This window comes from Shinella sp. HY16 (genome assembly GCF_028534175.1).
In the GTDB taxonomy this organism is placed as follows: domain Bacteria; phylum Pseudomonadota; class Alphaproteobacteria; order Rhizobiales; family Rhizobiaceae; genus Shinella.
In genome coordinates this window covers 2,331,472-2,557,577 of the sequence record NZ_JAHYXL010000001.1, presented here as the reverse complement: position 1 = coordinate 2,557,577, position 226,106 = coordinate 2,331,472, and the positions used below count along the sequence as shown (strand labels likewise).

Sequence of the window (226,106 nt, the reverse complement as noted above, 5' to 3'; positions counted from 1 at the left end):
ATGCCTGCCGTGTCTCCACGCTGCGCCTGATCCAGGCCAAGCTGAAGGACTGCGACATCGCCAACCGCGGTGTCGGCAAGGGGCCGGTCGAGAACGACGAACTGCTGCAGATCCTCGCCAAGATGATCAAGCAGCGCGAGGAATCGGCCAAGATCTTTTCCGAGAACGGCCGCCCGGAGCTTGCCGCGCAGGAACGCGAGGAAATCAAGGTCATCGAGAGCTTCCTGCCCGAGCAGATCTCCGAGGACAAGATGAAGGACATCATCGCCGCCGCCATCGCCGAAATCGGCGCGCAGGGCCTGCGCGACATGGGCAAGGTGATGGCCGTGCTCAAGGAGCGTTATCCCGGCCAGATGGATTTCGCCAAGGCCTCCGGCGTGGTGAAGGACCTTTTGAAATAGGCCGGTGACGAATTTTTCGGATGCGGGGCGGCTTCGGCCGCCCTTTTTGTTGGGGAACTATCCCGGACCGCACGTATTCCGTGCAATCTCCGGAAGCCAAAGGTGTCGAATCCTGTTATGATGGCCGCCAGGAGCCCGACGATGCGGCGATGAGCGTCCATCGGCTCGCCCCGGCGAAGTGCATGCGATGCCGCCGGATATGTTTTTGCGTTGATGCCCGGTGGCCGTCTCAAGGAGGCCAAGCCGATGCGCGTGATGTTCCTTCTTTCCCTTGCGCCGCTCCTTCTTGCGGGACCGGCTTCCGCCCATGACGCGGCGAGCGGCTGGCAGTACGAGGCCTTCTGCTGCAACGGCAACAGCGAGACCGGCGACTGCCAGATGATCCCCGCGCGGTCCGTGCGCGTCATCGCGGGCGGCTACCGTGTGATGCTGGCGCCGGGCGACCATCGCCTTGCCACCCGTGCTCACATCTTCCTTCTGCCGCAGGATACGACGCGCCGCTCGCAGGACGGCGAGTACCATCTCTGTCTCTACCCGACCGAGGACACGCCGCGCTGCTTCTACGCGCCGGACATGGGGTTCTGACGGTGCCTGTGAATTGCTGTGGGCAGGCGACTATCGCTGGCGGTGAGCGCCGCGCATGGTTATATGGACCCCGACCGGGGGACCCATGCGCTTTTCCAATGCCTTCCTAGACGAGATCCGCGACCGCGTCTCCATTTCGGAGGTGATCGGCAAACGCGTGACCTGGGATCGCCGCAAGACCAATGTGTCGCGCGGCGACTATTGGGCCTGCTGCCCGTTCCACGGCGAAAAGTCGCCAAGCTTTCACTGCGAGGACCGCAAGGGCCGATACCATTGTTTCGGCTGCGGCGTCTCCGGCGACCACTTCCGCTTTCTCACCGATCTCGATGGCCTGTCCTTCCCGGAAGCCGTGCAGCAGATCGCCGACATGGCGGGCGTCGCGATGCCGCAGCCGGACCGCGAGGCCGAGCAGCGCGAGAAGGAACGCATGGGCCTTGTCGAGGTCATGGACATGGCTGCGCGCTTCTTCGAGGACCAGCTTCAGACGCCGGCCGGTGCGAAGGCGCGCGCCTACATGCGCGACCGCGGGCTGACGGGCCGCACCATCGAGACCTTCCGGCTCGGCTACGCGCCGGAAAGCCGTAACGCATTGAAGGGCTTCCTTGCCGGCAAAGGCGTTCCGAAGGAGGCGATCGAGGCCTGCGGCCTCGTCGTGTACGGGCCCGATATCCCGGTTTCCTACGACCGTTTCCGGGACCGCATCATGTTCCCGATCCTTTCGGTGCGCGACAAGGTCATCGCTTTCGGTGGACGCGCCATGTCGCCGGATGCGCCGGCGAAATATCTGAACTCCAACGAAACCGAGCTCTTCCACAAGGGCAATGTGCTATACAACCACGCGCGGGCCCGCAAGGCCGCTCAGGGTGCGGATGGTGCGGGCACGATCATCGCCGTCGAAGGCTATATGGATGTGATCGCCCTCCACCAGGCCGGCATCGAGAATGCCGTCGCGCCGCTCGGCACCGCGCTCACCGAGAACCAGCTTGAACTCCTCTGGAAGATGACGCCGGAGCCGGTGCTCTGCTTCGACGGCGACGGCGCGGGCATTCGCGCGGCGAACCGGGCGGCCGATCTCGCGCTGCCCTATATCAAACCGGAACGCACGGTGCGCTTTGCGCTGCTGCCCGATGGCAAGGACCCTGACGACCTCGTACGCCACGAGGGTCGTGCGCCCTTCGACAAGGTGATGGCCGGCGCCCGGCCGCTTGCCGAGATGATCTGGAGCCGCGAGGTGCAGGGCGCGAATTTCGAGACGCCGGAAAGCCGGGCGGCGCTGGAGGCGCGCCTGCGCCAGATCACCGGCGCGATCGCCGACGAGGACGTGCGCCGCCACTACCAGCAGAACATGCGCGACCGGCTGAACGCTTTCTTCCGCCCGGCGCCGCGGCAGGGAGGCGGCGGCTTTTCCGGCAACCGGCAGACGAGGGGCGGCGGGCGCGGCGCTGTGCAGGGCACACCTGTTTCCTCCGGCATTTCCGACCGGCTGGCGCGCTCGGCGCTGGTGCGCGGTGCACAGGAGCTGCCGGCGCTGCGCGAAAGCGTGCTGGCGCTCACCGTCGCCAACCATCCCGGCTTGCTCTTCAGCGACTACGACGAAATCGCCATCATCGAATATGAGAACCGCGACCTGCAGCGGCTCTGGTCGGCGCTGCTCGGCATTGCCGGTTCCGTCGGCACCAGGCTGGAGCGCGACCGGCTGATCGAGGAGCTGGAAGCGGCCGGCTTCGACGCGTTGCTGCGCGGGCTCGACCAGCAGATCCGCAATTCCCGCCTGTGGACCGCGACGGCGGAGGCCGCGCCCGAAGATGCCCGCGAAGGCTACCTTCAGGCGCTCGCCCTGCACAAGCGCACCCGCGCCCTGCTCTGGCAGCGCCGCGAACTGGAGCGTGAGCTTGCCGTGGCGACCGAGGAGGGCGACGGAGAACGCGTCCCCCAGATCCTGCGCGCGCTGCAGGAGGTGCAGATGGAAACCATGCGCCTGGAGAACCAGGAAGCCATCATCGAGGGTTTCGGCGTGCTCTCCGGCCGTGTGAAGGGGCCGGCGGGCAAATAGACCGCCGATCCTTCCTATTCGTCGAAGACGATGGAGAGCTTGTTGCCGACGGGGTCGCGCACATAGGCGGAGTACCAGTGCGGGCCGTAGTGCGGGCGCGGGCCGGGGGCGCCTTCGTCTGTTCCGCCATGGGCGAGGGCGGCCGCATGGAACGCCTCGACCTCCTCGTGGGAGGCGGCGGGAAAGCCAACCATGGTGCCGTTGCCGACACTTGCCGCCGCGCCGTCGAAGGGCGTGCACAGCCAGAGCGTGAAGCCATCAGGGCCGCCACCTTTTGTGTAGCCGCGCAATCCCGGATAGTCCGCCCGGACGGCCCAGCCGATCGTCGCGAGGACGGCGTCGTAAAATGGCGTGGTTGCTGCGGCATTCGGCGTGCCGAGGGTTGTGTAGGCATCCATTCTGCGTCTCCCGTGTCGATTTGTTTGCAACCTTATCTTGAAATGAGAACAAATCAAGAACATTATTGAGCGGTGGACGTTGGCCGCGGGCGGTTGCCCAACCGTGCCGGCTTGGTCAGAATGGAGGGGAACGAAAGTGCACATGATGATTGACGCCCGCCCCTCCGCCTCCCTTGCCGCCCTGTTCGATGCGCCGCCGGACGATCCGCTGGACGTGCTCAAGCGCGTCTACGGCTACGATGCCTTTCGCGGCAAGCAGCAGGCCGTCGTCGAGCATGTGGTGGGCGGCGGCGATGCCGTCGTCCTGTTCCCGACCGGCGCTGGCAAGTCGCTCTGCTTCCAGATCCCGGCGCTCTGCCGCGAGGGCGTCGGCATCGTCATCTCGCCGCTGATCGCGCTGATGCGCGACCAGGTGGAGGCGCTGAAGCAGCTTGGCGTCCGGGCCGCCGCGCTCAATTCTTCGCTGACGCGCGACGAATTCTTCGCCGTGCGCGATGCCATGCGCGCGGGCGCGCTCGATCTTCTCTACGTGACGCCCGAGCGGATCGTCACGGAAGGCTTTGCCGAGCTCGTCGCCGATGCGCGCATCGCGCTCTTCGCCATCGACGAGGCGCATTGCGTCTCGCAATGGGGCCATGATTTCCGGCCGGAATACCGGGCGCTCGGCGTTCTCGGCGAGCGGTATCCCGGCGTGCCGCGCATTGCGCTGACGGCGACAGCGGACCCGCACACCCGTGGTGATATCATCGAGCGCCTCGGCCTTCAGGATGCGGCGGTCTTCACCACCAGCTTCGACCGGCCGAACATTTCCTACGAAATTGCCGAACGCGACCAGGCGCGCCAGCAATTGCTGCGCTTCCTGTCGCGCCATCAGGGCGAGAGCGGCATCGTCTACTGCCTGTCGCGCGCCAAGGTGGAGGACACGGCCGACTGGCTGAACGCGCAAGGCGTTCGCGCGCTGCCCTACCATGCCGGCTTCGAGCGCGCGGTGCGCGACGCCAACCAGGATGCCTTCCTGAAGGAAGAAAACCTCTGCCTGGTCGCGACGGTCGCCTTCGGCATGGGCATCGACAAGCCGGATGTGCGCTATGTCGCCCATCTCGACCTGCCGGGCTCGGTGGAGGCCTATTATCAGGAGACGGGTCGCGCGGGCCGCGACGGCCTGCCCTCCGAGGTCTGGATGGCCTACGGCATGGCCGACGTCGTGCAGCGCCGCAAGATGATCGACGAGGGCGGGGCGGCCGACGAGATCAAACGCATCGAGCGCGCCAAGCTGATGGCGCTGCTTGCCATCTGCGAGACGGCCAGTTGCCGGCGCAAGGCCATCCTGGCGCATTTCGGCGAGGCATATTCCGGCCATTGCGGCAATTGCGATACCTGCCGCAACCCGGTCGAGACCTGGGACGGCACGGAAGCGGCGATCAAGGCGCTCGCTGCGGTCTACCGCACCGGCGAACGCTTCGGCGCCGCCCATGTCATCGACGTCCTGCTGGGCTCTGTCAACGAGAAGACCGAGCGCTTCGGGCATACGGAGATGCCGGTCTTCGGTGCGGGCAAGGACATTGCCGGGCGTGTCTGGCAGTCGATCTTCCGGCAGCTTCTGGCCGCAGGCCTCATCAGTGTCGATCATGCCGCCTTCGGCGCGCTGAAGCTGGAGCCCGAGGCGCGTGCGGTCTTCCGCCACGAGCGGCAGGTGCTGTTACGCAAGGATCGTCCGCAGGCGGGAGGACGCAAGGGCAAGGCCGGCGGCTCGCCCGCCGCCCGCGAGCGCTCCAACCTTGCCGGCTCCGATCGCGAGCTCTTCGAGCTGCTGCGCGCCGAGCGGTTGTCCATCGCCAAGGACCTCGACGTGCCGCCCTATGTCGTCTTCCCGGACACGACGCTGATCGCGCTTGCCAAGGAACGACCGCGTGACCGGGAGGAGCTGCTCGACATCCCCGGCATCGGCGTTTCCAAGCGCGACCGCTTCGGCGACGCCTTCCTCGCCGTGATCGACGACTTCAGCGGCTGACTTTTTTTGAAGTCGATGTCGGAACGTTCCGGTCTCCTTCGTCCTTGAGCGTGTTCAAACAAGGAGGACTGTCCGATGAAGGTTACGCAGCATCTCTGGTTCGCGGCGGACATGGAGGCCGCCATCGGCTTCTACACGTCGCTTGTTCCCGGTTCCTCGGTCCATTGGGTGTCGTCGCTTCCGGCCGAAACGCCGAGCGGCCCGCCGGGCAGCGTGAAGATCGCGAGCTTCACGCTCGGCGACCAGCGCTACATGGCGATCGAGGCCGGCCCGCTCGATCCGTTCAACCACAGCTTTTCCATCATGGTCGAATGCGAGACGCAGGGCGATCTCGACCGGCTGTGGGATGCGCTGCGCGAGGGTGGTTCGGTCGAACAGTGCGGCTGGTTGCGGGATCGCTGGGGCCTCTCCTGGCAGATCGCGCCGACGCGGCTCGGCGAATTGATGAGCGACCCGGACCAGGCGAAGGTCAAGCGTGTCACCGAGGCGATGCTCCAGATGGTCAAGCTCGACATCGCGCCGCTGGAGGCCGCGGCGGCGGGGTAGGCTGGGTGCGGCGGAGGCTCGCCGTCACATCCGGACGGTCATGCCGCCGTCGACCACCAGCACATGGCCGTTGACGAAGGAGGCCGCGTCGCTGGCGAGGAACAGGGCGGCGCCGGCGATTTCGTCGGCGCGGGCCCAGCGCTGCGCGGGGATGCGCTGGCGAACGAAGGGCATCAAGCCCTCGTCGGCGGCGAGCGCCGCGTTGGTTTCCGTCGCGAACCAGCCGGGCGCGATGGCATTGCTGGTGATGCCGTGCGGGGCGTATTCGACGGCCATGCTGCGCATGAGGCCGGTGAGGCCGTGTTTGGCCGCAGGGTAGATGCCGTCGTTCGGCATGGCCACGTGGCCGCCGATCGAGGTGATGGCGATCAGCCGTCCGTGGCCGTTGCGCTTCATCAGCGCGGCGGCATCGCGCGAGAGGCTCGCGGCGGCGGACAGGTCGGTGCGGATCAGCTCGTCGATCGCCGCATCGTCCATCTCGGCGAGCGGCCGGCGATCACGCGCGCCGACATTGTTGACGAGCACGTCGAGGCGGCCATGGCTCTCTTCGATCCCGGCGAGCGTGGCGCGCTGGGCGGCCCGGTCGGCGATGTCGAAGGCGTCCGCTGTGGCGCTTCCGCCGGCAGCGGTGATCCTTTCGACGGCCGCGTCGAGCGTCGCGGCCGTGCGGCCCGTCACGATCACATGGGCGCCGGCCTCGGCCAGCGCCCTGGCGATCTCGAAGCCCAGCCCGCGGCCGCCGCCGGTGACCAGCGCCACGCGGCCCTGCTGGGAGAATCTTTCCAGTATCGTCATGGCGCAATTCCTTTCGCGCCGTCACCGGACAGGGCAGGCGCTGTCCTGTCAACCCCGCTGCCGTCCGGGTCGCGGGAATGCACGACTTTGTCCTTTTGCAAAAAAGGCGCTATCTCCGGTGCGAAAGGATTTCAGCCATGGCCCAGAACATCTACGACCAGCCCGCCTTCTTCGAGGGGTATTCCGGTCTCCCCCGCTCGGTGCACGGCCTTGCGGGCGCAGCGGAATGGGATTCGGTCCGCGTCCTGTTGCCGGGTCTTGCGGGCCGGCGCATCGTCGATCTCGGCTGTGGTTTCGGCTGGTTCGCGCGCCATGCGGCAGAAGCGGGTGCGGAAAGCGTGCTCGGCCTCGACCTCTCGCAGAACATGATCGCCCGCGCCCGGGCGCAAACCGTATCTCCGGCCGTCCGCTACGAGATCGCCGACCTCGACCGGCTGGAGCTGCCCGCCGGCGCTTTCGATTTCGCCTACAGTTCGCTTGCCTTCCACTATATCGCGGATTTCGACCGGATGCTGCGCACGCTCCACGCCGCGCTGCTGCCGGGTTCGTCTTTCGTCTTCACCATCGAACACCCGCTCTACATGGCGCCGTCCCGGCCGGATTGGACGCAGATCGACGGCCGGACGGTGTGGCCGGTCGATGGTTATCTCGTCGAAGGCCCGCGCACGACGGACTGGCTGGCCAAGGGTGTCGTCAAGCACCACCGCACGCTCGGTACGACCCTCAACGCGTTGATCGCGACCGGTTTTGCCATTCGCCATGTCGAGGAGTGGCGGCCAAGCGAAGCGCAGCTTGCGGCGCATCCGGAATGGCAGGTGGAACTCAACCGGCCGATGTTCCTGCTGATCGCCTGCGACCGGCGCTGAAACAGCGAAAAGAACGACCGGAGCCCTTTACGTCGCCTCCCGCTGCGCTAGAACTATCGCAGTGGAGCAATTCGCCGGCACTACGATCAAAACGACAAGCCGGCGTTTACCGGAACGGGAGCCGTGCCCATGAAAAGACTGAACCTGCCGCTCGACGGCGCCTGCCGCTGCGGGCGCGTGAAAATCCGCATCAGCGCGCCGCCGATGCTGACCATGGCCTGCCATTGCACCGGCTGCCAGCGCATGTCGGGCAGCGCCTATTCGCTGAGTGCGGCGATCCCGACGGAGGGGTTTGCCGTCATTGCGGGCGCGCCTGTCGTCGCGGGGGCGAATGCCGAGGCCGGCCATCATTTCTGCCCGGATTGCATGACCTGGATGTTCACCCGGCCCGCCGGCTTCGACTTCTTCGTCAATGTGCGTCCGACCCTGCTGGACGAGACCGGCTGGTACAGCCCGTTCATCGAGACCTATACGAGCGAAAAGCTTGCCTGGGCGCAGACGCCCGCCGAGCACAGCTATGAAAAATATCCGCCGATGGAGGATTACGAAAAACTGATCGGCGCCTATGCGGCAAGCGCGGCCTGAGCCGTCGCCGTTAAAGCGTTTCCGTCATTTCCGTGGGTGCCTATCCATGACCTCCGCCTTCATCGCCCATCTGCAGTTCGAGCTCGGCGCTCTCAAAACCGCGGGCCTTTACAAGGCCGAGCGGGTGATCACCTCCAAGCAGGCCGGCGAGATCGCCGTTGCCTCGGGCGAGCGCGTGCTGAACTTCTGCGCCAACAACTATCTCGGCCTTGCCGACAACGCGGAACTGGCCGAGGCCGGCAAGAAGGCGCTCGACCGCTACGGCTACGGCATGGCCTCGGTGCGCTTCATCTGCGGCACGCAGGAGGAGCACAAGGAACTCGAGGCCCGCATCTCGTCCTTCCTCGGGCTGGAGGACACCATCCTCTATTCCTCCTGCTTCGATGCCAATGGCGGTCTCTTCGAGACCTTGCTCGGCGAAGAGGACGCCATCATCTCCGATGCCTTGAACCATGCCTCGATCATCGACGGCGTGCGCCTCTCCAAGGCGAAGCGCTTCCGCTATGCCAACAACGACATGGCGGCGCTGGAGGAGGAACTGAAGAAGGCGGAAGGCAGCCGCTTCAAGATGATCGCCACCGACGGCGTCTTTTCCATGGACGGCATCATCGCCAATCTCGGCGGCGTCTGCGACCTTGCGGAAAGATACGGCGCCATGGTCATGGTGGACGACAGCCATGCGGTGGGTTTCGTCGGCAGGCACGGCCGCGGCTCGGCCGAACATTGCGGCGTGGAAGGGCGCATCGACATCATCACCGGCACGCTGGGCAAGGCGCTGGGCGGGGCGTCCGGCGGCTATACGTCGGGCCGGAGGGAAGTGGTGGAGTGGCTGCGCCAGCGCTCGCGGCCCTATCTCTTCTCCAACACGCTGGCCCCTGTCATCGCGGCGGCCTCGCTGAAGGTGTTCGACCTGATCGACAATGGCGATGCGCTGCGCCGGCGGCTCTATGCCAATGCGGATCTGTTCCGCACGGAGATGACGAGGCTCGGTTTCACGCTTGCGGGCGAGGGGCATCCGATCATCCCGGTCATGCTGGGGGATGCGGCACTGGCGCAGGAGATGGCCTCGCGCATGCTGGCGCGGGGCGTCTATGTGATCGGCTTTTCCTTCCCGGTCGTGCCGCGCGGCCAGGCGCGCATCCGCACCCAGATGTCGGCGGCGCACGGCGAGGCGGATGTCCGCAAGGCCATCGACGTCTTCGCAGAGGTCGGGCGTGAGCTCGGCGTCATTTAGAGAATCGTCTGAATCCCTTGCGGAGATTTCGTCATGTCGAACATGATGCGCGCGCTGGTTAAAGCAAAACCTGAAGTCGGCCTCTGGATGGAGAGCGTGCCGGTCCCCGAGGTCGGCCCCAACGACGTGCTGATCCGGGTGAAGAAGTCGGTGATCTGCGGCACGGACGTGCATATCTGGAACTGGGACCACTGGGCGCAGAAGACCATCCCCGTACCGATGGTCGTCGGCCACGAATTCGTCGGCGAGATCGCCGAGGTCGGCTCGGCCGTCACCAAGTACCATGTCGGCGAGCGGGTCTCGGGCGAGGGGCATATCGTCTGCGGCAAGTGCCGCAACTGCCGGGCCGGCCGCGGCCATCTCTGCCACTACACGAAAGGCGTCGGCGTCAACCGGCCGGGTTCCTTCGGCGAATTCGTCTCGATCCCCGAATACAATGTCGTGCCGATCCCCGACGATGTGCCCGATGAGGTCGCGGCGATTTTCGATCCGTTCGGCAATGCCGTGCATACGGCGCTGTCCTTCGACCTCGTCGGCGAGGACGTGCTCGTCACCGGCGCGGGGCCGATCGGCATCATGGGCGCGATGGTTGCGAAACGTTCCGGTGCCCGCAAGGTCGTCATCACCGACATCAACCCCGTCCGCCTCGATCTCGCACGCAAGGTCGGTATCGACTATGTCGTCGATGCCTCCAGCCAGGACCTTGCCGAGGTGATGGCCGAGATCGGCATGACCGAGGGGTTTGACGTCGGCCTTGAAATGTCCGGCGCCCCGCCGGCCTTCCGCTCGATGATCGATGCGATGAACAATGGCGGCAAGATCGCCATTCTCGGCATCGCGCCCGATGGTTTCGGCATCGACTGGAACAAGGTGATCTTCAAGATGCTGACGCTGAAGGGCATCTACGGCCGTGAGATGTTCGAGACCTGGTACAAGATGATCGCCTTCGTGCAGGGCGGGCTCGATCTTTCGCCGATCATTACCCATCGCATCGGGATCAACGATTTTCGGGATGGCTTCGAGGCGATGCGCTCGGGCAATTCCGGCAAGGTCGTCATGGACTGGCATTGACGCCTGCCGCGCAAACCTGTCCAGCGGTTTGTGACAACGACAGGCGCGAGAACGTGAGAGGAGGTCTAAAATGAAGTATGAGGGAAGCTGTCATTGCGGCGCGGTCGCCTTCGAGGTGGAGGGCGAGTTCGACACGGGGCTCGACTGCAACTGCTCCATGTGCCGGCGCCGCGGCGCACTGCTCGCCTTCGTGCCACGCGAGAAATTCGTGCTGACGAGTAAGGAGGAGAACGTTTCGACCTACATGTTCAACCGCCACGTCATCGAACACCATTTCTGCGCCAAATGCGGCATTGCGCCCTATGGTGAGGGAAGCGATCCGAAAGGGAACAGGATGGCGGCGGTCAACCTGCGCTGCATTCCGGCCATCGATCTGGAGGCCCTGACCATCACCAAGGTCGATGGTCGTTCGTTCTGATCGTGTCGGCTGCGAATCGGTTCGGCCGAGGCGCGGGTTGTCGGGGGAACGGGGGCCTTGTCTTTTTAGGAAAGGCTCCTACATGTTGGCTCTATCGCCCGGATCCGCCGACTTTCCTGTCCGCGAACCCGAATCGGAACCTTTTCCAGCTTTTTTGCCGGAAAAGCTTGACGTAACCGAAAATTCTGGGAATCACCATTGTTGGCTGTGAAGGAATGGGTACGGCGGATCGGGAAGTCATGTCAATCGTGTTGCTTCGGCAACATCGCCACAGGACCGGGGGCCGGGCTGTGGTTAATCGGGATTTAATTGTCAATCCGTTAGGTCAGGGATGCTGATTCGCGGTGACGATGCCGAAAGGCGATCGGTCGCGAAACCCCTAACCGCTTGGAAACTGATGCTCAGGAAAGCGACGAAATAAATGGCGACAAAGGTCAAAGAGAACGAGGAAGTCGAAAACGAACGCGAAGGCGCATCCGACGGCCCACTTCTCGATCTTTCCGATGATGCCGTCAAGAAGATGATCAAGGCCGCCAAGAAGCGCGGCTATGTCACCATGGACGAGCTGAATTCTGTCCTGCCGTCCGAGGAAGTCACCTCGGAGCAGATCGAGGACACGATGGCCATGCTGTCCGACATGGGCATCAACGTCATCGAGGACGAGGACGCCGAAGAGGCGACCCAGGGCGGCGAGGAAGAGGGCGGCGACGACGACGGCGACAGCGAGGGCGGCGAACTTGCCACCTCCAGCGGCACCGCGCTTGCCACCGCCAAGAAGAAAGAGCCGACCGACCGCACGGACGACCCGGTGCGCATGTACCTGCGCGAGATGGGCTCCGTCGAGCTTTTGTCGCGCGAGGGCGAAATCGCCATCGCCAAGCGCATCGAAGCCGGCCGCGAGACGATGATCGCCGGCCTCTGTGAGAGCCCGCTGACGTTCCAGGCCATCATCATCTGGCGGGATGAACTCAACGAAGGCCAGACGCTGCTGCGCGAGATCATCGACCTCGAAACGACCTATTCCGGTCCCGAGGCGAAGGCGGCTCCGCAGTTCCAGTCGCCGGAAAAGATCGAGGCCGATCGCAAGGCGGCCGAGGAAAAGGAACGGACCCGCAAGCCGCGCGCCGCCAACGACGACGACATCACCAATGTCGGCGGCGACGCCATGCCGCCGGAGGAAGAGGAAGAGGACGACGACGAGTCGAACCTTTCGCTCGCCGCCATGGAAGCGGAACTGCGCCCGCAGGTCATGGAAACGCTCGACACGATCGCCGAGACCTACAAGAAGCTGCGCAAGCTGCAGGACCAGCAGGTGGAAGCCCGCCTGCAGGCGACCGGCACGCTCTCGCCCGCCCAGGAGCGCCGCTACAAGGAACTCAAGGACGAGCTGATCACGGCCGTCAAGTCGCTGTCGCTGAACCAGAACCGCGTCGACAGCCTCGTCGAGCAGCTCTATGACATCAACAAGCGCCTCGTGCAGAACGAGGGCCGCCTGTTGCGTCTGGCCGAAAGCTACGGCGTCAAGCGCGATTCGTTCCTCGAACAGTATTCCGGTGCGGAACTCGATCCGAACTGGATGAAGTCGATCGCCAATCTGGCCGCCCGCGGCTGGAAGGAATTCGCCAAAAGCGAAAACACGACGATCCGCGACATCCGCCAGGAGATCCAGAATCTCGCCACCGAGACCGGCATCTCCATCTCGGAGTTCCGCCGCATCGTGCACATGGTGCAGAAGGGCGAGCGCGAGGCGCGCATCGCCAAGAAGGAGATGGTGGAAGCCAACCTCCGTCTCGTGATCTCGATCGCCAAGAAGTACACGAACCGCGGCCTGCAGTTCCTCGACCTCATCCAGGAAGGCAATATCGGCCTGATGAAGGCGGTCGACAAGTTCGAGTATCGCCGCGGCTACAAGTTCTCGACCTACGCGACGTGGTGGATCCGGCAGGCGATCACCCGTTCGATCGCCGACCAGGCCCGCACGATCCGTATTCCCGTGCACATGATCGAGACGATCAACAAGATCGTGCGCACCTCGCGCCAGATGCTGCACGAGATCGGCCGCGAGCCGACCCCGGAAGAACTGGCCGAAAAGCTCGCCATGCCGCTCGAAAAGGTCCGCAAGGTCCTGAAGATCGCCAAGGAGCCGATCTCGCTCGAAACGCCCGTCGGTGACGAAGAGGATTCGCATCTCGGCGACTTCATCGAGGACAAGAACGCGCTGCTGCCGATCGACGCCGCCATCCAGGCGAACCTGCGTGAGACGACGACCCGCGTTCTCGCCTCGCTTACGCCGCGCGAGGAACGCGTGCTGCGCATGCGCTTCGGCATCGGCATGAACACCGACCACACGCTGGAAGAAGTCGGCCAGCAGTTCTCGGTGACGCGCGAACGTATCCGCCAGATCGAGGCGAAGGCGCTGCGCAAGCTGAAGCACCCGAGCCGCTCCAGGAAGCTGAGAAGCTTCCTGGATAGCTAAAACGCGCAAGCTCCGCTCGTTCCTCGACGGCTGGGGAAGCCCTGCGCTGCCGGGTCTTTCCGGCAGCCTTGGAGACTGTTCAAAGCAAAGCCCCCGCGGCCGGTTGGTCACGGGGGCTTTTGTGTGTTCGGCAGTACTGTGTTGGGGCTCCCGGTATCAAAGGATGCCGAGCAGATCGTCCAGCACTCCGCCCGGGCCAAGCAGGTCGTCCAGCAACGACTGCGTGAGACCGAGATCGGCAAGATCGACGACACCATCGACGAGGTCGTCGAGGTGGAGGCCTCCGTCGCCGATGTTCTCGCCAAGAAGCGTGTCGAGGAGACCGTTCAGGCCGACCTCGTTGAGCACATCGCCCAGTCCGGCTCCCACAAGATTGCTGAGGTCCAGATCGAGATTGATCACGCCATTGGCCGTGACGATCTTTTCGACGCCGAAGACCGCCTGTTTGTCGCCATTGCCTGAAATTTCGAACAAGCCACTGCCATTCAGCGTCAGAAGATAGTCGCCGGCATTCCCGTCGAGATAGGCCGTATCCTCTCCGTTCCCGCCATAGACGGTGTCGTTGCCATCCATGTAGATGACGTCATCGCCGTCCCCGCCGCCGATCAAATCGTCGCCTTCGCCGCCACGCAGCGTGTCGTTCATGTCTCCGGCATAGATCGTGTCGTTACCGGCCCCGCCGTCGATATCGTCGCGTCCCGAGTTCGGTGAAATGCCGGGGCCGCCATAGACGATGTCGTTGCCGCTTCCGCCACGCACGATGTCGTCGCCAGCACCATGGAAGAGTGTATCGTTGCCAGCCCCGCCGTCGATCTCGTCATTGCCGGCGTTGCCCCATATGACGTCGTTTCCCCCTCCTGCCTGGGCGACGTCGTTTCCGGTTCCGAGGCCGATCCTGTTGGCGCCGTCGTTGCCGAGAACACTGTCGTTGCCACCCTGTGCAAAGACACTTCCTTGCCGGTTTTCGAAGACGAAGGTGTCGTCACCGGCCGTAAGAAAATAGGTGTCGCTCATATGATTTACTCCTCGCAATCATTGCGTTCACCGGGCCAAGGCGTTGGCCCGTGAATAAAAGGATGTGCTTTTGAATTTTAAATTCAACCATTGCGGGAAATTCATTTATTTTTTGCTTTCTTGATTCTCCATGCACACTTTATAAGTGTACAAAACTTGACAGGAAACAGGACAAAAATCCCGGAACCGGACAGGTTTGGAGCGTGCCTAACCAGGAATTTACCCAGCGGGTGAGCTGCCCCCAGCGGCGCGTTTCTGTCATGAGGCGTCTGCGGGAGGACGCGTAACCGTGTCCTGCGGCCCTCTGTTCGGGGAAGGGGATACGATGGCTTGCCTCCTTCCTCCTGCCGTGCAAGGCTCGCCGGGCAAGGGAATGGAACGGCGGAAGGGTTGTCATGCGGGATTGGTTCTGGCGCTTTGTCCTGTCCTTTTCCGCGACGGGGCTGATCCTGGGCACGCTGTGTTTTGCCGCCTCGCTGACGCCGAGCCTTCTGCCGCGCACCTATGTCACGCAGGGTGTGCTTTCGGGTGTCGCCATGGCCTGCGGCTATGGGCTTGGTGTGGCTCTTGCAGCGCTGTGGTTCTGGCTCGAACTGCCGGAACCGAAGGACCGGGCGCGTCTCTGGCTCGCTGCGGGGGCGGGTGGCATTTGCGGCATCGTGGTGCTGGTCTTTCTCTGGCGCACGGCGGAGTGGCAGAACTCCATCCGAACGTTGATGCGCCTGCCGCCGATCGACACCGCGCATCCCTTCTATGTCGGCCTTATCGGGCTTGCCGTCTTCCTCGTGCTTTTCGGCCTTGGGCGGCTCTTTGCCTTCCTTGCCCGGCTGTTCGCCCGGACCTCGCGCCGGGCGGCGCCGCGAAGGCTTTCCTATGTCATCGGCACGGCGCTGGCCGCGACGCTGTTCTGGACGCTGGCGGACGGTGTCCTGGCGCGGTTCGTGCTGCACACGGCCGATTCCTCCTTCCGCCGGCTCGACCAGGTGATCGAACCGGATACGGCCGAGCCCACGGATGCCAGAAAATCCGGCAGCGCCGCCTCGCTGGTGCGCTGGGACGCGCTTGGCCGCATGGGGCGCTCCTTCGTGGCGAGCGGACCGACGGCAGGGGATATCGCCGCCTTTACGGGCAAGCCGGCAATGGAGCCCCTGCGCGTCTATGCCGGCCTCAACGCTGCCGAGACGCCCGAGGCGCGGGCGAAGGTCGCGCTCGACGAACTGATCCGAGTCGGCGGCTTCGAACGCTCGACGCTCGTCATCACCATGCCGACGGGCACCGGCTGGATCGATCCGGAGGGCATCGATACCGTCGAGTACCTGCATCATGGCGACATCGCCAGCGTTGCCATCCAGTATTCCTACCTCGCCAGCTGGCTCTCTCTGCTTGCCGAGCCGGACTACGGTGCAGAGGCCGCCCGGGCGCTCTTCCGCGCGATCTACGGTCACTGGACGAGCCTGCCGAAGGACAAGCGGCCAAAACTCTATCTCTATGGTCTCAGCCTCGGCGCCTTGTCGTCGGAGCAGTCCGCTGAACTCTTCGAGGTGATCGGCGATCCCTATCAGGGTGCGCTCTGGGCCGGTCCGCCGTTTCCGAGCCGCATCTGGCGCAAGATGACGGCGGACCGCAATCCCGGAACGCCCGCCTGGCTGCCGCGCTTCCGCGACGGCTCCTATGTGCGCTTCACCAGCCAGAAGAATGCGCTGCCCGAGGCGGGCGACCATTGGGGGCCGATGCGCATCGTCTACCTGCAATATGCCAGCGACCCGATCACCTTCTACGATCCCTATGCCTTCTACCGCCAGCCGGCCTGGATGGTTGTGCCGCGCGGGCCGGATGTCTCGCCGGATTTCGAATGGTATCCCGTCGTCACTTTCCTGCAGCTGACGCTCGACATGGCCATGGCGACCACGACGCCGATGGGGCTTGGCCATGTCTATGCCGGCGAGCACTACATCGATCCATGGATTGCGGTGACCGATGTGACGGACTGGAGCGCGGCGGATATCGCAAGACTGAAGGAAAAGTTTCGCGCGGGGCGGTGATCAGCTTTTGACGGCAATGATGAAGAGCCGAGGGAAGCGCAGCAGCCGGCGACCGTCGGCCATCGGCGGATAAGCACTCGCGATGCGGCGCCCGTAATCCGCAAGGAAGCCGTCGCGTCCACCGGCCGGCAGGCGGTCGAGATAGGGACGCAGGCCCGTCGCCTTCACCCAGTCGACGATGGCGGCCGCATTCGCCATGGGATGGTTGTAGACGGTGTGCCAGACATCGACGCGGGCCGCCTTCGGGCCGAGTGCGTCGAAACAGGCCGCTGGAGCTGGCATCGGGCCGCGGCGCGGCGTACCCTCGGCGAAGGCGCCTTGCCAGAGGCCGGCAAGAGCGCTTTCTTCCATCAGGAGATGGGAGGGCTCGTTGCGGTTGTCCGGCATCTGCACCGCCAGCACGCCGCCGGGACGCAGGCCGTCCATCAGTCGGGCCATCAGCGCCACCGGATCGGGCAGCCACTGAAAGACGGCATTGGCGAAGAGCAGGGCAGCCGGCTCGTGCGGGCGCCATCTGGCAAGATCGCATTCGACGAAATCGACGCCCGGCAGGCGCTGGCGTGCGGCCTTCAGCATGTCGCCGGCATTGTCAACGCCGCGCACGCCCCGGCCGGGAAAACGCTCCACCAGCAGCTCCGTCGAGTTTCCCGGCCCGCAGCCGAGGTCGTAGACCGTGCCGGCGACAAGGTCGGCCGGCACCTGCGCGAGCAGGTCGCGGGCAGGGCGGGTGCGTTCGTCCTCGAATTTCAGGTATTGCGCGGCGGACCAGGCCATGCGGGCTCCGTTCAGAGGCTTTCGAGCGTGGGCAGGATGAGAGCGGGGCCGAGGTCGAAATACTCGTCCGGCATGTCGCTGCGGTTGATCCAGACGGTGCGGAAGCCGAATTTCGTTGCGCCGGCAATGTCCCAGCGGTTGGAGGACTGGAAGGAGACGGCGTTGGGATAGAGCCGGTAGTTCGTTGTCACGAGATCATAGACTGCGGGGGCGGTCTTGTAGGTCTGCAGTGCGTCGACCGAGAAGATGTCGTCGATGACGGTGTCGAGCGCGGCATTCTTCACCGCCGAGGCCAGCATGGCGGGCGAGCCGTTGGAGAGGATGGCGATATGCGCGCCGCGCTGCTTCAGCGCTTTCAAGACGGCTGGCACTTCCGGATAGCAGTCGAGTTTCCAGTAGGCGTCGAGCAGCTTCTGGCGCAGTGCCGGATCGACGCCGCCGATGCGCTTGAACGTATAGTCGAGCGCCTGCTCGGTGAGTTGCCAGAAATCCGCATAGGCGCCCATCAGCGCGCGCGTCCAGGAATATTCGAGCTGCTTGGCGCGCCAGATCTCGGAAAAGATCTGGTAGTTCGGCCCGACATCCCCCGCATGGCGGCGCACAGCCGCGTGCACGTCGAACAGCGTGCCGTAGGCGTCAAAGACATAGGCGGCATGGGACATGGGCGGCGATTCCTTCTGGCATTGTCGATGGCGATTGGTCGCCATCGACGTGGGAATGTCAATCGGTCAGACGCGCGGAGCCGCTGTCTCAGAACCGTGTGATGACACTGATGCCGAGGTCCGTCGCCTTGTCCATCGCCATCAGCGCCGGCACGGCCTCATCAAGGCTGATATGGCGGCCGATCAACCGTTGCGGGGCGAGCTTGCCGCTTTCGATCATCGCCAGCATGGCGTCGTAGCGCCAGGCCTGCATGCCGTGGCTGCCGTAGATTTCCAGCTCGTGGCCAATGACCTGCGCCATGGGAATCTTCGGCGTCGCATGGTCGGCGAGCATCAGGCCGACCTGCACATGCCGCCCGCGTCGACGCAGGTTCTGTATCGAGTTGAAGCAAGTCGTGGGAGAGCCGAGCGCATCGATCGAGGCATGCGCCCCGCCGCCGGTGATCTCGCGCACGGCCTCCGCGACATCGGCGACCTCGCGGGCGTTGATGGTGGCGACGGCACCCATCTTCCGGGCAAAGTCCAGTTTCTCCACGGATATGTCGATGGCGATGGGATTGGCGCCGAGCGCGGCGGCGATCATGATCGCGGAGAGGCCCACCCCGCCGCAGCCGTGCACGGCCACCCATTCGCCGCCCGTCACCCGCGCCTGGTCGACGACGGCACGGAAGGAGGTGGCGAAGCGGCAGCCGAGGCTGGCGGCCGTCGCGTAGTCGATGGCATCGGGCAGGTGCACGAGATTGTGGTCGGCAAAATCGATGGCGACGAGTTCGGCGAAGGAGCCCCAATGGGTGAAGCCGGGCTGGAACTGTTCTTCGCAAACCTGTTGGTTGCCCGAGCGGCATTCGCCGCAGTGGCCGCAGCCCGAGACGAAGGGCACGGTCACCCGCTCGCCCTCGCGGAACCGGCGCGCATTCCTGCCGACGGCCACCACCTTGCCGGCGAGCTCGTGGCCCGGCACATGCGGCAGGCTTATATCCGGGTCGTGGCCCATCCAGCCGTGCCAGTCGGAGCGGCAGAGCCCCGTCGCCTCCACCTTGATCACCACGCCGCCGGGCGTCGGCGTCGGGTCCGGCAGGGTGCGGATTTCAGGTGTCGCCTCGAAGGCTTCGTAATACATCGCGCGCATATTGGCTCCCTTCCGGTCAGACGACCCGGCGCATCATGAGGATTTCATCGATCTCGCGGCCTTCATGCAGGAAGCCCGCGGGCATGTACCCGATTTCCGCAAAGCCTTCGCGGCGATAGAAGGCGAGGGCAGGCGCATTCTCGGCGGTGACGGCAAGCTCGATCTGTCTGAGGCAACTGTCCCGGGCATGGGCCGTGACGGCAGCGAGGAGGGTGCCAGCAACGCCTCGGCCGCGTTCGGCGGTGCGCAGGTAGACCATGACGAGATTGGCGCGATGGGCCATCTTGCTCGTATTGAACCGCATCAGGCCCATCATCCCGACAGGCTCTTTGCCGCGAAAGGCGGCAAAGAGGGCAAGATCGGCGAGAAGCTTGCGGATCGCCTCATCGGACAGCTTCTCCAGATCCTCCGCGGTGCTGGCGAAGGCGGCGGGGGCCTGCAGCAAGGCCTCGCGCCGGAGCGCGCGAAAGGCCTCGGCATCCTCGGCGGTGAGGCGGCGGATCGGCGGCGGGACAATGTCTTCTGCGGTCATGCCTTTCTATCGCATGGCCCGCGGCGCCCCGCCAGAATGTCACCCATGATAAGGCCTGATGCACCCATTCAACATCTTGAATGGACAAGCGGGGCTGGCTGTCGGAAGGCATTTGTGACTTGACCGACCCGGCCCACCGGGCGTTGATGGGCGAAAAGGAGTTTTATAAAATGCCAGTCGATACCGCACCACGCTCGACGACCTGGACCTTCGTGGATGGCGAATGGGTTTCAGGCAATCCGCCGCTCATAGGCCCCACCTCGCACGCCATGTGGCTCGGCTCGACCGTCTTCGACGGCGCGCGCTGGTTCGACGGTATCGCGCCGGACCTCGACCTGCATTGCCAGCGCGTCAACCGTTCCGCCGAGGCCCTCGGCCTCAAGGCGGTGGTGACGGCCGAGGAGATCGAGGCGCTGTCCTGGGAAGGCGTCAAGAAGTTCGACGGCAAGACGGCGATCTACATCAAGCCCATGTACTGGGCCGAGCATGGCTCGTTCAGCGTGGTTGCGCCGGATGCGGAATCGACCCGTTTTGCGCTTTGCCTCTTTGAGGCGCCGATGGGCGACCCCAACGCGGCGTCCTCGCTGACCGTCTCGCCTTTCCGCCGTCCTACGGTGGAATGCATGCCGACGGATGCCAAGGCAGGCTGCCTCTATCCGAACAATGCCCGCATGCTGGTGGAGGCCCGCAAGCGCGGCTTCGACAACGCGCTGGTGCGCGACATGCTGGGCAACGTTGCCGAAACCGCCTCGTCCAACATCTTCATGGTGAAGGACGGCGTCGTCTTCACGCCCGCTGCCAACCGTACCTTCCTTGCCGGCATCACGCGCACCCGCGTCATCGGCCTCCTGAACGAAGCCGGTTTCGAGGTGGTCGAAACGACGCTGACGGTCGCCGATTTTGCGGCCGCCGACGAGATCTTCACCTCGGGCAACTACTCCAAGGTGGTTCCGGTGACGCGGCTCGACGACCGCGATCTCCAGCGCGGCCCGATCACCGCCAAGGCGCGCGACCTCTATTTCGACTGGGCGCATTCCAACGGCGACGCGTGACTGCGATAGATGGCCAAACAGAAACGCCGGGGCAGGACCCCGGCGTTTTCCGTTTCGGATATGCTTCGCCTTATTCGGCGGCGACGATCTTGCCGTCTTCCCACTTGAAGAGCGAGAAGCTCTGCGAGGTGAGGTCGCCGTTCTCGCCATAGGTCAGCTTGCCGATGGCGGTCGGGATGGCTTCGCCGGACTTCAGGGCGGTTGCAACGGCGGCGGTGTCTTCTGCGCTGCCGGCCTTCTCGATGCCGGCCTTCAGAACTTCGACGGCGGCGTAGGCGTTGAGCGTGAAGGCTTCCGGCGGGATGCCCTTTTCCTTCAGCACGGCGACGGCAGCCTGCGAGTCGGGGCTCTTCAGCGCGTCGGAGGCGTTGGTGAAGAGCGTGCCGGCGGCTGCTTCGTTGCCGATTGCCCAGTATTCGCTGTTCGAGAGGCCTTCACCGCCGATGATCGTGGCGTTGACCGACAGGTCCTTCAGCTGGCGGGCAAGCAGGCCGCCTTCCGGATGGTAGCCGCCGAAATAGATGACTTCGACGCCGTCGGCCTTGAGGCGGGTGATCAGTGCGCTGAAATCCTTGTCGCCCGGGGTGACAGAATCGTAAAGAGCCTCGGTGACGCCGCCCTTGTTCAGCGCGGCCTTGAAGGAATCGGCCAGGCCTTTGCCATAGGCGCCCTTGTCGTGAACCACGGCGACCTTCTTGTCCTTCAGGTTCGCCAGCACATAGGCGGCGGCAACTTCCGCCTGCTGGTCGTCGCGGCCGCAGGTGCGCAGCACGTTGGTGAGGCTGCGGGCCGTCAGGTCCGGCGCCGTCGCCGTCGGGGTGACCATCAGCACGCCGTTTTCGGCAAAGACGTCGGAGGCCGGGATGGCGACGCCCGAGGTCACCGGGCCGACGACGAAGCGGATGCCTTCACCGACGATCTGGTTGGCGGCCGAAACGCCCTGCTTGGGCTCGCCCGCATCGTCGGCCAGCTTCAGCACGACCTGTTCGCCCAGAATGCCGCCGTTCTTGTTGATCTGGTCGACAGCCGCCTGCGCGCCGTTCTTCACCTGGTCGCCATAGGCGGCGACCGGGCCGGTCAGCGGGGCGACGAGGCCGATGACGATGTCCGCATGGGCGAGCGGGGCAAAGGCGACGGATGCGGCGAGCAGGGCGCCGGCAAAAATCTGCTTCTTCATGGGATTCTCCTCAACTGGGGCCATGGAGCGGCCCGGTCGCAGATGCTCACGCGCCCGGACGGCGCAGGCCGGATTCCGATGCGGAGCGGGTTCTTTCACGGTCCGGAACAATCGTTCGCGAAGGGCCGGCGTGCTGCAGATTGATTAGGCCGGAAGGGGAAAAAGCGCAACAAAATAATGCATTTGCATATTTGATGGGCGGATCACTTGCGTGAATGGAAGGCGGTATTGGGCATTTGAATCAAAACGGATTGTTAAGATTTACGATTTATAAATATCCGGAAATTTTGAGGATCTGCGATGCGTTGCGTCTTGATCGTCGTCCTCTTGTTGCTCGCCGGATGTGCGTCTGTTCCAAGGCAGACGCAGAACGCCTGTGCCATCTTCGAGCAACGTGACGGCCTGTTCGACAACTGGCGGCGAGCCGCCTACCGCGCCGAGCGCGAATATGGCGTGCCCGTTCCCGTGCTCATGGCGACGATCTACACGGAGTCCGGCTTCCGGCACAATGCGCGCCCGCCGCGCACGAAGCTCCTGGGTTTCATTCCATGGAAACGCCAGTCGACCGCGCTCGGCTTTTCGCAGGCGCTGGATGGCACCTGGGCGCAGTACAAGCGCGTGACCGGCCGCTGGACCGCCAACCGTACGGACTTCTCCGACGCGATCCGTTTCATCGCCTGGTATCACGCCGAGAGCAACCGCAAGAACGGCATCGCCCTTACCGATACCTACCGCCTCTACATCGCCTACTATCACGGCCATGCCGGCTATTCGCGCGGCAACTGGAGCGGTACCTCCAAGGCCGGCGCGAAGCGCGCAGCCAACATGGCGGCCAGCTATTCGCGCCAGCTGAAGAATTGCGGTGCGTGGTAAGGGACGGCCGAGGGCGTAGCCGTCGACCGGACGATCCGTGCGATCGGTCTGGATGACGGCCCGCCCCTCGGCCGTGTACACTGGTGTCTCCGCGCGCAAATTCTCGCTGGAACAGGAGACCGTCTTTGCCCACGCCCGTGATCGTTGTCGGTTATGATGCGGCATGGCCGGATCGGTTCGTGGAGGTTTCACAATCTCTTCGGGTGCTGCTTGGCGATGCCGTTCATGCAGTGGATCATGTCGGAAGCACTGCGGTGCCGGGTCTTGCGGCAAAGCCGGTCATCGATGTCGATGTGACGCTCTGCAGCCGGGAACGCATCGAGGCCGCCTGCCGGTGCATGGCGGATGCGGGGTACGGTATCCGGGGAAACCGCTATGACGACGACATGTGGGCCTTCCTGTCAAAAGGGGAGCCTGCCTGCCGCGTCTATCTGTGCCCGCCGGAAAACGAAACGCATCGAAGGCGCCTGGTCTTTCGGGATCGGCTTCGTCAGGACGGTGCGCTTCGCGCCGCCTATAGTGCATTGAAGCAGCGGCTTTCCGTACAGTTTCCCCTGGATGGGGATGCCTACACCGCAGCAAAGCGGAGTTTCATCGAGGCGGCGATCGGCAGCTCGCCTCTGTCAGGCCGATAGGCTCCGGTTTCAGCCCCTGAGCCGGTAGCATAAAATTTTCTCCCCCTTGTCGGATCGGTTGCGCGACACACGTCCTTGTCATGTCCAAACCAAAGGAGGAGACGATCATGACCTATGTCGATGGATTCCTGCTGGCCGTGCCGAAGGCCAATCTGGAACGGTACAAGGACATGGCGCGCACGGCGGGCGATGTCTGGAAGGAACACGGCGCAATCGACTATGTCGAATGCATCGGCGATGATGTGCCCTATGGCGAGCTCACCTCGTTTCCCCGCGCCGTGCTGGCGAAGGACGACGAGGTGGTGATCTTCTCCTGGGTCACCTACACGTCGCGGGCGTCACGTGACGAGATCCTTGCCAAGGTGATGGCGGACGAGCGCCTGAAGGGCGGCGACTGGAAGGACGTCTTCGACGGCAAGCGCATGATCTATGGCGGCTTCGAGGCGGTCGTCGAGTTGTGAGGCGGAGGGGACTGCGCTAAACCGGTCGGAACCGGAAGAAAGGAAGCGCCATGACGAACCTCTACTATGCGATCGTCGGATCCACGACCGACACGAACATGGGGCTGGCGCGCTTCATGGGGGTCATCCTTGCCTTCATCGTGGTCGTCGGTACCCTGTTCTGGGCCATCGGCGGCTGACGCCATGCCGCAAAAGAGCGTGACGGTTCCGACCCGCGGACAGGGGCTCTACGAATTCACCGACGAGGCGACGGCCTTCGTGCGGGGCGCCGGCGTGGAGGAGGGGTTGCTGACGGTCTTCGTCCGCCACACCTCCTGTTCGCTGCTCATTCAGGAAAATGCCGATCCGGATGTCCGGCGCGATCTTGACCAGTTCTTTCGCCGCCTCGTGCCGCCCTCGGACGATCCGGCCATGCGCTGGATCGTGCATACGCTGGAGGGGCCCGACGACATGCCGGCCCATATCAAGGCAGCGCTGACATCCGTTTCGATCGGCATACCGGTTTCTGGCGGCCGGCTTGTGCTCGGCACCTGGCAGGGCCTCTATCTCTTCGAACATCGCGACCGGCCACACCGGCGGGAAATCGTGCTGCATCTCGGGCCTTGACGGAACCGGCCCGCAGGATGGAACGTTCCTGTGCCGGTCCCTCTGAAGCGTGGCATGGTCAGTCCCGTCCATGGACCGCGTTCTTGGGCCCTGGTCCCCACCCGACACCAACGGGGCCAATGGGCTTGCGCATCGCCGGCTCCGAAGGAGAAGTTCATGGTCAATACCGAAAGCATCAACCACGCCGTCATCGAGGCCCTGAACGCCCGCGACTTTGCCGCGCTTGCCGGCAAGGTTCACGAGGATGTCGCGATTTCCGGCATCGGCGAGGGCATGGACAACGGCCGCGACGCGCTGCGCGATCGTCTCGCCCGGCATTTCGTGGCCTTTGACGAAAGGTACGGCGACGCGCTGGTGATGAGCGACGCGCTCGGCAGCAATGTCGCGATCCGCCTGACGGCGCGCGGCAAGTCTGCGGCGGGCGATGCCTATTCGAAGGAGAAGATCCTGCTGCTCGAACTCGAGGAGGGGACCATCACCCGCATCGCCTTCTTCACCGGTTCATGAAGTTGAACGGAGGCTGAACGACGGCTTCGGCCTGCATTCAGCCTCGCCCCTCTAAGGTCTCCTCAATCGCCGGACGAAACGACCCGGCCGGTGTGAACAGGAGATCCCTCGATGATCAGCTTTCTGAAAAAATCCCTTCTTGCCGTCGTTCTCGGCCTCGGTGCGCTGACGGCCGCCATGCCGGCGGCGTCCGCTGCCAATATCGAGCTGTCGATCGAGCCGGCGGGATACCGCAACGGCTTCTACGAGGTGCACGACCAGGACTGGCGCCGCGACCGCTGGGATCGCCGTCATGACCGCCGTCAGGGCGAATGGGGCCGCCGCGGCCGCTGCGACCTCGGCTTTGCCGTCGCCAAGGCCCGTGACCATGGCCTGCGCCGCGCCCGCATCGCGGACGTGACGCCGCGCAAGGTCGTCGTCGACGGTTTCCGCCGCGATGGCTACAGCCGCATCGTCTTTGCCAACGACCGCCATTGCCCGATCCTCTGGCGCTGATGACGGGGGCCGGCACGCCGGCCCGTTCTCCGGAACGCCGTTCGTCACGTCACCCCCGGCCGGCGAACGGCCACCCTCCCGGTCCTGCCGGGAGGGTTTTCGTGTTTTGCGGCGATGCATGACGCATGCCGCACATAGTGCTGCGACACATCCTGCGCCGGGAAACGCATCGAACTGAAGGATTTTCCCCAAGTGCCGGGCGCGGCGCCGGTTTTCCATGCCCGGTGGCGCAGGGAGAGGCGGCCTTGCCATTCGCGCTGTTGCGCAACGCAAAAAGGGCCGGCACGACGCCAGCCCTTTCTTTCATTCCCGTCGTTCGGCTCAGTTGCCGAGTGCGAAGGTCACGTTGACGGTGACGGAGTAGCTGTTCTCGCCGGTGGCGAGCGGCACGGCGCCGCCTTCGGCATAGTCCTTGGCCATGGCGCGCATCATCGGCATGGGTTCTGCGCGATAGGTGGTTTCGGAGATTTCAAGCACGCGGCCGATGCCGACGCCGGCGGCATCCGTCAGTTCCTTGGCCTTGGCCATGGCGTTCTCGACGGCCTTCTTGCGTGCCGCGCTGACGGCGGTGTCCGGCTTGTCGTTGACGAAGCGGATGCCGTTGCCCTGGTTGGCGCCGAGCGTCACGGCCTTGTCGAGGATCTCGCCGAGCTTGGAAAGGTCGCGCACGCGCAGCGTTACCGTGTTGGTGACCTGGAAGCCGATCAGCACCGGCGGCGGGTTCTCGCCGGTCGAGCTCTGTGGGTACTGGTACTGCGGGTTGATCATGAAGCCGGAGGTCTGCAGATCGCGCTCGGCAATACCGGCTTCCTTCAGGGCGGCCAGGACGTCGGCCATGGCCTTGTTGTTGGCGTCGAGCGCCTCGCGGGCGGTCTTGGCGTCCTTGACGACGCCGAGGTCGATCAGGGCCATGTCGGGCGCCATTTCCGCGCTGCCTTCGCCGGTCACGACGATGGTCGCCTCGCGCGGCTTTGCACTGTCCTGCGCCTGCGCGGCCAGGGGAAGGGCAGCGGCGAGAGCCAGCGAAAGCGCGACGATGCTGGCGCCCGTGCGGCGGCCCAGAGTTCCGTAGAACATAAAGAAAATCTCCTGATGGTTGCGTCCCTTGCGCCGTTCTTCGCCCGTGATTGTGTAGAGAATACGGCGGCGCTTGTGAGGCCCGCCGAATTCGTCTAGACGATCTCTACACGTCGGCCGCCATTGACCGACGCCCCCGGCCCCGCGCCGGGCCGGGCCTGTAGCTCAATGGTTAGAGCCGGCGGCTCATAACCGCTTGGTTGGGGGTTCGAGTCCCTCCGGGCCCACCATTCCCCTTCGTCCAGCAAAGTCCAGCTTGGGCGAGGGGATACAAGATAATCGCGGCTTTTCAACGTGTTCGCGCCTCGCGTTTGTCCAATGCAGTTCGCGGTTGAGCGGTGACATCCGGCCTGATTGTTGGTAGCTTCGTTGGTGCTTATTCACTGCTGGGGGCAAAATACCAACAATGCCTTTGACCGATGTTTTCTGCCGAAACGTCAAGCCATCCGAAAAGCCACAGAAAATCAGTGACGGAGGAGGGCTTTTCCTGCTGGTCGAGCCACGCGGTAGCAAGCTTTGGCGGCTCGCCTATCGCTTCAATGCAAAGCAGAAGACGCTTTCCCTTGGCATTTATCCTGCCGTAAGCCTGAAGGACGCGCGCGATCACCGTGATCGAGCTAAGGAGCTGCTGGCGCGCGGCATCGATCCGGGCGAGCACAAGAAGCAGGAAAAGCGGAAGAAGCGGCTTGAGGCCGGCAATACGTTCGAAACCGTCGCGCGTGAGTGGTTCGACGCGCAGAAATCCGGTTGGACGCCGGGCTATGCCGACAGAATCCTGCGGAGGCTGGAAGCCGACATCTTCAAGCTCATCGGCCGCCGCCCGATCAACGAAATCGAGCCGCCCGAGCTGTTGGATGCGATTCGGCAAATCGAACGGCGCAACGCGATTGTCCTCGCGCGCCGCCTGCTGCAAGTGTGCGGGCAGGTCTTTCGGTACGCCGTCGCCAGCGGCCTTGCGAAACGCGACCCATCGCAGGATATCCGTGGCGCATTGAGGTCCGCCGGCCCCAAAAAGCATCGCACCGCGCTCAAAGAAGCCGAGCTTCCCGAATATTTGGCTGCGCTCGACGCATACGAAGGTGATCGTAGAACCGTGCTGGCGCTAAAACTCGTGCTCCACACCTTCCTGCGAACGTCGGAAATCCGCTTTGGGGCATGGTCTGAGTTTGAGGCGCTGGGTAGCGAGCGCGCCTTATGGCGTATTCCGGCAGAACGAATGAAGGCTCGGTCCGAGCATCTGGTGCCGTTAACATCGCAGGTCGAGTCGATCCTTGAGGAATTGAAGCGGTTGTCGGGAAACAGCCCTTACATTCTGCCTGCCAAGACCAAGGAAGGCGTCATCTCGCAAAATACCTTGATCTATGCACTCTACAGGATGGGCTACCATTCGCGGGCAACGGTTCATGGTTTCCGCGGCACGGCCAGTACCATCTTGAACGAGAACGGCTTTAATCGCGACTGGATCGAGCGCCAACTGGCCCATGCCGAGCGGGATGGTGTGCGTGCGGCCTACAATTCGGCTGAGTGGCTGCCGGACCGACGGAAGATGCTGCTGTGGTGGTCCGATCATTTGGAGATGCTGTACAGGAAACAGTCTTGATTTTCTAAGGACGGTTCAACGCGGGAAATGTGCCGTCCATAATGATTTTCCAGTGTTTGGAAAAAATTCGCGTCATGTCTTTTACAAGAGAGGCTGTACTGCAATGGATGAAGTAGCTGACTTCTTCAATTCTGAAGAAATGAAAGCGGTCGTAACGGCTATCGAAGCGTTGAGGAGTAAGTACGCCCAAGCCGTATTTCTTCCGCAGACGGAACGTATCACATTTTTTCAGCTGCTTACTGGTAAGTTCCCTGCTCGCGAGGTGTTGCAAAAACTCGCGAATAACGATGCGGGTTATCCGGGACAGAAGGATGTGATGGCGGCAGCATTTTCCGCGTGGCTGCTTTTTCCAAAGAAAAAGGAAATCCGGCACAATTGGATGCTGCATGCGATGCTTCTTTACATGGATCAGGCTGAGAAAAAGGCGGGTCTTTATGAAGAGGACTGGGTAATAGAGCGCGATATTGCTGCCCGTTATTTGTTTATCGGTGGTGATTTTCTAAAAGATATATTCGATAGCGCTGGCGGATATCAGGCGTTTATGGATTTAAATTCCAATGAAACGATTGATGCTATCCTCGATCATAACATGCGTACAATTCGAACGGCTGCACGTTCAATGTTGTATCTCCATCATGGTGCGCAACTGTTTCAGGATGAAGGAGTGTATCACCGGCCTAGTGTAAATCTTTCTAGCAAAATTTTTAAGGAGATTAGAAAAGTTGAGGCTGAAAATAGAGAAAATATTGTCTCGAGGAGCGAGAAAAATTCACCGTCGAAAATAGAAATGGCACCATACACCTATGTTGCGCGTTCGTCGCTTCACAAAATCTGGAAGGAGGACAATGGCACTATGGCACTTATTTATGCTGCGAGTTGTCTCCGTATCACCAGATCGAGGTATTTACTTGATGTTCTTCTGAACGCCGAATTCTCTCATAGCGACCATGGTCGCCTGATCCCTCAATGGCTTGGTATGGCGCGATATGCAGGAGAGCTCATTTTTCCGAAAATGGATGACGCTAGACTCCTAAGGCGTGCGAGCAGGTTCCTAGATATTGCGGATCCGGTTCCCTTCCATGCTCCCAAGTTGACATCGCAAGAGGATGCGTTGTTCAAGCGGATTTTTCGTAAGTATTTTCAATCTTCTAGATAATATTTCTGTCCATTTTCAGTGGGGGTGTTTTTGGATGGCCCACTTCTGGCGGACGGCGAAAATGCTCGCTACCTTGGCGTTGTGTTTGCAGCAGTAGCTCAACACATCAACGCTAACGCAGGAGTTTCCAGCATGTTGAAGACTGTAGATAGAGCTCGCTCGAGTGTGACTGCCAAGGCCGCCGCGCAATTTCCCAATACTGGTCTGGTTCGCCTGAAATCAATCATCGCCCCCGGTGGGCCATTGCCAATTAGTAAATCCAGCTGGTGGGCAGGTGTACGCGATGGCCGGTATCCTAAGTCTCGGAAAATCTCTCCAAGAGTGACGGTTTGGTTGGCTGAAGACATTCGGCTGCTCTTGGCGAAAATCGAGCAGGAGGACGTCTGAAATGACGCGGCTAACTCCCGATAGAGACCTCAAGTTGGAACAGGTGAAGGGTGGCGGAAACATGAAGAATTCATTGCGAAAATCCAAGTCGGCGCGCTCGGGCAAAGAAAAGCAAAGCACGAATGGTACATCGGTGCCCGGAAAGCAAACAGAGGGTAAGCGCTCGGCGGAAATACTTGATCTTCTAGCCTCAGGACGTGCTCTTTCGATCTTAAAAGATCTTCGGAATGCCGAGAAAGAGGATGATGGAAAGTATCACGCCGCCGTGCATAAACGAATTTTGAAAAGCTATCAGATTGCGTTGCTTGCAGCTGAAAGCCTCGATCTATGGCAGGAGATATGTGGCTCCGAGGAATGGGCGAGTTTCAAAAGACGGCCGAAGCATGACGATCAACAGGATGCTTTACGTTATGTCGTGCGTTTATACGTCGGTTTTGACGGTGTTTCGGACGACAAGAGAGCCAGTAAGTATTACCGAAGCTTGAAATCATGGTTCGATCGAAAAACCCCTGTCTCAGACGTTCGAAAAATCCTGAAGGGGGAGGGTGGCATCGAGGCACTGGCCAAATTTCAACATGACCCACCCGTCCGGAAAATCAAAGAGGGTTATGTGGCCATTACCCTGATCGTCCCGGAAGCAAAGGGCAGAAAATTTTTGAGCTTCAAATCAAATCAGCGCTTTAATTGGAGAGCAACCGTGGCGCACATTGAAGGTAGTGAGATTGAAGTTAAGGACATGGTGGAACTTATTCCACTCATGGATCAGATGCGCTCGCGCTAAGCGATGAGCCCCACGCCGTAGCGGGCGTATGTGTAATACCTAAAAGTACTGTGTGAATACAAACAGCAACACGGGCATGGCGCTCACCGTGAATGGCGAAGCCATGCCCGCAGTTATGAGGTTTATCATGCGTAATAGACGAATTACAAACGTGCCAAATTTTGAACAAGCACACCTCGACTTTGATATTGAGCTGAGACGCTATACGACGACGAAGCGAGGCCGATCAGCTCTCAGCCATGCGGCTAAGCGCTGTATGCGTGAGGACGCTGCAATGTCGCTTAAAGCGACAAATGCATGGTCTCGAATTGCGTATATGAAGAGCGCGATTGCGGCGTTTAACCGTTACGCTGAGGCTCGTGGATCCATCCAGCCGGCATTTTTCGTCACGATTGCACCGTCACATCTTGCGTTCGATTTCAGTCGCGCGTTGCCTGATGTTGTGAAAGATCGCTTTCGGATTGTCACTATGTTTGGCGAGGCACATTCTTTTGGAGCCTTCGATATCGCCTATCACGGCAACGTCAATGCAGCAGATAACGCCGGCGCTTGGATGCTGTCTCTCCACGCGCACCTTCTAGTATGGGGTATTGACGAAAGCGCAATGCAGGAACTCAAGCGAGCGTATAACTCGCGTGTAAGATCAGCTATGCCGCCAAATCCCGCGTTCGATTACATGTCCGACAACCCTGTTCGTTTCAAGGAACACCTCATATATCTTCTGAAAGCCCCTTTGAGAGAATACAGGCGGGATAAGCGATCGGCCGACGCTGTCGCACTTGCGGCGGATGGGGGACAGGGAGGGCGTGCAGGTCCGTGGAAGCGCGACCTGCGCCGCAAGGATGCAGCCAGTATGTGTAACCTGCTAGCGAACGTGACGATCCCCGGATGGATAATATCCTCAGGGGATGGCGTTGACTTGGCACGCACGGTTGAGAGGAAGGCTATAGCGGCGTTGGAACGAGATCAAAATGCTCGCCTTAATCGCTTTGGCTCACTGATCGGCAGGTAGGTCAAGGGATGGCCACCCTGTTAAGATATTGACAAATATATATTATTTCTGTATGATGCCAGTTGTTCAATGCTTTTGATTACGGTCATTGTGGCCGCAATCGTGTTGAAAGCGCCGAGTTTTTACGTGCTCGGCGGCATCAAACTTTCACAGAGGGCGTCCTTCGGGGCGCTCTTTTTCGTTAGGGGAACACCTTCATGCACGTTGCCGCTTACCCTTCGCCGACAAACCCGGCTGTTTCGCTGCCCCGGCTTTCTATCCTCGGTCACCCGCCTATGTCGCGGTCTACCTCAAAACCCCACGCCGAAAAGCTCAAAGAGGCGGCCCCCGAAGCGCTGGTGCTGTTCGGCCTCGATGATCGTGGCAAGGCGCATGCTGCTTGGTTCGCCCATGACGACGCCGAGGCAGGCACCGCAGCCGCCGAGGCCATGAGCATGTTCGCGCTGCCGGTCGAGAATGACGCGGTGCAGGCGCTGGCCGGTCAGGCGCCGCAGGGAAAGATCTTCGCCAGTGGCAAGGCTTTCGTGCCCTTCGTGAAGGCATCGCTGTACGACGCACTCGTATTGCACCTGCCGGAAGATCAGCGCGGGCAGGCTCGCCAGCCGGTCAGCGCGAGCAGCGGTAAGGCGTCGAGCAACAGCTATGCCGTCGCCTCCGGCGCTGCCGATGGGCGTGGGACGGGCGCGGCGATCGTTCAGCACGACTTTCCGACGGACTGGTCGAAGATCAAGGTCGGCAGCGTCGTGCTGGCATCTGAAGGCAGAGAGGACGGATGGTACGAAGCCGATGTCCTAGAAGCCTTGCCAAACGATCACTATACCCTGCGCTGGCACGATTGGCCCGACCTTCCGACAATCGAACGCGCCGTGACCGAGATCGCCCTGCTGCACCCGCAGTACAAGCTCGACTAGGCGGGGATAGATTGATGCGCTTTGCCGATATCATCGCCGATGCGCTGGAGGCCGGCCGGGACAGGCTGAACCGGGCCGATACCTTGCGCAGCCTCAACGACGCCTTCCGCCGCGCCTTCGTTGACGGCCATGTCGTCGCTACGCGCGGCCTCATGGTTCTCGACCCAGACGACTGGCGGGCGGTATTTCAGGCGGTGCGGGAATTCGACGGCTTCACGCCCGAAGACGATCCCCACGGCGAACACGACTTTGGCGTCGTGTCGTACAGGGGCGAGCGATACTTCTGGAAGATCGACTATCACGGCCTCGACCTTCGCCATGCCTCGCCCGATCCCGCCGATCCGGCTTTCACCGTTCGCGTCATGACCATCATGCGGGCGGACGAGTACTTACCATGACAACCGCCGCACCACTCGACCACCGAGCAAGCCCGCCCCACCGGCGGGCTTCTTCAATTCGGGGGCCTGACCTTGCGCCCGGCCTTCAGCGGCGCGGGGGCAGGTTCGTTAGGATCTATATCCCGGAACAGGGCGGAGACCGGAACATCCAGCGCTTTCGCAAACGCTTCCAAGGTGGACACGGTGACGTTCTCCGAGCCGCGCTCGACCCGGCCGACATAGGCGCGGTCGATACCAGACTCCAGCGCCAGCCTTTCCTGCGAAAGGCCTTTGGCGACCCGAAGGCGTCGAAGGTTCCAGCCGATGATGGTGCGTGCGTCCATGCGGACACATGAGCCACGTCATAGGCTTGACAATCGACGGACCAATAGTCCCTTATTATTCAACCAAACGACGAATAGGAACAACCAAAGAATGAACGCCTACCTTAATGCCATGCGGCGGTACTTCGACTTCAAGGCCAGAGCCACCCGCACCGAGTTCTGGATGTTCACGCTCGTCATGTTCCTCGGCGGCATCATCGCCTTCATATTCGATCTTGCGCTTGGAAATGCTCAGAACGGGCCACCCTTCATCACTGCCCTCTGGATGATGGCGCATTACATCCCAGCGGTGGCCGTCGCCGTTCGCCGTCTGCACGATATCGACAGGACGGGGTGGTGGGTTTTGATCGGCATCATCCCGATCGGCGCGCTGGTGCTGATCGTTTTCTATTGCCAAGCCTCAACGCCCGGCGCGAACCGTTTTGGTGGTGCAACGACCGATGCCGGGGCGGTAGGTGTCGGCCGGGTGGGGCAGGTCATACCTTCGGCGTCGGCTCAGCAGGCCCATAGCGCCACGACGTTGGCCGCTGGCGGGCATTCGGCCGGGCCGGGCGTTTCGGTCACCCCTGCACCCCTTGCCGAGCTTGAGCGCCTAGCGGCCCTCAGGGCCTCGGGCGTGATCGATGAGGCCGAATTCGCCCGCCTCAAGGCCGCTGTCATCAACCCGGCCAGCGCCTGACGCGCAAGCCGCCGCCGCGCGTCACTGCGGACCTGGTCCGCGACAACAACACCCAATCACCTTTGGAGGGATATCCATGAAGATCGCCGTTGGCATCATCGCCATCATGTTGAGCCTGCTGGTCATGCTGCAATCCTGCACGATCGGAACCGCATCGCATGTGCTCGGAGACCAGACGACAAGCGAGGCTGGGGCTATGGGGCTGTTCGCCGGATTGCTGCTGTTCTTCGGCGGCGCATTCGCCTTCGGCCTTCCGGTCGTTTCCGCCTGCCTGTTTACGCTGGCGGGCCTGATGGCACTCCTCGGTGCGGCAGAGTTTCCCGACCTGACGATCTGGGCCATCATCGCCTTCGTGCTCGCGGGTCTGTCGTTCTTCGCATGGCGCTCGGGAAAGAAGAGGGCGGCCTCCCTCGGGAGCAAGGCTTCAGCCTAATCGGATTGATCGCAGGCGAGCCTATGGAGCACGAAATGACCAATAGATTTTGCATCGGGCTCCTTGTGGCCCTCATGGCTGGGTCGGCACCGGCGCAGACGCAGGAAGAATTGAACGCCTACGAAGCCGAGTACGACATGCCGCCCCCGAGCGGCATCGTCCGCTGCATTCTCGACGCACGCATGCTCTACGGGTCGCGCGGCGTGATCACAGCCGGCTTCATGGCCGTCACGTTCCAGTTGCGCGCGGATGGCATGGGGCTGGTCAACGGCAGATTGGTGGAGCCGCTGAACATTCAAATGGACGGCGAAAGCAGTGCCGCGACTTTTTCCGTGGCCAGCTTTGACCTCGACCGAAAGTCAGTGGCGATGAGCACCTTTCTGCCCGAAGATCAGAAGCGCGAGTTGCAGCAGATGAGCGACTATCTGTCGATGCAGCGAAGCGGTGGCCTGCCGCGGCAGGTCACCGTGAGGTTCTTCGATCACACGGTCACCGCCGCATCGATCGAGGACGGTCGGGAAGTCGATGTGATATCGGACCAGTGCCGCTGAGGTTTTGACACCGTGAAGGTGCCGAGTGGCTTGTGCCGTTTAAGACGTGCGCACCGGGCTCCGCTGACCTCGGCGGGACGGTAGTCCGGTGGTGGCGAGCGGCGACAATTGCGTGTCGCTTGAATTGTGAGGGAGCTCAGCCTCGATTTTGGGGACCCAAGAGCTTGTCGCTGTGTCGCCTTCAGCCCTGCACGGACCTTTCCGAGGCCCGCTTCTTTTCCCGAACGCTGATGTTTCGTTCGTTTGCGATATACCCGACGATCAATAGTCGTTCCAAGCGGCCGTGGAGAAAAGAAGCCTTCCTTCAAAAAATCGCAGAATCTTCGTAAATCAGCCGAAGCTACACGAGCTTTAAAATACGAACTGCGCCTTCCATTTGCGAAGTGACAGTATTTGATAGCGGGAGTATGCTACCGAAAGCAGAAGGAAATTTGGGGTGTGGGATGAAACCGCTTGTTGGATCATTCGCGATGTTCGCCGCGTTAATTTTTGCGACAAGCGTTTCCTACGCAGATATAAGCTTCAAGCAATGTTTGGCTGTTAGTAACGTCGCAGAAGTCAATTTCGATGCTACGTTGACAGTAAGTATATATGAGCATCGCCCTACGAGATTTTGCTCAATTGACGTCAATCCCGGACCATCTCCTGCCAGCACTAGTATCATAAAGCCCGCCATTGCCGCCGTGCAGCAGTATCAAAAACTTGCAACGACAAAACCAAGCGAGACGGATGCAGCATGGGATGCCTTTATGCCGGTGCTGAGGCAGGCTTTAGTAACACGATGGCGCACGAACGAAAATTCCGACCAGTTAGGAACACTCGAAAACGTATTGATAGGACAGGAGGCCGAAACGGTACGTCAATGTGTAGCCGATGCGGCCTTAAAACTAACGCCCTTCGAGCGCCGCACTGACGTTATTTCCTGCGGGATAGTGGAAGGTAATTCTTTCGTCATTGAGGCTATCAGCGAAGCCATCAGACTGGTTCTGATCCTACCCGGCCCATCGGCGGGTTAAGTTATGGTGGAAGCAAAAGAACAACAGTCATTCGTGAAAGAGATGATTAAGTCAATCCCCGGAGACATAAGGGGGTTCGTCGTGGCCGGCTGTCTCGCAATGCTGGTGGCGTATCTTTGGCCGGAGGAGGTTCCTAGTAGTTATTCTATCCCTGTAAATTCCGACGGTTACGCGACGCCTCTGCCGGGCCTCCTCCGCAATGCCGCAAGGGAGAACCCGGCTATGACTTACCGAACGGATCCGGATGACTTGGCAAAAGCTTGGGTCTGCGAGGCAACGAGTATGACTGGCGACAATGCATACCATCTGCTTACGCAATATGTCGATCTCTACAAGGACTGCTTTTCTCTAGACGAAAAGAGCAAAACTGAAATAGCGATCAGGCCGAACACGCAGAGCGGCGTCATGCGCCATGATGCGCGGGGCTGGTTCTGCAAATGCAGCGCCAACAACCAGAGCCAGCCGGGGTAAGTAGCGCGGTTTCCAAGCTTTCCTCAGATTATCTATAAAATCGAGCATAACTTGCGAGGGTGGCGAAGGAGCCGGCATCACCCACAAACGAGCTTAGTTTGGCTGAGGATACGATAGATCTGCATACGCGAGCAGCCAACGCGACGAGCAATCTCCGCTGGCCCAGCACCGGTCGCGTGCGCTTCGAGAACGGCCGCTCTATCGATGCGAGCCACGCCGCCGCGATAAACGCCCTTTGCCTTGCCCCGCTCGATGCCTTCGCGCTGCCGCTCTTTGATGAAGCGACGCTCCATCTGCGCGACCATGCCCAGCACGGTCAGCACCATATGCCCCATATCGCCGCGCGTGGTGACATGCGGGTCGAGCACGGTCACGAAAGCGCCACGCTGCTCGCAGTCATGTACAATGTTCAGCACGTCGCGGGTATCGCGGCCCAGCCGGTCGAGCCGGGTCACCAGGAGCTCGTCGCCGGGGCGCAGGAATTCGATGACCGTTGCCAGTTCGTCGCGCCCCTCGCGACTGCCGCCGGATATCTTTTCCGAACGAATGATAGCGCAGCCCTCGGCCTTCAGTTTGGCAAGCTGCTGGTCGAGGTCTTGGTCGATGGTACTTACGCGCGCGTAACCGATGCGGGTCATGTGTCACCTCAGGTTCAAAACCTGAAGCTACCGCGTCACAAATAGGCCCGGTCAACCCAGATGTTACCTGCATCTGTAGCCTGCCTGTGGCGTCACACGAGGGTATACCTCAATGTGATGGGTCACGCGGCCTGACGATGAGGCGAACGCTATCAGCGCCCTTTTAGATAAATCAGACGGCTTCACCTCGACCGAAACGCGTGCCGTGTAGACCGTGATGCGCCGCCAACGAGCTTGGCAGGCTAGAAGGGGCGAGGTTTATGCCATTACTCACGGAGCTCAGGTCGACAACTGTATAATAGCCCTTTTTCTTTATGAACTCGCACAGATACCGACTTGCAATATAATCGATAGCAGCGCCACGTCCGCTCTGAGCATCCTTTGCAGCGCGCTCGGTCAGAAAATATGCTGGCGGATCGCCTTGCAATTCTCACAACATGCGCCGGGGAATAACCATGACCGATAGATCGCCCAGATCAATGGACGCCGTTTTTGAAGACTTGCGGTCACTTGCGCAGTCTGAGGGTGCACTGCACGGCGTCTCTGAAATCATTTACCGCGACTGGGTGCTGAATGTTGACCTGAAGGAGGGTAAGGTCATCGACGCGCCCTCTGAAAGGTGGTCGACGGACAAGCTTAACACTAACGAACTGCTACTCTTGTTGGGCTTGCTTGTTCAGGCTCCTGACGATCGTACCTACGCCACAATTAAAGTAAAATCGGAGTTTGCTTCAAACGCAGACAGCCTGCTGCGTGAGTTGCATGACCGGATCAACGCGGACGCCGCATCGGTGTTTGACCCGGAATCCCAGAGGTTTCTTGAGAAGCCGGAGGCTCTTGGTATGTTTGCGCGGGAGGCCATCTATTATGGTCCCGCGAGCTTCTACATCCACCAGTTCGCCAAATTTGCACGGCACCGCTACAGGGCCGACTGGACTTGGCTGCTACAGAACGCGGGTATCTCAATCCGGCCGATGATTGAGATCGCGACTTTCATCGTCGAGCAGGTAACTGCTCAGATGGATGCCACCGGCCGCGTGCGGGCGGCGGGCGAAGCGCTGAACAACGGCGACCTGACCAACAGCTTGCTTGTCTCGAAAGCTTTCTTGCGCAAGAAATTTGGCTCCAAAATCAATGATTTTATCGCCAAGTTTGCAACGCCTGTGAGCGGTGCGAACGCAGGTTTCAACACACCGTTTTCAATCAACGGCGCTTCTATCGCGCCGTTAATTGACTTCGGTGACCACCTTTATGTACCCAGCCAGTATCGGCTGATGGAGTGCATCTACGAGAGCCCGTTCTACTGGATGGTGATGGATAAGGCTTATGGTGATAAGGCGGCGGCAAATCGTGGGCATTTTCTGGAGGAGACGGCCGCGCATGTCATGCGCAAGGTGTTCGGTCATGAAAACGTCTTCTTAAACGCTCGTTTTCCTGAGGCAGTAGGGCACAAAGGCGAAGAAGTCGACGTTCTCGTTCGGTATGGCGAATTTGTTTTGGTGGTACAGGCAAAGTCCAAGCGGATTACGCTCAAGGCGCGCGCGGGCGATGCCGAAGCGCTAAGGACGGATTTCAAGGGCGCAATTCAGGATCCTTTTGAGCAAGCATTAGCAAGTGGCGAACTGATCAAGGCAGCCGCAAAATGTGTGGATGCTGACGGGACGACCATCAGCTTGCCCAAATTCCCCCGCGTGTTTCCGATCGTGTTGCTCAGTGACATGTTCCCTGCCGCCACCAACCTCTCGCGGTCCATGCTCGACCGAAATGAAGGCGATCCAGCCCCGGTCATCTGGGATATGGGATTTTTCGATTGTGCATCGCGTATGTTGCCATCGCCAATCGAGATGCTCTTTTATCTAAAGGCTAGAGGCGACGTTTTCGACCGTATTATCTCAGACAGTGAATACAATTTCCTTGGCTACCACATCCGGGCAAAGCTGGCTCTGCCTCCAGAGGCGGATTTCATGGTCATCGCCCGCGATTTCGCGACGACTGTGGACGACTACATGATCTCTGCTGACCTAAGCGTCGAGCCAGAACGACCCAAGGGTGTATTGGAAACGATAGAAATCCCGCTGATTAGGGAGCTTCTTTCAGAGTTGAGGACCGCTCCTCCCGAAATCGCAGCGGTTGTCATCGAGCTTTATGAGTTTTCGAGTGCTGCGCTTGAAGAGATTGGCAAGAACATTGCAATGCTTCGGGACGAGATTGCAGAGACGATCAAAGCGATCAAAGCGTTTTCCATTTCAACCGCAAGCGGCGGACTTACCTATGCGGTCACCGTGGACGCTTCGAAACGAAGTCACGCTGCCGCGGCTGCCATCGGTAGAAAACACAAGTACGAAACCAAAAGTGACCGCTGGTATGTCATTGTCGATAGCATCAGCACGCAAGGGCCAATCGATGGCCTTTTGCTTTTAGTTTGGCCGTGGATTGAAAACGAGGACGAGGCCGACAGGGCTGCGCGCGTGGCGTCAACGTTTCGATCATGGCAGGAGGAGGTTGTGATCGGCGCGAATAAACGACAGAGCGATAAAGCTTGACGTCATTTTTTACTTGAGCTTTTGCGTTCGCAAGTTTCTTTTGGCAGAAATTATGGTCAGGACGTAAGAAAAATACAGACGCAGTAAGTGATCAAGTGGACGTATACCCTGCGGGAATTGTGGCGGCGCAAGCGAACTGCCGAAATCAGACGCGAAGCGGGCATTAGGATTTGCCGATAACTTCATGGGAGACGCGGACCAGTGAAGTAAGAAATGGGCGGCTCGGTCGAAGGCAGTCCCGCGATGTGGGGTTGGTATTCTTGTTGGTATCTGCACATACAAAAGCCGCTAATTAACTAAATTAATTCGATTAAGTTTTTCTGGTTTGGTAGGCTCCGGGCACCATTCCCCTTCGTCCAGCGAAGTCCAGATTGGGCGAGGGGATGCAGGATGAACCGGGTGAACGGGTACCCGTTTCGCCGCAAAATCTATGACGGGCCAGCTCGGTGCAGCGCCGTCGCTTTGCCGCCGTCAGCTTGTGGCCTTCGCCGCATTGCGCAGCACGTCCTCGGGCCTCGATCCGACGATGTTTTCGTAGGAGGCCGGATCGGTTGCGCCCTCGGTGTTGATGAGCAGGACCCTGCTGTCTTCGTTCAAACCCAGCGCATGCCGGGCCTGCGGATCGTTTGCCACGGCGAGAAGGCCGGCCAATCCGGCGGCGCCGCTTTCGCCTGCGATGACGGGGTGCGTGCGAAACGCCAGCCGGTGCATCGCGTTTTTGGCTTCGTCCTCGGTCACGGTGACGAAGGCGCTCGCGGTCGCGGCCAGGATCCGCCAGGCCACAAGGGACGGCGTGTAGCATTCGAGCATCGCCATGATGGTCGGCTCGGTTGGCGTGAACGAGGTGAGGCGGCCCGCTTCTGCTGAGGCGTACAGGCAAGCCGCCCGGTCGGGCTCGACGATGATCGATCGAACCGCATCCTGCCCGAGCGCCTCGTTCAGGTGAACCGAGATGCTGCTGGCGAAGCCGCCGACGCCTGCCTGCAGGAAGACATGCGTGGGAGGATTGCGCTTCAGCGCGGCGATCTGAGCAAGAGCTTCGTTCGCAAGGACCGTATAGCCTTGCGCCACCAGGGACGGTATCTCCTCGTAGCCTTCCCAGGACGTATCGGATACCAGCTGCCAGCCGCGCTCCCTGGCGATCCGCCCCGCTTCGTCGACGGACATGTCGTAGTTGCCGTCGACGCGCACCATCTCGTCGGCTCCGATCGCCTCGGCCCGGGCGGCTATCACGCCTTCATGGACGAAAACGACGGACTTGCACCCGAGGATGCGTGCGCCGGCCGCCACCGACTTGCCGTGGTTTCCGTCGGTGGCGCAGCAGAACGTCACGCCGGCGGCAAGCGCGCGCGCTGCCGGGGAAACGAGCCGGGCTATGGAGACCTCGCCGTCGAGATGCGCTTCCAGCATCCGCTTGAACAGCGTCATGACGGCGTAGGCGCCGCCAAGCGCCTTGAAACTGCCGAGGCCGAGGCGTTGGCCTTCGTCCTTGAGGAAGACGTGCCCAATCCCGGTGGCGGTGGCTATCTCGGGCAGCGACACCAGAGGTGTCGCGCTTTCGTCCCGCCAAAGGGCGAGATACGGGCGCACGAGATCGGGAGCCCCGACGCCGAGAAGCGCCTTGTCGGCGGCACTCAGGGACGCGTATTGCGGAGCGTGAAGGTGGATCATGGCGACCTCGGTTCGGTGGTGCCGAGAGAATAGTGCGACACACGCTTTGTTTGCGCTCTATTTTTCCACTATCGTTGCATGAAAATTTCATCAATGGAGGCTTTTGTGGCTCGAACTCTCGCAACCGGCCTTGATGCGTTCGACCTCAAAATCCTGCAGCTGGTCCAGCAGAACAACCAGACGCCGCAGCGCGTGATTGCGGAAAAGATCGGTCTTTCACCTCCCGCCGTCGCCAGGCGGCTGCAGCATCTCCGGGATGCCAGGGTCATACGCAGCGACATATCGGTGCTGGACGAGGCCGCCATCGGGCGACCGCTCACGATCATCGTCCACGTGGCAGCCGACAACGAGAGGCTGGACCTCCTGGACGGGATGAAGGATCGGTTCAACAGGTGCCCGCAAGTCCAGCAATGCTACTATGTGACCGGAGAAATGGACTTCGTCCTGATCGTCAACGTTCGGGACATGGCCGAATACAGCGAGCTCACGCGGGCACTCTTTTTCGAAGGCGGAAATGTACGGAGCTTTCGCACCTGCGTGTCCATGGAGAACGTGAAGACATATGGGCCGATACCGGTGTGATGGAGCCGGTGCGTGCGGAAACTCTTCCCGCGCCTGCCAAGGCAGGTCGTTGCTTTCCCATTTCCGTCCGGCGGTTATTTTGCCTGGAAAATCTCCAGCGCGACGATCTGGGCCAGCGTGCGGGCGAGTTCGTCGACAAGCAGCTTTTCATGGGTTTGGAATCTTGAACTCGGCGTCGGCACGGACATCGCGTAAAGATCCCCCTGCAGGTCGTAGAAGGCTGCGCCGACTGCGGAAATGCCGACCGTGTGCTGATCCCGGTCAAATGCGACCCCGGTAGACCGGACCGTTTCGATCTCGGCGAGATAGGCCTGGAGCGATGCGGGATCTTCCGCGATGGAAGGTTTCTCGTCTGCCAGGCGGGCGAGAACCTGTTTGTCGCTGAGCTTGGCAAGGCATGCCTTGCCGTTGGCGGTGTTGCAGAGCGGGAAGCTCTCCCCGACGAACGAGACCGTGCGCAGCCGGTGCGTGCCGGAAATCTGGTCCACGAACACAAGCCGCTTCGATCTGAATATGGCCAGATCGACCGTTTCCTTTGTCCGGCGCGCCAGGTCGACCAGATACGGCCTCAACATTTCGAGGACATCGATGCGTGCCGACTCTGCCAATGCGCCTATTTCCGGACCGAGGCGAATGCCCCGGTCCGGACTTGCCGCGATAACGAAGCGTTCCGCCTGAAGCGCGCCGACGATGCGCTGGACGGTGGATCGCGGCAAATCCACGCGCTCGGCGATCTGACCGAGACTGAGGCCGTCATTCTCATTCTTCAGGCTCCTGAGGATCGCCGCCGCCCGTGCGATGACCTGGATCCCTGACCGGCTGTCGTCATTGCCCTTCACTGCATCCGTCATGTATCAAACCTCGTCTGTCTTGGCCTGCGCTCTGGTCAGAACCCTACCTGATCGCCGCCTTTGAGGCCCAGGATCTGGCGTGCCTCGGCCGGGGTCGCGACCTCGTGACCAAGTTCTTGCAGGATTGTCTTGATCTTGCCAACCTGCTCCGCATTGGATTTCGCGAGCTTGCCGCGCCCGATGTAGAGGGAGTCTTCCAGGCCCACGCGAACCGAGCCGCCAAGCATTGCCGACTGCGTTGCAAACGGCATCTGGAATCGCCCGGCCGCCAGAACCGACCAGCGATATTGATCGCCGAAAAGCTTGTCGGCGGTCCGCTTCATGAACATGAGGTTCTCCAGGTCGGGACCGATACCGCCCAGGATGCCGAAAATCATCTGAACGAAGAATGGCCCTTTCACGAGCCCCCGATCGACGAAATGGGCCAGATTGTAGAGATGGCCGACATCGTAGCATTCGTGTTCGAACTTCGTGCCGTGCTCCTCACCGAGAATTTTCAGGATGCGCTCGATATCCCGAAACGTGTTGCGGAAAATGAAATCGTCCGTACCGCGCAGGTACGGCTCCTCCCATACATGTTTCCAGCTCGAGTAGCGGTCCGCGAGCGGGTAGATCCCAAAATTCATCGACCCCATGTTCAATGAGCACATTTCGGGCTTGGCGATGAGGGGCGCTGCAAGCCGTTGCTCGACTGTCATGTTGAGGCCGCCACCTGTTGTGATGTTGATGACGGCGTCGGTTGCCTGCTTGATGCGCGGCAGGAATTGCATGAAGACGTCGGGGTCGGGCGTCGGCCGCCCGTCCTGCGGATCGCGCGCGTGCAGGTGCAGGATCGATGCGCCTGCCTCGGCCGCCTCGATCGATTGCCGGGCAATGTCGTCGGGGGTGAGGGGGAGTGCGTCCGACATGGTCGGCGTATGGATGCCGCCGGTTACCGCGCAGGTGATGATGACTTTCTTCGACAGGTCGCTCATGTGTGGTTCCTTTCAAAGTCTGGCCGTCACTTGCCGTGGAAGACGACGTGACGGCGGATCGGTGCAAGGCTCAAACCCGTTTTTTCGGCGAAGATTCCCCAGATCCCCTTCGGCGCCTTGAGCATGATGACGATGGCTACGGCGCCGAGGATCATGAGGTAGGCGGTGCCGAGATCGGCGAGCGTCTCCCGCAGCAGGAAGAACAGGATCGTGCCGATGATAGGCCCTTCGATCGTGCCGATTCCGCCAATGACGGCGATGAAGATGACATAGGCCGTCCAGTCGTTGACGCTGAAGGCTGCATCCGGAGAGATGCGCAGCTTCTGGAGGAAGATGAAGGCGCCGATCATGGCGGTGATGCCGGAGACGGCGACGTAGACCCCGAGCTTGGTGCGCTGGCCGCTGATGCCAAGGCTGTCGGAGGCGATCTCGCTGTCCCGCAGCGCCGTCAGCGCAAGGCCGATCTTCGAGCGGAGCAGCAGGACGACGAAAAGCAGCGTGCCGACGGCAAGCGCAAGCCCGGTCCAGTAGATCATCATTTCACGCAGGTCGCGGTTCTTCGTCATCTGGGTGATCACCGATGTCGGCAGGCTCGAGCCCGAGCCCCCGCCGAGCGTGGAGACCTGTGCGAAGGAGAGGCGGAAGACCTCTGCCAGAACCCAGGTGCCGATTGCGAAATAGGCGCCGTTGAGCCGGAACAGCAGCGGCGCGATCGGCAGCGCGAGGATTGCGGCGGCAAAGCCCGCGATCACGATGGCGAGAAGCGGATGCACGCCGAGGAACATCGCCAGCGCAAACAGCGCATAGCCACCAAAACCGACCCAGGCCTGCTGGCCCACGGAAACAAGCCCCGTATAGCCGGCCAGAAGGTTCCACAGGCAAGCCAGCGCCATGAAGGAATAGATTTCGCCAAGCAGGCGCATATTGGCGCGGCCGGCCCACCAGGGTGCCAGGGCGAGCACCGCGATGGTAATGACGAACAGCACCATGCCAAAGCGGCTTGCGGGCGTGGATCGCCGGATTTCAAACTGCTGTTCCATCAATCCATCCTCGGAAAGAGACCACGCGGGCGGATCGCAAGAACCGCGAAAAAGACCAGATGCCCGGCGAGGATCTGCCAGCCGGGCGAGATTTGCGCGCCGATCGCCTGCGCGACGCCGAGCACGATGCCGCCAGCCAGCGTGCCCCAGAGATTGCCGAGCCCGCCGATGATGACCGCTTCGAAGCCGAAGATCAGCCGTGCCGGACCGGAAGCCGGATCGAAATTCGTGCGGATCGCGAGAAAGATGCCGGCAATTGCCACAACGGCTGCAGACAGCGCCATGGCCATTCCAAAGACGTGGCCCCGATCGAGTACCATGACCTGGGCCATCTCGGCGTCGTCGGAGGTGGCGCGGAAGGCACGGCCGAGCGAGGTGCGAAAGAAGACCCATTCCAGCCCGAAGATGATCGCCACCGACACGCAGAACATCAGGAGCGGCAGCACGCCGATGCTGAGGCCCGGCAGGAGTTCGAGGCTCGCGGTCTCGATGGACCCGGCCGCAAGACGGCGGCTATCGGCGGTAAAACCCGAAAGCAGGCCGTTCTGAAGGATGACCGAAATGCCGAAGGTGACCAGGAGGGGCGACAGAAGATCCTTGCCGATGGTCGGGTTCAACAGGAAGCGTTGCAGGCCGTACCCAATCGCGGCCATGAGCGGCACGACGAGAATGGCGGAGAGCAGGGGATGAAACCCGGTGAGGTCGACCACGACCATCGCGAGATACGCTGCAAGCACGATCAGGTCGCCATGGGCGATGTTGACGAGGCGCATGACGCCGAAGATGAGCGACAGCCCGGCTGCAAACAGCGCATAAAGCCCGCCGAGCATGACACCTTGGAGAAGGGCGTTGATCCAGTCCATCGTCAGGTTCCGAAGTAGGCAGCAGTGATTTGCGCACGGGTGAATGATGTCGGCTCGCCCGTCAGCGAGACCTTGCCTTTTTGCATGCAGATGAAGCGGCTGGCGAAGGAGAGCGCCCGGCTCACGTCCTGCTCGACCAGCAGGACGGAAACGCCGGTGCCGGTTATGGCGGGAAAGGCGGCGTAGATGTCCTTGATGACGATGGGCGCCAGCCCGAGGGAAATCTCGTCGAACAGGATCAATTCCGGATTTGCCATCAGTGCGCGGCCGATCGCCACCATCTGTTGCTGGCCGCCCGACAGGGCCGTGCCCGCATTCCTGCGCTTTTCCTTGAGGGCGGGAAACAGGCTGTAGACGGCCTCAAGATTCCAGGGCCCCGCCTTGCCGCGTTCGCCGCCGATCACCAGGTTCTCCTCGACCGAAAGCGAGCGGAACAACCGGCGACCCTCGGGCACCAGCGCGATTCCTCGCGCGGCAATGCGGTCCGGCCGCATGCCGCCGATCGGTTCGCCCTTGAAGGTGATCATGTCGCGGGCGGTGGGCGTCAGACCCGTTATCGTGCGGATCAGCGTCGATTTTCCCGCTCCGTTCGCGCCGATCAGCGCCAGGACTTCTCCCTCGAAAACATCCACGTCGAGGCCGAACAACGCCTGGAAATCGCCATAGCCGGCCTTCAATCCGCGGATCTTGAGGAGCGGTTCAGCCATGTTCCTCCTCCACGCCCATATAGATTTCCTGCACCGCCTTGCTCGACATCACCGCCTGCGGCTCGCCCTCGGCGATCTTCTTGCCGAAATCGATGACCGCGATGCGGTCGACCACAGCCATGAGGGCATGCACAACATGCTCGATCCAGATGATCGAGACGCCCGCGCTCCGCACCTCTCTGATGGCAGCGACCAGTTCCCGGCATTCGGGTTCCGTCAGCCCGCCCGCGATCTCATCGAGCAGGAGAAGCTTGGGGTCGCTGGCGAGTGCGCGTGCCATCTCCAGCCGCTTGCGTTCAAGAAGCGTGAGCTGGCCTGCAAGCACGTTGGCTTTGTGCTTGAGTGCTGTCAGTTCGAGAATCTCGATCGCCTTTTGCTCGCTGTCGCGCTCGGAGCGCTGGCGGCCGAAGGCTGCGCCGATCAGCACATTCTCATAGGTCGTCATGCCGATGAAGGGATGGGGGATCTGGAAAGAGCGGCCGATGCCCATATGGCAGCGCATCCGCGCCGGCAATCGCGAGACATCCCTTCCGTCGAAAATGATCTTTCCGGAATTCGGCAGGATCGTCCCGGCGATCAGATTGAAGATCGTCGTCTTGCCGGCGCCGTTGGGGCCGATGATGCCGAGCGCTTCGCCGGGGGCGAGCGACAGTGACACCCTGTCGGTGACCTGCAGATGTCCAAAACGCTTGCTGACGGTATCCAGTACCAGAATTGCCATGGTTCGCTCCGGTCCGAGGAGGGGCGTCCCGCCCTGGCGGACGGGACGGATCGATCATGCAAGCAACTGGAGCTCGCCGCCGACCGGGATTTCCGGCGCCGTCTTGTTGGTGGTAACAACGAGTTCAGGTTCGCCGGTGGAGGATTTCTGCCATTGGCCAGCGACCAGCGGCGTCTTGGTGACGTTCTTCACCGGGCCCTTCGACCAATCGACAGGCCCGACGATCGTCCGCATCTTGGTGGCCTTGATCGCCTCGATGATCGCGGCGCTGTCCTCGAGATCGGCTGCGCGCTTGGCCACGTCGGCCACGACTTCGAACAGCGCGTGCTTGAAGCCGATCGGCTGGGTCCAGGGCCGCGAGGTCGCCGTCACATAGCCTTCGGCGAGCGCTCTGGCGCTTTCGCCGGTCAGGCTCGAGGAGAAGGGATGATTGGGTGACCACCAGATTTCCGAGGATAGCCCGAAGCCGCGCTCGCCCAGCGACCGGATGACCGAGGGAAACAGGAGCGCCTTGCCGATGGTGACGATCTTCGGCTTCAGGCCCTGCTGGCCTGCCTGGCTCCAGAACGTGGCGAAATCCGGGGGGATCATGTTTCCGGCGATGATCTCGGCGCCTGCGGCCTTGAAGGCGGAGATCTGAGCGCTGAAATCGTCGTTCGTGGGCTGGTAGCGGCCGGGATCGGCGAGTTCGTAGCCAGCCGCGGCCAGGGGCTTGGGAAAGCCGCGCTCCGGGTCGCCCCAGGCATTGCCGTCGGCATCGTTCGGAAACAGGCCGCCGACACTCCTCGCGACGTTCGGATTGTCCCAGAGCGCCAGAAACGCGCCGACGACGTCCTCCAGACCCCAGAAGAAGTGGTAGGTGCTCTCGAAGCCGTCTTCGGGATTGCCGTTGCGGCCGAAGAAGTAGGGCTGCCAGGGGCAATCGGTCGTAATGCAGGGCGTGCCGTTGGCTTCCGCCTGATCGGAGACCGGATTGACCGTATCCGGCGTGGATGCAGCCACGATGATGTCGACCTCGTCCTTGAGGATCAGATCGGCCGCCACTTCTGCAGCGCGGTTCGGGTTGGACTGGCTATCCTTGGAAACGATCTCGATCTTCCAGGTCTTGGCGTTGTTCTCAATGCCATTGGCCAGGCTTTTGGCGATGCCGTCGAGAATGTAGTCGTCAGCCTCGGCGAAGCCGGCAAGTGGTCCGGTACGCGGACTGACATGGCCGATTTTCAGGACCGGTTCGTCGGCATAGGCGCGGGTAAAGCGCAGCACGGCCGGTGCCGCGAGCAGCATCACGCCGGATTTCATCAATGTTCTGCGGCTAATTCCATTCATCGAGCGCATGGTTCTCCTCCCAGATTGGCTCAATTCGAATGCGCTGGCGTCGCATCGCCTCGGGGCGTCACGGCAGCCGGAAATTCTTCAGGTAGCGGTAGACGTCCTTCCTGAGGGTGTCGGCCTCCTCATCCGTCCAGGTTCGAAATCCCTCCCCGGATTTCATACCCAGACGACCGTCCTCGACGAGCGCGCGAAGATAGGGAGACGGTTCGGCGGCGCGGTTCAGGTGCTGAAGCACGACAGCGTGGATGTCGAGTGTAAGGTCCGTGCCGACAAGGTCGGCGTTCTCGATCGGTCCCAGCACGGCGAGCCGACGGCCGAAACTTGCCTTGACCACCGTATCGACCGTGCGGGCATCGGCGATGCCCTCGGCGACGATTGCGATCGCCTCGCGCCAGAGCGCATGCTGCAGGCGGTTGCCGACAAACCCGGCGACATCCTTGCGCACATGCACGGGCGTTTTGCCGACGCTCGTCAGCAGGGCGACCATCGCCTCGATGTTCTGCGGGGCCGTTCTCGCCGTGCCCACCACCTCGACCAGCGGCACGAGGAAGGGCGGGTTCCACCAATGGGTTCCGAGGATACGGTCCGCCGTGTCGAGGTCTCCGGCGATATCGGTTATCGGGATGACCGAGGTGTTCGAGGCGAGGATCGCGTGACGCGGCGCATATCTGACGAGGTCGGCAAAGATCGCCTGCTTGAGCGCCAGCTTTTCGGGTGCGGCTTCGATCACGATCGCGGCATCGGCGACGCATTCGGCGACATCGGCAAAGCCGGTGACGCGCTCCTCCGGTCCGCGCGGCAGGTCGAGATTGTCGAGATTGGCGGCGATCCGGCTTCTCAGGCCGTCGAGGGCGCCTGCCTGTGCATCATGAACGGCGACGTCGTGGCCGGCCACTGCAAAGACCTGGGCAATGCCGTGACCCATCAGGCCGGCACCGATAACCGCGATACGTTCTCTTGCCATGGTCATCCTGCCGTATAGCCGCCGTCGGCATAGAGGATATGCCCGGTGTAGAAATCGGAAGCCCGCGAGGCGAGGAAGAGGAGGGGACCTGCAAGATCCTCCGGCTCCCCGAGCCGGCCCTTTGGAACACGGGCGAGGAAGCCCCTTCGTACCTCCTGCGCCTTTTCCGTATCCTCGAACATCCAGGCGGTGAGGGGCGAGCGGAAGACGGTGGGGGCGATGGCGTTGACGGTGATTCCGGTCGGTCCCCATTCGCAGCCGAGCGCCTTGGTGATGCCGTCGACGGCCGATTTGGAGGCGCAGTAGGCCGTGTAGCCGGCGGGATGGCCGAGCAGGCCCCGGGCCGATGACATCAGCACGATCTTGCCGCCTTCGCCTTGTTGCAGCATCTGCCTGCCGGCAGCTCGCGCCATCAGCCAGCTCTGCATGACATTGGCGTCCATGACATCGGCAAAACGTTCCGGCGTCATGTCGCCGATCTTGGCGACGTCGTTCTTGCCGGAGGCGACGACCAGGATGTCGATGCGCCCGAAGCGGGCGACGGTGTCGGCAACGATCGCATCGCAGGCGGTCTCGCCGCTCGGGCGGCGGTTCAGGGCAAGGACGTCGGCCCCCAGTTCCTGGCAGGCGGAGGCGGTATCGGCGAGTGCCGCGGCATTGCCGGCAACCAGCGCCAGCCTGGCGCCGGCCCCTGCCAGTATTTTCGCCGCGAGTGCGCCAAAAGCGCCGGATGCACCCGTGACGATCGCCACCTTTCCCCGGATGTCGAACAGGGAAGCCGGATTTTTCAGGAAGCTTTCATGGCTCATGGCTGAATTCCCGATGCGTAGGGGATGACGACCAGCATCTTGCAGACGTGGTTGGAGCGGTTTTCGAGCTCCCGCACTTCCCCCGGAGGGATCGTGCAACTGTCGTATCGGCCGAGCACCGTCTCGCTGCCGTCGACTGTTACCGTCATCTCGCCTTCGAGCACGACATAGACCTTTTCGAACGGGGTGGAATCCGGGCCCGCGCCGCCGCCGGGAAGGAACTGCGATAGCCCGACCCACTGGTTGGCCGGCCCGCCTTCCTCGAATCCCTGCAGGCGCAAACCCACCACGCCGCGATGGTTGGGCGCCTCGTAGGATTTCGCTGCGCTGAAACGCTTCGTGAGCATACTGTCTACTCCAAATGCCATTGCGGCCCCTGGCTTACGGTCCGGCCATGCCGAGGCTCGGCGCCCCGGCATGTCGGGCTTGAGATGTCGCGTGGATGCCGGAAAGGGTCAGAAAGCTGCGCCCTTTTCGATGCGGTAGCCCTGGTCCTTGTCGATCATCGCGACGAGGCGGATGATGCAGCCGTCGCCGCGGTCCCAGTTGATCGGGAAGAAGGCGAAGGTGCAGCGCTTGCCGGTGACGGCATCGAGATCGCCACCGGCATTCTCGATGCCGAGAATGCCTGCCTTGAAGATCTTCTGGTGCACCGGTTCCCATTCGGGGAAGTCGTCCTTCCAGTCGCGGCCGCCGGACCACGCCTTGTATTCCTCGGCAAGATGCGGCAGCAGCGGGCCGTTGCGCTGCGGGCCGATGGCGGTGGCCAGCGGATGGTCGTTCGCCTGGGTATCGTGACCGACGACCTTGACGCCCTTCTCGATCATCCAGTCGGCTGCCGACGGCACGAAGCCGGGGCAATAGGCGAAATAGTCACCGTCCTCGTATTGCTTGTGCCAGCCCGTGTTGATGATCAGCACGTCGCCCTTGCGGATAGCGTGACCACAGGCCTGTTCGAGATCGTCATAGGTGATCGGCTCCCACTTTTTCTTCGGGATAGAGACAACGATGCCCGAGCCGAAGAAGTGCGGCAGTGGCACTTCATCGATGAAGGGTGTGCCCTGCACCACATGTGCCGGCGCATCGATATGGGTCGTTACGTGCATGGTGGTGGTGATTGTCTGCGACAGCACGCCGGACTTGGCCATGTAGTGCATGCGCTCGATACGGACGTCCCGGAAATAGGGCCAGTTCGGGCACTGGTAACCGAAGCGGTGAGAGAGATTGTAGAACTCGATCCCCATCGGGTTGTCGAGGTTATCCTGAAATTCGATTCCGCGGACAGTGATGGACATGCAGAAATCCTCCTCGCCGGCGCGGTTGCGCGGCGTAGCATTCGATCCAGATTGGGCTTGCTCCTCCCAGAGCGCCTGTACTTTTATACGGTACATCTGTATCGTTTTTTGTCAAGCGGTCGGGAAATTTTGAGACGGCTGCAAGGCTGCTCTGCGATGGATTGCGATGCCAAAAACAAACAGCGCCGTCTCATGAACGGCGCTGTTTCAGTCTGTCCGGTACGTATTTCCGCCTGCCGGGCGGTCGTTTCAGTCCTGCCGTGCCTGTGGGACGGTGTTGAGCGCCGCCAGGTCCCCCCGGAAAAAGGCGTCCAGATTGGCCAGAACCATATCTTCCTGCGCATCGCGCGCCGAGTGGCTCGCAAAGGCGATGTGGGGCGAGAGGATGAGGTTGGGGGCGGCGAGCAGGCGGGCGGGAATGTCAGGTTCGTTCTCGACGACATCGAGCGCCGCCCCGGCGATCCTGCCTTCTTCCAGCGCGGCGGCGAGCGCCTCGCTGTCGACGAGGGAGCCGCGGGCGACATTGACGACATGCCCGTTGCGGCCGAGGGCGTTGAGGATCGCGCCGTCGACGATGTGGTAGGTCGATGCGTCGGCGCGGGCAGCGACGACGAGGATATCCGACCATTCCGCGAGCGCCGTCAGGCTCTCGAAATAGGCATGGCCGATATCGGGCTTGCGGGACCGGTTGTGATAGCCGATCTCCATTTCGAAACCGGCTGCCCGCAAGGCGACTTTCCTGCCGATGGCGCCGAAGCCGAAGATGCCGAGTTTCGTGCCCGTGAGGCCCGGCACTGCCGGCAGGCTCACCAGGCTGTTGCCGCGCCATTGTCCGGCACGCACGAACCGGTCGGCGCCAAGAATGTTGCGCGCCGAGGCCAGAACGAGGCCCATGGCGAAATCGGCGACGCTGGAGGCGTTCGCGCCCGGACTGTGGGTGACGACCAGCTTGCGCTCGCCGGCGGCCGCAAGGTCGATACCTTCGTAGCCCGTCCCGAAGAACGCGACCACGCCGAGCGCTGGCAAGGCGTCGATCATGCCCCGGCTGGTGGCAAGGCCGCCCTTGGTGACGAGGGCGCGCACCTCTCCGGCCTCGGGCGGCAAGGCCTCCGGCGAGGAGCTGCTCAACGGCCCGACAAGGGTATAGCGTTCGGACAGGAGATGTTTGAAACGGTCGGTGAAGTCGCAGGCGAGAAGGATTTTCGGCTTTGACAAAGGCGTAGTCTCCGGAAGCGCTCAGATGTCTGGATATCTTCCGCCGGCTCTAGCCTCGTTTGGGGTGTTCCGCAATCTGGTTGCAACCTTGGCGTGGAGGAGGGGCCACTTCGGACCGTCCGCTACCCTCCTTTCCGGATGTGCCGTGCCGGCATGGGATGCCTGTGTTAGGCTCCAAAACCTCTTCCGGATTTTGGAAATCGGAACAGGCTGGATGGCCTTGGATGCGTTTGAGGCAGGGACGAAACAGCAGAGCGCGCTCGTTGTCGCCGCCGGATGGTGGCTGCTGGTCTCTTCAGGCTAATCAGTGGGGAAGGGTGGCAGCGAAGTGAAAATACGTGGGCACGGCGGCCGCACGTTCGGGTATGGCGCAACCGCCATACCCGTCATGATCATTCGGTCGAAACCCGCCGAACCCGGCAGAGCGGGGGCCGGCGGCTCGTTCTGCCTTACCAGCGATACTTCAAGGACGCGGTGATGTTGCGGCCTTGACCGAGATAGCAATAGCCGCTGTTGCAGACTGTCTCGCGCCGGTCGGCGATGTTGCGGACGGCGACATTGCCCGTCAGGCCATTGAATTCCTTGTCGATGGCGCTGAAATCGTAGGTGAGGGAGGCATCGACATAGACCGCAGGCTTGTTCTTGCTGGTGTTTTCGATTTCGGCATAGTTCTCGCCCGTGAAGCGAAGCCCGGCGCCGACGGTCAGGCCGTTTGCGAACGTGTCCTCCTGGAAGGTGTAGTTCGCCCACAGGCTGGCGCTGTGGCGCGGCATCACGGCCGGTGTATTGCCGACATTCTCGCCGGCGGTGACCTCGGCATGGTTGTAGGTGTAGGCGGCGATCACGTCGAAGCCTTCGGCGACATTGGCCCGCGCTTCCAGCTCGAGGCCCTTGTTGGTGACCTCACCCAGCGATTCGTAGATACCGTTCAGCGGGTCGACGGCAACGGGCTTGTTCTTCTCGACGAGGTGGTAGAGCGCTGCCGAGAGAAGGATGTCCGTGCCCGGCGGCTGATACTTCAGGCCCAGCTCGTACTGCTCGCCCTCGGTCGGTTGGAGGATGCTGCCGCTTCTCGACTTCTCGGTCACGGGGTCGAAGGAGGTCGCGTAATTGGCGAAGGGCGCAAGGCCGTTGTCGAAGAGATAGACGGCGCCGAGCTGAACGGAAAAGCCGTTCTTGTTGAGGCTCTGGGACGTCTTCGTCCCTGAAGCGACATCCGTCGAATCCTTGTCCTGCTGGACCCATGTCTGCCGGCCACCCAGCGTGAAGCGCCATCTGTCGAGCTCGATCTGGTCGAGGACATAGACCCCCAGCTGCCGCATCGAGCTGTCGCTGAGGCTGGTATAGGCCGGCGTCGGCCCGGAGACGCCGCGGGTCGGGTTTGCGAGGTCGAAATCGTAGTCCGGGTCGCTTGGGCCGGAGCCGAAACCGAAGGACGATTTCACATTGCTGTAGTCGAGGCCGAGCATGGCGGTGTGCGTCGCCGGACCGGTGTCGAACTTGTATTCCAGCTGGTTGTCGACCTGGAAGACGTCGAGATCGTCGCCCAGCGAATAGGGCGTGCGATGGGCAACGGTGCCCATCCAGTCGGTGACGCCGAGATAACGTCCCCAGAGCTTCAGATGGGAGTAGCGCAGCTTCTGGCGGAAGGTGAGGCCGTTGTCGAACTGATGCTCGAACTGGTAGCCGACCTGCTGCTGGCGGACTTTCTGATAGTCGTAGTCCGGATCGCTGCCGCGCAGCTCGTGGATCTTGCCGTCGGGACCGATGAGCGCACCGACATCCACGTCGGTCTCGTCCGCCTGTACCGCGCCGTAGACGGTGAGGGAGGTCGCCTCGTCCGGCTTCCAGGTGATGGCCGGCTGGAAAAGGTAGCGGTCGTCGGCGATGTCGAAATTGGTGTCGCCCCGTCTTGCCAGGCCGACGATGCGGTAGAGCACGCTGTTGTCTTCCTCGCTCAGGGGGCCCCCGAAATCGAACATCGCCTGAACGCGATCCTCGGTGCCGTAGAGGATGCCGACCTCGCGGATCGTCTCTTCCGTCGGCATTTTCGAGGTCTTGTTTACGATGCCGCCCGGAGAGCCTGCACCGTAGAGTACGGAGATGGGGCCCTTGATGACTTCGACCTGTTCGAGGGCATAGGGTTCGTTGCGGAGCATGCCGTAGCTGAGATAGGGCTGCCGGAGGCCGTCGCGGTAATCGCCCGTGGTCGTGATGTCATTGCCGCGGAGAACGATCTGGTCGAAACGCGGATCGAAACCGTAGCCGCCCGTCGAGACACCGGCAGAGTAGCGCACGGCTTCGATGATGTCCTGCACGCCGCGCTTGTCGAGCTCGTCGCGGCTGATGAGCGAAACGGTTCGCGGCGTCTCGATCAGCGCGGTCGGGATCTTGGTGGCGCCGTCGATGACAATCGCGCTGAGCTCCGTCGCGCCGCCAGCGTCCTGGTTGGCGGTCGCCTCTTGCGCGGTGGCGTTTCCAGTCAGGGCCAGCACGGTCGCCAACGCTGTGGCAGCGCGCCAAGCATGAAGCTTGTGTCTCTTCAAGTAATTGATATTACTATTTGAATTATGCTTCATGTGACGTCCCATCCGGTCAGCTTCGACAAAGATGGCGTACCCTATATAGCAGGCGTTGCCGGCGTCAAGAATACATGACTTGTTCAGTCATCTTTTTTATCGCGTTGTTGCGAAGACGTGTGCAGGAGCCGATTTCGACGGGGCAAGGCTTGCTTTCCGCCCTGTGATCAAGCCGAAGCGATGGGCTGCGGCGCTTGCCGGGCGGCGAATCGCATGATGCCGCCATCGCGGTCAGCCGTCTCCGTGAGAGTGTCCGCCGCCCCGGGATTGCCGGGGGCGGCGGATTTTGTCTGTCAGGCGCGCATCTCCGGGCCATGTGGCGTGCGGGCCTGCCGATAGGAACGCCTGGCGGCGGGGCGCTGGTCCGTTTCGAGCGACAGGGCGGCGAGGCATCTTGTATGCGCCTCCCGCAGCAGGCCGCAGACCAGCGCGCAGGAAACGCCGGCCTCCCGAGCGATCGTCTTCTGCGGGACATCCTCGAAATAGTAGTCTTCATAGAACTTGCGCGTGCGCGTCGGCATGGCCTCGACCGCGCAGCGGAAGGCCTGGTAGGCCTCGGTTTCGCGCAGCCGTTCTTCGGGGCTGCCATAGGTGGACGTGTTGTCGCCGATCTCTTCCTCGAGAAACAGGCCTCTTTCATAACGCAGCCGCCGCATATGATCGGTTGCGAGATTGCGCACCATGCGCATCACATAGGAGGTTGGCACCGCTATGTCCTGGCTGAGCGGCTTGGAGACGAGTTGCAGCAGGACGTCCTGCACGACGTCCTCCGCGAGCGTGACGCAGCCGGTGATTCGGCGGGCGACGGAGAGGAGCTTGGGATAGGCCTGAAGAGCTGATTGGAGTTGTTCATTGCAAGTCGACTGGGGGCTGCTGATCGCGATCATGTCGGGCTCTCTTTGAAACTCAAGGCTGTATTTCAACGTCCCCTCATTTTTTCTGGAGGTTATAAAACATGATTCTTGTAGTCAAGATATCGGCTGAATTGTGGAAGCTCTCTTTTTGGGGGGTTAATTAATTGATTTTGAATTTTTATTCATGTGTTCTTATGAGGCAGGCGATATCATCTTGATGTTGCCAGGCTGGGACCGCCACCGGATTTTCGATGGTGACGGCCCATATGAACCGGGGCTCTAGACCGCGATGGATCTGGCTGCCGTCGCGAAGGTTGTGGGTATGGGACTGTATACCTTGAATTGTGCGCGGCATGCCGGTCGCGATAGGCCGCGGATCATCCAGAAGACCGCGCCCGTGACATTTGAGGACCGCCTCCTTGCCGGCCCAGAGAGCCAAAAATACCGCGGGGCGTTGCGACGTGGAAAACTGCCGGAGCCAATCGGCCTCTTCTTGCGAAAGTACCAGTGGCGCAAGATGGCGTATCTCCGCTTCGTCCAGCCTTCCCGGCTGCTCGATATCGAGGCCCACGCGACCGTTGCGGCTTACCGCAAGTGCAACGATGTCCGCCGTGCGGGAGAGATTGAAATCGATATCGGGGTGATCGGGCAGATAGGGCCGCCCCTCGGGCGAGAGCGCGATGGCGACGGACTGCGGTGCGCAGCCGGTGGCCCGGGAGAGAACGCTACGGCAAAGCAGGCGGCCCGCGACGAACGAGCGGGCAGCTTCACGCGAACGGAAAGTGGCTGCGCGCTGCCGTTCGGCCGGGCTCAGCGTCGTGTCGGGAACGGAATGCCCCGCGCGCAGATGCAGGCTGTAAAGCTCGATCTGCGCGCGTGCGTCTTCCAATGATGGTGCGAGCACCTATTCCGCAGCCTGGCCCAGATGCGCGGGGAGCCGCGCCGAGCCGCCTTCGCTCTCCCACTGCACGACGGGATCGACCTGTACCAGATCGAAATGGTTCCGCCCGACCAGGGCATTGGCGATGACGGCGCTGCGCCAGGCGGCGAGGCTGAGCTGCGGTTCGGCTATGCCGTGGCTGTGGCGTCCGGCATTGAGCACGAAGATGCGGTTTTCGCGCGGGCCGTCCCACGCCAGCGAGAAATCGCTTTCCAGCACCGGCTCGCCGAGCGAGTTGAAGGCGATGCGGCTTTCCAGCGATTGCAGGAATTCCGGTAGCACGAAGCGGTAGCCGGTGGCGAACACCACCTTGTCGACGGTGACCGTCTCGATGCTCTCGTCGAAACCGTTGCGCATGGTCAGCGTGATTTCGGCGCCTTCCTGCTCGGCGGCGATGACGTCACGGAAGGGCCGCAGCGAAACGCCGTGATCGACGCCTTCGCCCGCCTCGAACTGCCGCTCATAGAGCCGGCGATAGAGTTTTTTGAGCGTCGAGGCGGAAACGCCGTCGCTGGCGAGCACCTGCCGGCGCGTGTGGATCAGCCGCAACTCTTCCGGAAGGCCATGGAAGCGCTCCATGTAGCTCGGCGTGAACAGTTCGTTGGTGAAGGGCGTGGCGTCGAGCGGCTCGAAATTCGGCCGGCGGCTGATCCAGTGCACGGCCGAAATGCCGTCGCGCTCCAGCAGCGCATCGACGATCTCCGCCCCGCTCTGCCCGCCGCCGATGACGGCGACCCGCCCGGCCTTCACCTCGCCGAGCCGCGCGACGGCCTCGCTGCTGTGGAAGGTCGTGGATTTCGACAGTGCCTCGGCCCAGACCGGCCGCGACGGCAGCTTGCCGACGCCGACAGCGAGGTTTTTCGCATGCACGGCCTCGTTGTCGGTGGCGATGGCGAAGCGGTCGCCGGCAAGGTGCACGTCGCGCAGGCTGGTGCCGAAGCGCAGCGAGGTGAGGCCGCGCGCCACCCAGCCGAGATAATCGGCGAATTCCTTGCGCGGCACGGCTTCATACTCGGCGTTGATGAACTGGTAGAAGCGCTTGTGCGCCACGAGATAGGCCAGGAAACTCCAGGGGCTGGTCGGGTTGGTGGCGGTCACCAGGTCCTTCAGGATGGAGGTCTGCATTTCCGCGCCGGGCAGCATCATGCCGGGATGCCAGGCGAAGGCGGCGCGGCGCTCGAAGAAGCGCACCGAAAGCTCCGGGATCGAATCGAGCTGGGCGGCGAGGCTGAGGTTGAACGGTCCGATACCGGCCCCGACGAGGTTGAGCACATGGGATGTCATGATGGAACTCCAGAATGAGGGCAGTTAGAGGAGGGAAGAGGTAAAAACCTGGTCCAGCCGCCGGGCGAAACGCTGGTGGAACGGCGTCTTGCCGATGATCGTCAGGTGGTTGGTGCCGGTGACGATCTCCGATGCGGTGGCGTTCGGCGAATAGCGACGCCAGTCGATGACGTTGAGCGCGCGGGTGAGGGAATCTTCCGCGGCGAAGGCGTGGATGCGGAAATCCGACGGGGCGAGGCGGTAGTTGCGGAAGATCATCGCGTTGTCGACGAGGATCCAGAACGTGTGCTCCTCCGAGCCGATATCCGGCCCGTCCGTCGGCAGGGTCACGTTGTTCTTGACGATATGCGAGAGGAACTGCTCGTAGACCTCCGCATCCATGGCGGCGAAGAGGCGTTTCCAGTCCTCGCGCATCGGCGTTGTCGCAAGCCATTGCTGCACGGCCGCATGGGTCCGCGCGCGAACACCCTCGGCGAAGCGCGGCAGGATGCCGACGGTGAACTCCTCGTCCATGTCGCAGACGTCGACCATGCCGATCATCCTAAGATCGATGTCGTTGCCGAGCTGACGCGCGGCCTCGTAGGCGAGCAGGCCGCCCCAGGACCAGCCGAGGAAGGCGCAGGGCCGGCCCTTGGCCTGCCGCCGCACGGCCTCCGCATAGCGCGCCGTGATGTCCTCGACGCGGGTGCTCAGCGTCTTGGTCTCGGTCAGCGAGTAGCAGATGAAGCCGGTCGCCGGCTGGTCGGGGCCGAGATAATCCACCAGCCGCATATATTCGCGGGTGCTGACGAGCAGGCCCGGAAAGCAGTAGAGCACCGGCTTCTCACCGTTCCGCCGGAGATAGACCACATCGACGCCCGCCTCGTCGCGGCCGCCCTCGATGGCGAGCGCAAGGTCGCGGATGGTCGGGTGGTTGAACATGTCGGCGATCGACAGCGGCCATTCGGGATGGCGCATCTTCAGGCGCGAGACGATGCGCACCGCCGCCAGCGATTGCCCGCCGATCTCGAAGAAGTTTTCGGTGACGCCGATCTCGCCGATATCGAGAATATCCTGCCAGACCGAGAGGATCGCCGTCTCCTTCTCGCCCACCGGCGGAACCAGCGCCCGCTCGATGCGCGGGGCGGGCAGGGCGGCGCGGTCCAGCTTGCTGTTCGGGCCCATGGGCAGGGCGTCGATCAGCATGATGGTCTGCGGCACCATGTAATCGGGCAGAGCGGCCACAGTGGCGCGGCGCAGGTCCGTCACGCTCAGCGCCTCGCCCTCGCGCGGCACCACATAGGCGACGAGGAAGCTGCGCCCGCCCTCGTTGTGCAGCAGCACCACGGCCTCGGCGACGCGCGGATCGGCGCGCAGCACGGCCTCGATCTCGCCCGGCTCGATGCGGAAGCCGCGCAGCTTGATCTGGTGGTCGACGCGCCCGGCGAATTCGACGATGCCGTCCTCGCGCCAGCGGCCGAGATCGCCGGATTTGTAGAGCCGGCCGCTGCCGGAGAACGGATCGGGGATGAAGCGGTCGGCCGTCAGTTCGGGCTGGCCGAGATAGCCGCGCGCCACGCCGCTGCCGCCGATATAGATCTCGCCGCTGCCGCCGACGGGCACCGGCGCGAGATCGGCGTCCAGCACATAGATGCGCCGGTCGCCGACGCCGCGGCCGATGGGCGCGACCGCGCCCTCGAAGCGCGTGCCGGCCGGGATTTTCCAGATCATCGGCGTCATGATCGTCTCGGTCGGGCCGTAGCCGTTGATCAGCAGCTTGGCCTTGAGGTTTTCCGTGATCATGTCGAAGACGGCCTGCGACAGCGCCTCTCCGCCGAAGGAATAGAGCCGCAGCCGGGGAATGTCGGCGTTCTCGCCGGCATATTCGGCAAGGCCGCGCACATAGCTCGTCGGCAGGCTGGCGTTGTTGACGCCGTGCCGGACCATGATGGCGAAGGCGTCCTCGGGCGTCGCCAGCTTGTCGGGCGCGAGAACCACGCCGCCGCCGGCCATCAGCGGCACCATCCAGCGCTCGTGGCCGCCGTCGGAGGTGAAGGGCAGCACCGGATATTCGCAGGAGTCTTCGCTCATCTCGTAGATGCGCAGCGTCGCCTTGCAATGGTGCGCCAGCGGCCCGTGTTCGACGGCCACGCCCTTCGGCACGCCGGTCGAGCCGGAGGTGTAGATCACATAGGCGAGCTGGTCCGGCGCGATGACGGTGGCGGGCGCGGTCTCGGCCTCGCCCGAAAGGTCCGTCGTGTCGAGGTTGAGCATCGGCGTGGCGATATCGCCCGGCAGGTTGGCGATGTGCTTCGTGCGGGAGATGACCAGCGACAGGCCGGGCGCGGTGAGGATATGCCGGTTGCGCGCCTCGGGATGGTCGGGTTCGACCGGCGTGAACGCGCCGCCGGATTTCAGCACGGCGAGAATGGCGACGATGGCGTCGACCGATTTTTCGAGCGCGATGGCGACGCGTTTTTCCGGGCCGATGCCGAGCGCGATCAGGCGGTGCGCCAACCGGTTGGCGGCGGTTTCGAGGTCGCCGTGGTTGACGGAACGCTCGCCCTGCGCAACGGCGAAGGCATGCGGCCGGCGGCGGGCCTGCGCGGCGATGACCTCGTGGATGGGCGTGCCGTCGTCGGGCGCGGGCGTATCCGGGTAGGGCGCGGAGAGCCGGTCCAGTTCTTCACGCGAAACGAAGGGGATGTGCCTAATCGGCTCGTCCGGGTGGCTGGCGAGGCGCGCAAGCGCAATCGCCAGATCGTCGGCGAAGCGGGCGACCTGCTTGCGGTCGAGCTTTTGCGGATCGAAGCCGAAGCCGATGGACAGCCGCTCGGCGGAAAGGCGCGAGACGGTCACCACCAGCTCCGCATCGCGGCGGGCCGGCGGTTCCGCGACGGCGCGCACGCCGGCCAATTCGGCAAAGCGGAAGGGCGGGCGCACGTCGAGGATCGTCCTGGCGAGGCTCGTCGTGTCGAAACTTTCGTCGCGGCGCAGCAGCGCGTCGGCAAGCGCTTCGAACGGCACGGACTGCCCGGCCGCCGTGGCGATCTCCGCCTCGAAGGCGGCGCGGGCGTCGGCGAGGGTCATGGCCCCGGTGAGCGCCGTCGTCAGCACCAGCACGTCCTCGCTGCGGGCGGCGATTTCCGGCGCGGACGGCCGAGTGACGAGGCCGATGCGCTGCGCGCCGTGGCCGGAATGCCGGCGAAGCGCGATGCCGAGCGCCGCGAGCACGTCGCGCGCCGTCTCCTCGGTCGATTGTGTTGGTGAGACCGGCGCATCCAGCCGGTGTTCGGCCCAGATCTCGTCGACGAGATCGCGCCCGACGGCCTGCGGGACGAGCGCGGCGACGCTGTCCTGCGCCGTCAGCCGCCGGAACCAGAAATCGACCAGCGGCTGCGCGGGAACGCGCGGCGCGCCGTTGCCGGCCATCCAGGCCGCGACGCCGCCGCCACCGACCGCCGCGGGGGTATCCCCGCCGAGAATGTGCAGAAAATCCGTCGCGAGAAGGTCGAGCGTTGCGGCATCGGCCAGCACGGCATGCAGCGAAAACACCGCGCCGCGGGCCTCGCCGTTTTCCGTGACGAGGGTGAAGCGGGCCGGATTGTCGCTCGCCAGATCGACCGGGCGGTTCCGTTCCGCCGCAACGGCCGCGGACAGCGCGTCCCCGGCATTGCCGGCACTGGCCGCTTCCACGACGGCGACGCTCTGGCCGCTCGTCAGGACCTGCTGCACCGCACCGCCGGCCCGCGCCTCGAAATGCGTGGTGACGAGGGGGTGCAGGCGCGACAGGAGGGCGAGGGCTGCATGCGCCGCGGCAAGGGTGACGGGCGGGAAGGTAACGGCAAGAATTTGCCGTCCGTAGACGGCCTCGTTGCCCGTCTCCGACAAGAGCCAGATTCGCGACTGTGCCGGCGATAGCGAACATCTCGCCACCGGAGCGAAGTCGTTTGCCGCCTTGGCGTTCCGATCATGAATTGTCATTTCTTCGCCGTTCTCTCGATGGAATCGTAATATATTATGGACATGACGAATATAATCATACAATTCTCCCGGGGATTTCTGTAATAATAGAGCTTATATGATCGATATTCGCGCCATTCATGCATAGATCGATTGGGATTCTCTCCGCCGTTACATCGATGCGACCCAATGACGAATGAGCGCTGCGTGAATTCAGAGAAAAATCAAAAAATATTCTGAATTCGACATGGCCTCATTCGTCATTGCCAAACCAGTGACCGCGTATGAATCGCCGGTCGCGCCCCGGTTTCGAGAGTGGAGAAGCACCATGAACGCCTATGTCGCCGTCAGCGAAACGATGCGGGAAACGCCCGATGGCCTGCGCTTGCCGGCGACGGGGGCGCTCAGCCACACGCTGGCCTGCGGCCAGCCGCTGCGCGTGCTGCCGGGCAAGGCCGCTGGTGGCTTTCGGGTCGAGCACGAGGGGGAGGAGGTGGCCTTCGGCCATCTCGCCGGCCCGTCCTCCCGTCTCCTGACCTTCGAGGCTCTGCCGGCCTCGCCCGTTGCGACCGACGATATCGTCAACGCCGTGCTGGAAACGGTGCTTGCCGGCAATCCGGCGCTCGGCGCGGTGGATGTCGCCCTTGCCGACGAGGGGCTCGTGCAGCGCCTTCTGGGTACCGGTGCGCTCGAACGGCACGGCGAGCGGCTGGTCGCGCGGCCGGAATCCTTCTTCCAGTTGCAGAAACCCTGGCTCGGCGGCGTTCCTGCGGCCTATCCGGAAGTTTCGACGCTGACGAACGGCGCGCTGCATCCGCAGCGCCCGCCGAAGCCTGTCGGCCGCGTCTACAGCCGCTTCATTCCCTGGCTAAACACGGAGCTTGGCTTCCATGTCGCCGATGTCGAGGCGGATCTGCCGCATTTCCATCGCTGGATGAACGATCCGCGCGTTGCGGCGATCTGGGAGGATGCCGGCGACCTTTCCTACCATCGCGATTTCATCGCCGGCCGTCTCGCCGATCCGCGCACCCTGCCGCTGATCGGAACCTTCGGCGGCGTGCCCTTCGGCTATTTCGAGCTCTACTGGGCGAAGGAAGACCGCATCGGCCCGCATTACGAGGCGGACGGTTACGACCGCGGCTGGCATGTGGCCATCGGCGAGGATGATTTCCGCGGCAAGGCGTTCGTCAGCGCCTGGCTGCCCTCGCTGATGCACTACATGTTCCTCGCCGATGCGCGCACCCGCCGCATCGTCGGCGAGCCGATCCATCACCATCGCCAGCAGATCCGCAACCTCGACCGCTCCGGCTTCGCCAAGGTCAAGCACATCCAGTTCCCGCACAAGAAGGCGTTGCTCGTCATGCTCCTGCGCGAGCGCTTCTTCATGGACCGGCTGCTGTCTCCCGATCTCTCCGACCTGTCCGGCCCGGACGGCCTGCCCGTTCCGGGCTCGCTGGCGCGAGACGCCGCGTGATGAAAACCGCCGTGGACATGAACGATCCGCGCATCGTGCGGCTCGTTCTGACCGTCGCGCTGCCGGCGGTGGCGGGCCTTGCCGCCAATGCCGGGCACCATGCGGTCAATGCGCTCTTTCTCGGCGCGCTCGGGCCGGAGGTGCTCGGCGGCGTCGGGCTCGTCATGCCGCTTTTCTTGCTGGTGGGGGCCACGGGCCAGGGGCTTGGCATCGGCCTTGCGACGCTTCTGGCGCGCCGTCTCGGTGAGGGGGACCGCGCCGGGGCCGCTTCCGTCGCGATGACGGCGCTCGCGGCCACGGTGCCGCTCGGCGTTGCGCTCTCCGTGCCGATCTATCTCGGCCTGCCGGCCTTTGCCGGGGCGCTCGGGGCGGGCGAAGCGCTGCTTGCGCCCGGCCTCGATTACGGCCGGCTGCTCGCCGTCGGCCTGACGCTCGGGCTGTTGCAGGTGGTCTGCGATTTCATCGCCATCGCCGAGGGCAATTCGCGCTTTTCGATGATCGTGCTGATCGCGAGTTTTGCGCTCAACATCGTGCTCGACCCGATCTTCATCTTCGCCTTCGGCCTCGGGGCCGCCGGTGCAGCCCTCGCCACTGTGCTTTCGGCTGCGGCGGCGCTCTGCTGCTATGCGGTCTATTTCCTGCGCCGATGGGGCGCGGTGGACGTTCTTAACGGGAACATCCGCTGGTCCCTGCTGGGGCCGATCGGGAAAATCGGCGTGCCCGCCGCCGCCACGACGCTGGTGACCGGCATCGGCCTTCTCCTGCTGATGCGGGAGGCTGCCGTCCACGGCGGCGATGCGGGCGTCGCCGCGACCGCCATCGCCGTGCGGCTGATGACGCTCGGCCAGCTCCCCGTGCTCGGCTTTTGCCTCGGCGCGCAGAGCGTCGTCAGCCACGCCTTCGGCGCGGGCGACGCCGTGCGGCTGAAGCGCGTCATCCGCTTCATGCTGGCCGTGACGGTGCCGGCGGCGCTTTTCTATGCGGCGCTGCTGTTCGTCGCCGCCGAGCCGGTCGCGCGCCTCTTCACCGACGACCCTGCGGTCGTTCGCGAGGCCGGAGCCTGGCTGCGCGCGCTCTTTCCGGTCTTTCCGCTGGCGGCCTTCCAGTCCGTGCTGCTCGTGCTGCTGCAATCGCGCGGCCGGGCGGGGCTTTCGGCCCTGGTCGGGCTCGCGCCGCAGGGCTACCTGCTCATCCCGCTGCTGCTTCTCCTGCCGCTGTGGGCGGGGTTTGCCGGCGTTTCCGCCGCGCCTGCGCTGGCGGCCCTGCTGGCGGCCGTGCTCGGCCTCTTCGTCGCCCGGCACGAATGGTCCACCATCCCTAGGGCCGCATCGCAGCTTGCCAATCCATCGATCCGCCCTTCCTGACTTATGAGGAACACCATGAACGAGACCCCGAGATTCGACGCCTACCGCCATGCCGAAGCGCTGCCGCCGCTGCGCGACGACCCGTTCGACGCCGCCGTGCCGCCGATCTACCAGACGTCGCTCTTCCTCTTCGAAAGCTACAAGGAGCTTGAGGACGTCTTCGCCGGCCGTTCGAAAAAGCCGATCTATTCGCGCGGCGACAATCCCACCGTGCGCCTGCTGGAGCGCCGCATCGCCGATATGGAAGGCGCGGAAGAAGCCCGCGCCTTTTCCAGCGGCATGGCCGCCATCGCGGCCGCGGTGCTCGCCTTCGTCGGCCCGGGCGACCGCATCGTCACCGTGCGGCACGTCTATAGCGACGCCTTCCGCTTCTTCGAAAAGGTGCTGAAACGCTTCGGCATCCTCGTCGACTATGTCGACGGCACGGACACCGAGGCGATGCTGGCCACGCTGCCCGGCGCGCGGCTCGCCTATCTGGAAAACCCGACCTCCATGGTCTTCGAATTGCAGGACCTGAAGACGATCGGCGAGGCCGCCCGCCGCCACGGCGTGGTGACCATCGTCGACAATTCCTGGGCGACGCCGCTCTACCAGAACCCGCTGGATTTCGGCATCGATCTCGTCATCCATGCGGCCTCGAAATATCTCGGCGGGCAGAGCGATACGGTCGCCGGCCTCGTGGCGGGTTCCAAGGCGCATATCGACAGGATCAACAGCGAGATCTACCCCTATACCGGCGCAAAACTCGCGCCCTTCGAGGCATGGCTGGTGCTGCGGAACCTCGAAACCCTGCCGCTGCGCCTGCGCCACCACCACGAGGCCGGCCTTGCCGTCGCCTCCTGGCTTCAGGCGCACGAGGACGTCACCGATATCATGCACCCCGCCTTCTACGACCATCCCGGCAAGGCCACCTTCCGCGGCTTCGGCGGCCTGTTCTCCTTCGCGGTCTCGGACCGCATCGACGTCGCCGCCTTCGTCGACGCGCTGCGCCTGGTGCGCATCGGGGTGAGCTGGGGCGGGCCGGAAAGCCTCGTCGTGCCGGCCAAGGCTGCGCTCAGCATCTCGCCGGAAACCAACGTCTTTGCGCGCTTCGGCGTCAGCGACCGCACGATCCGGCTGAATGTCGGGCTGCATGAGGCGGAGAGCGTCATTGCCGATCTGGCGCAAGCCTTGCTGGCGGCGAAGCGCTAGAATGGTATCATGATCCCCGCATCATGCCCGGAGCGGAGCGGCCTTGCCGCTCCGCTCTTTGACATTCCCCGGACACATAGAGACACCATGCCCCTCTCCAACGAAACTCTGATCGCGCTTGCCGGCGAACACGGAACGCCGCTCTGGATCTATGACGCCGCCGCCATCCGCCGCCGCATCGAACAGCTCTCCGCCTTCGACGTCGTGCGCTATGCGCAAAAAGCCTGTTCGAACATCCATATCCTCGGCGAGATGCGCAAGGCCGGCGTGCGGGTCGATGCCGTCTCGCTCGGGGAGGTCGAGCGGGCGAAGCGGGCAGGTTATGTCGCCGGCAACGCCTCGGGCGCGGCCGATGTCGTCTTCACCGCCGATCTCTTCGACCGCCCGACGCTGGAGCGCGTCGTTTCCGATGGGATCGAGGTCAATGCCGGTTCCATCGATATGCTGCGGCAACTCGGCGAGCGTTCGCCGGGCCATCGCGTCTGGCTGCGCCTCAATCCCGGCTTCGGGCACGGCCACAGCAACAAGACCAACACCGGCGGCGAAAACAGCAAGCACGGCATCTGGTTCGAGCAGTTGCAGGACGCCATGGCGCTGGTGCGCCAATATTCCCTGACACTTGTCGGCCTGCACATGCATATCGGCTCCGGCGTCGATTACGGTCATCTGGAGAGGGTCTGCGGGGCCATGGTGGCGCTTTGCCGCAATCTCGGGGCCGATCTCGAAGCCATCTCGGCCGGCGGCGGCCTCTCCGTGCCCTACAGGGAGGGGGAGGAGGAGATCGAGCCTGCGCATTATTTCTCCCTCTGGGATGCGGCGCGCCGCGAGATCGAGGCTCATGTCGGCCATGCCGTCAGGCTCGAAATCGAGCCCGGCCGTTACCTCGCCGCTGACTCCGGCGTGCTCGTCTCGGAAGTCCGCGCCGTCAAGACCATGGGGCGCAACCGCTTCGTGCTCGTCGACGCCGGCTTCAGCGAACTGGCCCGGCCCGCCATGTACGGCAGCTACCACCATATCACCGCCATCCCGGAACGGACGATGACCCGGCCGACCATCGTCGCCGGCCCCTTGTGCGAATCCGGCGACGTCTTCACCCAGACGGAGACCGGAACGGTGCTGCCCCGCGACCTGCCCGACGTCGCGGTCGGCGAGCACCTGGTCTTCCATGGCGCGGGGGCCTATGGCGCGACGATGTCGTCGAACTACAACAGCCGGCTCTATGTGCCGGAAGTGCTTGTCGACGAGACGGGCGCCCGTCTGATCCGCCGCCGCCAGACGCTGGACGAGCTTTTGGCACTGGAGACGATCTAGCGGCGCCTTCGAAAAGGGGCGGTCTGGTTCGCTGCCGCACGCCGGGTTCGCGGCGAACACTGCGGCGGCGAACGACATTCGAGGTCCGGCGGGCTTCCTGCCGTGATCCTGCGGGCCTTCGGTTGTGGATCGTGGTGCCGGATCGCCCCGGAGAGAGGCCATGACGGTTCTTCCGGTCCCGCCTTTGGAGCCCGGTCCGCTGCCAGCGAGCGCGATTTCAACGCCGTCTTCGGGATGAGGCGACGCTCCCGGTGTTGGTGCGGTGCACAATGAAATGTGTCATTTCTTTGAACAGTCCTGCTTGACATTCGTCCAATATAGAGGTCAATTCCTGTTTACCGGAAATATCGTTCGGTATGTCGGACGGGGCGAGGAGGCCTTGTTTCAATAGATTTCAGTTGCTCGGGGCCTGCGCACCGTACGGATAATCACCGTGCGAAGGAGACGCTCGTCGTTCCGCAACGACTGTTCGGCATGGGCTCAACAAGAGGGGAACTAGAATGAGCGAGAAGCTGATGACCAACCGTAGAACTGCATTGAAGCTGTTCGGTGCGGGTGCCGCTGTTTTGACGATGCCGTACATCATCCGTCCGCGTCCTGCCTGGGCGGCAAACGGCGTGCTCAACGTTACGACCTATGACAAGTTCCTGCCGCAGGAATTCATCGACAAGTTTCAGCGCGACACGGGTATCGAGGTTCGCATCCGACTGACGGACGACCAGGGCAAGCAGTACAACCTGCTCACCGCCGAGGGTGCCAATCCGTCGACGGACATCGTCACCGTCGCTGGCCATCGCTATTCGCAGTTCATTGATTCCAAGCTGCTCCAGCCGCTCGACACCGGCAAGATCGCGAACTGGAAGAACCTTAACACCGCCTATCAGGACGCCACCTGGGCGCGCGTCAACGGCAATCTGTGGGGTCTGCCGATCCTCGCCGGCTACGAAGGGCTTGCCCGCAATGTCGACTATGTGAAGGACGCGCCGAGCTGGGAGATCATGTTCGATCCGCAGTACAAGGGGCAGACCTCCTACATCGTCAGCGACTTCATGACGATCGTCATGCAGTATCTCGGCCACGACGGTGACTTCACCACCTATGTCGACAAGCCCGATATCGCCCAGAAGGCGACCAATGAAGCGCGCGACTTCCTGATCAAGCACAAGGACATGGTGCGCAAGTACTATGACGCAGGCTCGGAAGTGCAGCAGATGTTCATCAACGAGGACATCTACCTCGCGCATTCCTGGTCCGGCCCGGCGGCAAAGCTCATCATCGACGGCCACCCGATCAAGCTTTCCGTGCCGAAGGAAGGTACGTTCGGCTTCTGCTACACGTTGAACGTGGTCAACAACGCTCCGAACGCCGAGAACGCCTACAAGCTGCTCGACGCGATCCTCGCAACCCCGGAAGTGGGCGCGGCGATGACCCGTCAGTCGGGCTACAGCTCGACCATAAACGGCGTTGGCGATCTGCTGAACGAACGCGAGAAACTCGCTTCGACGCTGCCGCAGGAAGAAATCGAACGCATCATCTTCTTCTCCTCGGTCAACCGCGACATGAAGAACGAGATGATCGACCGCGCGACCGCAGAGGTCAAGGCGGCCTGACGCGCTGGGTTTCGGCCCTGCCTGCCCGGTCTCCGGAGTGCTTCGACGCTCCAGGAGCCGGGCAGGCGGCTCGTCCATTTCACCAAACAGTGCGCGATGACTGTCCGCCGGCCTTGCCGCGCGGTCACGGTCGCTCTGCGCCAACCGAGATTGTCCAATGGTGAGTAGCAACACGACAGCCGGATACGGCACGGCGCACGACACGGCCGTACCGAAATACTCCACCGGCATAGCGAAGGTGGTCAATTCCGCGCTCTATCGACACACGCTCGGGGCGGCGGTGGAATCACGGATCGGCCGCGTCCTGCTTCTGGCCGGCGTGCCGCTGATCTGGCTGATCATGCTGCATGTCGGGCCGATCTATCAGATGCTGAAGATCAGCCTTCTGTCGCAATACCCCGTCCAGCCGGGCGGGGAGTCGCACTTCACGCTCGAAAACTACGCCATTTTCTTCCGTGAGGCGATCTACTTCACGCCCCTGATCCGAAGCTTCGTCTTTGCGACGGGTGCAACGGCGCTGACCCTCGTCGTGGTCTATCCCGTGGCCTACTACGTTGCCAAGATCGTCAGGCCGGAGGGCCGTTCCAAAGCGCTTCTGCTGCTTCTGGTGCCGTTCTGGGCCGGCGAGCTCATCCGGACGTTCTCCGTGATCATGCTGCTCGCCAATCGTGGTGCGCTCAACGTGCTGCTGCGTGACATCGGCCTGATCGACCGGCCGATCCCGATGCTCTATACGTCGTTCTCGCTGGGCTTCGGCCTCGTCTACCTGATCTGCCTCTACATGCTGCTGCCGCTCTACTCGGCGATCGAAAAGATCCCGTCGCCGCTGCTCGATGCGGCTGCGGATCTCGGCGCGGGCCCCTTCACTCGCTTCCGCCGGATCATTCTGCCGCTGTCGCGCGACGGCATCGTGTCCGGCTGCTGCCTGGTCTTCCTGACCTGCATCGGGGTCTTTGCGACACCCATGCTGCTCGGCGGCCCCAACACCGTACTCTTTCCTGAAACGATCAGCGGCTTCTTCCATGGCGCCAGCGACAAGTGGCCGGTCGGCGCCGCCTTCGCCCTGATCATGCTGGTGACCGCACTTATCGCCGCCGCCATCTTCATGCGGCTGGTCGGCGGGCGCAAACGGAGGGCAATCTGATGCGCACCCTGTTTTCCGATGTCCCGCGCACAACGCTCACGGCGTTCTACTGGGCCTTCATTCTCTACCTGCTTCTGCCGCTCACGCTGATGATGGCAATGAGCTTCAAGGATGCGAACTTCGTCGCCTTCCCGATCGGCGAATGGACGTTCGACTGGTACATCAAGGTGATGCAGGACAAGCAGTTCCTGGAAGCCTGCCTCTATTCGATCATGATCGCGGCGGCGGCGACGCTTGCGGCGACCACCCTCGGCGTCTGGATCGCCATGCTCATCGTTGCCGACGGCATTCGCGGTCAGGTCGTGCTCTTCGCGCTCGCCTGCCTGCCGGCGGTCGTGCCGGGCATGATCTCGGCGATCTCTCTTCGCATCTTCATCTCGACCATCGACCTGCCGACGGGAACGGCGGCCATCATCCTCGGCCATACCGTTCATGCCGTGCCCTTCGTGGTCGTCATGGCGCTGACCCGCCTGCGCTCGATGCCGGGCAATCTCGTCGATGCGGCCCGCGACCTTGGCGCCGACAGCATCGTCGCCTTCTTCCGCGTGACGCTGCCGTACCTCAAGCCGGCGCTTGTCGGCGGCATGATCTTCTGCGTGCTGCTGTCGATCGACGACTTCGTCCGCACCTTCTTCCTCGGCGGTTATCGCCCGACCTTGCCCATGCTGATCTTCGCCAAGGTGCAGGGCGGCATGTCTCCCGAGATCAACGCAATGGCGACGCTCGTTCTCGTGGTTACGGCTGCCGTCGGACTGTACGCCGAATACTTCACCCGCCGCGCGAGGACCCGCTGATGGAACCCGTTGTTCAATTCGACAATGTCACCAAGAGCTATGGCGGCTATGTCGCCGTCGAGAACCTGAACCTGAGCATCGAGCCGGGCAAGTTCGTCACGCTTCTTGGCCCCTCCGGATGCGGCAAATCCACGTCGCTGCGCATGCTCGGCGGTTTCGAGACGCCGACATCCGGACGCATCCTGCTCAGCGGCAAGGACGTCACGCGGGTGCCGCCGAACAAGCGCAACGTCAACATCGTCTTCCAGGACTATGCCCTCTTCCCGCACATGACCGTTGCCAAGAACATCGCCTTCGGCCTCGAGCTGAAGGGGCTTGATAACGCGAGGATCCATCGCCGGGTCTGCGAACTGCTGGAGCTGGTTCAGCTTCAGGACTATGCCAAGCGCCTGCCGGCGGAATTGTCCGGCGGCCAGCGCCAGCGCGTGGCGCTCATGCGGGCACTGGCGCCGGATCCGGACGTGCTGCTGCTCGACGAGCCGCTGTCGGCGCTCGACGCCAAGCTGCGCCAGCAGATGCAGATCGAGCTCAAGGCCATTCAGGAGAAGACCGGCAAGACCTTCATGTTCGTGACCCACGATCAGGAGGAGGCGCTGACGATGTCGGACACGATCGTGGTCATGAACAAGGGCCGCATCGAACAGATGGGCGATCCCAACACGCTGTACGGGCGTCCCGGTTCGGTCTTCGTCGCCAACTTCATCGGCGAGACCAATCTGCTGCGCAGTGCCGTTCTCGGCTTTGAGGACGGCGTGGCCGCGCTGAACTGGAACGGCGTCACCATCAAGGCGAATCCCGGCGGGCTGGCGCCGAAGGTCGGCGACAATCTCTACGTCGTCCTGCGTCCCGAGGCCATTCATTGCTCTGCGAGCGAGCCGGCAACTGCCAACCGCATCAAGGGCAAGATCCGCCAGCGGGTGTTCAAGGGCAATCACACCTCGATGATGGTCCAGGTCGGCGACGGCGCCCTGCTGAACACCCTGGTTCACCCGAGCGAGGTCGAGCAGCTCGACGGCGAGGACGTCTGGCTCGGCTGGAAGCCCGAGACTGCGACGGTCATCCCCGACCGGCGCGCGAACACCTAGACGAACAGCGCCCCGCACCCAAACGGTGCGGGGCGTCCGGAAGCAAGGCGGCCGATGCGAGCGAAAAGCTCCACCGGGCGAGGGAGGTGAACCATGGCTTATGACGTTGATATGCCGATTCAATCTGCAGCTACGAGCCTGCCGGAGCTGGAACGGCGTGTCCGCGACGATCTCGCCTGCCTTTGTTATCCCCCGGCAAACTGGGTCGTGCCGACGCCTCTCGCAGAACCGGTTCACGATGTCGTCGTCATCGGTGGCGGCATGTGCGGCCTCGTTACCGGCTTTGCGCTGATCGGCGCCGGCATTCGCAACATCCGCATCTTCGATCGCAGCGAGCCGGGTCTCGAAGGGCCGTGGCTGACCTATGCGCGCATGGAAACGTTGCGCTCGCCCAAGCAGCTGACCGGTCCGGCCTACGGCATGGCATCGCTCACATTCCGTGCCTGGTACGTCGCCCAGTTCGGCAACGACGCCTGGGCTGCGCTCGACAAGATCCCGCGTCCGATGTGGATGGAGTATCTGCGCTGGTATCGCAAGGTGCTCGAGCTGCCGGTCGAGAACAATGTCGAGGTGACCGCGATCCGGCCCGAGGGGGCGCTGATGCGGCTGATGACCTCGGGCAAGGGCGCCCGGGAGACCTCCGTGCTCGCCCGCAAGGTTGTCATGGCGACCGGGCGCGACGGCATGGGGCACCCCAGCATTCCGGATTTCGTCAACGGCTTGCCGGAGACATACTGGGCGCATTCCTCGCATGACATCGATTTTGCTGCCCTGCGCGGCAAACGCGTCGTCGTTGTCGGTGTCGGGGCGTCGGCGGTCGACAATGCCGCCGAAGCCCTGGAGGCCGGCGCAGCCGAGGTTCGCCATCTCATCCGGCGCAAGGAAATGCCGTGCATCAACAAACTGATGGGCATCGGCTCGTTCGGTTTCACCGCCGCTTTCCCGCAGCTCGGCGACGCCCGGCGCTGGCAGATCATGAACTATTCCTTGCGGACCCAGACACCGGCGCCGCGCGGCTCGACGATGCGGGTCAGCCGCCATCCGAACGCCTATTTCCATTTCGACGCCGCGGTCGAGACGGTGGAGCTCGACGGCGACGAGATCGTTGTCGGCACGTCGCAGGGCAAGCCCGTGCGCGCCGACTTCCTTATTCTGGGGACGGGTTTCGGGGTTGATCCGCTGGCCCGCAAGGAACTCGACGGCTATGCCGACAAGATCCTGTTGTGGCAGGATCGCTTCACGCCGCCGCCGGGGCAGGAGAACGAGCAGCTCGGCAAGTTCCCTTATCTCGCCGAGGATTTCACTTTCCTCGAGCGTGTGCCCGGTGATGCGCCCTGGCTTGCCAACATCCACAGCTTCAATTCGGGCGCAGCGGCCAGCCTCGGCAAGGTGAGCGGGGACATTCCGGGCATCAGCGAAGGCGCGTCCTGGCTGGCGCGCGAGATTGCCGCCAAGCTCTATGAGGAAAACTTCGGCCAGTACTGGCAGCGGTTGCTCGACTACGACACGCCCGAACTGCGCGGCGACGAATGGACCGCGTCGCCCTTGCCGGACGGCGAAACCCTTGACGACCGCAAGCAGGCATAGGAGGACGGAATGGCTGAGAACGAGGACGTGATTGCCGCAATCGTCGGGATCGAGCCGGGCAGCGCCTTGGCCGAAACGGTGGCCGGCCGCGCCGACATCATGGCACTGACCCAGCAGACGCATGATGGCGCGCTCACACCGGCGGATCCCGGCGGACTGTCGCACGCAGAGCGGGCCGCGCTCGCCTTGCGGATTGCGAAGATCAACGACCAGAAGGCGTTCGAGGATCACTTCGAGGCCATGCTGGAGAAAGCCGGAATGCCGGAAGACGCCGCACGCATGGCCGACATCTGGTTCGACGGCGGCAGCGATGCGCGGGCCCGGGCGTTGATCCGCCATGTCGATCTGGTGGCACATTCGCCAAAGGATGCGACGCGCCGCGATATCGAACTGCTCCGGGAAGCCGGGATCGGCGATGCCGACATCGTCAGGCTCTCGGAGCTCGTCGCCTTCGTCAGCTATCAGATCCGGGTCGCGGTTGGCCTGCAATTGATGCGGGGGCTGGCATGAGCAAGACGATACACGAATTCACGACCGACGTTCCGCAGTGGAACCCCTATGTGGTTCCGCTGGATCTAGCCGAAGCGACGAACGAGCAGCTCGACGCGCTGAAGATCACGCCGTCCAATACCAAGGTTTCCGACTATGTGCTGGTGCTGGCGCATGACGTCGAGACGTTGAAGCACCGCTCGCCGCTGTTCAACGCCGTCATGTACAATCGCGGCGGGCTTTCGCGCGCCGAACGCGAGCTTGGCGCTGTCGGCGCCTCGATCGTCAACCGCTGCATCTATTGCGCGGCGGTGCATGCCAGCCGCTACAACCAGCTGACCAAGGAGATCGATGTCATCGCGGCGATTTTCGCCCATGGCGTCGATGCGCAGATCGAGCCCAGGCTCAAGGCGATCCTGAATTTTGCGGTCAAGCTTTCGAAATGCCCATCCGATGCGACCGCCGACGACATGGCGGCTTTGGTCGCAGCCGGTTTGAACAAGGACGAAATCCTCGACCTCATCCTGTCGACCGCCTTGTTCGGCTGGGCCAACCGGCTGATGCACACGCTCGGCGAGCCGGTCGGGGAATGATTGTTCGAGATGCCCATGAGGCAGCCAGAGGGGGACAGTGCATGCTTTCGATCAATCCGCCCGAAATCGGACCGCGCCTGCAGGCCTATCGCAAGGAGCTGAATCTGACCCTTGCCGAACTGGCGGCCCTGTCGGGCGTTTCACGCTCGATGCTGTCGGAAATAGAACGCGGCAATGCCAACCCCACCTACGGCACCCTGTGGCACCTGACACGCGCGCTCAAGATCGACTTCAACAGTCTGGTCAGCGGCGCAAGCGAGGAGCGCAGCGGCTCCGTCATCGACCTGCAGCCGGGCAATCTGACGCCGACCATCCGCAGCGCGGACGGAACGTGCACGCTGCAAATCCTGTCGCCGGCCAGCATGGTGTCGCTGATCGAGTGGTATCTCCTGAGTTTCGAGGCCGAGGGGGAGCTGGTGAGCGACCCGCACGAAACCGGAACCGTCGAGCATCTGCACTGCACCAAGGGCGAGATTATCGTGCGCAGCGCGGGAAACACCATGATCGTGCGCGCCGGCGAGACGGCGCGCTATGCCGCCGACGTGCCGCATTCGCTGACAAGCGTCGGCGCTGTGGGAGCCGGTGCGTTTCTCGTCGTGGCGTCCGGTGATGTCGGGCCGCACACGCCGAGGGCATCGACACGCCCGAAGTAACGATCGGCCCCACGGCCGAAACCATGATTAAGCAGAAAGGAATTATCGATGCGGACAGGAATTGTCGGAGCGGGTTCGATCGCTTTTGGAACGGCGGCACTCGTCGAGCAGCAGGGACACGAGGTGACGCTGTGGTCGCCTTCCGGCGAACGCACGCGCGCGCTTGCCAGCGGTGAAGCGCTTGTCGCGGAAGGTGCGATCCAGGGCACCTTCCACCCGGCTGTCGCAACCAGCGCCGCGGAGCTGGTCGCGGGGGCAGAAGCGCTCGTCATCGCCCTGCCTGCCTATGGCCACAAGACCGTGCTGGACGCCATTGCCCCGCACATCACCTCCTCGCAGATCGTCATCTTCAGCTCGCATGCGTCGTTCGGCGCGCTGTATCTCTCCCGCCTGCTGGCCGCGCGCGGCATCGTCATCCCGATTGTCGCATGGGGCACCACCGCCGTCTCGGGTCGGCAGTTGAGCCAGACGTCGGTCAATGTGAATACAATCCGCAAGCAGGTCGATCTCGCGACGGTGCCGGCCTCGGCCAGCGACGTGGGGCTCTCCGTCTGCCGGTCCCTGTTCGGCGACCGTTTCCGTGACCGGGGCAGCCTGCTGGCGATTGCGCTCTCCAACCTCAATCCGCAGAACCACATGGGCATTGCGCTCGGCAACATGACCCGCATGGAGCGCGGCGAGACGTGGAGCCAGGGGCAGAATGTCACGCCGAATGTCGGTCGTCTCCTCGAAGACCTCGACAAGGAGCGCATCGCCATCGCCACGAAGCTCGGCCTGGAAGTGCGCGATATCTTCCAGCATTTCCACCTGTCGTTCCATGTGCCGGTCAACTCCATCTCCCAGATGAACCAGGAGATGCACGCGGCCGGCAATGGCGGCAGCGGTCCCACCACCGCCGACAGCCGCTATGTGACGGAGGACGTTCCCTTCGGTCTCGTCATGACGGCGAAGATCGGGCGTCTCGCGGGCCATCCCGCGGACCTGCATGAAGCCGGCGTTCGTATTTTCTCGTCGATGTACGGCCGAGATTTCACCGCAGAGAACGACCTTCTCAATGCCCTCGATCTCGATGCGATGTCGCTGGACGAGCTCAAGGGTCTGTGCCGCGACGGGTTCCCGGCAGCCGCCTGACGGCCACTTTCATCTGCCCGCCACGGCCATGCGTCCGTGGCGGGCAAAGGGAACATGATGCCGGCGAACGGCACCGTGCTCCCTTCCGCTTGCCACCATGATATCCGATGCCGTGCCGCAAGGGGCCGATGCTGGAACGAGGTCTTTATTCCCCATGAACACCGCCTTTTTGTCCCATCTCTCCCAGGAAATTGATGCTCTCAAAACCGCGGGCCTTTACAAGGCCGAGCGGGTGATCACCTCCAGGCAGGCCGGCGAGATCGCCGTTGCCTCGGGTGAGCGCGTGCTGAACTTCTGCGCCAACAACTATCTCGGCCTTGCCGACAACGCGGAACTGGCCGAGGCCGGCAAAAGGGCGCTCGACCGCTACGGCTACGGCATGGCCTCGGTGCGCTTCATCTGCGGCACGCAGGAGGAGCACAAGGAACTCGAGGCCCGCATCTCGTCCTTCCTCGGGCTGGAGGACACCATCCTCTATTCCTCCTGCTTCGATGCCAATGGCGGTCTCTTCGAGACCCTGCTCGGCGAAGAGGACGCCATCATCTCCGATGCCTTGAACCATGCCTCGATCATCGACGGCGTGCGCCTCTCCAAGGCGAAGCGCTTCCGCTATGCCAACAACGACATGGCGGCGCTGGAGGAGGAACTGAAGAAGGCGGAAGGCAGCCGCTTCAAGATGATCGCCACCGACGGCGTCTTTTCCATGGACGGCATCATCGCCAATCTCGGCGGCGTCTGCGACCTTGCGGAAAGATACGGCGCCATGGTCATGGTGGACGACAGCCATGCGGTGGGTTTCGTCGGCAGGCACGGCCGCGGCTCGGCCGAACATTGCGGCGTGGAAGGGCGCATCGACATCATCACCGGCACGCTGGGCAAGGCGCTGGGCGGGGCGTCCGGCGGCTATACGTCGGGCCGGAGGGAAGTGGTGGAGTGGCTGCGCCAGCGCTCGCGGCCCTATCTCTTCTCCAACACGCTGGCCCCTGTCATCGCGGCGGCCTCGCTGAAGGTGTTCGACCTGATCGACAATGGCGATGCGCTGCGGCGGCGGCTCTATGCCAATGCGGATCTGTTCCGCAGGGAGATGACCAAACTCGGTTTCACACTTGCGGGCGAGGGGCATCCGATCATCCCGGTCATGCTGGGAGATGCAGCGCTGGCGCAGGAGATGGCCTCGCGCATGCTGGCGCGGGGCGTCTATGTGATCGGCTTTTCCTTCCCGGTCGTGCCGCGCGGCCAGGCGCGCATCCGCACCCAGATGTCGGCGGCGCACGGCGAGGCGGATGTCCGCAAGGCCATCGACGTCTTCGCGGAGGTCGGGCGTGAGCTCGGCGTGATCGGATAAACGGCAGGTTGCCGGCAGCCGCCTTCTGGAAGCGGCGGTGCTGCCGGCCCATTCTGAAACAGATACGGCCCCGTTTGCGGGGCGGCGTGAGCCACGAAGGGCTGAGACGAAGACATGTCGAACACAATGCGAGCGCTGGTGAAGGCGAAGTCCGAGCCGGGAATCTGGATGGAGGAGGTTCCCGTTCCGGACATCGGCCCGAACGACGTCCTGATCAAGATCCGGAAGACCGCGATCTGCGGGACCGATGTCCACATCTACAACTGGGACCAGTGGGCGCAGAAGACCGTTCCGGTCCAGATGGTGACGGGCCACGAATTCGTCGGCACGATCGCGGATTTCGGGTCGGCTGTCACGCAGTACAAGGTCGGGCAACGGGTTTCGGGCGAGGGGCACATCGTCTGCGGCCATTGCCGCAACTGCCGTGCGGGCCGCGGGCACCTGTGCCGCAACACGCTGGGCGTCGGCGTCAACCGGCCGGGCGCCTTTGCCGAATATCTCGCGATACCGCAGGAGAATGTCGTGCCGATCCCGGATGACGTTCCGGATGAGATCGCCGCGATCTTCGATCCGCTCGGCAATGCCGTGCACACCGCGCTGTCCTTCGATCTCGTCGGCGAGGACGTGCTCGTCACCGGTGCAGGGCCGATCGGCATCATGGGGGCGTTGGTCGCCCAATGTGCCGGTGCGCGGAAGGTCGTCATCACCGATATCAATCCGGTCCGCCTGGAACTCGCCCGCAAGATGGGCGTGCGCTACGTCGTCGATGCGTCGCGGGAAAAGCTCAAGGACGTGATGCCGACCATCGGCATGACGGAAGGTTTCGACGTCGGCCTCGAGATGTCGGGCGCGGCACCGGCCTTCCGCGACATGATCGACACGATGAACAATGGCGGCAAGATCGCCATTCTCGGCATCGCCCCGACCGGATTCGAGATCGACTGGAACAAGGTCATCTTCAAGATGCTGCACCTCAAGGGCATCTACGGCCGCGAGATGTACGAGACCTGGTACAAGATGATCGCCCTGGTTCAGGGTCCCCTGGATGTTTCCGGCCTGATCACCCACCGGATTGCCATCGATGAGTATCAGGCAGGGTTCGAGGCGATGCGCACGGGCAGTTCGGGCAAGGTCGTCATGGATTGGTAAGCGCGGAAAACCGTGCCGGCGGGCCGGATCGGAAACGCCGGCACACGAAATTGCGATGACATCAGGTCAGGCGGACGCGGCCGCTGTTTGGTTTCCGCCGGGGCCTTCGAACAATGAACATTCCGTTACCTGTCGACCAACACGAAAACTGGAACCGCCGGATGCTCACCCTGGCGCTTCCCATCATTCTGGCCAATCTGGCGCAGCCGGTATTGTCGCTGGTCGATACGATGGTGGCGGGGCATCTTCCCGGGCCGTGGTTCCTGGGCGGCGTGGCGCTGGGCGGGGTGCTGTTCAATTTCCTCTTCTGGAGCTTCAGCTTCCTGCGGATGGCGACGACCGGTCTGGTCGCCCAGGCCTGGGGCGCGGATGACAGCGCCCTCGTGCGCAAGCACCTGCTGCGGGCCCTTCTCGTCGCCGCGGCCGGTGGCGGGGCCATCGTCCTGTTGCAGAAGCCGATCATCGAGACCGGGCTTGCCCTTCTCGGTGGAAGCGAGGCGGTCTACGAGAGTGCCGCCGCATATGCCTTTGCCCGAATCTGGTCGGCGCCCGCATCCCTTGGAAACTTCGTCCTGCTCGGTTATCTCCTCGGTCGCCAGCGCGTGATGGTTTCGCTTGCCCTTCAGATCGCCCTCAACGTGATCAACCTGGCCGCGACGCTGGCGCTCGTCCTCGTCTTCGACTGGGGCGTTGCCGGTATCGGCGCCGGCACCGCTCTTGCCGAGTGGGCAGCCTTCATCATCGGTCTGGCTATCGTTCGGCCATTCAGGGCAAATCCTGCGCTGGCGTGGCGGGACCTGCTGGATGGAGCCGCCTTTCGCCGGCTGGTCGCGGTCAACCGCGACATATTCCTGCGCAGCCTGCTTCTCCTGATCTGCTTCGGCTGGTTCGCCCGCAGCGGCGCTGCGGAAGGCGATGCCATCCTGGCCGCCAACGCAGTTCTCCTGAACCTCCACGGCATCACGTCCTACGGTCTCGACGGCTTCGCGCATGCCACGGAAACGCTCGTCGGCTCGGCGATCGGCGCACGTCGCCGGGAAGCGCTGCGCCGGGTGATCAGGGCCGCATTCCTTTGGTCGGGGCTGGTCGCCCTCCTGTTTTCGCTTTGTTATGCCGTGGCGGGCTCGCAGATCATCGCGCTTCTGACCAATCAGGAGGACGTGCGCGCCACAGCTACCCAGTTCCTGCCCTACGTCATCGCCCTGCCTCTCATCTCGGTTTTCGGCTACATGCTCGACGGCGTGTTCATCGGCGCGATCCGCACGCGGGACCTGCGCAACAGCATGTTCATTTCGACAGCCATCTTCCTCGTGTCGGCCTATGGCCTCCAGCAAATCTGGGGCAACCACGGTCTTTGGATGGGGATGATCGTGCTGATGGTCGCGCGGACCGTGACGCTGGGGCGGAACCTGAAGCACATTTTTTCCGAAATGTAGACGAAGGCGGTCGACCTCCACCGGCGGCGCCCTGCGAGATCCGTTTCCTGCTGCCGGCCGCGAGCGCAAACCCATGGAGGGAACTGGCCTGCGAACCGGCTCTGGGCACAAATCGGCACTCAGCCAAAGCGGTCGATCAGATAGGGCGCCAGTTGCGGCTTCGAACGACGGTCCGTCATGCCGTCGCGCACCAGTTCCGCCGTGCGTGCGGCCATCGTCAATCCGAGATGGCCATGGCCGAATGCATAGAAAACATCGGGGTTGCGAGGTGACGGGCCGATCACGGGCAGCGAGTCCGGTGTGGATGGCCGGAAGCCCATCCACTCGGTTACGGGCATTCTGTCTTTCAAGGCAGGAAGAGCGCTTCTGGCCGACGGGATGAGTGCCCGTATCCGGGAATAGTTCGGCGGCGCCTTCAGCCCGGCGAGTTCATCGCCACTTACCAGACGAACCCCGTCGTGCATCGGCGAAAGCACCAGCGACAAGCGTGGGATGACCACCGGACCGCGCAGCAGCCGGCCCGTCTCTTCTCCGAATGCGATGTGGTATCCGCGCTCGGTATCCAGGCTTACGCGGTCGCCGACCTGCCGCACCAAATTGGCCGACCAGGCCCCTGCCGCAATGACCAAACGATCGAAACTGCGCACCCCGTCCTCGGCATGGACTGTGGCGCCCGCTTGAGGCCCGCGTGCAACGCCTTTGACATGCCGGCGCAAATGCACGGCACCCAATCGCGACGCGCCTTCAAGATAGGCCTTGGCCAAGGCCCCGGGGTTGCGCACGAAGCCGCTCTCGAATTGATGAAGCCCGAAAAGGCAAAGGGAGGGGTCGAGGTTTGGCTCCAGATCGGTCAGGGCCTTGCGGTCGAGAATCGTGTAGCGAACCCCAAAACGATCCATCAGACGGCGATCGAGCGCGGTGGTCTCGAACTCCTGTTGCGAGCCATAGACCTTCAACCAACCCTCCTGGCCAATCAACGACTGGGCACCGCATCGCGACGCGAGGGTTTGATGCGCGGCAAGGGACTGCGAGACGAGCGGATGGAGTGCCGCCGAGATCCGATCGACCTCGGCCGGCCTGGCGGCGCGGATGAAGCGCACAAGCCAAGGCAGCACGCGAATTGAATGGCGCATGCGAAGGACCGCGGGGGAAGACCGATCCAGCAGATAGGACGGAAGGGCACGCAGGACATCCGGCGTCGCAGTCGGCGTCACGGAGCCGGTAACAATGCCGCCTGCATTGCCGGAGGAGGTGCCGGCTCCCGGCAGGTCAGGATCGAACACTGTCACCCTGTGGCCGTCGAGGGCCAGGGCGAAAGCGGTCGCGCATCCCACGATGCCCGCGCCAACGATGGCAATCGCCAAAGGCGCAGTTTCATTCACACGCGTTTGCATGGAACATCCCACCCGAATTGACAGGGTTTCGACCCTAGTGCTGCAGGATCTTGCCGAGGAAATCCCGCGTCCGGTCGTTTTGCGGCGCGGTGAAGAATATCTCTGGTTTTGCAGCTTCGACGATGGCGCCGCGATCCATGAAGATAACCCGATCGGCCACCCGCCGGGCAAAACCCATTTCGTGAGTCACGACCATCATCGTCATGCCTTCCCGCGCGAGCGACACCATCACATCCAGCACTTCATTGATCATCTCGGGGTCCAGCGCAGAGGTCGGCTCATCGAACAGCATGATTTTGGGCTGCATCGCCAGCGACCTGACGATAGCGACCCGTTGCTGCTGGCCGCCGGAGAGCTGATGGGGATAGTTGCCCATCTTGTCGCCGAGGCCGACCTTTTCCAGCAGGGCCCGGCCGCGCGCCTCAGCCTCGGCTCTGGGAAGCTTGCGCACGTGGATCGGCGCGAGGACCACATTCTCCAGGGCAGTTTTGTGCGGATACAGGTTGAACTGCTGGAACACGAAACCGACCTCCATCCGCAGATTGCGCAACCGCGTTTCAGGAGTGCCGAGCCTTGCGCCATCGACGGTCAGGCCGCCTTTTTGAAACGTCTCCAGGCCATTGCCGCATCTGATCAGCGTGCTTTTACCCGAACCGGACGGGCCACAGACCACGACGACCTCCCCCTTGCCAACGCTGAGATTGACATCGTTCAGGACGTGCAGGGGGCCATACCATTTGTTGAGAGATTGAAACTCGATCATGGGGTGATATCCAGTGGGAACAAGGTCGTGACAGTCATGGCATTCCCGTCACAGGGCCGTGGGCTGGCCCTGGCCTTCCATACGGCGCGCCAGATAGATCAGCGGGTAGCAGATCACGAAGTACGACAGGCCCACGATCGCGAAGACGAGAAGGCCGTTGGGGATCGACTGCACCATCACCCAGCCCGCCCGCGTCAGATCCAGCAGGCCGATGGCGGAGACGACGGACGAATCCTTGATCAACAGCACGAACTGCCCGACGAGGGACGGGGTCACAATCCGGGTGGCCTGCGGCAGGATGACGTGGCGCATCTGCTGGGTGCGGGTCAGACCCGAGGCCGCCGCCGCTTCCGATTGCCCCGGCGGTACGGCTTTGATGCCTGATGCGACGATCTCTCCGATGAAGCAGGCGGCGGCATTCGACAGGGCGACCACGCCCGCCCAGAAGGCGCTCAATTCTATTCCCGTTTCGGGCAGAATGAAAAAGACGAGGAACACCTGGACGAGGAACGGCGTGCCTCTAAAGAAATCCACATAGAGACCCACCAGCTGCGAAAGCCAGCGTTGCGATCCCGCGCGAACGATGCCGAATGCGAAGCCGACGGCAACGCCTATGACAAGGCTCAGCGCGGATAGCGACACCGTCATGCCGATGCCCTTCAGCAAAACGGGCCAGTAGCCGATTGCCTGGTCAATCTGGAACCATACCATCTCCGCTCCTCCCTCAGGCCTTGCCGGGATGCTGGCTCTGGTGTGCCCAAAGGCCCGCCAGTGCTTTCAGGGTGTAGTACAAAACGAGATAGGCAAGTGCCGTTGCAACGAGGCCTTCGACCGGCATGAAGCGATCGATGGCGATCATCTGCCCGGCGCGCGTCAACTCCACCACCGAGATGAGCGACAGCAGGGACGAGTCCTTGACCAGCACGATGGCCTGGCCGATCAGTGGCGACACCGTGGGCCGCACGGCTTGCGGAAGGACAATCAACCGCATGCGCTGCAGATAGGTCAGCCCGGTGCTCATCGCCGCCTCGATCTGCCCGCGCTGGATCGAGAGAATCCCCGAGCGGACAATTTCGGCGACGTAGGCACCGGAGTTCAAGGACAGCGCGATGACCCCGATCACGATTTCCGGCACCAGAATGCCGAGGCGGGGCAATCCGAAATACAGAAAGTAGAGCTGCGCCAACAACGGTGTCGCGCGAATTGCATCGACATAGGCCACGGCAGGCCATTTGAGCCAGCGCAGCGGCTGGATGCTGAGAGTGCAGGCAATGATGCCGAGAACAATGGCCCCGGCAAAACCGGCAGCCGACAACAGGAGCGTCGCGAGAAAACCCTGCCAGATGTCCGGCAGATATTCCAGCATCACACGCGTATTCAGGTTTCCAAACATGGCACCGATTTTCAAGGCAGGATGCGGCGCGCGATCACGGGCAGTCATCCGCCCGTGATGTCGGCGCTCGGAACGAGAGTTTGTCAGGGAAAAGTGGAATCCGGCTTGCCCGAGAAGACAAACGAAAACAAAGAACGCTGAAGCTGTCAGATTCAGTACGACGCTGACGGACTCTAGTGCTCGGCTTTCCACTTGTCCGAGTTTACCCAATAGTTGAGGTTTTCCTGAAGCCGCCCGTCGAGCGTGGTGTTGTCGATGAACAGGTTTGCCCAGGTAAGGAGATCCATCGAGTCATATCGCACGGCATAGGCCAGCGGTTCCTTGGAAAGGAGGTCCGGAAAAACCGTGAACGTGCCGGCACCGTATGTGGCCGTTTGCGCCGCGACGGCCGAGCTGTCGTTCAGTCCGCAATCAGCCTGGCCTGAAGCGACCGCGTCCAGGAGCAGCGTACCCGAGCCCTTGAACGATTTGACCTGACCTTGCGGGAATGCCACCGGAGCGAGTTTCTCGCCGGTCGAACCGAGGAGCACCGCGATCGTCGTGCCGGGCGCCCTGCAATCCTCGACGGTCTTGAACGCACCGTCGCCCTTGCTGAAGGCGACAGCGCCAACATAAATGAAAGGCTTGGTAAAACCGACTTTGGTTGCGCGCGCCAGCGTCGGCGTCATGTCTGCAGCGAGAATGTCTGCCTTGCCGGACATCAGCGCCGGCAGCAGGCCGTCCCAGTCGAAGTCGAGATAGACGACCTTGACGCCCATCTCCTTTGCCATCAGCGTTGTCAGATCGATGGCGCTGCCGGTCCTGTTGCCGCTCTTGTCCATGAACGAGAAGGGAGGCCCCTGGGTTTGCACTGCGACGCGCAATTCGCCGCGTGCAATGATGTCGTCCAGCGTGCCGGCATTGACCGAAGTTGCACCTGCGGCCTGTGTCATGACGGCAAGCGTCGCCGTCAGAACAAACGCATTGAGTTTGCTCATTCATCCTCTCCCATTTATTGAAATACCGGACCTCCCGGCCTTTGCTTCCTACAGGCCGCCCATCACTCCCGGCCCGGATCTGCAGCGAGGTCGTCTCTGCCGATTTCGTCGTCCCAGACGCCTTTCGGCAAGCTGAGCCATTTGTTGTGTGATTTCATCACCACGAAGGTTTCGCTGCTGCGGATCACGCCTGGTTCCTCCAGGCCGGGCAGCAGCTCGCTGGTAACCCGGTAGAGTTCGTCCATGTCCCCTTCGAACAGCACTTCGGCAATGATGTCGTAGCGGCCGGTCACGAGGCTGACGGAGGCCACATAGGGCAATTCGGAAATCTTTTTGGCAATCTCGTTCAGCCGGCCATGGCCATTTGCGCGGATGCCAACCATCGCGCACACGAGTTCGGGCCGCTCCGATATGTTCAGCACGCCGACGATCTTCAGCAGGTTCCGCTCGATCAAGGATTTCAGGCGCGCCCGCACGGTCGGGGGGCTGAGGCCCAGACGCTCCGCCAAATCATTGACCCCGTCACGACCGTCGTCCGACAGCAGTTTCGTAAGGTGCCTGTCTATCCGGTCCAATACAGCGCGCATTCTGTCCTTCTTGTATGGCTGGCTCGATGAGGGGAGAATAGGAATTAAGAAAAAAATAGCAACACATTTTTTCCTTTTAGAAAAATTAAGCGATGCTTTCTTTCCATTTATGCTGTCTTAGTGTGTGAAGAGGCCTGCGAGCACACCCAGTCCGATTATAACACTCCGCAAGCGAGTGCTCCCAGGGCCTCATCAAGACGCACCATGGCATCTGGATTGCGCACAGGGGTAGCCTTGCGCGCGCAACCGACGCATCGCCATCGCCGGGCTTACCGGCGCGGTGTTTGTCAAGAATGGCGCGGGCCGTGGCGAAATCCTGCCGGCCCGTTTGCTTGACGGAGGCAGCGGTCCGCCGCGCTGTAGCGCAAACAAAGAGAACCCGCCGTGGCCGCAAACCACCGAAGCGTGGCTCCGGAGGAGGGCACTTGCGGGACCAGTTCAGCGCTTCGCCTGTCGTTTCAGAAAAAATCAGAAAATTTCAGAAAGCTGGGGCGGCCGTATCAGGACCTTCGCTGGCGGCGGGATTATCTATGTCGCGCACGGGAATGGGGAACGGCATTCGTGCCTTGGCCGTGGGCGGCGGCCGACGAATGTCGATAGCGACAGCGTGGTTTCGAGCGCCCGCCCGCGGGACGCTTTGGTTGCCAACACGACGCCACGGCAGCGGGGACACGATTTCCGGCATCGGGACTGGCGCCGCCCGTTGTGCAGGGGAATGACATTTTGGGGAACGTTATGTTTGGAAGTACGACGGAAAGCCGGATCAACACCACGACCGGCGGGAACCAGACCGCGCAGAGCGTCACGGCACTCTCCAATGGCGGCTGGGTGGTGACCTGGCAGCAGGGCCATGACATCTACCAGCAGGCCTATAACGCCCATGGTGAGCCGGCCGGATCCGAGACGCGGGTCAGTCCGGATCTCGGGTCGGCCGTAAATTTCGAGGCGCCGCAGGTCGTTGCGCTCACCGACGGCGGCTGGGTGACGATGTGGGGTATCTCCTATCAAAGCCTCCAGGCGCAAATCTTTCAGGCTGATGGAACGGCAGGCCCCAGCCTGGTGATTGCCGTTCAATTCGGCAGGCCGCAGGATGCGCAGATCGTCGCCCTGCCGGATGGCGGCTGGGCGGCTATCTGGTCGACCGATTATTTTATCTCGAAAGGCGTTCACGTCGCGACATTCGACGCCGGCGGCAACCCGGTCATGCCAGCAATGCGCGTCGATACCCAGACGTCGAGCCTTTTCTGGGAGAACGCCAAGGTCACACCACTCGCAAACGGCGGCTTCGTCGCGACATGGGTGGCAAGCGACTACAATCTCTACCAGCAGGTCTTTGACGAGCATGGTGCGCTGGTCGGTTCCAACGAGGGCGTGAACACGGGCGGATCGACACTCAACGGTCCGTACTATGAAGTCATCGTCCGCCCCGGCGGAGGCTGGATTGTCGCCTGGAGCGCGGGAAGCGGCCTCAACAGCGAGGTCTATCAGCGGGTCTATGACGAAAATGGCAACGCTGGCACCGTCACGCAGATCAATCGCGGCAGTGACGGTCCGCAGAACTTCGTGCAGATGGCGCTTCTGGAAGGCGGCGGTTGGGTCGTGTCGTGGGTCGGCGACGACGACACCAGCGCGGGGACGAGCAACGGCCTTTTCCAGAGGGTCTACGACGCCAACGGCGATGCGCTTGGCCCGGAAACGATGGTCAATACGACCGTCGAGGGCTGGCAATATGTTCACTCCGTCGTCGCGCTGACGGGCGGCGGCTGGGTCGTGACCTGGGAGTCGACCAATCAGGATGGCAGCGGCTTGGGTGTCTACCAGCAGGTCTATGGTGCCAACGGGCAGCCGGTCGGCGGCGAGACGCGGGTCAATGGCGAAACGGAGGGCGACCAGAAGGTCATCAAGGTCACCGCCCTGCCGGACGGCGGCTGGGTCGTGACCTGGCAATCCGCCGGGCAGGACGGCGACGGGCTCGGCCTCTACCAGCGCACCTTCTGGGTCGGCAACGACGCGCCGACCGTCGGCAACACGATCGCGGCGCAGCAGGCGACGGAGGACAGCGCCTTCAGCTTCACCTTCGCCGCAAACACCTTCTCCGATGCCGACGCGCTCGATCGGCTGACCTTTACGGCAACGCTCGCCAATGGCGACGACCTGCCGGCCTGGCTGGAATTCGATCCCGAGACCCGAACCTTCTCCGGCACGCCCGAGAACGGCGATGTCGGGGAGATCAGCATCCGCGTCATCGCGACCGATGGGGGCGGCGAAAGCGTTTCCGTCGATTTCACGCTGACGGTCGACAATGTCAACGATCCGCCGGAGCCGAACGGGACGATCGCTGCTCAGGTGGCGAGCGAGGATACGGCGTTCAGTCTTACCCTTCCCGCCAATACGTTCATCGATGTCGATGCCGGCGACACGATGACCTATGCCGCGTCTCTGACGAACCATGACCCGCTTCCGGCCTGGCTCACCTTCGATCCCGCGACACGGACCTTTTCCGGCACGCCCGACAATGACGATGTCGGGGAGGTCACCATTCGCCTGTTTGCGATCGACGAAGACCGGACGGTCGGTTTCATCGATTTCACCCTGACGGTGCAGAACGTCAACGATGCGCCGACGGTGGTGGGCATGATCGCGGCGCAGCAGGCGACGGAGGACCGGGCCTTCAGCTACACCGTGCCGGCCAACACCTTTGCGGATGCCGATGCCGGCGACACGCTCAGCTATTCGGCAAAGCTCTCCAACGGCAATGCCCTGCCGAGCTGGCTGGTGTTCAATCCGGCGACGCGGACCTTTTCCGGAACGCCGCCGACGGGCGATGCGAGCGGCATCACCGTGCGCGTGACCGCGACGGACGGGAGCGCCAGAACCGCCTTCGTCGATTTCACGCTTACCGTCACCGCCGTCAACGACGATCCGGAGCTGCCCTCCAACGGCACGGCCGCGACGGCCGAAGACAAGAAACTGACCGTCGATGTGCTGGCCGCCGCACGGGACGAGGAGGGCGATGCGCTGAGCCTCGTTTCCGCCTCCGTGCGCTCGGGCTTCGGTTCCGTCTCGATCGAGAACGGCCGCCTGGTCTACGACCCGACGAGCGCGCCGAACCAGAACCTTGCCCAAGGGGAGAGCCGTACGGTCGTCATCCGCTACACCGTGTCTGACGGCCACGGCGGCACGGCCACGGCCGACCTCAAGGTCACCGTCCGTGGCGTCTCGCCCGATGTGGTCAAGGGCACGGACGGCAACGACAGGCTGGACGGCAGCAAGGGCGCCGATGTTCTCTATGGCTATGCCGGCAAGGACGTGCTTGACGGCAAGGGTGGCGCGGACCGCCTGGTCGGCGGCGAGGGCAACGACACCTATATCGTCGGAAAGGGCGATGTCGTCGTCGAGAAGGCGGATGAGGGTATCGACCTCGTCAAGTCCGCCGTCAGCCACGCGCTGTCCAGCCATGTCGAGAACCTGACGCTGGAGGGCAGGGACAACATCAACGGAACCGGCAACAGCCTTGCCAACACGCTGACCGGCAATGCCGGCCGGAACACGCTCGATGGCGGGGCGGGCAACGACAAGCTGAACGGCGGCGCTGGAAACGACAGGCTCTATGGCGGGCAGGGTGCGGACAAACTATCGGGGGGCTCCGGTGCGGATACGTTCGTCTTCAAGTCCATCAAGGAAACAACGGTTGCCTCCTCGGGCCGCGACACGATCCTCGATTTCAGCCGCAGCCAGGGCGACAAGATCGACCTGAAGGCTATCGATGCCAGCACGAAGAGTTCTGCGAACCAGCCCTTCGATTTCATCGGCGATGAAAAATTCCACAAGAAGGCCGGGGAACTGCGCTACGAGACGAAGGCGGGCAACACGTATATCCATGGTGACGTCAACGGAGACGGCAAGGCCGATTTCACCATCGTTCTCGACAGGGTGATCGACCTCAAAGCCAGCGATTTCATCCTCTAGACGTTGCGGTATCAGCTTTGACGGTATCGGCCGGGAAGCGACCACGGCGTGGAAGAGATGGTTGCCATGCCATGTGGTCGTCCAGTGGCTGCCCGGGCGGGGCGTGCTGACGGTCGTGGTATCCCCCCCGTCGGCCGATGGGGATGTTGCCCGCCGGCAGGAACAAGCGATCCGAAAACGGTTCAGCCGCGGTCCCGATCGCCTGTTTTCGAAGAGGCGTTTTTGCCTCGGAATGTATGCGTGCGTGGCCTCATGGAATTTCGGTGTAGGCGAGGGCGCCGGCTTTGGCCTCGTTCTTTTGTTCGGCCGTCAGCCGCGCGCGTGCGGCGTCCGCGACGGTAAGGCCATTCGGCGGCTGCCACCACACGTCATGCGTCAGCGTCGACATGTCGTTGTCGAGGAGGATGTAGTCGGCAAACTTCTCCCCATGTTCGCGAAACGCCGCCGGTACGGTGTAGGCATAGTCGGCCATCTCCCGGACGCGCCTGCCGTCCTTTGCCGAAAAGATGGCGGCGCCTGTCTGGCCGACGACGGAATAAAGATCGCCCGCCGGGGAGAAGGAGGCGTAGAGACCCTTCTCCACCTTTCCGATCTGTTGTCCGGTCTGTGTATCGAACAGGAGGATTTCATAGGATCCGCCGTTGTCGAGCTGCGTGGCGACCATCCGCGTTCCATCCGCACTGAAGCCGAAGGCTATTGGATAGAGCTCCTTCGAAACCGGAACGACCCCAGAACCGACCAGGCTGTCCTGCACGAGCGACCAGTGCCCGAAGACGAGCAGCTTGGGCACATTGGTAGAGGTGTTCGTGCAGACGAACGAAAGGGAGGCGCCGTCGGCACTCAGGACCGCAAAGCCCCGGGTCAATGCCCAACCCGCCGTATTGGCCAGTCCGTTGCATTTCGTTCCAAGGTCGAACTCAAACCGCTTGGCTCCGCTGTTCACGTCCCAGCCCTGCACCAGGGCGAGACCCTGTTTGTGGAGCGTTCCGACAAGAACGGCGCCATCCGGGCTGAACACCAGGACGGGGGGATTGAGGCCACCATAGGCCGGGCCCAGATGGTCTGCGGAAAGCTTGATGGTGGAGATGGTCTTGCCCGTCGCCGCATCGGCGACCTTGGTGATCCCCTTGCCGAGATAGGCGGCAACGCGGGATCCGTCCGCCGAGAATTTTACGCTGGGGACCGCGGTTCCCACCTCGCCCAGAATGCCGATCACCGTCTTCGTGCCGGTGTCCCAGATCTCCAGCGTGCCTTTTCCGACGCCACGATATTCGCGGTCGACGGAGGCGACGACGGCCCGGTCGCCACCCACATTGGCGACCACGACGTGGATGTTGTTCGCGGGAACGGGAAGGACGATGCTGCTCGAGCGCGTGGCCGCCGTCAGCGCCTGATAGGCAAAGGGAAACTGTTCCGCGGTCCTGTCGTCGATGCTCTGCGGAAGGCCCCGGAAAGCCTCCACGATCGCGCCCTCGACATCGCCCCTCCCGAGAAGCCGTTTCGATGCTCCCGCGTGGTTTTCGGAGGCCGACTGCGCGTCCTCGAATGTCATCGTGCCGTTCAGCAGGATTTCGGCGGTGAGCGACGATTTTATCCATGGTGTCTGGGACCAGTCCGTCGCTTCGCCGACGCTTCGGGAGACCTCGCTGAGGGCGCGTTGGACGGAAAAACCGGGCGTCTTGACGGCCGTGACAAAGGCTGTTGTGAACGGGCTCAGGTCTCCCTCGCCATCCGAGGCCGTTGCGTTGGGCGACGTGGAGTAGGCGACGAAAATCCCGCGCGCCTCCTGTCTCGCGCCCGGCGTGTTGGCATCCACCTTTGCCAGCCCCCGCGCGAGGCTGCGGCCGGTTGATGCCGACAGGCCCTGGGCGTCCTCGCGCGCGAACGGATTGTTGCGACAGGCGTCAAGGAAAACGAGGATGGAGGCGGACTTCGCCTTCACGCCATCGATGATCTCGTCGATATAGACGAAGGCATCGGAAAGGGCGCCGCCGGCCTCGGCATCCGTCGCGACGATGTAGTTGCGGTCATCGATCTGTATGCCGTGTCCGGAATAGTAGACCAGGGCGATATCGTCGGGCGACAGGGCGGATTGCATGCGCAACACACAGTCGCGGATGGTCGCACCGCGGGCGTCCAGCGCCACGAAGACGGTGAAGTTCAGTTTTTGCAGCACATCCGTCACCGCGGCGGCATCCCGGGCCGGATTGCGCAGCGGTGCGATGCCGCCGCCATAGGCCGCGTTGCCGATCACCAGCGCCAGCCTGCCGGCCTTGCCTTCCGGTGCGCTGTCGAGAGGTTGGGAGCCGCCGGCCGCCATCTCCTGACAGGTATCGGCGGGGATCGTCTGCGTCGTGGTGGATGCGCTGGCGGAGGCGCATGAAAGGCACAGGCCGAGCGCCAGCGTTGCGTACGCGAGCAAAGTTTTCACGAGCATGACCAGTTCCTCGAGGGAAAGACCAACGGTGAATGTGCTGCAGTGCCTGAAATGAAGGCGTCACAGTAGCAGCTTCATTAGGAGGCGTAAATATTATTGCCGTCTGAACACTGCATCGCGCGGACGGCTGAGGTTTGCAGGAGGCAGGCCGGATGATGGGGGGAAGCAACGCCTTCCGGGGAAAGCGTTGCCCTGCTGCAAATGTCGGCCGGGTATGCCTTGTGTTCGCACCCGGCGCGCAGGGTGTCAGGCAATGATGGTGATCGTTCCCTTCATGTTGGGGTGGAAGCGGCAGTAGTAGGCGACGCTGTCGTCAGCGGTGGCAACGTGCGTGATCGTCTTGCCGGGTGGGATCAGGATGTCCCAGCCGCCCTTGACGGTGGCGGTGTGGGAAAAGGGATCCCGGTTGGTCCATTCGATGGTCTCGCCGGCCTTGACCTTTATGTCGGCGGGCAGGAAGGCGAGTTTTTCGATGGCGACGTGCACGGTGCCGTTATGGGCGCGGGCAAGCGCATGGCTGGCGAGGACGGCTGCGCCTGTCGCAAGGATCTGCCGCCGGCTGAGGGAGGGCATGGTCATTTCAGGGCGGCCGCGACATGTTCGGCGTGCTGCTGGTGGCCCTGGAAGAGTTTCAGGCCGGTTTCGAGCAGGCTCTTCAGCTCGGCATTTTCCGCGGAGGGGATGAGCAGGGCTTCCAGCGCCTTGTTGACCTCGCCGTGATAGGCGACCTCGTTGTTGATATAGGCCTTGTCGAAGGCCGCGCCGTCGAGCTTGGCGAGTTCGGCGCGCTTGTCCTCGGCGGCCCTGGCAAGGGCCTGGCTGGTGGCGTTGTCCTGCGGCGTCACGTTCAGCTTCTTGACGAGGGCAAGAGCCATGTCGTTGACGGCCTCGTGGTCCTTCTGCATCGACTGGGCGAAGGCGAGCAAATCGGCATTCTTCGTCTTCGACAAAGCGAGCTTGGCGGCCTCCACGTCGATGAGCCCGGCGCTATAGGCGATATGGGCGATCTCGGGATCGGTCGGCTTGTCGGCGGCGCCGGCGAGGGAGGCGGCAAGGGCAAGGCAGGCGGCGCCGAGCGTGGTCATGAGGGTCTTCATCGGGTTTCTCCTTGGCCGGCGGTGCCGGCCCTGTTTCGGTAACGCAGCATTGGATGCCGCACCGCCGCCGGGGTTCCCGTCAGCCTGCAAGGCCGAGTTTTGCAATGACGGCCTCCGTCAACCGGTCGCAGCGCGCGCCGGCAAAGGGGAAGGCGTCGATCAGCACCGGGCCGATCTGCGCCTCGAGCCGTGCCCGGATCAGCTTGCGGGCGCGGTGAAGCCGTGTCTTGACGGTGGCCGGCGGCAGGTCGAGCAGCGCGGCGGCCTCCTCGACGCTGAGGCCCTCGATGACACGGGCGACGAAGACGAGGCGGAAAGTTTCGGGAAGCGCGTCGGTCGCCTCCTCGACGAGGTGCAGGAGTTGTCGCTGGGCCATGAGGCGCTCCGGGTCCTCGATGGAGGAGGCAAGCGGGAAGGGGATGATCTCGGCCTGTGTCGGGCCGGCCGGGGGTGCGGCGCGCTTCAGCCGTTTCTCGGCGCGAAGGCGCATCAGGGCGGTGTTGAGGGCGATGCGCGACAGCCAGGTCGACAGCGAGGCCTCGCCGTTGAAGCCCTGAAGATGGGCGAAGGCCTTCAGATAGGCCTCCTGCAGGACATCCTCCGCATCCGCATTGTTGCGGATGACGGCCCGCACGAGACGGTAGAGGCGCTGGTTGTGGTGCTTGATGATGCGGCGGACCGCATCGGCGTCGCCAGCGGCCGCGCGCGCCACGAGGCCAGCTTCGTCCTCGATGGCGGCGGCGGGGGTAGCATTGGCATTGGACAAGACGGGCATGCTTGTTCTCCTTCCGGGACCATATTGGATGCCGGCGGTGCCGCAAGGTTCCCGGAAAAATCCGCCTGTATCGCGACGCGCGGGGTCGGCGAAGGACGGCTGACAGATGGCGGGAACCGGCTATAGTCGCCGGCGGCTCGCAATGCCTGTGGTGGCGGCGCGACACGACATGGAGACTGAAAGATGAAGCCCACCCCCATCACGGCGGCGCCCGGCGACGCCGCCGTCCGCAAGGCGATCAAGCCGGTGATCTGCTATCCGGTCGAGACCCTGCCGCGTCCCGACCTTGCGGCCTATCGCGCGCTCCGGGACGACCTGACGCTTGTCGAAACGGTCGTCATACCGCCGCGCGAGGCCGCCACCTGGTCGGTGCCGGCCGGACATTTCTGCCGTCTTGTCTGCAGCGAGGGGCCGCAGGTGGGCGACCTCAACCTCTTCAATGCGCAGGATCTGAAGGAACGGCTCTACACGGGCAAGACACGCGCGCTCGCCGGCACCCATGTCGGCCTCGGCGACCAGCTCTTTTCCAATTTTCCCTATCTGCGCCCCATCGCGACGATCACGCACGACACGCTCGACTGGTACGGCTTCGACGCGTTCGGCGGCGCAGTGCATGACGTGATCGGCACGCGCTGCGACCCCTATACGCACAACCTGCTCAGCCACGGCGGGCAGTATCACCATTGCTGCCACTCGAACCTCACCCGCGCCTTTGCGGCGAAGACCGGCATGGCGCTGCGCGAGGCGGAAACCTATGTGCACGACGTGCTGAACGTCTTCATGTGCACCGGCTTCACGCGCGATACCGGCCAGTATTTCATGAAGGCGAGCCCGGTGCGGCCGGACGACTATCTGGAGTTTTTCGCCGAGATCGATCTTCTCGGCTGCATGTCGGCCTGCCCGGGTGGGGATTGCTCTGCGCAGCACTCGTCCGACACGGCAGCGTGTTACCCCATGGTCGTCGAAATCTACAAGCCTAAAACCCTGCCGGCCGGCTGGGCGCCGCCGCCGGTCAACGGCTACGATGGTAGCCATGGTCTATAGGGGATTTCCGAGCCGAAGCGGTGACGCTTCGGCTCGGGCGCTATCGTGGAACAATAGCTGCGCCGGCTGCCCGCTCGACCCTAGAGAATGAAGTCATCCCTGTTGAGGCTTTTCTGGCCTTCCAGCGTGACCTGGATTCCATTGATCGAGACGACCACGCCTGCCGCTGTCGTCTGGATATTGATGTCGTTGAAATCCAGCGGATTCGTGCGGGTCGAGAAGGCTGAGAGGTCGATCTTGTCCTGACCGCGGGTGAAATCCATGATGCGGTCCTTGCCGGTGTTCTCCCGGAAGATGAAGATGTCGTTGCCGGCTCCACCCCAGAGCTCGTCGTTGCCGGGACCGCCATGAATCCGGTCATCGCCGGTGCCGCCATAAATCTGGTCGCTCCCCGCGCCGCCATAGAGGATGTCGTTACCGCTGCCGCCACCGAGAAGGTCGTCGCCGGCGCCGCCGCCCAGGGTGTCGTCGTCGTCGCCCCCATACAGCTTGTCGTTGCCGCCGCCGCCCCAGAGCTTGTCCTTGCCGTCGCCGCCGTAGAGCCTGTCGGCGCCGCTATCCTTTCCGCCATAGAGCTTGTCGTCGCCACCACCGCCGAAAAGCGTGTCGGCGCCCGGGCCGCCGCCGAGAATGTCGTTGCCGCTGCCGCCCTTCAGCAGGTCGTCGTCTTCCCCGCCCCACAATGTATCGTTGCCAGCGCCACCGTCGAGATGGTCGTCTCCGCCCTTGCCGGAGAGCAGGTCCGCCCAGTTCGTTCCGGTGAATCGGTCGTCGCCATCGCCTCCGATGAGGATCTTGCCCTTGTCCGTGTCGGGTGTCGTCGGCGTCGGTGTCACGTTGAAGGTGATAACGCGCTCGGTCTGGTCGATATCCTTGCCGTTGTGATCGGTGCCCCCGTCGTCGATGACCTTGAAGCCGATCGTCGTCAGGGCGTTGCCGTCCTCGCCCGCCGGGGGCTCCCAGGTCAATTTCCCGGCGGTGATATCCGCAACCGCGATCGTCTGCCCCGCCGTGATGGCAATGCCGTTCAGAAGGACAGTGCCCTTCGTCGGGAGCGTCGTTATTTTTACACCGGACAGGCTGTTGCCGTTGGTATCGGAAAAACCGAAATCGGCGACCTTGAAACTATAGGCCGTGTTTTCCTTCGCCGTGAGGGTTGCATTGGTCCCGGTGGGGGCGTCGTTGACGCCGAAGTAGATCTTCTGGGCGATGTTCTGGAATTCTCCAGGCACACCCATTTTGAAACTCTGCCAGGTGACCACCCAGCCGCCACCCGGTAGCGCCGTTACGGACGGGAACTCCTGATCGCTCGCCGTTATGTCGTTTACGAGGACCTCGTTTCCGACTGCCGTGCCGCTCGAATTATAGTAGCGTAGGTAAATGTCGTTGGCGCTTTGCCAGGTGACGACCCATCCACCGTCGGTCAGGGCGGTGATGGACGCATTTTTCTGATCGCCTGTCGAGGTCGTGTTGACCTGCGTTTCCCCTGACCCCAGGGCGTTGCCGTCCTTGTCGTATCTTTGCTGGTAGATGCCGGTTCCATTTGTATCGGGTGATTGCCAGGCGACGACCCAGCCGCCGTCCTTCAACCCCGTGACGATGGCATTGGCCTGTGCACCCGCCGTAAGGCTGTTGACAGGCGTTTCCACGCCTTCCTGGGTGCCGTCGGTCTTAAAACGCTGCTGGTAGATGCCGGTTCCGTCAGCATCGGGTGACTGCCAGGTAACGATCCACCCGCCGTCCTCCAGCACGGCGACGGAAGGCTTGGTTTGGTTTCCGGCAAGTGTGGTGTGGACACGAACTTGTGCGAGCGTGGTCGGATCGCCATTTGCATCATACTGTTGCTGGAAGATGCCGTGGCCATTGCCGGCGCCATCGTTCCGAGATGCCCACACGACGACCCAGCCACCATTGGGCAACGGGGTCACGGTGGGCATTTCCTGTACGCTGCCCACGTCCGTATTGACGACCTCTCCCACGGCGGTCGTCGCAGTGCCGTCTGCATCGTAGCGCCGCTGGTAGATTTCCGGGCCGCCTGCTTCATCGCCGACCCACGTTACAAGCCAGCCGCCGTCCTTGAGGGCGGTTATCGCAGGTTGATACTGCGATTCGGCGGTCGTCGTGTTTACCAGCACTTCGACGCCGTCTGGCGTTCCATCCGGTTTGTAGCGTTGTTGGTAGACGCCGTCGTTCGAGCCGTCCTGTCCCCAGGATTGCCATGTCACCACCCAGCCGCCGTCCTTGAGCATTGCAACGGATGGCTCCAGCTGCTGGCCCGGCAAGTGTGTGTTGACCATGGTTTCGGTGCCTACCAGGATAGTCATGGCGGTTCTTCCCTGTTTGTGGCGCATCTTGGACGATGGCCATTTTTGGTTGAATTCCCTTAAAAGTAGAGGAGTATGAGGTTGAGCTCGCGATGGCAAGTGTCGGATGGGTTGTAGCGAAAAGAATTCTCCGGTTTCACGGGGGCGGGAAATGCCGGCCGTGTTTTTTGGCCTCGTGAGGCGGCTGTCCGCTCGATCAACGGGCGTATCCTGTGCTTCACGCCGCGCCGGGCTATCGGTGCCGCCACGCCTTCAGAAGGATGGCGGCACCCGTGTTCGTTGCATTGCCAGCCGCGTCCGGCATCCGTCAGCGCGGGCGGCGGATGGCGCGGATCTTTCCGCTGTTGCCGCCGCCGCAGAAGAAGCGGTCGGCGCCGTCGGATTCGAGGCCGGAGACGCCGATGCCGGCGGGCATGGTGATGGTGTCGAGCACGGCGCCGGTTTTTGGGTCGAGGCGGCGCAGGTCGCTTTCCTCGCCCTCCCAGGTGCCGTGCCAGAGCTCGCCGTCCACCCAGGTGACGCCCGTCACCATGCGGTTGCTCTCGATGGTGCGTCGCACGGTGCCGGTTTCCGGGTCGATTTCGTGGATCTGCCGGCTGCGGTACTCGCCGACCCAGAGCGAGCCTTCCGCCCAGGTGAGGCCGGAATCGCCGCCGTTGCCGGGGGCGGGGATGGTGGAGACGATGGCGCCGGAGGCCGGGTCGATCTTGTGGATGCGGTCCTCGGCGATCTGGAAAAGGTGGCGGCCGTCATAGGCGGTGCCGGCATGGGCGGAAAGGTCGATCGTGCGCAGCAGGCGGCCGTCGTCCGGATCGAGCGCGTTGACCTTGTCGCCCGAGGCGAACCAGACGGCCTTGCCGTCGAAGGTGACGCCGTGGACCTGGTCCACGCCGGGGAAGGGGCCGTATTCGCGCAGAATGTCTGCTTTGGACGTGGTCATGCTTGTCTCCTTTGAATCGTTGATGCGGTGGTCCCGTCGTGTCGGGGCGATTGCCGGGATCGGCGCCGTGTGCTTCAGCCCCCTGGTCTTGCGCATGTCGCCGCGGCAAGGCCGCCGCGGACTGGTGCGGGTTCCGTTTTTAGCTGCCGGGCAGCGGACCCGGGAGTAACAAGAGTGTCGAGAAAGCGCCGGGCACCGGCGTCAGCCAGCGCCGGCTTCGGCCGCGGCCGACAGCCTGCACCTTGCCGGCGGCGAAAAGCTCTTCGAGTGCGCGCTGCACGGTGCGGGCGCTCGTGCCGAGCGCGATGGCGAGTGCGGAACTCGACCAGGCCTCGCCATCGGCAAAGAGGGCCAGCACATCGGCATGCGGTTCGTCATGCGGCGGCGCCAGCACGGCAACGGCCCGCCCGCCACGGGGCAGCAGCCGGAAACCGTCCTTCGTGGCGGTGGCCCCGGCAAGCGGTTCGAGCTCGGTCCGCAGCCGGCCCATTTCGACGCGCAGGCGTGCCCGGTGGGATTCGTCGGCATGCCGGGCCCGGAAGGCGCGGAGCAACAGGTGTTCCCGGCTGGCATCGGCGGGAAAGGCCTCGGCGAGCGTGCGCAGCAGCGCAAACAGGATCGGCCGCGTGGCCAGCGAGATGCGGGTCTCGCCGCAGCGCACGACATGGCGGCAGGCATCGACCACCAGTCTGTCGGTTGCCAGCAGCGCTTCGACCTCGGCGGGCAGCATAAGGCGCTCCTCGCCATCCGCGATCGCGCGGGCGGTCGGTCTTTGCAGGATCGCGGCCGCGTCCTCCACCTCCTGAACAAGGGCGGGAATGCCGGCGTGCCGGGCGGCCTCCGCGGCGCGTGCAAAGGCCTCGCGGGCCGCTGCCGTGCGCAGGCGGCGGGTCGCGATGCCGGCAGCGGCGAGGGCATGCGCGGCCCGAAGCGGCGGGGTCAATGCTGCGGGATCGAGCGTGGCGAGCTGCGCTGCGGCGTCGTCGAGCCGGCCGATCAGGAGCAGGCGGCGGATGGCGAGTGTCCGGGCATGGGCGGCGTTGGGCCGGTCGCCATGGGCCGCAAGCGTCGCCTCGGCAGCGGCGAGCGCCTTCACCGGCCAGGCAAGGTCGCGCGAGACGAGGGCGATCTCGGCTTGTGCGACGACACAGCGCGCCCGCGCCATCGGCTCGCGCGGCCCGAAGGCGCGAGCGGCGTTCTTCAGCAGCGCCTTCGCGCGCTCGAGATCGCCGAGCTGCGCCATGGCGATGCCGCGCAGGGCCAGGGCCGGTGCGTCGTCACGCAGCGCGACGCGGCTCAACGCGCCGAGCGGATCGCCGGTTGCGAGCGCCCGGGCGGCGGCGATGATCATCGAGTCCATGCAATTCCCGTCACACTTGTAACTCCCGCTTCGCGGCGACCACCCCTTACGTTTGGTGCATCGCTAGAGAAGAAAGGCGTTTCACGATGCGCAATCAAGTCGTTTCACACGAGGACTGGCTGAAGGCCCGGCTGGCGCTGCTCGCCGCGGAAAAGGAATTCACCCGCCAGCGCGAGGCGCTGACCCGCCAACGGATGGCGATGCCCTGGGAGCGGGTGGGGAAGGCCTACCGCTTCGACGGGCCGGAGGGCGTCCTGACGCTGGAGGACCTTTTCGCCGGGCGCTCGCAGCTCCTCGTCTATCACTTCATGCTGGGGCCGGACTGGCAGGAGGGCTGCAAGTCCTGTTCCTTCTGGGCCGACAATTTCAACGGCATTCCGGTTCATCTCGCCCAGCGCGACGTGACCTTCACGGCGATCTCGCGCGCGCCGCTGGAAAAGATCGATGCCTACCGGCGGCGCATGGGCTGGAGCTTTCCGTGGGTCTCCTCGGGCGGCAGTGACTTCAACTTCGACTACCAGGCGTCCGCGACACCGCAGGAGCAGGCGGCGGGGCGCGCCTACTACAATTTCGAGATTTGTTCGAACACCATGTCGGAAATGGTCGGCGTCAGCGTCTTTTACAGGAGCGGGCCGGGCGAGGTGTACCACACCTACTCCTGCTACGCGCGCGGCGTCGAGATGGTGAACGGTGCCTATCACTTCCTCGACCTCGTGCCGAAAGGCCGCGACGAGGACGGCCTTCGCTATCCGATGGAATGGGTAAGGCGGCACGATCAATACTGATTTGGGCGCGGCCCCGGCCAGAAGCTGGCGGCCGCAGAGGAGATGACAATGATCCATACGCATTATCGCTGGGTGATCGTCGCCGCAGGCGGCCTTCTCGGCTGCATCGCCATCGGCGCGATGTTCTCGCTGCCGGTCTTCCTGCTGCCGATCGCCAAGGACACCGGCTGGTCGGTGACCGGCATTTCCACCGCCATGACCATCGGCTTTCTCGCCATGGCCTTTGCGAGCATGTTTTGGGGCAGCCTTTCGGATCGCTGGGGGCCGCGGCCTGTCGTGCTGGCAGGCTCGGTGCTTCTGGCGGCAAGCCTGATGGCTGCGAGCGTCACCACCTCGCTTCTCGCCTTCCAGTTCGTCTTCGGGCTGGTCGTCGGTGTGGCGGTCGCTGCCGTCTTCGCGCCGATGATGGCCTGCGTCACCGGCTGGTTCGACACGCACAGGAGCCTTGCCGTCTCGCTCGTCTCGGCCGGCATGGGCATGGCGCCGATGACCATGTCGCCCTTTGCCGCCTGGCTGGTCACCTTCAACGACTGGCGCGCCTCGATGCAGATCATCGCGCTTCTCGTCGCCGTCGTGATGATCCCGGCCGCCCTCCTGGTGCGGCGTGCGCCGGCGCTGGAGGCGGGTGGCGATGAGCTTGCGGCGGCCGACGAGCCGCAGGCCGGCATGACAACGCGCGATGTCCTGAAGACACCGCAGTTCATCATCCTGTGCCTGACGAACTTCTTCTGCTGCGCCACCCATTCCGGGCCGATCTTCCACACGGTGAGCTATGCCATCACCTGCGGCATTCCGATGATCGCCGCCGTCTCGATCTACAGCATCGAGGGCCTTGCCGGCATGGGCGGCCGGGTCGCCTTCGGCCTGCTCGGCGACCGGTTCGGCGCCAAGCATATCCTGGTGCTCGGCCTTTTTGCACAGGCCTTCGGGGCGCTCGCCTATGTCTTTACCGGCGGGCTGGCCTCCTTCTATGTCGTGGCGGGCCTGTTCGGCTTCATCTATGCCGGCGTCATGCCGCTCTATGCGGTGATCGCCCGGGAAAACTTCCCGCTGCGCATGATGGGCACCGTCATCGGCGGAACGGCCATGGCCGGCAGCCTCGGCATGGCGCTGGGGCCGGTGGCGGGCGGGCTGATCTACGATACCTTCGCCAGCTATACCTGGCTCTATGTCGGCTCGTGGGGCATCGGCCTCGGCGCTTTCCTGATCGCCATGACCTTCCGACCGGTGCCGAAGGCGCGCGAGGCGCTGGCGGCGGCATAACCGCGAACAATCGACCCGCCGTCCATTCGGGCGGCGGGGTTTCTGGAGAGAAGGCAGCGGTCTTCAGGCTGCGCCTGCGGGATCGCCGATCGGCATCAGCGCCGGTTTCGTCGCCTGTTCGCGCCTGGTCTTCTCGGCTTCGGTCTCGGGCTCGGCGGTGGTATCGCCGGGCTCGAGATCGTTCCGGGGCTTGTGTTCGCCGGGGGAGGGGCGCTTCGGGTCGCCTTGTGCTTTCGGGCTCGTCATGTCCGTCTCCTTAGAAATTCAGGAACTGCGCCGGGTTCTGGCGGGCGCGCATCAACAGGTCCAGCTCCCGTTTGGACGGGCCGAACTTGTCGTAGAGGCGCTTGGCCTCCTGCGCTGGCAGATCGTAGGCCGTGCGAAAGGTTTCTATCGTGTAGCGTTCTCCCGACAGCCTTCGGTGGTCGGGAAAGAGCTTGGACTGGTCCGGCATCGAGCATCACGCCTCATTGTCAAGGGCATGACCTCAACCGGTAACCGTGCCGATTGTTCCCGCAGGCATACGGGAAAAATTCGGGTGCTTTGCAGCCAGCGGACGGGCCTGTGCCATGCCGGTGAAAACCCGCCGCGTGCGGTTGCCGATAGTCGTGGCAGATGTCCCGCCACGCCTGCGCGACGGAGGGCCGCGCATTTGCGATGCCAAGGGCGGGACAGCGACGAGGCCGGAGCATTCGCGTTCCAGCCTCGTCGCCTGGGAGAAATTCTGGCCGGAAACCTCACCTCGGCTGTCCGACGACAATTGTATAATCAAATATCCGGGAAACTGTATGACCTGATAAATTTATCGATATGCATAAACCTTCCAGCGCATCAGTTGCGCCTTCGAAGGTGTGCAGAATAACAGTTAATGTCTAATATACATGGCTTCATGCCCATTGTACATGGCTGATTTTGTGGGATTGTCGACATTCCATAACTGGAACTGTTGATGATGCGCTTTTTGCATTGTACACAATAATTGCGATCTAAGAGGTCGCGATGGAGCGGTGTCGCTGGAGGGCGGTGCGTCGGCTCTATCCAACAACACCCAATGGGAGGGGAAGCATGAAGCAGGCACTTCTTTCGATCTGCGCGGCCGCGCTCGGGCTCGCGATGGCCGGTCAGGCCTCGGCAGCCGGCACGCTCGAAACCGTCAAGGCGCGCGGCAAGCTGGTCTGCGGCGTCTCGCTGGCAACGCCGGGTTTTGCGGCGCCCGACGACAAGGGCCGCATGCAGGGCTTCGATGCCGACATCTGCCGGTCGATCGCCGCCGCGGTCTTCGGCGACGGCGACAAGGTCGATTTCGTTCCGACCAACATCAACACGCGCTTCCAGGCGCTGCAGTCCGGCGAGATCGACGTCCTGTCGCGCCAGACGACCCACACCTTCTCGCGCGATGCCTCGCTCGGCCTCGATTTCGGCCCGACGGTTTTTTACGACGGCCAGGGTCTCATGGTGGCGAAGTCGCTCGGCGTTTCCAGCGCCAAGGAGCTGACGGAAGCCGCGATCTGCACCCTGCCGGGCACCACGACGGCGCAGAACATCTCCGACTTCTTCCGCGCGATCAACGGCAAGTTCGAGCTCGTCGTCTTCGAAAGCCCGGACGAGAACCGCGCGGCCTTCTATTCCGGCCGCTGCGAGGCGATCACCTCCGACCGGTCCGACCTTGCCTCGATCCGCGCCGTCGCCAACAATCCGGACGACTATATCGTTCTGCCGGAGACCATCTCCAAGGAGCCGCTGGCGCCGGCCTTCCGCCAGAACGATTCCAACTGGGGTGACATCGTTTCCTGGTCGGTCTGGCTGCTGATGGCCGCCGAGGAGAAGGGCATCACCCAGGCGAATGTCGACGAGAAGCTGAAGAGCGAGGATCCGGACGTGCAGCGCATGCTCGGCGCCACGGAAGAGCTCGGCAAGATGCTCGGCCTCGACAACAAGTGGGGCTACAACATCATCAAGAGCGTCGGCAACTATGGCGAAGTGTTCGAGCGCAGTCTCGGTGAGGGCACCAAGCTCGGCCTGACGCGCGGCCCCAACGCGCTGTGGAACGCCGGCGGCATGATCTACTCGCCGCCGATCCGCTGATCGCTTCCGAGCGATCGTCCGGGCGCGCGCATGGCGGTGCGCGCGCCCATCCCCTTTTGGTCTTTTGCGGTGGGGATACATGGCTTTCCTGCATGACATGCGCTTTCGCGCCTACTTTTACCAGGTCGTCGCGATCGGCGCCGTGATCCTCGTCGGCTGGACGATGTTTTCCACCGCGAGCGGCAATCTCGCCAAACAGAACATCGCGACCGGCTTCGATTTCCTGAACCGGCCCGCCGGCTTCGTCATCACCGAATCCGCCATCGCCTTCGAGGCGACCGATACGGTCGGCCGGGCCATCCTCGTCGGCATCGCCAACACCGTGAAGGTGTCGCTGCTGGCCGCCATTTTCGGCACGCTCATCGGCCTTGCCGTGGGCATCGCGCGCATGTCGCGCAATCCGCTGCTGGCGCGCCTTGCGCTCGTCTATGTCGAGCTTCTGCGCAATGTGCCGCTGCTGCTCTATCTCTTCCTCTGGTATTCGCTGATCATCCTCATCCTGCCGCCGGTCAAGCAGGCGCTGAACCTCCTGCCGGGCGTCTATCTCTCCAACAGCGGCCTCGTCGTGCCGGCGGCCCTCATTGAAAGCGGCGGTGCGGCGCTTTTCGCCTGTCTCCTCGGCGGCGCAGCGGCTGCATTCGTCATTCGCCGGGTCTCCACGCAGAAGCGCGTTGCGACCGGCCGCTCGAACCACGGTGGGCTCATCGCCACGGCTGCCTTCGTGCTGCCGGCCCTGCTGCTCTGGCTTTCCGGCGGCTTCAGCATCGACTGGGATTTCCCGACGGCCGGAAAGTTCCGCCTGACGGGCGGGTTGCATGTCCGGCCGGAATTCGTGGCGCTGCTCTTCGGCCTTGCGCTCAGCGTCTCGGCGACTGTCGCGGAGATCGTGCGTGCCGGCATCCAGGCGGTCGACAAGGGGCAGTGGGAGGCGGCCGCCGCGCTCGGCCTTGCGCGTGGCAAGACCATGCGGCTCGTCGTGCTGCCGCAGGCGCTACGCATCATCATCCCGCCGCTCACCAACACCTACCTTACCGTCTTCAAGAACAGCTCGCTCGCCATCGCCATCGGCTATCCGGACCTTGTCATGGTCTCCAACACGGTGATGAACCAGACGGGTCAGGCGATCGAGACGATTGCGATCTTCATGGGCGTCTACCTTGCCCTCTCGATCACCATTTCGCTCGTGATGAACTGGTACAATGCGCATGTCGCGCTGAAGGAGCGTTGATATGGCCGACGTCCAGACCCTTGTCCTCGCGCCGCCGCAGCCGGCGCCGAGCGCCCCGCGCCTCGGCAGGTTCTCCGCCTATTTCGGCACGCCCGGCAACACGCTCGTCAGTATCTTGTCTATTGCCGCCATCTTTTTCGTCGCCAAGCTCGCCTTCGGCTGGCTGGTGGCCGATGCGGTGTTTTCCGGCGGTGGCGAGACCTGCAAGGCGGCAAGCGGCGCCTGCTGGCCGTTCGTCGCGCAGAAACTGCGCTACATGCTGTTCGGCTTCTATCCCTATGACGAACAGTGGCGGCCGATGCTGGCGCTAGCGCTGCTCTTCGGCGCCTTCCTCTTTTCCATGATGCCGCGCTTCTGGAGCCGGGGTCTGCTTCTTGCCTGGATCCTCGTCGTCCTGCCGGTGCTCTACATCCTGATGGCAGGCGGCATTTTCGGTCTGACGCCCGTTGCGACGACGAGCTGGGGCGGCCTGCCGCTCTCCTTCATGCTCTCCTTCGTCGGGCTGACGCTCGCCATGCCGCTCGGCATCGTGCTGGCGCTGGCGCGTGCCTCCGACCTGCCGGCGATCCGCATTCTCGCCGTGGGCTTCATCGAGATCGTGCGCGGCGTGCCGCTGATCAGCATCCTCTTCATGGCGACGGTCATGCTGCCGCTGTTCATGCCCGAGGGCGTCACCATCGACAAACTGCTGCGCGCGCAGGTGGCGATCATCCTCTTCGCCTCCGCCTATATCGCCGAGATCGTGCGCGGCGGCCTGCAGGACGTGCCCGCGGGGCAATACGAGGCCGGATCCTCGCTCGGGCTGCACTACTGGCAGGTCATGCGCAAGATCGTGCTGCCGCAGGCGCTCAAGAAGGTCATTCCGCCGATGGTGAGCCTGTTCATCGGCTTCTTCCAGGATACGACGCTCGTCACCATCGTCGGCCTCGTCGATTTTCTCGATACGGTGCGTTCGGCCATCCGCGATCCGGAATGGCAGGGCATTGCCGTTCTCGAAGGCTATCTCGTCGCTGCCGCCGTCTACTTCACCTTCAGTGCCCTGATGGGCGCCTATAGCCGTTTCCTCGAAAAGCATTTCCGGACGACCCATGCCTGATACCGTCACCGTCATCCGCAACGCCCATACCGTTATCGCCTACGATGCGGCGTGCGGCGGCCATGCCTATCTGCACGATGCGGACGTCGCCTTCGACGCGGCCGGCTTCGTTCATGTCGGCGGGCGCTACGAAGGCTCGTTTGCGGAGGAGATTTCCGGCCGCGACCGCATGGTCATGCCGGGCCTCGTCAATGTGCACTGCCATTCCGGCGAGGAACCGGTCTCGAAAAGCCTGTTCGAGGACGCCGGCACGGCGGCCCTCTGGGGGCAGGCGATGTACGAATATTCGACGCTGATCGAGATTGGCGACGACGCGGTCGAGGCGGCGCTCACCGTCATGCTCGGCGATCTCCTGCGCAGCGGCGTCACCACCTTCGTCGACATTGCCGGCCCGCATGCCTGCTGGCTGCCGACATTGGTCAAGAGCGGCGCGCGCGCCTATGTCGCCCCGGGCTTCCGCGAGGCGGCCTGGCATGTCGAGGACAGCCACAGGCTGGACTTCCGCTGGGACGGCGCGCGGGGCAGGGAGGCCTTCGCCCGGGCGCTGGAGACGGTCGATGCTGCCCGCGCGCATCCCTCGGGCCGGCTCGGCGGCATCGTCGCCCCGGCACAGGTCGAGACCTGCTCTGCGGCATTGCTGCAGGAGGCTGCGGACGCGGCGCGCAGCCGCGGCGTGCCGATCACCATCCATGCCGCGCAGACCATGGCCGAGCACGAGGAACTGATGCGCCGCCACGGCCTCACCGCCGTCGCCTATCTCGAAAGCCTCGGCCTTCTCGGGCCGGACCTTATCCTCGGGCATTGCATCTTCGTCGACAGCCATGACTGGACGCGCCAGCGCACGGCGGTGGATCTTGAGCGGCTCGCTTCCAGCAGGACGAGCGTCGCCCATTGCCCGGTCACCTTCTCGCGCAGCGGCATGGTGCTGCAGTCGCTCGGCCGCTACCGGCAGGCGGGCGTCAACGTGGCGATCGGCACGGACAGCTATCCGTTCAACATGCTGGAAGAGATGCGCATGGCGATGATCTGCGCCCGCATCGCCGGCGGCTCGGTGTTCGACGTCGATACGGCCGCGGTCTTCGAGGCAGCCACGCTGTCGGGCGCCAAGGCCCTGGGACGCAGCGATATCGGCCGCATCACCCGCGGCGCGAAGGCGGATTTTTCGCTTGTGGACCTCAAGCATCCCGGCATGCAGCCGCTCTACGACCCCCTGCGCAACCTCCTGCACTGCGCCGCCGAGCGCGCCGTCGTCGGCGTCTATGTCGATGGCACCTGCGTCATGCGGGACGACCGCCCGACACTGGTGGACTACGATGGTGCGCTGGCGGAACTGCAGGCGGTGCAGGATTTTGCGGTGCGTCGCCTCCAGGCGAACGATCCGCGTGGCCGGCCCGCCGCGGTGCTTGCGCCGCTGTCGCTGCCGGTCCTGTCCTAACGCAAGCCGGGCCCGGATCGCCGGCAGGTTCCAGGCCGATATCCGTGGTGCTGCGGATCGCCAAGGCGCCGGGGAGGCCCTATGATGGTCTTCCCGATCCCTGACGCGGCTTCATTCCGGATGCGTGCACGCCTGACCTTTCTTCGTTCCTCGGCCGCCCTTGCCGGCGGCTGGTTGCTGTTGCTTGCCGCCTTCGGCCTCTATTCGGCCTGGAGCCACCGGCAGGCGCTGGAACTTGAAGTCTCCGAGAGCGGCCGCGCGCTGCAAAGGGTGATCTCACAGCGCGTCGCGCAGCACGACGCACACCTGACGAGCCTCAGTGCCCTCGGGCTTGCGCAGGCGCAGCCGTCGGAGGATTTCGATCTCGTCGCAAAATCCATCCTGCGCTTTTATCCGCGCATCGTCGCGATCGACCTCGTCGATCTGAGGGCGGGTGAGGGGGCGGGCATCGTGAGTTCGGCGACATCCGCCGATGGCGCGACGGCAAGTCCGGAAGCGGTTTCGCAGGCCGTGGAGGCGCTTACCCCCGGGAAGGCTGCCTTCGGCGCGGATGCGCGGCCCGGCCACTATCGCCTGATGAAGCGCATGAACGACACCATGGCCGTCAGCCTCGATATCGACGGTGCAAAGCTCGTCGAGGGCGAGGAGCTGCCGCGCTGGGCCACGCTCCGGCTGGCGATGGGCGAGGGCACGGTGCTGGAGACGGGGGTGGCGCAGCCCGCGGATTCGAGTTTCCTGGCTCGCACCATCCGTTTCGAGGCGCCGATCGCCAGTGCCACGCAGCCTCTCAGGCTTTCGCTGCAGCGGCATGTCACGCTGGCGGCGCTGCTTCCGCCGCTGCCGCTCGCGCTCTTCGCTGTCCTCTCGCTTGCCGGGCTCGTGCTCGTGCGCTCGCTTTTACGCCACCGGCAGGAGGCGGCGCTGGCACGGGAGGCGGCGGAGGCGGCTGCGCGGCGCGAAGCGCTGCGCCAGCACGAGACGAAGCTCGCCCATGCCCTGCGCATCAACAGCATGGGCGAAATGGCCTCGGGCATTGCCCATGAATTGACCCAGCCGCTGACGGCGCTGCTCAGCCAGAGCCAGGCAGGCCGGCGCATTGCCGCCGCCGCCGGTCTCGCGGATACACCAATCGACAGCGTGCTTGCCGCCAATGTGCTACAGGCCAAGCGTGCGGCCGATATTCTGGTGCGTCTGCGCGCCTATGTCGGCAAGAGTGCATTGGAGGCCGGCCTGCACGACCTTTCCCGACACGTCGCCGATATCGTTGCCCTGTCGCGCATCGACCTCGACCGGCGCGGCATCGCGCTCGATGTCGATCTGCCGGAAGCCCCGGCGCTGGCGCGGGTCGATCCGGTGGAGATCGAGCAGGTCATCCACAACCTCATCCGCAACGCGGCCGATGCGGTGGGCGAGGCAGGGCGGTCGGACGGACGGGTGCGTGTGGCGCTTATGCCGGAGGCGGCGGGTTACGCGATCCGCGTCTTCGACAACGGCACCGGCATCGCGCCGGATATCCAGCCCCGGCTGTTCGAACCGTTCTTCTCGAGCAAGCCTGACGGCATGGGGCTGGGGCTCAGCCTGTGCGAAAGCATCGTCGAGCGTTTCGACGGCAGCATTTCGGCGGAAAACGGGGCGGCTGGCGGCGCTGTCTTCACCGTAAGGCTCCCGGCGGCAGAGGACGTGCAGAAACGGGAAGAGGCAGCGGAATGACGATGGCGCCGGTCTATCTGGTCGATGACGACGAGGGTGTGCGCAGCGCACTCTCGCTTTTGCTCGGCACCTACGGCATCCGCATCGAGACCTTCGGAGATCCTACCGCCTTTCTCGCCCGCGCGCCGAAACTCAGGCCCGGCGTTCTGCTGCTCGACCTGCGCATGCCAGCGATCACGGGCCTGCAATTGCACGAGAAGCTTGCGGCCATCGGCTGCGACTGGCCGACGATCATCTGCACCGGCCATGGCGACGTGCATGCCTGCCGGCGCGCCTTCAAGGCCGGCGTCGTCGATTTTCTCACCAAGCCGATCGACGAGCAGGTGCTGGTCGAGGCGCTGCAACAGGCCTCTGGTGCACTGGATGTGCATGCCGAACGGGCCGAGGCGGCGAAACTGGTGGCGCAGCTCACCGACCGCGAGCGCGAGGTGCTGGACATGGTCGGGCGCGGCTGGTCGACAAAGGAGATCGCCGAAGCCCTGCAGCTGTCGCCCCGCACGGTCGATACGCATCGGGCCAACATCGCCCAGAAGCTCGGCACGACCTCGGTCGCGGAGTTCGCGCGCCTTTCCCTGATCGGGCAGACTCCGTAGTCCTACGGACCCCGCTCCGTCCGTCCACCGATACCGTCTGGGCCGGAAATCTCCGAAAAGAGGGTCGTCGCCGCCAGCAAGACCGAGCGGCCCAGATGGAGATAGACATGAAGACCTTCGTTGCTGCCGCTTTTGCCGCTCTCACGCTTGCCGGCGCTGCCCAGGCGGAAATCCTCACCGAGCGCAACATGCCGCTCGATATCGCCGTTGAGGCCGCCGATGCCGCTGTGAAGGCCTGCGCTGCCAAGAAATTCAACGTATCGGTTGCCGTCGTCGACCGCGCCGGCGTCACCCGCGCCGTCCTGCGTGCCGACCGTGCCGGCCCACACACCCTCGACAGCGCCGTCCGCAAGGCTTTCACCGCCGCCTCGATGCGCACGCCCACCCAGAAGATTGCCGAAAATGTCGGCAAGAACCCGGCTGCTGCCCAGCTCGTTTCGATCGAGGGCCTGCTGGTGCTGGCCGGCGGCGTGCCGGTCAAGGCTGGTGAAGAGACGATCGGCGGCATCGGCGTCGGCGGCGCTCCGAGCGGCGACATCGACGACGAATGCGCCCGCGCCGGCATCGAGGCTGTCAGCGCCAAGCTGAAGTAAGATATTAAGTGACAGGAAAGCCCCGGCATCGTGCGGATGCCGGGGCTTTTTGCCGTCTGGATGCCTCCAGGTTCCGCCTGCTTGAAGCGGATCCCGGGGGCATGTGGCGGGAAATGGGGATTCCTATTCGCGTCCGGGCGAAATATGAGTGCTGCATGGATGATTCGGCGGCGATTCGTTTTTCCGGTCGTGGCGGCGGGGTGTTCCAGGGGAGCGTCCTGCTTGCGACCTGCGCGGCAGCAGTGCTGGCCGCCGGCTGCGCAGCGCGGCCGGGTCCCGGTGTTGCGACCCTTTCCACGACCGTTCCGGCGTCGAGCGCTCTGGTGCTGCCGGCTCCCGGCACGCTTTCGATCGTCAGCGTGATCCAGCGGCAATATACCAATGCGATCGAACAGCAGATCGCGCTTTCCACCTCTGCGGCGACATCCGGCCAGAATTTCATCAGCATCCAGGCCTTCGGTCCGGCCGAGACGGTGGCGATGCCTGGTGGCACGCTCGCCTTCAAGCCGGTGCAGCATTCGGCGATCCGCGGCGAGATGCGCGCGGCACTGCCCGGCCGTGCTCTCGCGATCTCGTCGAATTTCGTGCGCAACGGCTATGGCCCGTTCGGCTACGCCTACGGGCGGGGTGCCGGCGACGATGGCTGCCTCTATGGCTGGCAGCAGATCCGCGCGGACGAGACGGATCGCAGCAAGCTCAACAGCAACGGTTCGATCCAGATCCGCCTGCGCGTCTGCCAGTCCGGCGCCGGCGAGAAGGAGCTGGTCGAGATGATGTACGGCTATACCGTCGTCGGCGGCTTTTCCGGGGCGACCTGGAACCCTTACGGCACACCGCCTTCTGTCGACAGCGGGATCGGCGGCGGGGAGCCGCTGCGGGTTGCGATCGAGGAGCGCAAGGCGCCGGCAAAGGTTGTCGTGGAGAGCGATGCGCGCGTGCCGGCGGTCCGCCGCCAGACGACGGAAAGGAAGCCCGTGCTGCGGCGTACGGATACGCTCGACAGGGGCGATACCGTCATCGTGCCGTCGCCAACGGGTGGTGCCGTCTCGGAAACCGAGGGAGAGGCCGTGGTGGTGCCGTCGCCCGTTTGTGTTACGTCGGCTTCAGGATCTGCAACTTGTAATTGATGGAAGGGTTGTGCTGCCTAATTTCTCCTTAACAAAATGGTGCGTAAGGTTTTCTCGAATGAGCGCGCTATGATGGCGAAGGACGGCGTATGAGACATATCGGCACGATTCTCCTGTGGGCGCTGGTCTCTGCCCTGGTGATGCTCGTTATCACCCTGCCCATCAATCTGCAGACGCAACTTATCGCCAGCATCGCTGTCGTCACCTTCATGGCGGTTATCAAGGTGCTGCGCGCCGAGGGCATCTGGCGGCTGATCGCGCTCGCCTTCGGCACGGCCGTGGTGCTGCGCTACGTCTACTGGCGCACCACAAGCACGCTGCCGCCCCTGAACCAGCTGGAAAACTTCATTCCGGGCTTCCTGCTCTATCTGGCGGAAATGTACAGCGTGATGATGCTGGCGCTCAGCCTCTTCGTCGTGGCGATGCCCCTGCCGCCGCGCAAGAGCCGGCTGGCGGAGGAGGGCAGGCTGCCCTCCGTCGACGTCTTCGTGCCGAGTTATAACGAGGATATCGGCCTTCTCGCCAACACGCTCGCCGCCGCCAAGGCGATGGACTATCCGGCGGACAAGCTCACCGTGTGGCTGCTCGACGATGGCGGCACGGAGCAGAAGCGCAATGCCGCGGCGGTGATCGAGGCGCAGACGGCCGAGGCCCGCCACCGCGAGCTTCAGACGCTCTGCCGCGATCTCGGCGTCAACTATCTGACCCGCGCCCGCAACGAGCATGCCAAGGCCGGCAACATGAACAACGGCATGCAGCACTCGACCGGCGAGCTGATCGCCGTTTTCGATGCGGACCACGCACCCGCCCGCGATTTCCTGCGCGAGACCGTCGGCTATTTTGCGGACGACCCGAAACTCTTCCTCGTCCAGACCCCGCACTTCTTCCTCAATCCGGATCCGCTGGAGCGGAACCTGCGCACCTTCGAGACGATGCCGAGCGAGAACGAGATGTTCTACGGCATCATCCAGCGCGGCCTCGACAAGTGGAACGCCGCCTTCTTCTGCGGCTCGGCCGCGGTGCTGCGGCGCACAGCGCTCAACGAGGCGGGCGGCTTCTCCGGCCTTTCGATCACCGAGGACTGCGAGACGGCGCTGGCGCTGCATTCGCGCGGCTGGAACAGCGTCTATGTCGACAAGCCGCTGATCGCCGGGCTGCAGCCCGCCACCTTCGCCAGCTTCATCGGCCAGCGCAGCCGCTGGGCGCAGGGCATGATGCAGATCCTGCGATTCCGTTTCCCGCTGTTCAAGCGCGGGCTCTCGCTGGCGCAGCGGCTCTGCTACATGTCGTCCATGCTGTTCTGGCTGTTCCCGTTCCCGCGGACCATCTTCCTCTTCGCGCCGCTCTTCTACCTGTTCTTCGATCTGGAAATCTTCACGGCCTCCGGCGGCGAATTCCTCGGCTACACGCTCGCCTACATGCTCGTGAACCTGATGATGCAGAACTACCTCTACGGTTCGTTCCGCTGGCCCTGGATTTCCGAGCTTTACGAATATGTGCAGAGCGTGCATCTCCTGCCCGCCGTCGTCTCGGTCATGCTCAACCCGACCAAGCCGACCTTCAAGGTGACGGCAAAGGACGAGTCGATCCGCGAATCGCGGCTTTCGGAGATCAGCCGGCCGTTCTTCGTCATCTTCGCCGTGCTGTTCGTCGCCTTCCTCATGAGCATCTACCGCTTCTATTCCGAGCCCTACAAGGCGGACGTCACCTTCGTCGTCGGCGGGTGGAACCTGCTTAACCTCATCATCGCGGGCTGCGCGCTCGGCGTCGTGTCGGAACGCAGCGAGCGGGCGGCGAGCCGGCGTGTGACGGTCAAGCGGCGCTGCACGTTCATCATCGACGGCCGCGAATATCCCTCGACGCTGGAAAATGTCTCGGCCAACGGCGCGCGGGTGCAGGTCTTCGGGCTGGAGCCGGATCTGGCGACGGGGGCGCGCTGCCAACTGCGTTTCACGCCTTACGGCGCGCACTACGAGGAGGCCCTGCCGGTCGACGTGCGCAATGTCGAAAACCTCGGCAGCGTGAGCGCCGTCGGCTGCCGCTTCATGCCGGAAGTGGCGCGGCACCATTCGCTCGTCGCCGACCTGATCTTCGCCAATTCCAACCAGTGGAGCGACTTCCAGGTCTCGCGCCGCTACAATCCCGGCCTCTTCCGCGGGACCCTCTGGTTCCTCGGCATCGCCCTTTACCAAACGAGCCGCGGGCTTCTCTATTTCGCGCGCAGCCTTGGCGGCGCTCGCAAGGGGGAGACGACATCGTGAGCGTCCTCACCGTCAAGGCCGTCTTTGCCGGCCTCGCCTTCGCCCTGTCCGCATCCGTCGCCCTGGCGCAGGATACGTCCGTTCCTTTCGACATGTCCGGCGAACGCGGTCCGACCATCGAAAAGACGCCCACGGTGGAGGGCAGCACGCCCACCGCGCGGGAAACGAAGCAGCCGGAGAAGAAGGCCGCGACGCCGGATCTCGGTCTCCGGCGCTACATCATTTCCGCGAAATCGCTGCTTCTGGAAGGGGAGGTCGCAAGCCATTCCTTCCCGCTTTTCCTGACCCCGCAGCAAGCGGGCAGCGCGACGACGATCAATCTCGGCTACTCCAATGCCGTCGTGGTGGCCCCGGAAATCTCGCGGCTCAGCGTCATCGTCAACGATGCGGTCGTCGGCGAGGTTCCGGTCCAGTCGGCGGAGGGCGTCAAGGACGTGCGCTTCGACCTGCCGGCGGGCCTGCTTCGCCCCGGCATCAACCGGGTGACCTTCAACGCCGTGCACCGGCACCGGACGGATTGCACGATCCGCTCGACCTATGACCTTTGGACGTCGCTCGACCCGTCCCGCACCTATCTGACGGTGCCGCGCGACACGAGTGGCCGCCTGCTGACAACCGACGACATCGCCGCCATCGGCCTCGGGCCGACGGGGCAGACGAAGTTCGTCATGGTCGTGCCGGAAATGGGCCAGCCCGTTGCCACCAATGCGTTGATGCGACTTAGCCAGGGCCTTGCGCTGATGGCGAAGATGCCCAATCAGACATTCGATCTGACGGACACGCTGCCGGCGACGGCAGGTGCCGGTGAGCTGACGGTGCTGGTCGGCACGGCCGGCGATCTCGCGCCGCTGTTGCCGGGCCTGCCGGCGACGGCGCGCTCCTCGGCTGTCGCCACCTTCGTCGATGCGCCGGCCGGCGATCGCAAGGTCTTCGTCGTCAGCGGTCCGGACTGGCCGTCGATCGAGGGGGCCGTGGAAGGCATGGTCTCGCCCATCGACCGGCCGCTCGGCGTGACGCGCGAGGCGCTCAGCGTGCGCCAGCGCAACGGCACCGACATGCCGCTCCTGTCCGGCGAGACGTCTCTCAGCTTTTCCGCGCTCGGCGTGCGCACCGGCGAGTTCAGCGGCCGGCGCTATCGTACCGGCTTCGACATCGGCATCCCCCCGGATTTCTACGCGGATGCCTACGGCGAGGCGACGTTGCTGCTCGATGCCGCCTATTCGCCGGAAGTGCTGCCCGGCAGCCATATCGACATCTATGTGAACGGCAACATCGCAACGACCGTGCCGATCACCAACCGCAACGGCGGTATCTTCCGCCACCTGCCGATCCGCGTCACCATGCGGCATTTCCGGCCGGGGCCGAACCGCATCGACATCGAGACCGCGCTCCTGACGGAGGCGGACAAGATCTGCGCCCCGGGCGCGAGCGCCAGTGACGAGCCGCGCTTTGCGTTGTTCGATTCCTCGGAGTTCCGCATGCCGCGTTTTGCCCGCGTCGCGCAGCTGCCCAATCTTGCCGCGCTCTCGGGCACGGGGTTCCCCTATAACGGTCAGGTCGACCCGATGGCGCTCTACCTTGATCGCCTGGATGCGGACACGTTGTCGACGAGTGCCACCTTCCTCGGCAAGATGGCAGTCTCGAGCGGGCGGGCGCTGCAGGTGCGACCGGAATCCTCGGCGCTCGCCATCGGTGAGCGCAATGCCATCCTCGTCGGCACGATCTCGCAGCTTCCCCCGCTCGTGCTCGGACAGACGCATATCGCAGCCGAAAGCGCCTCCGCCTGGGGCGGGCCGGTCGATGGCGGCGGACAGCACGGCGCGACGCAGGAGGCCTTCGACGAATGGCAATCACGCGTGCGCGGCGGTTCGTGGCGCGGCCAGATTTCCGCGTTCGAGGCCTGGCTGCAGGAGACCTTCGACATCCCGCTCTCCTCGCTTCGCCTGCTGCCGGGAGCGGAGTCGCTCGTGGCGCCCGGCGATACGGCGCGCTTCCTGGTGGCGCAAGGCAACAGCCCCGATGAAAGCGCGACCTGGACCGTGCTTTCCGCACCGACGGGGGCCGATCTCAAGGCAGGGATGGTGGCGGTCGCGCAGAACGATCGCTGGCAGCAGCTTGACGGCTATGTCAGCCTGGACAGCAAGGATGTGGACGCGCTCGACACACGCCCGGTCAGCCGAACGCGCTTCGTGGCGACGCAGCCCTGGACCTTCTCCAACATGCGGCTGGTCGCGGCGAACTGGCTGTCCTCCAATATCCTCGCCTATGCGGTGGTGTTCTGCGTGCTGTCGATCCTGCTCGGCATTGCCACATCCGGCCTTCTGCGCCGCTTCGGTAGGGAAGTCTGAGGGCGCGTGTTTACCGTCGGTTAACCCTATCGGGGTTTTATCACGATTGGTTGGCTCATCCGGGGGACAGAACGACATGTCCCATCGTTCATGGCGCATGGTGTCGCTGTGGACCGTCCGGGCCGACTGAAGTGTTGCAGCGTCCCTCGTGCGTCATGACTGATGCTTGGCGCTGTGGTGGCAGTGATGGACCGAAGGAAATTCGGGATGAAGTCGATCCTCGTGGCGTTCGTCCTCGTCTCCGCCGGCGCAGCCAGCGTCGCAGGCGTATCCTTTGGCGTGCCCGCCGGTCTGGTGAAGGGCCTGCCGCACCTCGGCGCGGGCACCGACGAGGTTACCACGAACAGCCTGGATGAAGCGTCCTCCGCCCTGACCAAGCAGTCGCGCGTGGAAATCGCGCAGGCGCAGCAGGCCGGGCAGACGGCCGGGACCGGTACGGAGCCGACGGCCGTCGTGGAGCCCGTCGAGAACAAGCCGGTGGTCGACGAAAGCGCGCTGCGCTATTTCGCGGCGCGCGGCGATACGGCCCGGCTGAATGCGGAAATCGCCCGTCTGCGCACGCTCTATCCGACCTGGATACCGCCGGAAAATCCGCTTGCCGTGCCGGTCAACGAAGACCGCCAGCTCGAGGCGATGTGGGCGCTCTACGCCCAGTCGCGGTACGCCGACGTGCGCGCGGCGATCGCCAAGCGCCAGCAGGACGACCCGCAATGGACGCCGCCCGCCGATCTTGTCGATCGTCTCGACGTGGCGGAAAAGCGTGCCGAACTGGTGGCGGCTTCCAATGCCGGGCGCAGCGAGGATGTCGTGCGTCTTGGGGCGGAAACACCCAGCCTGCTCACCTGCTCGGATGCCGATGTGCTCTGGCGCGTTGCCGAAGCCTTCGTGAAGACCGAGCGCGTGCAGCGCGCCAAGGATGCCTACGGCTACATGCTCGACAATTGCTCTGACGGGCCGATCCGTATCGCGACCGTGCAGAAGGCCTCGACCCTGCTCGGCTATGCGGACATGCAGGACCTCGTCGCCCGTGAGCGGACCGGCGCCGATGGCGTCAAGGAATTCGACGTGATCCGCAACGATCTTGCCCGTCGCTTCGTCGGCGAGGGCGACGAGGATGCGACGATCACCGTGGCGCCGGCCTATCTGAAGCTCGTCGAAAAGCTGGTGACGGACGAGGGGCTCGCCTCCGACGCGCTGCTCCTCGGCTGGTATCATCTGCGGCGCGATCAGAATGCGCAGGCCGAACCCTTCTTCCGCAAGGCGCGTGCCGTCGAGGATTCCGCCTCGGCCTCCCAGGGCCTCGCCCTCATCCTCCTGGCGCGCAAGATGCCCGTCGATGCGGAGGACGTGATGTATGCCTGGCGCACGACCTCCGACCAGGCGATGCAGACCTATCTCGCGGCCACCGCCAACCTGCTGGCGCTCGATCCGCCGCCGAAGCTCGATGCCAAGGTGCTCGGTCGCATCGCGCAGGTGACGCTGGAGGAAAAACATCCCGAGACCGGCGAACAGTTCGGCTGGTATGCGCTCGCCATGGATCAGCCGGAAACGGCGGAGGAATGGTTTTCGCAGGTGCTGAAATGGAAGGCCGACTATGAGCCTGCCGCCTACGGCCTTGGCGTCGCACGGCTGAGATTGGAGGACCGCGCCGGTCTTGCCGCCGTCAAGCAGGCCTGGGCGGAGCGGTCCGAGCGCATCGCGCTGCTTGGCGAGCGCGACACGAGCGAAGAGGCTGCTCCGGTGCTGCGCGACCGGCAGGCACGGATCGCCCGCACCGAGCGCCGGGTGCCGCTGCGCGAAGTGGTCGAGGAGGTTGCGCTGAAGCCGCAGCGCGGCGCCCGCACGGTGCGCCGGATGGAGGGCGCCGTGGATTGCCGCAGCACGCGCGATCCCAGCGGTCTTTCGGCAGCAGGCGCGCTTTCGCTCGGCTGGTGCCTGATGGAGGTCAACCGGCCGCTGGAGGCCGCGCAGGCCTTCGAAGCGGCGCTGGCGGGCGAGGGGCGCACGCGCAGCGACGCTGCCTATGGCCAGAGCCTTGCCTATCTGCGGGCCGGACTGACGAGTGATGCCGCGGTCTCCGCCACCAAGGCCAGGCTCGAACAGGGCCGCGTTGCCGAATTGCAGACGGCGATCCTCGGCGATCGAGCCGTCAGCAGCTTTCGTGCGCAGCGCTATCGCGAAACGCTGGTGTTCCTGGACCAGCGCCGCCAGTACCATGCGGAGCCCGCGGACCTGATGGTGCTGCGTGCCTATGCCTACAAGAACCTCGGCATGCGCGTGGATGCCATGCGGCTGTTCGAAGCGCTGGGCGAGACCGGGCGGCAGGATGCCATCCGTGCGCTCGCCGAAATGCGCCGCGAGCGGGATGGCCGCAAGTAACGCGCTTTGGCCGTAACTCCGAGGGAGGATGATGCATGCGCCTTCGTGCCCTTGTGGTGGTTGCCTTTCCGCTGTTCGCCTCTCCGCTCGCTGCCGCCGAGGGGCGTTATGTCGTCTGCGACAACGGCCTTCGCTGCGTGAAGGCGCCTTGCCCGTCCTCGACCGCCCGCAATGTCGACAGCGGCGAGGAGTTCCGCGGTGTCTCTCCCGATATCGGCGGGCTTGCCGAGGTGGACCAGCAGCGCATCCGCAAGACGGACGCGCTTTACTACGGCCGGCTTGTGCTGCGCGGCCATGTCGAGGGCCGTGACCACGAGATTGCCGGCAGGCGCCAGGCCCTGCCGATCCTCGTCATCACCGGCATCGAGGGCGAGGCCATGGCCGATGAGCGGCGGCATTGCCGGGCCGGCTAGCCGCTGGGCGGAAGCCCATGAATTTTCCCTAGTCGCGATCGGGTGCCCCGAGCGGAAAGAATTTCCGGAAGGGGCGGGCTTCGTCCACGGCGCGGGCGAAGGAGGGGCGGGCGAGCAGGCGCCGGCGATAGGCGTGCACACGGGCGAAGGCCGGGTCGATGGCGTGTGTCCAGTCCGCATAGAACAGGAAGGGGGCGGCGGCGCAGTCGGCCAGTGTGAAGCGGTCGCCCGAAGCCCAGATCCGGCCGTCCATATGTGTGTCGAGCCAGGCATAGGCACGTTCTAGCATGTCGCGCGCCTGCGCTACGCCGTAGGGATCGCGCTCGTCCTCCGACCGGATGGCGTTGAAGACGATCGTCTGTTGCGGTGTCGAGACGTAGTTGTCGAAGAAGCGGTCGAGCATGCGCACGTCGATCGCCGCTTTCGGATCGTCCGGGATGAGCTTGACCGGGCCAGGGTGATGGAGCCCGAGATATTCGATGATGATGCTCGCTTCGAGGATCGTGCGGTCGCCGTCAACGAGGATCGGGAATCGTTTTATCGGCCAGCGCCTCTCGAAATCGGCCAGCGTATCGGGATCGGTGTGGTCGAGCAGGCGGTAGTCGAAGTCGGTGCCGTTTTCATAAAGCGCCGTCAGCGCCTTCTGGCAGTAGCTGGAAAAGGGATGAGCATAGAGAACGGGTTTCATGGCAACCTCCGCAGCTGCGGATGTTGTCGCAAATCCGATTGCGAAGTGCAATCGGTTTCTCCTTCAGCCTGCGCGCAGCAGCAGCACCTGACGCACGTCCTGGCCGTGCGGCCTTGAAAATTGCATCTGGGCGAGGGGGATCGCCAGAACCATGAAAACCAGGGCTGTCACGAACAGCATGCCCGGGTGCAGCAGTCTCGATTTCACGCATCACCTCATACACGACTGTGCGTCTTGTCCACTGCCAAGCTGACGCTGCGCTGAACGCGGCCGCCGGCGTCGTTCAGGCGGCTGTCAGTTTCGCGGGGCAGGGAGGGCGCGGGATGGCGGCCCGCGGGCTGCCGGAGACGCTTTCGAAAGGACATCCGATGCGCGAAACAACCGGCAAGGCCGGCTTCCCCGCCTTCTGGCGGCCGCAACTCGGCAGCATCGCCGTCAGCATCCTGACGGCGCTCTACTTGCTCGCTTTGACCAACCGCAGCTTCTGGTCGAAAGGCTGGCTCTACCTCGACGGCCGGCCGACCACGTTCTTCTCCATCGCCGTCGGCATCGCCTGCCTCTACATTGCGCTCTGTGTCGCGGTCTCCGTGAAATATGCGATGAAGCCGATCTTCATCCTGCTCATCCTGGCAAGCGCCGCGGGCGCCTGGTTCATGGATCGGTATGGCGTGATCATCGACATGGAGATGATCCGCAATGCGGCCGAGACGAACAGCGCGGAGGCCGGGCACCTCATCACCCCGGGTTTCGTCCTGCACATGCTGGTCTATGGCGTGCTGCCCTCGGCGCTCCTCATTTGGGTCAAGGTCCGCCACAACACCTTCTTCTGGAAGCTGCGGGCCAATCTTGCGGTCATCCTGCCCGCGCTGGTCATCGCGCTGGTCGCCGGCCTTTCCCATGCCCGCGTCTATGCCGCCACCGTCCGGTCGCATCACGACTGGTTCGAGACGCTGAACCCCATCGTGCCGCTCGTCACGGCCGTGCAGTTCGCCGCCGGCCAATCGGCGGATCGCAACGTGGTGGCCGCTCCGCTGGGGACGGATGCCCGCGTCGTCGATGGTCCCTTCACCGAGCGCAAGCCGCGGCTGATGGTCGTCGTTGCCGGCGAGACGGCTCGTGCCGCCAATTTCTCGCTCGGCGGCTATGAACGTGAGACCAATCCCGAGCTGAAGACGAAGGACATCCGCTACTTCGGCGATACGACGAGCTGCGGCACGGCGACCGCGGTCTCGCTGCCCTGCATGTTCTCCGTCTACACCCGCGCCGACTATTCGCACCGCAAGGGGCTGGAGACCGAGAACCTGCTCGACGTGCTCTCCCGTGCCGGCGTCGATGTCGAATGGTGGGACAACAATACCGGCAGCAAGAAGATCGCCGCGCGCGTGAAGGAACGTTCGCTGATCGCGGGCGGCAACCCGCGTTATTGTTCGGGCGGCGAGTGCCAGGACCAGGTGCTGCTCGACAATCTCGACGCCTGGATCGGCTCGGTGAAGAAGGACACAGTGCTCGTGCTGCATCAGATCGGCAGTCACGGCCCGTCCTATTGGCTGCGGTATCCCGAGGAATACCGCCGCTTCAAGCCGGATTGCCGCAGCGCTGAGTTTTCCGATTGCACACGCGAGGAGATCGTCAACGCCTATGACAACACCATCGCCTATACCGACCATGTCCTTGCCGGCGTGATCGACCGGCTGCAGAAGGCGGAGGGCAGCCTCGACGTCTCCATGCTCTACATGTCCGATCACGGCGAATCGCTCGGCGAGCTCGGCCTCTATCTGCATGGTGCGCCCTACATGATCGCGCCGGGCGAGCAGACCCATGTGCCCTTCGTGCTCTGGCTCGGCAAGGATGCCAAGGCCGCCTATTCCGAAGCCTGTCTCGATGCGGAAACGCTGAAGCCGCAATCGCATGACAAGCTCTTCCATACCGTTCTGGGCATGATGCGCGTGGAAACGAAGGTGCGCGACCCCGCGCTCGACCTCATGTCATCCTGCCGGCTCGGCGCCGTTTCCTGACCGGGATGGGCGATGGCAAGCCCGGCTTCTCCCGTGTATTCTCCGGATTCGGAAGGTGGCGTGCAGGCCTGTCGGCGTGCTGCTGCCGGTATGCGGAGAGACGGGCACTTGCGGGTTCTGCTGATCGAGGATGATGCCGTTCTGGGCGAGGCGGTGCGCGACTATGTGGCCGGGCTCGGCCATGCGGTCGATTGGATGCAGACGCTCGAGGACGGCCGCATGGCGGCCGAGGCGGTCGGCTACGAGCTGGTTCTCCTGGACCTGCGCCTGCCCGACGGCAGCGGCCTCTCGCTGCTGAAGAACCTTCGCCGTTCCGGTGCCACTGTGCCCGTCATCATCCTCACCGCGCATGACCAGATTTCCGACCGCATCGAGGGCCTGAATAGCGGGGCGGATGACTATCTCGTCAAACCGTTCAATCTCGGTGAACTCGGCGCTCGCATGCTCGCCGTCGCGCGGCGCTATTCGGCGTCGCCCCTGCCGGTGCTGGAATCCGGCTCGCTGGCGATCGAGCTGGCCGACCGCCGGGTCCTGCGCGATGGCGCGCCGATCGACCTGTCCGGCCGCGAATGGGCGGTGCTGGCGCGCCTTGCCACGCGGCCCAACGCCGTCGTCTCCAAGGGTGAGATCGAGGAGGCGCTCTATGCCTTCGGGGCGGAGATCGAGAGCAACACGGTCGAGGTCTATGTCAGCCGGTTGCGCAAGAAGCTCGGTAAGGATTGCGTTGAGACCCTACGCGGTATCGGCTACAGGCTTGGCCGATGACGGAGACCGCGCCGGAGAGCAGGGAACCGCGTGCAAGCGCCTTCCGGCCGAAGAGCCTTGCCGGCCAGCTCATGCTGTGGATCACCGTGATCACCACCTGCCTCTGGCTCGTCGCGGTGGGGTTCGGCGCGCTCGTCATGCAGGATGAGTTCGGCGAGATCTTCGACAGTTCCCTGCAGGAGACCGCCGAGCGCCTCGTGCCGCTCGTCATTGACGACCTCAACCGCAGCGACGACCTGAATGTCCCCCGGCGGATCGAGCGCTCGCCCTCGCAGCCCGGCGAGGAGTACCTGACCTATCAGGTGCGCGACCGCGAAGGCCGGGTGCTGCTGCATTCGCACACAGCTTCGGCGGAGCCGTTCGACGGGCCGTTGAAGGTGGGTTTTAGGGATGGCGAGCGGGGCCGGATCTACACCGCCGCGACGGCGGACGGCTCCATCTTCGTACAGGTGCAGGATTCGGCCGAGGAGCGACGGGAGGCCATGGTCGAGGGCTCGCTGGCGCTGCTGCTGCCGGTCCTGCTCATCGTGCCGGTCACGGTGCTGGCCGTCTGGATCGTCGTGCGCCGCGTGCTCCTCCCGGTCGAGACGCTCCGGGCGGCGATCGGTGAGAAGGATGGCGGCAATCTTGCGGCAATCGCGGCGGTGGATTTGCCGCAGGAGCTGCAGCCGATCCTGCGCTCCGTCAACCTCCTGCTTGCGCGGCTGCGCGCCGTGCTGGCGGCGGAACGGGAATTCACCTCCAACAGCGCCCACGAACTGCGCACGCCGATCGCCGGTGCGCTGGCGCAGACGCAGCTGCTCATGGCCGAGTTGAAGGATGCCCCGACCCGCGCGCGCGCCCAGCAGATCGAAGCTTCCCTGCAGAAGCTGACGAAGCTCACCGAAAAGCTGCTCCAGCTTGCCCGCGCCGAAGCGGGGATCGGCGTCAGCGAGACCACCTTCGACCTCGTTGATGTGCTCGGTGTCGTCGTCACGGATTTCCAGCGCGCATCGGATGAGGCCAGCCGCATCCGCTTCCGGAACGATCTTGCAGGACCGGCCCAGCGCGAAGGCACGGCCGACGCCTTCGCCATCGTGCTGCGCAACCTCGTCGAAAACGCGTTGCTGCATGGGCGGGCGGACGAGCCGATCGAGATCCTCCTCACCGAAACGGGCGCGGTCAGCATCCGCAACGGCGCTCCGGCCATGAGCGAGGCGGAGCTCGTCGCAGTGCGCAAGCGCTTTTCCCGTGGCAGAACGCTTGCCGCGGGCTCCGGTCTCGGGCTTTCCATTGCGGACCGGTTGCTGGCGCAGATGCGTGCCAGCCTCGTTCTCACATCGCCCATTGCCGGGCGTGTTGACGGTTTCCAGGCAGACATCGTGTTTCCGCCCGCACGCTGACGCCCGCCCGGCACTTTCCCTGCCTCATTTCTGAACAGTCTCGTTTTCCGGCGTTTCTGCGTGGAGAGCCGTGCGGATATGCCCACAATTTTTTCCATTAGCATGTGAGAAAACTGTGGCTTTTTGCCTCATTGTGTGGTTTTCTGTGGCTCTAATCAGAAAAGGTGGGGAACATGGGTCGCAAACCGGAAGACTATGCGCGGCTGCTCGCCAGCGCGCTTTGCAAACTGCATGCAGCGGAGTGCCAGGGGGCATCGCCGCTCATCTCTGAAGACAGTGTGCGTGTGATCAGCGAAACCATCGCCGCGGCGATGGAGGATGCCCGGAAAATTCATATCGAACAGGAACTTGCGGCGATGCGTGAGCGCCGTGAGCGCATTCATCTCCATTCCTGACAATTCCTCCCGGCCCGCCGCCGCGCTCGCCTTGTGCTCGCGGCGGCGGCTTTCTATGGTAGGTGTTCAAGCCGTCCGGGCAAAAGCGTGCAGTGCTGCTGCATTCGGGCGGGCAAAGCTGAAGCGCCTGACCATCGGGAGGAGATGCGGTGCCGACTGAAGCCGTGCGCGTGCTGCGCGACACGTCCGCTGACCCGGAATTCGGGCCGTGGCTGGCGCAAGCCTCGATCCTCGTCGTCGACGACGAGCCGGGCATGCGCAACTTCCTGATGCGCACGCTCGGGCCGCGCTGCCGTCAGCTGGAACTGGCGGCCGATACGGACGAGGCCACGCGCAAGCTCGACCAGAATCATTTCGACGTGGTCATTCTCGACAACATCATGCCGAAGAAGAACGGCGTGGAATGGCTTGCCGAACAGCGCGCCATCGGCTTCTTCGCCGATGCCATTCTGATGACCGCCTATGCCGATCTCGAAACCGCCATCCAGGCGCTGCGGGCCGGCGCGGTCGATTTCATCCTGAAACCCTTCCGCTCCAACCAGTTGCTCAACGCCGTCGCACGCTGCCTCGACCGCATCCGCCTGCAGCGCGAAAACTACGTGCTGCGCTACGAGTTGAAGGCGACCTCCGACCATATCCTCCTGCGCGACCGGCTGATCGGCGAATCCTCGGCCATCGCCCGCGTGCGCGATACCATCGCCCGCGTCGCGCCGCTGCCGACCTCCGTTCTGCTCACCGGCCAGTCCGGCACCGGCAAGGAGGTGGCGGCGCGCTCGCTGCACACGCTGTCCGACCGCGCAGCCAAACCCTTCGTGCCGGTCAATTGCGGGGCGATCCCGCCCGACATGATCGAAAGCGAGCTCTTCGGCCACCTGAAGGGCGCTTTCACCGGTGCCGAGCGGGCGCGCGAAGGCCTGTTCCTGCATGCGCAGGGTGGCACGCTGTTTCTCGACGAGATCAGCGAGATGCCGCCGGCCACGCAAAGCAAGCTGTTGCGCGTGCTGGAGGACCGCAAGGTGCGGCCCGTCGGCTCCGAGCGTGAGGTGCCGGTCGACCTGCGCTTCGTCTTCGCCACCAATGCGGAGCTGGAAAAGGAGGTGCAGGCGGGGCGCTTCCGGGCCGATCTGTTCTTCCGTATCAATGTCATGCAGATCCATCTTCCGCCGCTGAAGGACCGCGACGGCGATGCGGTGGAACTGGCCGCTCTCTTCATGAAGAAGCTTTCGGCGCAGCTGGCCATGCCCGCCGTGCCGATCGACGAAGCGACCCGGCGGGCATTGTCGGCCTATGGCTGGCCGGGCAATGTGCGCGAGCTGCGCAACCTCATCGAGCGCACGCTGATCCTCGGCCGTTTCCCGGATGGGTTCGGGCAGTGGCCGGCGTCGGCGCCGGCCGGCGGAGAGGGCGGGTCGCTTGCCGATGTCGAGCGGCGCCATATCCTCTCGGTGCTTGCCGCCTGCCATGGCGGGCGCGACGAGGCGGCGCGTCAGCTCGGCATTTCCCGCAAGACGATCGACCGCAAGCTGGCGGCCTGGGATGGCTGACGGCAGGCAGGGCGTCATCCGGCCGGCGCGCTCGGTGCGCTACCGGCTGCTGGCCATCGCGCTTCTGCCGATGCTGGTGATCCTGCCGCTGCTGCTCGGCATCACCGTCTACCGCTGGAACGAGAAGTTCGACGCGACGCTGATCTCCAAGGTCAACGGCGACCTCACCATCGCGCACCAGTATCTCGCCCATATCCTCGACAATACCGGCGAGCATGTCACCGCGCTCGGCGGCTCCGTGCGGTTCCGCGACAGCGCCGGCGACAACGGCGCGCTGAAGACCTTGCTTGACGAGGCGCGGGCGCGGCTGGAGCTCGATTTCCTCTATGTCGTCACGCCGGACGGCAGGCTCGTCGTCTCCGTGACCGCGACCACCGCCGAGACGCTGCGCACCGACTGGCCGGTCATCCGCGACGCGCTGGCCGGCAAACCGGCGACGGGCGTGGACATTTTCGAGAACGCCGACCTCGAGCGGCTCTCGCCCGATCTTGCCGCCCGCGCGCGCCTGCCGCTCGTCTCGACGACGAATGCGGTGCCGACCGAACGCACGGAGGAGACGCGCGGCATGGTCGTGCAGAGCGCGAGCCCCGTCACGCTCGGCGACGGGCGCAAGGCGGTACTCGTCGGCGGCATCCTGCTCAACCAGAACCTCGTCTTCATCGATACGATCAACGATCTCGTCTACCGCGAGGCGAGCCTGCCGGAGGGCAGCCAGGGAACGGCGACGCTGTTCCTGGACGATGTGCGCATCAGCACCAATGTGCGCCTGTTCGAAGGGCGCCGCGCGCTCGGCACGCGCGTTTCGGCCGCTGTGCGCTCGGCCGTGCTCGGCGAGGGGCGCACCTGGCTCGACAGCGCCTTCGTCGTCAATGACTGGTACATTTCCGCCTATGAACCGATCACCGACAGTCACGGCCAGCGCGTCGGCATGCTCTATGTCGGTTTCCTCGAGGCGCCGTTCACGGCGGCAAAGTACCAGACGGTTCTCACCATCGTCGCCGCCTTCTTTGCGATCACGGCGGCCAGCGTGCCGATCTTCCTGCGCTGGGCGCGCGGCATCTTCGAGCCTCTGGAGCGGGTGGACGCCACCATCGCGCGGGTGGAAAGCGGCGATCTTGGCGCGCGCACCGGCCCGGTCGACAGCCAGGACGAGATCGGCCGCGTCGCCGTACATCTCGATGATCTCCTGAACAAGCTCGAACAGAACGACCTGGAGCTGCGCCGCTGGAACGAGGAGCTGAACGCGCGCGTCGACGAGCGCACCCGGGAGCTGCAGCTCGCCAATCGCCGACTGGAGGCGACGACGAAACAGCTCATCCTGTCGGAAAAGCTTGCCGCGATCGGCGAAATCACCGCCGGTGTCGCCCATGAGATCAACAATCCCATCGCCGTCATGCAGGGCAACCTGGAGGTCATCCGCTCCGTGGTCGGCGACCGGGCGGAGCTGGCGAAGGTGGAGTTCCAGCTTCTCGACGAGCAGATCCAGCGCGTCAGCCAGATCGTCACGAAGCTCCTGCAGTTCGCCAAGCCCGAGGAATTCGCCGGTTTCGTCGATCGCCACGCGCCGGGCATGGCGGTGGCCGATTGCCTGCCGCTCGTCCAGCACCTGCTTGCCAAGGCGGCGATCGAGGTTCGGCTGGAGGACACGGCCGAACGGCTGGTGCTGATGAACCGCACCGAGCTCCAGCAGGTCGTCGTCAATCTCGTCGTCAATGCCATTCACGCCATGCCCGATGGCGGCAGGCTGAGCATCGTCACCCGGGACAGCGACCGTGGCGGGCGCCCGGGCGTGGAGATCGTCGTCAGCGATACCGGCGTCGGCATGGCGCCCGATCTCGTCGCAAAGGTCTTCGACCCGTTCTTCACCACCAAGCGGCAGGAGGGTACGGGCCTTGGCCTTTCCATCAGCCAGACGCTGGTGACGCGGCAGGGCGGCGCCATCGCGGTCACGAGCCGCCCGGGCGAGGGTGCCACCTTCACCATCTGGCTGCCCGAGGCGGCCTGACCGGACAGTTTGTCCGGCGTTTACGGACAAACTGTCCATTTTGATTCCGCTCTCTTCTCCAAGCTGTTGATTTAAAACGAAATCCGCTTTGGCATGCACCTTGCAGAGCTCCGCGCGGGAGGTTCGGCTTCCGGCCGTCTGCAAGAGGGATGCAGGCATCCGGGTGTCGAAGGGCGGCGTTCGCCGACTCCCCATCACGAAAATCTTCGCACCGAGAGGTGCGTCGCGGAGGAGACCCAATGACTGCATCGACCGAGACCTATGCCGGCGACTATTCCGGCAGCATCCTCGACCGGGAGCGTATCATCGCCAAACCCGGCTTCAACCGCTGGCTCGTTCCGCCGGCTGCGCTTGCCATTCACCTTTGCATCGGCATGGCCTACGGTTTCAGCGTGTTCTGGCTGCCTTTGTCCAAGGCCATTCCGGTAACGGATCCGGCTTGCGCCGATCTCAACCTCGTCTCTGCGCTCTTACCACGAGCTGCAACTGGCGCGTCGCCGATCTCGGCTGGATCTATACGCTGTTCTTCGTGCTGCTCGGCTGTTCGGCGGCCATCTGGGGCGGCTGGCTGGAGCGCGTCGGCCCGCGCAAGGCGGGCTTCGTTTCGGCCTGCTGCTGGTGCGGCGGCATCGTCGTTGCGGCGCTTGGCGTGATGAGCCATCAATTGTGGCTGATGTGGCTCGGGGCGGGCGTCATCGGCGGCATCGGCCTCGGCCTTGGCTACATCTCCCCGGTCTCTACCCTGATCAAATGGTTCCCGGACCGGCGCGGCATGGCGACCGGCATGGCGATCATGGGTTTCGGCGGCGGCGCGATGATCGGTGCTCCTCTGGCGAACCTCCTGATGAACACCTTCAAGACCGATGTGACGGCCGGGGTCTGGCAGACCTTTCTCGTGATGGCCGCTATCTACTTCTGCTTCATGATGGGTGGGGCTTTCGGCTACCGCATTCCGCCGGCCGGCTGGCGCCCGGAAGGCTGGACGCCACCGGCTTCCAAGTCGACGATGATCACCACGAAACACGTGCACCTGCGTGATGCGCACAAGACGACGCAGTTCTGGCTGATCTGGCTCGTGCTCTGCCTCAACGTCTCGGCCGGCATCGGCGTCATCGGCATGGCCTCGCCGATGCTGCAGGAGATCTTCGGCGGGCGCCTCATCGGTCAGCCGGAGCTGAGCTTCGGTCAGCTCGACACCGAGCAGAAGGCGGCCATCGCGGCGATTGCCGCCGGCTTTACCGGCCTGCTCTCGCTGTTCAACATCGGCGGGCGCTTCGTCTGGGCCTCGCTCTCCGACAAGATCGGACGCAAGAACACCTACTACACCTTCTTCATCCTCGGCATCGTGCTCTACGCGCTCGCCCCGACCCTGGCGGATATGGGCAGCAAGGCGCTCTTCGTGCTCGCCTTCGGCATCATCCTGTCGATGTATGGCGGGGGCTTTGCCACCGTCCCTGCCTATCTTGCGGATATTTTCGGCACGCAGTTCGTGGGCGCGATCCATGGCCGCCTGCTGACGGCCTGGGCGACCGCCGGCATCGTCGGTCCTGTCGTGGTCAACTATATCCGGGAGGCGCAGATCGCAGCGGGTGTCGAGCCGGGGCCGGCGCTCTATACCGGCACGATGTACATCCTTGCCGGCATGCTGGCCCTCGGCCTCATCGCCAACCTGTTCGTCCGGCCGCTCGCAGACAAGTGGTTCATGTCGGACGAGGAAGTCGCCTCCCTGCAGGCGAAGACGGCAGCGGCCAATGCCGGCCCGACCGGGTCCTTCGGCATCGGCAAGGGCGGGCTCGATGCCAGGGCGGTGCTCGCCTGGGCCATCGTCGGCCTTCCGCTCCTCTGGGGCATCTGGGTGACGCTGAAGAGCACCGCCGCGCTGTTCTGAGATCCTCCGCAGACGGACGCGGCGAAGTCCCCGGCTGATGCCGGGGACTTTTTCATGATCCCTTGCAGCGGGTGTCCTTTTCGCGCAAACCGAAGGGACGCGTCAAAGGAGGAGGACGACATGACCGAATGGGGACGGACCGGCACAGGCAAGATCGCACTGGTGACGGGCGGCGGCACGGGCATCGGCCTTGCCATCGCCAGGAGCCTCAGCGCCGAGGGCTATGGGGTCGTCATCACCGGGCGCCGGGCCGCAGTGCTGGAGGAGGCTGCCGCCACCATTACCGGCGAAACGGGCAACCCGGTGCGCGCCATCCCCTGCAATGTCGGCGATCCCGCCGAGGTCGCTGCAGCTTTTGCGGCGGTCCGGCGTGATTTCGGCCGGCTCGACGTGCTCGTCAACAATGCCGGCTCCAACGTCTCCCCGGCGCTGCTGGAGGACATTCCCTTCGAGGAGTGGAGCAGCATTCTCGCCGCGAACCTGACGGGTGCCTTCCTCTGCACCCAGCAGGCCTTCAAACTGATGAAGGACCAGACCCCGCGCGGCGGGCGCATCATCAACAACGGCTCGATTTCCGCCACCACGCCGCGTCCGAATTCCGCGCCCTATACGGCGACGAAACACGCCATCACCGGCCTCACCAAGTCGACGGCGCTCGACGGGCGCAAATACGACATCGCCTGCGGCCAGATCGATATCGGCAATGCCGCGACCGACATGACCGCCCGCATGAGCGCCGGCATCCTCCAGCCGAACGGCGACATAGTCAGCGAGCCGACCATGTCGGTCAAACACGTCGCCGATGCCGTGGTCTACATGGCCAGCCTGCCGCTCGACGCCAATGTCTTGAACATGACGGTCATGGCGACGGCGATGCCGTTCGTCGGGCGGGGATAATTCGGTCCGAGAGGCGGCGGCGCGAGGGTACGACCCTACCGCCGCGGCTCGCCGCCTTCGGCATAGGCGGTCTTCTGCCGGAACTTGAAGACATGGCCGCAACGGCAGCGGATCATGTGTTTGTCGGGATGTTTCGAGGCGCGCTCCGTGGCAAAGCCGTGCGGCAGCGAATCGACCGTGAAATCGGGATGCGCCCGGCTCGGCATGTCGTCTTCGGAAACCTCGGCATAGCCGGAATGGCCGCACATGGCGCATTCGAGTTTGCGCGAATAGCGGTCGCGGGCGGCCATGAACGATTCCCTTCGTCAGATGCGGTCCGGCCGTTCATAGGCATGTGACCGCCCGGTTTCAAGCAGCGCCTGAAGGGTGGCGATGATCCGCCGGTGCTGGTGGGCATGGCGCGTGCGCACGTTGACGGCGGCATAGACGGCCTGCGCGATCGGTTCTGCCCCCGCCACGCGGCTGACCGCGCCGGTGCGCAGCAGCCGCTTGGCATCGGCCTCCGTCACGAAGGCCGAGCCGCCGAGTTTCTGCATCAGCGCGAGGATGGCGGTCGTCTCGCCGCTGGCGATCGGCGCGGTCGAAAGCTCGGGATGGGCCTGCCGGTGCAGCCGGTCGAAGGCGGGGGAATAGACGGCCTGGATATAGTCTTCAGCCTTCACGTCCTCGATGCGGCTGACCTTGTTGCTCACCATCTCGTAACGCACCTCGCCGATGCGCTCGTAATGCAGGTCCGGCAGGTAATGCGGCGTGAAGAGGATCGCGAGGTCAAGGTCGCCGGCGCCGAGGTCGCGGTTCATCTGGCCGGAATAGTCGACCTCCAGATAGATCGAGGTGGCCGGCAATTCCCTGCGCACCGCCGCCAGCCAGTCGCCGGCATAGTGGGCGGCAAGATCGTGTTGCAGGCCGATGCGCATGGAGCGCTCGTAGGCGCCGGCCGTCTCCACCGCACGCGTCGCCTCATGCCATTGATGTTGCAAAGCTTTTGCATGATCGAGGAAGCGCAGGCCGGCGGCCGTCGGCTGTGTGCCGCCCTTGTTCCGCGCGAAGAGTTTTCGAGCGAACATCGCCTCGAGCGCGTTGATGCGGTGCGTCACCGTCGATTGCGTGATGTTCAGCCGCTCCGCCGTGCGGTTGAAATTGCGGGTTTCCATCAGGTCCAGAAATGTCTCGATCAGGATGATTTGCATGAACGCGCCGCATTTTCCAAATGTTTTGCGGCAGTCTAATCGAAACTATCGATTAATAAACCCGCTTCATCCGCTTGCCGCCCGGCGCTTTGGTTGCCACAAATCCCGGGCAAACGAGGGGAACGAGAATGTCCGTACTGCCAAGCCATGCCCGGGTCGTCATCATCGGCGGAGGCGCCGTCGGAGCATCCGCGCTCTATCATCTGGCGAAGGCCGGGTGGACGGATTGCGTGCTGCTCGAAAAGAACGAGCTGACCGCCGGCTCCACCTGGCACGCCGCCGGCAACGTGCCGACCTTTTCCTCCTCCTGGTCGATCATGAACATGCAGCGCTACTCCGCCTCGCTCTACCGGGAGCTGGGTGCGCTGGTCGATTACCCCATGAACTACCATGTGACGGGCTCGATCCGCCTCGGCCATTCGAAGGAGCGTTTGCAGGAGTTCAAGCGCGTCGTCGGCATGGGCCGCTATCAGGGCATGGACCTCGATATCCTCTCGCCCGACGAGATGCGCGGGAAATACCCTTTCCTCGAAACGCACGATCTTTCCGGCGCGCTCTATGACCCGTATGACGGCGACATCGACCCAGCGCAGCTCACCCAGGCGCTGGCGAAAGGCGCGCGCGACATGGGCGCAAAAATCTTCCGTTTCTGTCCGGCGACCGGCGCGCGCCGCGAGGGCGACGAATGGGTGATTTCCACACCGCAGGGCGAGATCCGCTGCGAGAAGGTCGTCAACGCCGCCGGTTATTATGCGCGGGAAGTCGGAAAATGGTTCGGCCGCGATGTGCCGATGATGGTGATGAGCCATCAATACATGCTGTTCGAGGAAATCCCGGAACTGGCCGCCTGGTCGCGCGAAGCCGGGCACAAGCTGCCGCTGCTGCGAGACGTCGACAGTTCCTACTATCTGCGCCAGGAAAAGACGGGCATGAACCTCGGCCCCTACGAGCGCAATTGCAAGGCGCATTGGGTGACGCCTGACGATCCGATGCCGGACGATTTCTCCTTCCAGCTCTTCCCGGACGATCTCGACCGTCTCGAATGGTATCTCAACGACGCCGTCGAGCGCGTGCCGATCCTCGGCACCGCCGGCCTGTCGCGCATGATCAACGGCCCGATCCCCTATGCGCCTGACGGCAACCCGCTGCTCGGCCCGATGCCCGGCGTGCCGAATGCCTTTGAGGCCTGCGTCTTCACCTTCGGCATCTGCCAGGCCGGCGGCGCCGGCAAGGTTCTTGCCGAATGGGTGACGGAGGGCGAGACGGAGTGGGACATGTGGTCCTGCGATCCGCGCCGTTACACCGCTTTTGCCGCCGACAAGGACTATTGCGTTGCCAAGGGCATGGAAATTTACGGCCACGAATATGCCATGCACTTCCCCAAACACGCCTGGCCGGCGGGGCGGAACCAAAAGCTCTCGCCGATCCACGACCGTATCGCGGCGCTCGGCGCTCAGTTCAAGCCCTACAACGGCTGGGAGCGCGCCAACTGGTATGCGGAGCCCGGCGACGATACGTCCGAAGCCTCGACCCAGACCTGGAACCGCGAAGGCCCCTGGCGGGCGCGCATCGAGGCGGAATGCCGCGCCGTCACCGAGGCCGCCGGCATTCTCGACCTTCCCGGCTTCTCACGCTTCCGCGTGAAGGGGGAGGGCGCGACCGCCTGGTTATCGTCCCTGATCACCGGCCGCGTGCCGAAACCCGGCCGTATCGGCCTTGCCTATTTCTCCGACGACAAGGGTCGCATCGTCACGGAAATGTCCGTCATGATGCTGGCAGAGGACTTTTTCTTCCTCATCACCGCCGCGACGGCGCAATGGCACGATTTCGAATGGCTGCAAAAGCACCTGCCGAAAAATCCGGTCTTCACGCTAGAGGATGTCACGGAAACCTTTTCGTGCCAGATTCTCTCCGGCCCGAACTCCCGCGCCATCCTCGCCGATGTCTGCAAGGCGGACCTCACCATGCCCTGGCTCACCCACCAGCCGGTGGAGATCGCCGGCCGCTGGTGCCAGCTCGTGCGCGTCTCCTTCGCCGGCGAACTCGGCTGGGAAATCCACACCAAGGTCGAGGACACCGCCGTGATCTTCGACGCCGTCTGGGCGGCGGGACAGAAGCACGGCCTAAAACCCTTCGGCATGGAGGCGCTCGACAGCCTGCGCATCGAAAAGGGCTATCGCGCCTGGAAGGGCGATCTTTCGACCGACTACACGATTTTGCAGGGCGGCCTCGAGCGCTTCGTCGACTGGACGAAGCCCGCCTTCAAGGGCAAGGCCGCGCTGGAGCGCGAGAAGCTTGAGGGTGTGACGAAACGCTTCGTGACGCTGACCGTGGACGCCGGCGACTGCGATGCGCCCTACATGTCGACGCTCTGGCATGGCGGCAAGGTTGTCGGCGAGACGACCTCCGGCAACTGGGGCTATCGCACCGGAAAATCCATCGCGCTCGGCATGCTGAAGGCCGACCTCGCCGTGCCGGGCACGGAAATCGAGGTGGAAATCTACGGCGAGCGTTTCAAGGCGACCGTCCAACCCGATGGCCCGCTCTTCGACCCCAACAACGAAAGACTGCGCGCATGACGAAGCCCATTCCTTCCAAGGCGAGAGCCGTCATCATCGGCGGCGGCGTCTCCGGCTGCTCGGTCGCCTATCACCTCGCCAAACTCGGCTGGACGGATGTGGTTCTGCTGGAGCGCAAGCAGTTGACGTGCGGCACCACATGGCATGCCGCCGGGCTCATCGGCCAGCTCCGCGCCTCGCAGAACATGACGCGCCTCGCAAAGTACTCCGCTGACCTTTACGTGAAGCTCGAAGCCGAGACCGGCATCGGCACTGGCATGCGCCAGTGCGGCTCGATGACCGTGGCGCTGACCGAGGAGCGCAAGGAAGAGATTTACCGCCAGGCCTCGCTCGCCCGCGCCTTCGACATCGACGTGCGCGAAATCACCGTCGATGAGGTGAAGGCGATGTATCCGCACCTCAACACGGCGGATGTGAAGGCCGCCGTGCACCTGCCGCTCGACGGCCAGTGCGACCCGGCGAACATTGCGATGGCCTTGGCGAAGGGCGCGCGGCAGAACGGCGCGACGGTCATCGAGGGCGTCAAGGTGACGTCGGTGCTCACGAAGGACGGCCGCGTGACGGGCGTTACCTGCGAGCAGAACGGCGAAACCTTCACCATCGAAACGGAAAACGTCGTCAACGCCGCCGGCATGTGGGGGCGCACGCTGGCCGATATGTCGGGCGTGACGTTGCCGCTGCATGCCTGCGAGCATTTTTACATCGTCACCGAGCCGATCCCGAACCTCCAGCGCCTGCCGGTGCTGCGCGTGCCGGATGAATGCACCTACTACAAGGAAGACGCCGGCAAGATGCTGATCGGGGCCTTCGAGCTGAAGGCCAAGCCGTGGGGCATGGACGGCATTTCGGAAGATTTTTGCTTCGACCAGCTTCCGGAGGATTTCGACCACTTCCAGCCGATCCTTGAAAACGCCATCAACCGCATGCCGATGCTGGAGACCGCCGGCATCCACACCTTCTTCAACGGCCCGGAAAGCTTTACGCCCGACGACCGCTACTATCTCGGCGAAGCCCCGCAACTGAAGGGCTACTGGGTCGCCGCCGGCTACAATTCCATCGGCATCGTCTCCTCCGGCGGGGCGGGCATGGCGCTTGCCCAGTGGATGAACGACGGCGAAGCGCCTTTCGATCTCTGGGAGGTGGATATCCGCCGCGCGCAACCCTTCCAGCGCAATCGGGCCTATCTGAAGGACCGCGTCTCCGAAACGCTCGGCCTGCTCTATGCTGACCACTTCCCCTACCGCCAGATGGCGACGGCCCGCGGCGTGCGCCGCTCGCCGCTGCATGAGCACCTGAAGGCGCGGGGCGCGGTGTTTGGCGAAGTGGCCGGTTGGGAGCGCGCCAACTGGTTCGCGAAGGAAGGGCAGGAGCGGGAATACCGCTATTCATGGAAGCGGCAGAACTGGTTCGAGAACCAGAAGGACGAGCACCTTGCCGTGCGCAACGGCGTCGGCCTCTTCGACATGACCTCTTTTGGAAAAATCCGCGTCGAGGGCCGCGATGCGCTGGCCTTCCTGCAAAAGCTCTGCGCCAACCAGATGGACGTCGCCCCCGGCAGGATCGTCTATACGCAGATGCTCAACGAACGCGGCGGCATCGAGAGCGACCTGACGGTGACGCGCCTTTCGGAGACGGCGTTCTTCCTCGTCGTGCCCGGCGCGACATTGCAGCGCGATCTCGCATGGCTGCGAAAGCACCTGAAGGACGAGTTCGTCGTCATCACCGATGTGACGGCGGCGGAAAGCGTGCTCTGCGTCATGGGGCCGAATGCGCGCGATCTCATGCAGAAGGTCAGCCCGAACGACTTTTCCAATGCGGCGCATCCCTTCGCCACGGCGCGGGAGATCGAGATCGGCATGGGCCTCGCCCGCGCGCATCGTGTTACCTATGTCGGCGAACTCGGCTGGGAGCTTTACGTCTCCACCGACCAGACCGCCCATGTCTTCGAGGCGCTGGAGGCGGCCGGCGCCGATGTCGGCCTGAAACTCTGCGGGCTGCATACGCTCGACAGTTGCCGCATCGAAAAGGCGTTCCGCCATTTCGGCCATGACATCACGGACGAGGACCATGTGCTGGAAGCCGGCCTGGGTTTTGCCGTGCGCACGAGGAAGGGCGAGTTCATCGGCCGCGACGCGGTGCTGCGCAGGCAGGAGTCCGGCCTTAAGCGCCGCATGGTGCAGTTCAGGCTGACCGATCCCGAGCCGCTGCTCTTCCACAACGAAGCGCTGGTGCGTGACGGCAAGATCGTTTCGACCATCACCTCGGGCAATTACGGCCACTATCTCGGGGGCGCGATCGGCATGGGCTATGTGCCTTCAGCCGGCGAGAGCGAGGCGGATGTGCTCGCATCGAACTACGAGATCGAAATCGCCGGCGTCCGCGTGAAGGCGGAAGCCTCGCTTCAACCCCTGTACGATCCGAAAGCCGAAAGGGTGCGCGCATGAAAAACCTTGCCGACCGTCACCAGCGATTTTTCGATCTGCACCAGTCGGGCTGCTTCGTCATCCCCAATCCCTGGGACATGGGCTCCGCCCGCATGATGGCCGCCTCCGGCGCCGTGGCGCTCGCGACCACGTCGGCCGGCTTCGCCTTCACGCTCGGGCGTCCCGACATGGGCCGCGTGACGCGCGAGGAAGCGCTGAAGCACGCGGAGGACCTGGTGCGGGCAACGCCGCTGCCGGTCTCCGGTGATTTCGAGAACGGCTTTGCCGATGCGCCAGAGGGTGTTGCCGAGACGATCCGGCTTGCCGCCGAGGTCGGGCTTTCCGGCTGCTCGATCGAAGACACGCAGATGGTGGACGGCAATCCTGCCTATGCCTTCGATCTCGCCGTGGACCGTATCCGCGCCGCGGCGGATGCCGCCCGGTCGCTCGGCCGGCCCTTCATCCTCTGCGCCCGGGCGGACGGCGTGATGAACGGTGTCTACGATCTCGACGAGGCGATCCGCCGCATTCAGGCTTACGAGAAGGCCGGCGCGGATCTCGTCTACGTGCCCGTACCGCCGGGCGAGGCGGAACTGCGCCGTGTCGTGCAGTCCGTCTCAAAGCCGGTCAATGCGCTTGCCGCCGGGCTGCTGCGCCAGCTCACCGTGCCGCAGCTCGCCGCTATCGGCGTGCGCCGCATCTCGCTCGGCTCGATGATCGCCCGCGTCACCCATGCCGCCATCGCCGAGCAGATGGACGCCATCGTCAAGGATGGCAGTTTTGCAAAATTGTCCACCGCCGCGTCGGGGGACCTTATCAACAGAATGCTGGCCGCCGGTGCGGGGGAGACGGATCATGAGTGAACAGGCAGTTTTGTCCCGGCGGTCCGGTGGGCGTGCAGCGCGCGTCGCGATGCGCGCGGCACCCCTTGCGGAAAATGTCCGGCCGGTGCGGCCGGGCCTTCCGGGCGGCCAGTACAAGCCGCTGACGGAGGCGGGCGTGCGCCGCATCCATGAGGCGGCGCTGGATGCGCTCGAAAATATCGGCCTCGCCAATGCGCCGAAATCCGGCATCGAGATCATGACGGGCGCGGGCGCCATCCTCGGCGAGGACGGGCGTTTGCGCTTCCCGCGCGCGCTGGTGGAGGACATGCTGGCCCTCGCCGCGCGCGACATCACGCTCTACGGCCGCGATCCGAAATACGATCTCGAACTGTCGGGCACCCGCGTCTATTACGGCACGGCGGGCGCGGCGGTGCATATCGTCGATGTGGAGAAGCGCGAATACCGCGAATCGACCGCGAAAGACCTCTTCAACGCCGCCCAGCTCGTCCATCACCTCGACAACGTGCATTTCTTCCAGCGGGCGATGGTCTGCCGCGATGTCGCGGACAATTTCCTGATGGACATCAACACGCTCTACGGCTGCTGCGCCGGCACGTCGAAACATGTCGGCACCAGCTTTTCCGATCCCTCGCATGTCGCCGGCTGCTTCGATCTCATCCACATGATGGCGGGCGGTGAGGACAAGTGGCGGGCGCGGCCCTTCGTGTCGAACTCTAACTGCTTCGTCGTGCCGCCGATGAAATTCGCGGAAGAGAGTTGCATCACCATGGAGGCCTGCATCCGGGCCGGCATGCCGATCCTTCTCCTCTCCGCCGGGCAGGCCGGCGCGACGGCCCCCGCGCCGCTCGCCACCGCCATCGTGCAGGCGGTCGCCGAGTGCCTTGCCGGCGTCGTCTACGTCAATGCCATGGCCCCCGGCCACCCGGCGATCTTCGGCACATGGCCCTTCGTTTCGGACCTGCGCACCGGCGCGATGTCCGGCGGCTCCGGCGAGCAGGCATTGCTGACGGCCGGCTGCGCGCAGATGCACCAGTTCTACCGGCTTCCCGGCGGCGCGGCGGCGGGCATTGCCGATTCCAAGCTGCCGGATATGCAGGCGGGTTGGGAACAGGCGATCTCGAACGTCATGGCGGGCCTCTCCGGCCTCAACATGGTCTATGAGGCCGTCGGCATGCATGCCTCGCTGCTCGGCTTCTGCCTTGAAAGCCTCGTGCTCGGCGACGACCTTTTGGGCCAGGTGCAGCGCTGCGTGCGCGGCATCGACGTGACGGAGGATTCCGTCTCGCTGGAGACGATGCGGTCGGTCTGCCTTGAAGGCCCCGGGCACTATCTCGGCGATCCGCAGACGCTGTCGCTGATGCAGACGGAATATATCTATCCCGCCGTCGCCGACCGCACGAGCCCCAAGGAATGGGCCGAGATCGGCCGGCCGGACCTTGTGCAGAAGGCGATCGAGCGCAAGAACCGCATTCTCTCGGAGGCCGGCGGCCCGCTCTTCGATTTTGCGACGGACCAGGCGGTGCGGGAGAAGTTCAAGATCTACTTCTGAAGCAAGTCCATTAAATGCTGGGATTAAACGCCTAGACTCTGCGATCGAAATGGGTGCGCAGCGAGACGTGCGTCTGCACGGTCGCGATGCCGGGCGTCGTCGCGATCTGGCGGCGCACGGTGTCGAGTTCGCCGTTCGAAGTGCATTCGACAAGCAGCATCAGGTCCGTCGGTCCGGCGAGCGACCAGCAGGTCACGACGTTCGGAATGCCGGTGAGATGCGGTACGATGTGGTCGCAGTTGCGGCCCTGCTGGAAGCCGACGGCGATCAGCGCCTCGACGCCCGGCCGCTCCCGGTCGACGCCGAGCTTCACGGTATAGCCGGCGATGACGCCCTTCGCCTCCAGCCGCCGGATGCGCTCGTGCACCGCGCTGCGCGACAGTCCCGTGTGGCGCGCAAGCTCCACGAGGCTTTGGCGCGCGTCGGCGCGCAGCGCCGCGAGCAGCAGCCTGTCCTTCTCGTCCAGTTCGTTCATCCGGAAAAACCTCCATCCGGCCGGACGATCGTCCGGCGCTCCGGCTCCTTGCTGCGCGAAACCGGACGGAAAAGCAACTATTCGTCGGTCATCGCCTCATGGAGAAACTGATGCCGACCCTACCTGACAACGCCGTCCTGATCCCGATCGACATGCAGCAAGCCTTCGACGCCGCGCCCTGGCCGCGGCGCTGGAACGAGAAGCTGGACGACAACGGTCTGGCGCTGCTCGCTGCCTGGCGCGCCGCCGGGCGGCCGATCATCCATGTGCGCCACGACAGCGTGGAGCCGGGCTCCACGCTGGGCCCGGAGGCGCCGGGCAACGCGCACCGCCCCGGCTTTGCGCCGCAGGCGGGCGAGCCGCTGGTGACGAAAAGCGTCAACGCCGCCTTCATCGGCACGGATCTCGACTTGCGCCTGCGCCGGCTCGGCGCGGAGACGGTCGTGCTGTTCGGCGTTTCCACGGATATGTGCGTATCGACCAGCGTGCGCGTCGGGGCGAATATGGGTTACCGGGTGATCCTCGTCGAGGATGCCTGCGACTGCTTCGACCTGCCGGACGGCGCGGGCGGGACGATCGCCGCGCGCGACGTGCACCGCGCCCATGTCGCGACGCTGCGCCATGAATTTGCGACGGTGCTCAGTACGGCCGATGTCGTCGCCGCGCTCTGATTTCTCGACTTTGGCGCATTATCCCCCGCCGAAGCGATACCGCTTCGGCTGGAAACGTGTCAGCGGGTCACGGCCCTGACGTCGCGCACGCCAAAATCCCATTCGGGGGCGGTGACGGGGTTGAGATCGATGCCGGGGAAGACGGCGAAGGTCGAGAACGCGGCGCTTTCGCCCGGCTGGACGCGCAGCACGATCAGCGCGCTGTCGCGGCCGACCTCGCGGCAGGTGCCGCCGGGGCAGTCGGAGAGAACCACGTCGAGGCGGAAAGACTGCGTCGGCACGGGGCCCTTGTTGGCGATGCTGCCGGTCACGCGAAAGCTCGTCTTCGTCTGGCCGGCGCTGGCCTGCATTTCGGCAAGCACGACCGTCTCTTCCGAAAGCACCGGCGTGGTTGCGTTGGGGGTGACGGGGGTTCCGGAGGGCGCGCGTTCGTCGACGAACCAGATGAGGAGCGCGCTTGCTAGGCCGATGGCCACCACGATGGTGAGGACGGGTTCGACCCAGCTTTGGAAGCGCCGGAAGCGCAGTGCGAGATAGAGTATGGCCGCTGCCGCGACTGCGAATGCCCAGATCATTCAGGTCCTCCTGGGCATGATATAGCCTGCGGGAGAAGGGACCGAAAGGCCGGTCCCCTCACTTTGCCTTGAGGCTGATCCAATAGGCGCCGTCGAAAGGCACGGCGGCGAAACGTTCGTTGATTTCCTTCAATGTCGCATCCGGGTCGATGTCGGCAAAGATGTCCGGGCGCAGCCAGTGCGCGAAGGCCTCGGCGGCGAGCACGTTGAGCGGGACGGTGTTGAAGAAGTTCCACAGGCCGTGCACGCGGCCGTCCTTCACCGCCTTCAGGTCGGAGAGGATCGGCGCCTTGACGGCGCGGGCGAGCGTTTCGCGCGCCTCTTCAGCGGCGACGCCGGGACCGACCGAGAACGAGCTGTAGGTGCCGCCCGGCGACGCGGTCGCGATGTAGACGTCGGGATTGGCCGCGATGATGAATTCCGAACTGACGATGCCGCCCTGCGCCGGCAGGCTTTCGGCGATGTTGCGGCTGCCGGTGATGGCGATGAAGGCGCCGAGACCGCCCGTGCCATAGGCGTAGCAGCATTTTTCCGGGTTGGGGAAGGCGTCCATCAGCACGGTCGGACCCGGCTCGGGGTGCTGGGCGACCCGGTCGCGGATGCGCTTGACGCGGGCGTCATAGAAGTCGGCGAAGGCGTTGGCCTGTTCCTCGCGGTTCAGCACCTTGCCGAGCAGGCGCATGGTCCCGGCGGTGTTCTTCAGCGCGTTGCTGTTGAAGTCGACGACGACGACGGGCACGCCCATCTTTTCCAGGTAGTCGATCGCCTGTTTGCCGAGTTCGGTATCGGCCTGCCAGTTGGCGAGGATGGCAAGGTCCGCCTTCAGCGACAGCATGGTCTCGAAGGAGAGCGCGCCGTTTACGCCGATGACCGGGACGTCGACGATTTCAGGGAACTTTTCCTTGAACCGTGCATAGATCTCCGGATTGTCGCCCTGCATGTCGCTCGACCAGCCGGCGAGGATGCTGACCGGGTTCGGATGGATCAGCGAGAGCGCGACGAGATCGAAGCCGCTGCCGAGCAGCACTGCTTTGGGCTGGGCCGGAATGGTGATCTCACGGTCGAAGGCGTCCTTGACCGTCAGCGGATACGTCACCTCGGCACGGGCCGGCAGGATGGCGAGGAACAGGAGGACGACGGCGATGAGGGCGGAAAGGCGTTGGGTCATTGTTTTCTCAGTTCCGGCAGGGCGCACAGCTCGCCGCAGCCTGGAATGCCGGGCAGCATGTAGCGCAGGCAGCAGACCTTGCGGCGGCAGTGGATGACACCTGCTTCCATCTCGTGGCGCAGGCATCCGTGGAAGGGGTTGCGGCTGCCGTTCGCCAGCAGCGGGCAATCGAAGAGGGGACGCGAAGGCCAATGGTCGCCGTCTTCGGGCGGCGCATGGTCCGTCGCGTTGAAGGCGTAGTCGATGTAGACGGCGGCATTGTTCCAGGCGAGCTTCGGGGCAATGCCGGTCTTTTCCTTGAACAGGGCGACCGCGCGGGAGAGGTGGCAGTCTACCAGCGGCGTGACGAAGTCGACGAGATCGTCTCCTTCGCTCCAGTCGCCTTCATGTGGCAGGCCGAAGGCCCGGGGCAGGCCGTCCTCGCCGATGGCGATGGTCATCGCATCGAGGGCGACGGGCAGGGTCCGCTCCGCGCGGCGCGCCACGACATACGGGATGGTGAGGGCGGAGAAATAGTAGAGCGACCAGAAGGAGGCGGCGGCGCGCCGGTCCGCCTTGTCATGGCTCTCCGCATAACGGTCGATCGTCCGGGAAAACCCGTCTCCCTCCAGGAACGCGCAGAGCGGCATGGCGCCATCGAGATCCGACGAGAGCATCATCTTCTCGCCGCACCAGGCATGTTCACCGCTGAAGACCGCCTTCAGGCCTTCGGGCCGGAAAGCGGTCTCGCCGTCCTGGGAGGGAAGCGCCGTCAAGCGCTTACCAGGAGTATTTCAGGTTGCCGATGATCGTGCGGCCCTGGTCGCGGTAGCAGAAGCCGGCCGAGCAGACGGCATCCTGGCGGTCGAAGAGGTTCGTCGCGTTGACCTGCAGCTTCAGGCCGGCGAAGTCCTTGTCGATGGCGGCGAAATCGTAGTCGATCGACGCATCGACGAAGGCGCGCGCCTTGTTCTTCATGCTGTTGGCGTCGTTGCCATAGCTTTCCCCGGTGAAGCGAACGCCAGCGCCGAAGCCGAGGCCGGCCAGCGCGCCGTCTTCCGGCATGGTGTAATGCGCCCAGAGCGATGCCATGTGGCGCGGTACGGAGGAGACGTCGTTGTTCACGGTGCCGGCCGGGCCATCGATGATCTTCGCCTGGGTATAGGTATAGGAGGCGATCAGCGAGAGGCCGTTGTCGAGGCTGGTCGAGGCTTCCAGTTCCAGGCCGCGCGAGCGCAGCTTGCCGCGCTGGACCTGAATGTTGGCCGGACCGCTCGGCAGGTCGACGACTTCATAATAAAGTCCGTTCGTCTGGTCGATGTTGAAAAGTGCGGCCGTCAGCAGGGTGTTGCTGTCCGGAAGCAGGTACTTCACGCCGACTTCCTGCTGCTCGCTCTCGGTCGGCTTGAACGGGTTGCCGGTGGCAAGGTTCACGCCGGCATTCGGCGAGAAGGCGGTCGAGTAGCTGGCATAGGGGGTGATGCCCCATTCGGTCTCATAGGTCACGCCGGCGCGCCAGGTGAAGGCACGGTCGCTCTGGTTGATCGTGCTGAGGGCGCCGGAGGCGAGGTCCGTGTTGTCGGTGTCGGTGGAGACCCAGTCGTAGCGGCCGCCGAGCGTGAAGGTCAGCGCGTCGTAGCGGATCTGGTCCTGCAGGTAGAGGCCGGTGATGAACTGGTCCTGCACGCTCTTCGTCTGGAAGCCGATCGGGTCCGTCGGGCGACCGCGTGTCGGGTTCTTGGTGTCGAGCGGCGGCGTTGCGCCGTAGCCGTTCAGCGATTTCCAGTAGATCTTGGTGAAGTCGATGCCGGTGAGCAGCGTGTGCTCCAGTGCGCCGGTGTCGAACTTGGCTTCCAGCTGGTTGTCGATCGTGTAGGTGTTCATCCACTCTTCGTACGTGCCGGCGCTGCTGTCGAGCAGCGTCGGGTCGGCCGCGTTCGGCTGGTAGGCGAAGGCCCAGTCGGCGTCGACGTTCAGCCAGGAGGCGCGGGCGTTCTGGCGGAAGGTGAAGACCTCGTTCAGGCGATGCTCGAACTCGTAGCCGATGCGGCCCTGGTTCTGGATCGAGTCGTTGTAGGCCGGGTTGCCGGCGAAGATGTCGCTGACCTTGCCGGTGGCGGCGTCATAATAGTAGGCCGCGGTGCCGCCCGTCTTGGTGCGGGAATATTCGCCGAGGATCGTCAGCTTGGTATCCTCGTCCGGCTTCCAGGTGAAGGCCGGCGCGATATAGGCGCGGTCGTCGGGAACGCCGACCTGCTCGGTGTCGGCGCTGCGCAGGAGGCCGGTCAGGCGATAGTAGACCGGATCCGCCTCGTTGATCGGGCCGGAGAGATCGAACTGGCCCTGGTAGCGGTCGTGGCTGCCATACTGCACCTGGATCTCGCGCAGTGCGTCTTCCGTCGGGCGCTTGCTGATGAGGTTGTAGAGGCCGCCGGCGCCGGATGCGCCGTAGAGTGCGGAAGAGGGGCCACGCAGGATCGAGACGCCTTCGAGGCCGTAGGGCTCGGTCTTGAACAACGAGGAGCCGGCGCCCGGCTGGCGCAGGTTGTCGCGGAAAACGCCCGTATAGGTCACGTCGAAGCCGCGCACGGTGAACGAGTCGAAGCGCGGATCGAAACCGTAGCCGCCGACGCGCGTGCCCGGCGTGTAGGCGAGCGTTTCCAGCAGGGTCTGCGGGTTGCGGTCTTCCAGCTGCTGCTGCGTGACCGAGGAGATCGACTGCGGCGTCTGGATGAAGGGCGTATCGACCTTTGCGCCCGTCGCGCTGCTTTTGCCCACATAGCCGTCCGCCGTGATGACGCCGCCGCTGCCGCCGTTGACGACGATGTCTTCGAGAACGGTCGCACCGCCCGCTGCCGTGGCCGCCTGGTCCTGTGCAAGGGCGACCGTGGCGAGCGTGAGGAGAGACGTGCCGGCGAGCGCCAGGCGGGACATCGTGCGGGAGGGCTTGTGCATGCGGAAACTTTCTGACGAAGCGGATCGATAATGTGACCGTTTTTATCAGGATTTGTTCCGCGGCAAGAAATTATATGACTTAAGCGCTCATGATTTAGCCGATGTTGCCGATATGCAACGCAGGTTGTGGATGATCTGCACTCAGAAGGCGAGGCTGCCGGCCATCACTGCAAGCACAAGGAAAATCAGGAAGATGATGAGGGCAATGGTGAAGAGCACCTTGGCAATCGTCGCCGTGGCGGCCGACACGCCGGAGAAGCCCAGAAAGCCTGCGATCAGCGAGACGACGAGGAAGATAAGGGCCCATTTCAGCACGGCGATGCCTCCGATTGTGTCGGAGTAAAGACGCGTGACGGACAAAAAAGTTCCGGGGCAGCGGGAGCGCCCCGGAAGGTGGCCGCGCTCTTGGGCGGCTGGGAGGATTAGTCGTGACTGATCATCACGTGGCGCACGGCGGTGTAGTCCTCCAGTGCATAGATCGACATGTCCTTGCCGTAGCCCGACTGCTTGACGCCGCCATGGGGCATTTCGGTGGTCAGCATGAAGTGGGTGTTGATCCAGGTGCAGCCGTATTGCAGGCGGGCGGCGGCTTTCATCGCCTTGCCGATGTCCTTGGTCCAGACGGAGGAGGCGAGGCCGTAGTCGCTGTCATTCGCCCAGGCGACGGCCTGGTCCGCCTCGGAGAAGCGGGTGACGGAGACGACCGGGCCGAACACCTCGCGGCGCACGATCTCGTCGTCCTGGGTCGCGCCGGCCACCACGGTCGGCTGGAAGAAGTAGCCGTCGTCGCTGCCGGCCCGGCCTCCCGTGGTGATCTCGATATGCTTCACCTCGGCGGCCCGCTCGACGAAGCTGGCGACGCGGTCGCGCTGGCGCTTGGAGATCAGCGGGCCGATCTCGTTCTGCGTGTCGTCGGGGTCGTTGTATTTGATGGTCGAGACGGCGGCCGAGAGGTCGGCGACCAGTTTTTCGTAGATGCCGTCCTGCGCGTAGATGCGGCAGGCTGCCGTGCAGTCCTGACCGGCATTGTAGTAGCCGAAGGCGCGGATGCCCGAGACGACGGCGTCGAGGTCCGCATCGTCGAAGACGACGACGGGGGCCTTGCCGCCGAGTTCCAGATGGGTGCGCTTGACCGTCTTGGCGGCGGCGGCGAGCACCTTCTTGCCGGTCGCCACGTCGCCGGTGATCGACACCATGTTGATCTTCGGATGGTTGATCAGCGCATTGCCGACCGTCTCGCCGCGGCCGAGCACGATGTTGACCACGCCTTCCGGCAGGATGTCGGCAAGCAGCTTCGCCATCTTCAGCGCCGTCAGCGGCGTCTGCTCGGAGGGCTTGAAGACGACGGTGTTGCCGCCGGCAATGGCCGGGGCCAGCTTCCAGGCCATCATCATCAGCGGATAGTTCCATGGCGCGATCGAGCCGACGATGCCGATCGGGTCGCGCCGCACCATGGAGGTGAAGCCGGGCAGGTATTCGGCGGCGACCGGGGCGCTCAGCGAGCGGATGGCGCCGGCAAAGAAGCGCCAGCAATCGACGATGGCGGGCAGTTCGTCATTGCGCGCGGCATTGATGGGCTTGCCGCAATTGAGCGATTCCAGCGCCGCGAAGGCATCGGCGTCCTTCTCGATCGCGTCGGCGATCTTCAGGAGGTAGCCGGAGCGTTCGGCGGGCGTGGTGGTCGCCCAGGAAACAAAGGCCCTTTCTGCGGCGTCGACGGCAGCGTCGATCTGGGCGTATGAGGCTTCCGGCAGGTCGACGATCTTCGCGCCCGTCTTCGGGTTCAGGATGTGCTCCTCGGCCTCGGTGCCGGCTTCGAAACGCGAGCCGATCAGCATCTGGGTGTCCATCGTGGTTCTCCCTTATCGTTGGTTCATTTGCCGGCGCCGGCGACCTGGTCGCCGTCGCGGGTGAGGTAGTAGGCGCCGAGGATCGGCAGGAAGGTGACGAGCACCACGACCATGGCGACGACGTTGGTCACCGGCCGCTGGCGCGGGCGCACCAGTTCCTCCAGCATCCAGATCGGCAGGGTCGATTGCTGGCCGGCGGTGAAGGTGGTGACGATCACCTCGTCGAAGGAGAGGGCGAAGGCGAGCATGCCGCCGGCGAGCAGGGCGGTGCCGATGTTCGGCAGGATGATGTAGCGGAAGGTCTGGAAACTGTCGGCGCCGAGGTCCATCGAGGCCTCGATCAGCGAGCCCGAGACGCGGCGGAAGCGGGCGACGGCATTGTTGTAGACGACCACGACGCAGAAGGTCGCGTGGCCGAGCACGATCGTCCAGAAGGAGAAGGGGATTTCCGCAAACGAGAAGGCCGAGCGCAGTGCGATGCCGGTGATGATGCCGGGCAGGGCGATCGGCAGGATGACGAGCAGCGAGATCGTCTCCCGGCCGAAGAATTTCGTGCGGGAAACGGCGGCGGCGCACAGCGTGCCGAGCACGAGGGCGACGGCGGTCGAGATGGACGCGACGCGAACGGAAAGCCCCATCGCCTCCCAGACATCCGGCCGGTTCCAGGTAACGGCGAACCATTGCAGCGTATAGCCCGGCGGCGGGAACTGGTAGCTCTTCTCCTCCGTCGTGAAGGCATAGAGGAAGATGAGCAGGATCGGCAGGTGCAGGAAGAGAAGGCCGAGCCCAGCGGCGATCTTCAGGCCGAGCGGGGCCGAGGTGTTCTTGTCAGAGCGCATCGAAGGCTCCCTGTCGCTTGGCCATCCAGAGATAGAGGCCCATGATGACGATCGGCACGACGGAGAAGGCGGCGGCGAGCGGGATGTTGCCGGCCGTGCCCTGCTGGGCATAGACCGCCTGGCCGATGAAGAGCCGCGACGAGCCGATGATCTGCGGGATGATGTAGTCGCCGAGGGTCAGTGAGAAGGTGAAGATCGAGCCGGCGATGATGCCGGGCAGCGCCAGGGGGAAGAGGACATGGCGGAAGGTCTGCGCCGGGTTGCCGCCGAGATCGGCGGAAGCCTCGATCAGGTTGCCCGGCACGCGCTCCAGGGCTGCCTGGATCGGCAGGATCATGAAGGGCATCCAGACGTAGATGAAGACGATGAAGGTGCCGGTATAGCTGATCGACAGCGACGAACCGCCGACGACGGGCAGCGCCAGCCAGGCATCGAGCAGCCAGGAAAGATGCAGCTTGGCGAAGGCCCAGGTGACGATGCCTTCCTTGGCGAGGATGAGCTTCCAGGCATAGACTTTCACGAGATAGCTCGACCACAGCGGCAGCATGACGCCGAGGTAGAAGACGACCTTCCATTTTCCGCGGGCATAGCGCGCCGCGTAATAGGCGATCGGAAAGGCGATGGCGGCGGAGGCGAGCGTCACCAGAACGGCCATCAGCACGGTGCGCAGGATGATGTCGAAATTCGACGGGATGAGCAGCTGCTTGTAGGTGGCGAGCGTGAACTCGTAGTTGATCAGCCCGGAAAAGTCGTCGATCGAAAAGAAGCTCTGCAAGAGGAGCGCGAAGAGCGCGCCGAGATAGATCACGCCGAGCCAGAGGAGCGGTGGCGTCAGCATCAGGAGCAGCAGGATCCTCGGGTTGCGCCAGAAGAAATCCGAAAGCCGCCCGGAGGCGCCTTCGCGGCGCGCGAGGATGGAGGTGTCGGCGGCGACGCTCATTGGGCACCGTCCATCGCGTGCAGGTCTTCCGGCAGGAAGGAGAGGGTGACCGTCTCGCCCTGTGCAGGGACCGTGAGGGATGCCGGGATCATCGCTGCGATGCGGGCGCCGGCGGTCTCCACCGTCACGCGGTTTGCCGCGCCGAGGAAGCTCGTCGCCGTCACGCGGCCGGAAAACTGCTTGCGGCCCGGGCCGGTGTCACCCAGCGCGATCGCCTCCGGCCTGAGGCTTGCATAGCTCCGGCCGAAGCCGAGCGTCGCCACGAAATCGGGCGGCAGCACATTGGAGGAACCGACGAAATCGGCGACGAAACGCGTCTTCGGCCGCTTGTAGACCTCTTCCGGCGTGCCGAGCTGCTGGATCTTGCCCTCGCTGAAGACGGCGATGCGGTCGGCCATCGACAGGGCCTCGCCCTGGTCGTGGGTGACGAAGACGAAGGTGATGCCCAGCGACTTTTGCAGGCTCTTCAGTTCCTCCTGCATCTGCTCGCGCAGCTTGAGATCAAGCGCGCCGAGCGGTTCGTCGAGAAGGAGCACGCGGGGGCGATTGACGAGCGCGCGGGCCAGTGCCACGCGCTGGCGCTGGCCACCGGAGAGCTGGCCGGGCCGGCGTGTGCCGTAGCCCGGCAGTTTTACCATGGCGAGCGCTTCCTCGGCTGCCTTCAGTCGCTCCGCCTTGCCGACGCCCTTGACCATCAGCCCGTAGGCGACGTTCTCGAGGATCGAGAGATGCGGGAAGAGGGCGTAGTCCTGAAAGACCGTATTGACGTTGCGCCGGTAGGGCGGCACGCCCTCCGCCGTCTCGCCAAAGATCTCGATATGGCCCGAGGTCGGCTGCTCGAAACCGGCCATCAGGCGCAGGCACGTCGTCTTGCCGGAACCGGACGGGCCCAGCATGGCGAAGAACTCACCCTCGGTTATTGCGAGGTCCACGCTGTCGACGGCACGCACGGCGCCGAAGTGGCGGGAGACTTGCTGGAACAGGACGGCGGTCATGGGGGCTCCGGGTGTCTTGTGTTCTGCCCCTCATCCGCCTGCCGGCACCTTCTCCCCGCAAGCGGGGCGAAGGAGGCATGAGGACACGTTCCCGCTGCCGATCAACCGTCGGGGCGAACGAAGTATCTTGGGGCACGTTCCCTCTCCCCGCCTGCGGGGAGAGGGTTAGGGTGAGGGGCTATTGCGGCCTCATCGGCCGCCGATCACGCCGATATAGTCGGAGACCCAGCGATGGTAGGGCACGCACTCGCCCTGGCTTTCGCACTTGGTCACCGGCGTGCGCCAGAAGGCGATCTTCTCGAAGTTCTCGAACCCGTTGGTCTTGCAGCCTTCATCGGTCAGCAGCGCATTGCCCTTGCAGGCGGCCGGAACGGAGGGAACTGCGCCGAACCAGGCGGCGGCATCGCCCTGCACCTTGGCGGACAGCGAGTGCTCCATCCACATATAGGCGCAGTTCGGATGCTGGCTTTCGGCATGCAGCATGGTCGTGTCCGACCAGCCCGTCACACCCTCTTCCGGGAAGGTCGAGGCGATCGGCTGCTTTTCGGCCTGCATCAGGTTGACCTGGAACGGCCAGGAGCCGGAGGCGACGACGCCTTCGTTCTTGAAGTCGTCGATCTGGATCATCGCGTCATGCCAGTAGCGGCCGACCAACGTGCGCTGCACGCGCAGCAGGTCGAGCGCGGCCTTGTACTGGTCTTCGTTGAGTTCGTAGGGATCCTTGATGCCGAGTTCCGGCTTGTGCTTCATCAGGTATTGCGCGGCGTCGGCGATGTGGATCGGGCCGTCATAGGCCTGTACGCGCCCCTTGTTCGACTTGCCGTCCGGCAGCGTCATCTCCTCGAAGACGACGTTCCAGCTTTTCGGGGCTTCGCCCTTGAAGGCCTCGGTGTTGTACATCAGGACGTTCGGGCCCCAGAGATAGGGTGTGCCGTAGTGCACGCCGTTCACGGTATGCCAGGGCGCGTTCTGCAAGCGCTCGTCGATGGTCTTCCAGCTCGGGATGAGATCGGTGTTGATCGGCTGGACGCGCTTGCCTGCGACGAGGCGGAGCGACGCGTCGCCCGAGGCGGTGACGAGGTCGAAGCCGCCCTCGTTCATCAGCGCCACCATTTCGTCCGAGGTGGCGGCAGTCTTCACGGTGACCTTGCAGCTCGTCTTCTTCTCGAACTCGGTGACCCAGTCATAGTTCTTGTCCGTCTCGCCGCGCTCGATATAGCCGGCCCAGGCGACGATGGAGACTTCGCCTTCGCCGGCGCCAAGTGCCTTCAGCGGTTCCTGGGCGATGGCTGCGGTGGTGAAGGCGAGCGAAAGGGTAAGCGCGGTGCAGGAATGCAGAAGTCGCGTCATGACAGTCTCCCGGTTTGATCCGCTTTGCTGCGGTATTGTTCCCGGATGAAAAGGTGCCGCGATTTCGCCGCTTTCGCAAATTCATTAATCAGAATGTCGCTATCGGAAATTCCGAAATCGTAGGTGTTATCTTCCCCGCCCGCTCCTCAGCGCCTCCGCCAGCCCCACAAAATCCCGCGCCGCCTGCGGCAGGCTGGATCCCTTGCGCCAGACCATGCCGACCTGCACGACCGGTAGCGCGCCGGAGACGTCGCGGCTTTCGATGCGGTCGCCTTCCAGCGACCAGGGACGGTAGACAAGGTCGGGCAGGAGCGCGATGCCTGCCCCGGTGGCCACAAGGCTGCGCACCGCCTCCACCGAGCGGGTGCGGAAGGCGACATGCGGGCGGGCGCCGAGTGCGGTCAGAAGCTTGCCGGTGTTCTCTTCGATTTCATCGACCGTCAGCATGATCAGCGGTTCCTTCGCGATGTCGCTGACCGAGATGATGTCGGCCGCGACGAGCGGGTGGCCGATCGGCAGCCAGAGGCGATAGGGCGAGGTTTCCAGGATTTCCGCCTGCAACGCCATGCGGTCGCGCAGGTTCGAGATGACCATGACGGCAACGTCGAGCTCGCCGCCGACCAGGAGATGCTCGAGATAGGAGCCGTTGTCCTCGATGGCGCTCACCTCGATGCCGGGAAAGGCGCGGCGATAGCGCGAGAGCAGGTCCGACAGCACGTAGCCGGCGACGAGGGACGTGACGCCGAGATTGAGCTGGCCCTTTTCCGCCGTGCGGTTGTCGGAGAAGGAGCGGCGGGCGTCCGAGACGTTCGACAGGATTTTTGTCGCGTGACGCAGGAACTGGTGGCCGTTGTGCGTGGTCGTCAACCCGCGCGGATGGCGCTCGAAGAGTTCGACGCCGAGGTCGGATTCGAGCTCCTTGATGGCCTCGGTGATCGAGGATTGCGAAATCGAGAGGATTTGCGCGGCGCGCGTTACGGACCCTTGTTCCGCGACGGCGACGAAATATTGCAGTTGCCGGAAGGTGAATGCCATGGTGGCAGTTAATATGCCCGGCGCGGGCGAAGCAAGCCGCGAAAATTCCTTGGGAAAGCCGCGGATGGGACAGGCGTGCGGGAGGCGCGCTGCTATGATCCCCGCCGCAAGCATTTTCAGCCGGCACGGCATCGTCGTGCCGGCCGATGCTGCAACCGGACAAGCCCCTGCAGCCGTTCCGCCGAGCCGAAACGGTGCCGGCAACGAGGAGCCGCCATGACCGAACGCCCCATGCCGACCGAGGAGGGCATTCTCGCCTTCCACAAGCGCTGCGAGGATTTCTATCCCGCCGATGCCGTCGATGCGGATATCGGGCAGCAGCGCGGCTGGTACGATGCGCTCTGCGCCGCCTTCGACGCACCGCCGCCTGCGGGCATGACCAAGCAGGACAGCGTCATTGCCGGGCGCATTCCGGTGCGCCGCTACCGCCCGGCGGCGATGACGAGCGCGACGCGGCTTTTCTACATTCACGGCGGCGGCTTCGTCGTCGGCTCGCTCGACAGCCATGACGCGATCTGCGCCGAGCTTTGCGAGGCCGCGGGCGCCGAGCTTGTGTCCGTGGATTACCGCCTATCGCCGGAGCATGTCTGGCCCGCCGCCTTCGACGATTGCTGGGCCGTGCTGATCGAGCTTCTGTTGGAAAATCACCCGGTCGTGGTGATCGGTGACAGCGCGGGGGGAAACCTTGCGGCCGGCATCGTGCTGAAGGCGCGCGACGAGGGGCTGAAGGGCATTGCCGGGCAGGCGCTGGTCTATCCGGGCCTCGGCGGTGACCTTGCTTCCGGTTCCTATCTGGAAATGGCCGAGGCGCCGGGCCTTTCGACTGCCGATGTCGCCTATTACCGGGAGGTCTACAAGGCGCCGGAGGAGGCCGCGCACGCCTTCCCGCTGCGGGCGGAAAACCTTGCCGCCCTGCCGTCCACCTTCATTACCGGTGCTTTTTTCGATCCGCTGCGCGACGATGCGCGGGCCTATGCCGCGCGGCTGGCGCTCGCCGGCGTGCCGGTGGAGTTTCGCGAGGAAAAGCAGATGATCCATGCCTGGCTGCGTGCCCGTTTCATGAGCGCGGGGGCGAGGGCCGGTTTTGCGGCGCTGTGCGATGCCGTGCGCCGGATGGCCCATCCATGAGCGGTGTTACCGATCTCGACGAACTGCTCGCGACGATGGAGCCGGTACTGGTCGACGGCCGCTTCGTCTATGCCTCTGTGCCGGGCGACGAGTTCGCCCGGTGCCTCTCGCGTGCGCCGCTCGGCGTCTTCCGGGAGGCGGAGGGCGTGACGCTGATCCTGCCTTTCGAGGCGGCGGACGGGCTGGCCACCAGCGCCCCGATGCGCATGATCACGCTCACGGTGCATTCCTCGCTGGAGGCAGTGGGACTGACGGCGGCCTTCGCGACGGCGCTGACGACGGAAGGGATCAGCGCCAACGTGGTTGCCGGTTACCATCACGACCATATATTCGTGCCGGAGCGGGATGCCGAACGGGCACTCGAAACGCTGCGGGCGCTGTCCCGCACGGCGCGTGAAAAGGGAGACAAGTGATGCGATTTTTGCGGCTGGCTAGCGCGGTTCTGGCCTTCAGTCTTTTGGCGGGGGGGCCGTCCGTCTCCTTTGCGGAGGATGCGCCGGCGCCCCTTCCGTCCTGCGCCCTCTCCGGCTCGAAGAGCGTCTTCATCGGCGGCGCGCCGGCGCTTCGGCTTTCCGACGTGGTGAACTGCCCGCCGGAACTTTACGAGATCGTGCCGAGCATCATGATCGAGGGCCAGCCGATGGTGAAATTCCGCTCGGGCGTCGGCGAGAAGGGCAATTGCACCGCGCGGGGCGATGAGACCGTGTCGGTGGAGGGCGAATCGGCGAGCCGTCTCGGGGATGTGACCTGCACGCAGAATTGAATGTTCGGAGGATTTGCCCCTCACCCCAACCCTCTCTCCGCAAGCGGGGAGAGGGGACTTGCCCGACGCGACGCTGTTGCTTGAGGAGAACGGTGCGGCATATCCCTTCGCCCCGCTTGCGGGGAGAAGGTGGCCGGCAGGCCGGATGAGGGGCGGCCCTTGGAGTTGCGTAAAAGGAAACGGGCGGCCAAGGCCGCCCGTTTTTGTCAATTGCCGGCGCTTTCCATACGCCGCGTGGTCAGCACCTTCTCCAGCCAGCCGATCTCCATTTCGGGAACGGATTTCAGCAGCAGGTCCGTATAGTCGTCGAAGGGCGGCGACAGCACCTTGGACTTCGGGCCGAAGCGCACGAGTTTGCCCCGGTGCATCACGGCCACCGAATCGGCGATGGCGCGCACGATGGCGATGTCGTGGGTGATGAACATGTAGGAGACGTGGGTCTCGTCCTGAAGTTTCAGCAGCAGTTTCAGGATGCCTTCGGCCACCAGCGGGTCGAGGGCGGATGTCGGCTCGTCGCAGAGGATGAGTTCCGGCTGGGCCGCCAGCGCCCTCGCGATGGCGACGCGCTGCTTCTGGCCGCCGGAGAGTTCGGCCGGATAGCGGTCGGCGAAGCGGCCGCCCATCTCGATCTGTTCCAAGAGTTCCTTCACCCGCTCGGTCTTCTGCTGGCCGCGCATGCCGTAATAGAAGGTGAGGGGGCGGCCGATGATGTCGCGCACCGTCTGGCGCGGGTTCATCGCGGTGTCGGCCATCTGGTAGATCATCTGGACGCGGCGAAGCTCGTCGTTCGACCGGCCTTTCAGCGCCTTCGGCAAGGGTTTGCCGTCGAAGCTGATCGTGCCCTCTTGCGGCGGGAGCAGGCCGGTGATGACACGGGCGAGGGTGGACTTGCCGGAGCCGGATTCGCCCACCACCGCCAGCGTCTGGCCCTTCGGCAGGTGCAGCGAAACGTTCTGCAGCACCTTGAAGCCGTTGGAATAGCCGGCGGTGACGTTTTCGACCTTCAGAAGCGTGTCTGACTGGTCGGGCGCTTCGTCCCGCTTGGTGCCGCGCACGTTGACCAGCGCGCGGGTGTAATCCTGCGTCGGGGCCTCGATGATCTGCTTCACCGAGCCGTATTCGATCATCTTGCCGTGACGGAGCACCAGGATGTCGTCCGTGATCTGCGCCACGACCGCGAGGTCGTGGGTGATGTAGAGCGCAGCGGTGTGGGTCTCCTCGATGGCGTGCTTGATGGCGGCGAGCACGTCGATCTGCGTCGTCACGTCGAGCGCGGTGGTCGGTTCGTCGAAGACGATGAGTTCCGGGTTGGGGCAGAGCGCCATGGCGGTCATGGCGCGCTGGAGCTGGCCGCCGGAGACCTGGTGCGGGTAGCGCTGGCCGAAGGTTTCGGGGCTGGGCAGGCCGAGCACCCTGAACAGGTAGAGCGCGCGCTTTTCCGCCTCCGCACGGGTCATGACGCCGTGCTTCAACGAGGCCTCGATCACCTGCTCGCCGAGCCGGTGGGCGGGGTTGAACGCCGCTGCTGCGGATTGCGCGACATAGCAGACCTTGCAGCCGCGCACCTTGCGGATGCCGGCCGGCGAGAGCTTCAGGAGATCCTCGCCGTTGAGCTTCACCTCGCCGCCGGTGATGCGCACCCCGCCGCGACCATAGGCCAGCGCAGTGAGGCCGATCGTCGACTTGCCGGCGCCCGATTCGCCGATCAGGCCGAGCACCTTGCCCTTCTGAACGTCGAAATTCACGCCTTCGACGAGTGTCACGGTTTTTGGCGGTTCGCCCGGCGGATAGCTGGTCGCCTCGATCTTGAGGTTTCTGACGGAAAGCAGGTCAGGCATCGCCGCGGCCCCCCTTGAGGCTGGAGGTACGTTTCATCAGCCAGTCGACCACGAGGTTGACGCAGATGGCGAGCCCGGCGATCGCCCCGCCCGGAATGAGGGCGGCGGAAATGCCGAAGATGATGCCGTCCTTGTTGTCCTTGACCATGCCGCCCCAGTCGGCCGCCGGCGGCTGGATGCCGAGGCCGAGGAAGGAGAGCGTGGAGAGGAACAGGATCGAGAAGGCGAAGCGCAGGCCGAACTCGGCAAGCAGCGGCGAGAGCGTGTTGGGCAGAATTTCCCGAAAAATGATCCAGCCGGTGCCTTCGCCGCGCAGCCTTGCCGCTTCCACGAATTCCATGACCGCCACATCGAGCGCGACGGCGCGGCCGATGCGGTAGACGCGGGTTGAGTCGAGGATCGCCATGACGAGGATCAGGATCCAGAGCTGCTGCGGCAGAACCGCGAGCACGACGAGCGCGAAGATCAGCGTCGGGATCGCCATCATCAGGTCGTTGAAGCGGGAAAACGCCTGGTCGACGAGCCCACCCGTCACCGCCGCCGTGAAGGAGAGCAGCATGCCGAGCGAGAAGGAGAGGACCGTTGCCGCGAGCGCCACGAAGATCGTGGTGCGCGCGCCGAAGATCAGCCGCGAAAAGAGATCGCGGCCGAGATTGTCGGTGCCGAGCAGGAAATCGCCGCCCATCGGCTGCCAGACGGAGCCGACGATCTCGCTTTCGCCATAGGGGGCGATGAGGGGGGCGAAGAGAGCGCAGAAGACGGCGAGCAGGATGCCGATGATGCCGACCCAGGCGCTGATGGGGATGGTGGAAAGTCTCATCGCGGATGCCTCAATCTGGGGTTCGCGACGATCGCAAGGATATCGGCGAACATGTTGAGGAAGATGTAGAAGGCGGCGAAGATCAGGCCGCAGGCCTGCACGACGGGCATGTCGCGCACCGTCACGGCGTCGACCATGTACTGGCCCATGCCGGGATAGACGAAGACGACCTCCACGACGACGACGCCGACCACGAGATAGGCAAGGTTCAGCGCGATGACGTTGATGACGGGCGCGACGGCGTTCGGCGCCGCGTGCTTGGCGATGATGCGCAGGCCGGAAAGGCCCTTGAGTTCCGCCGTTTCGACATAGGCAGACGACATGACATTGAGGATCGCTGCCCGGGTCATGCGCATCATGTGGGCGAGCACGACGAGGACGAGCGTCGCCGTGGGTAGGGCGATGGCGGAGAGGCGTTCGCCGATCGTCATCGATTCATAGACGGTTGCGGGGAAGGTCGCGACACCCATCTGCACGGCGAAGAACAGGATCAGGAGGTAGCCGACGAAGAATTCCGGCAGGGAAATCGCCGCCAGCGAGATGACGTTGATGATCTTGTCGGGCATGCGGTTTCGGTATTGCACCGCGAGCATGCCGAGGCCGACCGCGAGCGGCACCGAGATGATCGCCGCGAAGAAGGCGAGGAACAGCGAATTGCCAAGGCGTTTGCCGATCTGCTCGCCGACCGAGTTTTTCGAGGCCCAGGAATTGCCGAAATCACCCTGGATGGCGCCACCGAGCCAGTTGAAATAGCGTGTGGTGGCGGGCTGGTCGAGACCGAGATCCTTGCGGATGTTCTCGATGGCCTGCGGCGTTGCGGACTGGCCGAGATAGGTCGTCGCAAAATCGCCCGGCAAGGCTTCCACGCCCCCGAAGATCATCAGGGACACGGCGAAGAGCAAGGCCACGCTGAGCGCGAAGCGTTGCGCGATGAGCGCCACCAGGGGGCTGCTCTTGCTGAGTTTCGCCCAGAACGAAGGCGTGCCTTCGTCTATGGGGGCTCCCGTGGACGCAACCGACCCGGCAACGCCGGCAGACTGCGGGGCTTCGCCCGCAGTCGCCGTTGCTGTCAGCTCCGGACCGTGCGCCGGTCCGTTGCCGGTCATCAGGCGTCGAGCCACACGCGGGTTGCGACATAGCCGTTCGACATGTCGTTGCCGATGTCGTGCACGTAGCCTTTCACCTGCTTGGAGGAGGCGTTCACGAAGTCGTTGAACATCGGCAGGATGAGGCCGCCTTCGTCACGCACCATCATGGCCATGGCGCGGTACATTTCCTTGCGCTTGGCTTCGTCGAGTTCCGAGCGGGCCTGGAGCACCATCTTGTCGAAGTCTTCGCGCAGGAAGCGTGTGTCGTTCCAGTCGGCCTTCGAAAGGTAGGCTGTCGAATACATCTGGTCCTGCGTCGGACGGCCACCCCAGTAGGAGGTCGAGAAGGGCTGTACGTTCCAGACGTTCGACCAGTAGCCGTCGCCGGGCTCGCGCTTCACCTCGATCTCGATGCCGGCCTTCTTGGCGCTCTCCTGGTAGAGCACGGCTGCGTCGACGGCGCCCGGGAAGGCGACATCCGACGTGCGCAGCAGGACGGAGCCGCTGTGGCCCGATTTCTTGTAGTGGAAGGCCGCCTTGTCCGGATCGTAGGCGCGCTGTTCGATGCCCTCGGGGAAGAGGGCGTAGGTCTCGTTGATCGGGAAGTCGTTGCCGACCTTGCCATAGCCGCCGAGCACCTTTTCCAGCATGGTCTCGCGGTCCATCGCGTATTTCAGCGCAAGGCGCAGGTCGTTGTTGTCAAACGGCGCCGTGTTGCAATGCATGATGAAGACATAGTGGCCGCGGCCGGAGGTGGAGAGCACTTCCACGGTCGGTGCGCGCTTCAGGAGGTCGACGGTCTTCGGATCGACGCGGTTGATATAGTGCACCTGGCCGGAGGAGAGTGCGGCGATGCGGGCCGTTTTGTCGTTCATCGCGATCATTTCGATCGTGTCGACGAAGCCGCGGTCCTGACGCCAGTCGTCCTTGTTGCGCTCGAAGGTGGCGCGCACGCCGGCTTCGAAGCTCGTCACCTTGTAGGGGCCGGTGCCGATCATGGCGTTCGGATCGTCAAGGCCGCCATTCGGCTGGATGACGAGGTGGTAGTCGGTGAGCAGCAACGGCAGGTCGGCATTGCCTTCGGTGAGCACCAGCACCAGCTTGTCGCCGTCGGCCTTGATTTCCTTGATCGACTTCATGACGCCGAGCGCGCCCGATTCCGACTTCTCGTCCGTGTGGCGCTGCAGGGTCTTGATGACGTCGTCGACGGTCAGTTCCTTGCCGTCGTGGAATTTGACGCCCTTGCGGATGGTGAATGTCCAGGTCGAGGCATCGGCGGACGGCTCCCAGGATTCGGCGAGCGCCGGCACGGGCTTGCCGGTCAGCGGTTCGGATTCGACGAGCATGTCGCCCCAGTTGCGACCGACGACGAACATGAACTGCGAGAGCGCCTTGGCGGGATCCTTCGAGTCGGTTGCGGCCGCGCCTTCAAGGCCGAGCTTCAGGTTGCCGCCGCGCTTGGGCTCCTGCGCGCGTGCCGCGGTGTCGAACATCGTGCCGGCGACGGCGAGCGTGACGCCGAAAGCGGCGGCGCGGCCCATGAACTCGCGGCGGTTCATCTTGCCGAGCGAAACCTGGCTGGTGAGATATTTGGTGTAATCAGTCATTCCCCTGTTCCCTTTTGCTGGCCCATTAGGTGGGCATTTGTCGTTATGATTGGCAGAATTTCTGTTTTTCGCCTCTAAGGCAACCTTACGGCCGGCATTTTATGCCGACAGAAGCGCATTTCCGTCCTCCGAAAGCCTCCTCCCTGCGCCGCAATGCGGCTCGTCGTTCCATAAATTTACCCACGCATTCGTCGCGTGTAACGCCCTAAATTATCTATTCCTTCCATAAGTCTGATTTATGGAAGGATACGGATTGCGCCCGATGCAGGGGCGCAGTCCTCATCGTCCCTTCCAGATGGGATCACGTTTTTCCGCGAAGGCGCGGGCGCCCTCGAGCTGATCTTCGCTGGAATAGAGAATATCGACCGTGCGGAACTGCCGCTTGGTGATCTTGTTCATGGTCGCCTGGAAGGTCTCGCCCTCGGCGGCGCGCACCACTTCCTTGATGGCGGCATAGACGAGCGGCGGGCCGCTTTCGAGCAGGCGCGCCAGTTCCCAGGCGCGGTCTAGCAGTTTGTCCGCCGGGAGGATCTCGTTGACGAAACCCCAGCGGTGCGCCTCCTGAACGTCCAGCCAGCGGCCAGTCAGCAGCATGTCCATGGCGATGTGGTAGGGGATGCGCTTCGGCAGCTTGATCGAGGCGGCGTCCGCCACCGTGCCGGAGCGGATTTCCGGCAAGGCAAAGGTCGCGTGTTCAGCGGCGAGGATCAGGTCGGTGGAGAGCGCGATTTCCAGGCCCCCGCCGCAGCAGATGCCGTTGATCGCCGAAATGATCGGCTTGTTGAGGTCGCGCAGTTCCTGCATGCCGCCGAACCCGCCGACACCATAGTCGCCGTCGACGGCATCGCCGCCGGCAGCAGCCTTCAGGTCCCATCCCGGACAGAAGAATTTCTCCCCCGCGCCGGTGATGATGGCGACACGCAGGCTTTCGTCGTCGCGGAAATCCGCAAAGATCTTGCCCATGATGCGGCTGGTCGCGAGATCGATGGCGTTCGCCTTGGGACGATCGATGGTGACTTCGAGAATGCCGCCCTCGCGGCGCTGTGTTATCGGTCCGGTCATGGATTTTTCCTCAGACGGATCAGGGCATCGGCTGCGACGACACCGTCGCCTTCCGGCAGCACCATGATGGGATTAACGTCCAGTTCTTCGATTATTGAAGCGTTTGAAACGACATAGGATGCCGCTGATGCGACGGCCGCGACAAGAGCGCCGATATCGCCCTTCGGCGCGCCGCGGTAGCCGGCGAGCAGTTTTGCGATCTTGAGGCTGGCGATCGCCTCCCGGATCGCCTTTTCGTCGGTCGGCAGGGTCAGGATCGCGGAATCCTCGAGCAATTCGACGAGGATACCGCCGGCGCCGATGGTGAGGACAGGCCCGGCGACCGGATCGCGCATCGCTCCGACGATGAGTTCGGCGACGGGTTTTCCCACCATCTTTTCCACGAGGAAACCGGAGGCGACGTCCGCCATGGTTTTTGCCGCGGCCAAAACGGCTGCGCGGTCCGCAAGGTTCAGCTTGACGGCGCCGGCCTCGGTCTTGTGCGCGACGCCGAGGCCCTTCAACACGACCGGGAAGCCGAGTTTTTCCGCGGCATCGGCGGCGGCCTCTGCCGTTTCTGCGGTAAGGCCCTTTGGAACGGCAAGGCCATGGGCGGCGAGCGCCTGCTTGGCCTCGTGTTCGGTGAGCGTGGCGGTTTCTCCTTCGCCGGCCGTGGTCTTGAGCAGCGGCGCGGATTGCGGCCGTGCCCAGGCTTCGCCGATACCGGCGGCGGCGTCGGCGGCGGCAAGCGCCTCCTCGATGCCGTAGAAGGGCACGACGCCGTTCTGCATCAGCATTTCGGCGGTTTCCTCCGGCATGTTCTCGCCCATGCTGGCGACGATGCCGGCATGGGCGCCCGTGGCCTTGGCGGCGTCGATGACGGCGTGGCAGGTGGTGATCCAGTCGCTCGCGTCGCAGCGGTCGAGACGCGGGAAATCGAGCACGACGAGGTTGAGGCCGTAACCCCCTTCCATCATGGTGGTGAAGGCAGCAGTCTGTTTTTCGCGGTTGCCCCAGACGAAGGTGTGGTAGTCGAGCGGGTTGGAGATCGTCACCATCTGGCCGAGCGTTTCGCGCAGCGGCTGGCGCTGGACATCCTTCAGCGGACGGTAGTTCACCGTCCGCTTCACGCCGGCGTCGGCCATCAGCGAGGCTTCGCCGCCCGAGCAGGACATCGAGGAGATGTCGAAGTTCGGCAGGGGGCCGGCGACATGCAGCAGTTTCAGCGTTTCCAGAAGCTCCGGCAGCGTCTCGACGCGGCCGATGCCGAGGCGGGCGAGGAGGGCCGAGGAGACGGCGTCGTTGCCGGCAAGCGAGGCGGTGTGTGAGACGGTGGCGAGCTGCGCCTGTTCCGACTTGCCGACCTTCAGCGTGACGACGGGTTTTTTCAGCTCCCGCGCGCGCTGACCGAGGCGTTCCAGCGCTTCGAGGTTGTCGAAACCCTCGATATGCAGGCCGACGGCGGTGACGCGCGGGTCTTCCAGCACCGCGCAGGCGAGGTCCGCAAGGCCGGTCTGCGCCTGGTTGCCGGCTGTCAGGATATAGGCGAGCGGCAGGCCGCGCTGCTGCATGGAGATGTTGCAGGCGATGTTGGAGGATTGTGTGAGGACGGCGACGCCCTTTTCGATGCGCAGCATGCCGTGCTGGTCGGGCCAGAGCAGGGCGCCGTCCAGCATGTTGATGAAGCCGTAGCAGTTCGGCCCGAGGACCGGCATGTCGCCGGCGGCCTCCACCAGCGCCTTCTGGAGGTCATCGCCATCGGAAAGCTCGCTGACGGCCTCGCGGAAACCCGAGGCGTAGCAGACGGCCCCGCCCGCGCCGCGCGCCGAGAGGTCCCTGATGATGCCGATGGTGAGTTCCCGGTTGACGCCGACGAAGGAGGCGTCCGGCGCGCCCGGTAGGTCGGCGACGGAGCGGTAACATTTGCGGCCGAGGATTTCGTCCTCGCGCGGGTGCACGGGCCAGATGTCTCCGGAAAAACCCATCTTGTCGCACTGGAAGATGACCCGCCGTGCCTCCTTGCCGCCGAAGACGGCGATGGATTTCGGGCGGATGAGGCGGTCGAGGGGGCGGGTCATCGCGATGCTCCGCTGCCGGGCAAAACCCCTCCCCAACCCCTCCCCACAAGGGGGAGGGGCTTACGCCGCCGCGCCCGCCCGTTTTCTTCAAGGACGCTGCTGCCGGCAGAGCCGGTGCGATGAGACGAGGCAGGGCGGCAGGTTAAGTCCCTCCCCCTTGTGGGGAGGGGTTGGGGAGGGGTGTTGGGCACCTTGCTCATCTCACGCCCCCAGCGGCCGGAGCAGGTCGCGGCTGATGATGTGCCGCTGGATTTCCGAGGTGCCGTCCCAGATGCGTTCCACGCGGGCATCGCGCCAGAAGCGGGCGAGGGGCAGGTCGTCCATCAGGCCCATGCCGCCAAAGATCTGGATCGCCTCGTCGGTGACGCGGGCGAGCATTTCCGTGGCGTAGACCTTTGCCGAGGCGATCTCGCGGTTGGACGGCAGGCCCTGGTCGAGCCGCCAGGCGGCCGACAGCGTCAGGAGGTCGGCGGCGTCGATCTCGGTGATCATGTCGGCGAGCTTGAAGGAGACGCCCTGGTTGGCGCCGATCGGCTTGCCGAACTGCTTGCGCTCGGCGGCGTAGTTGAGCGCGTAGTCGAAGGCGCGGCGGGCACGGCCGACGGAGGTGGCGGCGACCGTCAGGCGTGTCGCGTAGAGCCAGTCGTTGGCGATGTCGAAACCCTTGTGCACCTCGCCGAGGATCTGGGACGAGGGCAGGCGGCATTCGTCGAAATTGAGGATGCAGTTCTTGTAGCCGCGGTGCGAGACGGACGTGTAGCCGTCGCGGATCTCGAAGCCGGGCGTGCCGCGGTCGACGAGGAAGCAGGTGATCAGCTTCTTCTTGCCGCGCGGCGTGTCCTCCTCGCCCGTCGCGATGAAGACGATGACGAAATCGGCGATGTTGGCGTGACTGATGAAGTGTTTGGTGCCGTTGACGATCCAGTCGTCGCCGTCCTTGCGAGCAAAACATTTCATGCCGCGCACATCGGAGCCGGCGTCCGGCTCGGTCATGGCGAGGGCGTCGAATTTTTCGCCGCTGACGGCGGGCAGCAGATAGCGTTCGCGCTGCTCGTCGTTGCAGGCCATCAGGATGCCGGAGGGGCGGCCGAAGAAGACGGTGAGCGCCATCGAGCCGCGGCCGAGCTCGCGCTCGACCAGGGTGAAGGAGGTGTGGTCGAGGCCGGCGCCGCCGACTTCCTCCGGCATGTTGCAGCCGAAGAAGCCGATTTCCTTGCACTTGCGCGCGATCTCCTGGCCGAGTTCCGGCGGCACATGGCCGGTGCGCTCGACCTCGTTTTCGTGCGGATAGATTTCCGTTTCGACGAAGGCGCGGACCGTGTCCACGATCATCTGCTGTTCGTCGGTGAGTGCGAAATTCATGGTGTTCCCTCGTTTTTCTTGGTTTGCCCCTCATCCGGCTACCGCCACCTTCTCCCCGCACGCGGGGAGAAGGGTATGCCGCACCGGTTTCCTCCATTCCCAAGCCTGCTTGTGGCAGGTCCCCTCTCCCCGCGTGCGGGGAGAGGGTTAGGGTGAGGGGCAGCTTTACTGCGCTTTCTTCTGCCCGACGTGCCGCCCAGCACCCTCCGGTGCCGCCAGCTTGGCATGCGCTTCCATGATTGGCGCGATCTTCGCCAGCACCTCGGCCGGCGCATCGACGCTCTTGCCGGCCTTACTGTCGACATGCAGCACCATCTGCTCCGCCGTCGCGATGACGTCGCCGGTCGCGGCGTCATGGATGCGGGTGAAATAGTGCATGCGCTTGGTGTCGGAGGCGAGCATCTGGAGCGTCGTGTAGAGCGCCTGGCCGAGCTTGGCTTCGCCGAGATGGCGGATGTGGGTCTCCACCGTGTAGTAACTGTGGCCGGCCTCGACATAGTCGAAATCGACGCCGACCAGCCGCAACAGCGCGTCGGTCGTGTCGCCGAAGAGCTGGAGATAACGGTGCTCGGTCATGTGGCCGTTGTAATCGACCCAGGCGGCGTTGACCTTGGTATCGACGAGGTGCAGCGGTTCGCTCGTGGAAACCTCGACCTTGGCCTTGCCGGCCTTGGCCCAGAGATGCTTTTCGAACTCGGCGAGCAACTTGCCCGAACCCCAGCCGCGGCCGTCGTCGCCGGCCTTCAGGGCGTGCATGATGCCGACGAGGTTCTGGTCGCGGATGCGCTCCAGTTCGCGGATGCCGCGGGCGCCGGATTGTGCATCGGACTGGTCGGCGATCTTTTCGACCAGCGCGTCGTCGAGGTCGACGACGTCGGTGAGTTTCGTCCAGGGCCAGGAGAGGCAGGGGCCGAACTGGGCGAGGAAGTGGCGCATGCCCGCCTCGCCGCCGGCGATGCGATAGGTCTCGAACATGCCCATCTGCGCCCAGCGCATGCCGAACGAATAGCGGATCACGTCATCGAGCGTTTCGGTGTCGCAGATGTCGTCCTTGATCAGCCAGAGGCCCTCGCGCCAGACGGCTTCCAGCAGACGGTCGCCGACGAAAGCCTCGATCTCCTTGTTGATGATGACGCCCTTCATGCCGATCGGCGCAAGCTTGGCCTTGGCGTCTTCGAGCACTGCGCGCGAGGTCTTCTCGCCGCCGACCAGCTCGGCGAGGGGCAGCAGGTAGACGGGATTGTAGGGATGCGCCACGAACAGGCGTTCGGGGTGCTTCATGTCGCGCTGGAGATCGGTCGGCATCAGGCCGGATGTGGAGGAGCCGATCAGCGCGTCGGGTTTTGCCGCCGCGTCGATCTTCGTCAGCACGCCGCGCTTCAGCTCCAGCCGCTCGGGCACGCTTTCCTGAATCCAGTCAGCGTCTTCTACCGCTTCTTCCAAGCTCTTGCAGAAGGTGATTTTGCCCTTCGGCGGCAGCGGGGCCATGGTGAGCATGCCGTAGGCGCGCTCGGCATTGGCCATGACTTCGCCGATGATGCGCTCGGCTTCCGGATGCGGATCGAAAATCTTCACATCGATGCCGGCGAGCGCGAAACGCGCCACCCAGGCGCCGCCAATGACACCGCCGCCGACGCAGGCTGCCTTGTTGATGGTGGTCATGCTGTCCGTTCCCTCATGTTCTTTTCCGTGTGCACGGTTTGCTTGCCCCGCATCCGGCTGCCGCCACCTTCTCCCCGCAGGCGGGGAGAAGGGAAATGCCGCGCCGCGTTCCTCCATCCCGACCGTTCGGTTTGGCAGGTCCCTCTCCCCGCTTGCGGGGAGAGGGCTAGGGTGAGGGGCAGCCCGGTCCGTCAGCCCCGAGGCGCACGCTTCGTTAGTTTCAGCTTTTCGCGCACTTCGGCCGGGCCGATGACCCGCGCGCCCATGCTTTCGATAATGTTGACCGCCTTGTCGACGAGCTGCGCATTGGTGGCGAGCTGTCCCTTGCCGACATAGAGATTGTCTTCAAGGCCGACGCGGACATTGCCGCCGGCAAGCACGGCTGCAGCCGGATAGGCCATAGCGTTGCGGCCGATCGAGAAGGCGGAGAAGGTCCAGTTGGATGGCACATTGTTGACCATCGCCATGAAGGTGTTGAGGTCGTCGGGCGCGCCCCACGGAATGCCCATGCAGAGCTGGATGAGCACCGGGTCCTCGATCACGCCTTCCTCGACGAGCTGCTTGGCGAACCAGAGATGGCCGGTGTCGAAGGCCTCGATTTCCGGGCGCACGCCGAGATCGGTCATCATCCGGCCCATAGCGCGCAGCATGGACGGCGTGTTGGTCATCACGTAATCGCCGAGCGAAAAGTTCATCGTGCCGCAATCGAGCGTACAGATTTCCGGCAGGCATTCGGCGACGTGGGATACGCGCTCGGTGGCGCCGACCATGTCGGTGCCATTGGGGTTCAGCGGCAGCGGCTGCTCGGTGCCGCCAAAAATCATGTCGCCGCCCATGCCGGCGGTGAGGTTGAGGACGACGTCGACTTCCGCGTCGCGGATGCGCTCGGTCACTTCGCGGTAGAGGTCGTTGCGGCGGCTCGGCGCGCCGGTTTCCGGATCGCGCACATGGCAGTGCACGACGGCGGCGCCGGCCTTGGCGGCCTCGATCGCCGATTCGGCGATTTGTTTCGGCGAGCGCGGCACATGGGGGGATTTGCCGGCGGTGTCGCCGGAGCCGGTGACGGCGCAGGTGATGAAGACGTCGCGGTTCATCGCAAGGGGCATTGTCGTTCTCCCAGTATTCTCGTTGGGGCCATTACGAGCCAAAAGCAGACGCAACGCTTTCACTTTTCGGATCCATCCTTGACAATTTGAGAGATCAACGGACAAGCTTCCGCCATGCTCGACCCCTCCGCCGACACACTCGACATCGACATCCTCGTTCTGCCCGAGACGAACCTCATCCTCGTCGCCTCGGTCATCGAGCCGCTGCGCGCCGCCAACCGCATTTCCGGCCAGGCGCTCTACCGCTGGCGGATTTTTTCGCCTGATGGGGCGCCGGTCGAGACGCGCAGCCGCATTCCCGTGCCGGTCGACGGCCTGTTCCGGCCGGAGAAGGAGACGCATCCGCTCTTCGTGCTGTCCTCCTATCAATGGCAGATGAGTGCGACGCCTCTGTTGCGCCGCCAGCTTTCGCAGACGGCGCGCCACCGCAGAATGATGGCCGGTATCGAATCGGGGAGCTGGCTGCTCGCCGAGGCGAGCCTGCTCGACGGCCATTCCGCCACCGCCCACTGGGAGGACATGGAGGATTTCGCCTCCGCCTATCCGCAGATCGGCGTGGTGCGCGAACGCTACGTCATCGACGGAAAGCGCATCACGACCGGCGGCTCGCTGCCGACACTCGACCTGATGCTGGAGATCATCCGCCGCCGGCAGGGCTATTCGCTGGCGCTCGAAGTGTCCCGGCAGTTCATCTACGAGCACGAGCGCACCGGCGGCCTTTTACAGGTGCCGGCGCTCGGCAACATGCGCGTCGCCGACCAGCGCGTCAGCCAGGCGGTGCGGCTGATGGAGGAGACGGTGGAGGCGCCGCTGACGCTGGCACGGCTGGCAAAACGCGTCGGCATCAGCGCCCGCCATCTCCAGGATCTTTTTCAGGAAACCATGGGCGTCGCGCCGCACCAGCACTATCTGGCGCTGCGCCTCAATGCCGCCCGGCGCAAGGTCATCGAGACCAAGACGGAGTTCGCCGACATCGCGGCGCTCACCGGCTTCAACTCCTCCTCCGCCTTCTCGCGCAGCTACCGCGCGCACTACCATGAAAGCCCGACAGAGACGCGGCGGCGGCTGCGGGCCGGGGCGAAAGGTTAGGGTTTCGTCAGAAGTCCCAGCATCGTCTCCGCGGCCTTGCGGGAGAGGGCGTCGCGCGGCCAGACGAGGCTCAGCGATTGCTGGTAGGCGGCATCGAGCGGCAGCAGCACCGGCGGCGGGTTGATGTTGGCGACCGAGTGTTCCGGCAGCACGGAGAGATGGCCGTGGTCGAGCACGAGGTTGATGATGACGGGGATCGAATCCACCTCGACCAGCGTCAGGCGGCCGCGTTCGGCCGGGGAAAGCGTCGCTTCGAGGAAGCGGTCCGTCATCTGGCGCAGGCCGCTGCGCGGGCTCGGCACGGCGATGGGGTAGCGGCCGAGCAGCGTGGAAAAATCCATGGAACCATCAAGCCCGCGCGGGCCGGCGAGCGCCAGTTGCGAGCGGCCGATCAGGCTGCCCTCGAATTCGGCGGGGTAGCGGTCGGTGTCGAGCAGGATCAGGTCAAACCGGCGGTTTTTCAGGCCCGAGACCAGTTCGTCCGCCGTCGTCGAGGAGAGGAAGAGCGGTTGGCGCGGCCGCGCCGCGCGCCATTCCACGGTGAGCCGGGCGAGCATGGCGGCGATCTCGCTTTCATGGCCAAAGGGAATGACCGCGCCGAGCCGCCAGGTGGCGGCGCTGCGGCGGAACCGTTCGGCCGAGGCGGTAAAAAGCAGTTCCCAGGCCGCGCCGATGCGTTCGGCGAGCGCCAGCGCCTCAAGGCCGGCGGGCGTGCAGCTTATGCCCGTCGCCGAACGGTCGATGAGCTTGCAGCCGATCGCGGCTTCGAGATGGCTGAGCTGCCGCGTGAGCTGCGGCTGGCCGAGGCCGAGGCTTTTGGCGGCGGCGTTGATGCTGCCGGCCCGAGCCGTGGCCGTGAAGCGGGCGAGGGCGGAAAGCGAGACGGCCGGCATGGTTTTTACGCCGCCGAGGGCGGCGAGCGCTACGGCGGCGGCGGCAATCTCGGCAAAGCGCGGCAGGCGGGCTTCGGCGTCGAGCGTCGGCACCAGCGCCTGCCCGTCGCGCCGCACCAGCGGCACGGAAAGCACCGCCTCCACCCGGCGCAGCGCCGCGCTGGCGCTGGAGGCGGGGCGCCCTTCTGCCGCGGCCGCCCTGCGGATGCCGCGTTCTTCGAGAATGCTGTGCACAAGGCGAAGCGTGGATAGATCCACGGGCGGGTCCTTCAGTCTGTTCCGTCTGTTCGACCTATAGCATGAACCGTACGGATTCTGGGATATGGGTTCGGCCCGCGTTCCGCATAACATCCGTATTCAGTTTTTATGCATCCCGGACAGATGCGTTTCCCGGGATTGCTTTTGAAACAGGCTTTTTGAAAATGCTCGCTTCCGCCGATACGCTCTATCTCACCGGCCAACCGCTCGACTTCGCGACGCTCGAAGCGATCGGCACCGGCGCGCGACGGCCGGTCGCCTGCGAGATCGGCATGGGCCGCGTCGGCACCGCCCGCCGCATCGTCACCGACCGCCTCGCCACCGGCCTGCCGATCTACGGCGCCAATACCGGCGTCGGCTCGATGAAGGACAAGCTGTGGACGGCCGACGACCTCGTCGAGTTCAACAACAACCTGGTAAAGGCGCATCATTTCGGCACCGGCGAACCCTTCTCCCTGCCGATCGTGCGCAAGGCGATGGGCATCCGCGTCAACACGGCGCTCGGCGGCTATTCCGGTTGCAGCCCGGAGCTGATCGACGCCTTCCTTTCGCTGCTTGAACGGGATGTCGTGCCTGTCGTGCGCCGGCATGGCTCGATGGGCTGCGCGGATATCGGCCTGATGGGCCAGATCGCGGCGGTGCTGACGGGCGAGGGCGAGGCCTGGTATGGCGGCGTGCGCCTGCCGGCCGCCGAAGCCTTGAAGCGCGCCGGCCTGACGCCCTATCGCATGCAGCCGCGCGATGCGCTGGCCGCCCTCAGCGTCAACGCCATCTCGCATGCTGCTGCCGCCAATGTGGTGCGCGAGGCGGCCAAGGCGATCCGCAACCTCATGGTGACGGGCCTGCTGTCGTCGCTGGCGCTCGGCGCCTCGGCCGATCCGTGGCGGGTCGCCGCAAGGTTGTCCGCCCATGGCGAGGCGCTGGCCGGCACCTGGTTCGAGGCGCAGGCCTCCTCCGGTCATTGGCCAAAACCCTCGGCGATCCACGATCCGCTCAGCCTGCGCATGACCGCCCAGGTGTTCGGCGCCTGCCTCGATACGCTGATGAACGCCGCCGAGCGCATCGTCGAGGCGACGGCGCAGTCCGACGACAATCCTGTCGTGCTCGACAATGTCGTGATGGCCTCCGGCGGCTCGCTGCCGCTCTCCACGACGCTCTATGTCGAGGCGGCGCAGACGGGGTTCGCCCATCTCGCCCGCAACGTCCTGAACCGCTGCGTGCTGCTTGCCAACGGCGTGCGGCGCAACCTGCCGGTCAATCTCGTGGCGCCCGGGGAGACCGCGACCGGCTTCGGCCCGCTCCTGAAACTCGCCGTAGAACTCTACATGCGCATCCAGTCTCTGGCGGTGCCGATCTCGGCGCAGTCCATCGTCGTTGCCGGCGGGCTGGAGGAGGAGGCGACCTTCCTGCCGCTCATCGTCGAGCGCATGGAAAGCCAGGTGCGGGACCTGCGCCAGCTCGCCGCGCTCGAAGCCATGCTGTCCGCCCAGGCGATCGACCTTGCCGGCGACAATGTCGAGGGCGTCGTCGCCATCGCCTACCAGCGCACGCGGGCGATCAGCCCGATCTATCGCAAGGACCGGCCGCTTTCGGCCGAGATCGAAGCGCTCGACCGCGATCTCGCCAGCCCCGAGGCGCTCGCCGCCTTCGTCGAGGCGGCGCCCATGGCGCAGTTCGACGGCTTCTTCGCCCTCAAACCCTGACGGAGATTTTTGCTATGGCCGATTTCGATCTCGTTCTCAAAGGCACCGTCGTTCTCGCCGACCGCATTGTCGAGGGCGGCCATGTCGCGGTGCGTGACGGCAAGGTGGCGCATGTCGGCCAGGGCGCGATGCCGGCGGCGAAGGAGCGGCACGATCTTTCCGGCGCACTGATCCTGCCCGGGGCGATCGACGCGCAGGTGCATTCACTCTCGCAGAAGAACCAGGAGGATTTTGTCTGGTCGACGCGCTCGGCGGCGGCCGGCGGCGTCACCACCATCGTCGACATGCCCTATGACGAGGGCAATCTCGTCTGCTCGGCGGAGGCGGTGAAGATCAAGATCGATCATGCCTCGCCACAGGCGCGCGTCGATTTCGCGCTTTACGGCACGGTCGATCCGGAAGAGGGGCCGGCGCGCATCGCCGAAATGGTCGAGGCAGGCGTCGCTGCCTTCAAGTTCTCCACCTTCGGCACGGACCCGAAGCGTTTTCCGCGCATTCCCGCCGCGCTTCTCGAAGATTGTTTCCGCGCCATCGCCCCGACGGGCCTGACGGCCGGCGTGCACAACGAGGACGACGAGGCGGTGCGGGCGGCGATAACCAAGGTGAAGGCCATGGGCATCACCGATTACCGCGCCCACGGCCTGTCGCGCCCGCCGCTGACGGAACTGCTCGCCTCCAACCAGATTTACGAGACCGGCGCCGAGACCGGCTGCCCGGCCCATGTGGTGCATTGCTCGCTCGGCCGCGGCTACGAGATTGCCGCCGCCTACCGGGCCCAAGGGCACCGCGCGACCATCGAATGCTGCATCCACTACCTGACGCTCGACGAGGAGAACGACGTCGCGCGGCTCGGCGGCAAGGCGAAGATCAACCCGCCGATCCGCCCGCGCGCCGAGGTGGAAAAGCTCTGGCGGCATGTCGCGGAGGGCAATGTCACGCTGGTCTCCACCGACCATGTGAGCTGGTCGGAGGACCGCAAGACCAATCCGGATATGCTGGCGAATGCATCGGGCGTGCCGGGGCTGGAGGTCATGGTGCCGCTCTTCGTCAAGGGCGCGCTGGAGCGCGGCATTCCGCTGACCCGCGCTGCCGAGCTGATGACGCTGAACCCGGCCCGGCATTTCCGGCTGGATCATGTGAAGGGTGCGCTGGAGGCCGGCAAGGATGCCGACATCACCGTGCTCACGCCGGAACCCTACAGCTATGACGCGGCGGCGAGCGGCCACAACGTCGTCGGCTGGTCGCCCTATAACGGCATCCGCCTGCCGTGGCGCGTCTCGGCGACCTATCTGCGCGGCAAGCTCGCCTTCGACGGCAAGGCCGTGCTCTCCGAGCCCGGCGCCGGCGCCTTCGTGCGGCCGCTGCCGACGCTCGTCTCCGCGAGGGTCTGACCATGGCCCGCGCCACCAATCTGCCGGTCGATCCCGCCCGTATCGGGGATGTGATCGACGGGCTTGCCCGGCTCACCGAGCCGGGCCGGCCCTATACGCGGCGAGCCTTTACCGCTCTGTTCCCGGCGGGGCGGGATTTTCTTGACGAAAAATTTCGGGCGGCCGGGCTCGAAACACGCATCGATGCCGCCGGCAATCTCATCGCCCGGCGGCCGGGCAGAAAACCCGGCCTCGGCACGATCATGCTCGGCTCGCACTCCGACACGGTGCCGGATGGCGGGCGCTACGACGGCATTGCCGGCGTGGCGGTGGCGCTGGAAGTGGCGCGCGCGCTCGCCGATCAGGGCATCGACCTGGACCATGATCTTGAGGTCGTCGATTTCCTCGCCGAGGAGGTCTCGATCTTCGGCGTCTCCTGCATCGGCAGCCGCGGCATGGCCGGCGTGCTGCCGCAGGACTGGTTTTCGCGCGAGAGCGGCGGGCTGACGCTGGAACAGGGCATTCGCGATGCCGGCGGCGATCCGGCGCGCCTGCAGGCGGAGGCGCGCAAGGATATCGCGGCCTTCCTCGAACTGCATATCGAGCAGGGGCCGGTGCTGGAGACCGAAAAGCTCGATATCGGCGTGGTGACGGCAATCGCCGGCATCACGCGCATTGAGATCGTCGTCGAGGGCCGGGCGGATCACGCCGGCACCACGCCGATGGGCAGCCGCGCCGATGCGCTGGCCGCCGCCGCGCGGCTGGTGACGGATATCGAGGCGCTGGCGAAATCGCTTTCCGCGGGGCCGGGCCATTTCACGGCGACGGTCGGCGAATTCTCCATCGAGCCGAACGCCGCCAATGTTGTGCCCTCCCGCGCGCGTCTCCTGATCGATGCGCGGGCGGAGCACCGGACGGCGATGGATCTCTTTGCCGCCTCCGTCGATCAATTGGCCGAGCAGGTCGCGCGGGAGACGGGCACCGTCATCGCCCCGCCGCGCCGCATCTCCGACAACATGCCGACGCCGGGCGACCCCTTGCTGCTCGACGTGCTGGACGCGGCCTGCGAAACGGCCGGCGCCAGCCATCGCCGCATGGCGTCGGGCGCGGGGCACGACACGGCCTTCATGGCGAAGGTGACGCGCGCGGCGATGATCTTCGTGCCGTGCCTTGGCGGGCGCAGCCATGCGCCGGAGGAGTTTGCCGAGACCGACGATATCGCGCTCGGCGCGGCGGTGCTTTTTAACGCGGTGATTCACCTGGATAAGACATTGAGTCAGGAGGACGTCTGATGGGCCGGATTTTAAAGGAAAAAGACGTCGAGGCGGCGGTCAAGGGCGGCTCGGTCTATGCCGCCGGCGGCGGCGGCTGGGCGGACCATGGCCGCATGCTCGGTTATGCCGCGGTGTCGATCGGCAAGCCGGAGCTGGTCTCCATCGACGAACTCTCCGATGACGACTGGGTGGCGACCGCCGCCGCCATCGGCGCGCCGGCCTCGACGACGCCCTGGGAAATGCGCGGTGTCGACTATGTGAAGGCCGTGGAGCTTCTGCAGGAGGCGCTCGGCGAAAAGGTTTCCGCGCTGATGGTCGGGCAGAACGGCAAGTCCTCGACGCTCAACGGCTGGCTGCCCTCCGCCATCCTCGGCACCAAGGTGCTCGATGCCGTCGGCGACATGCGGGCACACCCGACCGGCGATATGGGCTCGATCGGCATGGCCGGCTCCCCGGAGCAAATGATCCAGACGGCCGTCGGCGGGAACCGCGAGGAGAACCGCTATATCGAGCTCGTCGTGCGCGGCGCGACGGCAAAGGTCTCGCCGATCCTGCGCACCGCCTCAGACATGTCCGGCGGCTTCATCGCCTCCTGCCGCAATCCGCTGCGCGCTTCCTATGTGCGCAAGAATGCGGCGCTCGGCGGCATCACGCTGGCGCTGGAACTCGGCGAGGCGATCATCGCGGCGGAAGGCAAGGGCGGTTCGGCGATCATCGATGCCATCGTCAGGACTACGGGCGGTTCGATCCTTTCCGAAGGAGTGATCACGGGCAAATCGGTGGTCTACACCAAGGAAGCCTTCGACATCGGCACGGTGACGATCGGCAAGGGCGACAGCGCCTCGGTGCTGCATGTGATGAACGAGTACATGGCAGTGGAATCGGCCGGAGGCAAACGCCTCGCGACGTTCCCCGATGTCATCACCACGCTGTCGCCGGAAGGCGAGCCGCTCAGCGTCGGGCAGCTCGATGTCGGCATGAGGGTTTTCGTGCTGCATGTGCCGAAGACGATCATCCCGCTCGCCTCCAGCGTGCTCGATCCGACCGTCTATCCCTCCGTAGAGAAGGCGATGGGGATCGATCTCGTGAGCTATGCGCTGGCCTGATGGGTCGGTGTGCAGGTGACACCCCCCTCTGCCCTGCCGGGCATCTCCCCCACAAGGGGGGAGATTGGCCAGACGCAACGGCATCTCACCATTTGCTACGTTGTGATGGTCGAGAGGGTGCAGCAATTCGATCTCCCTCCTTGTGGGGGAGATGCCCGGCAGGGCAGAGGGGGGTGAGCCTCCTGGAACAACCGATCTGAGGAGACACCCATGCCCAAACCCAATCCGCGCCATCCGAACTACCCGATCCCGAGCGGCGACGCCTTGCGCGCCAAGGGCTGGCGGCAGGAGGGGCTGCTGCGGCTCCTCGAAAACGTGCTGTCGGTCGGCGAGGATCCGGACAATCTCATCGTCTATGCCGCGCTCGGCAAGGCGGCGCGCAACTGGGCGGCGCATCGGGCGATCGTCAAGGCGCTGACGGAGATGGATGAGGACCAGACGCTGGTCATCCAGTCCGGCAAGCCGGTCGGGCTCTTGAAGACCCATGCGAAAGCGCCACTCGTTATCATGGCGAACTGCAACATCGTCGGGCAATGGGCGAAGGCTGAGGTGTTCTATGAGCTTCAGCGCAAGGGGCTGATCTGCTGGGGTGGCCTGACGGCCGGGGCCTGGCAGTATATCGGCAGCCAGGGCGTCATCCAGGGCACCTATGAAATCTTCATGCGCATCGCGGAAAAGCGCTTTGGCGGCAGCCTCGCCGGCCGCTTCATCCTCACCGCCGGCCTCGGCGGCATGGGCGGCGCGCAGCCGCTTGCCGGCCGCATGGCGGGCGCGGCCATCCTCTGCGTCGATATCGATCCGGCGCGCGCGGCGGCGCGCAAGGCCGTCGGTTATCTCGAACATGTCGCGCCGGATCTCGATACGGCGCTTGCGATGATCGATGAGGCGGTCCGCGAGAAGCGGGCGACCTCGATCGGCCTCGTCGGCAATGCGGCGGAGATTTATCCTGACATCGCGCGGCGCGGCATCGTGCCCGACATCGTCACAGACCAGACCTCGGCGCACGATCTCGTCTACGGCTATGTGCCGAAGGGCATGAGCCTCCACCAGGTCAAGGGGCTGCGCGACGACGGGCAGGGGCAGTTGATGGCGGCAAGCCGCGCCTCGATCGTCGAGCATGTCTCGGCCATGCTGGAATTCCAGAGACAAGGCTCGGAAGTGTTCGATAACGGCAACCTCATCCGCACGCAGGCGCGGGAGGGGGGCGTCGCCAATGCCTTCGACATTCCGATTTTCACGGAAGCCTATCTTCGGCCGCTCTTTGCGCGGGCCATCGGCCCGTTCCGCTGGATGGCGCTATCAGGCGAGGAGAGCGACATCGCGCGGATCGACGACCTCGTTTTGAAAATGTTCCCGGACAACCGGATCGTCACCAACTGGATCCGGCTGGCGCGCGAGAACGTGCCGTTCGAGGGCCTGCCGGCGCGCATCGCCTGGCTTGGCCATGGCGAGCGCACGGAACTGGCGCTGGCGGTCAACCGGCTGGTCGCCGCGGGGGAGCTGAAGGGGCCGATCGCCTTTTCGCGCGATCATCTCGATGCCGGGGCCATGGCGCATCCGAACATCATGACCGAGCGCATGAAGGACGGCTCGGACGCCATCGCCGACTGGCCGCTGCTCGATGCCATGCTGCTGTCTTCGTCGATGGCCGATCTCGTCGTCATCCACTCCGGCGGCGGCGGGTATGCGGGCTACATGACGAGCTGCGGCGTGACGCTGGTCGCCGATGGCACGGCTGACGGCGCGGAGCGGCTGGAGCACGCCTTGACGAACGACACATCGCTGGGTGTCATCCGCTATGCCGATGCCGGCTATGACGAGTCGCTTGACGAGATCGAAAAGAAGGGCATCGGCTATGTGACGGTGGGGTAATGTCGGCGAGGGGCGATGCTGTTCAAGGCGGGTGTGCTGGAGAAGATCGGCAGGGGGGAGGTGACGCTCGCCTTTCGCCGCTGGTCGAAACCGACGGTTAGGGCCGGCGGTTCGCTGCGCACTGCCGCGGGTGTGCTTGCCATCGAGAGCGTCGAGGCCGTCGATATCGACACCGTCTCGGACGCAGATGCGCAGGCGGCGGGCTATGCCTCACGTGCCGAACTGCTCCGGGACCTCCGGCCGGAGGGTGTGCTCTACCGGATCGCCTTCCGTGTCGCGGGTGCGGACCCGCGAAAGGGCCTGCGTGAAAATGAGACGCTCGATGCGGCCGACTTCGCGACGCTGAACGCCCGGCTCGATGCACTCGACCGTGCCGCGCCGTGGACGCGCACCGTGCTTGCCATGATCGCGGAAGAGGACGGGCGCACCGCCGCCGCCATGGCGGAACGGCTCGGCCTGGAAAAGCTGGTGCTCAAGCGAAAGATCCGGCAGCTCAAGGACCTCGGGCTGACGGAAAGCCTTGCCGTCGGGTACCGGCTTTCGCCGCGTGGACACGCTTTTGTGAACGCAAACCGGCGTTAAGCGTAAGGCGGGCGGGCTAATTGCCTGAAATGTCACGGTCGCCGTAAACCTTGCATTTAACATTTCGCGGTAATCTTCCGTTAGTAATTCCGTCCGTGTGTCGAAAGGGCGGGGCTTCGGTTTGTTTAGCGTGCGAGTGCCTATGCGTCTTTCGGTCCTTACAACGGTCCTCCTTGCCTGTGCCGCCATGACGGGTTGTGCGTCGAGCTCCAACCCCGTGTCGGCGCTTGCCATCAAGCCATCCGCGGAGACGACAGCCTCTGTTTCGAAGGCGAGCGGCCCCGTGCCCGAAGTCGCTGTCGGCGAAAGCAAGGTGACGGCTGACGGGGCGGATATGCTCGCTTGGGCCGGTCCGGTACCGGGAACCCGCGTCTTCGAAAGCGTGACGAACCAGTCGGCCATTCCCGCCGAGCGGCCGGCGGAGGCCGTCACGGCGGAAGAGCCGTCGGAGGGTGTTTCGAAAAAACGCTCGCGCGTCTACGGCCAGCAATTCCGCGATGCCCATCCGATCAATTTCGGCAAGCGCGCGCCAAGAAATTACCAGGTGCACGGCGTCGACGTGTCGCGCTGGCAGGGCGATATCGACTGGGTGAAGCTGCGCACGCAGGGCGCCAACTTCGCCTTCATCAAGGCGACGGACGGCGGCGATCATCTCGACCCGATGTTCCAGAAGAACTGGCGCAAGGCCAAGGAAGCCGGCATCAAGCGCGGCGCCTATCACTTCTTCTACTGGTGCCGCGTCGCAAGCTCGCAGGCCGAATGGTTCATCCGCAACGTGCCGAAGGATCCGGACGCGCTGCCGCCGGTCATCGACGCCGAATACAACGGCGAATCGAGCTGCAAGAAGCGTCTCACGCGGGCGCAATATGTCGAGAAGATCCGGGTCTTCTCGGAAATGCTGGAGCGCCATTACGGCAAGCGGCCGATCATTTACACGGCGCCGGATTTCTATGAGGACAACCTCTCCGGCGAGCTGACGAACCATCCGTTCTGGCTGCGTTCGGTCGCCGCCCACCCGTCGAAGCGCTATCCGAACCGCCGCTGGGTGTTCTGGCAGTATTCCGGTTCGGGCTTGTCGCATGGCGTCACCGGCAAGATCGACCTCAACGTCTTCTACGGCAGCGTGAACGACTGGCACAACTGGCTTTCCGGCCAGCGGTCGGCAAGCCGCGACTGATCCTTCTCGATGGCGAGGGGGGCGGCGATCTAGAGCGTTTCCTGTGAACCTGTGTCCGCCGGAAATGCTCTATCTCTTTGTTTTTCCGCATTGTCCGATGCCGAAGCGATCTCGCTTCGGCTGGAGATGCTCTATCTCTGCTTCTGCGGATAGATCGTCTCGCCGCGCGCCAGCATCTCCACGAAGGTCTCGATCTTCCGCTTGCGGCCGGCCTCGGTCTTCATGGTGTGGACGCGGAAGGCGAGCGCGAAGCGGTTCTGCTCCGTCAGTCTGCCGAGCATCGCCTTTGCCGCCGGTTCGGCGTCGATCGCCGCCTGCAGGTCCGGCGGGATCTTCATGTCCTTGCCGCTGCCATAGGCCTTGTCCCAGCGGCCATCCGCCTTTGCGGCCTCGACCTGTTTCAGGCCGTGTTCCGTCATGCGCCCGTCCTCGATCAGCCGGCTGACGGTCTCCACATTCTTCTTGCTCCAGACGCTCTTCCTGCCGCGCGGGCAGTAGCGCTGGAAGAAGCTCTTCTCGTCATGGCTTTTGCGGATGCCGTCGATCCAACCCCAGCAGAGCACCACCTCGATCGCCTGTTCGGGGTTGATGGAGGCAAGACCGGAGGCGCGCTTGTGGATCCTGATCCAGATTTCCGGCGCTGTGGCGTGGTTTTCCGCCAGCCAGCGGTAGAAATCCTCCTGTCCGGGAAACTCGCGGACATGGGCGGGATTGATTTCCACAGGCGCCATCGTGTTTTCCCCGTTTTCCGGCGAGCGTGTCCTTCATGCACTGGCCGTGCAGCCGGGCAGGGACTAATGCCGAAGAAGTGATCCTGATGTTTCTTGCCAGCCCACCTGCGGTTTGGCTAGCCATCTGATAAACCTCCCCCTTCTTCCCAAGGAGATCGTAAAGAGAATGCCTACGGTGTGCACATTGTCGCGCAGAGCCTTTTTCCTGGGCGCCGCCGCGACGCTTGCGGGATGCGCAACCACGGAAACGTCGGTCAAGAACGCCCCGATTCCGCAGAAGGTCAGCTATCCGATCGTGCCGGCGACCAACGACGAACTGGCGGCCCGCTATGCCGCCGTCGAGGATGGCGGCCATCTCATTCCCGCCATTCCCTATACGGAAATCGATCCGAAGTACTACCGCCAGCGCGTGAAGGACCCGACCGGCGAGGCGCCGGGCACCGTGGTCGTCGATACGCCCGGCCGCTTCCTCTATGTGGTGGAGCAGGGCGGCACGGCGATGCGTTACGGCGTCGGCATCGGCCGCGAGGGCTTCGCGTGGCAGGGCGAGGGCATCATCCACTGGCGCCAGCCCTGGCCGCGCTGGAAGGTGCCGGCGGACATGATCGCCCGCACGCCGAGCCTTGCCAAATATTCCGTCGAGAACGGCGGCATGGAGCCGGGCATCAAGAACCCGCTCGGCGCACGGGCGCTCTACATCTTCCAGAACGGCAAGGACACGCTCTACCGCCTGCACGGCTCGCCGGACTGGAAGTCGATCGGCAAGGCGACGTCGTCGGGCTGCGTCAGGCTGATCAACCAGGATGTGCTCGACCTCTACAAGCGCGTGCCCTACCACGCGCGCATCGTCGTGTATCAGGGTCCGATGAGCGCAGCCGTCGGGGTATAAGGGGCTCCGCCGTTTTCGCTGGAATGCCCTAGGTCACGGTCTCGCCGCCGTCGACCACGAGAATCTGGCCGGTCATGTAGCTTGACCGGTCGGAGACGAGGAAGAGGATCGGTTCGGCGATCTCCTCCACATCGGCCCACCGGCCCATCGGCACTTTCTCCTTGATATAGCCTTCGATCGCTTCGCGCCCGCCCATCTGCGAGATGAAGGGGGCGTTGAAGGGCGTATCCACCCAGCCGGGGCAGAGCGCGTTGACGCGGATGCCGTGGCGGGCATAGTCGCCGGCCATCTGCTTGGTCATGGCGATGACGGCGTGTTTCGTCGTCGTATAGGCGATCATCTCGCGATCGTAGAGCACGCCCGAAGAGGACGCGGTGTTGAGGATGACGCCCTTTCCCTGCGCCTTCATGGCGGGCATGACGAGCCGGGCGGCCATCAGGTGGGCGCGCACATTGAGGTTCCAGGAGAGATCGAGGCCGTCGAGCGGCACGCTTTCGAGGTCGCCGGCGACCTGCGCGCCGGCATGGTTGTGCAGGATGTCGATGCGGCCATGGCGCGACAGCACCGCGGCGACGGCCATCTTCAGTTCCACATCGTCGGTGACATCGACGATGACGGCTTCAGCCTTGCCGCCGTCGGCGCGGATGAAGTCCACCGTCTCGGCGGCGCGGGTCTCGTTGAGATCGGCGACGCAGACGGTGGCGCCCTCACGCGCCATGATGCGCGCGCCGGCCCGGCCGATGCCGGAGCCCGCTCCGGTGACGATGGCGACACGGTTCTTCAGGATCATCGGTCTCACTCCCCGGCAGGCGATTTTCTGGTTTTTTCCCGCATCAGAAGGCGGGCGATGAGGATCAGCATGAGCGAGGCGACCAGCACCATCGTCGCGATGGCGTTCACTTCGGGCGTCACGCCGCGGCGGATCGAGGCGAAGACGTAGATCGGCAGCGTCGTCTTCGAGCCTGCGACGAAGAAGGCCACGATGAAGTCGTCGAAGGAGAAGGTGAAGGCGAGCAGGAACCCGGCGAGCACCGAGGGCAGGATCTGCGGCAGCACGATATCGCGGAAGGTGGTCAGCGGTGTCGCATAGAGATCGGCCGAGGCCTCGACGATGTCCCGGCCGAGCGTCGCGATGCGGGCCTTCACGATCATGGTGACGAGCGCCATGGTGAAGAGGCCGTGCGCGGCGATGATCGAGCCGTAGCCGAGGCCGAGTTGCGGCGGCGTTTCGCCGGGCCAGATGGCGGCGATCGCCGGATTGATCGCGCCGAAGACGGCGACGAGGGCGACGAGGGTCGCGATGCCGATGACGACGCCCGGCACGACAATGGCGGCGGCGAGCAGGCCGTCGAAGACCGCGCGCGTCCGCGCGCCGAGCCGTTCGAGGCCGAGGGCGGCCATGGTGCCGAAGACGGCGGCGAGCGTGGCGCTGACGAGGGCGATGACCAGGCTGTTCTGCAGCGCCGTGATGAGGAACGGATTGGCGAGCGCCTTGCCGTACCATGCGACGGAGAAACCGGTGAATTCGCTCGCATTGCGGCCCGCATTGAAGGAGAACAGCACGACGAGCGCGATCGGCGCATAGAGGAAGAGATAGACGCAGGTGATCAGCGCGCGCATCAGACGAGATCCACCTGTCTTGTGCCTGATATCCGCCAGGCGATGCGCATGGCGACCATCAGCACCACGACGACGACGGCGACGAGGGTGACGGCAATAGCCGAGCCGAAGGGCCAGTTGCGTGATTGCAGGAAGAGATCGACCAGCGCATTGCCGATGAAGAAGACCTTGCCGCCGCCGAGGAGCTGCGGGATGAGATATTCGCCGAGCAAGAGGATGGTGACGAGCGCGACGCCCGTCATGACGCCCGGCAGCGACAGCGGCAGGGTCACGGAGAAGAAGGTCGAGACGGGTTTCGCGCCGAGGTCGGCGGAGGCTTCGAGCAGGCGCCGGTCGAGTTTTTCCAGGCTGACATAGATCGGCATGATCATCAGCGGCAGGTAGCCATAGACGATGCCGAGCAGGACGGCGCCCGAGGTGTTGAGCAGGCGCACGTCTTCGATGCCGATCATGTCGAGCAGATTGGGAATGCCGCGCGAGCCGAGGATGTACATCCAGGCATAGGTGCGCACGAGAAGGCTCGTCCAGAACGGCACCACGACCAGCGAGACGAGCAGCAACCGGTGGCGCGGGCTCGCCTTGACGGCGAGGTAGTAGGCCGTCGGATAGGCGACGATGAGGCAGAGGAAGGCGCCGACGGGCGCCAGCAGGAGAGTGTTCCAGTAGGCGGCGGAACGGGCCGGCAGGTTGGCATACTGCGCGAAGGTGAACGCCGCCTGGTAGCCGCCCGCCGGTCCCCGCTCGCCGACGGAGAAGACCATCATGGCGATGAAGGGCAGCACGAGGAAGACGAACAGCCAGGCGGAAGCCGGCGCCAGCAGCGCCGCGGTCACCAGCCGTCTTTTCGTCGTCAACGTCAGGGGCATTGCGGTTGTCCTGTTGCGTATCGGTGGATTGCCCCTCATCCGGCTGCCGCCACCTTCTCCCCGCAAGCGGGGCGAAGGGGTATGCGGCGCCGTGTCGTTCCGTTCGAGAGGAAACAGCACGCAGCCACACATTTCCTTCTCCCCGCTTGCGGGGAGAAGGTGGCCGGCAGGCCGGATGAGGGACGAGACGGCTACGCCGACTTGAACCGTGCCATCAGCTCCGCCCGAGCCGGGTCCGTCAGCGTCACGGCGGCGCCGAATTCGAGCGGGGTCAGGGCGGCCTCGTCGGGATAGACGATCTTGTTGCCGGTGATTTCGGCCGGCAGCAGCGAAAGCACGCGGCTGTCCGTCGTCGGCGCACCGTTGGCGATGTGCTCCTTCACCGCGTTCTGCGGGTCCATCAGGAAGTTGAGCAGGGCATAGCCGGCCGGCTTGTTGGTGGCGCTCTTCGGCACCGCGTAGAAATCCGACCAGATCTCGCCGCCGTCGGAGCCGAGGACGAACCGGATTTCCGGAATGTCGCGGTTGAGCTGGGCACCGTCATTCGTCCAGCACATGGTCATCCAGGCATCGGAGGCGCGCATGGAGGGCTGATAGTCGCTGTTGATGGCGTAGAGGTGCGGCTTGACCTTGATCAGCAGCTCCTCCGCCTTGGCGAGTTCCTCGGGCTTGATCGAATTGAACGAGAAGCCGAGCGAGACGAGGGCGTTGCCGATCGTGGTGAGCTGGTAGTCGTGCACCATGGCGCGGCCGTCCGCCTCGGTCATGGCGACCTCGAAGAACTCCTTCCAGCTCGTCACCTTCGATTTCACCTTGTCGGAATTGACGGCGATGCCCGTCGTGCCCCAGTTCTTCGGCAGCGCATAGACCTTGCCGTCGACCGTGCCTTCGTTGGTGAAGCGGGTGTTCTGGGTCTTGGCGTCGAAATTCGGCACCTTGGCAAGGTCGAGCGGGTCGATCAGGCCGAGGCCGGCATAGGTGGAGATCGTGTAGTTGGTGGGCACGAAAAGATCCCAGCCGGTCCCGCCGGCCTGGAGTTTTGCCAGCATCTCCTCGTTGGAGCCGAAGACATTCACCTCGACGGCGACGCCCGTTGCGGCGGTGAAGGCCTCGAAGGTCGCCGGGTCATGGTAGTTCGGCCAGGTGGCCAGCGACATGGTGGAGCCGAGGTCCTCCTGCGCATGGGCCTCGGAGGTGAAGAGCCCGGGCTGGCGGGCCAGTACGGCGGCGGCAAGGCCAAGGCCGGTGACGGCAAGGAAGTGGCGGCGCGACACGGATCCGCGCTTCAGCCGCATGAACTCGTCCGTTAAATCCCGAGCACTGATCGGGGCATTCTCTCTGAACCATTTCGACATGATACTGTTCCCCTGTTGGGCCTGTTTCCCTCAGGCCGGAAAGATATGCGTCTGGCCGGGGTCGAAGCTTATGGCGACCCGTTCGCCCGGCGCGACGAGGTCGTTTTGTGATTGGCTGTGGCGTTCGGCGGTGACGAGCAGGTCGCCGAGCCCGTCGACGGCGACGGAGTACTCGGCTGCCGAACCAAGGAAGATGCGGTGCGTGACCGTGCCTTCCAGCGTGGTCGTGCCGGCCGCTCCGCGCGACAGGCGGATCGCCTCCGGGCGGAGCGCGACCGTGACCGCGCCCGGCACGAGGTCGTCGCGTGCGGCGGGCAGCGCCGAGCCGTTGCCGAGACGCACGGTCCCGCCGGCCTCCAGCGTGCCGGAAAAGCGGTTCGTCTTGCCGACGAAGTCGGCGACGAAAAGATCGGCAGGCCGGTCGTAGACCTCCTGGGGCGTCGCGAGCTGACGGATGCGGCCGGCGCTCATCACACAGACGAGGTCGCTCATCGACAGCGCTTCCTCCTGGTCGTGCGTGACGAGCACGAAGGTGATGCCGAGATCGCGCTGCAACGTCTGCAACTCGATCTGCATGGCGGTGCGCAGCTTCTTGTCGAGTGCGGCGAGCGGCTCGTCGAGAAGGAGGACGGAGGGCTTGTTGACGAGCGCGCGGGCGAGCGCCACGCGCTGCTGCTGGCCGCCGGACATTTCATGGATGCGGCGCCTGGCAAAGCCGGTGAGACGTACCATCTCCAGCGCCTCGCCGACGCGGCGGGCGATCTCTGCCGCCGGTAGCCTCGGGCGCAGCTGTTTCAGCCCGTAGGCGACGTTCTTCTCCACGTCGAAATGCGGGAAGAGGGCGTATTGCTGGAAAACCATGTTGACCGGGCGGCGATAGGCCGGAACGCCGTTGGCGATACTGCCGGCGATCAGCACCTCGCCCTCGCTCGGCTGTTCGAAGCCGCCGATCATCCTGAGGCACGTGGTCTTGCCGCAGCCGGACGGGCCGAGAAGCGCGACGAAGGCGCCCTTCGGCACGGAGAGATTGATGTCGGAGACCGCGGTCACCGCGCCATAGCGCTTGGTCACCGAACGGAACTCGATGTCGTTCGTTGGGGCGGATGTCACGTCTGTTCCCTGCGGTTGCTGGTCTCTTGGCGATCTCTGTCGCCTTGGCCACCGTCGGGAGGAATGCTAGTCAGCGGCCGATGGGTGGTATATACCCCGAGAGAGGTATTTTATCCGTAAATCGGCTGTGGAAGGAGTATATCCAGCGACAGCCCATTTCGGTTGCCGCGGGAGGATCGGGGGAGCGGCGGCGTCATGCGGGTGGATTTCACGGCACTTTTTCACACGCTTGCGGACTGGACCGGTGCGCCGGAAAACGCCGACCGGCAGACCAGCGACCGGCAGACCGGCGAGACCCTGCTTGCGATGATGCGGGCCCTGGTGCGTTTCGACGACATCGTCATCTTCGCCTATCACGAGAAGGCGCGGCCGATCGATCTCTTCAGCACCTTCGATGCGGATGACCACCACGTCTTCGTAACGCTCTACCAGGCCGGACCCTACCTGCTCGATCCGTTCTACCGCACGACACGGGCCGGCCGCGCCGGCATCTTCCGCATGCGGGAGCTGGCGCCGGACCGGTTCTTCTCGAGCGAGTATTTCCGCACCTATTATTCGCAGACGCGGCTTGCCGAAGAGCTCGGCTTCTTCGTTCCGGTGGAAGGTGGCGTGACCGTTGTGGTCTCGCTGATGCGGCGGGAGAAGACCGGTGTCTTTCCGGTGCAGGAATTTGCGCTGCTCAGCGATACCGAACCCTTCGTCGCCGCCCTCGTGCGGCGCGCCTGGAGTGGCCTTGGCGAGCGCTTTGCAGAAACGGGGCAGGGACGAGGCCGCCGGAGCGAACCGGTGAGCGCGGCCGACCGGGTGTGGCGCAAGCTGAACCTGACGGATCGCGAGGCCTCGATCATCGAACTCGTCCTGCAGGGGCACTCGTCGGAATCGATCGGCCTGAAGCTCGATATCTCCACCGGCACGGTGAAAGTCCATCGCCGCAACGTCTACCGCAAACTCGGCATCTCCTCGCAGATCCAGCTGCTGTCGATCTATCTGAAGAACCTTCAGGGGTAGACGGGGCGGCAGGCATGTCGACTGGAAAGAGCAGAGGCGGTTCTCCTCCCTCCGTCGTCCTCGGGCTTGACCTGAGGATCCGTGCCGCTGGTGGGGCGTGGATTGCAGTTCGAACCCGACCATGACGAAGAGGTTAGGGAGAAGGGCGCAGGCGTGCGAAGGAAAACATAGTGACTGGGGTGACCGTGGCGCTTTCAGGGGGGCGACGGGCATGCAGGGCGTGATGGGGGTAGCCCACGCAAAAGGCCCGGCATGGCTGCCGGGCCCCGTCTAGTCTTTTCAACGGTTTGCGGGCCCGTCCTGACAGATCGATTCCGCGCCTTCAAACTTTGATTCAGGCGACCGTCGCCAGCGCCACCTGCGCCCGGGCATCGATGATCTGCCGGGCCGCGTTGGCGGCTTCCTTGCCCTTGATGACGAAATGGTCGCGGAAGAAGGCGATGTGGGCGTCCGATTCCTGGAAATTGTGCGGCGTCAGCACGGCCGAGAGCACCGGCACGTTGGTGTCGAGCCCGACGCGCACGATCGCGTCCACCACGGTGCCGGCGACGAAATCGTGGCGGTAGATGCCGCCATCGACGACGAGGGCGACGCCGAGAATGGCGGAGTAACGGCCCGTGCGGGCGAGAAGCTGGGCATGCAGCGGGATTTCGAGGGCGCCGGGCACGTCGATGATATCGACCTCTTCGGCGCGGCCGCCGAGCGCGGTCCATTCGGCGACGAAGGAATCGACCGCCTGATCGACGATGCCGGCGTGCCAGCGGGCACGGATGACGGCGATGCGGGCGGAGGGGGTGGCATTCACATTCATGTCTAGGCCTTTCAAGGGTTGAGCCATTTTGCAACGGTCCCCTTGGGCGAACACGCAGGACGCGGCCCACCAGTGACGGCGGGTTTCTCCTGCTTGCTCTCTTCCATCCGGACTGTGACCGTCGGCTCCGGCATCGCACCGGATCTGCTGACCCTTCCGTTTTGCGGAAGGCGCTTGCGGGCTCCGGGTTTTGACGCCCGATACCGCCGGTGGGGAGTTTCGCCCCGCCCTGAGAACGGGTGAAGACTAACCGGCGAGCGCCCGCAGATCAAACCCGCGGGCGACGCAAAAGACGCAAATCACGACAGATTTTTCCAAAGCGTGGCCGAAGCTTGGAAAAGTGCTTCACGGCCGCGCCGGACTGCTCAGTCGCGGATGACCAGGAGATCGCCGGCCGTGAAGCGCAGCGTGACCGTGTCGCCGACGGTCGGCGGCACGAGGCCCGGGCTGTTGAACATGTCGAAGGAGATGACGCTGCCGCCGACCTTCATGCGGGTGCGGATGACCGAGCCGAGGAAGTTCGAGGAGACGACCTCGCCCGTCAGCGCCGTGTCGCCCTTGGCATCGGGCGCGATGGAGCCGGCTTCCGGGCGCAGTGCCAGCGAGACGGTGTCGCCGGCCTTCGCATTGCCGAGCGGCTCGCGCAGCGTCACGCCCTGATCGCCGATCGAGACGCGGTTGGCGGCGGGGTCGACGACTTTCGCCTCGATGAGGTTCAGCGTGCCGACAAAACTGGCGACGAAGCGGGTTGCCGGCCGGTTGTAGATATCGGCCGGTTTGCCGATCTGGTCCGCCTTGCCGGCATTCATCACGACGATGCGGTCGGAGATCGACAGGGCTTCTTCCTGGTCATGGGTGACGAAGACCGTGGTGATGCCGAGCTGCTGCTGGATCTGCCGGATTTCCTCGCGCAGCGACACGCGGATCTTGGCGTCGAGGGCGGAGAGCGGTTCGTCGAGCAGGAGAACCTGGGGCTTGGGCGCCAGCGCGCGGGCGAGCGCCACACGCTGCTGCTGGCCGCCGGACATCTGGTAGGGGTAGCGGTCGGCGAGATGGTCGAGCTTGATCAGCCCGAGCATTTCCTTGACGCGGGCGTCGATCTCCGCCTTGGGCCGGCCGGCGACCTTGAGGCCGAAGGCGACGTTTTCCGCGACGTTCATGTTCGGGAAGAGGGCGTAGGCCTGGAACACCATGCCGATGTTGCGCTGGTTGGGACGCAGGTTCACCTGGCTCTTGCCATCGATGGTGATCGCCCCGCCCGACGGCGTCTCGAAGCCGGCGATCATGCGCAGCACGGTGGTCTTGCCGCAGCCCGACGGGCCGAGGAACGAGACGAACTCGCCCTTTTCGATCGACATGTTGAAATCCTTGACGACCTGAACGGGGCCGAAGGACTTCTGGAGGCTGGTAAGAGTGAGAAAGCTCATGGAAAATCCTTAAGTCGCGCTCTGCGCGCCCTTCTGGAAACGGGAAACAAGCTGGATCAGGCCGAGGCAGCCCCAGGTCAGCGCGAAGGACATCACCGCAAGCGCCGCCGGCTCGTAGGCGCGATTGGCGCCGAGAAGCTGCATGTACGGGCCGAAAGCCGGGCGGTTGAGCAGGGCGGCCATGGTGAACTCGCCGATGACGATGGCGAAGGTCAGGAACGCGCCCGACAGCACGGCGACCAGAACGTTCGGCAGGATGATCTTGGCGAGGATCGTCGTCCAGCCGGCGCCGAGGCTCTGCGCGGCCTCCGTCAGCGTGGCGATGTCGATGGAGCGAAGGCCCGTATCGACGGAGCGATACATGTAGGGCAGCGCCAGCGTCGCATAGCCGAACATCAGGAGGATGTTCGTGCCGGTGATCGAACCCGTCAGCGGCAGCCAGCTCGAGGTGTTGTAGAGCCTGATATAGCCGAAGACGATGACGATGGCCGGGATGACCAGCGGCAAGAGCGTGATGAACTCGATATAGGGACGAAGGCCCGGCAGCTTCAGGCGCACCCAGTAGGCGGTCGGTACCACCAGCAGCACGCCGAAGACGATGGTCGCGAGCGCCATCAGGATCGAATAGGTGAAGGTCTCCTGGAAGCGCGGATCGCCGAGCACGACGGCATAGGCATCCAGCGAATAGACGCCGCGGCGCATCTTCAGCGAGAAGTTGGTCATGCCGAGGAGCGGCAGGATGAAATAGAGCAGCCCGAAGATGAGGGCGCCCCAGGCCCAGAACTTCTTCATTTCAGCCACCTTTCACTGCGGGCGCGCAGCCAGATGTAGATCGTGTTGGCGATGCCCGTCACGACGATCATGCCGAAGGCGAGGGCGTAACCGAGATGCGGATTGCCGAGCACGTCGCCGCGGATCTGCGCGAAAAGCAGGATCGGCACGATGGAGAGCGAGGAGCCCGTAAGCGCGATGGCGGTGGCCACGGCCCCGAAGGCGTTGGCGAAGAGCAGCGCCAGCGTGCCGAGGAAGGAGGGCAGCAGGATCGGGAAGGCGACCATGCGCCAGTACTGCGCGTTCGTCGCACCAAGGATCTGCGCCGCCTCCCGCCATTCACGCTTCAGACCGTCGAGCGCAGGCGTGATGATGAGGATCATCAGCGGGATCTGGAAGAAGAGATAGGTGACCGTGAGACCCCAGAAGGACAGGATGTTGAAGCCGAGGGCGCGCAGGTCGATGCCGAGCTGGGTCTTCAGGAACACCGTCAGGAGACCGACGGGGCCGAGCGTCGCAAGGAAGGCGAAGGCGAGCGGCACGCCGGCGAAGTTGGAGGCGACGCCGGAAAAGGTCAGCAGCGGGCCGCGGATCCATTTCGGCAGGCCGCCGAGCACCGCGGCGGCCGCGACGGAAAAGCCGATCAGGCAGCCGAGCAGGGCGGAGGCGATGGAGATCTTGATCGAGATCCAGTAGGCCGAGAGGATGGATGTGGTGAACAGGCCCCGGATGTTGTCCAGGGTGAAGCTGCCGTCCGGCGTCTGAAAGGCGCCGATGACGATGCGCATCGTCGGCATGATCAGGAACAACAGGACGAAGATCGCGAACGGCACGGCGCCGAGCCAGTGCAGCGGGAGGCGGAAGGGCGCCCGCGCGGGCGGCGGTGCGGCTGAGCTGTCTGATGACATTAAGGTGGCCTCAAAGGGTTGCCGTCATTGGCATACCGCAATCGTCGCCCCGGCCTTGCAGCCGGGGCGACGGGGGATGTCGTTTACTGCACGTTCGCGCCGACGACGCTGTCCCAGGCGCCGGTCACGGCAGCCTTGTTGGCATCGACTTCCTCGAGCGTCGGGAAGTAGGCCTTTTCATAGGATTCTGCCGGCGGCAGGGCGTCGATCAGGTCCTGCGGAACCTTGCCGGCCTTGACCATGGCGTTGAAGCGTGCCGGATGGCAATAGCCCTTCAGCCAGCCGAGCTGACCTTCGTCGGAGTACAGGTGCTCCATCCACAGCTTGGCGGCGTTCGGGTGCGGCGCATAGGCCGAGATGCCCTGAACGTAGACGCCGGCGAGAACGCCCGTCGCGGGAACGACGACTTCCGTCGGCGGGTTGCCGTTGAGGGTCTTGGCCCAGCCGAGCGCGTTGTAGTCCCAGGCAATCACGATCGGGGTGGAACCCTGTGCCAGCGTGCCGGACTTGCCGATAACAGGGACGAAGTTGCCAGCCTTGTTCATTTCGGCGAAGTAGGCAAGGCCTGCCTCACCGGCTTCCTTGCCGGACTTTGCACCCTTGCCGAGACCGGCGGCGAGAACGCCGAGGATAGCCTGGTTGGACGCACGCGGGTCGCCGGCGAGCGCGACCTGACCGGCATATTCCGGCTTCAGGAGGTCGGCCCAGTCCTTCGGCGTGTTGGCGACGAGGTCCTTGTTCACGAGAAGGGACATCACGCCGTAATAGTCGCCGTACCAGTAGCCTTCGGCGTCCTTGATGGTGTCCGGGATTTCGTCCCAGGTGGAGACCTTGTAGGGCTGCAGCAGGCCTTCGGCCTTGGCCGACGGGCCGAAGGCGAGACCGACGTCGATCACGTCGGGCGACTGCGGGCCCTTGTTGTCCTTGTTGGCCTTGATGGCTTCGATTTCGTCAGCCGAACCGGCATCCGGGTTCAGTTCGTTGACCTGGATTTCCGGATACTTTGCCTTGAAGGAGGCGATGACGTCACCATAACCGCACCAGTCGTGCGGCAGTGCGATCGTCGTCAGCATGCCTTCCTTCTTCGCCGCTTCGATGAGCTCGGCGCTCGGCTCGGCGAAGGCGAGCGAGGGAATGGCAATTGCCAGCGCGGTGGAGAGCGAAAGCAGACGTTTCGTATGTGACATCACGGGTGTTCTCCTTTTGTGAGTCAGTCAACTTCGGCGAAGCTGATACTGGCGGCAGATGAAGCTTATGTGACAGTTTTATTTCGTTTTTTTCTGATGTCTATCAGGTCTTGCCGGGAACCTCCGACCGGGGTTTGCGAAAAAGCCGGCTGGCCTCGAAGAGGCCCTCCAGCGTTTTCATTCGGCCGCTGGTTTCCTCCCAGCCCGAACTCTGGACGGCTTCGATCAGCGCCTCCACGATGAACAGCGTCACGACGGACGAGTCCCAGGCGGAAGGCACCTCGATATGCACGCGAAAGACCTTCGCCGCGACCTTGGCGACGGGCGAAGCCCACTGGTCGGTGAAGAGAACGATTTCCACGCCGCGCTCGCGGGCGGCGCGGCCGAGCGTCTCCATCTCCTGCTCGTAGCGGCGGATATCGAAGATGACGAGCACGTCGCCGGCCTTCATGTTCAGCACATAATGCGGCCAGGAACTGGGATTGGCGGCGATCTGCGTGACGTTCGGGCGGATGACCTGGAGATGGGTGAAGAGGTAGTCGGCGAGCGCCTTCGTGATGCGCCCACCGATGATGTAGATGCTGCGCTGGCGATCGGCGAGGAGGGCGGCGGCACTGTCGAATTCGGCGGTTTCCACCTGCGAGAGCGTCTGGCGCAGGTTGGTCATGATCGCGTCGGCGAAGCGGTTGAGGATGTGCGTGCCCGGTGCCTTGGTCGCCCAGCGGTCGTGTTTGCTGATCGGGTTCGACAGGGTGGCTTCCAGCTCGTGGTGGAGGCGTGCCTGGAAATCCGGGAAGCCCCGGAAACCGAGCTTCTGCACCATGCGGGCGACGGTCGGCGTCGACACGCCGGCGTTTTCCGCCACCGTGGTGATGCTGCCGAGGCCGGAGACGGGATAGTTGTCGAGCAGCGACGTGGCCAGCTGCTTTTCGGCGCGGGTCAACGCATCGAAATGGGCACTGATCACATCCGACACCGTCATGGATGCTTGGTTGAGCGTCAAATTGTTCCCCTGCGCTTCGGTCTTTGCCGAAGTTTCGGAAATAAAGCGCGCTGTCACAATTCGAGTCAAATGTTTTTTTGAAGAGATTTTTTCAATACCCCGTTGACAGCGGCCAGACTGTGAAGAATTCTCTTCATTAACGATAAGAGCCGGTCGAGGGGATCAGGCTAATGGGAATTCTGACTGGAGAAGAGGGCGACCCCGTCGCCCTGGAGAATAGTATTGCCCGCGGCCCGGTCATCCTGGTCTGTGAGCATGCTTCCCGCCTGCTTCCGAAGGCGCTCGGCACGCTCGGCCTGCCCGAGGAGGCGCTTGAAAGCCATATCGCCTGGGATCCCGGTGCGCTTGCCGTGTCGCGCCTCATTGCCGAACGTCTCGATGCGGCCCTGGTTTTCCAGCGGTTCTCCCGCCTCGTCTACGATTGCAACCGCCCGCCGGAATCGCCGGCCGCCATGCCCGAAAAGAGCGAGGTTTTCGCGGTTCCCGGCAATGCCGGCCTCGATCAGGCGGCGCGCGATGCCCGAACGCAAGCGCTCTACCTGCCATTCCGGGAAAAGCTCGCCGGTCTGGTGAAGAGCCGGATCGGGGAGGGCAGGGCGCCCGTCATCGTGACCATGCACAGTTTCACGCCGGTCTATTTCGGCAAGCCGCGCGCGGTCGAGATCGGCATCCTGCACGACGCCGACACGCGCCTTGCCGATGCCATGCTCAACGCGGCCGGCAGCGCTGGCCCCTACAATATCCGTCGCAACGAGCCGTATGGGCCGGAAGACGGCGTGACGCATACGCTCAAGGAGCACGGCCTTTCCAACGGCCTTGCCAACGTGATGATCGAGGTCCGCAACGACCTCATAAAAGACGAAGCCGGCCAACGGGTCGTGGCCGACTATCTGGCGGGACTGCTCGAAAAGAGCCTTCCCGTGATCCAATAAAAAGACCCGGGGAACGACATCCGTGGAGACGGAGAAGAACACGAACAGGAGAGGCCAAGCGGATGCTTGTGTTGCTACAAAAGGGGTATGGCCCGGTTGAGAAAACCGCCGCCGTCGGCGGAGGCAGGGGCCATGCCTGATTTCATCAAGCGCTATGTTCGCTTCGTCGACACGTTCAACCGGCGTGTCGGCCTTTTTGCGATGTATCTGATTTTCGCGATGTTCGCGATCCTGTTGTATTCCTCTGTCTCGAAGGCATTCCACCTGCCGGCGAGCTGGACGCTGGAATCGGCGCAATTCACCATGGCCGCCTACTATATGCTCGGCGGCGCCTTCGCCATGCAGACCGGCGACCATGTGCGCATGGACCTTTTCTACAGCAATTGGTCCGTCCGCAAACGTGCGGTCTTCGATACGGTCACGGCGGTCGCCCTGATCATCTTCCTCGGCTTCATGCTCTACGGTGGCATTACCAGCACGACCTATGCCATCCAGTTCAAGGAAAAGAGTTTTTCGGCCTGGGCACCCTATATGGCGCCGATCAAGATCATCATGACCTTCGGCATCGTGATGATGCTCGCACAGGCCAGCTCTTCGCTCTTCAAGGATATCGCTGAATTGCGGGGAAGGCCGATCGCATGAGCTATGAATTCATCGCAATCACGATGTTCGCCGGCATGATGGTGCTGCTGCTCACCGGGCAGCGGGTCTTCGCCGTCATCGGCTTCGTCGGCGTCGTCGCAGCCTTCCTGCTGTGGGGCACGGGCGGCTCGGAAATGGGCTTCGCCTCGGCCATGAAGCTCGTCAAATGGTATCCGATGCTGACGGTGCCGATGTTCGTCTTCATGGGCTACATGCTCTCGGAATCGGGTATCGCCGAGGACCTCTACAAGGCGTTCCACGTCTGGATGGGATCGATCAACGGCGGCCTGGCGCTCGGTACGATCGGCCTCATGGTCATCATCTCCGCCATGAACGGCCTTTCGGTCGCCGGCATGGCGATCGGCGCCACGATCGCGCTGCCGGAGCTGCTGCGCCGCGGCTACGACAAGGTGATGACGACGGGTGTGGTGCAGGGCGGCTCGACGCTCGGCATCCTGATCCCGCCGAGCATCGTGCTCGTGCTCTACGGCATGATCGCCCGCGTTCCGGTCGGTCAGCTCTGGCTCGCCGGCGTGTTGCCGGGTCTCCTGATGGCGTTGCTGATGGCGATCTACGTCTATGTGCGATGCCGCATCAACCCGTCGCTCGGCCCGGCCTTGCCGGCGGAAGAGCGCGACGTGCCGATGGCCGAGAAACTGAAGCTCCTGACCGCGGGCATCCTGCCGCTCGGCATCTTCACGCTGATGATGTGGCTGTTCCTGAGCGGTATCGCCAGCCTCGTGGAAGCCTCGGCGGTCGGCGCGATCTCCTCGGCGCTCGTTGCCTGGCAGCGCGGCCGTCTCAGCGTCAAATTGTGGAACGACGTTCTGCAGAAGACGCTCGGCATCACCTGCATGTTCATGTGGATCCTTATCGCCTCGCTCTGCTTCGGCGCCGTTTTCGACGGTCTCGGCGCGGTCAAGTCGATCGAGCGCTTCTTCCTGGGTGACCTCGGCCTCGAGCCCTGGCAGGTGCTGGTGCTGATGCAGCTGTCCTTCCTCGTCATGGGCATGTTCCTCGACGACACGGCGATGCTCGTCATCGTGGCGCCGCTCTACATCCCGCTGGTGCAGAAGCTCGGCTTCGACCTCGTCTGGTACGGCGTGCTCTACACGATCACCTGCCAGATCGCCTACATCACCCCGCCTTTCGGCTACAACCTGTTCATGATGCGCGCCATGGCGCCGCCCGGCATCGGCATGACCGACATCTACAAGTCGATCTGGCCCTTCGTCGGCATCATGATCGCGAGCCTGATCATCATCGGCTGCTTCCCGGAAATCGCGACGTGGCTGCCGAACAACTACTACGCCAAGTGAGGACTTTGCCGGCGGCAAGGCCGCCGGCACCAACGCGCAATGAGGCCGATAGAAGAAAAGACGATTGATCGTCCGGGATGAACGGCCGTTCCCGGCAAAAGCGAGACGTTTAACCAGAGGGATAGAGATATGACCAACAGACGGCAATTTCTGACACGGGCTGGGGCAGTCACGATCGGTGCGGCCGGCGCAGCGACGCTTTCGGCACCCGCCATCGTGCGGGCGCAGACCGCCATCAAGTGGCGCTTCCAGACCTATGCCGGCGCCGCGCTCGGCGAGCACGTCACCAAGCCGATCATCGACGCCATCAACGCCACCGCCAAGGGTGAGCTGGAGATCGAGCTTTACTTCGCCGACCAGATCGTGCCGACGGGCGAACTGTTCCGCGCGCTCCAGGCCGGCACGATCGACGCCGTGCATTCGGACGACGATTCCATGGCGTCCCCGGCTGATGTCGCCACCTTCGGCGGCTATTTCCCGCTTGCCACCAAGCAGATCCTCGACGTGCCCGTGCTCTTCAAGCAGTACGGCCTCGCCGACATCTGGCGCTCGTCCTACGAGAAGGTTGGCGGCGTCGTCTGGCTCTCCTCCTCGGGGCAGGATCCGTGCCACTTCAACACCAAGAAGGCGATCAACACGCTGGCCGACCTTCAGGGCCTGCGCCTCTACACCTTCCCGACGGCCGGTCGTTTCCTCAGCCAGTTCGGCGTCGTGCCGGTGACGATTCCCTACGAAGACGCGCAGGTCGCCGTGCAGACCGGTGAGCTCGACGGCATGGCCTGGTCGGGTATCACAGAGGACTACACGGTCGGCTGGGCCGACGTGACGGATCACTTCCTGACCAACAACATCTCCGGGGCCTGGATCGGCTCGTTCTTCGTCAACGAGAAGAAGTGGGCGGAACTGCCCGATCACCTGAAAAAGCTGGTCATGACGGCGATCGAGGCCGGCAACAACTACCGCGACCAGTGGTACTGGGGCGGTGAGGCGAAGCTGCGCGCCGAGGGCACGAAGCTCAAGCTCACCAGCATTCCCACAGCCGAGTGGAAGGCCGTGGAAGATGCGGCAAAGGTGTTCTGGAAGGAGATCGCCGGCCAGAGCGAAACGGCTGCCAAGGTCGTCAAGATCTTCGAGGACTACAACGCCGTCATCAACAAGGCCGGACCGCCCTACGTCAACGGCTGATTGACCAAACCCTTCGGACCGGGCCGGCAAGGCCCGGTCCGGCACGACGCCCCAACCCGCAGGACCACCCCCGATGACCATGACCTATAGTTTTGATGACCTGAAGAAGGATGTGGCCGAGGGCCGCATCGATACCGTTCTGGCGTGTCTCGTCGACATGCAGGGGCGCCTGATGGGCAAACGTTTCCACGCACAGTATTTCGTCGATGGCGCCTATGAGGAGACGCATAGCTGCAACTACCTGCTGGCGACCGACATGGAAATGGAGACCGTGCCCGGTTACCGCTCGACGAGCTGGGCCGCCGGCTACGGCGACTACACGATGAAGCCGGATCTTGCGACGCTGCGCAAATTGCCCTGGCTGGAAGGTACGGCGCTGGTTCTCTGCGACGTGCTGGACCACCACACCCATGCCGAGGTTCCGCATTCGCCGCGCGCCGTCCTGAAAAAGCAGGTCAAGCGGCTCGAGGCGCTGGGGTTGAAGCCCTTCATGGCGAGCGAGCTTGAATTCTACCTGTTCGACCAGACCTTCGACGATGCGCGCGAAAGCGGCTACCGCGACCTGCGCACGGCCTCCGGCTACAACGAGGATTACCACATCTTCCAGACCACCAAGGAAGAGGACGTCATGCGGGCGCTGCGCAACGGCCTGCAGGGCGCCGGCATTCCGGTGGAAAACTCCAAGGGCGAGGCTTCGCCCGGCCAGGAGGAGATCAATGTGCGATACGCCGAAGCCGTGACCATGGCCGACCGGCATTCGATCATCAAGAACGCCACCAAGGAAATCGCCTGGCAGCGCGGCAAGGCCGTCACGTTCCTCGCCAAGTGGAACTACAACATGGCCGGCTCCTCCTCGCATATCCACCAGTCGCTGTGGAGCCTTGACGGCAAGGAAGCGAAGTTCTTCGACAGGGACGGCAAATACGGCATGTCGGAGATGATGCGCATGTATGTGGCGGGTCTGCTCGCCCATGCCAGCGAGATCACCTATTTCCTCGCGCCCTACATCAATTCGTACAAGCGCTTCGTTGCCGGCACCTTCGCACCGACCAAGGCGATCTGGAGCAAGGACAACCGCACGGCCGGCTACCGCCTGTGCGGCGAGGGCACCAAGGGCATCCGCATCGAGTGCCGCGTCGGTGGTTCCGATCTCAACCCCTATCTCGCCATGGCGGCGCTGCTTGCCGCCGGCATTGCCGGCATCGAGCAGAAGCTGGAACTGGAAGCGCCCTTCGAAGGCGACGCCTATGGTGGCAAGGACATCCGTGAGATCCCGAAGACGCTGCGCGGGGCGACCGCCGCACTGAAGGACTCCGACATGCTGCGCGAGGCCTTCGGCGACGACGTTGTTGATCACTATGTCCGTGCGGCCGAATGGGAGCAGGAAGAATACGACCGTCGCATCACCGACTGGGAGGTGGCGCGCGGCTTCGAGAGAGCGTAAGGCTCAGCACACCGGCGGCGGCTGCGGCGGAAAGTAGCCCTTCGGGGATATTTTCCGGCCGGCAGGATCGGATATTGTCCCACGCCAGAATTTAAACTGAAACAGGAAGTCGATCATGACTGTGATCAAATGCATATCCCCCGTGGACGGCTCGGTCTATGCCGAGCGCGAGGCGATGCCGCTGGCCGCCGCGCAGGAGGCCGTCGCCCGTGCGAAGAAGGCCCAGAAGGCCTGGGCGAAGCGCCCGCTGGAAGACCGTATCCAGCTCGTCCTGAAGGGCGTCGCGCGCGTCAACGAGATGGCCGCCGAGATCGTGCCGGAAATCGCCTGGCAGATGGGCCGCCCGGTCCGCTACGGCGGCGAGTTCAAGGGCTTCAACGAGCGCTCCAACTATGTCGCCGAGATCGCCGGTTCGTCGCTGGCGCCGATCGTCATCGAGAACAGCGAGCGTTTCGAGCGCCGCATCGAGCGCGAGCCGCATGGCGTCGTCTTCGTCATCGCGCCGTGGAACTACCCCTACATGACCGCGATCAACACGATCGCCCCGGCGCTGATGGCCGGCAACGTCGTCATCATCAAGCATGCCGCGCAGACGCTGCTCGTCGGCGAACGGCTGGTGCGCGCCTTCAACGAGGCGGGCGTGCCGGAGGATGTCTTCCAGAACGTCTTCCTCGACCATGACACGACCTCGGCGCTCATCGCCGGCAACAGTTTTGATTTCGTCAACTTCACCGGTTCGGTCGAAGGCGGCCGCTCCATCGAGCGCGCGGCGGCCGGCACCTTCACGCCGGTCGGCCTCGAACTCGGCGGCAAGGACCCGGGTTACGTCATGGAAGACGCCGACCTTGATGCCGCCGTCGATACGCTGATGGACGGCGCGACCTACAATTCCGGCCAGTGCTGCTGCGGCATCGAGCGCGTCTATGTGAACGAGAAGCTCTACGACGCCTTCGTCGAAAAGTCGGTCGCCTGGGTCTCCAACTACAAGCTCGGCAACCCGCTCGATCCGGAAACCACCCTCGGCCCGATGGCGCACAAGCGTTTCGCCGCGACCGTGCGTTCGCAGATCGCCGACGCCGTCTCCAAGGGCGCCAGGGCGCTGGTCGATCCCAAACTCTTCCCGGCCGATGACGGCGGCGCCTATGTCGCTCCGCAGGTCCTGGTCGATGTCGATCATTCGATGGAGTTCATGACGGAAGAAACCTTCGGCCCGGCCGTCGGCATCATGAAGGTGAAGAACGACGCGGAAGCGCTCGCGCTGATGAACGACTGCAAATACGGCCTTACCGTCTCGCTCTGGACGAAGGATTCCGATCGCGCTGCCAAGATCGCCCGCGACCTTGAGACCGGCACCGTGTTCCAGAACCGCGCCGACTATCTCGACCCGGCTTTGTGCTGGACGGGCGTCAAGGAAACGGGCCGCGGCGGTTCGCTCTCCGTCATCGGCTTCCATAATCTCACCCGCCCGAAATCCTACCATTTCAGGAAAGCATAATGACCATCACCGCCAACTGGAGCTACCCGACCGCGATCAAGTTCGGGGCCGGCCGCATCAAGGAACTCGCCGACCACTGCAAGGCGGTCGGCATGAAGAAGCCGCTGCTCGTCACCGATCGTGGTCTTTCGACCATGGCGATCACGAAAGAGGCCCTCGACATTCTTGAGGCCGCTGGTCTTGGCCGGGCGATGTTCGCCGAGGTCGATCCGAACCCGACCGACAAGAACCTCGAAGCCGGTGTCAAGGCGTTCCGCGACGGCGGGCATGACGGCGTCGTCGCCTTTGGCGGTGGCTCCGGCCTCGACCTTGGCAAGGCTGTCGCCTTCATGTCGGGCCAGACGCGCCCGGTCTGGGATTTCGAGGATATCGGCGACTGGTGGACCCGCGCCAATTCCGACGGCATCGCGCCCATCGTCGCCGTGCCGACGACGGCCGGCACCGGTTCGGAGGTCGGCCGCGCCTCGGTCATCACCAATTCCGAAACGCACACCAAGAAGGTGATCTTCCATCCGAAGTTCCTGCCTTCGGTGACGATCTGCGATCCGGAACTGACGGTCGGCATGCCGAAGGTCATCACGTCGGGCACCGGCATGGATGCCTTCGCCCATTGCCTCGAAGCCTATTGCTCGCCGTTCTACCACCCGATGAGCCAGGGCATCGCGCTCGAGGGCATGCGCCTCGTCAAGGAATTCCTGCCGCGCGCCTACAAGGACGGCACGGATATCGAGGCGCGCGCCAACATGATGTCGGCGGCCGCCATGGGCGCCGTCGCCTTCCAGAAGGGGCTCGGCGCGATCCACTCGCTGTCGCATCCGGTCGGCGCCATCTACAACACGCACCACGGCATGACCAATGCCGTCGTGATGCCGCCGGTGCTGACCTTCAACCGCCCGGCGATCGAGGCGAAGATCGCCAGCGCCGCCGCTTACCTTGGTATTGCCGGCGGTTTCGACGGCTTCTTCGACTACGTGTTGCGCCTGCGCGAGGAACTCGGCGTGCCGGACAAGCTCTCCGCGCTTGGTGTTGGCACCGACAGGATCGACGAAATGGCCGCCATGGCGATCGTCGATCCGACGGCTGGCGGCAATCCGGTGGAGCTGACGCTGGACGCGGCCAAGCGCCTCTTCGTCGAGTGCATCTGAATTCTTGCCGTTAACAAATGATAGAGGCCCGGAAAACCGCCGTTTTCCGGGCTTTTTTCTTGAGGAAACGCAAATTTGGTGGCGTTCTCGTTAATCTTCGCCATCCGGTTGTTTCCAATTCGTTAACCATGTTTTGAAAGGTTTGATTAAGCGGGCGCCATTTTCATCGGGCCGCCTGACGAGAGCGATGCGAAGCTCGCAGCATTCATGAGGAAAGACATGCCAGTCATCACATTTGCCAATGCCAAGGGTGGCGCGGGCAAGACCACAGCGGCCCTGATCCTTGCCACCGAGCTTGCAAGCCGGGGGCACCGCATCACCATCCTCGATGCCGACCCGCAGCGCTGGATCAGCCACTGGCACGAGGTTTCCGGCCGCCAGCGCAACATCGCCGTCATCTCGGAGGTTTCGATGGGCTCCCTCCAGGGCCATATCCGCGAGAACCGGGATACGACCGACTATTTCATCATCGACCTTGCCGGTGCACGGGATGCGCTGGTCGCCACCGCCATCGGTCTCTCCGACCATGTGATGATCCCCGTGCAGGGCTGTGCGATGGATGCGCGCGGCGCGGCGCATATCCTCGAGCTCCTGAAACAGCTCGACGAGAAGGCGGGCATCCGCATCAACCACTCCGTCGTGCTCACCCGCATGAATGCGCTGGTGACGACGCGGGCGATGACCACCATCAAGGCGCTGCTCGCCGCTCGCGGCGTTGCCGTGCTCGATACGCCGATCGGTGAACGTACCGCCTTCCGCGACATCTTCGACTGTGGTGGCACGCTCTATACGATGGATGCGGCCAAGGTGAGCAACCTCGACAAGGCCTGCGAGAATGCGCGCCTCTTTGCCGACGAGGTTCTTCGGCTCCTGCCGGTGCGCAAGCGTGTCGCCACCGAACGCGGCTTCTTCCGCACCCTTCAGCGGGCGGCCTGACCGCTTCAAATTGACGAATGCCAAGAACGGCTGCGACGAACGGCGCAGCCGTTTTTCGTGCCGCAACGCAAAGCTGGTAATGAACAATTTACTACGCTTAACCTAATGATATCGCGTTAGAAAGCCACCCCATCGGCCTTGCGCCGCCACGGGGACCCATGAAGGGTTACGGGCAAGATGCGGTGTCGCCCGGCACCGCTGCCCCGATTGTTTGTCGCTTTCCCCGTTTTCTCGAGTTGCCAGGATACCCTTCGGAATGAAGCCAGCCCCGCAGACCGCCAGCCAGAACCATGATATCGCGCGCCGTCTGGACTACCTCGGCCTCGACGAGGCAGCCCTGAAGCGTCTGCGTACGCTGAAGCCCTTCATCGAGAAGGAGCTCGGCCCGGCGTTGGACAAGTTCTACGCGATCGTGCGCAAGAGCCCGGAGGTGAACCACCTCTTCTCCAACGAAGCGCATATCAACCGGGCGAAGAATGCCCAGCTCGGTCATTGGGCGAACATCGCAACCGGCGATTTCACGGGCGACTATGCCACCAAGGTCCAGACGATCGGCCATGTGCATGCGCGCATCGGCCTGGAGCCGCGCTGGTATATCGGTGGCTATGCGCTGATCGTCGAGCATCTTCTGACGGAAGCCGTCAAATCTCTCTGGCCGAAGCAGGGCCTGTTTGCGCGCCAGGAGATCGGGCCGGAAGAGTTCGCGGCGCGTTTCTCCAGCCTGCTCAAGGCGATGTTCCTCGATATGGACCTCTCCATCTCCGTCTACAACGACATGACGGATCTCGCCAAGCAGCAGGCGGTGCAGGCCCAGGTCGTCGCCGAGGAGCGCAAGATCGTCAGCGACAGTTTCGGTGCTGCGTTGAAGCGCATCTCCGACGGCGATCTCACCGCGCGCATCACCGGCCCGTTGCCGCAAGCCTACGAGGCGCTGCGCGATGACTTCAACCACGCCATTTCCACGCTCTCGCAGGCGATCGGCAGTATTGGCGCAGGCGCCGGCTCCATTCATCTCAGCGCTCGTGAGATCGCGGTTGCGTCCGACGACCTTGCCAAGCGCACCGAACGGCAGGCCGCGAATCTGGAGGAAACGGCCGCCGCCGTCGAGCAGGTGACCACCACCGTGCGCCAGACGGCCCAGAGCGCCAATGAGGCGAACGCCCTCGTGATCGCGGCGCGTGACAATGCGCAGCACGGCGGCGAGATCGTGGAGCATGCGATCGTCGCCATGGGAGAGATACAGGCGTCCTCCTCGGCCATCGCCAACATCATCGAGGTGATCGACGAGATCGCCTTCCAGACCAACCTGCTTGCGCTCAATGCCGGTATCGAGGCGGCGCGGGCGGGCGAGGCGGGGCGCGGCTTTGCCGTCGTTGCCTCCGAGGTGCGGGCGCTTGCCCAGCGCTGTGCCGATGCGGCGAAGGACATCCAGAACCTCATCGCCAAGTCGCATAGCCAGGTCGAGGACGGCGTGCGTTCGGTCGGCGAAGTCGCCCAGTCGCTGCGCCAGATCGTCACCCAGGTCGTCGAGGTCAGTGCCGTGTTCAATGCGATCCGTGCCAGCACGGCGGAACAGGCGACGGGCCTGCTGGCGGTCAATCAGGCGATCAACGCCATGGACCAGATCACCCAGCAGAACGCCGCCATGGTCGAGGAGGCGAATGCCGCCAGCCAGGCCTTGACGCAGGAAGCCGCCTCCATCGCTGCCCAGCTCAGCGCCTTCCGCACCAGCGGCGAGGCCCGCCCGGCGCAGGGCTCCGGCTACAGCCGCGCGGCTTGAGGCTGTCTTTCGGTCCATCGGGGCGGAGCGGCACGGAAGGCTGCTCCGCCCTATTTCCAGGGTATTTCCGCTGAGCGCGCGTTCATCGGAAGTGCTTTGTCCCCTTGTTTTTCCGGCATTGTCCGACGCCGAAGCGATCCCGTTTCGGCTGGAAATGCTCTATTTTTGCATGCGCGCCTTCAGAAGCTCCATAAGCTTGCCGTCGCGCGGCAATGTGCCGGCCTTGCCCTGTTCCTTCAGCCAGTAGAACCGGCCGGGTTCCACCTTGGCGGACAGTTCATAGTCCATGCCCTCCCACTCGTCCTCGCGGAAGGAATAGAAGGCCCAGTGGCCGCCTCGCGCATCCACGGCGTCCGTGACGTCGGTCAGATAGGTGCCGCAGTCGGTCCACAGGCGCATGCAGCCGAATTCGGCGGCAACCACACGGCTCGGCGGCACGCCGGCGGCCTTTGCCCAGTCGAAGGCCGTGCCGATATGATCGCCGATGGCCTTCCGATCCCAGATCATCCTGCCGCCGGCATAGTCCGTCGTGGCACCGGGATAGGAAAGCGGCGTTTTGCGCTTCATGTTCGGCGCGCTCGTGGCGTCATAGGGCTCGTACATGTGGAAGGCATAGAGCACCCGCTCATCGGCAAGACGCTCCGGCCAGGCGGCGAGGGCACGCGGATTGGCGTAGTAGCCGCCATCGACCATCACGGGCGTTACCGGATCGACGGTGCGGATTGCCGCGATCATGCGCGTGTAGAGGTTTGGCAGGTCGCGGGTGCTGCCGGTGTTCTTCTCCTGCCAGGCGGAGATCTCCGCCATTGCGGCGTTTTCCGCAAGCCCGGTCGTCTTTTCCGGGGCCGGTTCGTTGAGCAGGTTGTAGGCGGCGACGGCCGGATGGTCCTTGAGCGCCGCTGCGAGGTCGCGCCAGAACGCGACCGCCTGGCCGGCATAGGCCGGGTCGGACCATAGCCGGTCGTCGAACTTTCCGCCGTTCTGCTGCTTCCAGCGTGCGCCGGGCAGGCTGAGCGGGGTGATCACGACCTTGAGACCGGCGGCCCCGGCGGCGTCGAGCGTCTCGCGCAGCCTGGCGAGGTCGCCGGGCGGCAGGCCCTTGTAGCGGTCTGCGTCGCCGATCAGGAAGTCCCTGCCTTCGCCCTGCCATTTGCTGAAGGTTAGCCTTACCCAGCTTGCGCCGGTTGCTGCGAGTGCGTCGAAATAGGCCCGGTCCGGTGCCGCGGCGTTGAAGCTGTTGCCGCCCTTCTGCGGGCTGTCCCAGAAGCCGATGAGGTCGGCAGCGCCGGCGGCCGGCGGCAAGAGGCCGGCAAGCGTGAGGCAGAGAAGGGCGGGGCGGAGTTTTTCAAGCACGGGAGACCGGATTTTCGAATGCGACTTGCAGCAAGGGCGTGCGGAAGGATGGTTGCCCGTTCGCTTGCCAGAAGGACGTATCGACGCCAAAGGCGGCATTTTCCGGCCCACCGCGTGACGGAACGGCGCCACGCAACGGTTTTTCCGCGCAAATGAAAAAGCCGGCCTGAGGGCCGGCTTTTGCGGGGCATCGTGTCATCGTCAGTCGACGAACTCGACCGTCACGCCGGCGCTGGCCATCTTGGCGAGTTCCGTCGCGTCCCAGTTGGTCAGACGGATGCAGCCGTGGCTCTGCGTCTTGCCGATCTTCGAAGGCTCCGGCGTCCCGTGGATACCGTAGGTCGGCTTCGACAGCGCGATCCAGACCGTGCCGACCGGGCCGTTCGGACCGGGCTGCAGGGTCAGCACCTTGTTGTTGCTGCCCTGCTGGAAGTTGATCTTCGGGTTGTAGGTGTAACCGGGATTGAGCGCGATGCGCTCCACGGTCACGGTGCCCGACGGCGAGGGCGTGTCGGCCGAGCCGATGCTGGCCGGATAGGCGGCGATCAGCGTGCCGTTCGCGTCATAGGCGAGCACCTGCTTGCGGCCCTTGTCGGCGAGGATCTTGGCAACCTTGCCGGTCTTCTTCTCGCCGGTATCGACGACCTTGATGATCGTGCCGGGAATGGTGAAGTCGACCCCCGGGTTGATCTCCTTCAGATAGGCCTCGTCCATGTGGAATTTTTCGGCCAGCATTTCCGTGGTCGAAGTGAAGGAGAGGTGCGGCAGCGCCGCCTTCTGGGCATAGTCGTCCGGGATGGCGGCGACATAGGGGCCGGCCGCATCGGCAGCACTGATTTCGTAGGTGGTGAAGGCGAGGCCGCCCGACAGGCGCAACCGTTCCAGAATGTCGTCGGCATTGTTCGGGTCGAGCGTCTCGCCCGTCGCATTCTGCCAGGCCTCGATCGCCTTGGTGACGTTCGAGCCCTTCCTGCCGTCGATCACGCCGGGCGAAAAGCCCTCGCGGTCGAGGAAGACCTGGAGCGCGGTGATCTCGGCGGAGGACATCTTGCCGATCGCGATCGCCGGCTGGAACTTCGGGCCGGGCACGAATTCCGCATTGGGGTCGGTGCTGTTTTCCGGCAGCGCCGCGCTGTCGTCGGAAAAATCGGGCAGGGGCTGCGAGCCGCCGAAATCGGCGTCTGGCAGCGGCTGGCGCTCGATGTCGCCCGGCAGGCCCTCGCGGATTTCCGGCACGGAGCTGGTGGTGAGCTCGTCGCCGTAGTCGGCTTCCGGCGCCGGGGGGAAATAGTCGGGGTTCGTTTCGGGGTAGCCGCGCGTCTCGCGGCGCGGGCGATAGTCGTCGCCGCGCGCGAAATAGCGGTCGGCCTGCATGGCGGTTGCGACGACGTTGCCCCAGCCGTCGACATAGACGGTGCGACCGCGGTTGTCGCGCATCACGCGCACGCTGCCATCGTCGGGAACATAGTCGAGAATATCGCCTTCCGGCGAGACCAGAACCGTGTCGCGCGAGGAGAAACGCTGCTGCGCGTGCGCCGGCAAGACGGCGATTCCGAGGACGGATGCCGCGGCAAGGAGCGAAAGGCTTGTTTTAAAAATAGAATTCACGACTCTTGACCTGCCTGCTTGCACATATTGCGCGGACGGAACACTTCAATTCAGACCTTAATATGAAAAAACTGAATCGATGGTGAACGTAAGGTCAACGCGAATTGCAAAAACTTGTGACCGGGCGTGATGGTTCCCGTGACGCGATGCGAGGCAAGGGGGCCGGCCGTGCCCCGGCGGCCATCCCGCCACGCAGCCTTTCGGTTTTCCGCCGAACCGGGAAGACACGCTATCCTTTTGTTTTATCGCCGTTCCGGCCGTAAAACCGCGTCGCACTTTCGCGGGAATTGCTCTAGCATGCCGCCGATTGATTGCCCCTTGCCGGAGACCCGGATGACCTTTTCCCTTACCGCCCAGACACAAGACCAGTCCTTTCGTCTCGATCTGACGCCGCAATCGGTGCTCGACGTCGCCGGTGCCGTTTTTCACGGCGTCGATCTTGCGCCGGGGGCAACGGTGCCTTCGGACGGCGATCCGCGCATCGACAAGGCGCTGCCTGGCTTCCTGTTCACCTGCGGGCCGGATCACATCCGCCACCCGGTGCCGGTCGAGGGGGCTGCTGACGGGCGGCTCTATCCGTTGCACGGGTCGTTTTCATCCTCGCCGGCGCGGGACGTGCTGGTCGAGGAGGACGAGGGGGAGGTTATCTGCGAGGGGCGCGTCGCCGTTTCGCTTGCCCATGGCGGCAAGGCCGATCTTGCCCGCCGCTGGCGCGCCGACCGGAGCACCGGCCACATCACGCTCGACGACCGCGTCACCAATACGGGCGGCACCTCCTGGCCGCCCTTCGGCATGTATCACATCAATTTCGGCACCGGCCTCTTCGATGCGGACACGCGGCTGACGGGGGCGATGCTGCCCGGCGGCAGCCTGCCGTGGCGCTTCGGCGAGGGCGACCGCGAGATCTTCTGCGTGCCGGCGGCCGAAACGGCGGCGCATGGCTGGGCCGAGATCGCCATCGGCCCGATTGCGGCGCTTGGCGGTCGCAGCGTCCATATCCGTTTCCGCACGGATACCCTGCCGCATCTGCAGGTCTGGCGAAACCTGTCGCCAGGCTCGGCGGTGCTCGGCATCGAGCCCGTCTCGCACCGTCTCGTGCCGCGCGCCGAGTTGATCACCTCCGGTGAGGCGGCGAATTTCGCGCCCGGCGAAAGCGTGAGCTACGGCCTCGCCTTCGAGGTCCGCTAGTAGGATGTCTGCGCGTTTTTCGGGCGGAAGGGGCGTTCCTTCGTTGCCGGAGCGATGCGCTTCAGCTCTTTTCGGGAATTGCTATAGATTTTGCATGATTGACGCTCCCGCGGCTCGGGCTTAAACGGTGAGCACCCCTGTTTTCTAGAAGGAACCGCCCATGGATATCCGCGAGATCAACGACGAATATTCCGTCTCCGGCCAGATCGCCGTCGGGGATCTCGACGCCATCGCCGCCCTGGGCTTCAAATCCATCGTCTGCCATCGCCCGGACCATGAAGAGGCAGGCCAGCCGGAATTCTCGGCCATTGCGGCGCGTGCGAAGGAACTCGGTATCGAGACGGCCCATGTGCCCGTCGGCCCGATGGGCGTGACTGCGGAAGCGGTGAGCGGCATGGTTGACGCGCTCGACGAGTTGCCGCGCCCGATGCTCGGCTACTGCCGTTCCGGCATGCGCTCGACGAAGACCTACGAGCAGGCGCAGCATCTTCGCGGTTGAGGACCTGGCTCCTCAACCGCCTGCCGTTGCCTTCTCCCCGTAGGCGGGGCGAAGGGGAATGCCGCAACGGCTTCCCAAAGCATCGACGATATGTTGGTAGGTGAGGCATTGCCCCATCCGCCTTCTCCCCGCTTGCGGGGAGAAGGTCGCAGTAGCGGGATGAGGGGCGTTCACGCCCCAAAACGTCATTTCCCGCTGCGGATATCCGAGAGCGTGCGCGTCGGCGTGATCGCTTCCGGGTCGAGCTTCACCTCGATGATCGCCGGCTTGCCGCTCTGGCGGGCGCGCAGGAAGGCTGGCGCAAAATCCTCCGTCGTCTCCACCGTTTCGCCATGGCCGCCATAGGCGCGGGCGAGCGCGGCGAAATCCGGGTTGGTCAGATCCGTGGCGCTGACGCGGCCGGGATACTCCCGCTCCTGGTGCATGCGGATCGTGCCGTAGATGCCGTTGTTGACGACGACGGTGATGATCGGAAGGTTGTAGCGCACGGCGGTGGCGAATTCCTGGCCGTGCATCATGAAGCAGCCATCGCCGGCAAAGCAGATAACCTCACGCTCCGGGAAGAGCTGCTTGGCGGCGACCGCGGCGGGCAGGCCATAGCCCATCGAGCCCGATGTCGGGGCGGCCTGCGTCGCAAAGCGGCGGAAGCGATGGAAGCGATGCACCCAGGTCGCATAGTTGCCGGCGCCATTGGTGAAGATCGTATCCTCGGGCGTGTTTTCCTCCAGCCAGGCCATGATCGGGCCCATCTGCACGCCGCCCGGGCCGGTTTGCGGCGGGGTCGACCATTTCAGGTAGGATTCATGCATGGCGGCGGTACGGGCGGCCCAGCGCGGGGCGGTCTTCGGCGCGAGGCCGTCGAGCGCGGCGACGAAATCCTCTGGCGCCGCGCAGATCGCAAGGTCCGGCCTGTAGACACGGCCGAGCTCGGACGGGTCCGGATAGACATGCACCAGCGTCTGCTGCGGGTAGGGCACCTTGAGCAGGCTGTAGGTCGAGGACGGCATTTCCGAATAGCGGCCGCCGAGCAGGATGACGAGGTCCGCCTCGCGGATCTCCTTGCCGAGTGCGGGGCTGATGCCGATGCCGCTGTCGCCGGCATAGTTCGGGTGCTGATGATCGAACAGCATCTGGCGGCGGAAGGAACAGGCGACGGGCAGCGACCAGCGCTCTGCAAAGGCCGTGAAGCCGGCGACGCTCTCTTCGGACCAGCGTGTGCCGCCGAGGATGACGAGCGGACGCTCGGCTGTTTCGAGACGTCGCGCCAGCTCTTCCATCTGCTTGCGGCCGGGGTGTGCCTCGACCGGCATATAGGCCTTTGCGTCGACGGCCTCGACCGTATCCGTCAGCATGTCCTCGGGCAGCGCCAGCACCACCGGGCCCGGCCGGCCGGAGGTGGCGACGGCAAAGGCGCGCGTGATGAATTCGGGGATGCGGCGGGCATCGTCGATCTCCGCCACCCACTTGGCGACCTCGGTGAAGGCGCGACGGTATTCCACCTCCTGGAAGGCCTCGCGCTCGCGCGCATCGCGCTGCACCTGGCCGATGAAGAGGATCATCGGGATCGAATCCTGCCGCGCGATGTGCAGGCCCGCCGAGGCGTTGGTGGCGCCCGGGCCGCGCGTGACCATGCAGATACCGGGCTCGCCCGTCAGCCGGCCCCAGCAGTCCGCCATCATCGCCGCGCCGCCTTCCTGCCGGCAGACGAGCACGTCGACATCGGTGTCATGCAGCGCATCGAGCACGGCAAGGTAGCTTTCGCCCGGCACGCAGGCGACGCGCTTGACGCCATTGGCAACGAGGGCATCGACGATCAACTGGCCACCGGTCTTCATGCGCTTTTCTTTCCTGCTTCGAGGATGCCAAGTTCCGCCATCACGGCGTCAGTATGTTCGCCGAGCCGCGGGCTCGGCCGGTCATAGGCAAGGGGCGTGCCCGAATAGACGATGGGCGTGCGCACGCCGGGAATGCGGTTGCCGTCGGCATCGGGTAGATCGATGCGCAAGCCCCGCGCCTTCACCTGCGGATCCTCGAAGGTCTCGGCGATGGAGTTGATCGGCCCGGCTGGCACGCCCTCGCGCTCGCAGGCGGCGAGCAGATCGGCCTTGCTGATGCTGGCCGTCGCACCGGTGACGAGGCGGCGCACCTCGTCGCGATGGGCGACGCGCGCCCGGTTGGTGGCGAAGCGCTCGTCGTCGGCGACGCCCTCGAGCTTCAGGATGCCGCAGAGCTTGCGGAACTGCCCGTCATTGCCGACGGCGAGGATGATGTGCCCGTCGGAGGTGGGCACGACCTCGTAGGGCGAGATGTTGGGATGCGCATTGCCGAGCCGCGTCGGCGCGTTGCCGGAGGCGAGGAAGTTCATGTTCTGGTTCGCCATGACGGCCGACTGCACGTCGAGCAGCGCCATGTCGACATGCTGGCCCTGACCGGTTTTCATGACATGGATGAGTGCCCCCTGGATGGCGGCGACGGCATAGATGCCGGTGAAGATGTCGGCGATGGCGACGCCGGCCTTCATCGGCTCGCCGTCCGGTGCGCCCGTCACCGACATGAAGCCGGACATGCCCTGCACGATATAGTCATAGCCGGCGCGAGCGGCATAAGGACCGTCCTGGCCGAAGCCGGTGATCGAGCAGTAGACGAGTTTGGGATGGGCCTTGGCGAGGCTCTGGTAATCGAGCCCGTATTTGACGAGGCCGCCGACCTTGAAATTCTCGATGACGACATCGGCCGTCGCGACAAGGCGGTGGACGACGGCGCGGCCTTCCTCGGTCTTGAGGTCGACTGCGATAGAGCGCTTGCCGCGATTGGTGGAATGGTAATAGGCGGCGGACAGGTTCTCGCCGCCCCTGCCGGTCACGAAGGGCGGGCCCCAGGCGCGCGTGTCGTCGCCGCCGTCGGGGTTTTCGATCTTGATGACATCGGCGCCCATATCGGCCAGCATCTGCCCGGCCCAGGGACCGGCGAGAACCCGCGCCAGCTCGATGACCCTAATGCCTGACAGCGGCAGGTTCGACTTCTCCATCGTGCACTCCCTCCTCGGCGGTGCCGGAATGCGGCCGGCCGCCGGGCTTTTCGCCCGTTTCCCTTTCGATAACAAAAAGCTGCCGGACACGATAGACGGCGCCCGGCGGGAGATCATGACGGCTCAGACTGACATGATGCCTGCCGCGCCGTTCGCGCGGGCGGGCAAGGTCAGATCGGCGTGGAGACGGGCGGTATCGTCGCCGTCTTGTTGAGCTTGCGCTCGCGCCAGATGACGTAGAGGCCGGAGGCGATGATGATGGCGATGCCGAGCCATTTCACGGCGTCCGGCAGGTGGCCGAACACGAGCCAGCCGAGGATCGTCGCCGAGACGATCTCGAGATATTGCAGCGGGGCGAGCGTCGAGGCGGGGGCCGAGCGATAGGCGTAGACGCCGAGCACGCCGGCTATGGTGGCGGCGACGGCGGCGCTGGCGATGTAGATTGTGTTCGCCATGTCGGGCACGACCGGCGTCAGCATGGCAATGCCGAGCCTGCCGCCGACGAGGAGGAGCAGGCCGGAGAACAGCGCGCCCCAGAGGCCTGCATAGAACTGCATGGACCAGGGGTCCTCCTTCTGGGCGACGAGCCGCGTCAGGAGGAAGAACAGCGCGAGCGAGAGGGCCGACACGACGGGCAGCAACGCGATGGGGCCGACCTCCTGCAGGCTCGGCTGGATGACCAGCAGCGAGCCGAAGAAGCCGACGCCGCAGGCCGTGTAGCGCCGCCAGCCGATGGTCTCCTTGAGGAAGATCGAGCCGAGGATGGTCAGGATGATCGGCTCGACGAAGAAGATGGCGATAGCGTCGGCCAGTTCCATGACGGCGAGCGGTGTGACGAAGGTGATCATGGTGATCGCCATCAGAAGGCCGCGGGCGGCATGCAGGCCCATCTTCCGCCAGGTGACATCAAGAAGCGTGCCGCGCAGGAGGCAGATCGGCCCCAGAACGGTCATCTGGAAGAGCAGGCGCACGAAGGTGATTTCGGTCGCCGGCACGGCGGTGACCGCCAGTTTCGCGAAAATGTCGATGATCGGCGCGATGAGAACCGAGAGCACCATGAGGGAGAGCCCGAAGCTGACCTCGTTGCGCAGCGGCGTGATGGTGGCGGATGTGGTCATGCGTGTTCCCGGGCGCGGGTCCGTGCGTCCACCACCCGCCGGCACCAGACGGCAAAGGCGTCGACGGCGGGATCGCGGAGCGGCCGGCTCTCCTTGAGCGTTTCGTGTCGCATGCCGCGATAGACTGTTGTGGTGACGTCCTCAAGCCGCGATTTTTTCAGTCGCCCGGCAAAGGCGTGCACCGCGCGGCCGAAATCCGTCGCCGGGTCCTCCTCGCCGCCGACGAGATGGATCGGCAGGCGCTTCGGCAGGCGCGCAAGCCCTTCCGCCGAGGCATTGGCGAAGGTGACGGCGAAGATGTCGATCCACATCGCGACGTTGACGTCGAAGCCGCAGAGCGGGTCGGCGATATAGGCGTCCACCTCGGCGGGGTCGTGCGACAGCCAGTCGAAATCCGTGCGGCGGTTCGCGATGGCGCGGCCCCAGGCGCCAAAGGTCAGGCGCGGCAGCAGGCCGCTCGGCACATCGGATCCCTTCAGCATGCGTTCTGCTGCCAGCACGACCTGCGCCACGCGTCCGGAAAACCCCGGTTCGAGATTGGAGTTCCACACCGCGAGCGCGTCGATATCGCCAGGATGCGCCTGCGCGAAGGCGAGGGCCAGCAGGCCGCCCATCGAATGGCCGAAGAGCACGACCGGCAGGCCCGGATGCCGCGCCGCCGCATGGTCGCGCACGGCGCGCAGGTCCGCGATCACCCGGGCGATGCCGTCCTTGGGCGCGAACTGGCCGCGCGGGGCGTCCGGCGCGGTGGTGAAGCCGTGGCCGCGATGGTCGTGGGCATAGACATGAAACCCTTCCGCCGCCAGGCGTCCGGCAAATTCCGCGTAGCGTGCGCTGTGCTCGGCGAGGCCGTGGCTGACGAGCAGGATGCCGCGCGCCTCGCCCCGGGCGGCCTCGTGCCGCAGTGCAAGGCTCGCTCCACTTGGGCTTTGCAGCATCGAAGCCAGCGAAAACACCGGTCTGTCCTCCCGTTTCGGCAAGGTCAACGCGATTTGCCGATGAAAGACAACGGGATACGGCGTGTATTTTTGTGCTTTCTCCTGCATGTCGTGATTTTTCCGATTTATGGTTGCATTTTATGGATTTTTGGTTGTATATGATCTTGTTTTGTTCTTGTTCGGGAGCCGGTCATGATGACCAATGCCGCACTGACTTTCAAAGCCGCCCTTTCCCTCCTTGCTGCGTGCCTCCTTTTCCTCGCAAGTCCCGCGGCCGCCCAGACCGTACCGGCGAGCAGAGAGGGCCGCGAGGTGCTGTCCGTCAGCTGGCAGAAAGGCTACTGCGCCGCCCGGCCGAGGAGCCGCGGCTGTGCGGATTTCTCCGCGAATGCGCCGGCGGCCCGGCAGTTCTCGCTGCTCAGCCGGTTCCAGGTGCGCAAGAGCTATTGCGGCATCGAGGCGGCGCTCAAGCAAAGGGCCCGCAAGGGCAAGTGGACGGAGTTGCCGGATATCGTGCTCGCTTCCGTCACGAAGGAGCGCCTGATGGCGGCCATGCCCGCCGCGCGCCTCGGTCTCGACCGCCAGCAATGGTTGCGCAGCGGCAGCTGCGTCGCGGTGTCCCCGGAGATCTACTACAGCCGCTCGCTCGACCTGCTCGATACGCTCAACGCCTCGCCGGTGCGCGCGCTCTTTTCACAGAAGGCGGGGGCGGCGGTCACCCTTGCCGAAGTGCGGGCCGCCTTCGACGCCGCCTTCGGCAAGGGGGCCGGCGAGCGCGTGCGGCTCAGCTGCCGCAAGACGGAGGGCGGCTCCGTCGTAACCGGCCTCACCATCGGCCTTGCCGGCGATGGTCCGACGCTGGCCGAGCGCATCTCCGCCGCCGTCCCGACAAAGTCGCGGTGCACCGAGGGTGTGACGGGCCCGGGGCAGGCGGGGTAGGGCAGCGCGAGCGGGCGGGGTGTCCTTCAGCCTGGACTGTCGAGACACCGGTCGGATTTGGGCACCGTGTCGCTTGCCGACGGTATCAACAGGATGCGGGGCGGGTTTTCGCCGTGGGGCGCAGCGCGGCTTTCTTACATTGCCGCGGGCGGAGAATTCGCCTACATAGCGGGCAAATTTGTCCGATCCGGAGCGCGTTTGCATGGCACGTCAATTCATCTACCACATGTCGGGGCTCAACAAGGCCTACGGCGCCAAGAAAATTCTCGAAAACGTCAACCTGTCTTTCTATCCCGATGCCAAGATCGGCATCCTCGGCCCGAACGGCGCGGGTAAGTCGACGGTGCTGCGCATCATTGCCGGCCAGGACAAGGAATATACCGGCGAAGCCTGGCTCGCCGATGGTGCGACCGTCGGTTACCTGGAGCAGGAACCGCATCTCGACCCGACCAAGACCGCCTTTGAGAACGTCATGGTCGGCGTTGCCGACAAGACCGCCATCATCGACCGCTACAACGAGCTGATGATGAACTATTCCGACGAGACGGCTGACGAGGGCGCCAAGCTCCAGGATATCATCGACAGCCAGAACCTCTGGGACCTGGAACAGCAGGTCGAGATGGCGATGGAAGCGCTGCGCTGCCCGCCGAAGGATTCCGATGTCACGCTGCTGTCGGGTGGTGAACGCCGCCGTATCGCGCTCTGCCGGCTGCTGCTGTCGCAGCCCGACCTGCTGCTGCTCGACGAACCGACCAACCATCTCGATGCCGAAACCATCGCGTGGCTTGAAAAGCACCTGCGCGATTATCCGGGCGCCGTGATGATGATCACCCACGATCGCTACTTCCTCGACAACGTGACGGGCTGGATCCTCGAGCTCGACCGCGGCCGCGGCATTCCCTACGAAGGCAACTACTCTGCCTACCTGCAGGCCAAGGCCAAGCGCATGAAGCAGGAAAGCCGCGAGGAAGCCGGCCGCCAGAAGGCGCTCTCGCGCGAGCAGGAATGGATCGCCTCCAGCCCGAAGGCGCGTCAGGCGAAGTCCAAGGCCCGTATCAAGGCCTACGAACAGCTGGTCGATGCGGCAGAAAACATCCGGCCCGGCGACGCCCAGATCATCATCCCGGTCTCCGAGCGTCTCGGCAACGTGGTCATCGAGCTGGAAGGCATTAAGAAGGGCTTTGACGGCCGCACGCTGATCAACGACCTGTCGATCAAGCTGCCGCCGGGCGGCATCGTCGGCATTATCGGCCCGAACGGCGCCGGCAAGTCGACGCTGTTCAAGATGATCACCGGCCAGGAAACGCCCGATAGCGGCTCGATCCGTATCGGCGACACCGTGCACCTTGGTTATGTCGACCAGAGCCGCGACGCGCTCGACGGCAACAAGACCGTCTGGGAGGAAATCTCGGGTGGCGCCGAAGTCGTCAAGCTCGGCAAGTTCGAGATGAATTCGCGCGCCTATTGCGGGGCCTTCAATTTCAAGGGTGGCGACCAGCAGCAGAAGGTCGGCAATCTTTCGGGCGGCCAGCGCAACCGCGTGCACCTTGCCAAGATGCTGAAGGCCGGCGGCAACGTGCTGCTGCTCGACGAACCGACCAACGACCTCGATACGGAAACGCTCGGTGCGCTGGAAAGCGCGCTTGAGAGCTTTGCCGGTTGCGCGATCATCATCAGCCACGATCGCATGTTCCTCGACCGCCTTGCGACGCACATCCTGGCGTTCGAGGGCGACGGTCATGTCGAATGGTTCGAAGGCAACTTCGAGGACTACGAAGAGGACAAGGTCCGCCGTCTCGGCCCCGATGCCCTCAACCCCGGCAGCCAGGCCTACAAGCGCCTGACGCGCTGAGGCACGGTGCCATCACACCCTTTGAGAAACCCCGGCTTGCCGGGGTTTTTCTTTTGGCGTGTTGATGGGAAGATCGGCGACACGGATTTGCCCTTGCGCGACGCGGGTTAATCACATAAACATATCTTTATGTCTTGATTGGATGGGCCATGGGCGACATGCAGAAACTCGGACTGGACGACATCGTGGAGATCCTGAAGGCGGCGGGTGAACCGACGCGCCTTCGCCTTCTCGCGCTGCTGTCGCACGGCGATCTGACCGTGACCGACCTGACCGACATCCTCGGCCAGTCCCAGCCACGCATCTCGCGCCACCTGAAGCTGCTCGCCGAGGCCGCGCTCGTCGACCGCTACCAGGAGGGTGCCTGGGCCTTCTTCCGGCTGAGCCAGGGGGGACCCGCCGTCACGCTCGCCCGTCAGCTCCTCGAGAGCGCCGACCCGGCAGACGCGGTATTCGCCCGCGACGACGAGCGGCTGCGCGTGCTGAAGAAGATCCGCGCCGACAAGGCGCAGGCCTATTTCAGCCGAAACGCGGCCGAGTGGGACGCGGTGCGCCGGCTGCATGTCAGCGAGGCGGAGGTGGAGGCGAGGCTGGCCCAGATGATCGGCACGGAGCCGGTGGACGGTTTCCTCGATCTCGGCACGGGCACGGGGCGCATCCTTCAGCTCTTCGAGGGGCTCTACAAGCGCGGCGTCGGCGTCGATGCCAGCCGCGACATGCTCGCGGTGGCGCGCGCCAATCTCGACCGCGCCGGCATCACCAAGGCCTCGATCCGCCACGGCGACATCTTCAACCTGCCGCTGGAGCGTGACGAGTTCGACGTCGTGACGATCCACCAGGTGCTGCACTTTCTCGACGAGCCGGACGCGGCGGTGGCCGAGGCCGCCCGCATGCTCGCGCCCGGCGGGCGTCTCGCCATTATCGACCTTGCCCCGCACGCGCTTGAACATCTGCGCGACGAACATGCCCATATCCGCCTCGGCTTCTCGCACCAGACGCTCGCCGAGTGGCTGGAGAAGGCGGGGCTTGTCGTCGAGGAGGTCGTCGACCTCAAGCCTGCGCATTCGGCCGCCGATGCGCTGACCGTCACCATCTGGCTTGCCCGCGACCAGCGTGAACGGGCCGCCGACACCATTGCCATCCGCAGGAGGAGTTGACATGAACAAGGCGACCGCACGCCCAGCCCGCAAGGACATCCGCCTGTCGTTCGAGTTCTTTCCGCCGAAGTCGGCGGAAGCCGAAGGCCAGCTCTGGGAGACGGCCGCCGCGCTTTCGGCCTATGATCCGGGGTTCATGTCGGTGACCTACGGCGCCGGCGGTTCCACCAAGGCGCCGACGCTCGCCACCGTTCGCCAGCTTCTTGCGATGGGCCTGCCTGCCGCCTCGCACCTGACCTGCGTCGGAGCGACGAAGGAGGAGGTGCATGCCGTCGTCGCCGAATTCCAGGCGGTCGGCGTCAAGCACTTCGTGGCGCTGCGGGGCGACCCGCCGGGCGGCGTCGGCACGGCCTACCAGCCGTATCCGGGTGGTTATGCCAATGCGGCGGAGCTGACCGCCGGTCTGCGAGGCCTTGCCGATTTCGAGATCTCGGTGTCCGCCTATCCGGAGAAGCATCCGCAGAGCCCCGATGTCGCCGCCGACATCGACATGCTCAAGCGCAAGGTGGACGCCGGCGCGACACGTGCGCTCACGCAGTTCTTCTTCGAGAACGACGATTTCGAGCGTTACCTGGAGCGCGTGCGCAAGGCTGGCATCTCGATCCCGGTCGTGCCGGGCATCCTGCCGGTGCACAATCTGTCGCAGGTGCAGAAGTTCGCCGGCCTGTGCGGAGCCTCCGTGCCGGATTGGCTGGCCGACCGGCTGGCACCCGTCGACGACCGTCCGCAGGAGCGCGCTGCGGTGGCGATCGACCTTGCCGCCCGGCAGGTGGAGGATCTCATCGCCCGCGGCATTGGCGAGTTCCACTTCTACACGATGAACCGCGCCACACTGGTCTCGGCCGTGTGCGACAGCGTCGGCTTTGCCCGCAGCGAGCGGCAGCCGGCAGGTGCGGCGGCCTGAGCGCCGCTGCCAGACCGCAGCCCCCAAACGAAAATGCATGGCGCCGTCTCCGGGGCCATGCATCTTTCTAGAATTCGTTTCGGCAGGGTGTTTTTTGAGTTTTTGGTCCCTGGCCTCCCGGACTGCGCTTTGATCGCCTCAGATGAAGATCATCGTTGCGATGAAGAGGAACGCTGCACTGATCATCAGAACATTCAAGGAATGTGTGAGTCCCATGGCTACCTCCTTGCGTTTGCAGATCGATATTACGACTGAAAAAAGCGTGTTGGAAAGACGTTTTGTTGCTGCGCTGCAACATCCGACTGCCGCCGGATACTTATTCACAGTGTTAACCTTCTGAATTTCCTCCTCTATTGGGCGCGCCACAAAAAATTCACAATCCCTACCAGATGACGAATGCCGGCATTGTGCATTTACCAATATGGCGCACGTCGGACGGGCAATCCGGCGGATTGCCATGAAACGGCCGGGAAGACGCTTTGTTCCCGACCCTTCAGGCGCTGCGCAAGCGGGCGAAAACGCGCCCGTCGAGCACCACGAGGCCGAAGAGGACGAGCGCCATGCCGAGCATGCCGAGCGGCGTCAGGGTTTCACCGAGGAAGAGTATGCCGGCGAGGATGGCGCTCGGCGGCACGAGCAGCGTGACGAGCGAGGTGTTGGTGGCACCGGCTGCCGCCATGATTCGGAAGAACAGGATGTAGCCGTAGGCCGTCGAGATGAGCGCCAGTGCCAGCACGGCGAGGATGGCCGAGAGCGGGGGCAGGGGGAGCTGCCAGGGCGTGTCGAGGGCGAAGGAAACGGGCAGCATCAGCAGCGTCGATGCGGTGAGCTGGCCGGCGGCGATGACCGGCGGAGAAGTGCCGCGGAAGCGTTTGCCATAGGTCGCGGCGAAACCGTATGAGACGGCGGCGAGCACCGGCAGGATGACCGCCCAGAGCGGCGGGCCGCTGTCGCCGGTGAAGGGGGCAAGCGCCCGCGGGCCGATCAGCACGGCGGTTCCGACGAGCCCGATCAGGCAGCCGGCGATCTTTTCCGAGGAGAGCTTCTCGTCCAGCGTGAACTGGTTGGCGATGAGCACGGTGAAGATCGGCGTCGTCGCGTTGAGAATGGAGGCGAGCCCTGCACCGATCTGCGTCTGACCGAGGAAGATCAGCATGTGCGGCACGGCGTTGTTGATGAGGCCGAGCAGCAGGAATTCGCGCCAGCGGGCCCGAAGCGTGGCATAAACGTCGAAGCGGCCGGCAATGTAGATGTGCAGCGCGAGGGCGGCGATGCCGACGCGCAGCAGCACGAGCGTTGCCGGCGGCACATGGACGACGGCGACGCGGGCGAAGAAGAACGAGCCGCCCCAGATCATGCCGAGGAGCGCGAGTAGGCCCCAGGTCTGTGCGCTCATGCGCGTTGCTGCCTGCTGTTCCATTGCACGTTCTCCCGGGCATCCTGCCGTCCGCTGGTGTAGCGCGAAAACGGCGAGGCAAAAAGGCAGAGCGGCAGCCCGGTTCCGACCGGGGCTGCCGCTCTTGGTCTCTTCGTGCCTATAGCACCGCGTTTATGCGGCGCCACCCGATTTCCGTCAGAGGGCGGAGAGCAGGGACTGGGTCGCCCAGCCGTCGGCGGGCAGGCCGAGGCGCAGCTGCTCCTTCTGGATCGCCGCGCGCGTGCCAGAGCCGAGGATGCCGTCGATCTTGCCGACGTCGTGGCCAAGGCCCTGCAGCTTGGTCTGCAGCTGCTTCATGGTGTCTTCGGAAAGGCCTTCCTCCGGCGCGCCACGCTCATAGGGCGGGGCGCCGGCAAGGCGGGTCGCGAAGTACGCGGCCGAGGTCGTGTAGATGAACGACTGGTTCCACTCGAGGTAGATGTTGAAGTTCGGATAGGTGATGAAGGCCGGACCCTTGCGGCCCTGCGGCAGCACCAGCGAGGCTTGCAGATTGCCGAAGGAGGTGTCGCCGTCGCGCGGGGTCACGCCGAGGGCAAACCAGTCGGCGGCCTTCATGCCCGGCTGCAGGCCGGTCTTCTCGAAGGGCAGCATATCGGGCACCGAGACTTCCTGGATCCAGGGCTGGCCCTTCACGAAGCCGAGATGCTGGATGAACTTGGCGGCGGTCAGGATGGCATCCGGCGAGGACTGCTTGACGTTGACATGGTTGTCGCCGTCGCCATCGATACCGAATTCGATGATGTCCTTCGGCAGCATCTGCACCTGACCGACTTCGCCGGCCCAGGCGCCGGTCGTGCCGTTCGGGTCGAGGTCGCCGTGGCCGACCATCTCGATGGCAGCGAGAAGCTGCGGGCGGAAGAGTTCCGGCCGGCGGCAATCATGCGAAAGCGTCACAAGCGCGTTGCGGGTGTTGAAATCGCCCTGCACGGCGCCGAAGTCGGTTTCCATCGCCCAGAAGGCGGCGATGATCGGGCCCGGTACGCCGAATTCCTGTTCCGCGCGCTGGAAGACCGGGGCGAGGTCCTTCAGCTTCTTGCGGCCGATATCGAGGCGCGACTGGCTGACCGTGCGCTTGGAGAATTCGAGAAAGGTCTGGCGGAAGACACCCTGGGCGCGGTCTCGCGACAGCACCTTCTGGTCGATGGCGGCGCCGGCAAGCGCCCGGTCGGCAACTTCGGCGGAAACGCCGCGCGTCAGGGCCTCGGCCTTCACGCCTTGAAGAAAGGCATTGAAATCGCCGCCGCAGGCTGCCGTCGACTGGGCGTAGGCGCTGCCGGCGAGAAGAAAGGCCGTCAGGCCCACGCCAAGTTTCGTCTTCAGGTTTAGCCGCATCTTGAATGCTCCTTGGTCCGTTGCTGGCCCGGCTGTCTCAGATGAATGTGACGGAAGCAAGAAGAAAAAGGCCGCCGCGACCTGCTGCCACCCTTTTCACGCGATTGTGCCTTTCGGGCGACCTTTGCTTCTCCTCTCGGGGATGCAAGGCCGCCTGCAACCTATCCGGTGGTCAGCGGGAAACCGTCTTGACCCAGCTGTTCCAGTTCTTCGCCGAACCGGCGAAGACGTTGATGTCCGTATCGCCCGATATGCCCGGCACGACGCCCGTCGAGGTGTATTGCCAGAAGGCCCATTTGCGCGCCGGATAGATGTTTTCCGGGTGTTCCGCCACCGCGCGCAGCCAGAAGGGATAGCCCGCGAAATGGCCGACGAGATTGTCCCGGTGGAAATCGACCGTCGTGTAGATGATCGGCCGCTTGCCGTAGTGCTTTTCGAGGCGGTCCATGAAGCGCTGCAGGGCCGTGCGCACCTCGTCCGCCGGCGGGCGGGTCTTGCAGGTCGGGGAGGCGGGGTTCCATTCGGCGTCCAGCACGGGCGGCAGCAGCACGGCCTCCTTCGGCACGTTGGCGATGAACCAGTCGGCCTGTGCATCCGCCGTCGAGCAGAAATAGTAGAAATGGTAGGGCGCATGGGCGACGCCGGCAGCGCGGGCGCCGCGCCAGTATTCGGCAAAGCGGGTGTCGAGGCGATCCGTCCCTTCGGTCGCCTTCAGGAAGGCGAAGGAGACGCCCCCTTTCTTCACGGCCTGCCAGTCGATGTCGCCGTTCCACTTGGAGACGTCGATGCCGTGGACCTCGTGGCGGTGCGGATTGCGTGCACCAAAATTCTGCGGGTCCTTGTCGTCGAAGCGCGGCGGCACGGAGGCGGTCGACGCGAAATCGTAGTCGGTGGTGGAACAGGACGAGGCGAGAAGGGCGAGGGGCAGCAAAGCCAGAATGAGCCGACGCATGGAGGTCCCGTTGTTGCGCGTTTCCCAATCCTGCCTCGAACGGGGCGGGTCGTAAAGGGCGGACGCGCGAGACGGGTCGAAGACCACTCGCATATTTCCGTAAAATTATGGTTAGCGCCGTGTTAAGCCGGCCGGGTGCGCCAAAGCCCCTCACCGCTCGACGCGGGGAGGGGTTTGATGGTCGGCTCCGTCAGAACTTCATGCTCACGCCGAGCATGATCGAATGCGAATCGAGGTCGCCGCTGCGGCCGGCGGCATCGAAGATGTCGGAGCTTCCGTAGTCGGTGTAGCGATATTCGACACGGCCGGCCACCGTATCCGTAAAGGCCTGCTCGACACCCGCGCCGATCGTCCAGCCATGGGCGGTGTCCTTCTCCTTCACGCCCGTATCGCGGTTTTCAAGCTCCGCCCGGGTGAAGGCCCAGCCGCCCGTACCGTAGATCAGCGTGCGGTCGAAGGCATAGCCGAGACGGGCGCGCACCGAGCCGCCCCAGTTCGTCTCCGCCTCGTAGCGCGTGCCGCCCGAGGAGAAGCGCTCATTGTTGAAGTCGTGCTTGACGTCGGCTTCCACGCCGTAGACCCAGCCGTTATTGAAGAAATTGTAGCCGGCATAGGCGCCGAGGGCAAAATCGTCCAGGCCCTCGTCTATGGCGGGTGCCGGGCCGCCGGAATTGGCATTGGTCCAGGCATAACCGGCGTTCACGCCGACATAGAAGCCGCCCCAGTCGTAGACGCCGGCTGCCGTTTCGACGATGGGCGTTTCCACCGGCGGCTCGGCAATGGTCATGTCGGCTGCGAAGGCCGGGAGCGCGCCGGCGGCGAGGAAGATGCCAGCGGCACCGAAGATCGTGGATTTCATCTGATGGTCCTTCCCACTCGGATACTCGCACGAAGCCCCACGCACGAATGACAACAAGAGCCGCAACGCCTGACGGGCACGATGGTTCCGAAGAAAGAGGACCCCTTGAATCTTGGGGGCGGATGCCAACCCTCCCTTAACACTCTGTCATTCTTTGTTCGCTAGAAACATCCGTGGGGCCGGTATCGGCCCGAAGCACCCTGTTGTCATGATAACAACGGTTTAGGGTTACATGATGTTGAAAACCTTGTTGCCGAGGATCGAGCAGCGCTATGCGTTGACGGGGTCGATTTTCGGAGCCTTCCTTCCGACCCTCTGCCTTGCCGCCGACCAGCTGCTGCGCGACAATACGCAGGCCAGTCTCTTCGGCTTTTCCGCACCGACCGCCACGGCGCTCGCGCTCATGCCCGTCTTCTTCGGCGTCGGCTTCTACCAGATAGGCCGCTCCAAGGCGCTGCTGATCGCCGAGCTCAGCCAGCGCCGACAGACGGAGCAGCGCCTGACGCATGACGCCTATCACGACCGGCTGACGGGACTGGCCAACCGGTTCTGCCTCGAGCGTGATATTCAGGCGATCGTCGAGAAGAGCGAGGAGGCGGACCGGCCGGCGCTCCTGCTGCTCGATCTTGACCGCTTCAAGTTCGTCAACGACAGCTTTGGTCATGATGCGGGCGATGCGCTGCTTGCGGCCATTGCCGGGCGGTTGCGACGTGCGCTCTGCGCGACGACGGGCGTCTACCGGCTCGGCGGCGATGAGTTCGTGGTCACGATCGCGGGGCGGCCCTCCATAGGCAAGATCGAGGATGTCTGCCGCACGATCTGCGATCTTTTCGCCGAACCCTTCGATATAAAGCGTAACCGGGTGACCAGCGGCTGCAGCATCGGGGTCACCTTCATGGATGCGGACGACACGTCCATGTCCGAACTCTTGAAGCGTGCCGACCTCGCGCTCTACGAGGCGAAGACGATGCCTGGCAGCGGTTTCCGCTTCTTCGACGCGGCGCTGGCTGCGGATGTGCAGGCGCGTTCGGCCATCGAGCACGATCTTGCGCGGGCGATCCGCGCCGACGAATTCTTCCTCGAATACCAGCCGATCGTCGGCGTGGAGAGCCGCACGGTGCGCGCCTTCGAGGCGCTGCTGCGCTGGCGGCATCCTGAAAAGGGACGGATCATGCCTGACGTCTTCATTCCGGCGGCGGAAAAGACGGGGCTCATCCTGCCGCTCGGCAACTGGGTGGTGCGCGAGGCCTGCCGCGAGGCGGCGACCTGGCCGGCGCCGGCGGGTGTCGCCATCAATGTCGTCGGCGATCAGTTCAAGGACCGCGCTTTCGTCGGCTACGTCAAGCAGTGCCTCGCGGAGACCGGGCTCGCCCCGGGGCGCCTGACGATCGAAGTGACGGAATCCGTCTTCTCCGTCGACGAGACGGTGATCCGGGAAAGCCTGTCGGAGCTGCGCAGCCACGGGGTGCGGGTGGCGCTCGACGATTTCGGTATCGGCTTTTCCTCGATCAACAACCTGCGTGCCTTCCCGATCGACCAGTTGAAGATCGACCGCTCCTTTGCGCGGGCCATGATGGAGAGCAAGCGGGACGCCGACCTGGTCGACATCATCCTGAAGCTCGGTCGCACATTCCAGGTGACGACGACGGTGGAGGGTATCGAATCCGAGGGGCAGCTGGACTTCATCCGCCAGCGCGGCGCCTCCGAGGCGCAGGGCTACCTGATCTCCGGGCCGGTGGGCGCGCCGGATGTGATGCGCTTCCTTGCGCAAACCGAAGACCGGCTTTCCGCATGAATGCGAAATGCCTTTTCATGACAGGCAAATCCTGATTGTCTCGCACCTGGAAGGAGAGGCCGGTATGAGACGATTCTACAGGCTTGCGGCCTGGACGCTTTCCCTTCTCGCCGCCGTCGTGCTGGTGGGGGCGAGCTGGCTCATCGTATCGCCGCCTGCTCTGCTCAGCGTCGGCTCCGGCTATGCCGCCAAGATCGTCTGCTCCAGCGCCTTCATCTCCGGCCGAGATCCGGATGAAGTACTCGCCGAGGACGTGCAGGCCCCCGGCCATCCGCTCCTCAAACTGATGCGGCAGGATGTCGATCTTGCCGGAAAGACGGTGACGACACGCCTGCTCGGCCTCTTTGCTCCGGGGTATGCCGTCTGGCACGAGGGGTTCGGCTGTACCGGCGTGCCGGACGGCGATTTCGAGGCGGCGCGGCAGGCGATCTCCGATGTCGCCCTGCCGAAGGTCCCGCCCGTGGACCCGGCCGTCGCCTGGCCCGATGGCGAGGCGGTGACGGAGGATGCGCGCGTCGCGGCCCTGCTTGCCGACCCCAAGCTTGCCGGTCCCGGCATGCGGGCGATCGTCGTCGTGCATGATGGGTGCATCGTCGCGGAAGCCTATGCGGACGGTTTTTCGAAGACGGTGCCGCTGCTCGGCTGGTCGATGACCAAGACGGTCAATGCGGCGCTGATCGGCCGGCTGATGCAGGCCGGCGCCCTGACGCCGGACATGAACAACCTCTTCCCGGAATGGCGCGGCGATACGCGCTCGAAGATCACGCTCGCGCAGCTTCTGGCCATGGAGAGCGGGCTTGCCTTCAACGAGAGCTATGGCAGCGTGGCGGATGTCACGCGCATGCTGTTCCTCGAGCCGGATATGTCGCGCTTCGTGCTGTCGCTGCCGCTCGAGGCCAATCCGGGCGAGCGATTCACCTATTCGAGCGGCACGGCGGTGCTTCTCTCGCGCATCTGGATGGGCGCGCTCAACGGGCGCAGCCAGGCGCTCTCCTTCCCGGTGCGGGCGCTGTTTGCGCCGCTCGGCATGGCAAGCGCGGTGATGGAGCCGGACGAGACCGGTATTTTCGTCGGCTCTTCCTATATGTACGCGACGGCGCGTGACTGGGCGCGCTTCACGCTCTTCCTGCTCGACGACGGGGTGTGGAAGGGCAACCGGTTGCTGCCTGCCGGGTTCGTCGGGGCCATGGCGATGCCGACGAAAGCGTCCGGCGGCGCCTACAGCCATATGCAGACCTGGGCGAAGGGCCCGGGCGACAAGAGCGACGCCGGTTACGGCCTGCCGGACGAGACGTTCTGGATCCTCGGCCATGACGGCCAGTCGGCCGCCATCATTCCCGCGAAGAGGCTTGCGGTGATCCGGCTGGGGCTGACGCCGTCGAAACTCGGCTATCGGCCCCAGCCGCTGGTGAAGAGCGTTCTCGATATCCTGGACGCACCCGACCTTCAGACCGATCAGGCGCCGACCTGAGCAATCCAGTCGTTGAGATTGTAGGTGTTGGAGATGCGCGCGACCTTGCCGTCGCGAATCTCGAAGAACGCGCCGGCCGGCAGCACATAGGTCTGACCGTTGGCTTCCGGCAGGCCCTCGTCGGTGGCGAGGTACTGGCCGTTGACGGTGAATTCGGCAGCGCCGCGCGTGCCGTCGTCGTTGGACATGATGACGATGTCCGTCAGCGTCTCGCGGTAGCTGCGGTTCATATGCGCCATGAAGTCGCGGAAGACCTGCTTGCCGACCTGGCGGCCGCCCTGGTTGATGTCGTGGATGACGTCCTCGTGCAGGAGGTCGAAGAAGGCCTCCATATCCTGCCTGTTGAATGCATCGTAATAGGCGCGGATCGTCTCTTTTGCTGGCATGTCATCCCTCATATCGTTGCTCTAGATCGGTTCCGCTTTTCTCCGAATCGCGAAAACGCTCTATCTCTTTTTCCTCTCGCATTTCCGGGCGCAAAACTGCTCCGCACTTTTGCTGGAAATGCTTTCGGGCAAAGCCCGTCCGCCTTATAGCATTGTTCAAATCGTTGGGAACATTCACGGATCATGCAGATCAAGATTGTCCATGGCACCGCCGTGACGCCTTACATCGCCGACCTTGCACGCCTGCGCATCGAGGTCTTTCGCGCCTTTCCCTATCTTTACGAGGGCAGCGAGGACTATGAAGTCTCCTATCTCGCGACCTATGCGCAGTCACCGGAGAGTTTTTTCGCGCTGGCGCTCGATGGCGAGCGCATCGTCGGGGCCTCGACGGGCGTGCCGATGGCGGATGCCTCAGAGGTTTTCCGGGCGCCGTTCGTCGCGGCAGGCATGGATCCCCAAAGGGTCTTCTATTTCGGCGAATCCGTGCTGCTGCCGACCTATCGGGGCAGGGGCCTTGGCGTGCGCTTCTTCGAGGAGCGCGAAGCCTATGCCCGCCACCTCGGCCGTTTCGACTGGTGCGCCTTCTGCGCCGTCGATCGCCCGAAGGAGCACCCGCTGCGGCCGGCGGACTACATACCGCTCGATGAATTCTGGGGAAAACGCGGTTACCAGCGCCGTGCAGCGCTTACCACGATGCTTGCCTGGCAGGATATTGGCGAGGCGGTGGAAACGGAAAAGCCGATGACGTTCTGGCTGAAGCCGGCGCGCTGACGTCCTTTGCCGCGAGGCCGGCTTATCTCAGGCCGGTCTCGTCGAGCAGGCCCTTGCGCTTGGCGTGATAGTAATAGCCGGCGGCATAAAGGCGCACCGCGCCGTCGTTCTTGTCGTCGGCGACCATCCAGGCCCCGCGCAGATACTTGCCCGCGTATTTGATGTTCGTCTCGGCGTCGAACAGGCCTTCGGCCGGGCCTTCATAACCCATGCTCTTCGCGGTCGCATACTTGATCTGCATCAGGCCGTAGTGGCCACGATTGTAGGCCCTGGGATTGTAGGTGCTTTCGCGCTTGACGACGCGATGCAGCAGGGATTCCGGGATGCCGTAGATCGCGGCGTACTTGGTGATGATCGCATCGATCGGCGTGCCCGACTTCTTGAAAGGCTGCTCGGACGGCTGAACGACAA

General features: G+C 64.1%; 204 protein-coding genes, 1 tRNA gene, 1 pseudogene and 1 riboswitch (2 of these 207 only partly in view). Of the genes and pseudogenes, 112 read left to right on the top strand and 94 right to left on the bottom strand.

Annotated elements, in window-relative coordinates; genetic code table 11:
- The 3 genes from K0P03_RS12705 to dnaG all read left to right on the top strand — a co-directional run.
- Positions 1-401 carry the 3' portion of a GatB/YqeY domain-containing protein gene (locus K0P03_RS12705; protein ID WP_023515714.1) on the top strand. The gene continues 49 nt to the left of window position 1, outside the view, so 401 of the gene's 450 nt are visible here — the last part of the coding sequence; the start codon falls outside the window, past its left edge; the stop codon is at positions 399-401.
- A gap of 255 nt (positions 402-656) precedes the next feature.
- On the top strand, positions 657-986 hold the full coding sequence (locus tag K0P03_RS12700; RefSeq protein ID WP_082342425.1) for a hypothetical protein: 330 nt from the start codon (positions 657-659) through the stop codon (positions 984-986).
- Between the two features lie 85 nt (positions 987-1,071).
- Positions 1,072-3,039 carry a DNA primase gene (gene dnaG, locus K0P03_RS12695; protein ID WP_272789777.1) on the top strand — a complete coding sequence of 656 codons (1,968 nt, stop codon included), beginning with the start codon at positions 1,072-1,074 and terminating at the stop codon, positions 3,037-3,039.
- Between the two features lie 14 nt (positions 3,040-3,053).
- Here dnaG and K0P03_RS12690 read toward each other — a convergent pair whose 3' ends face one another.
- Positions 3,054-3,437, bottom strand: a complete 384-nt coding sequence (locus tag K0P03_RS12690; RefSeq protein WP_050744218.1) for a VOC family protein — start codon at positions 3,435-3,437, stop codon at positions 3,054-3,056.
- Between the two features lie 142 nt (positions 3,438-3,579).
- Between K0P03_RS12690 and recQ the strand changes: the two genes are divergently transcribed.
- The gene (recQ, locus tag K0P03_RS12685) at positions 3,580-5,448 is read left to right on the top strand and encodes a DNA helicase RecQ (protein WP_443020547.1); all 1,869 of its coding nucleotides are present in this window, start codon (positions 3,580-3,582) and stop codon (positions 5,446-5,448) included.
- Positions 5,449-5,523: 75 nt separating this feature from the next.
- A complete protein-coding gene (locus K0P03_RS12680; RefSeq protein WP_023514173.1) occupies positions 5,524-5,994 on the top strand; it encodes a VOC family protein in 471 nt (156 codons plus the stop codon).
- 24 nt (positions 5,995-6,018) lie between these two features.
- On the opposite strand, the gene K0P03_RS12675 is transcribed toward K0P03_RS12680, so the two are convergent.
- A complete protein-coding gene (locus K0P03_RS12675; RefSeq protein ID WP_272789776.1) occupies positions 6,019-6,789 on the bottom strand; it encodes an SDR family oxidoreductase in 771 nt (256 codons plus the stop codon).
- A 137-nt stretch (positions 6,790-6,926) separates the two neighbouring features.
- On the opposite strand from K0P03_RS12675, the gene K0P03_RS12670 reads away from it, so the two are divergent.
- The 6 genes from K0P03_RS12670 (at position 6,927) to rpoD (ending at position 13,439) form a co-directional block, all read left to right on the top strand.
- Entirely contained in the window at positions 6,927-7,655 is a 729-nt protein-coding gene (locus K0P03_RS12670) for a class I SAM-dependent methyltransferase (protein ID WP_272789775.1), read from the top strand.
- A gap of 129 nt (positions 7,656-7,784) precedes the next feature.
- Positions 7,785-8,240 carry a GFA family protein gene (locus tag K0P03_RS12665; protein WP_023516539.1) on the top strand — a complete coding sequence of 152 codons (456 nt, stop codon included), beginning with the start codon at positions 7,785-7,787 and terminating at the stop codon, positions 8,238-8,240.
- Positions 8,241-8,286: 46 nt separating this feature from the next.
- On the top strand, positions 8,287-9,474 hold the full coding sequence (locus K0P03_RS12660; RefSeq protein WP_272789774.1) for a glycine C-acetyltransferase: 1,188 nt from the start codon (positions 8,287-8,289) through the stop codon (positions 9,472-9,474).
- 33 nt (positions 9,475-9,507) lie between these two features.
- Positions 9,508-10,545, top strand: a complete 1,038-nt coding sequence (tdh, locus tag K0P03_RS12655; protein ID WP_272789773.1) for an L-threonine 3-dehydrogenase — start codon at positions 9,508-9,510, stop codon at positions 10,543-10,545.
- A 70-nt stretch (positions 10,546-10,615) separates the two neighbouring features.
- Positions 10,616-10,963 carry a GFA family protein gene (locus tag K0P03_RS12650; protein ID WP_024271101.1) on the top strand — a complete coding sequence of 116 codons (348 nt, stop codon included), beginning with the start codon at positions 10,616-10,618 and terminating at the stop codon, positions 10,961-10,963.
- Between the two features lie 421 nt (positions 10,964-11,384).
- On the top strand, positions 11,385-13,439 hold the full coding sequence (gene rpoD / locus K0P03_RS12645) for an RNA polymerase sigma factor RpoD (RefSeq protein ID WP_050746269.1): 2,055 nt from the start codon (positions 11,385-11,387) through the stop codon (positions 13,437-13,439).
- A 156-nt stretch (positions 13,440-13,595) separates the two neighbouring features.
- Here rpoD and K0P03_RS12640 read toward each other — a convergent pair whose 3' ends face one another.
- A complete protein-coding gene (locus K0P03_RS12640; RefSeq protein WP_024271102.1) occupies positions 13,596-14,453 on the bottom strand; it encodes a calcium-binding protein in 858 nt (285 codons plus the stop codon).
- A gap of 395 nt (positions 14,454-14,848) precedes the next feature.
- Between K0P03_RS12640 and K0P03_RS12635 the strand changes: the two genes are divergently transcribed.
- The gene (locus tag K0P03_RS12635) at positions 14,849-16,495 is read left to right on the top strand and encodes an alpha/beta hydrolase (RefSeq protein ID WP_023513113.1); all 1,647 of its coding nucleotides are present in this window, start codon (positions 14,849-14,851) and stop codon (positions 16,493-16,495) included.
- On the opposite strand, the gene tam is transcribed toward K0P03_RS12635, so the two are convergent.
- From tam to K0P03_RS12615, 4 genes are all read right to left on the bottom strand, one after another.
- Positions 16,496-17,269 carry a trans-aconitate 2-methyltransferase gene (tam, locus tag K0P03_RS12630; RefSeq protein ID WP_272789772.1) on the bottom strand — a complete coding sequence of 258 codons (774 nt, stop codon included), beginning with the start codon at positions 17,267-17,269 and terminating at the stop codon, positions 16,496-16,498.
- 11 nt (positions 17,270-17,280) lie between these two features.
- Positions 17,281-17,931, bottom strand: a complete 651-nt coding sequence (locus tag K0P03_RS12625; RefSeq protein WP_272789771.1) for a haloacid dehalogenase type II — start codon at positions 17,929-17,931, stop codon at positions 17,281-17,283.
- 88 nt (positions 17,932-18,019) lie between these two features.
- Positions 18,020-19,060 (bottom strand): zinc-dependent alcohol dehydrogenase family protein, encoded by a 1,041-nt coding sequence (locus K0P03_RS12620; RefSeq protein ID WP_272789770.1) that lies wholly within the window; start codon positions 19,058-19,060, stop codon positions 18,020-18,022.
- A gap of 16 nt (positions 19,061-19,076) precedes the next feature.
- The gene (locus K0P03_RS12615; RefSeq protein ID WP_272789769.1) at positions 19,077-19,592 is read right to left on the bottom strand and encodes a GNAT family N-acetyltransferase; all 516 of its coding nucleotides are present in this window, start codon (positions 19,590-19,592) and stop codon (positions 19,077-19,079) included.
- A gap of 170 nt (positions 19,593-19,762) precedes the next feature.
- Here K0P03_RS12615 and K0P03_RS12610 point away from each other — a divergent pair, with 170 nt between their 5' ends.
- Complete coding sequence (locus K0P03_RS12610; RefSeq protein WP_037408515.1) at positions 19,763-20,644, top strand: branched-chain amino acid aminotransferase; 882 nt, start codon at positions 19,763-19,765, stop codon at positions 20,642-20,644.
- Between the two features lie 70 nt (positions 20,645-20,714).
- Here K0P03_RS12610 and K0P03_RS12605 read toward each other — a convergent pair whose 3' ends face one another.
- A complete protein-coding gene (locus tag K0P03_RS12605; protein WP_272789768.1) occupies positions 20,715-21,821 on the bottom strand; it encodes a branched-chain amino acid ABC transporter substrate-binding protein in 1,107 nt (368 codons plus the stop codon).
- A gap of 300 nt (positions 21,822-22,121) precedes the next feature.
- On the opposite strand from K0P03_RS12605, the gene K0P03_RS12600 reads away from it, so the two are divergent.
- From K0P03_RS12600 to K0P03_RS12570, 7 genes are all read left to right on the top strand, one after another.
- Positions 22,122-22,694: a transglycosylase SLT domain-containing protein gene (locus tag K0P03_RS12600; protein ID WP_050746273.1), complete on the top strand. Its 573-nt coding sequence runs from the start codon at positions 22,122-22,124 to the stop codon at positions 22,692-22,694.
- 125 nt (positions 22,695-22,819) lie between these two features.
- Complete coding sequence (locus K0P03_RS12595; protein ID WP_272789767.1) at positions 22,820-23,329, top strand: GrpB family protein; 510 nt, start codon at positions 22,820-22,822, stop codon at positions 23,327-23,329.
- Positions 23,330-23,436: 107 nt separating this feature from the next.
- Entirely contained in the window at positions 23,437-23,790 is a 354-nt protein-coding gene (locus K0P03_RS12590; protein ID WP_130521086.1) for a DUF1428 domain-containing protein, read from the top strand.
- A 50-nt stretch (positions 23,791-23,840) separates the two neighbouring features.
- A complete protein-coding gene (locus tag K0P03_RS12585; RefSeq protein WP_256364426.1) occupies positions 23,841-23,969 on the top strand; it encodes a hypothetical protein in 129 nt (42 codons plus the stop codon).
- Between the two features lie 4 nt (positions 23,970-23,973).
- Positions 23,974-24,396 (top strand): secondary thiamine-phosphate synthase enzyme YjbQ, encoded by a 423-nt coding sequence (locus K0P03_RS12580; RefSeq protein WP_023515862.1) that lies wholly within the window; start codon positions 23,974-23,976, stop codon positions 24,394-24,396.
- A gap of 156 nt (positions 24,397-24,552) precedes the next feature.
- Positions 24,553-24,903, top strand: a complete 351-nt coding sequence (locus K0P03_RS12575) for a nuclear transport factor 2 family protein (protein ID WP_272789766.1) — start codon at positions 24,553-24,555, stop codon at positions 24,901-24,903.
- A 111-nt stretch (positions 24,904-25,014) separates the two neighbouring features.
- Positions 25,015-25,398 carry a hypothetical protein gene (locus K0P03_RS12570; protein WP_272789765.1) on the top strand — a complete coding sequence of 128 codons (384 nt, stop codon included), beginning with the start codon at positions 25,015-25,017 and terminating at the stop codon, positions 25,396-25,398.
- 321 nt (positions 25,399-25,719) lie between these two features.
- Here K0P03_RS12570 and K0P03_RS12565 read toward each other — a convergent pair whose 3' ends face one another.
- Positions 25,720-26,475 carry an SIMPL domain-containing protein gene (locus K0P03_RS12565; RefSeq protein WP_272789764.1) on the bottom strand — a complete coding sequence of 252 codons (756 nt, stop codon included), beginning with the start codon at positions 26,473-26,475 and terminating at the stop codon, positions 25,720-25,722.
- 154 nt (positions 26,476-26,629) lie between these two features.
- Between K0P03_RS12565 and K0P03_RS12560 the strand changes: the two genes are divergently transcribed.
- The 8 genes from K0P03_RS12560 (at position 26,630) to K0P03_RS12525 (ending at position 32,720) form a co-directional block, all read left to right on the top strand.
- Positions 26,630-26,705 (top strand) — tRNA-Ile (locus K0P03_RS12560).
- Between the two features lie 176 nt (positions 26,706-26,881).
- Positions 26,882-28,075: a tyrosine-type recombinase/integrase gene (locus tag K0P03_RS12555; RefSeq protein WP_272789763.1), complete on the top strand. Its 1,194-nt coding sequence runs from the start codon at positions 26,882-26,884 to the stop codon at positions 28,073-28,075.
- 103 nt (positions 28,076-28,178) lie between these two features.
- Positions 28,179-29,231: a hypothetical protein gene (locus K0P03_RS12550; RefSeq protein WP_272789762.1), complete on the top strand. Its 1,053-nt coding sequence runs from the start codon at positions 28,179-28,181 to the stop codon at positions 29,229-29,231.
- Between the two features lie 132 nt (positions 29,232-29,363).
- Positions 29,364-29,618, top strand: coding sequence for a helix-turn-helix transcriptional regulator (locus K0P03_RS12545; protein WP_272789761.1), 255 nt, complete (start codon positions 29,364-29,366; stop codon positions 29,616-29,618).
- 1 nt (position 29,619) lies between these two features.
- Positions 29,620-30,399: a hypothetical protein gene (locus K0P03_RS12540; protein ID WP_272789760.1), complete on the top strand. Its 780-nt coding sequence runs from the start codon at positions 29,620-29,622 to the stop codon at positions 30,397-30,399.
- Positions 30,400-30,475: 76 nt separating this feature from the next.
- Positions 30,476-31,411 carry a hypothetical protein gene (locus tag K0P03_RS12535; RefSeq protein ID WP_272789759.1) on the top strand — a complete coding sequence of 312 codons (936 nt, stop codon included), beginning with the start codon at positions 30,476-30,478 and terminating at the stop codon, positions 31,409-31,411.
- 197 nt (positions 31,412-31,608) lie between these two features.
- Positions 31,609-32,322 (top strand): hypothetical protein, encoded by a 714-nt coding sequence (locus K0P03_RS12530; RefSeq protein WP_272789758.1) that lies wholly within the window; start codon positions 31,609-31,611, stop codon positions 32,320-32,322.
- A 14-nt stretch (positions 32,323-32,336) separates the two neighbouring features.
- Positions 32,337-32,720: a DUF3768 domain-containing protein gene (locus K0P03_RS12525; RefSeq protein WP_272789757.1), complete on the top strand. Its 384-nt coding sequence runs from the start codon at positions 32,337-32,339 to the stop codon at positions 32,718-32,720.
- Positions 32,721-32,773: 53 nt separating this feature from the next.
- Here the strand turns inward: K0P03_RS12525 and K0P03_RS12520 are convergent, their stop codons facing one another.
- Positions 32,774-33,043, bottom strand: a complete 270-nt coding sequence (locus K0P03_RS12520; protein ID WP_272789756.1) for a helix-turn-helix domain-containing protein — start codon at positions 33,041-33,043, stop codon at positions 32,774-32,776.
- Between the two features lie 91 nt (positions 33,044-33,134).
- Between K0P03_RS12520 and K0P03_RS12515 the strand changes: the two genes are divergently transcribed.
- The 5 genes from K0P03_RS12515 (at position 33,135) to K0P03_RS12495 (ending at position 36,193) form a co-directional block, all read left to right on the top strand.
- Positions 33,135-33,722, top strand: a complete 588-nt coding sequence (locus tag K0P03_RS12515; RefSeq protein ID WP_272789755.1) for a DUF805 domain-containing protein — start codon at positions 33,135-33,137, stop codon at positions 33,720-33,722.
- 76 nt (positions 33,723-33,798) lie between these two features.
- On the top strand, positions 33,799-34,155 hold the full coding sequence (locus tag K0P03_RS12510; protein WP_272789754.1) for a hypothetical protein: 357 nt from the start codon (positions 33,799-33,801) through the stop codon (positions 34,153-34,155).
- A gap of 35 nt (positions 34,156-34,190) precedes the next feature.
- Positions 34,191-34,706 (top strand): hypothetical protein, encoded by a 516-nt coding sequence (locus K0P03_RS12505; RefSeq protein WP_272789753.1) that lies wholly within the window; start codon positions 34,191-34,193, stop codon positions 34,704-34,706.
- A 443-nt stretch (positions 34,707-35,149) separates the two neighbouring features.
- Positions 35,150-35,722: a hypothetical protein gene (locus K0P03_RS12500; RefSeq protein WP_272789752.1), complete on the top strand. Its 573-nt coding sequence runs from the start codon at positions 35,150-35,152 to the stop codon at positions 35,720-35,722.
- A gap of 3 nt (positions 35,723-35,725) precedes the next feature.
- Complete coding sequence (locus tag K0P03_RS12495) at positions 35,726-36,193, top strand: hypothetical protein (RefSeq protein WP_272789751.1); 468 nt, start codon at positions 35,726-35,728, stop codon at positions 36,191-36,193.
- 77 nt (positions 36,194-36,270) lie between these two features.
- Here K0P03_RS12495 and K0P03_RS12490 read toward each other — a convergent pair whose 3' ends face one another.
- Positions 36,271-36,831 (bottom strand): recombinase family protein, encoded by a 561-nt coding sequence (locus K0P03_RS12490; protein WP_272789750.1) that lies wholly within the window; start codon positions 36,829-36,831, stop codon positions 36,271-36,273.
- Positions 36,832-37,286: 455 nt separating this feature from the next.
- Here K0P03_RS12490 and K0P03_RS12485 point away from each other — a divergent pair, with 455 nt between their 5' ends.
- Positions 37,287-39,374, top strand: a complete 2,088-nt coding sequence (locus tag K0P03_RS12485; RefSeq protein WP_272789749.1) for a hypothetical protein — start codon at positions 37,287-37,289, stop codon at positions 39,372-39,374.
- Between the two features lie 471 nt (positions 39,375-39,845).
- Here the strand turns inward: K0P03_RS12485 and K0P03_RS12480 are convergent, their stop codons facing one another.
- Positions 39,846-41,045: a diaminopropionate ammonia-lyase gene (locus tag K0P03_RS12480; protein ID WP_272789748.1), complete on the bottom strand. Its 1,200-nt coding sequence runs from the start codon at positions 41,043-41,045 to the stop codon at positions 39,846-39,848.
- Between the two features lie 93 nt (positions 41,046-41,138).
- Between K0P03_RS12480 and K0P03_RS12475 the strand changes: the two genes are divergently transcribed.
- Positions 41,139-41,627, top strand: a complete 489-nt coding sequence (locus K0P03_RS12475; protein WP_272789747.1) for an Lrp/AsnC family transcriptional regulator — start codon at positions 41,139-41,141, stop codon at positions 41,625-41,627.
- Between the two features lie 74 nt (positions 41,628-41,701).
- Here the strand turns inward: K0P03_RS12475 and K0P03_RS12470 are convergent, their stop codons facing one another.
- The 17 genes from K0P03_RS12470 to K0P03_RS12390 all read right to left on the bottom strand — a co-directional run bounded on the left by K0P03_RS12470 (position 41,702) and on the right by K0P03_RS12390 (position 62,018).
- The gene (locus K0P03_RS12470; RefSeq protein WP_023513089.1) at positions 41,702-42,478 is read right to left on the bottom strand and encodes an IclR family transcriptional regulator; all 777 of its coding nucleotides are present in this window, start codon (positions 42,476-42,478) and stop codon (positions 41,702-41,704) included.
- Positions 42,479-42,513: 35 nt separating this feature from the next.
- Positions 42,514-43,452 carry a 3-keto-5-aminohexanoate cleavage protein gene (locus K0P03_RS12465; protein ID WP_272789746.1) on the bottom strand — a complete coding sequence of 313 codons (939 nt, stop codon included), beginning with the start codon at positions 43,450-43,452 and terminating at the stop codon, positions 42,514-42,516.
- A 26-nt stretch (positions 43,453-43,478) separates the two neighbouring features.
- Positions 43,479-44,492 (bottom strand): branched-chain amino acid ABC transporter permease, encoded by a 1,014-nt coding sequence (locus K0P03_RS12460; protein ID WP_272789745.1) that lies wholly within the window; start codon positions 44,490-44,492, stop codon positions 43,479-43,481.
- Positions 44,492-45,355, bottom strand: coding sequence for a branched-chain amino acid ABC transporter permease (locus K0P03_RS12455; protein WP_024270240.1), 864 nt, complete (start codon positions 45,353-45,355; stop codon positions 44,492-44,494). The genes K0P03_RS12460 and K0P03_RS12455 overlap by 1 nt, the downstream gene beginning before the upstream one ends.
- 2 nt (positions 45,356-45,357) lie before the next feature.
- Positions 45,358-46,062: an ABC transporter ATP-binding protein gene (locus tag K0P03_RS12450; RefSeq protein ID WP_130519454.1), complete on the bottom strand. Its 705-nt coding sequence runs from the start codon at positions 46,060-46,062 to the stop codon at positions 45,358-45,360.
- A complete protein-coding gene (locus K0P03_RS12445; RefSeq protein WP_272789744.1) occupies positions 46,055-46,783 on the bottom strand; it encodes an ABC transporter ATP-binding protein in 729 nt (242 codons plus the stop codon). The genes K0P03_RS12450 and K0P03_RS12445 overlap by 8 nt, the downstream gene beginning before the upstream one ends.
- Before the next feature lie 54 nt (positions 46,784-46,837).
- Positions 46,838-48,118, bottom strand: coding sequence for an ABC transporter substrate-binding protein (locus tag K0P03_RS12440; protein WP_272789743.1), 1,281 nt, complete (start codon positions 48,116-48,118; stop codon positions 46,838-46,840).
- A gap of 58 nt (positions 48,119-48,176) precedes the next feature.
- A complete protein-coding gene (locus tag K0P03_RS12435) occupies positions 48,177-49,079 on the bottom strand; it encodes a 3-hydroxyacyl-CoA dehydrogenase family protein (RefSeq protein ID WP_272789742.1) in 903 nt (300 codons plus the stop codon).
- A 2-nt stretch (positions 49,080-49,081) separates the two neighbouring features.
- Positions 49,082-49,888, bottom strand: a complete 807-nt coding sequence (locus K0P03_RS12430; RefSeq protein ID WP_272789741.1) for an SDR family NAD(P)-dependent oxidoreductase — start codon at positions 49,886-49,888, stop codon at positions 49,082-49,084.
- Entirely contained in the window at positions 49,885-50,235 is a 351-nt protein-coding gene (locus tag K0P03_RS12425) for a cupin domain-containing protein (protein WP_023512880.1), read from the bottom strand. The genes K0P03_RS12430 and K0P03_RS12425 overlap by 4 nt, the downstream gene beginning before the upstream one ends.
- Before the next feature lie 108 nt (positions 50,236-50,343).
- Positions 50,344-51,183 carry a cyclase family protein gene (locus K0P03_RS12420; protein WP_272789740.1) on the bottom strand — a complete coding sequence of 280 codons (840 nt, stop codon included), beginning with the start codon at positions 51,181-51,183 and terminating at the stop codon, positions 50,344-50,346.
- Positions 51,184-51,432: 249 nt separating this feature from the next.
- A complete protein-coding gene (locus K0P03_RS12415; protein WP_272789739.1) occupies positions 51,433-52,398 on the bottom strand; it encodes a 2-hydroxyacid dehydrogenase in 966 nt (321 codons plus the stop codon).
- A gap of 449 nt (positions 52,399-52,847) precedes the next feature.
- Positions 52,848-54,977 (bottom strand): TonB-dependent siderophore receptor, encoded by a 2,130-nt coding sequence (locus K0P03_RS12410; RefSeq protein ID WP_443020546.1) that lies wholly within the window; start codon positions 54,975-54,977, stop codon positions 52,848-52,850.
- A 293-nt stretch (positions 54,978-55,270) separates the two neighbouring features.
- Positions 55,271-55,864, bottom strand: coding sequence for a sigma-70 family RNA polymerase sigma factor (locus tag K0P03_RS12405; protein WP_272789737.1), 594 nt, complete (start codon positions 55,862-55,864; stop codon positions 55,271-55,273).
- 145 nt (positions 55,865-56,009) lie between these two features.
- Entirely contained in the window at positions 56,010-56,720 is a 711-nt protein-coding gene (locus tag K0P03_RS12400) for a 4'-phosphopantetheinyl transferase family protein (protein WP_272789736.1), read from the bottom strand.
- Between the two features lie 15 nt (positions 56,721-56,735).
- Positions 56,736-58,055, bottom strand: coding sequence for a lysine N(6)-hydroxylase/L-ornithine N(5)-oxygenase family protein (locus tag K0P03_RS12395; protein ID WP_272789735.1), 1,320 nt, complete (start codon positions 58,053-58,055; stop codon positions 56,736-56,738).
- A gap of 24 nt (positions 58,056-58,079) precedes the next feature.
- Positions 58,080-62,018: an amino acid adenylation domain-containing protein gene (locus K0P03_RS12390; RefSeq protein ID WP_272789734.1), complete on the bottom strand. Its 3,939-nt coding sequence runs from the start codon at positions 62,016-62,018 to the stop codon at positions 58,080-58,082.
- A 307-nt stretch (positions 62,019-62,325) separates the two neighbouring features.
- Between K0P03_RS12390 and K0P03_RS12385 the strand changes: the two genes are divergently transcribed.
- The 16 genes from K0P03_RS12385 (at position 62,326) to K0P03_RS12310 (ending at position 80,353) form a co-directional block, all read left to right on the top strand.
- Complete coding sequence (locus K0P03_RS12385) at positions 62,326-63,471, top strand: GNAT family N-acetyltransferase (protein WP_272789733.1); 1,146 nt, start codon at positions 62,326-62,328, stop codon at positions 63,469-63,471.
- The gene (locus K0P03_RS12380; protein ID WP_272789732.1) at positions 63,471-64,835 is read left to right on the top strand and encodes an MATE family efflux transporter; all 1,365 of its coding nucleotides are present in this window, start codon (positions 63,471-63,473) and stop codon (positions 64,833-64,835) included. Before K0P03_RS12385 ends, K0P03_RS12380 begins: the two co-directional genes overlap by 1 nt.
- Before the next feature lie 15 nt (positions 64,836-64,850).
- Positions 64,851-66,026, top strand: coding sequence for a PLP-dependent transferase (locus K0P03_RS12375; RefSeq protein WP_272789731.1), 1,176 nt, complete (start codon positions 64,851-64,853; stop codon positions 66,024-66,026).
- 87 nt (positions 66,027-66,113) lie between these two features.
- The gene (gene lysA, locus K0P03_RS12370; RefSeq protein ID WP_272789730.1) at positions 66,114-67,337 is read left to right on the top strand and encodes a diaminopimelate decarboxylase; all 1,224 of its coding nucleotides are present in this window, start codon (positions 66,114-66,116) and stop codon (positions 67,335-67,337) included.
- Positions 67,338-67,837: 500 nt separating this feature from the next.
- Positions 67,838-68,947, top strand: a complete 1,110-nt coding sequence (locus K0P03_RS12365; RefSeq protein ID WP_024270246.1) for an extracellular solute-binding protein — start codon at positions 67,838-67,840, stop codon at positions 68,945-68,947.
- Positions 68,948-69,104: 157 nt separating this feature from the next.
- Positions 69,105-70,091 (top strand): ABC transporter permease, encoded by a 987-nt coding sequence (locus K0P03_RS12360; RefSeq protein ID WP_272789729.1) that lies wholly within the window; start codon positions 69,105-69,107, stop codon positions 70,089-70,091.
- A complete protein-coding gene (locus K0P03_RS12355; protein WP_023515470.1) occupies positions 70,091-70,885 on the top strand; it encodes an ABC transporter permease in 795 nt (264 codons plus the stop codon). The genes K0P03_RS12360 and K0P03_RS12355 overlap by 1 nt, the downstream gene beginning before the upstream one ends.
- Complete coding sequence (locus K0P03_RS12350; protein WP_050746843.1) at positions 70,885-71,970, top strand: ABC transporter ATP-binding protein; 1,086 nt, start codon at positions 70,885-70,887, stop codon at positions 71,968-71,970. Before K0P03_RS12355 ends, K0P03_RS12350 begins: the two co-directional genes overlap by 1 nt.
- A gap of 93 nt (positions 71,971-72,063) precedes the next feature.
- Positions 72,064-73,557: an NAD(P)-binding domain-containing protein gene (locus K0P03_RS12345; protein WP_272789728.1), complete on the top strand. Its 1,494-nt coding sequence runs from the start codon at positions 72,064-72,066 to the stop codon at positions 73,555-73,557.
- Between the two features lie 9 nt (positions 73,558-73,566).
- Positions 73,567-74,067, top strand: a complete 501-nt coding sequence (locus K0P03_RS12340) for a CMD domain-containing protein (RefSeq protein WP_050746844.1) — start codon at positions 73,567-73,569, stop codon at positions 74,065-74,067.
- A complete protein-coding gene (locus tag K0P03_RS12335) occupies positions 74,064-74,639 on the top strand; it encodes a peroxidase-related enzyme (RefSeq protein ID WP_272789727.1) in 576 nt (191 codons plus the stop codon). Before K0P03_RS12340 ends, K0P03_RS12335 begins: the two co-directional genes overlap by 4 nt.
- A gap of 41 nt (positions 74,640-74,680) precedes the next feature.
- Positions 74,681-75,292: a helix-turn-helix domain-containing protein gene (locus tag K0P03_RS12330; RefSeq protein ID WP_272789726.1), complete on the top strand. Its 612-nt coding sequence runs from the start codon at positions 74,681-74,683 to the stop codon at positions 75,290-75,292.
- 48 nt (positions 75,293-75,340) lie between these two features.
- Entirely contained in the window at positions 75,341-76,423 is a 1,083-nt protein-coding gene (locus tag K0P03_RS12325) for an NAD/NADP octopine/nopaline dehydrogenase family protein (protein WP_023516847.1), read from the top strand.
- Between the two features lie 154 nt (positions 76,424-76,577).
- On the top strand, positions 76,578-77,768 hold the full coding sequence (locus K0P03_RS12320) for a glycine C-acetyltransferase (RefSeq protein ID WP_272789725.1): 1,191 nt from the start codon (positions 76,578-76,580) through the stop codon (positions 77,766-77,768).
- Between the two features lie 114 nt (positions 77,769-77,882).
- A complete protein-coding gene (gene tdh / locus K0P03_RS12315; RefSeq protein ID WP_272789724.1) occupies positions 77,883-78,917 on the top strand; it encodes an L-threonine 3-dehydrogenase in 1,035 nt (344 codons plus the stop codon).
- Positions 78,918-79,078: 161 nt separating this feature from the next.
- Positions 79,079-80,353 carry an MATE family efflux transporter gene (locus K0P03_RS12310; RefSeq protein ID WP_197283983.1) on the top strand — a complete coding sequence of 425 codons (1,275 nt, stop codon included), beginning with the start codon at positions 79,079-79,081 and terminating at the stop codon, positions 80,351-80,353.
- A 119-nt stretch (positions 80,354-80,472) separates the two neighbouring features.
- Here the strand turns inward: K0P03_RS12310 and K0P03_RS12305 are convergent, their stop codons facing one another.
- From K0P03_RS12305 to K0P03_RS12280, 6 genes are all read right to left on the bottom strand, one after another.
- Positions 80,473-81,747: an NAD(P)/FAD-dependent oxidoreductase gene (locus K0P03_RS12305; protein WP_272789723.1), complete on the bottom strand. Its 1,275-nt coding sequence runs from the start codon at positions 81,745-81,747 to the stop codon at positions 80,473-80,475.
- A 34-nt stretch (positions 81,748-81,781) separates the two neighbouring features.
- The gene (locus K0P03_RS12300; RefSeq protein WP_272789722.1) at positions 81,782-82,510 is read right to left on the bottom strand and encodes an amino acid ABC transporter ATP-binding protein; all 729 of its coding nucleotides are present in this window, start codon (positions 82,508-82,510) and stop codon (positions 81,782-81,784) included.
- Between the two features lie 48 nt (positions 82,511-82,558).
- Positions 82,559-83,221, bottom strand: a complete 663-nt coding sequence (locus K0P03_RS12295) for an amino acid ABC transporter permease (RefSeq protein ID WP_130515179.1) — start codon at positions 83,219-83,221, stop codon at positions 82,559-82,561.
- A 13-nt stretch (positions 83,222-83,234) separates the two neighbouring features.
- Positions 83,235-83,951, bottom strand: a complete 717-nt coding sequence (locus K0P03_RS12290) for an amino acid ABC transporter permease (RefSeq protein ID WP_245290220.1) — start codon at positions 83,949-83,951, stop codon at positions 83,235-83,237.
- Between the two features lie 125 nt (positions 83,952-84,076).
- Positions 84,077-84,880, bottom strand: coding sequence for an ABC transporter substrate-binding protein (locus K0P03_RS12285; protein ID WP_272789721.1), 804 nt, complete (start codon positions 84,878-84,880; stop codon positions 84,077-84,079).
- A gap of 62 nt (positions 84,881-84,942) precedes the next feature.
- Positions 84,943-85,467: an Lrp/AsnC family transcriptional regulator gene (locus K0P03_RS12280; protein WP_023516600.1), complete on the bottom strand. Its 525-nt coding sequence runs from the start codon at positions 85,465-85,467 to the stop codon at positions 84,943-84,945.
- A 735-nt stretch (positions 85,468-86,202) separates the two neighbouring features.
- Here K0P03_RS12280 and K0P03_RS12275 point away from each other — a divergent pair.
- A complete protein-coding gene (locus K0P03_RS12275) occupies positions 86,203-89,436 on the top strand; it encodes a putative Ig domain-containing protein (RefSeq protein ID WP_272789720.1) in 3,234 nt (1,077 codons plus the stop codon).
- Positions 89,437-89,686: 250 nt separating this feature from the next.
- Here the strand turns inward: K0P03_RS12275 and K0P03_RS12270 are convergent, their stop codons facing one another.
- The 4 genes from K0P03_RS12270 to K0P03_RS12255 form a co-directional block, all read right to left on the bottom strand.
- On the bottom strand, positions 89,687-91,873 hold the full coding sequence (locus K0P03_RS12270) for a caspase family protein (protein ID WP_272789719.1): 2,187 nt from the start codon (positions 91,871-91,873) through the stop codon (positions 89,687-89,689).
- 246 nt (positions 91,874-92,119) lie between these two features.
- Positions 92,120-92,446 (bottom strand): cupredoxin domain-containing protein, encoded by a 327-nt coding sequence (locus tag K0P03_RS12265; RefSeq protein ID WP_272789718.1) that lies wholly within the window; start codon positions 92,444-92,446, stop codon positions 92,120-92,122.
- Between the two features lie 2 nt (positions 92,447-92,448).
- Positions 92,449-92,970: a DUF4142 domain-containing protein gene (locus K0P03_RS12260; RefSeq protein WP_443020545.1), complete on the bottom strand. Its 522-nt coding sequence runs from the start codon at positions 92,968-92,970 to the stop codon at positions 92,449-92,451.
- Positions 92,971-93,049: 79 nt separating this feature from the next.
- Positions 93,050-93,745: an RNA polymerase sigma factor gene (locus tag K0P03_RS12255; protein ID WP_272789717.1), complete on the bottom strand. Its 696-nt coding sequence runs from the start codon at positions 93,743-93,745 to the stop codon at positions 93,050-93,052.
- Positions 93,746-93,928: 183 nt separating this feature from the next.
- Here K0P03_RS12255 and K0P03_RS12250 point away from each other — a divergent pair, with 183 nt between their 5' ends.
- The gene (locus K0P03_RS12250; RefSeq protein ID WP_272789716.1) at positions 93,929-94,789 is read left to right on the top strand and encodes an urea carboxylase-associated family protein; all 861 of its coding nucleotides are present in this window, start codon (positions 93,929-93,931) and stop codon (positions 94,787-94,789) included.
- 80 nt (positions 94,790-94,869) lie between these two features.
- On the opposite strand, the gene K0P03_RS12245 is transcribed toward K0P03_RS12250, so the two are convergent.
- The 3 genes from K0P03_RS12245 to K0P03_RS12235 all read right to left on the bottom strand — a co-directional run bounded on the left by K0P03_RS12245 (position 94,870) and on the right by K0P03_RS12235 (position 99,413).
- Positions 94,870-97,113, bottom strand: a complete 2,244-nt coding sequence (locus K0P03_RS12245) for a M10 family metallopeptidase C-terminal domain-containing protein (protein WP_272789715.1) — start codon at positions 97,111-97,113, stop codon at positions 94,870-94,872.
- A gap of 307 nt (positions 97,114-97,420) precedes the next feature.
- Complete coding sequence (locus tag K0P03_RS12240; protein ID WP_272789714.1) at positions 97,421-98,053, bottom strand: Vgb family protein; 633 nt, start codon at positions 98,051-98,053, stop codon at positions 97,421-97,423.
- A 139-nt stretch (positions 98,054-98,192) separates the two neighbouring features.
- Positions 98,193-99,413: a helix-turn-helix domain-containing protein gene (locus tag K0P03_RS12235; protein WP_272789713.1), complete on the bottom strand. Its 1,221-nt coding sequence runs from the start codon at positions 99,411-99,413 to the stop codon at positions 98,193-98,195.
- 86 nt (positions 99,414-99,499) lie between these two features.
- Here K0P03_RS12235 and K0P03_RS12230 point away from each other — a divergent pair, with 86 nt between their 5' ends.
- Together K0P03_RS12230 and K0P03_RS12225 are read left to right on the top strand one after the other, a co-directional pair.
- On the top strand, positions 99,500-100,198 hold the full coding sequence (locus K0P03_RS12230) for a DUF899 domain-containing protein (RefSeq protein ID WP_023516177.1): 699 nt from the start codon (positions 99,500-99,502) through the stop codon (positions 100,196-100,198).
- A 48-nt stretch (positions 100,199-100,246) separates the two neighbouring features.
- The gene (locus tag K0P03_RS12225; protein ID WP_272789712.1) at positions 100,247-101,461 is read left to right on the top strand and encodes an MFS transporter; all 1,215 of its coding nucleotides are present in this window, start codon (positions 100,247-100,249) and stop codon (positions 101,459-101,461) included.
- A 63-nt stretch (positions 101,462-101,524) separates the two neighbouring features.
- Here K0P03_RS12225 and K0P03_RS12220 read toward each other — a convergent pair whose 3' ends face one another.
- Positions 101,525-101,707: a hypothetical protein gene (locus K0P03_RS12220; RefSeq protein WP_272789711.1), complete on the bottom strand. Its 183-nt coding sequence runs from the start codon at positions 101,705-101,707 to the stop codon at positions 101,525-101,527.
- 10 nt (positions 101,708-101,717) lie between these two features.
- Entirely contained in the window at positions 101,718-101,915 is a 198-nt protein-coding gene (locus K0P03_RS12215; protein ID WP_023516174.1) for a hypothetical protein, read from the bottom strand.
- Positions 101,916-102,526: 611 nt separating this feature from the next.
- On the opposite strand from K0P03_RS12215, the gene K0P03_RS12210 reads away from it, so the two are divergent.
- From K0P03_RS12210 to K0P03_RS12155, 12 genes are all read left to right on the top strand, one after another.
- Positions 102,527-103,546: an amino acid ABC transporter substrate-binding protein gene (locus K0P03_RS12210; protein ID WP_272789710.1), complete on the top strand. Its 1,020-nt coding sequence runs from the start codon at positions 102,527-102,529 to the stop codon at positions 103,544-103,546.
- Positions 103,547-103,625: 79 nt separating this feature from the next.
- A complete protein-coding gene (locus K0P03_RS12205) occupies positions 103,626-104,774 on the top strand; it encodes an amino acid ABC transporter permease (RefSeq protein WP_272789709.1) in 1,149 nt (382 codons plus the stop codon).
- 1 nt (position 104,775) lies between these two features.
- Positions 104,776-105,870 (top strand): amino acid ABC transporter permease, encoded by a 1,095-nt coding sequence (locus tag K0P03_RS12200; protein WP_023517070.1) that lies wholly within the window; start codon positions 104,776-104,778, stop codon positions 105,868-105,870.
- Complete coding sequence (locus tag K0P03_RS12195) at positions 105,863-107,305, top strand: amidohydrolase family protein (RefSeq protein WP_272789708.1); 1,443 nt, start codon at positions 105,863-105,865, stop codon at positions 107,303-107,305. The genes K0P03_RS12200 and K0P03_RS12195 overlap by 8 nt, the downstream gene beginning before the upstream one ends.
- 81 nt (positions 107,306-107,386) lie before the next feature.
- On the top strand, positions 107,387-109,015 hold the full coding sequence (locus K0P03_RS12190) for a sensor histidine kinase (protein ID WP_037406919.1): 1,629 nt from the start codon (positions 107,387-107,389) through the stop codon (positions 109,013-109,015).
- Complete coding sequence (locus K0P03_RS12185) at positions 109,012-109,608, top strand: response regulator transcription factor (RefSeq protein WP_272789707.1); 597 nt, start codon at positions 109,012-109,014, stop codon at positions 109,606-109,608. The genes K0P03_RS12190 and K0P03_RS12185 overlap by 4 nt, the downstream gene beginning before the upstream one ends.
- Positions 109,609-109,715: 107 nt before the next feature.
- Positions 109,716-110,201, top strand: coding sequence for a GlcG/HbpS family heme-binding protein (locus tag K0P03_RS12180; RefSeq protein WP_023514348.1), 486 nt, complete (start codon positions 109,716-109,718; stop codon positions 110,199-110,201).
- A gap of 155 nt (positions 110,202-110,356) precedes the next feature.
- The gene (gene bcsN, locus K0P03_RS12175; RefSeq protein WP_051758642.1) at positions 110,357-111,328 is read left to right on the top strand and encodes a cellulose biosynthesis protein BcsN; all 972 of its coding nucleotides are present in this window, start codon (positions 110,357-110,359) and stop codon (positions 111,326-111,328) included.
- Between the two features lie 89 nt (positions 111,329-111,417).
- Entirely contained in the window at positions 111,418-113,589 is a 2,172-nt protein-coding gene (gene bcsA / locus K0P03_RS12170) for a UDP-forming cellulose synthase catalytic subunit (protein ID WP_024270485.1), read from the top strand.
- Positions 113,586-115,937 (top strand): cellulose biosynthesis cyclic di-GMP-binding regulatory protein BcsB, encoded by a 2,352-nt coding sequence (locus K0P03_RS12165; RefSeq protein ID WP_272789706.1) that lies wholly within the window; start codon positions 113,586-113,588, stop codon positions 115,935-115,937. Before bcsA ends, K0P03_RS12165 begins: the two co-directional genes overlap by 4 nt.
- A gap of 207 nt (positions 115,938-116,144) precedes the next feature.
- Entirely contained in the window at positions 116,145-118,316 is a 2,172-nt protein-coding gene (locus K0P03_RS12160; protein ID WP_272789705.1) for a cellulose synthase, read from the top strand.
- Positions 118,317-118,351: 35 nt separating this feature from the next.
- On the top strand, positions 118,352-118,729 hold the full coding sequence (locus K0P03_RS12155) for a hypothetical protein (RefSeq protein ID WP_272789704.1): 378 nt from the start codon (positions 118,352-118,354) through the stop codon (positions 118,727-118,729).
- 28 nt (positions 118,730-118,757) lie between these two features.
- Here K0P03_RS12155 and K0P03_RS12150 read toward each other — a convergent pair whose 3' ends face one another.
- Positions 118,758-119,417 (bottom strand): glutathione S-transferase family protein, encoded by a 660-nt coding sequence (locus K0P03_RS12150; protein WP_272789703.1) that lies wholly within the window; start codon positions 119,415-119,417, stop codon positions 118,758-118,760.
- Positions 119,418-119,480: 63 nt separating this feature from the next.
- Positions 119,481-119,624 carry a hypothetical protein gene (locus K0P03_RS12145; protein ID WP_023513321.1) on the bottom strand — a complete coding sequence of 48 codons (144 nt, stop codon included), beginning with the start codon at positions 119,622-119,624 and terminating at the stop codon, positions 119,481-119,483.
- Between the two features lie 161 nt (positions 119,625-119,785).
- Between K0P03_RS12145 and K0P03_RS12140 the strand changes: the two genes are divergently transcribed.
- The 8 genes and pseudogenes from K0P03_RS12140 (at position 119,786) to K0P03_RS12105 (ending at position 130,308) form a co-directional block, all read left to right on the top strand.
- The gene (locus K0P03_RS12140; protein WP_050744597.1) at positions 119,786-121,432 is read left to right on the top strand and encodes a phosphoethanolamine transferase; all 1,647 of its coding nucleotides are present in this window, start codon (positions 119,786-119,788) and stop codon (positions 121,430-121,432) included.
- A 108-nt stretch (positions 121,433-121,540) separates the two neighbouring features.
- Positions 121,541-122,197, top strand: a complete 657-nt coding sequence (locus K0P03_RS12135) for a response regulator transcription factor (protein WP_023513323.1) — start codon at positions 121,541-121,543, stop codon at positions 122,195-122,197.
- Positions 122,194-123,579 carry a sensor histidine kinase gene (locus K0P03_RS12130; protein WP_023513324.1) on the top strand — a complete coding sequence of 462 codons (1,386 nt, stop codon included), beginning with the start codon at positions 122,194-122,196 and terminating at the stop codon, positions 123,577-123,579. The genes K0P03_RS12135 and K0P03_RS12130 overlap by 4 nt, the downstream gene beginning before the upstream one ends.
- A 173-nt stretch (positions 123,580-123,752) precedes the next feature.
- A complete protein-coding gene (locus K0P03_RS12125; RefSeq protein WP_024270484.1) occupies positions 123,753-123,974 on the top strand; it encodes a hypothetical protein in 222 nt (73 codons plus the stop codon).
- Positions 123,975-124,123: 149 nt separating this feature from the next.
- The gene (locus K0P03_RS12120; RefSeq protein WP_272789702.1) at positions 124,124-125,518 is read left to right on the top strand and encodes a sigma-54-dependent transcriptional regulator; all 1,395 of its coding nucleotides are present in this window, start codon (positions 124,124-124,126) and stop codon (positions 125,516-125,518) included.
- Complete coding sequence (locus K0P03_RS12115; protein ID WP_130515224.1) at positions 125,511-127,523, top strand: sensor histidine kinase; 2,013 nt, start codon at positions 125,511-125,513, stop codon at positions 127,521-127,523. Before K0P03_RS12120 ends, K0P03_RS12115 begins: the two co-directional genes overlap by 8 nt.
- A 239-nt stretch (positions 127,524-127,762) precedes the next feature.
- Positions 127,763-129,411 (top strand): annotated as a pseudogene (locus K0P03_RS12110) (OFA family MFS transporter).
- Positions 129,412-129,531: 120 nt separating this feature from the next.
- Positions 129,532-130,308, top strand: a complete 777-nt coding sequence (locus tag K0P03_RS12105; protein WP_272789701.1) for an SDR family oxidoreductase — start codon at positions 129,532-129,534, stop codon at positions 130,306-130,308.
- Between the two features lie 35 nt (positions 130,309-130,343).
- Here K0P03_RS12105 and K0P03_RS12100 read toward each other — a convergent pair whose 3' ends face one another.
- Both K0P03_RS12100 and K0P03_RS12095 read right to left on the bottom strand, forming a co-directional pair.
- Complete coding sequence (locus K0P03_RS12100; protein ID WP_023512348.1) at positions 130,344-130,598, bottom strand: hypothetical protein; 255 nt, start codon at positions 130,596-130,598, stop codon at positions 130,344-130,346.
- A 15-nt stretch (positions 130,599-130,613) separates the two neighbouring features.
- Positions 130,614-131,498, bottom strand: a complete 885-nt coding sequence (locus K0P03_RS12095; protein WP_272789700.1) for a LysR family transcriptional regulator — start codon at positions 131,496-131,498, stop codon at positions 130,614-130,616.
- 128 nt (positions 131,499-131,626) lie between these two features.
- On the opposite strand from K0P03_RS12095, the gene K0P03_RS12090 reads away from it, so the two are divergent.
- The 4 genes from K0P03_RS12090 to K0P03_RS12075 are packed head-to-tail and all read left to right on the top strand — an operon-like array spanning position 131,627 to position 138,894.
- Positions 131,627-134,077 (top strand): GcvT family protein, encoded by a 2,451-nt coding sequence (locus K0P03_RS12090; protein WP_272789699.1) that lies wholly within the window; start codon positions 131,627-131,629, stop codon positions 134,075-134,077.
- On the top strand, positions 134,074-136,521 hold the full coding sequence (locus K0P03_RS12085; RefSeq protein WP_272789698.1) for a GcvT family protein: 2,448 nt from the start codon (positions 134,074-134,076) through the stop codon (positions 136,519-136,521). The genes K0P03_RS12090 and K0P03_RS12085 overlap by 4 nt, the downstream gene beginning before the upstream one ends.
- Positions 136,518-137,363: an isocitrate lyase/PEP mutase family protein gene (locus tag K0P03_RS12080; protein WP_023512352.1), complete on the top strand. Its 846-nt coding sequence runs from the start codon at positions 136,518-136,520 to the stop codon at positions 137,361-137,363. The genes K0P03_RS12085 and K0P03_RS12080 overlap by 4 nt, the downstream gene beginning before the upstream one ends.
- The gene (locus tag K0P03_RS12075; RefSeq protein WP_023512353.1) at positions 137,356-138,894 is read left to right on the top strand and encodes a trimethylamine methyltransferase family protein; all 1,539 of its coding nucleotides are present in this window, start codon (positions 137,356-137,358) and stop codon (positions 138,892-138,894) included. Before K0P03_RS12080 ends, K0P03_RS12075 begins: the two co-directional genes overlap by 8 nt.
- 31 nt (positions 138,895-138,925) lie before the next feature.
- On the opposite strand, the gene K0P03_RS12070 is transcribed toward K0P03_RS12075, so the two are convergent.
- On the bottom strand, positions 138,926-139,369 hold the full coding sequence (locus tag K0P03_RS12070; RefSeq protein ID WP_023512354.1) for an Lrp/AsnC family transcriptional regulator: 444 nt from the start codon (positions 139,367-139,369) through the stop codon (positions 138,926-138,928).
- 110 nt (positions 139,370-139,479) lie between these two features.
- On the opposite strand from K0P03_RS12070, the gene K0P03_RS12065 reads away from it, so the two are divergent.
- Positions 139,480-140,040, top strand: coding sequence for an isochorismatase family protein (locus K0P03_RS12065; protein ID WP_023512355.1), 561 nt, complete (start codon positions 139,480-139,482; stop codon positions 140,038-140,040).
- Between the two features lie 59 nt (positions 140,041-140,099).
- Here the strand turns inward: K0P03_RS12065 and K0P03_RS12060 are convergent, their stop codons facing one another.
- The 11 genes from K0P03_RS12060 to K0P03_RS12010 form a co-directional block, all read right to left on the bottom strand.
- Positions 140,100-140,615 carry a hypothetical protein gene (locus tag K0P03_RS12060; RefSeq protein ID WP_272789697.1) on the bottom strand — a complete coding sequence of 172 codons (516 nt, stop codon included), beginning with the start codon at positions 140,613-140,615 and terminating at the stop codon, positions 140,100-140,102.
- Positions 140,616-140,673: 58 nt separating this feature from the next.
- On the bottom strand, positions 140,674-141,783 hold the full coding sequence (locus K0P03_RS12055; protein WP_272789696.1) for an ABC transporter substrate-binding protein: 1,110 nt from the start codon (positions 141,781-141,783) through the stop codon (positions 140,674-140,676).
- Positions 141,780-142,442, bottom strand: coding sequence for a siderophore-iron reductase FhuF (fhuF, locus tag K0P03_RS12050; RefSeq protein ID WP_081870585.1), 663 nt, complete (start codon positions 142,440-142,442; stop codon positions 141,780-141,782). Before fhuF ends, K0P03_RS12055 begins: the two co-directional genes overlap by 4 nt.
- 100 nt (positions 142,443-142,542) lie before the next feature.
- A complete protein-coding gene (locus tag K0P03_RS12045; protein WP_272789695.1) occupies positions 142,543-144,717 on the bottom strand; it encodes a TonB-dependent siderophore receptor in 2,175 nt (724 codons plus the stop codon).
- 141 nt (positions 144,718-144,858) lie between these two features.
- Positions 144,859-145,032, bottom strand: a complete 174-nt coding sequence (locus tag K0P03_RS12040; protein ID WP_272789694.1) for a DUF1328 domain-containing protein — start codon at positions 145,030-145,032, stop codon at positions 144,859-144,861.
- Positions 145,033-145,139: 107 nt separating this feature from the next.
- Positions 145,140-146,567, bottom strand: a complete 1,428-nt coding sequence (locus K0P03_RS12035) for a gamma-aminobutyraldehyde dehydrogenase (protein WP_023515813.1) — start codon at positions 146,565-146,567, stop codon at positions 145,140-145,142.
- 23 nt (positions 146,568-146,590) lie between these two features.
- A complete protein-coding gene (locus K0P03_RS12030; protein WP_023515814.1) occupies positions 146,591-147,406 on the bottom strand; it encodes an ABC transporter permease in 816 nt (271 codons plus the stop codon).
- Positions 147,396-148,346 carry an ABC transporter permease gene (locus tag K0P03_RS12025; protein WP_023515815.1) on the bottom strand — a complete coding sequence of 317 codons (951 nt, stop codon included), beginning with the start codon at positions 148,344-148,346 and terminating at the stop codon, positions 147,396-147,398. Before K0P03_RS12025 ends, K0P03_RS12030 begins: the two co-directional genes overlap by 11 nt.
- The gene (locus K0P03_RS12020) at positions 148,343-149,341 is read right to left on the bottom strand and encodes an ABC transporter ATP-binding protein (protein WP_050744482.1); all 999 of its coding nucleotides are present in this window, start codon (positions 149,339-149,341) and stop codon (positions 148,343-148,345) included. Before K0P03_RS12020 ends, K0P03_RS12025 begins: the two co-directional genes overlap by 4 nt.
- Before the next feature lie 189 nt (positions 149,342-149,530).
- Positions 149,531-150,691 carry an ABC transporter substrate-binding protein gene (locus K0P03_RS12015; RefSeq protein WP_023515817.1) on the bottom strand — a complete coding sequence of 387 codons (1,161 nt, stop codon included), beginning with the start codon at positions 150,689-150,691 and terminating at the stop codon, positions 149,531-149,533.
- Between the two features lie 126 nt (positions 150,692-150,817).
- On the bottom strand, positions 150,818-151,726 hold the full coding sequence (locus tag K0P03_RS12010; RefSeq protein WP_023515818.1) for a LysR family transcriptional regulator: 909 nt from the start codon (positions 151,724-151,726) through the stop codon (positions 150,818-150,820).
- A gap of 216 nt (positions 151,727-151,942) precedes the next feature.
- Here K0P03_RS12010 and K0P03_RS12005 point away from each other — a divergent pair, with 216 nt between their 5' ends.
- Genes K0P03_RS12005 through K0P03_RS11995 form a run of 3 tightly spaced genes read left to right on the top strand, consistent with a single transcriptional unit; the run spans position 151,943 to position 153,617 of the window.
- Complete coding sequence (locus K0P03_RS12005; RefSeq protein WP_272789693.1) at positions 151,943-152,854, top strand: alpha/beta hydrolase; 912 nt, start codon at positions 151,943-151,945, stop codon at positions 152,852-152,854.
- On the top strand, positions 152,851-153,267 hold the full coding sequence (locus K0P03_RS12000) for an ACT domain-containing protein (protein ID WP_272789692.1): 417 nt from the start codon (positions 152,851-152,853) through the stop codon (positions 153,265-153,267). The genes K0P03_RS12005 and K0P03_RS12000 overlap by 4 nt, the downstream gene beginning before the upstream one ends.
- Positions 153,267-153,617 (top strand): PAAR domain-containing protein, encoded by a 351-nt coding sequence (locus K0P03_RS11995; protein WP_023515821.1) that lies wholly within the window; start codon positions 153,267-153,269, stop codon positions 153,615-153,617. The genes K0P03_RS12000 and K0P03_RS11995 overlap by 1 nt, the downstream gene beginning before the upstream one ends.
- A 206-nt stretch (positions 153,618-153,823) precedes the next feature.
- On the opposite strand, the gene K0P03_RS11990 is transcribed toward K0P03_RS11995, so the two are convergent.
- From K0P03_RS11990 to K0P03_RS11950, 9 genes are all read right to left on the bottom strand, one after another.
- Positions 153,824-155,455 (bottom strand): ABC transporter ATP-binding protein, encoded by a 1,632-nt coding sequence (locus K0P03_RS11990; protein WP_272789691.1) that lies wholly within the window; start codon positions 155,453-155,455, stop codon positions 153,824-153,826.
- Positions 155,448-156,275, bottom strand: a complete 828-nt coding sequence (locus K0P03_RS11985; RefSeq protein WP_272789690.1) for an ABC transporter permease — start codon at positions 156,273-156,275, stop codon at positions 155,448-155,450. The genes K0P03_RS11990 and K0P03_RS11985 overlap by 8 nt, the downstream gene beginning before the upstream one ends.
- Positions 156,272-157,381, bottom strand: coding sequence for an ABC transporter permease (locus K0P03_RS11980; protein WP_023515824.1), 1,110 nt, complete (start codon positions 157,379-157,381; stop codon positions 156,272-156,274). The genes K0P03_RS11985 and K0P03_RS11980 overlap by 4 nt, the downstream gene beginning before the upstream one ends.
- Positions 157,381-158,970: an ABC transporter substrate-binding protein gene (locus tag K0P03_RS11975; RefSeq protein WP_023515825.1), complete on the bottom strand. Its 1,590-nt coding sequence runs from the start codon at positions 158,968-158,970 to the stop codon at positions 157,381-157,383. Before K0P03_RS11975 ends, K0P03_RS11980 begins: the two co-directional genes overlap by 1 nt.
- Before the next feature lie 279 nt (positions 158,971-159,249).
- Positions 159,250-160,032, bottom strand: a complete 783-nt coding sequence (locus K0P03_RS11970; RefSeq protein ID WP_272789689.1) for a carnitinyl-CoA dehydratase — start codon at positions 160,030-160,032, stop codon at positions 159,250-159,252.
- On the bottom strand, positions 160,029-162,089 hold the full coding sequence (locus K0P03_RS11965; protein ID WP_272789688.1) for an acetate--CoA ligase family protein: 2,061 nt from the start codon (positions 162,087-162,089) through the stop codon (positions 160,029-160,031). The genes K0P03_RS11970 and K0P03_RS11965 overlap by 4 nt, the downstream gene beginning before the upstream one ends.
- Before the next feature lie 201 nt (positions 162,090-162,290).
- Positions 162,291-163,451: an acyl-CoA dehydrogenase family protein gene (locus K0P03_RS11960; RefSeq protein ID WP_272789687.1), complete on the bottom strand. Its 1,161-nt coding sequence runs from the start codon at positions 163,449-163,451 to the stop codon at positions 162,291-162,293.
- A 165-nt stretch (positions 163,452-163,616) separates the two neighbouring features.
- Positions 163,617-165,113, bottom strand: coding sequence for a carnitine 3-dehydrogenase (locus tag K0P03_RS11955; RefSeq protein ID WP_272789686.1), 1,497 nt, complete (start codon positions 165,111-165,113; stop codon positions 163,617-163,619).
- A gap of 191 nt (positions 165,114-165,304) precedes the next feature.
- Positions 165,305-166,219: a 3-keto-5-aminohexanoate cleavage protein gene (locus K0P03_RS11950; protein ID WP_272789685.1), complete on the bottom strand. Its 915-nt coding sequence runs from the start codon at positions 166,217-166,219 to the stop codon at positions 165,305-165,307.
- Between the two features lie 114 nt (positions 166,220-166,333).
- On the opposite strand from K0P03_RS11950, the gene K0P03_RS11945 reads away from it, so the two are divergent.
- Positions 166,334-167,308, top strand: a complete 975-nt coding sequence (locus K0P03_RS11945) for a GlxA family transcriptional regulator (RefSeq protein WP_272789684.1) — start codon at positions 166,334-166,336, stop codon at positions 167,306-167,308.
- On the opposite strand, the gene K0P03_RS11940 is transcribed toward K0P03_RS11945, so the two are convergent.
- The gene (locus tag K0P03_RS11940; RefSeq protein WP_272789683.1) at positions 167,305-168,459 is read right to left on the bottom strand and encodes a LysR family transcriptional regulator; all 1,155 of its coding nucleotides are present in this window, start codon (positions 168,457-168,459) and stop codon (positions 167,305-167,307) included. The genes K0P03_RS11945 and K0P03_RS11940 overlap by 4 nt on opposite strands.
- A 164-nt stretch (positions 168,460-168,623) precedes the next feature.
- Here K0P03_RS11940 and K0P03_RS11935 point away from each other — a divergent pair, with 164 nt between their 5' ends.
- The 7 genes from K0P03_RS11935 (at position 168,624) to K0P03_RS11905 (ending at position 177,543) form a co-directional block, all read left to right on the top strand.
- The gene (locus K0P03_RS11935) at positions 168,624-170,162 is read left to right on the top strand and encodes an aromatic amino acid lyase (RefSeq protein ID WP_023514196.1); all 1,539 of its coding nucleotides are present in this window, start codon (positions 168,624-168,626) and stop codon (positions 170,160-170,162) included.
- Positions 170,163-170,176: 14 nt separating this feature from the next.
- Entirely contained in the window at positions 170,177-171,553 is a 1,377-nt protein-coding gene (locus tag K0P03_RS11930; protein ID WP_272789682.1) for a dihydroorotase, read from the top strand.
- 2 nt (positions 171,554-171,555) lie between these two features.
- On the top strand, positions 171,556-172,824 hold the full coding sequence (locus tag K0P03_RS11925; protein WP_272789681.1) for a Zn-dependent hydrolase: 1,269 nt from the start codon (positions 171,556-171,558) through the stop codon (positions 172,822-172,824).
- Positions 172,824-173,912, top strand: a complete 1,089-nt coding sequence (locus K0P03_RS11920) for a DUF917 domain-containing protein (protein WP_272789680.1) — start codon at positions 172,824-172,826, stop codon at positions 173,910-173,912. The genes K0P03_RS11925 and K0P03_RS11920 overlap by 1 nt, the downstream gene beginning before the upstream one ends.
- A gap of 210 nt (positions 173,913-174,122) precedes the next feature.
- The gene (locus K0P03_RS11915; protein WP_272789679.1) at positions 174,123-175,784 is read left to right on the top strand and encodes a urocanate hydratase; all 1,662 of its coding nucleotides are present in this window, start codon (positions 174,123-174,125) and stop codon (positions 175,782-175,784) included.
- A gap of 15 nt (positions 175,785-175,799) precedes the next feature.
- Positions 175,800-176,366: a hypothetical protein gene (locus K0P03_RS11910; RefSeq protein ID WP_272789678.1), complete on the top strand. Its 567-nt coding sequence runs from the start codon at positions 175,800-175,802 to the stop codon at positions 176,364-176,366.
- Positions 176,367-176,508: 142 nt separating this feature from the next.
- Complete coding sequence (locus K0P03_RS11905) at positions 176,509-177,543, top strand: glycoside hydrolase family 25 protein (protein WP_023515548.1); 1,035 nt, start codon at positions 176,509-176,511, stop codon at positions 177,541-177,543.
- Positions 177,544-177,674: 131 nt separating this feature from the next.
- Here the strand turns inward: K0P03_RS11905 and K0P03_RS11900 are convergent, their stop codons facing one another.
- Complete coding sequence (locus K0P03_RS11900; RefSeq protein WP_130515274.1) at positions 177,675-178,274, bottom strand: YdeI/OmpD-associated family protein; 600 nt, start codon at positions 178,272-178,274, stop codon at positions 177,675-177,677.
- 166 nt (positions 178,275-178,440) lie between these two features.
- Here K0P03_RS11900 and K0P03_RS11895 point away from each other — a divergent pair, with 166 nt between their 5' ends.
- A complete protein-coding gene (locus K0P03_RS11895) occupies positions 178,441-179,163 on the top strand; it encodes a L,D-transpeptidase (protein WP_023514153.1) in 723 nt (240 codons plus the stop codon).
- Positions 179,164-179,191: 28 nt separating this feature from the next.
- Here the strand turns inward: K0P03_RS11895 and K0P03_RS11890 are convergent, their stop codons facing one another.
- The 5 genes from K0P03_RS11890 to K0P03_RS11870 form a co-directional block, all read right to left on the bottom strand.
- Positions 179,192-179,953, bottom strand: coding sequence for an SDR family NAD(P)-dependent oxidoreductase (locus tag K0P03_RS11890; RefSeq protein WP_023514154.1), 762 nt, complete (start codon positions 179,951-179,953; stop codon positions 179,192-179,194).
- 5 nt (positions 179,954-179,958) lie between these two features.
- Complete coding sequence (locus tag K0P03_RS11885; protein WP_272789677.1) at positions 179,959-180,783, bottom strand: ABC transporter permease; 825 nt, start codon at positions 180,781-180,783, stop codon at positions 179,959-179,961.
- Positions 180,783-181,649 (bottom strand): ABC transporter permease, encoded by an 867-nt coding sequence (locus tag K0P03_RS11880; protein WP_023514156.1) that lies wholly within the window; start codon positions 181,647-181,649, stop codon positions 180,783-180,785. The genes K0P03_RS11885 and K0P03_RS11880 overlap by 1 nt, the downstream gene beginning before the upstream one ends.
- Before the next feature lie 191 nt (positions 181,650-181,840).
- The gene (locus K0P03_RS11875; protein WP_023514157.1) at positions 181,841-183,004 is read right to left on the bottom strand and encodes a polyamine ABC transporter substrate-binding protein; all 1,164 of its coding nucleotides are present in this window, start codon (positions 183,002-183,004) and stop codon (positions 181,841-181,843) included.
- A gap of 30 nt (positions 183,005-183,034) precedes the next feature.
- Positions 183,035-184,114: an ABC transporter ATP-binding protein gene (locus K0P03_RS11870; protein WP_023514158.1), complete on the bottom strand. Its 1,080-nt coding sequence runs from the start codon at positions 184,112-184,114 to the stop codon at positions 183,035-183,037.
- 195 nt (positions 184,115-184,309) lie between these two features.
- Here K0P03_RS11870 and K0P03_RS11865 point away from each other — a divergent pair, with 195 nt between their 5' ends.
- Positions 184,310-185,122 carry a LuxR family transcriptional regulator gene (locus K0P03_RS11865; RefSeq protein WP_130515282.1) on the top strand — a complete coding sequence of 271 codons (813 nt, stop codon included), beginning with the start codon at positions 184,310-184,312 and terminating at the stop codon, positions 185,120-185,122.
- Between the two features lie 334 nt (positions 185,123-185,456).
- Here the strand turns inward: K0P03_RS11865 and K0P03_RS11860 are convergent, their stop codons facing one another.
- The 6 genes from K0P03_RS11860 to K0P03_RS11835 all read right to left on the bottom strand — a co-directional run bounded on the left by K0P03_RS11860 (position 185,457) and on the right by K0P03_RS11835 (position 191,208).
- The gene (locus tag K0P03_RS11860) at positions 185,457-185,933 is read right to left on the bottom strand and encodes a 6,7-dimethyl-8-ribityllumazine synthase (protein ID WP_023516609.1); all 477 of its coding nucleotides are present in this window, start codon (positions 185,931-185,933) and stop codon (positions 185,457-185,459) included.
- Positions 185,934-186,024: 91 nt separating this feature from the next.
- Positions 186,025-186,174, bottom strand: a riboswitch (FMN riboswitch).
- A gap of 124 nt (positions 186,175-186,298) precedes the next feature.
- Positions 186,299-187,360 carry an ABC transporter ATP-binding protein gene (locus K0P03_RS11855; RefSeq protein ID WP_272789676.1) on the bottom strand — a complete coding sequence of 354 codons (1,062 nt, stop codon included), beginning with the start codon at positions 187,358-187,360 and terminating at the stop codon, positions 186,299-186,301.
- A 9-nt stretch (positions 187,361-187,369) separates the two neighbouring features.
- Entirely contained in the window at positions 187,370-188,152 is a 783-nt protein-coding gene (locus tag K0P03_RS11850) for an ABC transporter permease (protein WP_023516611.1), read from the bottom strand.
- Positions 188,149-189,039, bottom strand: a complete 891-nt coding sequence (locus K0P03_RS11845; RefSeq protein WP_023516612.1) for an ABC transporter permease — start codon at positions 189,037-189,039, stop codon at positions 188,149-188,151. Before K0P03_RS11845 ends, K0P03_RS11850 begins: the two co-directional genes overlap by 4 nt.
- A gap of 83 nt (positions 189,040-189,122) precedes the next feature.
- Positions 189,123-190,229: an ABC transporter substrate-binding protein gene (locus K0P03_RS11840; protein ID WP_037409453.1), complete on the bottom strand. Its 1,107-nt coding sequence runs from the start codon at positions 190,227-190,229 to the stop codon at positions 189,123-189,125.
- Positions 190,230-190,329: 100 nt separating this feature from the next.
- Positions 190,330-191,208, bottom strand: coding sequence for a MurR/RpiR family transcriptional regulator (locus K0P03_RS11835; protein WP_024271536.1), 879 nt, complete (start codon positions 191,206-191,208; stop codon positions 190,330-190,332).
- A gap of 191 nt (positions 191,209-191,399) precedes the next feature.
- Between K0P03_RS11835 and K0P03_RS11830 the strand changes: the two genes are divergently transcribed.
- The 9 genes from K0P03_RS11830 to K0P03_RS11790 all read left to right on the top strand — a co-directional run bounded on the left by K0P03_RS11830 (position 191,400) and on the right by K0P03_RS11790 (position 202,107).
- Entirely contained in the window at positions 191,400-192,161 is a 762-nt protein-coding gene (locus K0P03_RS11830; protein WP_272789675.1) for an N-formylglutamate amidohydrolase, read from the top strand.
- Positions 192,162-192,293: 132 nt separating this feature from the next.
- Positions 192,294-192,803: a TRAP transporter small permease subunit gene (locus K0P03_RS11825; RefSeq protein ID WP_024271538.1), complete on the top strand. Its 510-nt coding sequence runs from the start codon at positions 192,294-192,296 to the stop codon at positions 192,801-192,803.
- The gene (locus tag K0P03_RS11820) at positions 192,800-194,122 is read left to right on the top strand and encodes a TRAP transporter large permease (protein WP_023516593.1); all 1,323 of its coding nucleotides are present in this window, start codon (positions 192,800-192,802) and stop codon (positions 194,120-194,122) included. The genes K0P03_RS11825 and K0P03_RS11820 overlap by 4 nt, the downstream gene beginning before the upstream one ends.
- A 129-nt stretch (positions 194,123-194,251) precedes the next feature.
- Complete coding sequence (locus K0P03_RS11815; protein WP_023516594.1) at positions 194,252-195,307, top strand: TRAP transporter substrate-binding protein; 1,056 nt, start codon at positions 194,252-194,254, stop codon at positions 195,305-195,307.
- 79 nt (positions 195,308-195,386) lie between these two features.
- On the top strand, positions 195,387-196,751 hold the full coding sequence (locus tag K0P03_RS11810) for a glutamine synthetase family protein (RefSeq protein ID WP_130515666.1): 1,365 nt from the start codon (positions 195,387-195,389) through the stop codon (positions 196,749-196,751).
- 115 nt (positions 196,752-196,866) lie between these two features.
- A complete protein-coding gene (locus K0P03_RS11805; RefSeq protein WP_272789674.1) occupies positions 196,867-198,246 on the top strand; it encodes an aldehyde dehydrogenase family protein in 1,380 nt (459 codons plus the stop codon).
- Complete coding sequence (locus tag K0P03_RS11800; protein WP_023513458.1) at positions 198,246-199,391, top strand: iron-containing alcohol dehydrogenase; 1,146 nt, start codon at positions 198,246-198,248, stop codon at positions 199,389-199,391. Before K0P03_RS11805 ends, K0P03_RS11800 begins: the two co-directional genes overlap by 1 nt.
- Before the next feature lie 219 nt (positions 199,392-199,610).
- Positions 199,611-200,327, top strand: coding sequence for a ParA family protein (locus K0P03_RS11795; protein WP_024271540.1), 717 nt, complete (start codon positions 199,611-199,613; stop codon positions 200,325-200,327).
- A gap of 256 nt (positions 200,328-200,583) precedes the next feature.
- Positions 200,584-202,107: a globin-coupled sensor protein gene (locus K0P03_RS11790; RefSeq protein ID WP_023516166.1), complete on the top strand. Its 1,524-nt coding sequence runs from the start codon at positions 200,584-200,586 to the stop codon at positions 202,105-202,107.
- A 159-nt stretch (positions 202,108-202,266) separates the two neighbouring features.
- On the opposite strand, the gene K0P03_RS11785 is transcribed toward K0P03_RS11790, so the two are convergent.
- On the bottom strand, positions 202,267-203,460 hold the full coding sequence (locus K0P03_RS11785) for a glycoside hydrolase family 5 protein (RefSeq protein ID WP_272789673.1): 1,194 nt from the start codon (positions 203,458-203,460) through the stop codon (positions 202,267-202,269).
- A gap of 201 nt (positions 203,461-203,661) precedes the next feature.
- Complete coding sequence (locus tag K0P03_RS11780) at positions 203,662-205,011, bottom strand: L,D-transpeptidase family protein (RefSeq protein ID WP_443020579.1); 1,350 nt, start codon at positions 205,009-205,011, stop codon at positions 203,662-203,664.
- A 390-nt stretch (positions 205,012-205,401) separates the two neighbouring features.
- Here K0P03_RS11780 and K0P03_RS11775 point away from each other — a divergent pair, with 390 nt between their 5' ends.
- Together K0P03_RS11775 and K0P03_RS11770 are read left to right on the top strand one after the other, a co-directional pair.
- Positions 205,402-206,256: a DUF4432 family protein gene (locus tag K0P03_RS11775; protein WP_272789671.1), complete on the top strand. Its 855-nt coding sequence runs from the start codon at positions 205,402-205,404 to the stop codon at positions 206,254-206,256.
- A 160-nt stretch (positions 206,257-206,416) separates the two neighbouring features.
- The gene (locus K0P03_RS11770; protein ID WP_023515378.1) at positions 206,417-206,755 is read left to right on the top strand and encodes a TIGR01244 family sulfur transferase; all 339 of its coding nucleotides are present in this window, start codon (positions 206,417-206,419) and stop codon (positions 206,753-206,755) included.
- A 185-nt stretch (positions 206,756-206,940) separates the two neighbouring features.
- Here the strand turns inward: K0P03_RS11770 and K0P03_RS11765 are convergent, their stop codons facing one another.
- From K0P03_RS11765 to K0P03_RS11750, 4 genes are all read right to left on the bottom strand, one after another.
- Positions 206,941-208,590 carry a thiamine pyrophosphate-binding protein gene (locus K0P03_RS11765; protein WP_272789670.1) on the bottom strand — a complete coding sequence of 550 codons (1,650 nt, stop codon included), beginning with the start codon at positions 208,588-208,590 and terminating at the stop codon, positions 206,941-206,943.
- Positions 208,587-209,783, bottom strand: a complete 1,197-nt coding sequence (locus K0P03_RS11760) for a CaiB/BaiF CoA transferase family protein (protein ID WP_272789669.1) — start codon at positions 209,781-209,783, stop codon at positions 208,587-208,589. The genes K0P03_RS11765 and K0P03_RS11760 overlap by 4 nt, the downstream gene beginning before the upstream one ends.
- A 170-nt stretch (positions 209,784-209,953) precedes the next feature.
- Positions 209,954-210,901: a DMT family transporter gene (locus K0P03_RS11755; protein ID WP_024271542.1), complete on the bottom strand. Its 948-nt coding sequence runs from the start codon at positions 210,899-210,901 to the stop codon at positions 209,954-209,956.
- Positions 210,898-211,857, bottom strand: coding sequence for a lysophospholipase (locus tag K0P03_RS11750; protein WP_443020544.1), 960 nt, complete (start codon positions 211,855-211,857; stop codon positions 210,898-210,900). The genes K0P03_RS11755 and K0P03_RS11750 overlap by 4 nt, the downstream gene beginning before the upstream one ends.
- 174 nt (positions 211,858-212,031) lie before the next feature.
- Here K0P03_RS11750 and K0P03_RS11745 point away from each other — a divergent pair, with 174 nt between their 5' ends.
- From K0P03_RS11745 to K0P03_RS11725, 5 genes are all read left to right on the top strand, one after another.
- Positions 212,032-212,778: a ribonuclease gene (locus tag K0P03_RS11745; protein WP_272789668.1), complete on the top strand. Its 747-nt coding sequence runs from the start codon at positions 212,032-212,034 to the stop codon at positions 212,776-212,778.
- Between the two features lie 202 nt (positions 212,779-212,980).
- Positions 212,981-214,630 carry an energy-dependent translational throttle protein EttA gene (ettA, locus tag K0P03_RS11740; RefSeq protein WP_130515303.1) on the top strand — a complete coding sequence of 550 codons (1,650 nt, stop codon included), beginning with the start codon at positions 212,981-212,983 and terminating at the stop codon, positions 214,628-214,630.
- Between the two features lie 149 nt (positions 214,631-214,779).
- Positions 214,780-215,787 (top strand): ArsR/SmtB family transcription factor, encoded by a 1,008-nt coding sequence (locus K0P03_RS11735; protein WP_023517041.1) that lies wholly within the window; start codon positions 214,780-214,782, stop codon positions 215,785-215,787.
- Position 215,788: 1 nt separating this feature from the next.
- Positions 215,789-216,691 carry a methylenetetrahydrofolate reductase [NAD(P)H] gene (gene metF, locus K0P03_RS11730; RefSeq protein WP_272789667.1) on the top strand — a complete coding sequence of 301 codons (903 nt, stop codon included), beginning with the start codon at positions 215,789-215,791 and terminating at the stop codon, positions 216,689-216,691.
- A gap of 142 nt (positions 216,692-216,833) precedes the next feature.
- Entirely contained in the window at positions 216,834-217,031 is a 198-nt protein-coding gene (locus K0P03_RS11725) for a hypothetical protein (RefSeq protein ID WP_272789666.1), read from the top strand.
- Between the two features lie 153 nt (positions 217,032-217,184).
- Here the strand turns inward: K0P03_RS11725 and K0P03_RS11720 are convergent, their stop codons facing one another.
- The 4 genes from K0P03_RS11720 to K0P03_RS11705 form a co-directional block, all read right to left on the bottom strand.
- A complete protein-coding gene (locus tag K0P03_RS11720; protein WP_272789665.1) occupies positions 217,185-218,111 on the bottom strand; it encodes a DMT family transporter in 927 nt (308 codons plus the stop codon).
- Positions 218,112-218,264: 153 nt separating this feature from the next.
- Positions 218,265-219,461 carry a lytic murein transglycosylase gene (locus K0P03_RS11715; protein WP_082342450.1) on the bottom strand — a complete coding sequence of 399 codons (1,197 nt, stop codon included), beginning with the start codon at positions 219,459-219,461 and terminating at the stop codon, positions 218,265-218,267.
- Positions 219,462-219,633: 172 nt separating this feature from the next.
- Positions 219,634-220,413: a glycoside hydrolase family 25 protein gene (locus K0P03_RS11710; RefSeq protein WP_272789664.1), complete on the bottom strand. Its 780-nt coding sequence runs from the start codon at positions 220,411-220,413 to the stop codon at positions 219,634-219,636.
- Between the two features lie 190 nt (positions 220,414-220,603).
- Entirely contained in the window at positions 220,604-221,272 is a 669-nt protein-coding gene (locus K0P03_RS11705) for an outer membrane protein (protein ID WP_023514319.1), read from the bottom strand.
- Positions 221,273-221,504: 232 nt separating this feature from the next.
- On the opposite strand from K0P03_RS11705, the gene K0P03_RS11700 reads away from it, so the two are divergent.
- Positions 221,505-223,067 (top strand): putative bifunctional diguanylate cyclase/phosphodiesterase, encoded by a 1,563-nt coding sequence (locus K0P03_RS11700; RefSeq protein ID WP_082342451.1) that lies wholly within the window; start codon positions 221,505-221,507, stop codon positions 223,065-223,067.
- Between the two features lie 64 nt (positions 223,068-223,131).
- A complete protein-coding gene (locus K0P03_RS11695) occupies positions 223,132-224,538 on the top strand; it encodes a serine hydrolase domain-containing protein (protein ID WP_272789663.1) in 1,407 nt (468 codons plus the stop codon).
- Here the strand turns inward: K0P03_RS11695 and K0P03_RS11690 are convergent.
- A complete protein-coding gene (locus K0P03_RS11690; RefSeq protein WP_050744526.1) occupies positions 224,523-224,924 on the bottom strand; it encodes a ketosteroid isomerase-related protein in 402 nt (133 codons plus the stop codon). The two genes, K0P03_RS11695 and K0P03_RS11690, sit on opposite strands and share 16 nt — an antisense overlap.
- 183 nt (positions 224,925-225,107) lie before the next feature.
- Here K0P03_RS11690 and K0P03_RS11685 point away from each other — a divergent pair, with 183 nt between their 5' ends.
- Complete coding sequence (locus K0P03_RS11685; protein ID WP_272789662.1) at positions 225,108-225,695, top strand: GNAT family N-acetyltransferase; 588 nt, start codon at positions 225,108-225,110, stop codon at positions 225,693-225,695.
- A 22-nt stretch (positions 225,696-225,717) separates the two neighbouring features.
- Here the strand turns inward: K0P03_RS11685 and K0P03_RS11680 are convergent, their stop codons facing one another.
- Positions 225,718-226,106: the 3' portion of a lytic transglycosylase domain-containing protein gene (locus tag K0P03_RS11680; protein WP_272789661.1), read on the bottom strand. The gene runs 541 nt beyond the window's last position; the window shows 389 of its 930 coding nt (coding positions 542-930); its start codon lies off the right edge, out of view; the stop codon is at positions 225,718-225,720.

What these genes read in the sequence shown, in the direction of transcription:
- K0P03_RS12700 (WP_082342425.1), top strand. Translation starts at nt 657, where the DNA reads ATGTTCCTTCTTTCCCTTGCGCCGCTCCTTCTTGCGGGACCGGCTTCC.
- dnaG (WP_272789777.1), top strand. Translation starts at nt 1,072, where the DNA reads ATGCGCTTTTCCAATGCCTTCCTAGACGAGATCCGCGACCGCGTCTCC.
- K0P03_RS12690 (WP_050744218.1), bottom strand. Translation starts at nt 3,437, where the DNA reads ATGGATGCCTACACAACCCTCGGCACGCCGAATGCCGCAGCAACCACG.
- recQ (WP_443020547.1), top strand. Translation starts at nt 3,580, where the DNA reads ATGATGATTGACGCCCGCCCCTCCGCCTCCCTTGCCGCCCTGTTCGAT.
- K0P03_RS12680 (WP_023514173.1), top strand. Translation starts at nt 5,524, where the DNA reads ATGAAGGTTACGCAGCATCTCTGGTTCGCGGCGGACATGGAGGCCGCC.
- K0P03_RS12675 (WP_272789776.1), bottom strand. Translation starts at nt 6,789, where the DNA reads ATGACGATACTGGAAAGATTCTCCCAGCAGGGCCGCGTGGCGCTGGTC.
- K0P03_RS12670 (WP_272789775.1), top strand. Translation starts at nt 6,927, where the DNA reads ATGGCCCAGAACATCTACGACCAGCCCGCCTTCTTCGAGGGGTATTCC.
- K0P03_RS12665 (WP_023516539.1), top strand. Translation starts at nt 7,785, where the DNA reads ATGAAAAGACTGAACCTGCCGCTCGACGGCGCCTGCCGCTGCGGGCGC.
- K0P03_RS12660 (WP_272789774.1), top strand. Translation starts at nt 8,287, where the DNA reads ATGACCTCCGCCTTCATCGCCCATCTGCAGTTCGAGCTCGGCGCTCTC.
- tdh (WP_272789773.1), top strand. Translation starts at nt 9,508, where the DNA reads ATGTCGAACATGATGCGCGCGCTGGTTAAAGCAAAACCTGAAGTCGGC.
- K0P03_RS12650 (WP_024271101.1), top strand. Translation starts at nt 10,616, where the DNA reads ATGAAGTATGAGGGAAGCTGTCATTGCGGCGCGGTCGCCTTCGAGGTG.
- rpoD (WP_050746269.1), top strand. Translation starts at nt 11,385, where the DNA reads ATGGCGACAAAGGTCAAAGAGAACGAGGAAGTCGAAAACGAACGCGAA.
- K0P03_RS12640 (WP_024271102.1), bottom strand. Translation starts at nt 14,453, where the DNA reads ATGAGCGACACCTATTTTCTTACGGCCGGTGACGACACCTTCGTCTTC.
- K0P03_RS12635 (WP_023513113.1), top strand. Translation starts at nt 14,849, where the DNA reads ATGCGGGATTGGTTCTGGCGCTTTGTCCTGTCCTTTTCCGCGACGGGG.
- tam (WP_272789772.1), bottom strand. Translation starts at nt 17,269, where the DNA reads ATGGCCTGGTCCGCCGCGCAATACCTGAAATTCGAGGACGAACGCACC.
- K0P03_RS12625 (WP_272789771.1), bottom strand. Translation starts at nt 17,931, where the DNA reads ATGTCCCATGCCGCCTATGTCTTTGACGCCTACGGCACGCTGTTCGAC.
- K0P03_RS12620 (WP_272789770.1), bottom strand. Translation starts at nt 19,060, where the DNA reads ATGCGCGCGATGTATTACGAAGCCTTCGAGGCGACACCTGAAATCCGC.
- K0P03_RS12615 (WP_272789769.1), bottom strand. Translation starts at nt 19,592, where the DNA reads ATGACCGCAGAAGACATTGTCCCGCCGCCGATCCGCCGCCTCACCGCC.
- K0P03_RS12610 (WP_037408515.1), top strand. Translation starts at nt 19,763, where the DNA reads ATGCCAGTCGATACCGCACCACGCTCGACGACCTGGACCTTCGTGGAT.
- K0P03_RS12605 (WP_272789768.1), bottom strand. Translation starts at nt 21,821, where the DNA reads ATGAAGAAGCAGATTTTTGCCGGCGCCCTGCTCGCCGCATCCGTCGCC.
- K0P03_RS12600 (WP_050746273.1), top strand. Translation starts at nt 22,122, where the DNA reads ATGCGTTGCGTCTTGATCGTCGTCCTCTTGTTGCTCGCCGGATGTGCG.
- K0P03_RS12590 (WP_130521086.1), top strand. Translation starts at nt 23,437, where the DNA reads ATGACCTATGTCGATGGATTCCTGCTGGCCGTGCCGAAGGCCAATCTG.
- K0P03_RS12585 (WP_256364426.1), top strand. Translation starts at nt 23,841, where the DNA reads ATGACGAACCTCTACTATGCGATCGTCGGATCCACGACCGACACGAAC.
- K0P03_RS12580 (WP_023515862.1), top strand. Translation starts at nt 23,974, where the DNA reads ATGCCGCAAAAGAGCGTGACGGTTCCGACCCGCGGACAGGGGCTCTAC.
- K0P03_RS12575 (WP_272789766.1), top strand. Translation starts at nt 24,553, where the DNA reads ATGGTCAATACCGAAAGCATCAACCACGCCGTCATCGAGGCCCTGAAC.
- K0P03_RS12570 (WP_272789765.1), top strand. Translation starts at nt 25,015, where the DNA reads ATGATCAGCTTTCTGAAAAAATCCCTTCTTGCCGTCGTTCTCGGCCTC.
- K0P03_RS12565 (WP_272789764.1), bottom strand. Translation starts at nt 26,475, where the DNA reads ATGTTCTACGGAACTCTGGGCCGCCGCACGGGCGCCAGCATCGTCGCG.
- K0P03_RS12555 (WP_272789763.1), top strand. Translation starts at nt 26,882, where the DNA reads ATGCCTTTGACCGATGTTTTCTGCCGAAACGTCAAGCCATCCGAAAAG.
- K0P03_RS12550 (WP_272789762.1), top strand. Translation starts at nt 28,179, where the DNA reads ATGGATGAAGTAGCTGACTTCTTCAATTCTGAAGAAATGAAAGCGGTC.
- K0P03_RS12545 (WP_272789761.1), top strand. Translation starts at nt 29,364, where the DNA reads ATGTTGAAGACTGTAGATAGAGCTCGCTCGAGTGTGACTGCCAAGGCC.
- K0P03_RS12540 (WP_272789760.1), top strand. Translation starts at nt 29,620, where the DNA reads ATGACGCGGCTAACTCCCGATAGAGACCTCAAGTTGGAACAGGTGAAG.
- K0P03_RS12535 (WP_272789759.1), top strand. Translation starts at nt 30,476, where the DNA reads ATGGCGCTCACCGTGAATGGCGAAGCCATGCCCGCAGTTATGAGGTTT.
- K0P03_RS12530 (WP_272789758.1), top strand. Translation starts at nt 31,609, where the DNA reads ATGCACGTTGCCGCTTACCCTTCGCCGACAAACCCGGCTGTTTCGCTG.
- K0P03_RS12525 (WP_272789757.1), top strand. Translation starts at nt 32,337, where the DNA reads ATGCGCTTTGCCGATATCATCGCCGATGCGCTGGAGGCCGGCCGGGAC.
- K0P03_RS12520 (WP_272789756.1), bottom strand. Translation starts at nt 33,043, where the DNA reads ATGGACGCACGCACCATCATCGGCTGGAACCTTCGACGCCTTCGGGTC.
- K0P03_RS12515 (WP_272789755.1), top strand. Translation starts at nt 33,135, where the DNA reads ATGAACGCCTACCTTAATGCCATGCGGCGGTACTTCGACTTCAAGGCC.
- K0P03_RS12510 (WP_272789754.1), top strand. Translation starts at nt 33,799, where the DNA reads ATGAAGATCGCCGTTGGCATCATCGCCATCATGTTGAGCCTGCTGGTC.
- K0P03_RS12505 (WP_272789753.1), top strand. Translation starts at nt 34,191, where the DNA reads ATGACCAATAGATTTTGCATCGGGCTCCTTGTGGCCCTCATGGCTGGG.
- K0P03_RS12500 (WP_272789752.1), top strand. Translation starts at nt 35,150, where the DNA reads ATGAAACCGCTTGTTGGATCATTCGCGATGTTCGCCGCGTTAATTTTT.
- K0P03_RS12495 (WP_272789751.1), top strand. Translation starts at nt 35,726, where the DNA reads ATGGTGGAAGCAAAAGAACAACAGTCATTCGTGAAAGAGATGATTAAG.
- K0P03_RS12490 (WP_272789750.1), bottom strand. Translation starts at nt 36,831, where the DNA reads ATGACCCGCATCGGTTACGCGCGCGTAAGTACCATCGACCAAGACCTC.
- K0P03_RS12485 (WP_272789749.1), top strand. Translation starts at nt 37,287, where the DNA reads ATGACCGATAGATCGCCCAGATCAATGGACGCCGTTTTTGAAGACTTG.
- K0P03_RS12480 (WP_272789748.1), bottom strand. Translation starts at nt 41,045, where the DNA reads ATGATCCACCTTCACGCTCCGCAATACGCGTCCCTGAGTGCCGCCGAC.
- K0P03_RS12475 (WP_272789747.1), top strand. Translation starts at nt 41,139, where the DNA reads ATGGAGGCTTTTGTGGCTCGAACTCTCGCAACCGGCCTTGATGCGTTC.
- K0P03_RS12470 (WP_023513089.1), bottom strand. Translation starts at nt 42,478, where the DNA reads ATGACGGATGCAGTGAAGGGCAATGACGACAGCCGGTCAGGGATCCAG.
- K0P03_RS12465 (WP_272789746.1), bottom strand. Translation starts at nt 43,452, where the DNA reads ATGAGCGACCTGTCGAAGAAAGTCATCATCACCTGCGCGGTAACCGGC.
- K0P03_RS12460 (WP_272789745.1), bottom strand. Translation starts at nt 44,492, where the DNA reads ATGGAACAGCAGTTTGAAATCCGGCGATCCACGCCCGCAAGCCGCTTT.
- K0P03_RS12455 (WP_024270240.1), bottom strand. Translation starts at nt 45,355, where the DNA reads ATGGACTGGATCAACGCCCTTCTCCAAGGTGTCATGCTCGGCGGGCTT.
- K0P03_RS12450 (WP_130519454.1), bottom strand. Translation starts at nt 46,062, where the DNA reads ATGGCTGAACCGCTCCTCAAGATCCGCGGATTGAAGGCCGGCTATGGC.
- K0P03_RS12445 (WP_272789744.1), bottom strand. Translation starts at nt 46,783, where the DNA reads ATGGCAATTCTGGTACTGGATACCGTCAGCAAGCGTTTTGGACATCTG.
- K0P03_RS12440 (WP_272789743.1), bottom strand. Translation starts at nt 48,118, where the DNA reads ATGCGCTCGATGAATGGAATTAGCCGCAGAACATTGATGAAATCCGGC.
- K0P03_RS12435 (WP_272789742.1), bottom strand. Translation starts at nt 49,079, where the DNA reads ATGGCAAGAGAACGTATCGCGGTTATCGGTGCCGGCCTGATGGGTCAC.
- K0P03_RS12430 (WP_272789741.1), bottom strand. Translation starts at nt 49,888, where the DNA reads ATGAGCCATGAAAGCTTCCTGAAAAATCCGGCTTCCCTGTTCGACATC.
- K0P03_RS12425 (WP_023512880.1), bottom strand. Translation starts at nt 50,235, where the DNA reads ATGCTCACGAAGCGTTTCAGCGCAGCGAAATCCTACGAGGCGCCCAAC.
- K0P03_RS12420 (WP_272789740.1), bottom strand. Translation starts at nt 51,183, where the DNA reads ATGTCCATCACTGTCCGCGGAATCGAATTTCAGGATAACCTCGACAAC.
- K0P03_RS12410 (WP_443020546.1), bottom strand. Translation starts at nt 54,977, where the DNA reads ATGAAGCATAATTCAAATAGTAATATCAATTACTTGAAGAGACACAAG.
- K0P03_RS12405 (WP_272789737.1), bottom strand. Translation starts at nt 55,864, where the DNA reads ATGATCGCGATCAGCAGCCCCCAGTCGACTTGCAATGAACAACTCCAA.
- K0P03_RS12395 (WP_272789735.1), bottom strand. Translation starts at nt 58,055, where the DNA reads ATGACATCCCATGTGCTCAACCTCGTCGGGGCCGGTATCGGACCGTTC.
- K0P03_RS12390 (WP_272789734.1), bottom strand. Translation starts at nt 62,018, where the DNA reads ATGACAATTCATGATCGGAACGCCAAGGCGGCAAACGACTTCGCTCCG.
- K0P03_RS12385 (WP_272789733.1), top strand. Translation starts at nt 62,326, where the DNA reads ATGAACGCCTATGTCGCCGTCAGCGAAACGATGCGGGAAACGCCCGAT.
- K0P03_RS12380 (WP_272789732.1), top strand. Translation starts at nt 63,471, where the DNA reads ATGAAAACCGCCGTGGACATGAACGATCCGCGCATCGTGCGGCTCGTT.
- K0P03_RS12375 (WP_272789731.1), top strand. Translation starts at nt 64,851, where the DNA reads ATGAACGAGACCCCGAGATTCGACGCCTACCGCCATGCCGAAGCGCTG.
- lysA (WP_272789730.1), top strand. Translation starts at nt 66,114, where the DNA reads ATGCCCCTCTCCAACGAAACTCTGATCGCGCTTGCCGGCGAACACGGA.
- K0P03_RS12365 (WP_024270246.1), top strand. Translation starts at nt 67,838, where the DNA reads ATGAGCGAGAAGCTGATGACCAACCGTAGAACTGCATTGAAGCTGTTC.
- K0P03_RS12360 (WP_272789729.1), top strand. Translation starts at nt 69,105, where the DNA reads ATGGTGAGTAGCAACACGACAGCCGGATACGGCACGGCGCACGACACG.
- K0P03_RS12355 (WP_023515470.1), top strand. Translation starts at nt 70,091, where the DNA reads ATGCGCACCCTGTTTTCCGATGTCCCGCGCACAACGCTCACGGCGTTC.
- K0P03_RS12350 (WP_050746843.1), top strand. Translation starts at nt 70,885, where the DNA reads ATGGAACCCGTTGTTCAATTCGACAATGTCACCAAGAGCTATGGCGGC.
- K0P03_RS12345 (WP_272789728.1), top strand. Translation starts at nt 72,064, where the DNA reads ATGGCTTATGACGTTGATATGCCGATTCAATCTGCAGCTACGAGCCTG.
- K0P03_RS12340 (WP_050746844.1), top strand. Translation starts at nt 73,567, where the DNA reads ATGGCTGAGAACGAGGACGTGATTGCCGCAATCGTCGGGATCGAGCCG.
- K0P03_RS12335 (WP_272789727.1), top strand. Translation starts at nt 74,064, where the DNA reads ATGAGCAAGACGATACACGAATTCACGACCGACGTTCCGCAGTGGAAC.
- K0P03_RS12330 (WP_272789726.1), top strand. Translation starts at nt 74,681, where the DNA reads ATGCTTTCGATCAATCCGCCCGAAATCGGACCGCGCCTGCAGGCCTAT.
- K0P03_RS12325 (WP_023516847.1), top strand. Translation starts at nt 75,341, where the DNA reads ATGCGGACAGGAATTGTCGGAGCGGGTTCGATCGCTTTTGGAACGGCG.
- K0P03_RS12320 (WP_272789725.1), top strand. Translation starts at nt 76,578, where the DNA reads ATGAACACCGCCTTTTTGTCCCATCTCTCCCAGGAAATTGATGCTCTC.
- tdh (WP_272789724.1), top strand. Translation starts at nt 77,883, where the DNA reads ATGTCGAACACAATGCGAGCGCTGGTGAAGGCGAAGTCCGAGCCGGGA.
- K0P03_RS12310 (WP_197283983.1), top strand. Translation starts at nt 79,079, where the DNA reads ATGCTCACCCTGGCGCTTCCCATCATTCTGGCCAATCTGGCGCAGCCG.
- K0P03_RS12305 (WP_272789723.1), bottom strand. Translation starts at nt 81,747, where the DNA reads ATGCAAACGCGTGTGAATGAAACTGCGCCTTTGGCGATTGCCATCGTT.
- K0P03_RS12300 (WP_272789722.1), bottom strand. Translation starts at nt 82,510, where the DNA reads ATGATCGAGTTTCAATCTCTCAACAAATGGTATGGCCCCCTGCACGTC.
- K0P03_RS12295 (WP_130515179.1), bottom strand. Translation starts at nt 83,221, where the DNA reads ATGGTATGGTTCCAGATTGACCAGGCAATCGGCTACTGGCCCGTTTTG.
- K0P03_RS12290 (WP_245290220.1), bottom strand. Translation starts at nt 83,951, where the DNA reads ATGACTGCCCGTGATCGCGCGCCGCATCCTGCCTTGAAAATCGGTGCC.
- K0P03_RS12285 (WP_272789721.1), bottom strand. Translation starts at nt 84,880, where the DNA reads ATGAGCAAACTCAATGCGTTTGTTCTGACGGCGACGCTTGCCGTCATG.
- K0P03_RS12280 (WP_023516600.1), bottom strand. Translation starts at nt 85,467, where the DNA reads ATGCGCGCTGTATTGGACCGGATAGACAGGCACCTTACGAAACTGCTG.
- K0P03_RS12275 (WP_272789720.1), top strand. Translation starts at nt 86,203, where the DNA reads ATGTTTGGAAGTACGACGGAAAGCCGGATCAACACCACGACCGGCGGG.
- K0P03_RS12270 (WP_272789719.1), bottom strand. Translation starts at nt 91,873, where the DNA reads ATGCTCGTGAAAACTTTGCTCGCGTACGCAACGCTGGCGCTCGGCCTG.
- K0P03_RS12265 (WP_272789718.1), bottom strand. Translation starts at nt 92,446, where the DNA reads ATGCCCTCCCTCAGCCGGCGGCAGATCCTTGCGACAGGCGCAGCCGTC.
- K0P03_RS12260 (WP_443020545.1), bottom strand. Translation starts at nt 92,970, where the DNA reads ATGAAGACCCTCATGACCACGCTCGGCGCCGCCTGCCTTGCCCTTGCC.
- K0P03_RS12255 (WP_272789717.1), bottom strand. Translation starts at nt 93,745, where the DNA reads ATGCCCGTCTTGTCCAATGCCAATGCTACCCCCGCCGCCGCCATCGAG.
- K0P03_RS12250 (WP_272789716.1), top strand. Translation starts at nt 93,929, where the DNA reads ATGAAGCCCACCCCCATCACGGCGGCGCCCGGCGACGCCGCCGTCCGC.
- K0P03_RS12245 (WP_272789715.1), bottom strand. Translation starts at nt 97,113, where the DNA reads ATGACTATCCTGGTAGGCACCGAAACCATGGTCAACACACACTTGCCG.
- K0P03_RS12240 (WP_272789714.1), bottom strand. Translation starts at nt 98,053, where the DNA reads ATGACCACGTCCAAAGCAGACATTCTGCGCGAATACGGCCCCTTCCCC.
- K0P03_RS12235 (WP_272789713.1), bottom strand. Translation starts at nt 99,413, where the DNA reads ATGGACTCGATGATCATCGCCGCCGCCCGGGCGCTCGCAACCGGCGAT.
- K0P03_RS12230 (WP_023516177.1), top strand. Translation starts at nt 99,500, where the DNA reads ATGCGCAATCAAGTCGTTTCACACGAGGACTGGCTGAAGGCCCGGCTG.
- K0P03_RS12225 (WP_272789712.1), top strand. Translation starts at nt 100,247, where the DNA reads ATGATCCATACGCATTATCGCTGGGTGATCGTCGCCGCAGGCGGCCTT.
- K0P03_RS12220 (WP_272789711.1), bottom strand. Translation starts at nt 101,707, where the DNA reads ATGACGAGCCCGAAAGCACAAGGCGACCCGAAGCGCCCCTCCCCCGGC.
- K0P03_RS12215 (WP_023516174.1), bottom strand. Translation starts at nt 101,915, where the DNA reads ATGCCGGACCAGTCCAAGCTCTTTCCCGACCACCGAAGGCTGTCGGGA.
- K0P03_RS12210 (WP_272789710.1), top strand. Translation starts at nt 102,527, where the DNA reads ATGAAGCAGGCACTTCTTTCGATCTGCGCGGCCGCGCTCGGGCTCGCG.
- K0P03_RS12205 (WP_272789709.1), top strand. Translation starts at nt 103,626, where the DNA reads ATGGCTTTCCTGCATGACATGCGCTTTCGCGCCTACTTTTACCAGGTC.
- K0P03_RS12200 (WP_023517070.1), top strand. Translation starts at nt 104,776, where the DNA reads ATGGCCGACGTCCAGACCCTTGTCCTCGCGCCGCCGCAGCCGGCGCCG.
- K0P03_RS12195 (WP_272789708.1), top strand. Translation starts at nt 105,863, where the DNA reads ATGCCTGATACCGTCACCGTCATCCGCAACGCCCATACCGTTATCGCC.
- K0P03_RS12190 (WP_037406919.1), top strand. Translation starts at nt 107,387, where the DNA reads ATGATGGTCTTCCCGATCCCTGACGCGGCTTCATTCCGGATGCGTGCA.
- K0P03_RS12185 (WP_272789707.1), top strand. Translation starts at nt 109,012, where the DNA reads ATGACGATGGCGCCGGTCTATCTGGTCGATGACGACGAGGGTGTGCGC.
- K0P03_RS12180 (WP_023514348.1), top strand. Translation starts at nt 109,716, where the DNA reads ATGAAGACCTTCGTTGCTGCCGCTTTTGCCGCTCTCACGCTTGCCGGC.
- bcsN (WP_051758642.1), top strand. Translation starts at nt 110,357, where the DNA reads ATGGATGATTCGGCGGCGATTCGTTTTTCCGGTCGTGGCGGCGGGGTG.
- bcsA (WP_024270485.1), top strand. Translation starts at nt 111,418, where the DNA reads ATGAGACATATCGGCACGATTCTCCTGTGGGCGCTGGTCTCTGCCCTG.
- K0P03_RS12160 (WP_272789705.1), top strand. Translation starts at nt 116,145, where the DNA reads ATGAAGTCGATCCTCGTGGCGTTCGTCCTCGTCTCCGCCGGCGCAGCC.
- K0P03_RS12155 (WP_272789704.1), top strand. Translation starts at nt 118,352, where the DNA reads ATGCGCCTTCGTGCCCTTGTGGTGGTTGCCTTTCCGCTGTTCGCCTCT.
- K0P03_RS12150 (WP_272789703.1), bottom strand. Translation starts at nt 119,417, where the DNA reads ATGAAACCCGTTCTCTATGCTCATCCCTTTTCCAGCTACTGCCAGAAG.
- K0P03_RS12140 (WP_050744597.1), top strand. Translation starts at nt 119,786, where the DNA reads ATGCGCGAAACAACCGGCAAGGCCGGCTTCCCCGCCTTCTGGCGGCCG.
- K0P03_RS12130 (WP_023513324.1), top strand. Translation starts at nt 122,194, where the DNA reads ATGACGGAGACCGCGCCGGAGAGCAGGGAACCGCGTGCAAGCGCCTTC.
- K0P03_RS12125 (WP_024270484.1), top strand. Translation starts at nt 123,753, where the DNA reads ATGGGTCGCAAACCGGAAGACTATGCGCGGCTGCTCGCCAGCGCGCTT.
- K0P03_RS12115 (WP_130515224.1), top strand. Translation starts at nt 125,511, where the DNA reads ATGGCTGACGGCAGGCAGGGCGTCATCCGGCCGGCGCGCTCGGTGCGC.
- K0P03_RS12105 (WP_272789701.1), top strand. Translation starts at nt 129,532, where the DNA reads ATGACCGAATGGGGACGGACCGGCACAGGCAAGATCGCACTGGTGACG.
- K0P03_RS12100 (WP_023512348.1), bottom strand. Translation starts at nt 130,598, where the DNA reads ATGGCCGCCCGCGACCGCTATTCGCGCAAACTCGAATGCGCCATGTGC.
- K0P03_RS12095 (WP_272789700.1), bottom strand. Translation starts at nt 131,498, where the DNA reads ATGCAAATCATCCTGATCGAGACATTTCTGGACCTGATGGAAACCCGC.
- K0P03_RS12090 (WP_272789699.1), top strand. Translation starts at nt 131,627, where the DNA reads ATGTCCGTACTGCCAAGCCATGCCCGGGTCGTCATCATCGGCGGAGGC.
- K0P03_RS12085 (WP_272789698.1), top strand. Translation starts at nt 134,074, where the DNA reads ATGACGAAGCCCATTCCTTCCAAGGCGAGAGCCGTCATCATCGGCGGC.
- K0P03_RS12080 (WP_023512352.1), top strand. Translation starts at nt 136,518, where the DNA reads ATGAAAAACCTTGCCGACCGTCACCAGCGATTTTTCGATCTGCACCAG.
- K0P03_RS12075 (WP_023512353.1), top strand. Translation starts at nt 137,356, where the DNA reads ATGAGTGAACAGGCAGTTTTGTCCCGGCGGTCCGGTGGGCGTGCAGCG.
- K0P03_RS12070 (WP_023512354.1), bottom strand. Translation starts at nt 139,369, where the DNA reads ATGAACGAACTGGACGAGAAGGACAGGCTGCTGCTCGCGGCGCTGCGC.
- K0P03_RS12065 (WP_023512355.1), top strand. Translation starts at nt 139,480, where the DNA reads ATGCCGACCCTACCTGACAACGCCGTCCTGATCCCGATCGACATGCAG.
- K0P03_RS12060 (WP_272789697.1), bottom strand. Translation starts at nt 140,615, where the DNA reads ATGATCTGGGCATTCGCAGTCGCGGCAGCGGCCATACTCTATCTCGCA.
- K0P03_RS12055 (WP_272789696.1), bottom strand. Translation starts at nt 141,783, where the DNA reads ATGACCCAACGCCTTTCCGCCCTCATCGCCGTCGTCCTCCTGTTCCTC.
- fhuF (WP_081870585.1), bottom strand. Translation starts at nt 142,442, where the DNA reads ATGATGCTCTCGTCGGATCTCGATGGCGCCATGCCGCTCTGCGCGTTC.
- K0P03_RS12045 (WP_272789695.1), bottom strand. Translation starts at nt 144,717, where the DNA reads ATGCACAAGCCCTCCCGCACGATGTCCCGCCTGGCGCTCGCCGGCACG.
- K0P03_RS12035 (WP_023515813.1), bottom strand. Translation starts at nt 146,567, where the DNA reads ATGGACACCCAGATGCTGATCGGCTCGCGTTTCGAAGCCGGCACCGAG.
- K0P03_RS12030 (WP_023515814.1), bottom strand. Translation starts at nt 147,406, where the DNA reads ATGCGCTCTGACAAGAACACCTCGGCCCCGCTCGGCCTGAAGATCGCC.
- K0P03_RS12025 (WP_023515815.1), bottom strand. Translation starts at nt 148,346, where the DNA reads ATGAGCGTCGCCGCCGACACCTCCATCCTCGCGCGCCGCGAAGGCGCC.
- K0P03_RS12020 (WP_050744482.1), bottom strand. Translation starts at nt 149,341, where the DNA reads ATGACCGCCGTCCTGTTCCAGCAAGTCTCCCGCCACTTCGGCGCCGTG.
- K0P03_RS12015 (WP_023515817.1), bottom strand. Translation starts at nt 150,691, where the DNA reads ATGACGCGACTTCTGCATTCCTGCACCGCGCTTACCCTTTCGCTCGCC.
- K0P03_RS12010 (WP_023515818.1), bottom strand. Translation starts at nt 151,726, where the DNA reads ATGGCATTCACCTTCCGGCAACTGCAATATTTCGTCGCCGTCGCGGAA.
- K0P03_RS12005 (WP_272789693.1), top strand. Translation starts at nt 151,943, where the DNA reads ATGACCGAACGCCCCATGCCGACCGAGGAGGGCATTCTCGCCTTCCAC.
- K0P03_RS12000 (WP_272789692.1), top strand. Translation starts at nt 152,851, where the DNA reads ATGAGCGGTGTTACCGATCTCGACGAACTGCTCGCGACGATGGAGCCG.
- K0P03_RS11995 (WP_023515821.1), top strand. Translation starts at nt 153,267, where the DNA reads ATGCGATTTTTGCGGCTGGCTAGCGCGGTTCTGGCCTTCAGTCTTTTG.
- K0P03_RS11990 (WP_272789691.1), bottom strand. Translation starts at nt 155,455, where the DNA reads ATGCCTGACCTGCTTTCCGTCAGAAACCTCAAGATCGAGGCGACCAGC.
- K0P03_RS11985 (WP_272789690.1), bottom strand. Translation starts at nt 156,275, where the DNA reads ATGAGACTTTCCACCATCCCCATCAGCGCCTGGGTCGGCATCATCGGC.
- K0P03_RS11980 (WP_023515824.1), bottom strand. Translation starts at nt 157,381, where the DNA reads ATGACCGGCAACGGACCGGCGCACGGTCCGGAGCTGACAGCAACGGCG.
- K0P03_RS11975 (WP_023515825.1), bottom strand. Translation starts at nt 158,970, where the DNA reads ATGACTGATTACACCAAATATCTCACCAGCCAGGTTTCGCTCGGCAAG.
- K0P03_RS11970 (WP_272789689.1), bottom strand. Translation starts at nt 160,032, where the DNA reads ATGACCGGACCGATAACACAGCGCCGCGAGGGCGGCATTCTCGAAGTC.
- K0P03_RS11965 (WP_272789688.1), bottom strand. Translation starts at nt 162,089, where the DNA reads ATGACCCGCCCCCTCGACCGCCTCATCCGCCCGAAATCCATCGCCGTC.
- K0P03_RS11960 (WP_272789687.1), bottom strand. Translation starts at nt 163,451, where the DNA reads ATGAATTTCGCACTCACCGACGAACAGCAGATGATCGTGGACACGGTC.
- K0P03_RS11955 (WP_272789686.1), bottom strand. Translation starts at nt 165,113, where the DNA reads ATGACCACCATCAACAAGGCAGCCTGCGTCGGCGGCGGTGTCATTGGC.
- K0P03_RS11950 (WP_272789685.1), bottom strand. Translation starts at nt 166,219, where the DNA reads ATGCCCCTTGCGATGAACCGCGACGTCTTCATCACCTGCGCCGTCACC.
- K0P03_RS11945 (WP_272789684.1), top strand. Translation starts at nt 166,334, where the DNA reads ATGCTCGACCCCTCCGCCGACACACTCGACATCGACATCCTCGTTCTG.
- K0P03_RS11935 (WP_023514196.1), top strand. Translation starts at nt 168,624, where the DNA reads ATGCTCGCTTCCGCCGATACGCTCTATCTCACCGGCCAACCGCTCGAC.
- K0P03_RS11930 (WP_272789682.1), top strand. Translation starts at nt 170,177, where the DNA reads ATGGCCGATTTCGATCTCGTTCTCAAAGGCACCGTCGTTCTCGCCGAC.
- K0P03_RS11925 (WP_272789681.1), top strand. Translation starts at nt 171,556, where the DNA reads ATGGCCCGCGCCACCAATCTGCCGGTCGATCCCGCCCGTATCGGGGAT.
- K0P03_RS11920 (WP_272789680.1), top strand. Translation starts at nt 172,824, where the DNA reads ATGGGCCGGATTTTAAAGGAAAAAGACGTCGAGGCGGCGGTCAAGGGC.
- K0P03_RS11915 (WP_272789679.1), top strand. Translation starts at nt 174,123, where the DNA reads ATGCCCAAACCCAATCCGCGCCATCCGAACTACCCGATCCCGAGCGGC.
- K0P03_RS11910 (WP_272789678.1), top strand. Translation starts at nt 175,800, where the DNA reads ATGCTGTTCAAGGCGGGTGTGCTGGAGAAGATCGGCAGGGGGGAGGTG.
- K0P03_RS11905 (WP_023515548.1), top strand. Translation starts at nt 176,509, where the DNA reads ATGCGTCTTTCGGTCCTTACAACGGTCCTCCTTGCCTGTGCCGCCATG.
- K0P03_RS11900 (WP_130515274.1), bottom strand. Translation starts at nt 178,274, where the DNA reads ATGGCGCCTGTGGAAATCAATCCCGCCCATGTCCGCGAGTTTCCCGGA.
- K0P03_RS11895 (WP_023514153.1), top strand. Translation starts at nt 178,441, where the DNA reads ATGCCTACGGTGTGCACATTGTCGCGCAGAGCCTTTTTCCTGGGCGCC.
- K0P03_RS11890 (WP_023514154.1), bottom strand. Translation starts at nt 179,953, where the DNA reads ATGATCCTGAAGAACCGTGTCGCCATCGTCACCGGAGCGGGCTCCGGC.
- K0P03_RS11885 (WP_272789677.1), bottom strand. Translation starts at nt 180,783, where the DNA reads ATGCGCGCGCTGATCACCTGCGTCTATCTCTTCCTCTATGCGCCGATC.
- K0P03_RS11880 (WP_023514156.1), bottom strand. Translation starts at nt 181,649, where the DNA reads ATGCCCCTGACGTTGACGACGAAAAGACGGCTGGTGACCGCGGCGCTG.
- K0P03_RS11875 (WP_023514157.1), bottom strand. Translation starts at nt 183,004, where the DNA reads ATGTCGAAATGGTTCAGAGAGAATGCCCCGATCAGTGCTCGGGATTTA.
- K0P03_RS11865 (WP_130515282.1), top strand. Translation starts at nt 184,310, where the DNA reads ATGCGGGTGGATTTCACGGCACTTTTTCACACGCTTGCGGACTGGACC.
- K0P03_RS11860 (WP_023516609.1), bottom strand. Translation starts at nt 185,933, where the DNA reads ATGAATGTGAATGCCACCCCCTCCGCCCGCATCGCCGTCATCCGTGCC.
- K0P03_RS11855 (WP_272789676.1), bottom strand. Translation starts at nt 187,360, where the DNA reads ATGAGCTTTCTCACTCTTACCAGCCTCCAGAAGTCCTTCGGCCCCGTT.
- K0P03_RS11850 (WP_023516611.1), bottom strand. Translation starts at nt 188,152, where the DNA reads ATGAAGAAGTTCTGGGCCTGGGGCGCCCTCATCTTCGGGCTGCTCTAT.
- K0P03_RS11845 (WP_023516612.1), bottom strand. Translation starts at nt 189,039, where the DNA reads ATGTCATCAGACAGCTCAGCCGCACCGCCGCCCGCGCGGGCGCCCTTC.
- K0P03_RS11835 (WP_024271536.1), bottom strand. Translation starts at nt 191,208, where the DNA reads ATGACGGTGTCGGATGTGATCAGTGCCCATTTCGATGCGTTGACCCGC.
- K0P03_RS11830 (WP_272789675.1), top strand. Translation starts at nt 191,400, where the DNA reads ATGGGAATTCTGACTGGAGAAGAGGGCGACCCCGTCGCCCTGGAGAAT.
- K0P03_RS11825 (WP_024271538.1), top strand. Translation starts at nt 192,294, where the DNA reads ATGCCTGATTTCATCAAGCGCTATGTTCGCTTCGTCGACACGTTCAAC.
- K0P03_RS11820 (WP_023516593.1), top strand. Translation starts at nt 192,800, where the DNA reads ATGAGCTATGAATTCATCGCAATCACGATGTTCGCCGGCATGATGGTG.
- K0P03_RS11815 (WP_023516594.1), top strand. Translation starts at nt 194,252, where the DNA reads ATGACCAACAGACGGCAATTTCTGACACGGGCTGGGGCAGTCACGATC.
- K0P03_RS11810 (WP_130515666.1), top strand. Translation starts at nt 195,387, where the DNA reads ATGACCTATAGTTTTGATGACCTGAAGAAGGATGTGGCCGAGGGCCGC.
- K0P03_RS11805 (WP_272789674.1), top strand. Translation starts at nt 196,867, where the DNA reads ATGACTGTGATCAAATGCATATCCCCCGTGGACGGCTCGGTCTATGCC.
- K0P03_RS11800 (WP_023513458.1), top strand. Translation starts at nt 198,246, where the DNA reads ATGACCATCACCGCCAACTGGAGCTACCCGACCGCGATCAAGTTCGGG.
- K0P03_RS11795 (WP_024271540.1), top strand. Translation starts at nt 199,611, where the DNA reads ATGCCAGTCATCACATTTGCCAATGCCAAGGGTGGCGCGGGCAAGACC.
- K0P03_RS11790 (WP_023516166.1), top strand. Translation starts at nt 200,584, where the DNA reads ATGAAGCCAGCCCCGCAGACCGCCAGCCAGAACCATGATATCGCGCGC.
- K0P03_RS11775 (WP_272789671.1), top strand. Translation starts at nt 205,402, where the DNA reads ATGACCTTTTCCCTTACCGCCCAGACACAAGACCAGTCCTTTCGTCTC.
- K0P03_RS11770 (WP_023515378.1), top strand. Translation starts at nt 206,417, where the DNA reads ATGGATATCCGCGAGATCAACGACGAATATTCCGTCTCCGGCCAGATC.
- K0P03_RS11765 (WP_272789670.1), bottom strand. Translation starts at nt 208,590, where the DNA reads ATGAAGACCGGTGGCCAGTTGATCGTCGATGCCCTCGTTGCCAATGGC.
- K0P03_RS11760 (WP_272789669.1), bottom strand. Translation starts at nt 209,783, where the DNA reads ATGGAGAAGTCGAACCTGCCGCTGTCAGGCATTAGGGTCATCGAGCTG.
- K0P03_RS11755 (WP_024271542.1), bottom strand. Translation starts at nt 210,901, where the DNA reads ATGACCACATCCGCCACCATCACGCCGCTGCGCAACGAGGTCAGCTTC.
- K0P03_RS11745 (WP_272789668.1), top strand. Translation starts at nt 212,032, where the DNA reads ATGATGACCAATGCCGCACTGACTTTCAAAGCCGCCCTTTCCCTCCTT.
- ettA (WP_130515303.1), top strand. Translation starts at nt 212,981, where the DNA reads ATGGCACGTCAATTCATCTACCACATGTCGGGGCTCAACAAGGCCTAC.
- K0P03_RS11735 (WP_023517041.1), top strand. Translation starts at nt 214,780, where the DNA reads ATGGGCGACATGCAGAAACTCGGACTGGACGACATCGTGGAGATCCTG.
- metF (WP_272789667.1), top strand. Translation starts at nt 215,789, where the DNA reads ATGAACAAGGCGACCGCACGCCCAGCCCGCAAGGACATCCGCCTGTCG.
- K0P03_RS11725 (WP_272789666.1), top strand. Translation starts at nt 216,834, where the DNA reads ATGAAGATCATCGTTGCGATGAAGAGGAACGCTGCACTGATCATCAGA.
- K0P03_RS11720 (WP_272789665.1), bottom strand. Translation starts at nt 218,111, where the DNA reads ATGGAACAGCAGGCAGCAACGCGCATGAGCGCACAGACCTGGGGCCTA.
- K0P03_RS11715 (WP_082342450.1), bottom strand. Translation starts at nt 219,461, where the DNA reads ATGCGGCTAAACCTGAAGACGAAACTTGGCGTGGGCCTGACGGCCTTT.
- K0P03_RS11710 (WP_272789664.1), bottom strand. Translation starts at nt 220,413, where the DNA reads ATGCGTCGGCTCATTCTGGCTTTGCTGCCCCTCGCCCTTCTCGCCTCG.
- K0P03_RS11705 (WP_023514319.1), bottom strand. Translation starts at nt 221,272, where the DNA reads ATGAAATCCACGATCTTCGGTGCCGCTGGCATCTTCCTCGCCGCCGGC.
- K0P03_RS11700 (WP_082342451.1), top strand. Translation starts at nt 221,505, where the DNA reads ATGATGTTGAAAACCTTGTTGCCGAGGATCGAGCAGCGCTATGCGTTG.
- K0P03_RS11695 (WP_272789663.1), top strand. Translation starts at nt 223,132, where the DNA reads ATGAGACGATTCTACAGGCTTGCGGCCTGGACGCTTTCCCTTCTCGCC.
- K0P03_RS11690 (WP_050744526.1), bottom strand. Translation starts at nt 224,924, where the DNA reads ATGCCAGCAAAAGAGACGATCCGCGCCTATTACGATGCATTCAACAGG.
- K0P03_RS11685 (WP_272789662.1), top strand. Translation starts at nt 225,108, where the DNA reads ATGCAGATCAAGATTGTCCATGGCACCGCCGTGACGCCTTACATCGCC.